The organism is Lelliottia sp. F153 (assembly GCF_002870005.1).
Lineage (GTDB): Bacteria > Pseudomonadota > Gammaproteobacteria > Enterobacterales > Enterobacteriaceae > Enterobacter > Enterobacter nimipressuralis.
Genome location: NZ_PKFT01000009.1, coordinates 1 through 179,368 on the forward strand (window position 1 = coordinate 1; position 179,368 = coordinate 179,368).

General features: G+C 55.6%; 168 protein-coding genes, 4 tRNA genes, 1 other RNA gene, 2 pseudogenes and 1 other annotated feature. Of the genes and pseudogenes, 82 read left to right on the forward strand and 93 right to left on the reverse strand.

The genetic code is table 11. The annotated features are described in order from the left end of the window. Positions 1 to 257: 257 nt before the first annotated feature. The 3 genes from clpB to rluD form a co-directional block, all read right to left on the reverse strand. Positions 258 to 2,831: an ATP-dependent chaperone ClpB gene (gene clpB / locus F153LOC_RS17480; protein ID WP_102105359.1), complete on the reverse strand. Its 2,574-nt coding sequence runs from the start codon at positions 2,829 to 2,831 to the stop codon at positions 258 to 260. Between the two features lie 129 nt (positions 2,832 to 2,960). Further along, positions 2,961 to 3,692 (reverse strand): purine nucleoside phosphorylase YfiH, encoded by a 732-nt coding sequence (yfiH, locus tag F153LOC_RS17485; protein WP_102105360.1) that lies wholly within the window; start codon positions 3,690 to 3,692, stop codon positions 2,961 to 2,963. Beyond that, on the reverse strand, positions 3,689 to 4,669 hold the full coding sequence (gene rluD, locus F153LOC_RS17490) for a 23S rRNA pseudouridine(1911/1915/1917) synthase RluD (protein WP_102105361.1): 981 nt from the start codon (positions 4,667 to 4,669) through the stop codon (positions 3,689 to 3,691). Before rluD ends, yfiH begins: the two co-directional genes overlap by 4 nt. A 130-nt stretch (positions 4,670 to 4,799) precedes the next feature. On the opposite strand from rluD, the gene bamD reads away from it, so the two are divergent. From bamD to pheA, 4 genes are all read left to right on the forward strand, one after another. Further along, a complete protein-coding gene (bamD, locus tag F153LOC_RS17500) occupies positions 4,800 to 5,537 on the forward strand; it encodes an outer membrane protein assembly factor BamD (RefSeq protein WP_100779259.1) in 738 nt (245 codons plus the stop codon). 267 nt (positions 5,538 to 5,804) lie between these two features. After that, positions 5,805 to 6,146 (forward strand): ribosome-associated translation inhibitor RaiA, encoded by a 342-nt coding sequence (gene raiA, locus F153LOC_RS17505; RefSeq protein ID WP_095282963.1) that lies wholly within the window; start codon positions 5,805 to 5,807, stop codon positions 6,144 to 6,146. 103 nt (positions 6,147 to 6,249) lie between these two features. Then, positions 6,250 to 6,375, forward strand: a sequence feature (Phe leader region). Further along, on the forward strand, positions 6,251 to 6,298 hold the full coding sequence (pheL, locus tag F153LOC_RS17510) for a pheA operon leader peptide PheL (protein WP_102105455.1): 48 nt from the start codon (positions 6,251 to 6,253) through the stop codon (positions 6,296 to 6,298). Its footprint overlaps the feature before it by 48 nt. A gap of 29 nt (positions 6,376 to 6,404) precedes the next feature. After that, complete coding sequence (gene pheA / locus F153LOC_RS17515) at positions 6,405 to 7,565, forward strand: bifunctional chorismate mutase/prephenate dehydratase (RefSeq protein ID WP_102105362.1); 1,161 nt, start codon at positions 6,405 to 6,407, stop codon at positions 7,563 to 7,565. Here the strand turns inward: pheA and F153LOC_RS17520 are convergent. Genes F153LOC_RS17520 through aroF form a run of 3 tightly spaced genes read right to left on the reverse strand, consistent with a single transcriptional unit; the run spans position 7,562 to position 10,697 of the window. Beyond that, a complete protein-coding gene (locus F153LOC_RS17520) occupies positions 7,562 to 8,434 on the reverse strand; it encodes an SMP-30/gluconolactonase/LRE family protein (RefSeq protein ID WP_102105363.1) in 873 nt (290 codons plus the stop codon). The two genes, pheA and F153LOC_RS17520, sit on opposite strands and share 4 nt — an antisense overlap. Before the next feature lie 60 nt (positions 8,435 to 8,494). Beyond that, positions 8,495 to 9,616 carry a bifunctional chorismate mutase/prephenate dehydrogenase gene (gene tyrA, locus F153LOC_RS17525; protein ID WP_102105364.1) on the reverse strand — a complete coding sequence of 374 codons (1,122 nt, stop codon included), beginning with the start codon at positions 9,614 to 9,616 and terminating at the stop codon, positions 8,495 to 8,497. A 10-nt stretch (positions 9,617 to 9,626) separates the two neighbouring features. Then, positions 9,627 to 10,697, reverse strand: a complete 1,071-nt coding sequence (aroF, locus tag F153LOC_RS17530) for a 3-deoxy-7-phosphoheptulonate synthase AroF (protein WP_102105365.1) — start codon at positions 10,695 to 10,697, stop codon at positions 9,627 to 9,629. Between the two features lie 220 nt (positions 10,698 to 10,917). On the opposite strand from aroF, the gene F153LOC_RS17535 reads away from it, so the two are divergent. The 4 genes from F153LOC_RS17535 to F153LOC_RS17550 all read left to right on the forward strand — a co-directional run bounded on the left by F153LOC_RS17535 (position 10,918) and on the right by F153LOC_RS17550 (position 13,687). Next, the gene (locus F153LOC_RS17535) at positions 10,918 to 11,292 is read left to right on the forward strand and encodes a DUF2799 domain-containing protein (protein ID WP_100779254.1); all 375 of its coding nucleotides are present in this window, start codon (positions 10,918 to 10,920) and stop codon (positions 11,290 to 11,292) included. 195 nt (positions 11,293 to 11,487) lie between these two features. Beyond that, positions 11,488 to 11,973, forward strand: coding sequence for a YfiR family protein (locus tag F153LOC_RS17540; RefSeq protein ID WP_199174679.1), 486 nt, complete (start codon positions 11,488 to 11,490; stop codon positions 11,971 to 11,973). Further along, complete coding sequence (dgcN, locus tag F153LOC_RS17545) at positions 11,966 to 13,186, forward strand: diguanylate cyclase DgcN (RefSeq protein ID WP_102105367.1); 1,221 nt, start codon at positions 11,966 to 11,968, stop codon at positions 13,184 to 13,186. Before F153LOC_RS17540 ends, dgcN begins: the two co-directional genes overlap by 8 nt. A gap of 15 nt (positions 13,187 to 13,201) precedes the next feature. Beyond that, positions 13,202 to 13,687, forward strand: coding sequence for an OmpA family protein (locus tag F153LOC_RS17550; protein ID WP_102105368.1), 486 nt, complete (start codon positions 13,202 to 13,204; stop codon positions 13,685 to 13,687). Positions 13,688 to 13,690: 3 nt separating this feature from the next. Here the strand turns inward: F153LOC_RS17550 and F153LOC_RS17555 are convergent, their stop codons facing one another. From F153LOC_RS17555 to ffh, 7 genes are all read right to left on the reverse strand, one after another. Further along, positions 13,691 to 15,055 (reverse strand): PepSY domain-containing protein, encoded by a 1,365-nt coding sequence (locus tag F153LOC_RS17555; RefSeq protein ID WP_102105369.1) that lies wholly within the window; start codon positions 15,053 to 15,055, stop codon positions 13,691 to 13,693. Between the two features lie 57 nt (positions 15,056 to 15,112). Beyond that, a complete protein-coding gene (locus tag F153LOC_RS17560; protein ID WP_102105370.1) occupies positions 15,113 to 15,517 on the reverse strand; it encodes a DUF2946 domain-containing protein in 405 nt (134 codons plus the stop codon). A 129-nt stretch (positions 15,518 to 15,646) separates the two neighbouring features. Beyond that, positions 15,647 to 15,994 (reverse strand): 50S ribosomal protein L19, encoded by a 348-nt coding sequence (gene rplS / locus F153LOC_RS17565; RefSeq protein ID WP_095282974.1) that lies wholly within the window; start codon positions 15,992 to 15,994, stop codon positions 15,647 to 15,649. Between the two features lie 44 nt (positions 15,995 to 16,038). Continuing rightward, positions 16,039 to 16,806 (reverse strand): tRNA (guanosine(37)-N1)-methyltransferase TrmD, encoded by a 768-nt coding sequence (gene trmD / locus F153LOC_RS17570; RefSeq protein ID WP_100779248.1) that lies wholly within the window; start codon positions 16,804 to 16,806, stop codon positions 16,039 to 16,041. Between the two features lie 31 nt (positions 16,807 to 16,837). Then, positions 16,838 to 17,377, reverse strand: a complete 540-nt coding sequence (gene rimM, locus F153LOC_RS17575; RefSeq protein WP_100779247.1) for a ribosome maturation factor RimM — start codon at positions 17,375 to 17,377, stop codon at positions 16,838 to 16,840. Positions 17,378 to 17,392: 15 nt separating this feature from the next. Beyond that, positions 17,393 to 17,641, reverse strand: coding sequence for a 30S ribosomal protein S16 (rpsP, locus tag F153LOC_RS17580; RefSeq protein ID WP_014171249.1), 249 nt, complete (start codon positions 17,639 to 17,641; stop codon positions 17,393 to 17,395). A gap of 269 nt (positions 17,642 to 17,910) precedes the next feature. Beyond that, entirely contained in the window at positions 17,911 to 19,272 is a 1,362-nt protein-coding gene (gene ffh, locus F153LOC_RS17585) for a signal recognition particle protein (RefSeq protein WP_100779246.1), read from the reverse strand. A 166-nt stretch (positions 19,273 to 19,438) separates the two neighbouring features. On the opposite strand from ffh, the gene F153LOC_RS17590 reads away from it, so the two are divergent. Next, positions 19,439 to 20,230: an inner membrane protein YpjD gene (locus tag F153LOC_RS17590; RefSeq protein WP_100780834.1), complete on the forward strand. Its 792-nt coding sequence runs from the start codon at positions 19,439 to 19,441 to the stop codon at positions 20,228 to 20,230. Positions 20,231 to 20,248: 18 nt separating this feature from the next. After that, positions 20,249 to 21,538, forward strand: coding sequence for an HlyC/CorC family transporter (locus F153LOC_RS17595; RefSeq protein ID WP_102105371.1), 1,290 nt, complete (start codon positions 20,249 to 20,251; stop codon positions 21,536 to 21,538). A 49-nt stretch (positions 21,539 to 21,587) separates the two neighbouring features. Here F153LOC_RS17595 and grpE read toward each other — a convergent pair whose 3' ends face one another. Further along, a complete protein-coding gene (gene grpE, locus F153LOC_RS17600; RefSeq protein WP_142503618.1) occupies positions 21,588 to 22,181 on the reverse strand; it encodes a nucleotide exchange factor GrpE in 594 nt (197 codons plus the stop codon). A 121-nt stretch (positions 22,182 to 22,302) separates the two neighbouring features. Between grpE and nadK the strand changes: the two genes are divergently transcribed. The 3 genes from nadK (at position 22,303) to bamE (ending at position 25,408) form a co-directional block, all read left to right on the forward strand. Further along, entirely contained in the window at positions 22,303 to 23,181 is an 879-nt protein-coding gene (gene nadK, locus F153LOC_RS17605; RefSeq protein ID WP_015960089.1) for an NAD(+) kinase, read from the forward strand. Positions 23,182 to 23,266: 85 nt separating this feature from the next. Further along, the gene (gene recN, locus F153LOC_RS17610) at positions 23,267 to 24,928 is read left to right on the forward strand and encodes a DNA repair protein RecN (RefSeq protein ID WP_102105372.1); all 1,662 of its coding nucleotides are present in this window, start codon (positions 23,267 to 23,269) and stop codon (positions 24,926 to 24,928) included. A 138-nt stretch (positions 24,929 to 25,066) separates the two neighbouring features. Continuing rightward, positions 25,067 to 25,408: an outer membrane protein assembly factor BamE gene (gene bamE, locus F153LOC_RS17620; protein ID WP_100779241.1), complete on the forward strand. Its 342-nt coding sequence runs from the start codon at positions 25,067 to 25,069 to the stop codon at positions 25,406 to 25,408. 63 nt (positions 25,409 to 25,471) lie between these two features. Here bamE and F153LOC_RS17625 read toward each other — a convergent pair whose 3' ends face one another. Both F153LOC_RS17625 and F153LOC_RS17630 read right to left on the reverse strand, forming a co-directional pair. Continuing rightward, a complete protein-coding gene (locus tag F153LOC_RS17625) occupies positions 25,472 to 25,759 on the reverse strand; it encodes an RnfH family protein (protein WP_100779240.1) in 288 nt (95 codons plus the stop codon). Beyond that, positions 25,749 to 26,186: a type II toxin-antitoxin system RatA family toxin gene (locus F153LOC_RS17630; RefSeq protein ID WP_198520732.1), complete on the reverse strand. Its 438-nt coding sequence runs from the start codon at positions 26,184 to 26,186 to the stop codon at positions 25,749 to 25,751. Before F153LOC_RS17630 ends, F153LOC_RS17625 begins: the two co-directional genes overlap by 11 nt. 162 nt (positions 26,187 to 26,348) lie before the next feature. Here F153LOC_RS17630 and smpB point away from each other — a divergent pair, with 162 nt between their 5' ends. The 8 genes and pseudogenes from smpB to F153LOC_RS17660 all read left to right on the forward strand — a co-directional run bounded on the left by smpB (position 26,349) and on the right by F153LOC_RS17660 (position 31,460). Next, on the forward strand, positions 26,349 to 26,831 hold the full coding sequence (smpB, locus tag F153LOC_RS17635; RefSeq protein ID WP_095282985.1) for an SsrA-binding protein SmpB: 483 nt from the start codon (positions 26,349 to 26,351) through the stop codon (positions 26,829 to 26,831). A gap of 99 nt (positions 26,832 to 26,930) precedes the next feature. Further along, positions 26,931 to 27,293, forward strand: a transfer-messenger RNA (tmRNA) gene (ssrA, locus tag F153LOC_RS17640). A gap of 165 nt (positions 27,294 to 27,458) precedes the next feature. After that, positions 27,459 to 28,045 (forward strand): annotated as a pseudogene (locus F153LOC_RS21795) (integrase arm-type DNA-binding domain-containing protein); the annotation flags it as partial. Positions 28,046 to 28,105: 60 nt separating this feature from the next. Continuing rightward, positions 28,106 to 28,417 carry a tyrosine-type recombinase/integrase gene (locus tag F153LOC_RS21800; RefSeq protein WP_233210374.1) on the forward strand — a complete coding sequence of 104 codons (312 nt, stop codon included), beginning with the start codon at positions 28,106 to 28,108 and terminating at the stop codon, positions 28,415 to 28,417. Positions 28,418 to 28,421: 4 nt separating this feature from the next. Further along, positions 28,422 to 28,691, forward strand: coding sequence for a hypothetical protein (locus F153LOC_RS21805; protein ID WP_233210368.1), 270 nt, complete (start codon positions 28,422 to 28,424; stop codon positions 28,689 to 28,691). A gap of 262 nt (positions 28,692 to 28,953) precedes the next feature. After that, the gene (locus F153LOC_RS17650; RefSeq protein WP_233210369.1) at positions 28,954 to 30,030 is read left to right on the forward strand and encodes a nucleoid-associated protein; all 1,077 of its coding nucleotides are present in this window, start codon (positions 28,954 to 28,956) and stop codon (positions 30,028 to 30,030) included. 3 nt (positions 30,031 to 30,033) lie between these two features. Continuing rightward, positions 30,034 to 31,020: a GTP pyrophosphokinase family protein gene (locus tag F153LOC_RS17655; protein WP_102105375.1), complete on the forward strand. Its 987-nt coding sequence runs from the start codon at positions 30,034 to 30,036 to the stop codon at positions 31,018 to 31,020. Then, the gene (locus tag F153LOC_RS17660; protein ID WP_102105376.1) at positions 31,020 to 31,460 is read left to right on the forward strand and encodes a DUF4231 domain-containing protein; all 441 of its coding nucleotides are present in this window, start codon (positions 31,020 to 31,022) and stop codon (positions 31,458 to 31,460) included. Before F153LOC_RS17655 ends, F153LOC_RS17660 begins: the two co-directional genes overlap by 1 nt. A gap of 238 nt (positions 31,461 to 31,698) precedes the next feature. Here F153LOC_RS17660 and F153LOC_RS17665 read toward each other — a convergent pair whose 3' ends face one another. Further along, entirely contained in the window at positions 31,699 to 32,247 is a 549-nt protein-coding gene (locus F153LOC_RS17665; protein WP_199174680.1) for a hypothetical protein, read from the reverse strand. Here F153LOC_RS17665 and F153LOC_RS17670 point away from each other — a divergent pair. Both F153LOC_RS17670 and F153LOC_RS17680 read left to right on the forward strand, forming a co-directional pair. After that, positions 32,234 to 32,992 carry a ParA family protein gene (locus tag F153LOC_RS17670; protein ID WP_233210370.1) on the forward strand — a complete coding sequence of 253 codons (759 nt, stop codon included), beginning with the start codon at positions 32,234 to 32,236 and terminating at the stop codon, positions 32,990 to 32,992. The genes F153LOC_RS17665 and F153LOC_RS17670 overlap by 14 nt on opposite strands. Before the next feature lie 504 nt (positions 32,993 to 33,496). After that, complete coding sequence (locus F153LOC_RS17680; RefSeq protein WP_102105379.1) at positions 33,497 to 34,069, forward strand: hypothetical protein; 573 nt, start codon at positions 33,497 to 33,499, stop codon at positions 34,067 to 34,069. A 368-nt stretch (positions 34,070 to 34,437) separates the two neighbouring features. Here F153LOC_RS17680 and F153LOC_RS17685 read toward each other — a convergent pair whose 3' ends face one another. Genes F153LOC_RS17685 through F153LOC_RS17695 form a run of 3 tightly spaced genes read right to left on the reverse strand, consistent with a single transcriptional unit; the run spans position 34,438 to position 35,865 of the window. Continuing rightward, entirely contained in the window at positions 34,438 to 35,148 is a 711-nt protein-coding gene (locus tag F153LOC_RS17685) for a helix-turn-helix transcriptional regulator (RefSeq protein ID WP_102105380.1), read from the reverse strand. Next, on the reverse strand, positions 35,145 to 35,537 hold the full coding sequence (locus tag F153LOC_RS17690; protein ID WP_102105381.1) for an amino acid-binding protein: 393 nt from the start codon (positions 35,535 to 35,537) through the stop codon (positions 35,145 to 35,147). The genes F153LOC_RS17685 and F153LOC_RS17690 overlap by 4 nt, the downstream gene beginning before the upstream one ends. Continuing rightward, positions 35,530 to 35,865, reverse strand: a complete 336-nt coding sequence (locus tag F153LOC_RS17695) for an antibiotic biosynthesis monooxygenase (protein WP_102105382.1) — start codon at positions 35,863 to 35,865, stop codon at positions 35,530 to 35,532. Before F153LOC_RS17695 ends, F153LOC_RS17690 begins: the two co-directional genes overlap by 8 nt. A 242-nt stretch (positions 35,866 to 36,107) precedes the next feature. On the opposite strand from F153LOC_RS17695, the gene F153LOC_RS17700 reads away from it, so the two are divergent. From F153LOC_RS17700 to F153LOC_RS17715, 4 genes are all read left to right on the forward strand, one after another. Continuing rightward, the gene (locus F153LOC_RS17700) at positions 36,108 to 37,091 is read left to right on the forward strand and encodes a DUF1852 domain-containing protein (protein WP_102105383.1); all 984 of its coding nucleotides are present in this window, start codon (positions 36,108 to 36,110) and stop codon (positions 37,089 to 37,091) included. Positions 37,092 to 37,121: 30 nt separating this feature from the next. Further along, on the forward strand, positions 37,122 to 38,153 hold the full coding sequence (locus tag F153LOC_RS17705) for a methionine synthase (RefSeq protein ID WP_100779234.1): 1,032 nt from the start codon (positions 37,122 to 37,124) through the stop codon (positions 38,151 to 38,153). 397 nt (positions 38,154 to 38,550) lie between these two features. Beyond that, positions 38,551 to 38,907, forward strand: a complete 357-nt coding sequence (locus F153LOC_RS17710; RefSeq protein WP_102105384.1) for a hypothetical protein — start codon at positions 38,551 to 38,553, stop codon at positions 38,905 to 38,907. A gap of 112 nt (positions 38,908 to 39,019) precedes the next feature. Further along, positions 39,020 to 39,574 (forward strand): YceI family protein, encoded by a 555-nt coding sequence (locus tag F153LOC_RS17715; protein WP_102105385.1) that lies wholly within the window; start codon positions 39,020 to 39,022, stop codon positions 39,572 to 39,574. Here F153LOC_RS17715 and F153LOC_RS17720 read toward each other — a convergent pair. The 4 genes from F153LOC_RS17720 to F153LOC_RS17735 form a co-directional block, all read right to left on the reverse strand. Further along, on the reverse strand, positions 39,569 to 40,348 hold the full coding sequence (locus F153LOC_RS17720) for an anti-sigma factor (protein ID WP_102105386.1): 780 nt from the start codon (positions 40,346 to 40,348) through the stop codon (positions 39,569 to 39,571). The genes F153LOC_RS17715 and F153LOC_RS17720 overlap by 6 nt on opposite strands. After that, on the reverse strand, positions 40,345 to 40,821 hold the full coding sequence (locus tag F153LOC_RS17725) for a sigma-70 family RNA polymerase sigma factor (RefSeq protein WP_231276845.1): 477 nt from the start codon (positions 40,819 to 40,821) through the stop codon (positions 40,345 to 40,347). Before F153LOC_RS17725 ends, F153LOC_RS17720 begins: the two co-directional genes overlap by 4 nt. A 60-nt stretch (positions 40,822 to 40,881) precedes the next feature. Next, entirely contained in the window at positions 40,882 to 41,427 is a 546-nt protein-coding gene (locus F153LOC_RS17730) for a tetratricopeptide repeat protein (protein WP_102105388.1), read from the reverse strand. A 544-nt stretch (positions 41,428 to 41,971) separates the two neighbouring features. After that, complete coding sequence (locus tag F153LOC_RS17735; RefSeq protein WP_100779228.1) at positions 41,972 to 42,169, reverse strand: hypothetical protein; 198 nt, start codon at positions 42,167 to 42,169, stop codon at positions 41,972 to 41,974. A 35-nt stretch (positions 42,170 to 42,204) separates the two neighbouring features. Between F153LOC_RS17735 and F153LOC_RS17740 the strand changes: the two genes are divergently transcribed. The 6 genes from F153LOC_RS17740 to nudI all read left to right on the forward strand — a co-directional run bounded on the left by F153LOC_RS17740 (position 42,205) and on the right by nudI (position 59,505). Beyond that, the gene (locus F153LOC_RS17740; RefSeq protein ID WP_102105389.1) at positions 42,205 to 53,388 is read left to right on the forward strand and encodes a BapA/Bap/LapF family large adhesin; all 11,184 of its coding nucleotides are present in this window, start codon (positions 42,205 to 42,207) and stop codon (positions 53,386 to 53,388) included. 77 nt (positions 53,389 to 53,465) lie between these two features. Next, entirely contained in the window at positions 53,466 to 54,869 is a 1,404-nt protein-coding gene (locus tag F153LOC_RS17745; RefSeq protein ID WP_100779226.1) for a TolC family outer membrane protein, read from the forward strand. Next, the gene (locus F153LOC_RS17750; protein ID WP_102105390.1) at positions 54,866 to 57,052 is read left to right on the forward strand and encodes a type I secretion system permease/ATPase; all 2,187 of its coding nucleotides are present in this window, start codon (positions 54,866 to 54,868) and stop codon (positions 57,050 to 57,052) included. The genes F153LOC_RS17745 and F153LOC_RS17750 overlap by 4 nt, the downstream gene beginning before the upstream one ends. A 10-nt stretch (positions 57,053 to 57,062) precedes the next feature. After that, entirely contained in the window at positions 57,063 to 58,232 is a 1,170-nt protein-coding gene (locus F153LOC_RS17755; RefSeq protein WP_100780833.1) for an HlyD family efflux transporter periplasmic adaptor subunit, read from the forward strand. 456 nt (positions 58,233 to 58,688) lie between these two features. Next, positions 58,689 to 59,036 (forward strand): HigA family addiction module antitoxin, encoded by a 348-nt coding sequence (locus tag F153LOC_RS17760; RefSeq protein ID WP_100779223.1) that lies wholly within the window; start codon positions 58,689 to 58,691, stop codon positions 59,034 to 59,036. Between the two features lie 43 nt (positions 59,037 to 59,079). After that, complete coding sequence (gene nudI, locus F153LOC_RS17765; RefSeq protein WP_100779222.1) at positions 59,080 to 59,505, forward strand: nucleoside triphosphatase NudI; 426 nt, start codon at positions 59,080 to 59,082, stop codon at positions 59,503 to 59,505. On the opposite strand, the gene F153LOC_RS17770 is transcribed toward nudI, so the two are convergent. Beyond that, positions 59,477 to 60,211 (reverse strand): helix-turn-helix domain-containing protein, encoded by a 735-nt coding sequence (locus F153LOC_RS17770; RefSeq protein ID WP_233210371.1) that lies wholly within the window; start codon positions 60,209 to 60,211, stop codon positions 59,477 to 59,479. The two genes, nudI and F153LOC_RS17770, sit on opposite strands and share 29 nt — an antisense overlap. Before the next feature lie 97 nt (positions 60,212 to 60,308). Between F153LOC_RS17770 and F153LOC_RS17775 the strand changes: the two genes are divergently transcribed. Beyond that, positions 60,309 to 60,728, forward strand: a complete 420-nt coding sequence (locus tag F153LOC_RS17775; protein WP_102105391.1) for a nuclear transport factor 2 family protein — start codon at positions 60,309 to 60,311, stop codon at positions 60,726 to 60,728. On the opposite strand, the gene F153LOC_RS17780 is transcribed toward F153LOC_RS17775, so the two are convergent. The 4 genes from F153LOC_RS17780 to F153LOC_RS17795 form a co-directional block, all read right to left on the reverse strand. Beyond that, positions 60,729 to 61,247 carry a DUF6622 family protein gene (locus F153LOC_RS17780; RefSeq protein ID WP_102105392.1) on the reverse strand — a complete coding sequence of 173 codons (519 nt, stop codon included), beginning with the start codon at positions 61,245 to 61,247 and terminating at the stop codon, positions 60,729 to 60,731. A gap of 78 nt (positions 61,248 to 61,325) precedes the next feature. Then, entirely contained in the window at positions 61,326 to 62,507 is a 1,182-nt protein-coding gene (locus F153LOC_RS17785; protein WP_102105393.1) for a PLP-dependent aminotransferase family protein, read from the reverse strand. A gap of 100 nt (positions 62,508 to 62,607) precedes the next feature. Beyond that, on the reverse strand, positions 62,608 to 63,057 hold the full coding sequence (locus F153LOC_RS17790; RefSeq protein WP_102105394.1) for a DUF421 domain-containing protein: 450 nt from the start codon (positions 63,055 to 63,057) through the stop codon (positions 62,608 to 62,610). A 9-nt stretch (positions 63,058 to 63,066) separates the two neighbouring features. Continuing rightward, positions 63,067 to 63,579, reverse strand: a complete 513-nt coding sequence (locus F153LOC_RS17795; protein ID WP_233210372.1) for a hypothetical protein — start codon at positions 63,577 to 63,579, stop codon at positions 63,067 to 63,069. Positions 63,580 to 63,998: 419 nt separating this feature from the next. On the opposite strand from F153LOC_RS17795, the gene F153LOC_RS17800 reads away from it, so the two are divergent. The 5 genes from F153LOC_RS17800 (at position 63,999) to F153LOC_RS17820 (ending at position 75,410) form a co-directional block, all read left to right on the forward strand. Then, a complete protein-coding gene (locus F153LOC_RS17800) occupies positions 63,999 to 65,678 on the forward strand; it encodes a ShlB/FhaC/HecB family hemolysin secretion/activation protein (protein WP_102105395.1) in 1,680 nt (559 codons plus the stop codon). After that, positions 65,678 to 66,226: a toxin-activating lysine-acyltransferase gene (locus tag F153LOC_RS17805; RefSeq protein WP_100779216.1), complete on the forward strand. Its 549-nt coding sequence runs from the start codon at positions 65,678 to 65,680 to the stop codon at positions 66,224 to 66,226. The genes F153LOC_RS17800 and F153LOC_RS17805 overlap by 1 nt, the downstream gene beginning before the upstream one ends. Further along, positions 66,219 to 74,243, forward strand: coding sequence for a hemagglutinin repeat-containing protein (locus F153LOC_RS17810; RefSeq protein ID WP_102105396.1), 8,025 nt, complete (start codon positions 66,219 to 66,221; stop codon positions 74,241 to 74,243). Before F153LOC_RS17805 ends, F153LOC_RS17810 begins: the two co-directional genes overlap by 8 nt. Positions 74,244 to 74,253: 10 nt before the next feature. Continuing rightward, positions 74,254 to 74,616 (forward strand): hypothetical protein, encoded by a 363-nt coding sequence (locus F153LOC_RS17815; RefSeq protein ID WP_102105397.1) that lies wholly within the window; start codon positions 74,254 to 74,256, stop codon positions 74,614 to 74,616. Between the two features lie 233 nt (positions 74,617 to 74,849). Continuing rightward, the gene (locus tag F153LOC_RS17820; RefSeq protein ID WP_102105398.1) at positions 74,850 to 75,410 is read left to right on the forward strand and encodes an Ail/Lom family outer membrane beta-barrel protein; all 561 of its coding nucleotides are present in this window, start codon (positions 74,850 to 74,852) and stop codon (positions 75,408 to 75,410) included. A gap of 17 nt (positions 75,411 to 75,427) precedes the next feature. Here F153LOC_RS17820 and F153LOC_RS17825 read toward each other — a convergent pair whose 3' ends face one another. Next, complete coding sequence (locus F153LOC_RS17825) at positions 75,428 to 76,327, reverse strand: LysR family transcriptional regulator (RefSeq protein WP_102105399.1); 900 nt, start codon at positions 76,325 to 76,327, stop codon at positions 75,428 to 75,430. 83 nt (positions 76,328 to 76,410) lie between these two features. Here F153LOC_RS17825 and F153LOC_RS17830 point away from each other — a divergent pair, with 83 nt between their 5' ends. Then, positions 76,411 to 77,028 (forward strand): short chain dehydrogenase, encoded by a 618-nt coding sequence (locus F153LOC_RS17830; RefSeq protein ID WP_102105400.1) that lies wholly within the window; start codon positions 76,411 to 76,413, stop codon positions 77,026 to 77,028. Here F153LOC_RS17830 and F153LOC_RS17835 read toward each other — a convergent pair. From F153LOC_RS17835 to F153LOC_RS17865, 7 genes are all read right to left on the reverse strand, one after another. Further along, complete coding sequence (locus F153LOC_RS17835) at positions 77,022 to 77,756, reverse strand: bifunctional 2-polyprenyl-6-hydroxyphenol methylase/3-demethylubiquinol 3-O-methyltransferase UbiG (protein WP_102105401.1); 735 nt, start codon at positions 77,754 to 77,756, stop codon at positions 77,022 to 77,024. The two genes, F153LOC_RS17830 and F153LOC_RS17835, sit on opposite strands and share 7 nt — an antisense overlap. Before the next feature lie 92 nt (positions 77,757 to 77,848). Further along, on the reverse strand, positions 77,849 to 79,228 hold the full coding sequence (locus F153LOC_RS17840) for an amidohydrolase family protein (RefSeq protein WP_102105402.1): 1,380 nt from the start codon (positions 79,226 to 79,228) through the stop codon (positions 77,849 to 77,851). 23 nt (positions 79,229 to 79,251) lie between these two features. Next, a complete protein-coding gene (locus F153LOC_RS17845; RefSeq protein ID WP_102105403.1) occupies positions 79,252 to 80,202 on the reverse strand; it encodes a carbamate kinase family protein in 951 nt (316 codons plus the stop codon). Between the two features lie 85 nt (positions 80,203 to 80,287). Further along, complete coding sequence (locus tag F153LOC_RS17850; RefSeq protein WP_102105404.1) at positions 80,288 to 81,832, reverse strand: xanthine permease; 1,545 nt, start codon at positions 81,830 to 81,832, stop codon at positions 80,288 to 80,290. Positions 81,833 to 81,843: 11 nt separating this feature from the next. Further along, positions 81,844 to 83,259 carry a DUF1116 domain-containing protein gene (locus F153LOC_RS17855; RefSeq protein ID WP_369804808.1) on the reverse strand — a complete coding sequence of 472 codons (1,416 nt, stop codon included), beginning with the start codon at positions 83,257 to 83,259 and terminating at the stop codon, positions 81,844 to 81,846. Next, positions 83,259 to 84,800, reverse strand: coding sequence for an acyl-CoA synthetase FdrA (gene fdrA / locus F153LOC_RS17860; RefSeq protein WP_102105406.1), 1,542 nt, complete (start codon positions 84,798 to 84,800; stop codon positions 83,259 to 83,261). Before fdrA ends, F153LOC_RS17855 begins: the two co-directional genes overlap by 1 nt. 108 nt (positions 84,801 to 84,908) lie before the next feature. Next, positions 84,909 to 85,514, reverse strand: coding sequence for an ankyrin repeat domain-containing protein (locus tag F153LOC_RS17865; protein WP_102105407.1), 606 nt, complete (start codon positions 85,512 to 85,514; stop codon positions 84,909 to 84,911). A gap of 366 nt (positions 85,515 to 85,880) precedes the next feature. Here F153LOC_RS17865 and F153LOC_RS17870 point away from each other — a divergent pair, with 366 nt between their 5' ends. Next, positions 85,881 to 86,810, forward strand: a complete 930-nt coding sequence (locus F153LOC_RS17870; RefSeq protein ID WP_100779203.1) for a LysR substrate-binding domain-containing protein — start codon at positions 85,881 to 85,883, stop codon at positions 86,808 to 86,810. A gap of 9 nt (positions 86,811 to 86,819) precedes the next feature. On the opposite strand, the gene F153LOC_RS17875 is transcribed toward F153LOC_RS17870, so the two are convergent. Continuing rightward, positions 86,820 to 86,978 (reverse strand): YqaE/Pmp3 family membrane protein, encoded by a 159-nt coding sequence (locus tag F153LOC_RS17875; RefSeq protein ID WP_100779202.1) that lies wholly within the window; start codon positions 86,976 to 86,978, stop codon positions 86,820 to 86,822. A gap of 220 nt (positions 86,979 to 87,198) precedes the next feature. Between F153LOC_RS17875 and F153LOC_RS17880 the strand changes: the two genes are divergently transcribed. Further along, positions 87,199 to 87,378 carry a hypothetical protein gene (locus F153LOC_RS17880; protein WP_100779201.1) on the forward strand — a complete coding sequence of 60 codons (180 nt, stop codon included), beginning with the start codon at positions 87,199 to 87,201 and terminating at the stop codon, positions 87,376 to 87,378. A 40-nt stretch (positions 87,379 to 87,418) separates the two neighbouring features. Here the strand turns inward: F153LOC_RS17880 and stpA are convergent, their stop codons facing one another. Next, a complete protein-coding gene (gene stpA / locus F153LOC_RS17885; RefSeq protein ID WP_100779200.1) occupies positions 87,419 to 87,823 on the reverse strand; it encodes a DNA-binding protein StpA in 405 nt (134 codons plus the stop codon). Between the two features lie 645 nt (positions 87,824 to 88,468). Here stpA and alaE point away from each other — a divergent pair. Further along, positions 88,469 to 88,918: an L-alanine exporter AlaE gene (gene alaE, locus F153LOC_RS17890; protein ID WP_102105408.1), complete on the forward strand. Its 450-nt coding sequence runs from the start codon at positions 88,469 to 88,471 to the stop codon at positions 88,916 to 88,918. Positions 88,919 to 88,950: 32 nt separating this feature from the next. Here alaE and F153LOC_RS17895 read toward each other — a convergent pair whose 3' ends face one another. Further along, entirely contained in the window at positions 88,951 to 89,295 is a 345-nt protein-coding gene (locus F153LOC_RS17895; protein WP_100779198.1) for a DUF2002 family protein, read from the reverse strand. A 160-nt stretch (positions 89,296 to 89,455) separates the two neighbouring features. Here F153LOC_RS17895 and F153LOC_RS17900 point away from each other — a divergent pair, with 160 nt between their 5' ends. The 13 genes from F153LOC_RS17900 (at position 89,456) to leuA (ending at position 104,325) form a co-directional block, all read left to right on the forward strand. Continuing rightward, positions 89,456 to 89,782: a DUF883 domain-containing protein gene (locus F153LOC_RS17900; RefSeq protein ID WP_102105409.1), complete on the forward strand. Its 327-nt coding sequence runs from the start codon at positions 89,456 to 89,458 to the stop codon at positions 89,780 to 89,782. Between the two features lie 261 nt (positions 89,783 to 90,043). Continuing rightward, positions 90,044 to 90,283 (forward strand): glutaredoxin-like protein NrdH, encoded by a 240-nt coding sequence (gene nrdH, locus F153LOC_RS17905; RefSeq protein WP_100779196.1) that lies wholly within the window; start codon positions 90,044 to 90,046, stop codon positions 90,281 to 90,283. After that, a complete protein-coding gene (gene nrdI / locus F153LOC_RS17910) occupies positions 90,280 to 90,690 on the forward strand; it encodes a class Ib ribonucleoside-diphosphate reductase assembly flavoprotein NrdI (protein WP_100779195.1) in 411 nt (136 codons plus the stop codon). The genes nrdH and nrdI overlap by 4 nt, the downstream gene beginning before the upstream one ends. Then, entirely contained in the window at positions 90,663 to 92,807 is a 2,145-nt protein-coding gene (gene nrdE / locus F153LOC_RS17915) for a class 1b ribonucleoside-diphosphate reductase subunit alpha (protein ID WP_100779194.1), read from the forward strand. The genes nrdI and nrdE overlap by 28 nt, the downstream gene beginning before the upstream one ends. Positions 92,808 to 92,816: 9 nt before the next feature. Continuing rightward, entirely contained in the window at positions 92,817 to 93,776 is a 960-nt protein-coding gene (gene nrdF, locus F153LOC_RS17920) for a class 1b ribonucleoside-diphosphate reductase subunit beta (RefSeq protein WP_102105410.1), read from the forward strand. A 390-nt stretch (positions 93,777 to 94,166) separates the two neighbouring features. After that, positions 94,167 to 95,369 (forward strand): glycine betaine/L-proline ABC transporter ATP-binding protein ProV, encoded by a 1,203-nt coding sequence (gene proV, locus F153LOC_RS17925; RefSeq protein ID WP_102105411.1) that lies wholly within the window; start codon positions 94,167 to 94,169, stop codon positions 95,367 to 95,369. After that, complete coding sequence (proW, locus tag F153LOC_RS17930; RefSeq protein ID WP_100779191.1) at positions 95,362 to 96,429, forward strand: glycine betaine/L-proline ABC transporter permease ProW; 1,068 nt, start codon at positions 95,362 to 95,364, stop codon at positions 96,427 to 96,429. Before proV ends, proW begins: the two co-directional genes overlap by 8 nt. A gap of 9 nt (positions 96,430 to 96,438) precedes the next feature. After that, the gene (proX, locus tag F153LOC_RS17935) at positions 96,439 to 97,434 is read left to right on the forward strand and encodes a glycine betaine/L-proline ABC transporter substrate-binding protein ProX (protein ID WP_100779190.1); all 996 of its coding nucleotides are present in this window, start codon (positions 96,439 to 96,441) and stop codon (positions 97,432 to 97,434) included. Positions 97,435 to 97,608: 174 nt separating this feature from the next. Beyond that, positions 97,609 to 98,793 (forward strand): MFS transporter, encoded by a 1,185-nt coding sequence (locus F153LOC_RS17940; protein WP_100779189.1) that lies wholly within the window; start codon positions 97,609 to 97,611, stop codon positions 98,791 to 98,793. 381 nt (positions 98,794 to 99,174) lie between these two features. Beyond that, positions 99,175 to 99,705 carry a transcriptional repressor MprA gene (mprA, locus tag F153LOC_RS17945; protein WP_100779188.1) on the forward strand — a complete coding sequence of 177 codons (531 nt, stop codon included), beginning with the start codon at positions 99,175 to 99,177 and terminating at the stop codon, positions 99,703 to 99,705. Between the two features lie 128 nt (positions 99,706 to 99,833). Further along, complete coding sequence (emrA, locus tag F153LOC_RS17950) at positions 99,834 to 101,009, forward strand: multidrug efflux MFS transporter periplasmic adaptor subunit EmrA (RefSeq protein ID WP_100779187.1); 1,176 nt, start codon at positions 99,834 to 99,836, stop codon at positions 101,007 to 101,009. Between the two features lie 16 nt (positions 101,010 to 101,025). Then, positions 101,026 to 102,564 carry a multidrug efflux MFS transporter permease subunit EmrB gene (gene emrB, locus F153LOC_RS17955; RefSeq protein WP_100779186.1) on the forward strand — a complete coding sequence of 513 codons (1,539 nt, stop codon included), beginning with the start codon at positions 101,026 to 101,028 and terminating at the stop codon, positions 102,562 to 102,564. Positions 102,565 to 102,675: 111 nt separating this feature from the next. Beyond that, on the forward strand, positions 102,676 to 104,325 hold the full coding sequence (gene leuA / locus F153LOC_RS17960) for a 2-isopropylmalate synthase (RefSeq protein ID WP_102105412.1): 1,650 nt from the start codon (positions 102,676 to 102,678) through the stop codon (positions 104,323 to 104,325). Here leuA and F153LOC_RS17965 read toward each other — a convergent pair. The 18 genes from F153LOC_RS17965 to mltB form a co-directional block, all read right to left on the reverse strand. Further along, positions 104,322 to 105,086, reverse strand: a complete 765-nt coding sequence (locus F153LOC_RS17965; RefSeq protein ID WP_102105413.1) for a helix-turn-helix domain-containing protein — start codon at positions 105,084 to 105,086, stop codon at positions 104,322 to 104,324. The two genes, leuA and F153LOC_RS17965, sit on opposite strands and share 4 nt — an antisense overlap. Positions 105,087 to 105,186: 100 nt before the next feature. Further along, positions 105,187 to 105,702, reverse strand: a complete 516-nt coding sequence (luxS, locus tag F153LOC_RS17970; protein ID WP_102105414.1) for an S-ribosylhomocysteine lyase — start codon at positions 105,700 to 105,702, stop codon at positions 105,187 to 105,189. Between the two features lie 152 nt (positions 105,703 to 105,854). Then, positions 105,855 to 107,399, reverse strand: coding sequence for a glutamate--cysteine ligase (gene gshA / locus F153LOC_RS17975; RefSeq protein WP_100780830.1), 1,545 nt, complete (start codon positions 107,397 to 107,399; stop codon positions 105,855 to 105,857). An 85-nt stretch (positions 107,400 to 107,484) separates the two neighbouring features. Then, on the reverse strand, positions 107,485 to 107,913 hold the full coding sequence (locus F153LOC_RS17980; protein WP_095283032.1) for a YqaA family protein: 429 nt from the start codon (positions 107,911 to 107,913) through the stop codon (positions 107,485 to 107,487). Next, a complete protein-coding gene (yqaB, locus tag F153LOC_RS17985) occupies positions 107,910 to 108,476 on the reverse strand; it encodes a fructose-1-phosphate/6-phosphogluconate phosphatase (RefSeq protein WP_100779182.1) in 567 nt (188 codons plus the stop codon). Before yqaB ends, F153LOC_RS17980 begins: the two co-directional genes overlap by 4 nt. Before the next feature lie 258 nt (positions 108,477 to 108,734). Next, positions 108,735 to 108,811: transfer RNA gene (locus F153LOC_RS17990), tRNA-Arg, on the reverse strand. A gap of 65 nt (positions 108,812 to 108,876) precedes the next feature. Next, positions 108,877 to 108,953 (reverse strand) — tRNA-Arg (locus F153LOC_RS17995). A gap of 64 nt (positions 108,954 to 109,017) precedes the next feature. Further along, positions 109,018 to 109,094: transfer RNA gene (locus tag F153LOC_RS18000), tRNA-Arg, on the reverse strand. A 4-nt stretch (positions 109,095 to 109,098) separates the two neighbouring features. Beyond that, positions 109,099 to 109,191: transfer RNA gene (locus tag F153LOC_RS18005), tRNA-Ser, on the reverse strand. 342 nt (positions 109,192 to 109,533) lie between these two features. After that, positions 109,534 to 109,719: a carbon storage regulator CsrA gene (csrA, locus tag F153LOC_RS18010; RefSeq protein ID WP_000906486.1), complete on the reverse strand. Its 186-nt coding sequence runs from the start codon at positions 109,717 to 109,719 to the stop codon at positions 109,534 to 109,536. A 241-nt stretch (positions 109,720 to 109,960) separates the two neighbouring features. Continuing rightward, positions 109,961 to 112,588, reverse strand: coding sequence for an alanine--tRNA ligase (alaS, locus tag F153LOC_RS18015; RefSeq protein ID WP_102105415.1), 2,628 nt, complete (start codon positions 112,586 to 112,588; stop codon positions 109,961 to 109,963). 131 nt (positions 112,589 to 112,719) lie between these two features. Beyond that, positions 112,720 to 113,220 carry a recombination regulator RecX gene (recX, locus tag F153LOC_RS18020; protein WP_102105416.1) on the reverse strand — a complete coding sequence of 167 codons (501 nt, stop codon included), beginning with the start codon at positions 113,218 to 113,220 and terminating at the stop codon, positions 112,720 to 112,722. 67 nt (positions 113,221 to 113,287) lie between these two features. Further along, positions 113,288 to 114,346 carry a recombinase RecA gene (gene recA / locus F153LOC_RS18025; protein ID WP_100779179.1) on the reverse strand — a complete coding sequence of 353 codons (1,059 nt, stop codon included), beginning with the start codon at positions 114,344 to 114,346 and terminating at the stop codon, positions 113,288 to 113,290. A gap of 83 nt (positions 114,347 to 114,429) precedes the next feature. Beyond that, complete coding sequence (gene pncC, locus F153LOC_RS18030; protein ID WP_100780829.1) at positions 114,430 to 114,927, reverse strand: nicotinamide-nucleotide amidase; 498 nt, start codon at positions 114,925 to 114,927, stop codon at positions 114,430 to 114,432. A 132-nt stretch (positions 114,928 to 115,059) separates the two neighbouring features. Beyond that, positions 115,060 to 115,938: a metal ABC transporter substrate-binding protein gene (locus F153LOC_RS18035; RefSeq protein WP_102105417.1), complete on the reverse strand. Its 879-nt coding sequence runs from the start codon at positions 115,936 to 115,938 to the stop codon at positions 115,060 to 115,062. 14 nt (positions 115,939 to 115,952) lie between these two features. Beyond that, positions 115,953 to 116,801 carry a metal ABC transporter permease gene (locus F153LOC_RS18040; protein ID WP_102105418.1) on the reverse strand — a complete coding sequence of 283 codons (849 nt, stop codon included), beginning with the start codon at positions 116,799 to 116,801 and terminating at the stop codon, positions 115,953 to 115,955. Beyond that, positions 116,798 to 117,451: a metal ABC transporter ATP-binding protein gene (locus tag F153LOC_RS18045; protein ID WP_102105419.1), complete on the reverse strand. Its 654-nt coding sequence runs from the start codon at positions 117,449 to 117,451 to the stop codon at positions 116,798 to 116,800. The genes F153LOC_RS18040 and F153LOC_RS18045 overlap by 4 nt, the downstream gene beginning before the upstream one ends. A gap of 295 nt (positions 117,452 to 117,746) precedes the next feature. Next, on the reverse strand, positions 117,747 to 118,847 hold the full coding sequence (gene mltB / locus F153LOC_RS18050) for a lytic murein transglycosylase B (protein ID WP_187469886.1): 1,101 nt from the start codon (positions 118,845 to 118,847) through the stop codon (positions 117,747 to 117,749). Positions 118,848 to 119,121: 274 nt separating this feature from the next. On the opposite strand from mltB, the gene srlA reads away from it, so the two are divergent. The 7 genes from srlA to gutQ all read left to right on the forward strand — a co-directional run bounded on the left by srlA (position 119,122) and on the right by gutQ (position 124,026). Further along, complete coding sequence (gene srlA, locus F153LOC_RS18055) at positions 119,122 to 119,685, forward strand: PTS glucitol/sorbitol transporter subunit IIC (protein WP_023333189.1); 564 nt, start codon at positions 119,122 to 119,124, stop codon at positions 119,683 to 119,685. Beyond that, on the forward strand, positions 119,682 to 120,641 hold the full coding sequence (locus F153LOC_RS18060; RefSeq protein WP_100779174.1) for a PTS glucitol/sorbitol transporter subunit IIB: 960 nt from the start codon (positions 119,682 to 119,684) through the stop codon (positions 120,639 to 120,641). Before srlA ends, F153LOC_RS18060 begins: the two co-directional genes overlap by 4 nt. Before the next feature lie 12 nt (positions 120,642 to 120,653). Continuing rightward, positions 120,654 to 121,016 (forward strand): PTS glucitol/sorbitol transporter subunit IIA, encoded by a 363-nt coding sequence (gene srlB / locus F153LOC_RS18065; RefSeq protein ID WP_102105420.1) that lies wholly within the window; start codon positions 120,654 to 120,656, stop codon positions 121,014 to 121,016. Positions 121,017 to 121,031: 15 nt separating this feature from the next. Further along, positions 121,032 to 121,811, forward strand: a complete 780-nt coding sequence (gene srlD, locus F153LOC_RS18070) for a sorbitol-6-phosphate dehydrogenase (RefSeq protein ID WP_100779172.1) — start codon at positions 121,032 to 121,034, stop codon at positions 121,809 to 121,811. A 60-nt stretch (positions 121,812 to 121,871) separates the two neighbouring features. After that, a complete protein-coding gene (gutM, locus tag F153LOC_RS18075; RefSeq protein WP_102105421.1) occupies positions 121,872 to 122,231 on the forward strand; it encodes a transcriptional regulator GutM in 360 nt (119 codons plus the stop codon). Between the two features lie 63 nt (positions 122,232 to 122,294). Further along, complete coding sequence (locus F153LOC_RS18080) at positions 122,295 to 123,068, forward strand: DNA-binding transcriptional repressor (protein WP_100779170.1); 774 nt, start codon at positions 122,295 to 122,297, stop codon at positions 123,066 to 123,068. Further along, positions 123,061 to 124,026 (forward strand): arabinose-5-phosphate isomerase GutQ, encoded by a 966-nt coding sequence (gutQ, locus tag F153LOC_RS18085; protein WP_102105422.1) that lies wholly within the window; start codon positions 123,061 to 123,063, stop codon positions 124,024 to 124,026. The genes F153LOC_RS18080 and gutQ overlap by 8 nt, the downstream gene beginning before the upstream one ends. Here the strand turns inward: gutQ and norR are convergent. Beyond that, the gene (norR, locus tag F153LOC_RS18090; protein ID WP_100779168.1) at positions 124,023 to 125,537 is read right to left on the reverse strand and encodes a nitric oxide reductase transcriptional regulator NorR; all 1,515 of its coding nucleotides are present in this window, start codon (positions 125,535 to 125,537) and stop codon (positions 124,023 to 124,025) included. The two genes, gutQ and norR, sit on opposite strands and share 4 nt — an antisense overlap. A 186-nt stretch (positions 125,538 to 125,723) precedes the next feature. Here norR and norV point away from each other — a divergent pair, with 186 nt between their 5' ends. After that, positions 125,724 to 127,172: an anaerobic nitric oxide reductase flavorubredoxin gene (norV, locus tag F153LOC_RS18095; protein ID WP_102105423.1), complete on the forward strand. Its 1,449-nt coding sequence runs from the start codon at positions 125,724 to 125,726 to the stop codon at positions 127,170 to 127,172. After that, positions 127,169 to 128,302, forward strand: a complete 1,134-nt coding sequence (gene norW, locus F153LOC_RS18100; protein ID WP_102105424.1) for an NADH:flavorubredoxin reductase NorW — start codon at positions 127,169 to 127,171, stop codon at positions 128,300 to 128,302. Before norV ends, norW begins: the two co-directional genes overlap by 4 nt. Positions 128,303 to 128,591: 289 nt before the next feature. On the opposite strand, the gene F153LOC_RS18105 is transcribed toward norW, so the two are convergent. The 4 genes from F153LOC_RS18105 to F153LOC_RS18120 all read right to left on the reverse strand — a co-directional run bounded on the left by F153LOC_RS18105 (position 128,592) and on the right by F153LOC_RS18120 (position 133,547). Then, positions 128,592 to 129,626, reverse strand: coding sequence for a HoxN/HupN/NixA family nickel/cobalt transporter (locus F153LOC_RS18105; RefSeq protein WP_102105425.1), 1,035 nt, complete (start codon positions 129,624 to 129,626; stop codon positions 128,592 to 128,594). Between the two features lies 1 nt (position 129,627). After that, complete coding sequence (gene hypF / locus F153LOC_RS18110) at positions 129,628 to 131,850, reverse strand: carbamoyltransferase HypF (protein ID WP_102105426.1); 2,223 nt, start codon at positions 131,848 to 131,850, stop codon at positions 129,628 to 129,630. Between the two features lie 6 nt (positions 131,851 to 131,856). Beyond that, positions 131,857 to 132,402 carry an electron transport protein HydN gene (gene hydN / locus F153LOC_RS18115; protein WP_100780828.1) on the reverse strand — a complete coding sequence of 182 codons (546 nt, stop codon included), beginning with the start codon at positions 132,400 to 132,402 and terminating at the stop codon, positions 131,857 to 131,859. Between the two features lie 131 nt (positions 132,403 to 132,533). Further along, positions 132,534 to 133,547 (reverse strand): LacI family DNA-binding transcriptional regulator, encoded by a 1,014-nt coding sequence (locus F153LOC_RS18120; protein WP_102105427.1) that lies wholly within the window; start codon positions 133,545 to 133,547, stop codon positions 132,534 to 132,536. A 215-nt stretch (positions 133,548 to 133,762) separates the two neighbouring features. Here F153LOC_RS18120 and ascF point away from each other — a divergent pair, with 215 nt between their 5' ends. Both ascF and F153LOC_RS18130 read left to right on the forward strand, forming a co-directional pair. Beyond that, positions 133,763 to 135,214, forward strand: coding sequence for a PTS cellobiose/arbutin/salicin transporter subunit IIBC (gene ascF / locus F153LOC_RS18125; protein WP_102105428.1), 1,452 nt, complete (start codon positions 133,763 to 133,765; stop codon positions 135,212 to 135,214). 18 nt (positions 135,215 to 135,232) lie between these two features. Beyond that, positions 135,233 to 136,657, forward strand: coding sequence for a 6-phospho-beta-glucosidase (locus F153LOC_RS18130; RefSeq protein WP_102105458.1), 1,425 nt, complete (start codon positions 135,233 to 135,235; stop codon positions 136,655 to 136,657). Between the two features lie 44 nt (positions 136,658 to 136,701). Here the strand turns inward: F153LOC_RS18130 and hycI are convergent, their stop codons facing one another. The 9 genes from hycI to hycA form a co-directional block, all read right to left on the reverse strand. Next, positions 136,702 to 137,157, reverse strand: a complete 456-nt coding sequence (gene hycI, locus F153LOC_RS18135) for a hydrogenase maturation peptidase HycI (protein ID WP_102105429.1) — start codon at positions 137,155 to 137,157, stop codon at positions 136,702 to 136,704. Continuing rightward, positions 137,150 to 137,560 carry a formate hydrogenlyase maturation HycH family protein gene (locus F153LOC_RS18140; RefSeq protein WP_100779160.1) on the reverse strand — a complete coding sequence of 137 codons (411 nt, stop codon included), beginning with the start codon at positions 137,558 to 137,560 and terminating at the stop codon, positions 137,150 to 137,152. Before F153LOC_RS18140 ends, hycI begins: the two co-directional genes overlap by 8 nt. Next, positions 137,557 to 138,324 carry an NADH-quinone oxidoreductase subunit B family protein gene (locus F153LOC_RS18145; protein WP_100779159.1) on the reverse strand — a complete coding sequence of 256 codons (768 nt, stop codon included), beginning with the start codon at positions 138,322 to 138,324 and terminating at the stop codon, positions 137,557 to 137,559. Before F153LOC_RS18145 ends, F153LOC_RS18140 begins: the two co-directional genes overlap by 4 nt. Further along, positions 138,324 to 138,866 (reverse strand): formate hydrogenlyase complex iron-sulfur subunit, encoded by a 543-nt coding sequence (locus F153LOC_RS18150; protein ID WP_102105430.1) that lies wholly within the window; start codon positions 138,864 to 138,866, stop codon positions 138,324 to 138,326. Before F153LOC_RS18150 ends, F153LOC_RS18145 begins: the two co-directional genes overlap by 1 nt. Positions 138,867 to 138,875: 9 nt before the next feature. Further along, positions 138,876 to 140,585, reverse strand: a complete 1,710-nt coding sequence (locus F153LOC_RS18155; RefSeq protein ID WP_102105431.1) for an NADH-quinone oxidoreductase subunit C — start codon at positions 140,583 to 140,585, stop codon at positions 138,876 to 138,878. A gap of 17 nt (positions 140,586 to 140,602) precedes the next feature. Then, a complete protein-coding gene (locus F153LOC_RS18160) occupies positions 140,603 to 141,526 on the reverse strand; it encodes a respiratory chain complex I subunit 1 family protein (RefSeq protein WP_100779156.1) in 924 nt (307 codons plus the stop codon). Between the two features lies 1 nt (position 141,527). Beyond that, entirely contained in the window at positions 141,528 to 143,354 is a 1,827-nt protein-coding gene (gene hycC, locus F153LOC_RS18165) for a formate hydrogenlyase subunit 3 (protein WP_102105432.1), read from the reverse strand. Next, positions 143,351 to 143,959, reverse strand: coding sequence for a 4Fe-4S dicluster domain-containing protein (locus F153LOC_RS18170; protein ID WP_100779154.1), 609 nt, complete (start codon positions 143,957 to 143,959; stop codon positions 143,351 to 143,353). The genes hycC and F153LOC_RS18170 overlap by 4 nt, the downstream gene beginning before the upstream one ends. A 71-nt stretch (positions 143,960 to 144,030) precedes the next feature. Beyond that, positions 144,031 to 144,486, reverse strand: a complete 456-nt coding sequence (gene hycA, locus F153LOC_RS18175) for a formate hydrogenlyase regulator HycA (RefSeq protein ID WP_102105433.1) — start codon at positions 144,484 to 144,486, stop codon at positions 144,031 to 144,033. A 210-nt stretch (positions 144,487 to 144,696) separates the two neighbouring features. Between hycA and hypA the strand changes: the two genes are divergently transcribed. The 6 genes from hypA to flhA are packed head-to-tail and all read left to right on the forward strand — an operon-like array spanning position 144,697 to position 150,442. Next, entirely contained in the window at positions 144,697 to 145,047 is a 351-nt protein-coding gene (gene hypA, locus F153LOC_RS18180) for a hydrogenase maturation nickel metallochaperone HypA (RefSeq protein ID WP_102105434.1), read from the forward strand. 3 nt (positions 145,048 to 145,050) lie between these two features. Then, the gene (hypB, locus tag F153LOC_RS18185; protein ID WP_100779151.1) at positions 145,051 to 145,914 is read left to right on the forward strand and encodes a hydrogenase nickel incorporation protein HypB; all 864 of its coding nucleotides are present in this window, start codon (positions 145,051 to 145,053) and stop codon (positions 145,912 to 145,914) included. Continuing rightward, the gene (locus F153LOC_RS18190; protein WP_102105435.1) at positions 145,905 to 146,177 is read left to right on the forward strand and encodes a HypC/HybG/HupF family hydrogenase formation chaperone; all 273 of its coding nucleotides are present in this window, start codon (positions 145,905 to 145,907) and stop codon (positions 146,175 to 146,177) included. The genes hypB and F153LOC_RS18190 overlap by 10 nt, the downstream gene beginning before the upstream one ends. Before the next feature lie 3 nt (positions 146,178 to 146,180). Next, positions 146,181 to 147,302, forward strand: coding sequence for a hydrogenase formation protein HypD (gene hypD, locus F153LOC_RS18195; protein WP_102105436.1), 1,122 nt, complete (start codon positions 146,181 to 146,183; stop codon positions 147,300 to 147,302). Next, positions 147,299 to 148,309 carry a hydrogenase expression/formation protein HypE gene (hypE, locus tag F153LOC_RS18200; RefSeq protein ID WP_102105437.1) on the forward strand — a complete coding sequence of 337 codons (1,011 nt, stop codon included), beginning with the start codon at positions 147,299 to 147,301 and terminating at the stop codon, positions 148,307 to 148,309. Before hypD ends, hypE begins: the two co-directional genes overlap by 4 nt. 60 nt (positions 148,310 to 148,369) lie before the next feature. Then, positions 148,370 to 150,442 (forward strand): formate hydrogenlyase transcriptional activator FlhA, encoded by a 2,073-nt coding sequence (flhA, locus tag F153LOC_RS18205; protein ID WP_102105438.1) that lies wholly within the window; start codon positions 148,370 to 148,372, stop codon positions 150,440 to 150,442. Positions 150,443 to 150,469: 27 nt separating this feature from the next. Here flhA and F153LOC_RS18210 read toward each other — a convergent pair whose 3' ends face one another. After that, positions 150,470 to 150,814, reverse strand: coding sequence for a nitrous oxide-stimulated promoter family protein (locus tag F153LOC_RS18210; RefSeq protein WP_102105439.1), 345 nt, complete (start codon positions 150,812 to 150,814; stop codon positions 150,470 to 150,472). A 187-nt stretch (positions 150,815 to 151,001) separates the two neighbouring features. Between F153LOC_RS18210 and F153LOC_RS18215 the strand changes: the two genes are divergently transcribed. Both F153LOC_RS18215 and mutS read left to right on the forward strand, forming a co-directional pair. Further along, positions 151,002 to 151,232, forward strand: coding sequence for a SymE family type I addiction module toxin (locus tag F153LOC_RS18215; protein WP_102105440.1), 231 nt, complete (start codon positions 151,002 to 151,004; stop codon positions 151,230 to 151,232). A gap of 113 nt (positions 151,233 to 151,345) precedes the next feature. Further along, positions 151,346 to 153,907, forward strand: a complete 2,562-nt coding sequence (mutS, locus tag F153LOC_RS18220) for a DNA mismatch repair protein MutS (protein WP_102105441.1) — start codon at positions 151,346 to 151,348, stop codon at positions 153,905 to 153,907. Positions 153,908 to 153,923: 16 nt separating this feature from the next. Here the strand turns inward: mutS and F153LOC_RS18225 are convergent, their stop codons facing one another. Then, complete coding sequence (locus tag F153LOC_RS18225; RefSeq protein WP_102105442.1) at positions 153,924 to 154,811, reverse strand: LysR family transcriptional regulator; 888 nt, start codon at positions 154,809 to 154,811, stop codon at positions 153,924 to 153,926. 109 nt (positions 154,812 to 154,920) lie between these two features. Between F153LOC_RS18225 and F153LOC_RS18230 the strand changes: the two genes are divergently transcribed. Together F153LOC_RS18230 and F153LOC_RS18235 are read left to right on the forward strand one after the other, a co-directional pair. Further along, a complete protein-coding gene (locus tag F153LOC_RS18230) occupies positions 154,921 to 156,129 on the forward strand; it encodes an MFS transporter (protein WP_102105443.1) in 1,209 nt (402 codons plus the stop codon). After that, a complete protein-coding gene (locus tag F153LOC_RS18235; RefSeq protein WP_102105444.1) occupies positions 156,126 to 156,503 on the forward strand; it encodes a DUF4440 domain-containing protein in 378 nt (125 codons plus the stop codon). Before F153LOC_RS18230 ends, F153LOC_RS18235 begins: the two co-directional genes overlap by 4 nt. A gap of 49 nt (positions 156,504 to 156,552) precedes the next feature. On the opposite strand, the gene rpoS is transcribed toward F153LOC_RS18235, so the two are convergent. The 13 genes from rpoS to cysG all read right to left on the reverse strand — a co-directional run bounded on the left by rpoS (position 156,553) and on the right by cysG (position 167,555). After that, positions 156,553 to 157,545 carry an RNA polymerase sigma factor RpoS gene (gene rpoS / locus F153LOC_RS18240; RefSeq protein WP_095283101.1) on the reverse strand — a complete coding sequence of 331 codons (993 nt, stop codon included), beginning with the start codon at positions 157,543 to 157,545 and terminating at the stop codon, positions 156,553 to 156,555. 60 nt (positions 157,546 to 157,605) lie between these two features. Beyond that, on the reverse strand, positions 157,606 to 158,730 hold the full coding sequence (nlpD, locus tag F153LOC_RS18245) for a murein hydrolase activator NlpD (RefSeq protein ID WP_100779140.1): 1,125 nt from the start codon (positions 158,728 to 158,730) through the stop codon (positions 157,606 to 157,608). A 116-nt stretch (positions 158,731 to 158,846) separates the two neighbouring features. Then, the gene (locus F153LOC_RS18250) at positions 158,847 to 159,473 is read right to left on the reverse strand and encodes a protein-L-isoaspartate(D-aspartate) O-methyltransferase (RefSeq protein WP_102105445.1); all 627 of its coding nucleotides are present in this window, start codon (positions 159,471 to 159,473) and stop codon (positions 158,847 to 158,849) included. Beyond that, positions 159,467 to 160,228, reverse strand: a complete 762-nt coding sequence (gene surE, locus F153LOC_RS18255; protein WP_102105446.1) for a 5'/3'-nucleotidase SurE — start codon at positions 160,226 to 160,228, stop codon at positions 159,467 to 159,469. The genes F153LOC_RS18250 and surE overlap by 7 nt, the downstream gene beginning before the upstream one ends. Then, entirely contained in the window at positions 160,209 to 161,258 is a 1,050-nt protein-coding gene (gene truD / locus F153LOC_RS18260; protein WP_102105447.1) for a tRNA pseudouridine(13) synthase TruD, read from the reverse strand. The genes surE and truD overlap by 20 nt, the downstream gene beginning before the upstream one ends. After that, positions 161,255 to 161,734 (reverse strand): 2-C-methyl-D-erythritol 2,4-cyclodiphosphate synthase, encoded by a 480-nt coding sequence (gene ispF, locus F153LOC_RS18265; protein WP_017457714.1) that lies wholly within the window; start codon positions 161,732 to 161,734, stop codon positions 161,255 to 161,257. Before ispF ends, truD begins: the two co-directional genes overlap by 4 nt. Next, positions 161,734 to 162,444 carry a 2-C-methyl-D-erythritol 4-phosphate cytidylyltransferase gene (gene ispD, locus F153LOC_RS18270; RefSeq protein WP_102105448.1) on the reverse strand — a complete coding sequence of 237 codons (711 nt, stop codon included), beginning with the start codon at positions 162,442 to 162,444 and terminating at the stop codon, positions 161,734 to 161,736. Before ispD ends, ispF begins: the two co-directional genes overlap by 1 nt. A gap of 19 nt (positions 162,445 to 162,463) precedes the next feature. Further along, positions 162,464 to 162,775: a cell division protein FtsB gene (ftsB, locus tag F153LOC_RS18275; protein ID WP_100779135.1), complete on the reverse strand. Its 312-nt coding sequence runs from the start codon at positions 162,773 to 162,775 to the stop codon at positions 162,464 to 162,466. Positions 162,776 to 162,853: 78 nt separating this feature from the next. Continuing rightward, positions 162,854 to 163,177: a DUF3561 family protein gene (locus F153LOC_RS18280; protein WP_100779134.1), complete on the reverse strand. Its 324-nt coding sequence runs from the start codon at positions 163,175 to 163,177 to the stop codon at positions 162,854 to 162,856. Positions 163,178 to 163,236: 59 nt separating this feature from the next. Then, positions 163,237 to 163,842 (reverse strand): adenylyl-sulfate kinase, encoded by a 606-nt coding sequence (cysC, locus tag F153LOC_RS18285; RefSeq protein ID WP_100779133.1) that lies wholly within the window; start codon positions 163,840 to 163,842, stop codon positions 163,237 to 163,239. Continuing rightward, a complete protein-coding gene (cysN, locus tag F153LOC_RS18290; RefSeq protein ID WP_100779132.1) occupies positions 163,842 to 165,269 on the reverse strand; it encodes a sulfate adenylyltransferase subunit CysN in 1,428 nt (475 codons plus the stop codon). Before cysN ends, cysC begins: the two co-directional genes overlap by 1 nt. A gap of 9 nt (positions 165,270 to 165,278) precedes the next feature. Then, positions 165,279 to 166,187, reverse strand: coding sequence for a sulfate adenylyltransferase subunit CysD (gene cysD / locus F153LOC_RS18295; RefSeq protein ID WP_095283121.1), 909 nt, complete (start codon positions 166,185 to 166,187; stop codon positions 165,279 to 165,281). Positions 166,188 to 166,196: 9 nt separating this feature from the next. Beyond that, a complete protein-coding gene (gene cysG, locus F153LOC_RS18300) occupies positions 166,197 to 167,555 on the reverse strand; it encodes a siroheme synthase CysG (RefSeq protein WP_102105449.1) in 1,359 nt (452 codons plus the stop codon). 240 nt (positions 167,556 to 167,795) lie between these two features. Between cysG and F153LOC_RS18305 the strand changes: the two genes are divergently transcribed. From F153LOC_RS18305 to F153LOC_RS18315, 3 genes and pseudogenes are all read left to right on the forward strand, one after another. After that, positions 167,796 to 168,839 (forward strand): aminopeptidase, encoded by a 1,044-nt coding sequence (locus F153LOC_RS18305; protein ID WP_100779130.1) that lies wholly within the window; start codon positions 167,796 to 167,798, stop codon positions 168,837 to 168,839. 822 nt (positions 168,840 to 169,661) lie between these two features. Beyond that, the gene (gene cspG / locus F153LOC_RS18310; RefSeq protein ID WP_100779129.1) at positions 169,662 to 169,874 is read left to right on the forward strand and encodes a cold shock protein CspG; all 213 of its coding nucleotides are present in this window, start codon (positions 169,662 to 169,664) and stop codon (positions 169,872 to 169,874) included. A 117-nt stretch (positions 169,875 to 169,991) separates the two neighbouring features. Beyond that, positions 169,992 to 170,108, forward strand: a pseudogene (locus F153LOC_RS18315) (AraC family transcriptional regulator); the annotation flags it as partial. Between the two features lie 134 nt (positions 170,109 to 170,242). Here the strand turns inward: F153LOC_RS18315 and cysH are convergent. The 3 genes from cysH to cysJ all read right to left on the reverse strand — a co-directional run bounded on the left by cysH (position 170,243) and on the right by cysJ (position 174,564). Beyond that, on the reverse strand, positions 170,243 to 170,977 hold the full coding sequence (gene cysH, locus F153LOC_RS18320) for a phosphoadenosine phosphosulfate reductase (protein ID WP_100779128.1): 735 nt from the start codon (positions 170,975 to 170,977) through the stop codon (positions 170,243 to 170,245). 69 nt (positions 170,978 to 171,046) lie between these two features. Further along, a complete protein-coding gene (gene cysI, locus F153LOC_RS18330) occupies positions 171,047 to 172,759 on the reverse strand; it encodes an assimilatory sulfite reductase (NADPH) hemoprotein subunit (protein ID WP_100779127.1) in 1,713 nt (570 codons plus the stop codon). Beyond that, entirely contained in the window at positions 172,759 to 174,564 is a 1,806-nt protein-coding gene (gene cysJ / locus F153LOC_RS18335; RefSeq protein WP_102105450.1) for an NADPH-dependent assimilatory sulfite reductase flavoprotein subunit, read from the reverse strand. Before cysJ ends, cysI begins: the two co-directional genes overlap by 1 nt. A 309-nt stretch (positions 174,565 to 174,873) precedes the next feature. Between cysJ and queD the strand changes: the two genes are divergently transcribed. Further along, positions 174,874 to 175,239 carry a 6-carboxytetrahydropterin synthase QueD gene (gene queD, locus F153LOC_RS18340; protein WP_199174677.1) on the forward strand — a complete coding sequence of 122 codons (366 nt, stop codon included), beginning with the start codon at positions 174,874 to 174,876 and terminating at the stop codon, positions 175,237 to 175,239. A 34-nt stretch (positions 175,240 to 175,273) separates the two neighbouring features. On the opposite strand, the gene queE is transcribed toward queD, so the two are convergent. From queE to F153LOC_RS18355, 3 genes are all read right to left on the reverse strand, one after another. Then, positions 175,274 to 175,945: a 7-carboxy-7-deazaguanine synthase QueE gene (gene queE, locus F153LOC_RS18345; RefSeq protein WP_102105451.1), complete on the reverse strand. Its 672-nt coding sequence runs from the start codon at positions 175,943 to 175,945 to the stop codon at positions 175,274 to 175,276. Positions 175,946 to 176,017: 72 nt separating this feature from the next. Then, positions 176,018 to 176,707 (reverse strand): N-acetylmannosamine-6-phosphate 2-epimerase, encoded by a 690-nt coding sequence (locus tag F153LOC_RS18350; RefSeq protein ID WP_102105452.1) that lies wholly within the window; start codon positions 176,705 to 176,707, stop codon positions 176,018 to 176,020. After that, positions 176,707 to 178,263 (reverse strand): PTS transporter subunit EIIC, encoded by a 1,557-nt coding sequence (locus F153LOC_RS18355; protein ID WP_102105453.1) that lies wholly within the window; start codon positions 178,261 to 178,263, stop codon positions 176,707 to 176,709. The genes F153LOC_RS18350 and F153LOC_RS18355 overlap by 1 nt, the downstream gene beginning before the upstream one ends. A 166-nt stretch (positions 178,264 to 178,429) precedes the next feature. Here F153LOC_RS18355 and F153LOC_RS18360 point away from each other — a divergent pair, with 166 nt between their 5' ends. Beyond that, positions 178,430 to 179,254 carry a MurR/RpiR family transcriptional regulator gene (locus tag F153LOC_RS18360; protein WP_102105454.1) on the forward strand — a complete coding sequence of 275 codons (825 nt, stop codon included), beginning with the start codon at positions 178,430 to 178,432 and terminating at the stop codon, positions 179,252 to 179,254. Positions 179,255 to 179,368: the final 114 nt, after the last annotated feature.

Genomic DNA, 179,368 nt, shown 5'->3' on the forward strand with positions numbered 1-179,368 from the left:
ATTCAGAGTCAAGCGTTTAATTTCGCTTTTCGCTGTCGGCGTTCATCGCTGAACCCCTGCTGTCCCGGCGGCTTGCGTGCCGTTGTTCCGTGTCAGTGGAGGCGCATTATAGGGAGTTATTCTGAGGCTGCAAGTCTAAATCAGAAAATAATGACTGACTGCTCATTTTCCAGGCAAATTGGACCTCGAACGCTAAGTCTCGCCTGGTTTTTAAACAAAAACGAGCCCCGAAAGGCTCGTTTTTGATGTTTTGTGACTTACTGCACTGCCACAATTTTGTCTTCGTTGACTTCCAGACGAATCACTTTCCCTGGGACAAGCCCCCCGGAAAGGATTTGCTGCGCCAGCGGGTTTTCGATCTGCTGCTGGATAGCACGTTTCAGAGGACGCGCCCCGTAAACCGGATCGTAACCATTTGCACTCAGCAGCTTCAGCGCGTCGTCAGAGATGTGGATTTCATAGCCACGATCCTCAAGACGTTTATACAAACGCTGCAACTGAATCTGGGCAATAGACGCAATGTGTTTTTCCCCCAGAGGGTGGAACACAACAACTTCATCTATACGGTTAATGAATTCCGGACGGAAGCTCTGGCTAACCACGCCCAATACCAGATCCTTCATGTGACCGTAATCCAGTTCGCCGAAACGTTCCTGAATCAAATCGGAACCCAGGTTCGAGGTCATGATCACCACAGTGTTGCGGAAATCGACCGTTCTCCCCTGCCCGTCAGTCAGACGTCCATCATCCAGGACCTGCAACAAGATGTTGAAGACATCCGGATGCGCTTTTTCCACTTCATCTAATAAGATGACGGAATAGGGGCGACGACGCACTGCTTCAGTTAAGTAACCGCCCTCTTCATAGCCGACATATCCTGGAGGCGCACCGACCAGACGCGAGACGGAGTGTTTCTCCATAAACTCGGACATATCAATACGCACCATCGCGTCGTCGCTATCGAACATAAAGTTCGCCAGTGTCTTACACAGCTCGGTTTTACCAACACCGGTCGGCCCCAGGAACAGGAAGGAACCGATCGGGCGATTAGGATCCGATAAGCCCGCACGGCTACGACGAATCGCATTGGATACGGCTTCGACGGCTTCATCCTGACCGATCACACGATGGTGCAGGTCATGCTCCATACGCAGCAGTTTTTCGCGCTCCCCTTCCAGCATGCGAGCAACCGGAATACCCGTCCAGCGCGCCAGCACATCGGCAATTTCCACGTCCGTTACTTTATTACGCAGCAGACGCATGGTTTTGCCTTCTGACTGAGTTGCCATCTCCAGCTGTTTTTCCAGTTCCGGAATTTTGCCGTACTGCAACTCAGACATACGTGCCAGATCGCCCACGCGACGCGCCTGCTCAATGGCGATTTTCGCCTGCTCAAGCTCAGCCTTGATCGTCTGCGTGCCAGAAAGCGACGCCTTCTCAGCTTTCCACTCTTCTTCTAATTCAGAATACTGACGCTCTTTGTCGTCCAGTTCCTCATTAAGCATATCCAGGCGCTTTTTACTCGCTTCATCAGACTCTTTCTTCAGCGCCTGCTGTTCAAGCTTGAGCTGAATGATTCTGCGGTCGAGTCTGTCTAACTCTTCCGGCTTGGAGTCAATCTGCATACGAATGCTGGACGCCGCCTCATCGATCAGGTCGATGGCCTTATCCGGCAGCTGTCGGTCGGCAATATAACGGTGAGACAGTGTCGCCGCCGCCACGATAGCCGGGTCAGTAATCTGCACATGGTGATGCAGTTCATAGCGTTCTTTCAGACCACGTAAGATAGCAATGGTGTCTTCCACCGTCGGTTCCGCTACGAACACTTTCTGGAATCGACGTTCCAGCGCAGCATCTTTCTCGATGTACTGTCGATACTCATCGAGCGTTGTCGCACCGACGCAGTGCAGTTCACCACGCGCCAGAGCTGGTTTAAGCATGTTCCCGGCATCCATGGCCCCGTCGGCCTTACCGGCACCGACCATGGTGTGCAGTTCGTCGATGAACAGGATGACATTACCTTCCTGTTTCGCCAGATCGTTAAGCACGCCTTTTAAACGCTCTTCGAATTCACCGCGGTATTTCGCCCCCGCCACCAGCGACCCCATATCCAGAGCCAGCACGCGACGGCCTTTCAGCCCTTCCGGCACTTCGCCGTTAACAATTCGCTGCGCCAGACCTTCGACGATGGCAGTTTTACCGACACCGGGTTCACCGATCAGTACCGGGTTGTTTTTGGTACGACGTTGCAATACCTGAATAGTGCGGCGAATTTCTTCGTCGCGGCCAATCACTGGATCAAGCTTGCCTTGTTCCGCACGCTCAGTCAGATCGACCGTATATTTTTTCAAAGCCTGACGTTGGTCTTCGGCTCCCTGATCGTTCACGCTTTCACCTCCACGCATTTTTTCAATCGCCTGAGTCACATTGGCGGTTGTCGCACCGGATGATTTCAGCAGATCGGTCAGCGTACCGCGTGATTCAAGCGCCGCCAGAACAAACAGTTCTGACGAGATAAAGTTGTCCCCACGTTTTTGCGCCAGCTTGTCGCAAAGATTCAGCACGCGCACCAGATCCTGAGACGGCTGAACATCCCCACCGGTGCCTTCCACCTGTGGCAGACGACTCAGCGCCTGATCGACGGCTGTGCGCAGCTCGCCAGCATTAATGCCAGCAGACGTGAGTAAAGGACGTACCGATCCCCCTTCCTGATTCAGCAAGGCGCTCATTAAATGAAGAGGTTCGATAAATTGGTTGTCGTGCCCCAGTGCGAGAGACTGGGCATCGGCGAGAGCAAGCTGGAATTTATTAGTAAGACGATCCAGACGCATAACTCCTCCCATAACAGGTCAAATTTGCTACTGGAGATTAAATGAGGTCATCCCTCAATTATTCAAGGTTAATGACCTGAATTATACGAAAAGAAAACAGCGCGTTCCGGATCGTCTTGATTCGTTAGGTTATATCAGCCAAATGAAACTTGCCATACGACCTGTCGTGTTGTCGCGACGATAGGAGAAAAAATCACCCTTTTCGGTGAAGGTACAGCGATCGCCACCGAAGATCTGCGTCACACCGACATTGCCAAGCCGCTGGCGGGCAAGCTGATAGATATCGGCCAGGTATTTATCCCCTTTCGATTGAAACGCACTGACGGCCTGCGAGTCTTTGTCGATAAAGGCGTCACGCACTTCTGGCCCGACTTCAAAGGCCTGTGGCCCAATCGCCGGACCGAGCCAGGCAATAATATTGCCTGGACGATCGTCAAAACACGCAACCGTCTCTTCGAGTACGCCCGCACACAGCCCGCGCCAGCCAGCATGGGCTGCTGCCACTTCAGTACCCGCGCGGTTACAAAACAGAACAGGCAAACAATCGGCGGTCATTACGGCACAGACTGTCCCGGGAGTCCTACTGTAAGAGGCGTCGGCACGTTTTGAAGAATAGGGTTCGCCCGTCAGCCTCAACACATCTTTGCCGTGCACCTGCTCAAGCCAGACCGGTTTTGATGGCAGATTTCCTGCCGCAAACATACGCTTGCGGTTCTCTTCGACATGTTCCAGGTTATCGCCACAGTGGGCGCCAAGATTTAATGACGCCCACGCGTCGTGACTGACGCCACCAACGCGGGTAGAGCTGCAGGCTGCCACGCCTTCAGGAATTGGCCACTCCGGGACAATCAGTTTGGTCATAACCAGTCCACTTTATCCTTATGTTCTTCAAAGTCCGCACGCATCGCGTCAATCAGCTCGACCATATCCTGAGGAATTGGCGCATGCCATTCCATCTCGATACCGGTGATCGGGTGATAGAGACGCAGCATGGTCGCGTGTAAGGCCTGGCGATCGAATTTACGCAGAGTGCTGATAAATTCTTCCGACGCGCCTTTCGGCGGACGCGGACGACCACCGTAAACCTGATCGCCCACCAGCGGATGGGTAATGTGCGACATATGCACACGGATCTGGTGAGTACGGCCGGTTTCCAGACGCAGACGCAGACGCGTATGAATGCGGAAATGTTCCATAATGCGGTAGTGCGTTACCGCAGGTTTCCCCATCGGATGCACTGACATATGGGTACGCTTGGTCGGGTGACGGCTGATCGGCTCTTCGACCGTGCCGCCAGATGTCATATGACCAATCGCGACGGCTTCATATTCGCGGGTGATTTCACGCAGCTGCAGCGATTCCACCAGACGCGTCTGGGCAGGAACCGTTTTCGCGACTACCATCAGGCCGGTAGTGTCTTTATCCAGACGATGAACGATGCCCGCACGCGGAACGTCAACAATCGGCGGATAATAATGAAGCAGCGCATTCAGTACGGTACCGTCAGGATTACCGGCGCCAGGATGCACGACCAGGCCGCGCGGCTTGTTGATCACCAGAATGTCATCATCTTCATAGACGATTTCTAACGGGATCTCTTGTGCCTCAAAGCGGACTTCTTCTTCTATTTCAGCATTGATGGCGACGGCTTCCCCACCTAACACTTTCTCTTTTGGCTTGTCCCATACTTTGCCGTTAACCAGCACGCGCTGGTCAAGAATCCATTCTTTTATGCGTGAACGCGAATAATCAGGGAACATTTCGGCCAAAGCTTGATCTAAGCGTTGACCGAGCTGATTTTCGGAGACTGTTGCGGTGAGTTCTACTCGTTGTGCCATAGACTGCTTCTTCGTTTAACGTTGGGTTTTACGGCTTTGCCGTATAATATAGTGTGCTATTGTAGCTGGTCTTAATCGGGAGCAGGAAAGAGATTCTCCCGGACAAACATTTGAGGAAAGTCAAAACGTCATGACGCGCATGAAATATCTGGTGGCAGCGGCCACGTTGAGCCTGGCTTTGGTGGGCTGCTCCGGTTCAAATGAACAGGTCCCTGACAATCCGCCGAATGAAATCTATGCGACTGCACAACAAAAACTGCAGGACGGTAACTGGAAACAGGCGATAACGCAACTGGAAGCGCTGGATAATCGTTATCCATTTGGTCCGTATTCCCAACAGGTACAATTAGATCTCATCTACGCCTACTACAAAAATGCCGATCTGCCGCTGGCTCAGGCTACCATCGATCGCTTCATCCGTCTGAACCCGACTCATCCGAACATTGATTATGTCATGTACATGCGCGGCCTGACCAACATGGCTCTGGATGACAGTGCTCTGCAAGGTTTCTTCGGTGTTGATCGTTCTGACCGCGACCCGCAGCACGCGCGTGACGCATTCAATGACTTCTCCAAGCTGGTGCGCGGCTACCCGAACAGTCAGTACATCACCGATGCCACCAAGCGTCTGGTGTTCCTGAAAGATCGTCTGTCCAAGTATGAGTACTCCGTTGCCGAGTACTATACGCGCCGTGGCGCATGGGTGGCAGTGGTTAACCGCGTCGAAGGCATGCTGCGTGATTACCCGGACACACAAGCCACTCGCGATGGTTTGAAGCTGATGGAAAACGCGTACCGCCAGATGCAGATGAACGCACAGGCTGAGAAAGTGGCGAAGATTATCGCCGCGAACAGCAGCAATACCTGATCGTTCCCAAACGTAAAACGGCAGCCCAAGGGCTGCCGTTTTTTTATCCATTTCGCCATCCGCTGAAGCGGTTTGGTGCCGACGAATCCTATCAACTATGGCTGCAATTCCTGAGTTCGACAAGGTAAAAATCGCCTGTTCCTGTCTTTCCTCACAAAAAAGCTTCCTTGACAAAAAGTGACAAAATAACGTGATTTAGATCACACATTTTGACATTAGGACAGGTATGCTGGAATCACCAAGACGGAAAGACAAGAGGTAAAATTTATGACAATGAACATTACCAGTAAACAAATGGAAATTACTCCGGCAATTCGCCAGCACGTCGCAGACCGTCTCGCCAAACTGGATAAATGGCAAACTCATTTGATTAACCCGCATATCATTCTGTCTAAGGAACCACAGGGTTTTACCGCTGACGCAACTATCAATACTCCTAACGGCCATCTGGTCGCCAGCGCTAAACACGAAGATATGTACACCGCTATCAACGATTTGATCAACAAGCTGGAACGGCAGCTCAATAAAGTGCAACACAAAGGCGAAGCCCGTCGCGCCACCACCTCGGTGAAAGACGCAAGCTATGCCGAAGAAGTTGAAGAAGAGTAATCCTTTAAATTGAGTGTACCGCCAACGCGCCTCCGGGCGCGTTTTTTATTGACAGCATCAAAACAGTACGGGTACTTTAACGGTATCAACAACAGGATGAACTCATGAACCACACCCCGTTTTTCTTCGCATTCTTTTTTACCTTCCCCTGAATGGGAGGCGTTTCGTCGTGTGATAAAGAATGCGAAGACGAACAACAAGGCCTCCCACACCGGGGGGCCTTTTTTATTGATAACAATAAACGAAATAGGCAACGCTATGACATCGGAAAACCCGTTACTGGATCTGCGAGTAAAAATCAGCGCGCTAGATGAGAAATTACTGGCGCTGCTGGCTGAACGCCGCACGCTCGCCGTTGAAGTGGGTAAAGCCAAGCTGGACTCCCACCGCCCGGTACGTGATATTGACCGTGAGCGCGATCTGCTGGAGCGCCTGATCCAGCTGGGTAAAGCCCATCACCTCGATGCACACTACATCACTCGCCTGTTCCAATTGATCATTGAAGATTCCGTTCTAACCCAGCAAGCGCTGCTGCAACAACATCTGAATAAAACCAATCCGCACTCAGCGCGCGTCGCGTTTTTGGGACCTAAAGGCTCTTACTCGCATCTGGCTGCACGCCAGTATGCCGCCCGCCATTTCGAGGAGTTTATCGAGAGTGGCTGCGCCAAATTTGCCGATATCTTTAACCAGGTTGAAACCGGTCAGGCAGACTACGCCGTGGTGCCGATTGAGAACACCAGTTCCGGGGCGATTAATGACGTCTACGATCTGCTTCAGCACACCAGCCTGTCGCTGGTTGGCGAAATGACCATTCCAATTGATCACTGCGTGCTGGTCTCAGGCTCAACCGACCTGAATCAAATTGATACCGTATACAGCCACCCGCAGCCATTCCAGCAGTGCAGCCAGTTCCTGAACCGCTATCCGAACTGGAAAATTGAGTACACCGAAAGCACCTCAGCGGCGATGGAGAAAGTGGCGCAGGCCAACTCTCCGCGCGTGGCGGCTCTCGGTAGCGAAGCCGGTGGCGCGCTGTATGGCCTGCAGGTACTGGAGCGCAACCTGGCTAACCAGACGCAGAACATCACCCGCTTCGTGGTGCTGGCACGTAAAGCGATTGATGTGTCCGAGCAGGTCCCGGCTAAAACCACTCTGCTGATGGCGACCGGCCAGCAGGCGGGTGCACTGGTTGAAGCCCTGCTGGTGTTACGTAATCACAACCTGATCATGACCAAACTGGAATCACGCCCGATCAACGGCAATCCGTGGGAAGAGATGTTCTATCTCGATATCCAGGCCAACCTCAAATCTGCGTCCATGCAGAAAGCCCTGCGCGAACTGGGCGAAATCACCCGTTCGATGAAAGTGCTGGGCTGTTATCCGGGCGAGAACGTGGTCCCGGTCGATCCGGTTTAACGCTCAATAAACGGGCCTTTCTTCATTCCTGCCACACTGACGGGCAGGGTGAAGATGGCGCCCGATAGCGGATATTTCGTCACTTCGTCACGATCCATATTTTCACGCGTGGTGGTGATAAACAGGGTTTTCATATCATCCCCGCCGAAACAGACCATCGTCGGACAGCGCACTGGCAAGCGATACTCTTCCAGCTGTTCCCCCTGCGGAGTAAACCGCGCAATACGCCAGCCATCAAACAATGCGCTCCAGTAGCAGCCTTCAGTATCCATCGCGGCGCCATCCGGTATTCCCTCGCCCTGTTCGAAGCGGCGGAACACTTCGCGGGCACCCGGCTCGCCCTTTTCGTCCAGCGGTGTACGGTAAATCACGCGGTTCGGCGTATCTGAAGTCATCATCCACTGCCTGTCCGGACTAAAGGCCAGGCCGTTGTGCCCGTGGATATCACACTGAATGACTTTCGGCGTCAGATCGTTATCAATGCGCATCAGCATCGCGCCATTGTAATCCCCCGGTCCCCAGAATGTTCCCGCGTAAAAACGCCCGATATGATCGGTGCCGCCGTCGTTAAAACGCGCCAGTTGAGGATTAGACGGGTTATCGCAGACTTTTCGCTGGAGCAGGCCGTGCTTATCCGTTAGCCAGATCGCGTTACGCATCGCGACGATAAAACCGCCCTTCTCGCGTAAGGCAAAACACCCGACCTCCTCATGAAATGAGAGAACAGAGTGTTGACCCGAAGAGAGATGATAACGATGAATTTCACCTTCCAGAATATCGGCCCAATAGAGCGCGTTTTCGCTTTCGCTCCAGGTCGGGCATTCCGGTAAGTGCCCGGTGTAGTCAAATAAAACCTGCGGTTCAGCCATGACAAATCCCCAAAATGAAAAAAGCCAGCAGTGCTGGCTTTTAGTATATACATCATCAGATTACTGGCGACTATCGTTCGCCTGACGCAATAAGGTGCGGCTCTCACTCTGGAAACGCTTCGCGTAATCCCCAAACCAGTGCTCAACCTTACGGAAACTGTCGATAAAGGCCTGCTTATCGCCCTGCTCCAGAAGCGCTATCGCTTCACCAAACCGCTGGTAGTAGCGCTTGATCAGCGCCAGATTATTTTCTGACGACATAATGATATCAGCATACAGCTGCGGATCCTGCGCAAACAGACGCCCGACCATCGCCAGCTCCAGGCGGTAAATTGGCGAGGAGAGTGCCAGCAATTGCTCCAGCTGGACGTTCTCTTCCGCCAGATGAAGTCCGTAGGCGAAGGTCGCAAAGTGGCGCAGCGCCTGAATGAACGCCATATTCTGATCGTGCTCCACCGCGCTAATACGATGCAGACGTGCCCCCCAGACCTGAATCTGTTCAAGGAACCACTGGTACGCTTCCGGCTGACGACCATCGCAGTAGACCACGACCTGTTTCGCCAGGCTGCCGCTATCCGGGCCGAACATCGGGTGTAAACCCAGTACCGGTCCGTTATGGGCCGCCAGCATCGCCTGCAGCGGACCATTCTTCACGGACGCCAGATCCACCAGAATACAATCTTCCGGCAGAGACGGCAGTTTGCCGATAATCTCTTCGGTTACATGAATCGGCACGCTGACGATAACCATGCCTGCGTCGGCCATCAGCTCTGGCGCACGTGCCCAGTCCTCTTTTTCAAGAATGCGCACCTGATAACCAGAAAGCGTCAGCATCTTCTCAAACAGACGCCCCATCTGGCCGCCGCCGCCAACGATCACCACTGGTCGCAGCGACGGACAGAGGGTTTTAAAGCCCTTATCGTTTTCGCTGGAGTAGGATTCACGCATCACGCGGCGCAGCACATCTTCAATCAGATCGGGAGAGACGCCCATCAGCTGCGCCTCTTCACGCCGGGAGGCGAGCATCGACGCTTCACGCTCTGGCACGTAAATCGGCAGGCCGTATTTACTTTTCACTTCCCCGACTTCGGCAACCAGTGACATCCGGCGCGCCAGCAAATCCAGCAGCGCCTTATCCACCTCATCAATTTGATCGCGTAGTGCGGTCAATTCTGCAACCATAACTAACCTCTTAAGCCAGACGCGTCGCCAGCTGGCCGTTCAAATCTTTGTGGATCTCACGCAGCAGCGCATCCGTCGCTTCCCAGCTGATGCAGGCGTCGGTCACTGAGACACCGTGTTTCATTGCGCTACGCGGCTGTTCAGATGACTGATTACCCTCGTGGATATTACTCTCAATCATCAGGCCGATAATCGAACGGTTACCGTCTTTGATTTGTGCGACAACGGATTCCGCTACCGCAGGCTGGCGACGGTAATCTTTGTTGGAATTACCATGGCTGCAATCTACCATCAGAGCCGGGCGCAGTCCCGCCTGTTCCATCTCTTTTTCACACTGGGCGACATCCGCCGGGCTGTAGTTAGGTGCTTTACCGCCGCGCAGGATAACGTGACCATCCGGGTTGCCCTGGGTCTGGAGCAGACAAACCTGGCCGGCCTGGTTGATGCCGACAAAACGGTGCGGCATTGCCGCAGCGCGCATGGCGTTAATCGCGGTCGCAAGGCTTCCGTCGGTCCCATTTTTAAAACCAACCGGCATCGACAGGCCAGACGCCATCTCGCGGTGAGTCTGTGATTCTGTGGTGCGAGCACCAATCGCGGACCAGCTAAACAGATCGCCCAGGTATTGCGGGCTGTTCGGATCGAGTGCCTCTGTCGCCAGCGGTAGCCCCATGCTCACCAGTTCAACCAGCAGACGACGCGCAATCTTCAGACCGGCTTCCACATCAAACGAGCCATCCATGTGTGGATCGTTAATCAACCCCTTCCAGCCAACGGTGGTACGAGGTTTTTCAAAATAGACGCGCATGACCAGGTAGAGGCTATCGCTGACCTCCTCTGCTAATGCTTTAAATCGACGAGCATATTCAATCGCAGTTTCAGGATCGTGAATGGAGCATGGCCCGCACACCACCAGCAGACGCGGATCGCGACCGGCAATGATGTCAGAGATAGTCTGGCGGGAGTGCTCAATCTGCGCCTCCTGTTCAGAACTCAGCGGGAATTCCAGCTTCAACTGATCTGGCGTGATCAAAACCTGCTCGTCGGTAATATGTACGTTATTCAGCGCGTCTTTTTGCATGATGGCGATCCTGTAATGCTCGTTTGCGATAGTGGTTTCCTCGATGAGGTGAACACACAATATCACATCAAGTAAAGATTTCAATCCAAAATACGTAAACATTAATTTACAAGCGGCATTTTCAGGCAAAAAATGTCCGCTTATTTCGTAAAGATAAAATTACACTCTGATTGTTCATTGCCAGGCTATGCTGAAGAAAAAGAAGAAAAGGCGAATCACTATGCGTTCTATTGCTCTCGCGTTGCTGGCGATATTATTGACAGGCTGTCAAATCAACCCTTATACCTTCCAGCCCACCTGGACCGGCACCAGCTGGTTTACCGCCGGCAAAGAAGATGCCATGAATGGCGTATCAATAAAAAGTAACGAAACTCTCGCGGATAATTTTAACGATCCTGACGTCGATCGCAGTGAATACCTGCGCGGTTATGCTGATGGTCAGAAAAAAGTCTGTACCGAAGATTTTGTCTATGCGTGGGGTCTGTCCGGTAAAATATTCCCAGCCAGTTGTGATACGGCAGAAAATGCCGACCTGCTGCGTAAATCCTGGCAAAAAGGTATGGATGAAGGTATGCGCGGCTCGAGACTTAATTAATTTAATAACTTAATAATTTCATTCAATTACAACTCAGATTTAGCTTAAGTCACAACAAATTCCACATAATGACTACTCAGGTAAACAATGGTATTCTTCCTGCAATATTTAAGGATATATATTTCCAGAGTGGTGTGGCGGATTCTGGTGAGACATTTTTTTACGTTCCCTTTGTGCCATCTGATTCTGGCACTCATGCTGTGCATTATCAGCGGGCAAAGTTTCGCGACAACATTGACAGAAAAAGAGAAGTCAGTACGTTCGATCGTCTCTGGCATCGTCAGCTATTCCCGTTGGCCTGCGCTTTCTGGCCAGCCTAAACTCTGTATTTTTTCGTCTTCTCGTTTCGCCCAGGTACTGAGTGACAGCGGCTCTGCTGCTTTACCCTACACACCTTTGATTGTGCAAAATGAGTCTGAAGCATTACATGCCACCTGCGATGCCATTTATTTTGGAAACGAGTCACCTGCTGCTCAGCTTGAATTATTCAGGAATTATCAGGGCCGCGCGTTACTATTAATCGCCGAGCAAAACCTGGAATGTGTTATTGGCAGTGCTTTTTGTCTGATAATTAATGAAGAAACAGTGAGATTTTCTGTCAATCTGGATGCCCTGTCTCGCAGTGGCGTAAGAGTGAATCCGGATGTGTTAATGCTTGCCCGGAATAAGAAGCATGAATAAGGAACTTTCTTCAACGCCACGGCCGACGTTTAAAAGAACGTTGCGGCGCATCAGTATGATTAGCGTGGTAATTACCATGACGCTAATATGGTTATTATTGTGTATTGCGTCAGTGGTTACATTAAAACAATACGCACAAAAAAACCTCGAATTAACCAGCGCGACCATGAGCCGAAGCCTGGAAGCCTCATTAGTATTTAATGATGCCACCGCCGCTAATGAAACGCTTGCCACACTGGGTAGACAGGGCCAGTTTTCCGTTGCCGAGGTGCTCGACATCCATCAGAAGCGTTTTGCCTACTGGTCGTGGACCCCTGATGATGATACCGACACCCTGAGCACGCTGGTCAGTCGCATGTTGTTCCCCGTCCCTGCCGCACAGCCCGTGGTGCATAACGGCAAGGTGATTGGTGAGGTGCGCATCACCGCGCGCGACAGCCTGATTAGCCATTTCCTCTGGACGTCTTTTGCCGTGCTGACCGGCTGTATTCTTTTCGCCGCTTTTGTGGCGCTGACCATTACCCGTTCTTTGCACAACGGAGTCGTCACCGCCCTGCAAAATATCACCGACGTGGTGCATGACGTTAAAACGAACCGTAATTTCTCGCGCCGCGTCGAAGAGGAGCGTATCGAAGAGTTCCATCGTTTTGGGCAGGATTTCAACAGTCTGCTCGACGAAATGGAGGAGTGGCAGCTCAAGCTGCAGGCCCGGAACGCACAGCTGATGCGCACCGCGATGCACGATCCGCTCACCGGGCTGGCGAACCGCGCTGCATTCCGCAGCAGCATCGCGGCGCTGATGAATGACGCTTCTGCACAGATGAATTCCGCCCTGCTGTTCCTGGATGGCGATAACTTCAAGCAGATCAACGACACCTGGGGCCACGCGGCAGGTGACTGCGTGCTGATAGAAGTCGCCAGCAGAATGGTGGAATTTGGCGGGAAACGTTATCAGTCATACCGTTTGGGCGGCGATGAATTTGCCATGATCCTGTATGGCATTCACTCGGCGGCAGACGTTCAACAGATTTGCACTGCGCTTTCGCAGCAGTTTCTCCTGCCGTACGACCTGCACAACGGACATACGGCACACATGTCACTCAGCATTGGCTTCGCTCTGGCGTGGGAAAATACCTCGGTAGAGGCATTACTGGAGCAAGCCGACCGCAATATGTATCAAGTGAAAAACCAGCGTCCGACAATAATTTTGTAATAAAAGGAACACGTTATGTTAAGGCGATATCTCGCTCCAGTTTTACTGGCTACAACGATTCTGGCAGGCTGCCAGGCACCACCTCAGGGTAAATTCACCCCGGAACAGATTGCGGCAATGAAATCCTACGGTTTTAACGAAACGAACGGCGACTGGTCCCTCGGCCTGTCGGCGAAGATTTTATTCGGCAAGAATGAATATCAGCTGCGTCCGGAAAGCGAGCAGCAGATCCAGACCATGGCGACACGTCTGGCCACCACCGGGCTGGTTCATGCGCGTATGGACGGGCACACGGACAACTACGGGGAAGAAAGTTACAATCAATCCCTCTCGCTTAAACGTGCGAACGTCGTGGCTGATACCTGGGCAAAAGGGGCGAATATCCCGCGCAGCAACCTCACTACTCAGGGCTTAGGTAAAAAATATCCGGTCGCCAGCAATGCTACAGCTCAGGGGCGCGCTGAAAACCGCCGCGTTGCAGTGGTCATCAGCACGCCTTAATCACTATTTGCTGGATTCTGACAGCGTCAACAGGCACTGCGCGCGCCAGCGCAGCCAGTCAATCAGCACGAAAAATGCCAGACTGACGCCCATCACCGGCATCATGATCCCCAGCATCACGCCGATAAAGAGCGTGGCTCCTCGCCCACTGGCGGGGAGAGCAAGCCAGCACTGACAAAGCGTGAGTACCGGGTTGCCGGTGGCCTGAACCGGACGACGCATCCACCACATCCGATACCCCCACGCGATCAATACGCACAGCGCTACGCCGAAAACGATCAGGATCAGCTGATTCACCAGACCAAACAAAATCCCCATATGGAAATCCACGCCCCAGCGGGTCAGCTTCGCCATCAGCGGGAAGTCAGCGAAACGCGTCCGATCGAGGATCTGCATTGAGTGCGGATCAACGGCAACCGCATCCACCTGCGTGGGCCAGCCACGATCGATTTCTGTGACCGTCCAGGCCTGTTCAGCCATTTTAGCGGGGCGAATTTCCAGCTTGTTCGCATCAATCTCCGCGTTCCTGGCCGCATGCAGGACGCTGTCAAAGAGCGTCAGATCCATGGCCATATCCGGCATCATCGCATCGTGATGGCCGCGATGTTCAGCATGAGGATCGACTTCTGTCGCGGGACCGTGCAACTGAGTATTGACCTGCGGCGTCAGCCAGTTCATCTCTTTACGTAGCTTATCGACATTACCGCCCGCCCATTGTGACCAGGTTAGCCCGGTCGCAGAAAACAGTAACATTCCCCCCAGCAGACCCCAGCCGAGCGCGACATGCACGCGACGGCGGTTCTGGAAACGGTTATTGATACGTCGCTTCGGGCGGGTATAACACCACAGTGCTATTCCGCCCAGGGCGGCGATCCACATCCAGGACGCGGCCAGCTCACTGTACAAACGCCCGATATCCCCCAGCATCAGCGAGCTGTGCAGATAGTCAATGGTCTGGCGCAGCGGCAAAATTCCGCTGGTGCCGTAGACCGTCATATCGCCGCGTACTTCCAGGCTCACGGGATCGATAAAAATCGCCCGATTCTCCGACGGCCCGAGCATCGGGTCGGCAAACATCACGCGCGTGGTTTCACCCGGGATCAGCCCTGGTCGTACAGCCTGCAGACGAAGTTGGTCCCCAATGGCTTTCTCCGCGACTGCAATTTGCTCGGCCAGAGGTTGAGCTTCACCGGCGGTATCGCTAAACAGCGCATGTTTGTACAACATGTTTTCGAACTGCGGTGTCGCCACGTAGAGCGTCCCCGTTAGCGCAGCGAAAAAAATGAACGGGCCGACGAACAACCCGATATAGAAATGAAGGCGTCGCAGCAGGTTTCCCCATGCTGCGCGTGGCGTGCTGACAGTCATACTTTTCCTTTTTGCAGGCAAAACGTTATCGATGCGCAAAAGCGCATTCTTTATGGTTTAAAGGGAAAAAGCTGACCGCTGCGGTGGCGCGCGGGTATCAGGATACAACCAGGGGAAAAAGTGCCAGTGACTCACCGCCTGTCGCGGCGGTTTAACGCGATGTCGCAATAGCACAGCACACAACAGCACGATCAGCGCCAGCATCAGGCCCGGCACATGGGCCATTAGCACACAATAGCCACAGGCTTCGGCGTGATCGACAGGCATTGAGTGCGGCGTCTCACCATGATGTTCAGCCATCGACATCTGGCTCATATCATGATGCATCCCCGGCATTGCGCTCATGGGATCTTTTTGTAGCGAAATGGAGATCAGCGGCGCAACCACGATCAGCAGGATCGCAAACAGCGCGGTCCAGGCCGCTGCGCGTTTCAAGGCTGACTGATGCAGTGCGTTATTCACTTACCCTCCGCTAGAGAGCGGCTATTGTAAATGATTTATGAAACGAAGGTTAACAAGCGGCGCGGATTTACATAAAAAAGGGCCGGCCTTGCGGCCAGCCCTTTTAACAGGATGTTGCTTAAGCGAGTCTTAGTTCAGACGCTCTTTGATACGAGCAGACTTACCAGTACGCTCACGCAGGTAGTACAGTTTAGCTTTACGTACAGCACCACGACGTTTGACAGTAATGCTGTCAACTACTGGAGAGTGAGTCTGGAAGACACGCTCAACACCTTCGCCGTTGGAAATTTTACGAACAGTGAATGCAGAGTGCAGACCGCGGTTACGAATAGCGATAACCACGCCCTCGAATGCCTGCAGACGTTTTTTGGAACCTTCAACAACCCATACTTTCACTTCCACGGAATCACCCGGACGGAATGAAGGTACGTCCTGCTTCATCTGCTCTTGTTCAATTTGCTTAATAATGTTGCTCATAATTTAATCTCTTATCCTGGGTAAACTGATATATCGGGAGCGTTTTACGCTTGCCCATCATGTTTATGTTGCTGTTGTGCGTGCTCTTTTTGGAACTCCGCCAGCAACCTTACTTGCTCTTCAGTCAGAGCCAGGTTTTCCAGAAGTTCAGGTCTTCTAAGCCAGGTTCGGCCCAGCGACTGCTTCAAACGCCAGCGACGTATCTCGGCATGGTTCCCCGACAGCAATACCGCCGGTACTTCCATCCCTTCTAACACTTCAGGGCGGGTATAGTGTGGACAGTCCAGCAATCCATCAGCAAAAGAGTCTTCTGTTGCTGAAGCTTCATGGCCCAGTACACCCGGAATAAACCGGGCAACGGAGTCAATCAGCGTCATTGCCGGTAACTCACCACCGCTGAGAACGTAATCGCCGATTGACCATTCTTCATCAATTTCGGTCTGAATTACGCGCTCATCTATCCCTTCATAGCGACCACATACCAGAATCAGCTTTTGATTCGTGGCCAGTTCGCTTACGCCTGCTTGATCAAGCTTGCGTCCCTGAGGTGACAGATAAATCACCTTTGCGCCTTCACCTGCCGCGGCTTTTGCTGTATGGATGGCGTCCCGTAAGGGTTGCACCATCATTAACATCCCCGGTCCGCCGCCGTAAGGACGTTCGTCCACGGTACGGTGCCGGTCATGCGTGAAGTCACGAGGACTCCAGCTTTCGATGTTCAGCAGGCCTTTTTTTACTGCCCGGCCAGTTACCCCGTAATCAGTAATCGCGCGGAACATTTCAGGAAACAGGCTAATTATGCCAATCCACATAGCGCCGTCTTTTACCGTTTATCCGGAGAATTTAAAAACCAGGATCCCAATCTACTTCGATAGTTCGCGTAGTGAGATCGACTTTCTTGATAACCTGCCCATCGAGGAACGGAACCAGCCGCTCCTTGATGCCAAATGCATCTTTCAGGTTTGCCTTAATGACGAGAACGTCATTTGACCCGGTTTCCATCATATCGATGACTTTACCCAGGCCATAGCCTTCAGTGGTGACAACCTGGCAACCCATAAGGTCTTTCCAGTAATAATCACCCTCTTCCAGCGAAGGCAGCTGCGATGAATCGACGACAATTTCGCAATTAGTCAGCAGATTCGCCGCATCGCGATCGTCAACGCCTTTCAGCTTGATCACGATATCCTGATTGTGGTGGCGCCAGCTTTCCAGCTCGACCGCTTCCCACTTACCACCTTTCTGGATAAACCAGGGCTGGTAGTTAAAAATGCTTTCAGCGTCTTCAGTGGAGGAAAACACTCTGAGCCAACCACGGATACCGTAGCAAGAACCCATTTTTCCCAATACGATCGGTTCAACAGGTGCTTTATTGCTCATCATGACCACCGTGACAGATTAAGCTGCTTTGTTTGCTGCTTTGATAAGCGTAGCAACGCGATCGGAAACAGTAGCGCCCTGGCCAACCCAGTGAGCGATACGATCCAGATCCAGACGGGTTTCTTCTTCAGAACCGCTAGCGATCGGGTTGAAGAAACCAACGCGCTCGATGAAGCGACCGTTGCGTGCATTACGGCTGTCAGTCACAACAACCTGGTAGAACGGACGCTTTTTTGCGCCGTGACGTGCTAAACGAATAGTTACCATAACATCCTCTTGTGTGAATAAAACACAGGGCCCCATCGAGGAACGGAGCCCAGTGTCATATTAAAAGCCCGAAAATTTTACTGATTTCTGGGGAAAATGCAATCAGCATATGCTTCACATATGCCAAACAACGGTTATAAGGCGTATATCGGTGCAGCCAGTTTAGTTCCGGCGTGCGCGCAGAAAGCGGAGCGTACACGTAGTACGTGAGCATTTCGAGCACACCCCGGAGCTAAAATGGCAAACAAGATAGCCTTATATCCCTTGTTTCAGCGGCCAGGGAATCCCGGCGGCATCATGCCCTTCATCCCACGCATCATTTTCGCCATACCGCCCTTCTTCATTTTCTTCATCATGCGCTGCATGTCGTCGAACTGCTTCAGAAGGCGGTTTACATCCTGCACCTGCATCCCGCAACCAGCGGCGATGCGGCGTTTGCGCGACCCTTTGATGATTTCAGGCTTCGCACGCTCTTTCAGCGTCATCGAGTTGATGATCGCCTCCATGCGTACCAGCACTTTGTCATCCATCTGCGCTTTCACGTTATCAGGGATCTGGCCCATGCCCGGCAGTTTGCCCATCAGGCTGGCCATGCCGCCCATGTTTTTCATCTGACGAAGCTGTTCCAGGAAGTCGGTCAGATCGAAACCGTCGCCTTTTTTCAGCTTGCTCGCCAGCTTCTCAGCCTGCGCGCGGTCAACTTTGCTCTCGATATCTTCGATCAGCGACAGCACGTCGCCCATGCCAAGAATACGGGAAGCAATACGATCCGGATGGAACGGCTCCAGCGCTTCGGTCTTCTCGCCGACGCCGAGGAATTTAATCGGTTTACCAGTGATATGACGAATCGAGAGCGCCGCACCACCGCGGGCATCACCGTCGACTTTGGTCAGCACGACACCGGTTAATGGCAGCGCTTCGTTAAACGCTTTTGCGGTATTCGCCGCATCCTGACCGGTCATTGCATCAACAACAAACAGGGTCTCTACCGGATTAATCGCGGCGTGAACCTGTTTGATTTCGTCCATCATCGCTTCGTCGACGTGCAGACGACCGGCGGTATCCACCAGCAGCACGTCGTAGAATTTCAGCTTCGCTTCTTTCAGCGCCGCATTAACGATATCAACGGGCTTCTGCGCGACGTCGGACGGGAAGAAATCCACACCAACCTGCTGAGCCAGTGTTTCAAGCTGTTTGATCGCCGCCGGGCGATAAACGTCGGCAGAGACGACAAGCACTTTTTTCTTGTGCTTTTCGCGCAGGAATTTACCCAGCTTACCTACGCTTGTGGTTTTACCCGCACCCTGCAGACCGGCCATCAACACCACCGCTGGCGGCTGTGCGGCCAGGTTCAGCACCTGGTTCTCTTCGCCCATTGCCGCAACCAGTTCGTTGCGCACAATTTTGACGAACTCCTGACCCGGGGTCAGGCTCTTGTTCACTTCATGACCAACCGCTTTCTCTTTTACGCGGCTGATGAACTCGCGCACAACGGGCAACGCCACGTCGGCTTCGAGCAACGCCATGCGCACTTCGCGCAGCGTTTCTTTCACATTGTCTTCGGTAAGGCGCCCACGGCCGCTGATGTTGCGCAGCGAGCGCGACAAACGATCGGTTAAATTATCAAACATTGTCTCTCGCCTGAGGTAGAAACGTTAGGTCGCTAGCGCGACACGTACACAGAATTTTGCCGCAGTATAACATGAAGGCGCCTTTGTTGTTATGCAACGGTTGGAGCGCGCGTCACGTAACGCTATACTGCTTATCTTTCTTATTAAGACAACTGTCGACGCCTATATGCCTGTTTTCGCACTGATCGCCCTTGTTGCCTACTCTTTCAGCCTTGCGCTGATCATTCCCGGCCTGTTGCAAAAAAACAGCGCCTGGCGACGGATGGCTATTTTGTCGGCAGTTATCGCACTGGTAAGCCATGCGTTCGCACTGGAATCACGTATTATTCCGGGCGACGGCAGCGTACAAAATCTGAGCGTACTGAACGTCGGCTCGCTGGTCAGCCTGATGATTTGTACGGTGATGACGATTGTCGCGTCGAAGAATCGCGGCTGGCTGCTGCTCCCCATTGTCTACGCCTTCGCGCTGATCAATCTGGCGTTCGCGACCTTCGTACCAAACGAGTTCATTACGCATCTGGAAACCACGCCGGGCATGATGGTCCACATCGGCCTGTCGCTGTTCTCCTACGCCACGCTGATCATTGCGGCGCTGTACGCCATGCAGCTGGCGTGGATCGACTACCAGTTGAAAAACAAAAAACTTGTTTTCAACCAGGAAATGCCACCGCTGATGGTCATTGAGCGTAAGATGTTCCACATCACTCAGATTGGTGTGGTGCTGCTGACGCTGACGCTTTGCACGGGTCTGTTTTATATGCAGAACCTGTTCAGCATTGAGAATATTGATAAAGCCGTTCTCTCTATCATCGCGTGGTTTGTCTATATTGTCCTGTTATGGGGCCACTATCACCAGGGCTGGCGCGGTCGTCGCGTCGTCTGGTTCAACGTAGCAGGCGCTGGCATCCTGACACTGGCCTACTTTGGTAGCCGCGTCATACAGCAGTTCGTCGGCTAAGCAACAAAGGAGTTCCCCCTGGAACACATCTCCACCACCACGCTGATCGTCACCCTGATCGTCATGGTGGTCATCTCCGCCTACTTCTCCGGCTCAGAAACCGGCATGATGACACTGAACCGCTACCGGTTACGACATCGCGCCAAACAAGGCAACCGTGCCGCCCGACGCGTTGAAAAGCTGCTGCACAAGCCCGATCGTCTGATTAGCCTGGTGCTGATCGGCAACAACCTGGTCAATATTCTCGCCTCCGCGCTGGGCACTATTGTTGGGATGCGCCTCTACGGCAACGCCGGTGTCGCCATCGCGACCGGTGTACTGACGTTTGTCGTCCTGGTATTTGCTGAAGTCCTGCCGAAAACCATCGCCGCCCTCTACCCGGAGAAAGTCGCCTATCCGAGCAGCTTCCTGCTCGGCCCGCTGCTGATCCTGATGATGCCTCTGGTCTGGCTGCTCAATATGGTTACCCGCCTGCTGATGCGCATGGTCGGTATAAAAGCCGACGTGGTGATCAGCAGCGCACTGAGCAAAGACGAGCTGCGCACCATCGTGCATGAATCCCGCTCGCAGATTTCGCGCCGGAATCAGGACATGCTGCTGTCGGTGCTGGATCTGGAAAAAGTGAGCGTTGACGACATCATGGTGCCGCGTAATGAAATCGTGGGTATCGACATCAACGACGACTGGAAAGCCATCGTCCGCCAGCTGACCCACTCTCCCCATGGCCGCATCGTGCTGTACCGTGATTCACTGGATGACGCCATCAGCATGCTGCGCGTGCGCGAAGCCTATCGCCTGATGACCGAGAAAAAAGAGTTCACTAAAGAGGTGATGCTCCGCGCCGCCGATGAACTCTATATTATTCCAGAAGGCACGCCGCTAAGTACGCAGCTGGTGAAATTCCAGCGTAATAAAAAGAAAGTGGGCCTGGTGGTCAACGAGTATGGCGATATCCAGGGGCTGGTGACGGTTGAAGATATTCTGGAAGAGATCGTCGGCGATTTTACGACGTCAATGTCGCCATCGCTCGCCGAAGAGGTCACGCCGCAAAACGACGGTTCGGTGCTGATCGACGGCAGCGCCAACGTGCGTGAACTCAACAAAGCCTTTAACTGGCATCTGCCGGAAGACGACGCTCGCACCATTAACGGTATGATTCTGGAAGCACTGGAAGAGATCCCGGCATCCGGCACCCGTGTGCGCATCAGCCAGTACGATATTGATATCCTGGACGTGCAGGACAATATGATCAAACAGGTGAAAGTTATCCCGGTCAAACCACTGCGGGATAGCGTAGCCGAACGCTAGTGTGTAGGCCGGGTGAGGCAATGCCGCCACCCGGCACTACAGAGGCAAATTATGCCTTCGCTTTCGCGACAGTGACCATCGCAGCACGAATAGTACGACCGTTCAGCGTATAGCCTTTCTGCATCACAGCCAGCACGTTGCCAGCAGTTACATCTTCAGATTCAACCATCGCAATCGCCTGGTGGACGTTAGGGTCCAGCGCTACGTTGGTATCCGCAACCACTTCAACACCGAACTTACGCACCACGTCGAGCATGGATTTCAGCGTCAGCTCAAGGCCTTCGACCATCGCCGCCATGTCCGGGTTAGCTTTATCAGCCACTTCCAGCGCACGATCCAGGCTATCAATCACCGGCAGCAGCTCGTTGACGAATTTCTCCAGCGCGAACTTATGCGCCTTTTCCACGTCCAGCTCGGTACGGCGACGCAGGTTTTCCATTTCCGCTTTGATACGCAGCACGCTTTCGCGCTCGCGATTCTGGGCTTCAGTTAACTGAGCTTCCAGATTCGCAATTTTTTCATCGCGCGGATCCACCTGCTCAGCAGAAGCATCCGGCTCTACAGCCTCAACTTCTTCGTGCTGTTCCATGATAATTTCTTCCGGGGCTTGCCCCTCAGGCGTTTTCTGTTCTTTACTACTCATGAATTTCTCCGCGTTTTTCTGCATTCATCTCGCTAACTTCGCTTATTATGGGGATCAGTTTCCGGGATTCAAGGGAACAAAGCATATTGTCACCATCAATCGGCACAAGGACCTCCAGAAAATGAATAATCATTTCAAGTGTATTGGGATTGTCGGACATCCACGTCACCCTACGGCGCTGACGACACATGAAATGTTGTATCGCTGGCTGTGCGCAAAAGGCTACGAAGTGATGGTGGAGCAGCAAATTGCGCAGGAATTGCAGCTCAAAAATGTGAAGACCGGCACGCTGGCGGAGATTGGCCAGCAGGCGGATCTCGCTGTAGTCGTCGGCGGTGACGGCAATATGCTCGGCGCGGCTCGCACTCTGGCACGCTACGATATCAAAGTTATAGGTATCAACCGCGGTAACCTGGGCTTCCTGACCGACCTCGATCCCGACAACGCCCATCAGCAGTTAGCCGACGTTCTGGACGGCCATTACATCAGCGAAAAACGCTTTTTGCTCGAAGCGCAGGTATGCCAGCAGGACTGCCAGAAACGGATCAGTACGGCCATTAATGAAGTGGTCCTGCATCCGGGAAAAGTCGCCCATATGATTGAATTCGAAGTCTATATCGATGAAGTCTTCGCCTTCTCCCAGCGCTCTGACGGGCTAATCATCTCGACTCCAACCGGCTCAACTGCCTATTCCCTCTCCGCTGGCGGGCCTATTCTGACCCCCTCGCTGGATGCCATTACTCTGGTGCCGATGTTCCCGCATACCCTTTCGGCCCGCCCACTGGTTATCAACAGCAGCAGCACCATCCGCCTGCGCTTCTCGCACCGCCGCAATGATCTCGAAATCAGCTGCGACAGCCAGATCGCGTTGCCGATACAGGAAGGCGAAGACGTGTTAATTCGCCGCTGTGACTACCACCTGAATCTGATACATCCGAAAGACTACAGCTATTTCAACACATTAAGTTCTAAGCTTGGCTGGTCAAAAAAATTGTTCTAAATTTGCATCCAGCACTTTACTGGATAAAAAACCAGTTTATACTGTATGAAAAAACAGTTATGGTTTTTCATACAGGAAAACAATTATGCTGGCACAACTGACCATCAGCAACTTTGCCATTGTTCGTGAGCTTGAGATCGACTTCCAGAGCGGAATGACGGCCATTACCGGTGAAACCGGTGCAGGTAAATCTATTGCCATTGATGCGCTCGGCTTGTGTCTCGGCGGTCGCGCAGAAGGCGACATCGTGCGCACCGGCGCTAGCCGCGCCGATCTCTGCGCGCGCTTTTCCTTAAAAGATACCCCTGCCGCGCTGCGCTGGCTTGAAGTCAATCAACTCGAAGATGGACGTGAGTGTTTACTTCGCCGCGTCATCAGCAGCGATGGCCGCTCTCGCGGCTTTATCAACGGGACTGCGGTTCCCCTTTCTCAGCTGCGTGAGCTGGGCCAGCTATTGATTCAAATTCATGGCCAGCACGCGCATCAGCAGCTCATTAAACCTGAACAGCAAAAAGCCCTGCTTGATGGCTATGCCGGTGAGTACGCGCTCACTCAGTTGATGGCTGAACACTATCGTCAGTGGCATCAAAGCTGCCGCGAACTGGCACAGCATCAGCAGCAAAGTCAGGAGCGCGCGGCGCGCGCCGAACTGCTGAACTATCAGTTGAAGGAACTCAATGAATTCAATCCGCAGCCGGGTGAGTTTGAGCAGATCGACGAAGAGTACAAACGGCTCGCCAACAGCGGGCATTTAATCTCGACCAGCCAGCAAGCGCTGAATCTGCTGGCTGATGGCGAAGATACCAACCTGCAGAGCCAGCTCTACACCGTGCGCCAACAGGTTACCGAACTGGTCGGTCTCGACAGCAAGTTGTCTGGCGTGCTGGATATGCTGGAAGAGGCGGCGATTCAAATTTCAGAAGCCGGTGAAGAGCTGCGTCACTATTGTGAGCGTCTGGATCTCGACCCTAACCGTTTATTCGAGCTGGAGCAGCGCATCTCCCGGCAGATCTCCCTGGCACGTAAACACTACGTCACACCGGAAGAGCTGCCGAACTATCACCAGTCGTTGCTGGATGAACAGCAGCAGCTCGACGATCAGGCCGACTCGCTCGAAACACTGTCCCTGGCGGTGAATGTTCATCATCAACAGGCGCTGGCCACGGCAAAGCAGCTTCACGATGTTCGCCAGCATTATGCTCAGGAGTTGGGTCAGCACATCACGGACAGCATGCATGCGCTGTCTATGCCACACGGTGTCTTCACCATCGACGTGAAATTTGAAGTCAATCATCTCACCGCCGAAGGGGCAGACCGCATTGAGTTCCGCGTGACCACCAACCCAGGCCAGCCTTTACAGGCCATTTCCAAGGTCGCCTCTGGTGGGGAACTCTCGCGCATCGCTCTGGCAATTCAGGTGATCACGGCCCGTAAAATGGAAACCCCGGCGCTGATCTTCGATGAAGTGGACGTGGGGATCAGCGGCCCGACCGCCGCCGTCGTTGGCAAATTGTTACGTCAGTTAGGTGAATCCACTCAGGTCATGTGTGTCACCCACCTGCCGCAGGTAGCCGGTTGTGGGCATCACCATTTCTATGTCTGCAAAGAAACCGACGGTGAAATGACGGAAACGCATATGCACCCGCTGGATAAAAAGGCGCGCCTGCAGGAGCTGGCACGTCTGCTTGGCGGGAGTGAAGTGACGCGCAATACGCTGGCGAATGCGAAAGAACTGCTGGCTGCATAAACTTTTTCGGGATCTCAGGGTCATACAGAACAACAAAAACGCCGTCAGACCGGTTTCAAAGTGGGGCAAGGTCTATTATCATCGGCATATAACATATGAGCCGCGTATTGCTCGGGCCCGAAAAGGAATCAAATCACTATGCGCTGTAAAACGCTGACCGCTGTCGCAGCGGTTCTTCTGATGTTGACCGCAGGTTGTTCCACTCTGGAGCGAGTGGTTTACCGTCCTGACATCAACCAAGGGAACTACCTCACACCTAACGATGTGTCTAAAGTTCGTGTCGGTATGACACAACAGCAGGTCGCTTATGCACTGGGAACCCCGATGATGTCCGATCCGTTCGGCACTAACACCTGGTTCTATGTCTTCCGCCAGCAGCCTGGCCATGAAGGTGTTACACAGCAGACGCTGACCCTGACCTTCAACAGCAGCGGTGTGTTAACCAACATTGATAACAAACCGGCGCTTACCAAACAGTAAGGTTTCAGAAATGCAAAAAGGTGCTCACAAAGCACCTTTTTTGTATCTTAACGTCGCTTCGCCCTACTTCCCGGCCTTCTCCGCACGCTGACGGCGCAGCTCTTTCGGATCGGCAATCAGCGGTCGATAAATCTCAACGCGATCGCCATCACTCACAACATCCGCAAGTTTAACCGGACGACTGTAAATACCGACTTTATTCTTCGACAGATCGATATCGCTGCGCAATTCCAGCAGACCAGAGGCGCGAATCGCTTCTTCAACGGTTGCCCCCTCGTCCAGCTTCACCCGCTGCAGGTATTGTTTTTCCGGCAGTGCGTAAGCCACTTCCACCGTGATTTTAGGCGACACTGTAAACCTCTTTGGCGCGCACGGTGAATGCCTGAACCATATTGGAGGCCAGCTCTTTGAAGATGCGGCCAAACGCCAGTTCAATCAGCTTATTGGTGAACTCGAAATCCAGATGAAACTCGATGCGGCAAGCATCAGCACTCAGTGGCGTAAACTTCCAGCCACCCATCAGGGTTTTGAACGGCCCATCCACCAGTTGCATCAAAATACTTTGATTGTTGGTCAGCGTATTACGGGTCGTGAACGTTTTGCTGATCCCCGCTTTCGACACATCCACGGCGGCAGTCATCTGCGTCGGGCCAGCATCCAGCACCCGGCTACCGGTACATCCCGGAATAAACTGCGGATAAGACTGGACGTCATTCACTAACTGGTACATTTGTTCCACGCTGTAAGGCACAAGCGCAGTACGGCTAATCTGAGGCATAGCATTTTCCATGGTCACACAACGGACAAATAATAACATTTATCCCCTGTTAAAAAAACGCTAAGCCTTATCTCGTGCTAAGATAGCGCGTTGGACCTCACAGGATGCAATCGCAATGAGGTTACTTTTTGAACTCAGATTACCTATGGCTTCACGACACTTATGACGAAGAAAAAAGCACACAAACCTGGCTCGGCAACCATTGCGCTGAACAAGCGTGCCCGCCATGAGTACTTCATTGAAGAAGAATTCGAAGCTGGCCTTGCGTTGCAGGGCTGGGAAGTCAAATCCCTGCGCGCAGGTAAAGCCAACATCAGCGACAGCTATGTGATTCTGATTGATGGCGAAGCCTTCCTGTTTGGCGCAAACTTTACGCCGCTGGCCGTCGCCTCTTCACACTACGTTTGCGACCCGACGCGCACGCGTAAACTACTGCTCAATCAGCGCGAACTGGCTTCACTTTTTGGCCGCATTAACCGCGAAGGTTACACCGTCGTCGCCCTGTCTCTGTACTGGAAAAATGCCTGGTGCAAAGTGAAAATCGGCGTGGCGAAGGGTAAAAAACAGCATGACAAACGTGATGACGTGAAAGACCGTGAATGGCAGGTCGACAAAGCGCGTATCATGAAGCACGCAGGCCGTTAATTTCTGCCTGAATTTTGTACTTTTCACACTGATTTAAGAACTTATCATTCCACGCTGGCATCACCGATGCCAGTTCTGGTATACTGAGTTCAACACATTGGGGCTGATTCTGGATTCGACGGGATTTGCGAAACCCAAGGTGCATGCCGAGGGGCGGTTTGCCTCGTAAAAAGCCGCAAAAAAATAGTCGCAAACGACGAAAACTACGCTTTAGCAGCTTAATAACCTGCTAAGAGCCCTCTCTCCCTAGCCTCCGCTCTTAGGACGGGGATCAAGAGAGGTCAAACCCAAAAGAGATCGCATGGATGTCCTGCCTGGGGCTGAAGTGTTAAAACTAATCAGGCTAGTCTGGTAGTGGCGTGTCTGTCCGCAGGTGCCAGGCGAATGTAAAGACTGACTAAGCATGTAGTACCGAGGATGTAGGAATTTCGGACGGGGGTTCAAATCCCCCCAGCTCCACCACTTTTTAGTTGTTTGAAGTATACTGAAGTCTACTAAGCCCGCATGGAACCAGCCTTGCGGGCTTTTTTACGTCTAAAGAAGTCTACTGAGATTTGCTAGAAGCTACTCGTTATGGCACCCTTTTGGGACCCAACGCAAAGGGTCCCAAAATCGAGGGTCCTAAAAATGGCAAAGATCGCTAAGAAACTCACTGACACTGAAATCAAAAATACCAAGCCAGCAGAAAAGGAGATCAGCCTTTTTGACGGTGACGGCCTGATGCTACGAATCGCCCCCCCTATCTAAAGGGTGGAAAGAAAAATTGGTATTTCAGATATGCAGTGCCAGTAACTAAAAAGCGAACGAAGATGAGCTTAGGAACCTACCCTCTTCTCACACTTGCCAAGGCTCGGGCTTTACGTGATGAATACTTGTCGTTGCTTTCAAATGGCATCGATCCGCAGATTCACAACAACGATAAAGCCAATGCCCTTAAAGATGCCACTGAGCACACGCTACAAGCGGTTGCTAGGAAATGATTAGATGAAAAGGTTAAGACCTCAGGCATCTCTCCAGACCACGCAGAAGACATCTGGCGGAGCCTTGAGCGAAATATTTTCCTCGGTTTAGGCAACATTCCTATCAAAGAGCTCCGTCCCAAGCTCTTAAAACAACACCTTGACCCCATAGAACAACGAGGCGTATTGGAAACCCTACGTCGTATCATTTCACGTCTAAATGAAATTTTCCGTTGGGCTGCGACAGAAGAACTTTTTGAGTTTAATCCTGCTGACAATCTCGGCCAGAGATTCAGCAAACCCAAGAAGCAAAATATGCCAGCTTTACCACCAGATGATTTACCCCGATTCTTAATTGCTCTATCTAACGCTTCTATACGGCTCGAAACACGTCTTCTAATTGAGTGGCAACTCCTTACGTGGGTTCGTCCGGGAGAAGCTGTCCGTGCTCGGAGGAGTGATATAGACGAAGATAATCGATTCTGGAACATCCCCGGTGAGTTTATGAAGATGAAGCGCCCTCACAAGATTCCGCTGAGCAAAGAGGCTATGCGCATCCTTGAGTTAATCAGGCCAATCAGTGGTCATAGAGAGTGGGTTTTCCCAAGTATCAAAGCCCCCACTTAATCACATGCATGAGCAAACAGCTAATGCTGCAATCATCCGAATGGGATTCGGTGGTGAACTGGTAGCCCACGGAATGCGTTCTATAGCAAGAACGGCTGCTGAAGAAAGTGGTAAATTCAGAACCGAGGTGCTTGAATCAGCTTTAGCTCATACTAAGAACAATGAAATCATAGCCGCTTACAATCGTGCTGAGTATCTTGCTGAAAGAACAGAGCTGATGCAGTGGTGGGGAGATTACGTTCAGGCGCAGAAATATAAGGCAATTGCTGCGTGAAAGAGGGACATCTTCTAGCAGTTCAAAACAGACCTGTCGCACTTAGCATAACATCCGAAAAAAGCTAAGAAGCTTGGTTGTTATTGCCTCCGCGCCCACAATGCTGTATAAATAAACAGTTACTTTTGTATACTGTATCACAATGATTTGTTCTATGGGCCAGCACCTTTCGAAAAACGGTTATGATTTCGGGAGCATTCCTATGTTATTGATTGAATATGGTATTATGTAAGCGCGAGTGTTTCTCCCAACAGCTAACCATGTGATTGATAAGGATAAAACAGTGATAAAAAGCCCACTGAATTTAATAAACCTAAACATAACCGATTTGATCATCCATAGGATCTATCTACCCGGTCAGCAGTCCCATTTTACTGTTGAACATTCAAATAACATTATCCCCTTATCAGGGAAGGCAAAACTGACACTTGAGCAAAGACTGACCAAAGTATTGTCTAGGGGTTCAAAATGTATTGAGATGGACATAGTTGAAGATGATCCTCTTGATAAGATTCATGCCTTGCACAATGCTGGCGAGGAAGTTTTTGTATCGAAAAGCAAAGATATAGCCGACAAGTTAGGTGAGGCACAAACCAGCAAAAAGCATCCTGAAGGTGTTCTCGTCGTAGTTAGGTGCTCATATGGGATTACAAAAAAAACAAGGGCTGTCGCAATAATCAAAGCTGAACTGCATGAAGGGTTCACTTCCACGTTAAAAGATAATGTTGCCACAATCGACTATTTAAATAACTTAATCCTAACACCAGAACAAAAACTTTATAAAGTTGCTTTCTTTTCCGAAATAACTAGATTACCGACTATAAATAAAAATTCGTATGAAGTTTATTTATTCGATAATAATCTGACATCAAAAGATGATTCAGGTGCTGCGGCTTATTTTTATAAAGGATTTTTAGGCCTTTCTATTTCAGCAGATTCTAGCCGATTAACAAGAAGTTTTTATGAGATTACAGAAAATTATATCAATGAAAATAGCGAATCAGTTGAAGAAAGGATCGATCTTTCAAGCGCACTAAGGATATACCTTAAAACAGAACAATCAGAAATTATTGGAACAAATGATTTTTCAGAAAAATACATGGCGGTTGATAAACGCGATGATTATATTTCTTATTGTGAAGAAAAAGATCCAGTATTATCATCATTCAAAAAAGATGATTCTTTGATTAAAAATAAAATTAAAAATTCAACATTCAAATTTAGCAATGAAGTCAAAATAATCTATCCGTCAATTAATGGTGATAGTCCTTGTAAAATAATTGAGCGTAATGATGAATTCACCATAGTGAAAATCAATGGTTATTTAATAGGAAACTAAGGTATGAATGAAGTAGACGAGTTTATCGAAATCTTTGACCGAGAGAGGATCATTTATTCCTCTTGGGGTGAACTCGTCCTTCAGCGCATCTGCGATTCTTTAGCAGAAAAAGATATGGAGTCTATTTTAAAAATTACTCCATCATATAGATTAAAAGATATATCATCACTTATAGAGAAAGCGTTTTACAGATCGAAAAATTATGTTAACCCTTACAAAGATATTACAGATAAAGTTGGTGTAAGATTTGTTGTTCTTCTGACAGATGATATCCCAATAATAAAATATATAATTGAAAACTGCCCAATATGGGAATACTCTGATGACCGAGATTTTATAAAGGAAAAAGAAGAAAAACCGTATTTATTCGATTATCAATCTGTTCATTATGTGGTTAAAAATTTAGAGCCAATATCAATAAATGAAAACACCTTAATACCAGTCGGCACTCCATGCGAGATCCAAGTGAGAACGCTTCTTCAACATGCATATGCTGAAGTATCACATGATTCAGTATATAAATGTAAAGCTAAGCCATCCTCTGATATTAAACGGAGAATGGCAAGAACTATAGCGCTAATGGAGTCTACTGATGAGTTATTTCTCTTAGCAAAAAATGAACTCAATAAAAGCAATGCTAAAATAGAAAAATGGGCCAACCTTTCTATCTCCATGAATTGCCAGATCAATGAAAACTACAATAAAAAAGCAAAAGATAAAATTCTATATCATATTTTAAATGTTTATTTCGACACTTTAACTGACCCACTATTCAAAACATATCAAGCATATTTTGATGTCAACCAAGATTATAAAGAATATTTTTCTGAAAAAATAAATTCTGACTGTATATCAGGAAGCTATATAAAACAAAGTGCTGCCATTATTTTTTGCTTGTTTATGGTTGATAAAAAGCCACAGATATTTAGAAATAAATGGCCATTTTCAGAAAACGATTTGAATGAAATCATGTTAATTATGGGGAAATGATGAATAAAAATTTAACTGCTTTATTGAATGAAGTTGATGAAAAAATATTAAAAATGAAAGAAAAAGTTAAAGCTACCAAAAGGAAAGCTAATGCTCTTAAACTACTGAGCTTGTCTTTCGCAGCTCTTACAACTGTATTGGTAGGTATAAGCAACGGTCATATAAATCTTTCTACACTCTCACTAATAACAAGCGCACTTTTGACTTTAACCGTTGGCCTTGAATCACATTTTTCCTATCAAGAACAATGGGCACGACAAAAATGGACTTTGCTAAAACTATATCAAATACAAAATAAATTACGCCTAATGGGAAAGGATGATAATCTAACCCAAAACACTATTGATCTTTACATTGATGAATACTTGTCTATTTGGGATATGGATTTAGCTCGTTGGGAAAAGATTAAAAGCCAAGAAAAAAGTAGCTTATCTTCCTAGAAGATATACGCATATTAAAATAAATTGCGACACTGTATTGGTATATAAAATAACTTGGCTGTAGAAGGAGGCCCCCTCCTCTATTACAGCTTGAAACGTATTTTTGGTGGAAGGTTTTCTTCTATTTTTTCTAGCGGAGCTTGCTTTTCAGCAAGATCATTTTAATCTTTTTGTTTAATTTAGATTTAAATCTATTCTCATAGCCAACTATGTATGCTGGATTTTTCTTAATTTCTTCTTAAAGAACTTTTTCATTATTCTTTGGCTGAACAATAGCTTTTTTTATACCTACCATTTCTCTTATCTCTTCGATCCTAGTTGCTCTACTATTGAAACGGCTACCGCTCTTGAGTCTAAATTTATTTGTGGCTGCGTTGGCTGTTTCTGCATGATCAAGTATCCTACCAATAGAACCGCTATCAGATTTACCACGCCAAATATTGAAGCCATTTTGTTTATAAGTTTTGATTGGTTCTTTATTGTATTGTTTTTTAACTCTGTTGAGTATTTGTGCAGCTTTATATGTTGCTCTTCCAATCTTTTTGTTTGTTGGTCTATTATATTTTTGGCTGAGTTTAGAGCTGTTGTTGTTGCTTCTAATGAGTTGTTCACTCTGATAAGTGTCTGTTGTGTCTGATTTAATGCTGTGCTGACAGACTCCGATAGTATCATCATCGATTCTGATAATGGTTCTATCGTCATTGATATTTGGTTCAATAGGTAATCGTCCAATACTATTTTCGTCATCTGTTTTTCTTGCTGCGAATCTTCTAATGGACACACTCAACGTTGGTACCTATCTTATTGCTGGTACAAGTACTTATCGCTTCCTGATGCCTCATTTAATCTCGAAAGCTGCTGAGGAAACAACGGGCATTAGCTACGATTATGTTCTCATCGACTTGCCGCCATCATTCAACACATTAGTTCGTTCTGCTCTTTACTGCTCTGATTACTTTATTGTTCCATGTACAGCAGATATGTTTTCGGCCTATTGCATCGGTTTAATTGGTGAAATGCTTCCTAAGTTTGCCACTGACTGGCAACAAGGCGTCTCTAGATATCTTGCTGGGAATGCTCACGATCCCATTTTGCCCACAAAAGGACAGCCTAAATTTGCAGGTTGGGTATTCAATGGATTCGATATGATAAAGAAACAAGGGGCAACAGTAGCAACTGAAGTAGGTGCTGACCTAGCACATAGAAATGTTATTAGCAGCGCAATACAAAACGCATTAATCCCTAGCCTACAAACCATCACCTCATACAATGCAGTGCCTAGTTTTGTTACTAGGGAACCAGTAGCGAAAGTGGAAGATTTAAACATTATGGCCCCTAACAGCATTATTCAAAGCGTCCCGCTTAAATACCTCAAGACTGTTCGCCCAACTTCACACGTTTTAGTTCGTGGACAATGGGCTAAAAACCAAACTGACTTGATGGATAAAATGGACGCAGAGCACGACAAACTTGCTGATCACGTGATCGCTAACTGTGTAATGCTTCTATTGATTAGTGGTACTAGCCAATAACGATCTGCACCAATTCAACTTCCTGTTAGGGAGTTGAATTCGCATTCGCCGATGCTGTATCTCAAAAAGTGGGGGCAGGTCACATTCCGTAAGAAAAGAGAAGAAAGTAGGCTCAACCCTCCTTGAATGAACAAAAACCATACTCATATAAAGAGTACTTTCATAACATTCCAGAGGTACTCATGACAACCTGCCAAGCACCGCACCGCTACGACACCATGTTTGCAGCCCTTCCAGAGGATCAAAGCTATCCATTCCGTCATAAATGCGCCGGATGTGCATACGAATTGGGTTATCAAGCGGGGGTAACCAACCAAGAGCCAAGCGCTGCTGCGGCTATTGACTCCATATTGAAAAGCCAAGCGGCTGAAGTTCGCCATAGAAGCCCTCGTGTAGCCTACTACCAAGGATACACTGATGGTCTGAACGAGTATTATCGACAGAATCCTCGTGGATAAGGTTAGCTACCAAGATTAATCATCTGATTTTAAAGGACTAGTACAAATGGATAGTGTCATGTATGAGGAGCGTTTTGAACGCTGGCTGAAAGTTTCCATTGGATTGGCACGATTTGATCCTTTTGTAACTAGCCTTGTGCAAAGTTTGGGGCAAATGGATGCCAATCTTTGTGAGACGGATGTTTCTTTAGTAGAAAAGTATAAGCAGGGAGGAAATGCAAACGAGGACTACGAGCTGATACAAGGGCATCTTACTCATTCATATTTATGGATTTTGGGCTCTTATGAAGTAATTCGCACTCTTACGCAGAGCATTAAGGAAAATAAAAGTGATGACCCTGCGGAAGTATTAGAGCGTTTTCAGAATGCAAAGAAACGTTTTGCACGCTTAAGGATACCCTTAGCTAAATTTGAAGCCGCTAAAGCACACAATAAGACTGACTTTAAGATTGCATATCCAGGATTTGACTATCAGATTGGGATAGCATGGCAAGTTAGTGATGACGTCGTGATTTCCCGACAAGAACTTTCAGATTTGTTTTTAGAAACGCTAGAGTTTACTCGTGTCCAAAAGCTTCGAAGGTCTCTTGCCAATCATGATCCCCTCTCTTCATCTTGATTGATACAAATGACTTGTGCCATACTGCTGTGACATTGATTCCCGCTACATTGCTCAAAGAATCAGACAGTTAGTATTTGGTGTCGCTTCAACCCAGCTCCACCAAAATTCTCCATCGATGATTACCAGAGTCATCCGATGAAGTCCTGAAAGCCCGCACGGCGCAAGCCCTGCGGGCTTTTTTGTGCCTGCAATTTGTCCCGCTGAGTCTGAAGCAGACTAATTAAATCCGAACCTTTTAGGCCCAATCAGCCTTGCCGTAAAATCCCTATCTCCAATTCTGTCTTCTCCCCCCTCGCGCAAAAAGACAAATCCTGCGATACCCATAAACGCCCCCGCGTCACTCCATCCTTTTATCCAGAATGGTGCTAATCCAGATCCAAACTAAACAGTCGACTCAGCGCTGTCTTGCCGCTGCGGGTTACGGTCACTTCGCGATAGCCCTGGGTGTGGGTGATCCACTTTTTCTGCAGTAACAGCGTCATGAGTGCCTGCCCTGCATCCCCGCCCAGATGAAAACGTCTTTCGCTCCAGTCGAGACACGGGCAGCAAGGCTTGCGGCGCGGACGCGGATCAAGCACTGCGCCAATACGTTGAAAATGCGCTTTCCCGGCGGGCGTCAGCGCATTGCCGTCAGCCTCAATCCAGTGGTCATGAAGCATGAAATCATAGATGTTTACCGCCAGTTCGCCGGCCAAATGGTCATAACAGGTTCGGGCGTAACGTAAAACGACCGGCGTAGTCGGGGTAAAAGCAGTCTGGCTGCGCATGGAAACGCTCATGAGGTTTTCCAGCAGCCCGGCGATGTGATGACCCGCCAGACTGTAATAGCGGTGGCGTCCCTGCGTCAGGCAAATCACCAGCCCGTTGCTGAGAAGCCGGGCAAGATGTCCGCTGGTGGTGGAGGCAGCGATGCCCGCCACCGCACTGAGTTCCGTGGCTGTCCACGCGCGCCCGTCCATCAGGGCGCACAAAATAGTGACCCGTGACGGGTCAGAGATAGCGGAAGCGACCAGTGACATGGATTGTTCAAGAGACGCATCCGGCCCACTGTCGTGTTCGTTGTGAAGAACTTTCATGCAGCGTGTATTGCCCATTTTTGGGTGACTTCAGCCGCCCGGATATCGTCATCCGTGAGCAGAATAAGCCGGTTATCGTGATCGCTATACTGTACCAGAATGCGAATGCCATTCTGTGCCAAAGTATCCGCGATTTCTCCCAGCTCGCCCGGCTGCTTCTGGGGTAATTTCCTTATCAGCGGACGCGACAACTTTCTCACGTCAAAGCCTGCGTCAGTCAGAACCTTGCGGGCTTTCTCGCCGTCTTCTATCAGAAAATGCGCGTGCCCGCCGTCCGGAGTGGTAAATACCCCACCACCTTCCAGCCCGACACCGTTAAGACCGAGCACGCGTCCGAAGGAAGCCAGCGAATATGAAGTATTATCGAGCACAACGTGAATGTCATACATGTTGTTGCGCTCCTTTGCTCGAAGATGTCTCAGACGAGTAATCACGAAATATCCGGGCAACGCGTATTCTGTAGTATGAAAAAATCGACTGTTTGCCCTCTTTCTGGGCTGCCAGATGCATCATATTCTGCTTCCATCCGGCGACCGCCTCCTCATCTTCCCACCATGATAACGAAAGAATTTTTCCGGGCGTGCTCAGGCTCTGGAACCGTTCAATGGAGATGAATCCCGGTGTGTCCGACAACAACGGCTTCAGTTCTGCTGCCAGTTCAAGATAGCGCTCACGCGCTTCGGGTAGTGCGTCTGCCTCAAAAAGTACTGCGATCATCTTGCTGCCCTCTCATGAATTTCACTCAGCGTATTGCCGGTAAAAAGGGGATGCTTCGGCCAGCGCCGAAGTATCCCGGTGATGCGCAGGCAGGATCATGAATTTGTCTCATGTTTGGTGAATTTAAATCACTGTTTTTCACTCAATGACTCAGGCATAAAAGATACATCGCAATGTATCCATAAAAATTCAAAGACTACTGAAATATCATTAATTTTCAGCAGCCAGGACACCTGATAAAAATGAAAAAAGACATTACATTCACGCTTAAGACAATTCGTTTTGACGAAGATTATAACCCTTCGGAAAATACGCGTATTACCACTAACTTTGCCAATCTGGCCAGAGGTGAAAAACGTCAGGAAAACCTGTGCAATACCCTGGCGATGATCGATAACCGCTTTAATTCTCTGGCACAATGGGACAACCCCACAAGTGACCGCTATACCGTTGAGCTGGACATCATTACGGCTCAGCTGAATATCAAGGGCGAGGGAGTGTCCGACGCCTTCCCGGTGATTGAAATTTTAAAAACCAGTATTCTTGATAAAAAAACCAATCAGCGCTTTGAAGGCATTTTGGGGAATAACTTTTCCTCGTATGTGCGCGATTATGATTTCAGCGTGGTGTTGCCAGAACATAATAAAGACAAAGCAGGATTTAGCCTGCCGGATAACTTTGGCGTATTACACGGTGATATATTTAAACGTTTTATTAGTTCAGATACTTACAAAGCGCACTTCAGTAAAACACCGGTTATTTGCCTGAGTGTGTCGAGCAAAAACACCTATTATCGCACCGGTACTCAGCACCCGGTTTTGGGCATCGAATATCAGCAGGATGCCCCTTCCCTGACGGATGACTACTTCGCCAAAATGGGCTTGCGCGCCCGCTACTTCATGCCTGAAAACAGCGTTGCGCCATTGGCATTTTACTTCAGTGGCGATTTACTCAACGATTACACCGATCTTGAGCTGATCAGCACCATCAGTACGATGGAGACTTTCCAGAAGATTTATCGCCCTGAAATTTACAATGCTAATTCCCGCGCGGGAAAACAGTATCAGCCAAGTTTGAATTTCCAGGATTATTCATTAACTAGCATTGTTTATGACCGGGAAGAACGTAGCCAGCTGGCTATTGAGCAAGGGAAATTTACCGAAGAACAATTTATAAAACCTTATCAGTCTGTTCTTAAACAATGGTCTGCTGAACCCGTTATCTGATTTATCCATAAAAATATAAGGTCACCTGTGATGAAAAAATTATTACCTACATCGACTGCGGGCAGTTTGCCTAAGCCCTCCTGGATTGCGCAGCCAGAGACACTCTGGTCGCCGTGGAAACTGGAAGGTCAGGAATTGGTTGACGGTAAACTCGATGCCCTGCGTTTATGTCTGGAAGATCAGCAGCAGGCAGGCATTGATATCGTCAGTGACGGCGAGCAAACGCGCCAGCACTTCGTCACAACATTTATCGAGCATCTCGAGGGCGTGGATTTCGAGAAGCGTGAGATCGTGAAGATTCGCAACCGCTATGATGCGAGTGTGCCGACCGTCGTGGGCCCGGTGAGCCGCAAGAAATCCGTTTTCGTTGAAGATGCGAAGTTCCTGCGCAAGCAAACCACCCAACCGATTAAATGGGCCCTGCCAGGGCCGATGACCATGATCGACACGCTGTATGACAATCACTATAAAAGCCGCGAAAAGCTCGCCTGGGAATTCGCTAAAATTCTCAATGAAGAAGCGAAAGAATTAGAAGCGGTGGGCATCGATATTATCCAGTTTGATGAGCCAGCCTTTAACGTATTTTTCGATGAAGTGAACGACTGGGGTATCGCCACATTAGAAAGAGCCATTGAAGGGCTGAAGTGTGAAACGGCTGTCCACATCTGCTACGGCTACGGCATTAAAGCCAACACAGACTGGAAAAAAACGCTAGGCACTGAGTGGAGACAGTACGAAGAGATTTTCCCGAAACTGCAAAAATCGAATATCGATATTATTTCTCTGGAGTGCCATCACTCGCATGTTCCGATGGAGCTGATGGAGCTTATTCGCGGCAAAAAGGTGATGGTTGGTGCCATCGACGTCGCTACTAATACAATTGAGACACCGGAAGAAGTCGCTGCTACGCTTCGAAAAGCGCTGCAGTATGTCGATGCCGACAAACTTTATCCGTGCACCAACTGCGGCATGATCCCGTTGCCGCGTGGCGTCGCACGAGGCAAGCTGGATGCATTAAGCGCCGGTGCAGAAATCGTGCGCAGAGAATTGCAGGCGAAATAACGTCGCCGGAGAGCACAAAGCTTAAGAAAGACCTCTCTCTATTCTCTGATTCTCTCGGCGTCAGCCTTCCGTAGTAATGGTGAGGCCTGACGCTCTGATCTGAGAAGACGTAAACAGGTCTCAAGGGCAGTTGAACCGATATTCATCACTTCACTGCCTTATCGATTTGAGCAGCCCTGATCAATCCTTCGCAATGTACATTCCAGCCTGATCGCAGGAGCGAGCGTAAGCCTTTATAGCGCGACGCCCCTGATGATGAAGGCATGAAATTGTGAGCAACGAAAACTGTATTTCCAACACCCTTGATCCACTTACAGTTTTTTCCTAGAGCCATGCCGCTTCGCTCGTGCCATTCTTAATCACGCTCATAACATGAATAACGTGAATTGAGGATATTATGAAAAAGACAATTATTGCATTATCTGCACTTCTGCTGGCTTCACCTGTTTTTGCCGCAACCACACACGCAACCGACGACACCGTTGCCGCCGCGAAAGCGAACGCCAATGACGCGAAACAAAAACTGCATGAAGAGCAGAACAAAGGTGAAGAGCTGAAGCTCAAATCCAAACACGCCGCTGAAGGTAAAAGCGAAAGCTTCGGCAGCAAAGTGAGTGAAGACTCCCAGAAAGCCTGGCATAAAACCAAAGAAGGCACCGAGAAGGGCTGGGATGCCACTAAAGAAGGGACGGAGAAAGGCTGGAACAAAACCAAAGAAGGCGCTTCGTCGCTGGAAAAGAAAGTCACTGAATAAGTTTTCTCCCTCCTATAAAGGCCGCCGTCGCGGCCTTTTTTATTTCTGATCCCTACGAATAAATCTCCCTGACTGCGCGTTTACACCTTGCCCGCCTACTGGAGATCGCCTCATGATTCGCTCTGTCACCCTGCTCATGGTAATGCTGCTGTGCCCTGCCCTCTACGCAATGCCGGTTACCTATGCCATTAATAGCGAAAAAACGCCCATCACCCTGTCGTGGCATGCCTTTGGCGGCATCCTTTCCTGGGCGAATCTCAATGGCGTGACGGGAAACGTCACTCTGGACCCGACCAATGAATTTGCCGATCGCATTGATGTGACCATTCCCGTCGCCACGCTGGTGGCCTCTAACCGTCTGCTCACCTGGCAGCTCAAGAGCGATATGTTTTTCGATGCAGCGCGCTACCCTACGATCAGGTTCAGCAGTACCCGGGTGGTGGCGCTGGGCGATGGCCATTACAGAGTGTTTGGCTCGCTAAAGGTCAAAGATATTCAACGCCCGGTGATCCTGGAAGCGACTCTGGACGAGGACAAAGCGGCGGAGGCAATCTCCCTTAATGCCACCACCGCCATCTCACGCTCCGCCTATCACATGGATAAATTCGCGATGGTGGTGGATGACCGCATCGCGATAAAAATTGCGATCGACGCCCACGCGTCATAAGAGCCTTAACTGCAGCTGGCGTGCGCTGGCGGTGAGCGCCTTCGACGGGGTGCGGCCAATCAAAACATACTGATAGTCACTGTCGTTCCACCAGGCAATATTCATGCTGTGCCGCTGCTCGTTTTTGATATCCGTGACAACGGCCTTCTCAAGGGGCGAAATGCACAGCGCCACCGGGCCAAAATCCGCGTGCAGCCAGACGATCTGCGCGATAGCGGTGCTGTCGTAGCGCAGCATCCGCACCATCTTCAGCTCGGCGCCCGCAAGTGCCAACTGCTGCTCATTCACTTTCAGGCCGATATCCTGGGCAGTTCGCTGGATCCCCTGGGCAATCACCGACGGCGAGCTGTCCACATCCAGCAGGGTTTCAGCGCTGTAAAGCGACATATACTGAGCCTCAAGATCGCGAATCTGCTCGTTCTCACTCATTATCACCGCCATAGGGCGCGCCAGATACCCCAGCCCGGAACCGATCGCCAGGAAACTCAGTGATGCGGCAATCAGCGCACGTCGGCTGACGCCTGCGCGCGCGCCTGCAAGATAGTTATCCAGCCGCTGCTGCATCTGCGCTTCAGGTGCCTCTTTCAGCAACGGGGCAAACGCATGCTGATAGTCCTGATGGCTGTTTTTCAGCGTCTCCATGCGCTGGGCCAGGGAGGTATCCACACACAGTTGTGCTTCAAAAACACGGGCGTCGGCGCTCTCCATCTCACCATCCAGCCAGGCGATAATCGCATCGTCGTGATAAGGGGGCGTAAAACGTAACGAGTTCATGAGCGTTTCTCCTTCGCCACCGGACGGACATCCACCGTTTTGGCGAGCCGCGCCCGCGCCGTTGCCAGTCGGCTCATGATGGTGCCGATGGGAACCGACAGCGTATCCGCCGCCTCCTGGTAGGTAAATCCTTCGACATAGACTAAAAACAGCGTGTTGCGCTGGGCTTCCGGGAGGTCATTCACCCGCTGCATGATTTGCTGATAATGCAGACGATCGTCATCCTGCCCGTGGGTATCCGGGGCGATCAGATCTTCGCCAGGAACAAATCCCTGCCCCTGGCGGACGTGGCGCGCGCGCAGTTCGGAGATCCAGATCGAGTGCAAAATCGAGAACAGCCAACGGTCGATCCGCGTGCCCGGCGTATATTGCGCGCTCCTTTCGAGCGCGCGGACGCAGGTGGACTGAACCAGCTCTTCAGCCAGATCCCGGTTGCGCGACAGCACCAGTCCGTAGCGCCAGAGACGCGTCAGATGTGCCGCCAGCTGTTGGCGAACGTCACTGGTTGTGATTTTCTACCCCTCCCGCAGAGATCAGGACTCCGGATGCCCGTCGATTGCCGCCTGCAGATCGCGGTACTCTTCGCAATCCTGGCCGCAGATCCCGGCAATGACTTTAAGCTGCTCTTTCGCCAGATCCGGGCGACCTTTTACCATCCATGCTTCCCCCAGATACTCCCGCGCTTTGGCATAGTTGGGCTGCAGGGCGAGCGACCGCTGGTAATAGCCAATGCCTTCATCCGTGCGCCCCAGTTTGCGGGTCGCATAGCCACGGTAGTTCCACGCCTCGGCCGTGTTAGCGTTTTTTAACGTATCCAGCAGGTTCAATGCCGCCTGATACTCGCCTTTTTTCGCGAGGTGGTACGCATAATTGGTTTTGTCCTCATCGCTGAGGCTGCTGGTTTTCTCCGGGACACACTTCTTACTCACACTGTCGTAGACCTGCCCTGAGGGGCAGTCCGGCGTTTTGCTTTCAGTATCAGTATTGCCCATGGCAAAGCCCTGCGGGGTCTGTAACAAAAATAACAGCACCGGGATAGCCAGAGGACGGGTAAAGGTACGGACTGAGGATGCGTTCATTTTCTACTCCTGGTGAAGGTGGGCAGGTCAACAAGGAGTAAACGCCCGAGCGTCCGATTCTATTCGCAGAAAACGCAGTTGAAATGACAGCCGAAATCATACTTATGGCCTATGCCATCCGTCATCAGTGAACGGTAGATTCAGATAATAATTAACGCAGGCTTAATTCCTGTCTCTAATAGCACACTCTTCACCGCCCGCCATTTTTATTTTTAATTCGGTCGCAAACATAATATATCGTATAAATAATTTCTTAACCCCACCTGAATTAACAATTAAGCCCGCCTTAATTAAATATCTATTTACATTCAAAAATATCAAATATATTCAAATAAATGCTTTGATATTATATTTAACAAATGACAGGCGAAAAATGGCAAAGCCTTATGCCACAAGGCTCTACACCCTCGCATTAGCTGTACAATTCGGCAGAAAACTATTCAATTCAGAAGGGGTTAACTTGTCCATAATTGGCGCTTCATTTGCATATTCCGTTATTTATAGCTATATCATTTTCAGACCATTCAAATAATATCTTTATAAATCACAGGGCTTTATATAACACAAAAAACGCCGAATACAAGTTAACCCAAAGCAAATAAATCGATTCATCTGATGTTGCCACTAATTGCTGGCGGGCATCGGCCGCTCTGAAGATAACAACGGTGAGCACTATTTTAAAAATAGCGACTCCGCCGGGGGCGCTCTGTACCCGCAGAAAGATGATGGCTTCGTCTTGCACGCCATATCAATAAAAATCTGTTGGGAGTCATCAATATGAGCCAAATCTCTGTCATTTCGAAACTTACTGGCGTGGAAACCACCACCGAAGGCACTCAGGTTACTCTGGATCACTCCTCTATTGTGAAGCTCCACGTTGGGCGAGGCGACATTTCACACTACACGCGCAGCGGCGAAGACCTGATCGTGACCCTGAATTCGGGCGAAACCATCACCCTCAAAAACTTCTACGTCGGAGACGCTCAGGGCGCCAGCCAGCTGGTGCTGGAAGAGGGCAACGGCGCGCTGTGGTGGATTGAAGATCCCACCGCCGCCACAGAACACTATGAAGCGATATCTTCGATTGATGCGCTGATGGCCTCCTCCGGTGATACGGGCGGCGCGGCGATCTGGCCATGGGTGCTCGGTGGCGTCGCTGTCGCGGGTGGGATCGCGCTTGCCGCTGGCGGCGGCGGTGGCGGAGGGGGTGGCGGAGACGATGATAACGGCAACGGCAACCCAGGCAATCCGGGGAACCCGTCTGACCCGGATACCACGCCGCCTGACGCGCCGACCAATCTGCAGTTCTCGGCAGACGGCAATATCGTTACCGGGACGGCAGAACCGAACAGCACCATCACCCTGAAAGATGCGAACGGAAATCTGGTCGGCACCGGCAAAACCGGCAGCGACGGTAAATTCACCATCGAACTGGGCACCTCACTCAACAACGGTGAGCAGATTACTGCCACCGCGACCGACTCCTCCGGCAACGTCAGTAAAGAGGCCCATGCCACCGCCCCGGACCTGGTCACGCCCGACGCACCGGACATTTTAATCGTTAACGACGATGTCGGCAGCGAAACCGGCCCGCTGGATAACGGGCAGCGAACCGATGATGCGCGCCCTACCCTGAGCGGTATCGGCGAAGCAGGAACCACCATCACCGTTTTCGATAACGGCACTAATATCGGCACCACCAAAGTGGATGCCAACGGCAACTGGAGTTTCACGCCGCCTAACGCGCTGGCTAACGGCAGCCACACCCTGACCACCACCGCGACCGATGCGGCAGGCCACACCAGTCCGCCTTCTGCGGGGATCACCATTGTGGTGGATACGGTCGCGCCAACGGCACCTGTGATCTCAAGCGTCACGGATGACGTCAATCCTGTCACCGGGCCGGTGAACAATGGCGGCAGCACCAACGATCAGCGCCCGCAGCTCACGGGTACCGCCGAAGCGAATTCAACGGTCACGATCTACGATAACGGCATTGCGATTGGCACCGTCACCGCTGCCGCAAATGGCAGCTGGAGCTTTACCCCGTCGGTCAATCTGAGTGAAGGCAGCCATGTGCTGACGGTGCGCGCCACGGATGTGGCAGGCAATACCGGTCCCGCCTCACCGGGCTTTACGATTAATGTCGATGTGACTGCGCCTGCCGCGCCATCGGCCTTTGTGGTGAACGATGAAGTCGGCTCCATACGCGGCGCGGTTACAGCAGGCCAGACAACCGACGCCAGCCAGCCGAGGCTCACGGGCCGTGGCGATCCGGGCAGCACGATTATTATTTACGATAACGGCGTGGAAGTGGGCAGAGTCACCGTCGGCCCTAACGGGCTGTGGAGCGTAGCGCCTGACGGCCCGCTGGCGGAAGGCCCCCACTCGGTCACCGTGCGTGAAATTGACGCCGCCGGTAACCAGAGCGGGTTGTCCCAGCAGATTAACTTTATCGTCGACACGATCGCGCCAGGCCAGCCGACCGTCACCCTCAATCCTGCCGGGAACCAGGTCACCGGCACGGCTGAACCGAACAGCACGATCACCATCAGCAACGGCACCGGCGTGATCGGCACCGGCGTTGCGGATGGCAACGGCAACTACACCATCACCCTGAATACCGTACAAAATAACGGGCAAACCCTCTCGGTCGTCGCTTCCGACGCTGCCGGGAATGCCAGTATCCCGGGCACGGTCACCGCCAGTGACAGCATTGCGCCTAACCCGCCAACAGGGCTGACGGTCTCAGGTGACGGGACCAGCGTTAGCGGAAACGCCGAGCCAAACAGCACCGTCACCATCAAAGACACCGGCGGCGGCGTAATTGGCACCGGCACCACCGATGCTAACGGCCATTTCACCGTGCCGGTCTCCCCGCCGCAAACCAATGGCGAAGTGCTGGATGTGATCGCAAGCGATGCCGCGGGTAACGACAGTCAGCCAGGGCACGCCGACGCGCCGGATACAACCGATCCGCTGGCGCCAACGAATCTGGTGGTTTCTGACGATGGCACGACCGTCACCGGTCAGGCCGAACCGGGCAGCACGGTGAGCATTAAAGGGCCGGATGGCGTGGAAATCGGCAGCGGCAAAACGGGCGACAACGGCGATTTTTCCGTTACCCTTTCGCCGCCGCAAGTTAACGGCGAAAAGCTGACGGCTGACGCCACGGACCTTGCAAACAATACCGGCCCCACGGCTCCGGTAACGGCACCGGATACCACCCCGGCGCAAACGCCGGAGATCACCTCGGTCTACGATGACGCCGTTAATGTGGTGGGTGATGTCGCCAACGGCGGCCTGACTAACGACCCGACGCCGACCATTCGCGGCACCGGAGAGCCGGGCACCACGCTCTATCTGTTCAGCGGTTCCGATCAAATCGGCACCCTCGTCATTCCCCAAAGCGGTAACTGGGAATTTACGCCATCGGTGCACCTGCGCGAGGGCGGTCACGTCCTGACGGCCACCGCGATCGACGACGCCGGAAATGCCAGCGGCACGTCGAACAGCTGGAGCATCACGGTTGATAGCGTGCTCCCTTCCGCACCGGTGATCACCTCCGTCGTTGACGATGTCCCGGGCAGAACCGGCCCGCTGGATACGGGTGAAATCACCAACGACTCCCGTCCGACACTCAACGGTACGGGCGAACCGGGCGCCACCATCAGCATTCGTCTGGACGGCGTGCAGATTGGCACCGCGCTGGTCAGCAGCGGCGGGGCATGGACCTTTACCCCGACGCTGGCGCTCCCACAGGGCGGGCCGCATACGCTGACCGCCGTCGCTATCGATCAGGCCGGGAACGTCGGCACGGTTTCAAACGGTTTCCAGATCATCGTAGACACCACGCCACCACCGGCGCCGTCGATCGGTACGGTCACGGATAATTCCGGCGCTGTCACCGGCCCGGTCACCAGCGGAACACCGACGGACGAAACCCTTCCTGCAATGACGGGGACCGCCCCGCCGGATACGATTATTACCGTTTACGACGGCACGACCCTGCTCGGCACTGCCACGCTTGACGGTAACGGTGGCTGGAGCTTTACCCCCACCACTCCGCTCACCAACGGCACTCACTCCCTGACGGTGGTCGCAACCGACTCCGCAGGCAACGCCACCGCCTCACCGCCGTTTAGTCTGGTGGTGGATACCGTGGCCCCTGCGACGCCAGATTCTCCGGACGTCACCGTGAACCCGGACGGCCTGCCGACCGGCACACCGCTTAATCCGGGCGAAGCCACCCGCGACACCACGCCGACCTTAAGCGGCACCGGTACACCGGGCGATACGGTCACGATCTACATTGATGGCGTCAAACAGCCCGATGTGGTCACCGTTCAGCAGGACGGAACATGGAGCTGGACGCCGACTCAGGCGCTGCCAAACGGCTCTTACGATGTCGCCCTGACGGTCACCAATCAAGACGGCGCGGGCAACGAAAGCGCGCCATCCCAGCCGGTCACCATCGTGATTGATACAGACCCGCCTGCCACGCCAACCGCACCGGTCGTCACCGATAACGTCAGCCAAATCACCGGGCCGGTCGATAATGGCGACAGCACCAACGATTCGCGTCCGGTGCTGAGCGGCACCGGTGTGGCGAACGATGTGATTATTATTTACGACAGCGTCGGCGGTGCGCCGAAGCAGGAGGTCGGGCGCGTCACCGTTGGCGCGGACGGCAGCTGGAGCTGGCGGCCAGACACCCCGCTGACACAAACCACCCATGCCTTCACCACCACCGCCACGGACGAAGCGGGGAATATCTCGGGCGTCTCCCCGGTGGTGACCATTACCGTGGATACCACGCCTCCGTTGACGCCGGCGATCACCGCTGGCACCGTCGCGAGCGGCGGTTCGACGTCAGACACCACGCCGACCATCAGCGGAACGGGCACCAGCGGCGACACGGTGATTATCTATAACAACGGGGTCGAAGTTGACCGCGTCAATGTCACCAATGGCACCTGGACCTGGACCAGCCCAACTGTCGCTGACGGCGCGCTGAACCTGACCGTCTCCTCCGTCGATGCGGCGGGTAACGTCAGCGGCACCAGCCCGGTGTACACCATCACGGTGGATACGGTCGCCCCGACGACGCCGCAGATTGATACGATCTCCAGCAGCACGCTGGCGAACGGTGTGCTGTACACCAATGACAACACGCCAACCATCAGCGGGAAAACCGAGGTTGGGAGCACCATTACCGTCTCTGTTGATGGGGGTGCGCCGCTACAGGCCACCGTGGACGCTAACGGCAACTGGACGCTGACGCTGCCAGACGGCTCGGCGCTGAGCGATGCGCCTCATACCATTATCGTCACGGCCACTGACGCCGCCGGGAACGCCACCCCGAGCGCGCCGGTTACCGTGACCGTTGATACGGATGCGCCAGATGCGCCGGTCGTCAGCAGTCTCGCAATCGAAGGGACACCGTTGACCGGGACCGCAGAAGCCGGTTCCACGGTGATCGTGAAAGGGGAAAATGGCGTTGAACTGGGCCGTGGTGTGGCCGATGCGGGCGGCAATTACTCCATCGCCCTGTCTCCGGCGCAGACCAACGAAACCACGCTCACCGTCACGGCCAGCGATGCGGCAGGCAACGTCAGCGGCCCTACGGATTATCAAGTTACAGACACGCCGGATCTGCCACCCGTCCCGACCATCACGTCGATCATTGATGACAACGGCACGAATGGTTCCGTCGAAGTGAAAGGCGCAAGTTCCAACGACACCACGCCAGTCCTGAGCGGGACCGCACCGCCGAACAGCATTGTGACCATCTACCTTGACGGGGGGCTGGTGCCGTACGCCGTCGTCACCGCCAGCCCAACCGGCGAGTGGACGGCCAGCTCGCTGATCCCGCTCGGCGAGGGGCCACACAGCTTTACCGCCACCACCACCGAGGGCGGTTTGACGAGCGGTCTCTCCCCGGCGGCTACCGTCACCATCGATCTCACCGCGCCTGGTACACCGGTGCTCGGCGCAGTCACCGATGATGTCGGTCCTGGTACCGGGCCTCTCACCAGCGGTCAAACCACCAACGACAGTCGCCCAACCCTGAGCGGCACCGCAACGGCGGGCGACACCATTACCATCTACAACAACGGTACCGCCATTGGCACCGTGGTTGTCGGCTCGACGGGCACCTGGAGCTTTACGCCAGGCGCTGCGCTGGGAGAAGGCAACCACGCCCTGACCATTTCCGCCACCGATCCGGCGGGGAATGAAAGCGCACAATCACCGGCATTCAACATTGTGGTCGATACGGTCTCCACCACGCCGGTCATCGTCGGGGCGGACGATAACGTCGGCACCGTGACCGGGAATGTCCCAACCGGTGGCACCACCAACGACACCACGCCGACCCTTTCGGGCACGGCAGAAGCCAACAGCAGCGTGGCGATTTTCGAAGGCAGCACCCAGATTGGCACCGCCACCGCTAACAATCTGGGGAACTGGACCTTCACCCCCACCACGCCGCTCACCGAAGGTTCACATACCTTTACGGTGGTCGCGACCGATCCACAAGGCAACGTCAGCACCAGCTCCAACAGCTATAACGTGATTGTCGATCTGACCCCACCTGCGGTGCCGGTACTCAGCGCCGTCGCCGATGATATTCAGGGCGGCGTGGTCGGGAACCTGACCGCAGGACAGGTCACTAACGACGCCACGCCAACCTTCACCGGGACGGGCGTCACGGGCAGCACCGTTCATATTCTGAATAACGGCGTAGAAATTGGCACCGCGGAGGTCATTAACGGTTCGTGGACCTTTATGCCGCCAAACGGGCTGACGGATGGCCTGTACAACATCAGGGTCAATGCCACCGATGCAGCGGGTAACGTCTCCGCTAACTCGCCGGTCTTCTCCTTCACCGTCGACACCACGCCGCCAGATGCGCCAGTGCTCACCACGGTGCAGGATGACGTCGGCCCGGTCACCGGCACGATTCCTGAAAACGGCACCACCAATGACAACCGTCCAACCTTCAACGGTACCGGCGAAGTCGGGGCGACCGTCACCCTGCTCAACGATGGGCAACCCTTCGGCACCGCAGTGGTGAACGCCCAGGGGAACTGGACCTTCACGCCAACCGCACCGATGGCTGACGGGCCACACACCATCACCCTCAGCACCACCGACGCGGCGGGTAATACCAGCACCACCTCCACCACCTTCGATCTGACGGTGGATACCCAGCCGCCAGCGGCACCGACCATTATTAACGCCACCGATGACGTCGGCAGCGTGCTGAACCCGCTTCTGTCCGGACAGACCACCGACGACACCCGGCCTCAGCTGAACGGCTCGGCGGCGAACAACGCCACGATCATCATCTATGAAAACGGCGTACAGGTCGGCACTGTGCAGGCTAACGGCTCGGGCGAATGGAGCTTCACCCCGCCGAACCCGCTGAGCAATGGCAGCCATACTTGGACTGCCACCGCGACCGACGCGGCGGGCAACGTCAGCGTGGCCTCGCCGGGCTTCACGGTGATCGTCGATACGGTTGCACCGCTGGCACCGGTTATCACTCAGGCGCTTGACGATGCAGGAACCGTCACTGGCCCGCTCGGTAGCGGCCAGACCACCGACGACACGCTCCCGCGCCTGATCGGGACCAGCGAGCCGAACGCCAGCATCAATATCCTCGAAAATGGCCTGGTGATCGCCACCACCACGGCGGACGCCAGCGGGAACTGGGCGGTGACGCTCACCACCGCACTTGGCGCGGGACCGCATGCCTTTATTGCCCAGGCGACCGACGCGGCGGGCAACAACAGCGATCCGTCGGCAACCTTTACCCTGAATGTCGACCTCACGCCGCCGGCCGTTCCGGTACTGGTTTCCGTGGTGGATGACGTCGGAACCGTCACCAACCTGACCAGCGGCCAGCTCACCAACGATGCACAGCCGACGCTCACCGGGACAGCCGAAGCGGGATCGACGGTGAAAATCTTTGATAACGGCGTGCTGATTGGCACCGTCACAGCCACCGGAGGTGCGTGGTCCTTTACGCCGTCACCGGCGCTGGGCGACGGGCTGCATCCGCTGACCATCACCGCCACCGACGCCGCGGGTAACGCCAGTGGCCCGACAACGGCCTTTGTGGTTAACGTCGATGCCACTGCACCAACCGCGCCGGTGATCGCCTCGGTCGTGGATGATGTCGGTACTGTCACCGGACCGGTGATTAACGGTAACCCGACCAATGACACCCAGCCGACGCTGAGCGGGACCAGTGAGCCTAACGCGGTGGTGCGGATTTATGACGGCACGACGCTGGTCGGCACCGTCACCGCTGACACCAACGGAAACTGGACTCTGCCACAGACCACCACCACGCTGACCAACGGGCAGCACAACTTTACCGCGACCGCCACCGACGCGGCGGGCAATACCAGCGCACCATCATCCATCACCTCGATTGTGGTGGATACGGTTGCTCCGGGGCTGCCGGGCACGCTGGCCGTAATCGGTAACGGCACCCACGTCACCGGTCTGGCGGAAGCGGGCAGCACTGTCACCATTACCAGCAGCACAGGAACAGTGCTCGGCACGGCGACGGCGGACGGCAGCGGGGCCTTCAACGTCACCATTTCACCGGCGCAGACCAACGGCGAAACGCTGCTGGCCTTTGCCACGGATAAAGCCGGGAACGCAGGCAATACTCAGAGCGTCACCGCGCCATTCACCAACCTGCCGAATGCGCCGCTGATCACCACCGTCAACGACAACGTGGGGACCATTACCGGCAATCTGACCAACGGCAAAGCCACGGATGACACGACGCCAACCCTGAGCGGGACGGCGCAGCCGAACTCCACCATCACGCTGTATAACAACGGCGTGGCGATGGGCACCACGACCACGGATATCAACGGTAACTGGACCTTCACTACGCCTGCACTGAGCGAAGGTTCTCACGCGTTTACCGCCACGGCGACCAACGTCATCGGCGGCACCGGGCCGGTCTCGATTCCGACCACCGTTATCGTTGATACCGTCGCACCGAATGCGCCGAACGGAACCTTTAACGCTGACGGCAGCGTGCTGACGGGCAGCGCAGAAGCGGGCAGCACCGTGACGATTCGCCTGGCGGATGGCACCCTGGTGACCACCACGGCGAACGCCGGAGGTACCTATAGCTACACCTTCCTCAATAAACAGACGGAAGGCCAGACCCTGCAAATCACCGCCACCGACGCGGCAGGCAACACCTCGACGCCAGGCTCTGCGCTGGCCCCGGTTGTGCCGCTGTCGGCAAGTTCCAACGTCGAGGAACTGGCGCTCACCTCCGACGCCACGGTGACCAACGCCCAGTACAGCGATTACGGATTCCTGCTGGTGGGGGCGCTCGGTAACGTGCTCACCCTGCTCGGCAATGATACGGCGCAGGTCGGCTTTACCGTGGGTGCGGGCGGGAATGCGGATATTTCGATTAACGCCGATGCCACAGGCGTGGTGCTGTCGCTGCTCAACACCCTGGAAGTGGTGGTGCAGCGCTGGGATGCGGTCAACGGCACCTGGACTACGGTGGTGGATACCGGTCTGCCGCAGTTCGCCAACCTGCTGACGCTGGGAGCCAACGGCGTCACCCTTAACATGACCGGGCTGACCGAGGGCCAGTACCGCGTACTCAGCTACAACACCAACCTGCTGGCGACCGGGTCTTACACCAGTCTTGACGTGGACGTCACCGAAACCAGCGCCGGGACGGTAACGGGTGTGACCACCCAGTCCGGTAACGTCATTCTGGACAATGACCCAACCACCGGCAGCGACAACGCCCCGGCAGGCACTCGCATCACCGCCGTCACCGATTCCCAGGGCCACACGGTGAACGTGACGGCGGATGGCACGGTGATCCAGGGCCAGTACGGTACGCTGACGATTAACCTCAACGGGAGCTACACCTACACCCTGACCAACACCAGCGCCGCGATTCTGGGCCGGACCGAGAGCTTCACCTACACCATCGGGCATAACGGTTCCACCGCCTCGGCGCAGCTGGTGATCTCCCTCGGGGCGAACACCGTCACTAACAGCGTCACGGCGGTCGATGATTCCGCGAGTTTCACCTTCGACACCAGCGTTCACGCCATCAACAACGGCACGTCGTCCCAGGGCGGCTTCACCGTGGTGGGCGTCAATCTGGGCAACACGCTAAGCCTCAATCTGCTCGATGATTTGAGCAATCCGATCATCTATAACGTGGCGGAAGGCACCACCCGAACCATGACCATCCAGGCCTCCGTCGGCGGCGTAGCGCTGGCTTCGGTGTTCGATCTTTACGTCTATAAATTCAACGACGCGACGCAAACCTTCGAGCAGATGCGCGTTCAGCCAGGCTGGCTGCGTGCGCCGCTGCTGGGCGGTACGTCGGGCACCCTGACGCTCAACCTGCCGGCCGGGGAGTACCTGTTCCTGCTGAACACCGCAGCCGGGATCACGGCGCTGACGGCCTACACCCTTAACGTACTGGAAGACCATGTCTACACCGTCTCGAGCGTCGGCGGCAGCACCACCGGCGACGTGCTGGCGGATGATATTATTCCGGCGGGTACCCACGTCACGGCGGTGAACGGCGTGGCAGTCAACGGTACGGGCGTCACCACCATTCAGGGGGAATATGGCACCCTGACCATCAATGCGGACGGTAAATACACCTATACCCTGAACAGCGGCGTCGGAGCCGACCACATTAAGACACCGGACACCTTCGTCTACACGGTGACCGCGCCAAACGGCGACAAAGACACGGCGTCCCTCAACATCACCCCAACTCCACGGGCGATGGATGCGGTCAACGACGTGAGTGCGGTGATGGATGTGACGTCGGTGCACCATACGGCGGCCTACTCGGACACCACCGTCGGCAACGCCACCTGGACGGCGGCTCTGCTGGCGGCAACCCAGGGCAGCGGCAGCGGTACCTTCGTGGTCGACGCCAACACCGCCCTGCATAACGTGGTGCTGCACTTTAACGTCGCCTCGCTGCTCTCGCTCGGCGGCCTGACGGTGGACTGGGTGCTGTCGAACGGTGCCACCACCGTGCGCAGCGGTTCGTTCAACGGCGGATTACTGTTGGGCGGCACGGCAACTATCAACCTGAACGGGCTGGATCTGGAGGCGGGCACTTACACCCTCTCCTACACCGGGAAGATGGGCGCGCTGGCGGTGGGGCAAATCACCATCACCCCGGACGTGGTGGGGACCACCTACTCGCTCAATCAGTTCGATTCCACTAGCGGACACACCGTTAACGGCAACATCTTTGACGGCACCGATTCGCAGGGGGCAATGGATCAGCTGCACTCGGTGGATACCCGTCTGAGCATCACCGGTTACAACGGCGTGACCACCACCCTCGACCCGTACACCACCAGCGCCGCGAATGTGACCATTCAGGGACACTACGGCACGCTCTCCATCGGCGCTGACGGTCATTACACCTACACGCTTAATACCGGCGTGTCGCTCTCCAGCATCACCTCGAAGGAGGTCTTCAACTACACCCTGACGGACACGGCAGGGAAAACGGACAGCGCGTCGCTGACCATCAACATGGCGCCGCAGTTCATCAGCTCTGAGCATAACGACGTGATCAATGGGACGGCTTACGGCGATACCCTGATTTATCAGGTGCTGAACAACACCGTGGGTAACGCCACGGCGGGCAACAGCACCGGGGATCACTGGACCAACTTCTCCATCAGCCAGGGGGACAAAATTGATATCGGCGATCTGCTGGTGGGCTGGAACGGACAGGCATCCACGCTTGGGAACTACGTGCATGTCACCACCAGCGGTAACAACACTGTGATCTCCATCGATCGTGACGGTACGGGGAGCACCTACACTAATACGACGCTGGTCACTCTGGACAACGTACAGAGTAGCTACGACGAACTGGTTAATCAGCACCACAACATCATTACCTGATAGCACAACACAACTGACCCGGGCGTTCAGCGCCCGGGCATCAAGAATAAAAAGTACAAATTTATTAGGGACATGACATGGGAAAGAAGATGCCTTACTGGTGGCTCTCGTGCTGCCTGATATCTGTGCCCGTTCTCGCGGCTAACCCTGCGGGCGTAATCAACACCGGCCTGCTGAGTGAAGAACAGGAGCTGCCGTCCCTGAATGGCCGCGTTGCGCCCGTCGCCAACAAAGCCGCTCCGGGTACGCTGCTGCTGGGCGATGCCGTAAACCGCGCCGTCAGCTGGCATCCGACCATCAGCGAAGCGGTCGGTAAACTCTACGAACAATCAGAACAGGTCGACGTCGCCAAATCGAAATACTATCCGCAGGTCAACGCGGGAATGGACGGCGGCTATACCCACGACGGCAGCGACAACGGCTTTACCCCGTCGCTGGTGCTCTCTGTTTCACAAATGCTTTACGACTTTGGCAAAGTGGCAAGCCAGGTGCGAGCCGAAAGCGCGGGCGTGGCGCAGCAGCAGGCCAACGTGCTGGTGAGCATTGATACCATCGCCCACGACACCGCCCTGGCAATGGTGCAGGTGCAGACCTGGCAGCAAATGGTGGAGACCGCCAAAGAGCAGCTGGATGCGCTGTCGTCCATCGGCTCGCTTGCGCGTCAGCGCAATGACGAAGGGGCAAGCTCCCTTTCGGACGTGGTGCAGACCGATGCCCGTATCGAAGGCGCGCGGGCGCAGCTCATGCAGTATCAGGCCAGCCTCGACAGCTCCCGCGCCACGCTGATGAGCTTTCTCGGCTGGAACAGCCTGAACACCATCAGCAACGATTTCCCGGCAAAACTGGCCCGCAGCTGCGACGTCGCCGAGCCGGACGACCGTCTGGTGCCCGCCGTGCTCTCCGCGTGGGCGCAGGCCAACGTCGCGCAGGCCAATCTCGACTATGCTAACGCGCAAATGACGCCGACCGTCTCGCTGGAGCCGGAAGTGCGCCACTACCTCAACGACCGCTATGCGGGCAACGATTCGCTGGATCGCACCCAGTATTCCGCGTGGGTCAAAGTGCAGATGCCGCTCTATCAGGGCGGTGGTCTTACCGCCCGGCGTAACGCCGCCGGACATGCCGTCGAAGCCGCGCAGTCGACCATTCAACGCACCCGCCTCGACGTGCGCCAGAAGCTGCTTGAATCGCGCAGCCAGGTGATGAGCCTGCTGAGCACCCTGCAAATCCAGGCCCGGCAGGAGGCGCTCAGCGTCCGCACCCGCGAACTCTATCAACAGCAATATCTCGATCTCGGCTCACGGCCGCTGCTCGACGTGCTCAACGCCGAGCAGGAGGTGTATCAGGCACGTTTTACCCAGCAGCAAACCGCCGGACAGCTGCACCAGCTGGAGCTGAGCTGCCTGTACAACACGGGCCTTTTGCGTCATTCGTTCGATCTTGAGAACCGCACCATTCAGACTGTGGAGATCCAGCCATGAAGCAAACCGATAATCCGCAGGACGAAAGTATTCCCGAAGAGACGCTGGAGCACTGGGCGCAGGCGTTTGGCTACGTCGCCAGCCGCTATCGCGTGGCCTGCTCCCCAGGCGCACTGGTCGCCGGGGCGCCATGGCTGAAGGGCAAACCCATGGTACCGGCGCTGACTCAACTGGCGCGCGAGGCAGGACTTTCCTTTCAGCTGCTGACCGCCACGGAGCAGTCCATCAACAGCTGGAAACTGCCGGTGGTGGTGGAGCTTAACGAGGGCAAAATCGGCGTCATTGAACATTTCGACGGCGACGACACCCTTGATATCAACTTTATCGACACCACGCCGCACAACAACCGCGTGTCGATGACCGCTCTGCTGCCCGCCATTCGTCACGTGGTCGCCCTGCGCCCGCTGGCGGCGCTAAAAGACAGCCGCGTGGACGCCTATATTTCCAAATACCGCCCCGACTGGCTCTACCGGCTGGTGATGCGCGACATACGTCCCTATACCTGGGTGATGCTGGCGGCGCTGTTCATCAACGTGCTCTCCCTCTCCGGGATCGTGTTTTCAATGCAGGTTTACGACCGGGTGATCCCCGCCCAGTCCTATCCGACGCTTTACGTGCTGACCATCGGCGTGCTGATCGCCACGCTGTTTGGCTTTGTGCTACGTGTCGCGCGCGGTCATATCATGGATCTGCTGGGAAAACGCGCCGATCTGCGGGTGTCGGATCGGGTGTTTGGCCACGCCCTGCGCCTGCGTAACAGCGCGATCCCGCGCTCAACCGGGAGCTTTATTTCGCAGCTGCGCGAGCTGGAGCAGATCCGCGAGATGGTCACCTCCTCTACCATCTCCACCATCGTCGATCTGCCGTTCTTCTTCCTGTTCGTGGTGGTGCTGGCGATCATCGCGCCGCAATTAGCCTGGATCGCCCCCGTCGCTGCCGTGCTGATGGTGCTGCCCGGCCTGCTGCTGCAGAAAAAACTCGCGGCGCTGGCGAAGCAGTCAGCCCATGAATCGACCCTGCGCAACGCGGTGCTGGTCGAGAGCGTACAGGGGCTGGAGGACATCAAGCTGATGCAGGCGGAAAACCGCTTTTTACAGCAGTGGAACAGCTATATCCAGATCACCGCCGAGTCCGGCCTGCGCACCCGCGAGCTGACGCAAAACCTGATCAGCTGGGGGATGACCATTCAAAGCCTGGTGTACGCCGGGGTGATCGTGGTCGGCGCGCCGATGGTGATCGACGGCACCTTAACCACCGGTTCGGTGGTGGCGGCCTCAATGCTGGCGTCGCGGATGATCGCCCCGATGGCGACCCTGTGCGGCGTGCTGGCGCGCTGGCAGCAGGTGAAAGCTGCCAAAGAGGGGCTGGACAGCATCATGCAGTTGCCGACGGAAAACCAGCGCGAAGAGACGCCGATCCGCCAGGACGTGCTCCGCGGGCACTACCTGTTCGATCAGGCGCAGTTTCGCTATCACCCGGAAGATCCGCGTATGGCCCTGCGCATTAACCGCCTAGAGATCAAACCCGGCGAGAAAGTGGCGATCCTTGGGCGTAACGGCGCAGGGAAATCCACCCTGTTACAGGCGCTGTCGGGCGGAATGGATCTGGCAGGCGGCGAGCTGCGGCTCGACAACCTCAGCCTGCCGCATCTGGACGTCGCGGATCTGCGGCGCAACGTCGGCTTTATGACCCAGAACGCACGGCTGTTCTACGGCACTCTGCGAGAGAACATCACGCTTGGGATGCCGCGCGCCACGGATGAAGAGATCTTCGCCGTGCTGGAGATGTGCGGCGCGGCGAGCTTTGTGCAAAAGCTGCCGAAAGGACTCGACTATCCGATCATGGAGAACGGCGTGGGGCTGTCCGGCGGGCAGCGTCAGTCGATTTTGCTGGCGCGCATGTTCCTGCGCGATCCCAATATCGTATTGCTTGATGAGCCGACCGCCTCGCTGGATGAGCACACGGAGCGCGAGTTTCTTCAGCATCTCGGCGCGTGGCTCGGCAACCGGACGCTGATCGTCGCCACCCACCGCGTGCCGGTGCTGGAGCTGGTGGAGCGCGTGGTGGTGTTGAAAGAGGGCATGCTGGTGATGGACGCGCCAAAAGCGCAGGCCCTGAGCAACAGCCGCATGCAGCAACAGGCAAACGGACGGGAGTGGAAAAATGAAAATCAGTCAGCGTGATGTCGCGGCGATGGACGATCTCGATAACGCTCTCGACTCCGAAAGCGGTTACTCCGGCGCGCGGCGCATCGTGATCCTCTCCCTGCTGTTGTTTATTATCGTCGGCGTGTGGGCGTGGTTTGGCATTCTCGACGAGGTTTCAACCGGGACGGGGAAAGTGATCCCCAGCTCGCGCGAGCAGGTGTTGCAGTCCCTCGACGGCGGGATCCTGACCGAACTGAACGTGCGCGAAGGCAACGTGGTGCAGGCGGGCCAGGTGCTGGCGCGACTCGATCCCACGCGTTCAGAATCTAACGTCGGTGAAAGCGCGGCGCGCTATCGTGCATCTCTGGCCTCCAGCGTGCGCCTCACCGCCGAAGTGAACGATCTGCCGCTGGTCTTTCCCCCCTCCCTGAAACAGTGGCCGGAGCTGATCGCCGCCGAAACCCGGCTCTACACCTCGCGCCGCGCACAGCTTGAGGACACTCAGCGCGAGCTGAAAGCCGCGCTGAGCCTCGCGAACAAAGAGCTGGCTATCACCCAGCGGCTGATCAAAACCGGAGCGGCCAGCCACGTGGAGGAGTTACGCCTGCAGCGGCAAAAAAGCGATCTGGAACTGAAGCTGACGGACGTGCGTTCGCAATACTACGTGCAGGCCCGCGAGGCGCTGTCGAAAGCCAACGCGGAAGTCGATATGGTCTCGGCGGTGCTGAAAGGCCGCGAGGATTCCGTGACGCGCCTGACCGTGCGATCTCCGGTGCGTGGGATCGTGAAAAATATCAAGGTGACGACCATCGGCGGGGTTATCCCCCCGAACGGCGAGCTGATGGAGATTGTGCCGGTCGACGATCACCTGCTGATCGAAACCCGCCTGTCACCGCGCGATATCGCCTTTATCCACCCGGAGCAAAAAGCGCTGGTTAAAATCACCGCCTACGATTACGCCATCTACGGCGGGCTGCACGGCGTGGTCGAAACCATTTCGCCGGACACCATTCAGGACGAAGCCAAACCCGAAGTGTTCTATTACCGCGTGTTTATCCGCACCAGCCAGGATTATCTGGTCAATAAAGCGGGGCGCAAATTCTCGATTGTGCCTGGGATGATTGCCACGGTGGATATCAAAACCGGAGAGAAATCGGTGATGGATTATATGATTAAGCCGTTTAACCGGGCGAAAGAGGCGCTGCGGGAGCGGTAATGGGGATGCGTCGCCAGTAAAAAAGCCCGGTAGTGCTGATGCTTACCGGGCCAACAAGCTGTCAGGTCGGGTAAGTACCGCACCACCCGATCTTTTTTTTCGACTTTTGCACCGGTGCAGCCTGCCATCCCGTATTTTCTGAATCCGCTTCGCAGTATGACATTTCTCCCTCTGTCTCCCCTTTCCAGCGCCTCTCTACCAGGCGTATGTTTCTCTGGCCTCGCAGGCATAAGGCAACACGGGTCTAATTCCGATAAATTAGAAAACAGCAGGATCGCACTTGTGCACAGTGCGGCTGTGCAATAATATCACCACAGCTTCACAGGGATCGGAGCTAACATGCATTATGTTGAAGAACATTAAAAACTTTCGCGATCAGCAGTTGGCGGGGAAAGCCGAAGATATCTACCTCGCCCCGCATAAATATAAGCCTTATAATTAGTGAGGTAACACCCCATGACTCTCCCGCAGGCAACCCGCAAACCCACCACGCCGGGCGATGTGTTGCAGTACGAATACCTTGAACCGCTAGATCTTAAAATCGCAGATTTAGCCGACATGCTTAACGTGCACCGTAATACCATCAGTGCGCTGGTCAATAACAACCGCAAGCTGACCGCCGACATGGCGCTACGCCTTGCCAGAGTGTTTGATACCTCCATCGAGTTCTGGCTCAACTTGCAGCAAAATGTGGATATCTGGGAGGTGCAGAACAATACGCGCACTCAGGAAGAGCTGAGCCGAATCAAAACAGTTGCGGAGGTTCTGGCAAAACGAAAATCTCACCAGCAGGACATCGCCTGAACTCTGCTACAGTAGCGCCAACATAAAAATTCAGGGAGTGAACATGCGCCAGAGAACGATTGTTTGTCCGATTATCCAGAATGACGGGGCTTATCTGCTGTGCAAAATGGCGGCGGATCGCGGTGTGTTTCCCGGCCAGTGGGCGCTGTCGGGCGGCGGTATGGAACCGGGTGAAACCATGGAGCAGGCGCTGCGGCGCGAAATTCGCGAAGAGCTGGGCGATGCGCTTGAGATCACCGCCGTCAAACCCTGGGCGTTTCGCGATGATATCCGGGTGAAAACCTATGCCGACGGCAGCACCGAAGAGATCTATATGATTTACCTTATCTTCGACTGCGTCAGCGCCAACCGCGATGTGACCTTTAACGAAGAGTTTCAGGAGATCGCGTGGGTGCAGCCGGAGGCCTTAAAAACGCTGGATCTCAACGAAGCTACCCGTTTTACGTTTGCGCAGAAGGGGTTGTTGTAACCCCCCACTGTCCCGGCGTTTTGCCGGTGTAGGTGCGAAAGACCTCAATGAATGCGCTGACGCTGTTGTAGCCGCACGACAGCGCAATCCATCCCACGGGTTTTCCCTCCTCCAGCCACTCCATCGCCCTGATCACGCGGGCCAGCTGCCGCCAGTTCACAAAATTCATGCCCGTTGCGGCGCTGAACTGCCGGTGAAATGTGCGCACGCTCATCCCGGACTGACGTGCATACTCTTCCACCGGGAGTACATCGTCCACGGCGTTTAGCAGCGTACGCGCGATTTTCAGTAAACGCGGGTGAGCGGGCATCGGCAGCCAAAAGCGATCCTGCCGGGATTGAGCCAGCTCGCGGGTGAGCATGGAGATCATCTGCGGATCTGCCCCCTCGCCCGCCTGACACAGCCGCAGGAACAGCGCCTCGCACAGCTTTTCCGGTTCAAAGACTGCCGGTTGCTCGGGCAGGGCTGAACAACCGGCTGAATCCAGATACAGAGACTGGCCCTCGATGGCGCTTTCCGACAGCGCGGCATGACGCAACCCCGGCGGGATCCAGCCGATATGCTCTCGCGGCACCACCCAGCGCCCTTTTTCGGTGTCGATAATCAGCAGGCCCGACGTCATACGGCAGAGCTGGCCGGTGGCATGAGCATGCCAGTCGGTTCGATAGCCCGATGGATGGCGAAGAGGTTCAGCGGTTATCAACATAGTTTGGCCGAAAATCGTTATTGATTGCCTGATTACAGAAACTACGCCAGATTCTGTCAAGGATAATGTGCTCTCAACCCTTCAAAGGAGCATAACAATGTCCCTTATTACTGACCTGCAGGCTGCCTCTGACGAACCGTCCTGCCGCGCCCTCACCCAACGACTGTTAACCGATCTTTTTTCAGGAACGCTGGCTCCGGCAGCGATTTTCTCAAATGACTACCAGCAGCATACGGACGGTAACGCACTCAATTTCGCTGAATTTGTACGGCACTTAGATCACGTCCGCACGCAAACTAACGGGATCACCTTCAGGGTCGAGCAGGCATGCTGCACGCCGCATCTGCTGGCAGACCGCCATATCGTCACCGTAAGCAAAACGGACGGACAAACGTCAGAAATTGAGGTGTACCTGTTTGCCCGCCTGCGCGAGGGGAAAATCTGGCGGATAGATGAAGTGACCCGAGTGATAAAGGGCGACCACGCCGACAAATCCCTTGCCAGCGCGACGTCGTAGTTAACTCACTTGCTGCTGTGAAGTGAAGAGATACACGCGCACATAGCGGGTAAATTTTCCGACAAACACGCCCGCAAAAACGCCGCCGGAGATAATCGCAAATGCGCTCATTCCGGGCTGCTGCAGCGTGGCGGGGGAGACGGCAGTCATCACCCCCAGCACATATTTCACGCCAAACGCCAGCATCATCAGCGGCAGCGCCGAGTAGTCGGCCTGCCGGTACAGACTGCGCGGAGGTTCCGCGCGCGTTACCGCCGTCTGTTTGATGAGCAAATAGCCCAGCGCGGCGCCTGCCAGCAATCCGGCGATCCACAGGGCGCTGCTGGCGACGGTGAGTTTGCGGAACACCACCAGATCGTAGATATCCCAGAAAAGAAAAATGGCGGGGATAATCGCGAGCTTTTCCAGCGTCACGATGGCGGGTTTGCGTGCTTTGATGCCGCGAGTGATGAGAAAGACAAACAGCACCCACACCCAGACGGGCGTATGGGTAACCACACCGGTGAGGAATTCAGTCATGGGTTTTACCGTCAGTGATATTTCGCACCGGGTAATTATTACGCATGACAGCGGCTACGCCATCATGCGTAAGGCTGTTCAGAGCGAAATTTTCAGGCGGCGAACCGCCTCTTTCAGCTGCTCATCCGTGGCCGTGACAAACGACATGCGCAGCGTCGCGCGGTCGGGTTCGCTGCAATAGAAGAACTCACCGGGCACGAACACCACGCCGTTCGCCAGCGTCTTCGCCAGCCATTCGGTGGTATTGAGACCGTTGCTGAATTTCGCCCACAGGAACATCCCGCCCTTCGGTTTATGGAAGGTCAGCACATCACCCAGCTCTTTTTCCAGCTCATTCGCAAAGGTCTGATATTTCTGGCGATAGGCATCGCGAATCAGCGCAATCTGCCCGGCCAGACGCCCGGTTTGCAGATACTCGTAAGTCATCAGCTGCGACAAAGTGCTGGTATGCAAATCAGTGGTTTGCTTGAGATTCACCACCGCCCGTTTCAGCCACTCAGGCACCACCAGCCAGCCGACGCGCGTGCCGGGTGCGAGGATTTTGGAGAACGTCGAGGTATAGACGACGTTATCTTCGTTGCCTATCGCTTTGGCATGAGCCATCAGCGGGCGGAACACGTCTGAGGTGTAGTTAATTTCGCTGTAGGGGTCGTCTTCGATAATCACGAAATCATAGCGTTTTGATAGCTCGACCAGCTGTTTGCGGCGGTTTTCGGAGAGCGTCACGCCGCCTGGGTTGCCAAACGTCGGCACGATGTAGACGGCTTTGATGGTTTTGCGGCTGACCAGGGCTTCCAGTTCATCAACTTTCATCCCTTCCCCATCGGTGCCGACAGATTCAAGTTGAGCCTGCGCCAGACTAAAGACCTGCAGCGCGGCGAGATAGGTCGGACGCTCCACGACCACGGTATCGCCGGGATTGATCAGCGCGCGGGCCAGAATATCCAGCGACTGCTGGGAGCCGGAGGTGACCACCACGTCATCGGCCTGACAGGCGATTCCACGGTCGGCGCAGATCTGCCCGATCGCGTCGCGCAGTCCCGGATAGCCTTCACTCAGACCGTACTGGAATGCTTCACCAAAATGGCGGGATAACACGGCATCTGCCGCAATCTGTAACCCTTCGTGATCGAAAAGATCGGGATTGGGAATGCCGCCGCCGAGGGAGATCACACCCGGCATTTTGCTGTGTTTTAATAATTCACGGATGGCGGAGGATTGCAGGCTCTGCACGCTGCTGGCGAGTTTGTTTTTAGACATACTGTCGATACCCTGTTTTTCTGTTTTTTTAGTGACTACATGGTGTTAGTAACACATCTGCGGGGCAGTGATCATCACATTTACTGCTTTTTTGCCCGGATTAATCACGCTCTTGCGGAATGATTGAAATGTGACCGTTGCGCTCCAGAATAGCGTATTTGATTTTGCTGAACTCAGTGATGCCCTGGTTCTGCCGCGCTGCAACCAGAATATCATCGCAGGAGACATCCACTTTCCGCAGCTTATCCGTCAGGGGCATCCCATTTTCCACCAGGATCACCGGGGAGCCATCGAGCACGTCCTCCGCCCCGGCAAAGGTTTTCTTCATCAGGCCAAAGAGAATATCCACCACCACCAGCGTCACGATGGTGATCATCGCGCCGGTCACCGAAAAATCATTCCCCAACAGCGCCTGCTGTGTGGCTTCGCTGATAATCAGCAATAAGATCAGATCAAAGCTGGTCATCTGCAATAACGCCCGACGCCCCGCCACTTTAAACACCACCAGCAAAATCAGGTAGATCGCCAGTGCCCGAAAGACCATCTCCATATTGCGCTCCTAGGGATAAATAAACTGCCAGAAAGCGATTTCCGGCTCATCGTTAACGGTGATCCGGTTCACCGCTTTTCCGGGCGTCGTGGGCGTGAGGTACAGGGTCACAGAGAAATCACGCTGACTTTTGATTGTGTTGTAAACCAGGACGAGGGCTTTTCCCTGGCTGTACATCCGATCGGGCTGGGGCGAGAGGGTGCCGGGCTGGAAATTATCCCTGACATCGCCGTCGAAACGAAAAATATAGTGTCCGGTATTTGATGGGGGGACTGTTGCCCTGAGTTTAAATTCTGTTTGCAGACGCCCAAAACGCTCGTAATAAAGGTGTAATGTCTGGTTATTATTTGTTTTTTCTGCCGAACTGAAATATCCCGTAGAAAAGAAACCGCCCAGCGCCAGCAGTAAAATAAGTAATAAAACCGCAAATCCCACCTGGCGAAATCGCGCCTCCAGGGTGAGGGCAAAACGATTTTCCTTCACGCCAGGCAATGCCTCTTGTTCGTCTTTCAGACTCGACATTTATCACCTCAACCGTTTCACCTCTCTTTTATAGGCCATTGAGTATTAAGCCTAATACTCGGCACCCTCGTCTTCTATGCCGGAAGAACGCACGGAAATCTGCCTTAATAGTAAGTCAGATCCGCCGTTTCGGGAGGTCAGCCTGCATTTATCTCTTTTGCCTGCCCGCTATGTGTGTCGCAGGCATTCAGAATAAAGGGATTTATTTCACTTAACGTGACCAGGGGTATATAGCGATATCGTTCTTCTCAATCCTTTTTATTCCTGCGCGCAGACTCACCTACCAGAATTAGGGATAACGCACACCGGTATATCCCGTCCTTTAGGATTAATCCCCCTTTTATTCACTCTTCAATATTTAAACAATCTTACACAAATTCACATTGCATCCATTTTGCTTACACAGCACGGAATGTCCGATGATAGCCCGATCCCAATTCGCCATAATAATATCAACCGCCGCAGGGTTGTCTTTCCTGCTTCCTGCTCAGGCCGCCGAGCCGGATAATCAATTTATTATTCAGCAGCAACGTCAGAAAGCGCTGGAACAGCAACTCACTCCGCCCGTGCCCGATGTGCGTCTCTCCGAGCCGTCATCCAGCTTTGGCAAAATCGCCTTTCCTGTCGAAACGCCCTGCTTTCCCATTCGCAATGTGAGCCTCACCGGGCAGGACGCGCTTCCCCGCTGGCTACCGCTGCAGCGAATTGCCGACCAGGCGCAGGGCCGTTGTCTGGGCGGAAAAGGTATCAACCTGCTCATGAGCACGATGCAAAACCGCCTCGTCGACCACGGCTGGATCACTACCCGCGTGCTGGCGCCCACGCAGGATCTTAAGAGCGGCACGCTGAAGCTGGCAATTGTACCGGGCTATATCCGCCACGTCCGGCTCACGGAGGACAGCGACGATTATATTCAGCTCTACACCAGCTTCCCGGCGCACGAGGGCAACCTGCTGGATCTGCGCGATATCGAACAGGGGCTGGAGAACCTTCAGCGCTTGCCGACCGTAGAAGCCAGCATGGAAATTGTTCCCGGCGAACAGCCCGGCGAAAGCGACGTGGTGATCACCCGCAAGCAGTCAAAAATGTGGCGGCTGGGCTTGTCATTGGATGACGCGGGCACCGAGACCACCGGGCGCTATCAGGGCGGCGTGACGCTGTCGCTGGATAATCCTTTCTCACTCAGCGATCTGCTGTACGTCTCCGCCAGCCACGACCTCAACGATCACGGCGGCAAAGGCAGTAAGAACTACACCGGCCACTATTCTGTGCCGTTTGGCTACTGGACGCTAGGCGTGACCGGCAGTGATTACGATTATCACCAGACCGTTGCAGGCCAGAATCAGGATTACCGCTACAGCGGTAAAAGCAAAAACCTGGACGTACAGCTCAGCCGCGTGCTGCACCGCAGCGGTTCGCAGAAAACGACCCTGACGGCAGATGTGCTGGCGCGAGAAACGCGTAACTATGTGGATGACACGGAAGTGGGCGTCCAGCGCAGGCAGACGGCGGGCTGGCGTCTGGGGTTACAGCACCGCCACTATATCGGCCAGGCCAGCGTGGATGCGGGGGTGAGCTATCAGCGCGGCACCCGCTGGTTCGGCGCTCAGCCGGCACCCGAGGAGGCGTTTGGCGAGGCCACGGCACTCAGCAAAATCCTCCAGCTCAACGCTCAGCTCGATTTACCGTTTGAAATTGGCTCGCAGCACTTCCGTTACAACGTTCAGTACCTGCGCCAGATAAGCAACACACCGCTGACACCGCAGGATCAATTTGCCATCGGCAACCGCTGGACGGTGCGAGGCTTTGACGGTGAGCGCACCCTGAACGCCAGCCACGGTTGGTATGTGCGTAACGATCTGGGCTGGAGCACGCCGCTGCCCAATCAGGAGCTTTACCTGGGTGCCGACTACGGTGAAGTCGGCGGCTACAGCTCAGACCCGTTGATCGGCAAACATCTGGCCGGGGGCGTTGTGGGCCTGCGCGGAAGTGCCTTCAACACCGGTTATGACCTGTTTGCAGGCACGCCATTCTCAAAACCTGACGGGTTCCACACCAGTTCCCTCACCCTGGGGTTCAACCTCAACTGGAGCTGGTAATGCGCATAGGCAATCTGGATATCAAAGCCCCGCTGCTCCTCGGGGGTGAACAAAACGAAGCCGAAGTGTTGGGGGCCACCGTCTGGCTGTGGATGCACTCGCCCATGCATCGGGATGCGCCGCTGCATGCCCTGCCGACGCTCCTGCTGCCCATCATCAAACGCCAGCAGTACGTGCTGGTGGTGGAGAACGAACGCCCGGTGTTCTTTCTTAGCTGGGCGTGGCTGAACGAAGAGGCAGAAGCCCGCTTCCTCACGCGTCCGTCCATTGAGATGAAAGAAGAGGACTGGGATAGCGGCGACCGCATCTGGTTTTGCGACTGGATTGCCCCCTTCGGCCATACCCGTGCCATGCAAACCTTGATTCGCCACGACCTCTTTGCCGAACACTGCTGGCGGGCGCTGTATCACCGTGGTGCCGAGCGCGGTAAGCGCGTCGTGATGTTCCACGGCAAACACGTCACCCGAGAAGCCGCACAACGCTGGCAACTGAACCACCCGCTCGCCGCCCCGCTGCCGCAAGCGTTTAAAGGAACGACCCATGAATAAGAATCTGTATCGTATCGTCTTCAACAAAGCGCGTGGCATGCTGATGGTGGTGGCGGATATTGCCCGTTCGGGTCGCGCCGGGACCACGCGTGCCGCCGGGATCGGCCATACCCACAGCCAGCTTATCGGTAAAATCAGTGCCATGAGTCTGAGTCTCTGGCTGGCAATGGGTGCGATACAGACGGCGCAGGCCAACATTGTGGCCAACGCGGGGGCGCCAAAAAACCAGCAGCCGACGGTGATCAGCAGCGCCAACGGCACGCCGCAGGTGAATATCCAGACCCCTTCCAAAGCCGGGGTGTCGCGCAATAACTACACCCAGTTTGACGTCAGCCAGAAAGGCGCAATCCTCAATAACTCGCATAAAAATACCCAGACGCAGCTGGGCGGCATGGTGTCGGGCAACCCGTGGCTCGCCAAGGGCGAAGCGAAAGTGATTCTGAACGAAGTCAGCTCCCGCGACCCGAGCAAACTGAACGGCATGATTGAAGTCGCAGGGAAAAAAGCGCAGGTGGTGATCGCCAACCCGTCGGGTATTACCTGTAGCGGATGCGGTTTTATCAACGCCAACCGCGCGACACTCACCACCGGCCAGGCGCAGATGACCAACGGCAATCTCACCGGGTATAACGTGGAACGCGGTGAAGTGGTGGTGGACGGTGCCGGGATGGACACCTCCGGCGCGGATTACACCGATATCATCGCCCGCTCGGTCAAAGTGAATGCCGGGCTGTGGGCCAAGGATCTGAAAGTCACCACCGGGCGCAACAACGTCGATGCCGCGCATGAACGCATTGAAAAAGGCGCCGATGACATCGCCACGCGACCGCAGCTGGCGGTGGATGTCGCCAGTCTCGGCGGGATGTATGCCGGTAAAATCCGCATGGTCGGGACGGAAAAAGGGGTCGGCGTGCGTAACGCCGGGGCGATGGGTGCCCAGGCCGGTAGCGTGACCCTCACCGCCGACGGGCGCATCGAAAACAGCGGCGTCATTCGGGGCAGTGAAAACGTAACGGTGCAGACCGCTAGCGAATTCGCTAACCGAGGCGCGCTCACGGCGGGAAATAACGCTCAGGTGAAAGCCGCCACGCTCACCAGTGAGAAAAACAGCGTGCTGGCCTCCGGGGTGAAAAACGACGGCAAACTGGCGAGCGCAGGGAATTTAACCCTGAGCAGCAACGGTCAACTGAACGCCCACGGCCAGACGCTGGCAGGCGGCGATATCAGCGTCTCTGGTCAGGGGGTAGATATCAGCAGCAGCCAGACCCAGGGCAAACGCGTGTTGCTCGACGGCGGCGCAGGCGATCTCACCACCGCCAGCGCGCAGGTCAGTGCCAATGAACTCACGGCCCGGGCCGGAAAACGCCTTAACAACAGCGGCGGTTCCCTCAGCGCCGAGACGGTTAATCTCAGTGCGCATGACCTCTCCAACCAACAGGGAAAAGTGATTCAGAGCGGGAAAAACGCGCTGGCGATGGATCTCAAGGGCGAGATCGATAACCAGCAGGGGCAGATCGCCGCAACGCAGGGTGTGTCGCTAAACGCGCAATCGCTGAACAACACGGGCGGCCAGGTGATTGCTGTGGCGGGGAAAACCCGCATCGATACCGGCTCCCTGAATAACGAGCGGGGGCTTATCTCCGCCGCCGCTGGCGACGGTGAGATCCACAGCGCGCAGACGCTTCGCAACGCCGGAGGGCGCATTGAAGCGGCGAAAAGCCAGCACATCGACGCCGCCGGTGTCGATAACCAGCAGGGGGTGATTGTGGCCGATGGCGCGACAATCGCGCTGAACGACGGCAGCCTGAACAACCAGTCCGGCGCTCTGCTCTCCCACGGCGCGCTCAGCGTCACCAGCGGCGCGCTGGATAATCAGAACGGTTTTCTCGCCAGTCAGGGCGCCTTAACGCTGGACGGCAGTGACATGGATAACCGCAGCGGTCAGATCGGTTCTAACCAGAGTGTCACCGCCCGCTTTAACACGCTGGTGAATCAGGGCGGAGCGATAAAAGCCGTCGATGCGATGACGCTCACCGGCGGAGTGCTGGATAACAGCCACGGCGAGACTTTCGCCGGGAAAAGCCTCGCCTTCAGCGGCGAAACGCTCAACAACGCTGGCGGGCAGCTGGCGGCAGGTGAAAGCCTGACGCTCGCCCCTGCCAGCCAGTTACTCAATCAGGCCGGACTGTTGCAGGGAGAGGGCGTTCAGATCACCACGGCCAGCCTGAGTAATAACAGCGGGACGCTCAACAGCCTGGGATCGCTGGATCTCTCCGCCGGTACGCTCGATAACCAGGCGGGCACGCTGGCGGCGAAAGGTGCGGCAGACATCGCCACCCTCCAGATGGACAACCGCAGCGGCGGGCGCGTGATTGGCGAATCCACCACTGCGCTGCACTCGGATAACCTGCAAAATAGCGGCGGGCAGATCCAGTCGGTGGGCGATCTGCTGATCGACAGCGCGCGCGGCGTGGTGGATAACGTCTCCGGTTTGATTCGCGGCGGGCAGAGCGTGACGCTAAATGCGATCACCTTCGTCAATCAGAACACGCTGGCTGAAAACCAGGGCCTTGAAGGCCAACAGGTGACGCTGAACACCGACGCGATCGCCAACCAGAACGGCAGCCTGCTGGCCGACACGACCCTGACCATTCGTAATACCGGTACGCTGGACAACAGTTCCGGCGCGCTGGCGTCATCCGGCTTGCTGGATATTGCCGGTAGCGGGCTGAACCTCATCAACCAGGGGGGAACGGCGAAAGCGGGTCAGACGCTGAATCTGCATGCGCAAACTATCGACGGCAGCGGCCAGTTGCTCTCGCTCGGGAATATGGATCTGAGCAGCGAAAACGGCCTGAACAACAGCGGCGCGGTCATCGCTAACGGCAATCTCACCTTCACAACTCCGGGCGCTCTGAGCAACAGCGGGAAACTGCTGGCGGGCAGCGCGCTCAACGTGCAGAGCGCCAGTCTCACCAATAGCGCCAGCGGTGAAATCAACGCCGGCACCAATACCCTGACCACCACCGGCATGCTGGTGAACTACGGCCTGATCGATGGCATCCACACCCGCATTAATGCCGAAACGCTGAATAATATCGGCACCGGGCGTCTCTATGGCGACGCGGTGGGCGTTAACGCTATCACCTTTAACAATCTGGCGGAAAACGGTACGGCGGCAACGCTTGCCGGACGCGAGCGCGTGGACCTCGGCGTGCAGACCCTCAACAACCAGGCGCACGCCCTGATCTACAGCGCCGGCACCCTGTGGGTCGGCGGCGCGCTGAACGAGAGCGGCGCCGCGATCGGACGCGCGGCAGCGATCAATAACCACAGCGCCACCATTGAGTCCGCCGGGGATATGTCGCTCGCCGCCGGGCAGATCAACAACATCAATGACGATTTCGCGACCGAGATCGTGCTGGTTTCTCAGGAGCCGTTAACCGAGTACCAGCACTCAGGCTCCGCCAACCGCTGGAAAGCCGGCGATGAGGGTGTCTGGATAGATGGCAACTCCTCAGACGGCCTGCGCAACCTCAATACGCCGGAGCTGAGCGGCCACGGGCACGACGATTTCAACGAGTATAACTACACCCGCACTATCGAAGAGACCCGCATCAAACAGAGCGATCCGGCGAAAATTCTCTCGGGGGGCAACATGACGCTGACGGGCGATCGGCTGTTTAACGATAAGAGCCAGGTCGTTGCAGGCGGAACACTCTCGACCGACGCCATGGGCACGGTGCTCAACGACGATGTCGCGGGCGAACGGCACACCACCGACGCGGGTTACGTGACGCATTACTACCGCATCCGCCACAAAGGTGACGATGAACAGGGGCGTCGCAGCACTCTCTACACCCCGCCGACCGCGATCCAGAGCATTGCCTTAAAGCCAGGCCAACTGGTGAGTAACGGCAGCGTCGAGGGCAGTAACCTGAGCATCACGCCGCTGGTATTGCAGGGCACGGATACGGCGATCGGCCAGGCGGGAGGCGTCAGCGCGTCGCCGCAGCAGACCGTATCCCCCGGCGAGCCGGTCACGCCACCGGCGGGTCAGCAGTTTGAAGTGACGCCTGCCGACGGTGCCATTCGCATTATCGGTCCAAACACTACCCTGCCGGATAACAGCCTGTTTAAGGTCAATCCGTCATCGGACGTGCCTTATCTGGTGGAAACAGATCCGCGCTTCACTAACGAAAAGCAGTGGCTCGGCAGCGACTATATGCAAAACGCCTTAACCGGCGACAGCGATAACACCCTGAAGCGCCTGGGCGATGGGTATTACGAGCAGCGTCTGGTGCGCGAACAGGTGATTGGCATCACCGGCCAGCGCTATCTGGACGGGTTTAGCAACGACGAAGAGCAGTTTAAATCCCTGATGGATAAAGGGATCACCTTCGGGAAACAGTACTCGCTGAAGCTCGGCGTGGCGCTGACGCCAGAACAGATGGCGCTCCTCACGGGCGATATCGTCTGGCTGGTGAATACCCGGGTGAAAATGCCGGACGGCTCAATGCAAAACGTGCTGGTGCCGCAGGTCTACGCCAAAGTGAAACAGGGCGATATTGACGGCTCTGGCGCGCTGATTGCCGGTAACAACGTATCGATGAAGCTCAATGGCGATCTGTTTAACAGCGGTACCATTGCCGGACGCAAAGTGCTTCAGCTAGATGCGAATAACATCACCAACCAGACCGGCACCCTGCAGGCGGCAGACGTTAACCTCAACGCCCGTACGGATATCAACAACATTGGCGGGGCCATCGTGGGCGGCAGCAGCCTGCAGGCCACGGCGGGCCGGGATATCAACGTCACCAGTACCGTGAACAGCGCAGAGAGTGTTAACGGTGAAAACCGCTTTACGCGCACCACCATCGACAGCGTATCCGGTATCTACGTTCAGGACGATGACGGCAAACTGGCGCTGCAGTCCGGGCGCGATATTACCCTGACAGGCGCGCAGGTGATCGCCAGCGGCGAGAACGGCAAAGCGCAGCTGGTGGCCGGGCGGGATCTGAATCTCAACACGGTCACCACCGCCCGCAGCGATAGCCTGATCTGGGATGCAGACAACACCCTCAACCAGCGCAGCGTCGATCAGACCGGTAGCAGCATCAGCGGTACCGGCGGCGTGACGCTGGCGGCGGGAAATGACATCAACGCGCGCGGAGCCTCGGTTAAATCCGACGGGGCGCTGGCGCTCGGTGCAGCACGCGATATCAACATCGAAGGCGTGCTCAACGAAAGCCAGCTCGACGAGCGGCATAAAGTGGTGGGCGGCAACGGCTGGATGTCGAAAACCACCACCACGACCCGCGACACGGTGGACAAACAGACCGTTCAGGGCAGTGAACTGAGCGCCAATACCGTGCAAGTCATCGCCGGAAATGATCTGACGGTCGCGGGAAGTAGCGTCGTCGGCAGCGGAAACGTTGCGCTTAAAGCCGGTAACGATCTGACCCTCACCAGCATGGGCGGACGCAATGACCAGACGCATCTCAGGCAGGAGAAAAAATCGGGGCTGTTAAGCTCCGGTGGGATTGGCTTTACCGTCGGCTCCCATAAAGAGACCACCGATCAGGCAAGCCAGGCGCTGGCGGGCCAGGGGGCGATGGTGGGCAGTCTGCAGGGCGATACGGTGATGCTGGCAGGCAACGACTACCGTCAGACCGGCAGCTCGGTCTCCTCCCCTAACGGCAACGTCGCCATTCAGGGGAAAAACGTCACCATCGAGGCGGCGCAGGACACCTATGCGTCACAGTACAAACGGACCGTCGAGCAAAAAGGCTTTACCCTGGCCGTTAACGTGCCGGTGGTGATGGCGGCTCGCGGCGCGCTGGAAACCGCGCAGGACGTGGGCAAAAGCAATGATGACCGCATCAACATGCTGGCTGCCGCCAACGCAGCATGGGACAGCGCCCGTGCTGCCAGCGCGATGATGAACACCGCGCAGGGGCTGATGGCGAACGGCGCGCAGGCCGTGGCGCAGAACGTGAGCGTGTCGCTCACCTATGGCCAAAGCAAGCAGACCAATACGGAAGAGGTCAACAGCACCAGCGCGCTGGCAAGCACCGTTAACGCCGGTAAACAGGCGGTGGTGGTGGCAACCGGCGGCGAACAGTCGAATATCAATATCGTTGGCTCCGATGTCAGCGGCAAACAAGGCACCACCCTCTTTGCCGACAACGACGTTAATATTGTGGCGGCAAAACAGGAGCGTCACGAGCGGGACGATAACCAGTCCACCGGCTGGAATGCGGGTGTGGCAGTGAGCTACGGCCAGGGCGGAGCCTCGTTTGGCGTCACCGCTGGCGCGAACGTCGGCAAAGGCCACGGCAACGGCGATGAGGTCTCCTGGCGCAACAGCCATGTCGGTGATATGGACGGTCAGACCCAGATTATCAGCGGCGGCACCACCACCCTGCGTGGCGGCCAGCTGCTGGGCAAAGGGGTGGATATCACCGCCGACAACCTGAATATCGAAAGCCTGCAGGACACCATGAAATACGACGGTAAGCAGATGAATGCCGGGGGACAGGTCACGGTGGGCTTCGGCTTTGCGGCATCAGGCAATTACGGGCAGTCGAAGGTCAATGCCGACTACGCCTCGGTGCAGGAGCAGTCCGGCGTGTTCGCGGGGGCCGATGGCTATCAGATCAACGTGAAGGATCACACGGACCTTAAGGGTGGCCTGATCACCTCCAGCGAGAGCGCGGAGCTGGCGGGAAATAACCAGTTCAGCACCGGCACGCTAAGCTGGAGCGATATTCATAACAGCTCGGAGTACGAAGGCAACGGGTTTGCCGTCGGGGGAGCCACCAGCATGAATACCGATTTTGGGCTGGGCGATAACGCCACACCGCAAAGCAGCAAAACCGTGCGCACCGACGATGGTTCTTATGTCCCGGCGCAGGGCTATGCCTCCCTCAACAAGAGCACGAGCTTTGGGATTGGGCATGACAGCGGCAGCGACAGCTCCGTCACCCGTAGCGGGATCAACACCGAGAATGTCACAATTACCCGCCCTGACGGGCAAACACAGCCGATCGACGGCATTAAAACGGACATCACCACCGAAACGGCGGCGGCGAACTCCGGTCGCCTTGAGAATAACTTCGATAAAGACGACGTGTTTAAAGAGCTGAATTTGCAGGTGCGCGTGACGCGTGATTTCAAAGAAAATGCGAATAATCAGATTGGGCAACTGCTCGACGCGCAGCAGGCAACGGCACAAGCTGCGTTGAAACAGGCTATAGATTCGGGCGATAAAGCGAAGCAACAAGAGGCGCTGACCGCAGTCTATAAACTGCAATATCAGCGACGCTTCCTGCAAACCCTGGTGGGGATCGTCGCCGGATCGCCGGATACCGCCATCACTCAGGGCACGCTGGCACTGGCCGCCACAAAAATGCGTGAAGAGACCATCAAAAACTCCCTGATCTTCGAGGGTATAGCAGACACTGAAAAGTCCTACAGCAACGTTTCAGGCGAGAGCAATGGTCTCTATGATGGCATTAAAGCTGGCGGTGTCAGGGTTGGTCTGGACGTGATCTGTGGTACAGCCAATGAACGCTGCTCGACGGCTGATGACGCGGGAAAAGTGCTTCTGCGTGATGAAAATGGCAGGGTCATTTATAAAGGCAATGCCGAATATCCGACCATCGATGCTTTCCTGAAAAAAAGCCCTGAAGCGGCAAGCCTCTTTGGGCCTACGGGTGGATTCCAGGGAACCGGAGGATTATTGGTTCCCTTCGGCGAATACAAGCCGGGCACATTCTGGGGGGATATTGGTGACACCATCGTCGAGTCTTATGCCGGTACGCATGATTATATCGGCGGTCAAGTGCCTGGTTTTTATGACAGCGAAGGGAATACTTCCCGCGGGCGTAGCCCGTTAACGGAAACCGCGGCAAATACCTGGACCGTTGTCGCGATTCCTCTGGCCACGCCTTTCGCCATGTCCGAAATGGTTTCACCTGAGTTGCTGGACTTTATCTTTAATGCATCCAAATGAGGTTAAAACAATGACATTACGTCGCGGATTACTTTTACTTTGTCCTCTTTACTTAACCGGATGCGTTGTTGCCGATCTGGATTCGACCAATTATCAGTACGTCCCCTATGTCCAGACCATCCAGAAAAAAGGCACGCTCGGACATACCAATACGGCGCAGCGCAAACAGGATCTTTACGCCTGTGGTTTAGACAAAAAAATTGATCCTGACACGCAGCCATTTAACCGTAATCAGCTTGTCGGAGGCGAAACGATGGCACAGCACGACAAGCGAATCGCCCATCTTGAGAATTGCATGATGGAAAAAGGCTATGTGTTACTCGATTTTGGTCAATGTGGCCCCTTAAAAGCCCCGACCGGAAAATGTAATTAACGAAATAAAAGCCCCAGCGGTTTGTGCCCTAATTAAAATAATGCCCTCCCCTACCAATATAGGGGAGGGATACACCAGGAATATTCCGGGCTTTAGGATTAATCCCCATTTCATCGCCTGCCAAAAAAACCAACAATTTTAACCGTTTCATTTGCCATGGAATGTCCATGACATATTTGCCGGATTACACCGGCGTGACCCACAATAAAATAACGGCACAAGGATTACGGAAAATGAAAAAAATATCTCTGGCGGTATTCGTGGCGGCAAGCCTTGCCAGCGGCGCAGCTCTGGCGGATAACCACACGGTTTCTCTTGGCTATGCGCAGAGCAAAGTTGAGAACTTTAAAAATATTCGCGGTGTTAACGCACAATATCGCTACGAATGGAACTCCCCGCTCAGCGTCATCGGTTCTTTCACCTATATGAGCGGCGATGATGACCAGAAATATTATGTCGATTCTGATTCCGTCAAAAATCATATCGACGTGAAATATTATTCCCTGATGGTCGGTCCGGCTTATCGCATTAATGAATATGTTTCGTTATATGCGCTGGGCGGTGTGGCACATACCAAAGCCGATGTGGATACCAAATGGGTGAACGCGGGCGACGGCTATACGCAAAAAGACAGCCTCTCTGAAAAATCGACCTCTTTTGCTTACGGCGCGGGAGTGCAATTTAACCCAACCGAGGAACTGGCCGTTAACGTCGGTTACGAAGGGACGAATGCCGATATCGACGGCAGCCACTCAATTAATGGCTGGAACGTCGGCGTCGGGTATCGTTTCTAATTCTGCCCTGCCCCTCTCTACGGAAGAGGGGCTATTGTCGACACATGCTGAACAAGGTGTGCAATAAACTGCGTCAATTTCGGCAACGGGCGTAAATCCTGGCGCCAGAGAAGGTGCACCGGTCTCGGCTGCGGAGTGAAAGGCGCCAGCACGCGGATCAACCGCCCACTCGCCAGCTCGTCGGCCACCAGCACTTCCGGTTGTAATAATAAACCCGCCCCGGCCACCGCCGCCGTGCGTAACCCATATCCGTCGTTACAGCGCAGGATCGCATCGCGCTTCCAGCGCACCTCCCCTTCCACGCCCGGCAGCCGCCACTCGTTGCGCGCGGTCCAGACCGTATGCGACAGGCACAGATGATCGATCAGATCGGCAGGCGTTTGCGGCGTGCCGTGGCGCGCCAGATAGTCCGGTGCCGCGCAGATCACCATCCGGTACGGACAGAGATATTTCGCGACCAGATCGTCGTTACGAATATCACCGATACGGATCGCCAGATCGAAACCCTCGTTGACCATATCCACCATCCGGTTAGTCAGATCCAGCTCGACGCGCACCTCCGGCCACGCCTGAAGAAAGGTCGCCGTGAGCGGCGCGATGACACACCCGCCAAAGGAGGTCGGCGCGCTGATGCGCAGCGTGCCAGCCGGGGCTGCACGCAGACGCTCCACGGCGCTTTCGGCAATCGACACCTGCTCCAGCACCCGTTTCGCCTCGTCGTAAAACACCCGCCCGGCGTCTGTCAGGCTCTGACGGCGCGTGTTGCGCTCCAGCAGACGCGTGCCAAGCTGCGTCTCCAGCAGGGCGATGTACTTTCCAACCATCACCGCCGACATCTCCAGCCGACTCGCCGCCAGCGTAAAGCTGCCGCTTTCGACCACGGCGATAAAAGTCTCCATGCCGCGAAGCTTATCCATATTGCAAACCCTTGGTTAGTAATGCTCTAACTTTAGCCCAGTTTATCCGAATTCTGTTTTATTAAAGAATGGAGGCTCACAACATGAAGGAGTCTGCTATGAAAATCGTCATTATTGGTGCCAGCGGTACGGTTGGCCGCGCCGTGACAGAAGAGCTCAGCCGTAAACACGAGGTTATTCGCGTTGGCCGCACGCAGGGTGATGAGCAGGTGGATATTACCTCGCAGGAGAGCGTGCAGGCCCTGTTCGAAAAAATCGGCCCGGTGGATGCGATTGTCTCGGCCAGCGGCGGGCTGCACTTTGGCCCTCTGGCGACCATGAAAGACAGCGATTTCAACCAGGGTTTGCAGGACAAGCTGCTGGGGCAAGTGCGCCTGGCGCTTACCGGACAGCACTACCTGAACGAAGGCGGATCCATTACCCTGATCAGCGGAATTGTCGCCCACGAGCCGATTGCCCAAGGGGTGAACGCCACCACCGTGAATGTGGCGCTCGAAGGGTTTGTGCGCGCTGCTGCCTGCGAAATGCCGCGCGGCATTCGTATCAACCTGATTAGCCCGACGGTGCTGACCGAATCCGCCGAAGCCTACGACGGATTCTTCCCCGGCTTTGAAAGCGTGCCTGCCGCCACCGTCGCGCTGGCCTATCGCCGCAGCGTGGAAGGCGTGCAGAGTGGCCGGGTCTATAAAGTCGGTTACTGAGGCTTAACGGCAGCGATCAACACCAGCATCGGTCGCTCCGCTTCTTCGGCCAGCGCGGGCCAGGCGTCAATCTGCGCCTGCGTTGGACCCCACTCGTTGACTTCGCGAAGGCTTAAACCTGCGTGAATCAGCGCATTCAGCGTCGTGCCAAGCGTGCGGTGATATTTGATCACGCCGTCCGCCAGCCAGTTGCTGACGCGCTGTCCCTCCTGCTGATACTGATTCACTCCCCAGAACCGCTGGCCGTTGTCATCCGTCAGCCAGCCCTGGCGCGAAGCGCAGGTGTAGATCGGATGCTCCATCGAAAAGACCAGGCTGCCGCCGGGTTTGAGCGCACGCTGAACGTGGCGAAAAAGTGTATCGAGTTCCGGCAGATAGTGCAGCGCAAGCGAGCTGTAAACCAGATCGAGACTGTTGTCTTCCAGTTTCACATCCTCGAGATCGAGGCGTTGATACGTGATGGCGGGATCGGCGGTAAGCTCGGCGGCACGGGCGAGCATTTTCTCGGAGATATCGACGCCCGTCACCTGCGCCGCGCCGAGTTCACGCGCGCTGCGGCAGAACCAGCCGTAACCGCAGCCCAGATCGATGACCGTTTTACCGGCCAGATCGGGCAGCATGGATTTGAGCGTCGGCCATTCCGGTGCGCCGTCCAGCCCCTGCACCGAGCGCGGAAGCTGGGCGTAGCCCTCGAAAAACGCCGGATTGTCGTAAATATTTTGTGCCATCGCAGATCCCTCTTGGTGAATATGCGTAGCAGTATATCGCAGGGTTTAGGTTTTGTTGGCCGGGCAAGGCGTAACCGTCACCCGGCGCACTGTTAGCTCACGGTGCCCCACACCAGGTTCCCGTTATGGAACGTCGCGGTTCGTGGGGAAATACGCGCAACGGCTTCTGCCGAGCAGGAGGCGTCCACCAGCACAAAACTCGCGGCATCCTGCGCTTTCGGCCACACGCGTTCGCCTTTGTCGTTCAGTGGCAGTACGTTGCCAGTCGCAATGCCCAGCGCGCGGGACAGCGTTTGCTCGTTCGGACGGATGTAGAGCTGCGCATACAGGTTCGCTTTTTCCAGCATGTCTCCCAGACCGTACGGCGACCAGTGGTCGATCACGCTGTCGGTGCCCGTCATCACAAATACGCCTTTGTCGCGCAGCTGTTTGAGCGGCATGTGTAAGGTGCCAATCGGCACGGTCGAGGCGACGGTGATTTGCTGCGCCGCCATGCGCGTGGCGAGGGCATCCACTTGCTGTTCGTTAAGCGTCGCCAGCGCAAAGCCGTGGCTGATGGTCAGCTTTCCTTTTAACGCTGGGGTTTTCTCGACCGTCTCCACCATATAATTCACCGCCGCTACGCCTGCGGGGCTGGTCTCGTGCAGGTGGATATCCACCCCTTTGTCATAATCCAGCGCGATCTGGAACATGGTATCGAGAGATTTTTCCATCGCGCCGTCGACGTTAGTCGGGTCCAGCCCGCCGACGTAGTGCGCCCCGGCCTGCATCGCTTCACGCATCAGCGGTTCGCATTTTGACAGCAGCAGCCCATGCTGCGGGAACGCAACAATTTCGCAATCAAAACCGGGCTTATGCCGCGCCAGCACCGCCTGCAGATTTTCCAGATTCTTCAGGCCGGAGGTGGGTTCGATATTGCAGTGGCTGCGGGCGATGGTCGAGCCTTTGGACTGAATCAGGTCGATCAGCTTTTCCGCACGTTCCTGCGTATAAGGTTGTAGCTCGGGCAGCAGTTTTTGTTCGAGGCGGATCATGTCCTGAATAGTGGTGCCCGCCGGGCGATTCAGCGAGCGCCACGGGCCGCCGTAGAAGGTCTTGTCCAGATGGATGTGCATGTCGCGCATCGCCGGGAGCATCAGCTTGCCTCCCGCATCGTAATGGGGCAGCGCGCTGTCGGCATGGCTTTTGTTGTCACGCAGGGCGACGATTTTGCCGTCCTGGATCTCCAGGGTTTTAAGTTCGGTGCGAGTGCTGGTTGCCACATCGCCGTCGACGTTAAATCCGGCCTCCAGCAGCACGTTGTCGAGGTAGTAATGTTTCGCGGTGATGTTCATCGTTTTGCCCGTCTCGCAGGTGTTCTTCGCTGTCTCAGCAGCATACGCGACGGAGCCGGTCGCGCCAAACAGCGCGCAGGCAGTGACCATTTTGCCGCTCTGGCTGATAAACTCACGGCGGCTTTTATTCTCTTTCATCGTATCTTCCTTTTCGTGCTCTTTTACGCATTCACAATGTGAGTGCCGGTCTCACCGCGCAGCGCCGCAGGCAGGCAGTCTGGCGAGGTAATGATGACCCGTTTGCCGCCCTGTTTCAGGAACGCCAGACTGGCGACTATTTTCGGCAACATACTGCCCGCCGGGAAATGGCCCTCTTCCATGTAGCACGTCATCTGCGCCACGCTCACGGTATCCAGCGCCTGCTGGTTCGGCTTGCCAAAGTTGATGCACACCTTCTCAACGCCGGTGGTGATCACCAGTACATCGGCGGCGATTTCGCGCGCCAGCAGCGCGGTGGAGAGATCTTTATCAATCACCGCGTCGACGCTCTGATAATCCCCCTCTTGAGTGCGGATCACCGGAATCCCGCCGCCTCCGGCGCCGATCACCACAAAGCCTTTTTGCGTCAGCGCTTTGATGGCGTCGGCTTCAACAATGCGCACCGGCTGCGGCGAGGCGACCACGCGACGATAGCCGCGCCCGGAATCCTCCACAAAGTGCCAGTCCGGATGGGCGAGCTGCAGCTCATCGCGCTGGGCTTCGCTGAAGAAGGCACCGATAGGTTTAGTCGGATGAGTAAAGCCGGGATCGTGTTGATCCACTTCCACCTGGGTGACCACCGTCACCGCCTTTTGCTCCCCGCGCGCCGCGAGACGGTTGTTCAGCGCCTGCTGGATCAGATAGCCGATCCCGCCCTGCGTGTCGGCCACGCAGTTGGCGAGCGGCGTCAGGGGCAGCCCTTCGCGCTCGTGGGCAATCTCTGCACGCCTGAGATCAAGCCCCACCTGCGGGCCGTTGCCGTGGGTGAGGACGATGTCGTAGTCGGAGGCGAGCATCTCTAATACCGATTCCGCCACCGCTTTGACCGCCTGCGCCTGATGTTCAATCGACTGACTGGCGTTATCTTTGATAATGCTGTTACCACCGATGGCGACGACCATGAGTTCTTTCATTGTGTTTCCTTTATGGGTGCGGTCTGGCCCCCTCACCCGGCCCTTCTCCCCTGTAAGAGGATGAGGGTGAGGGGATCAGGCATTATCAGGACTCAGAAACTGGCGCGACCGACCGCGCGACTTCGCGGCTGTCCAGCACATGTTTCACCACGAACATCCCGCTCATCATCAGGTACGCCGTCACAAACATCAGCGAGCTGCCTTCGGCAAATCCCACCACCGGCGCGTGAATCACGCCGAACAGAGCCAGCAGCGCCCCCACCGCCGCGGCAATCGCTCCGCGCAGGGGTTTATTGATGATGGCGAAGATCGCGATACAACCCCAGAGCATGCTGGCGAGCGGTGCGCCGTTGCCCAGATGCACCAGCCCTTCGTAGTAGATGCCTTTGCTGTGCAGCACGTCGGTGCCGATTTTTGCCGCATTGGTTCCCGCCGCCCCCATCACGCTGTTCATCATGGTCAGCGCCCAGTTGGCGATCCACGGGAATAGACAGATAAAGATGACGGGCACCTCCACTTTGGGCGTTTCCCTCACCACCTGGTTGGCGGTGACGACGCCGATAAACACCAGAATCGGCACGATGGCGGTCATCGGAATGATGGCGAGCATAAACGCCCCCAGCCCGAACAGCGGCACGATGAACATGGTGACGCCCGACGCCAGGGTGTAGCCAATGCTTGCGCCCATTGCTTTCCAGCCCGCGTGACCGACGTAGACCGTCACCGGGAATGGGTTGCCCATGAGACAGCCGAGCATGGAGGCCAGACCGTTCGCCAGCATCACCTTGCGCGTCGGGTATTCGTCCCCCGCCGCGTGGGCGCTTTCGATGTTTTCGAGGTCAAAGATATAGTTCGCCAGCCCCAGTGGAACCGCCGAGGCCAGATACGGCAGGGCGTGCGGCAGACCTTGCATGAAACTGTCAACGTGGATTTCCGGCGGGTTAAAGCCGAACGATGACATGGACGCTTTGATCGCTTCCGGGCTTTGCAGACCGGAGATCCACGCCAGCGCCGTCCCGGCGATCAACAGCAACAGACCGGTCGGGATGCGGGCGAAGATCGGTTTTTTGCCGAACCAGTTGATGAAGATCAGCAGCAGCACGATGAAGGAGACCGTCGGCGCTTCGAACGCCTGCAGCATTGGGTTCATCGCCAACAGCAGCAGACCTAAACCGGACAGGCACGACAGCAGCACGGTGCGCGGGATCATCTTGCGGATGGTTTCGCCTAAAAATGAGCCGCCCGCCAGAATCATCGCTTCAACAAAGCACCACACCAGACCAATCTGGATGGCGAAATCCGCGTCGCCGGTCTGCTGGTAAACCGGCATCAGCACCAGGAACGTCACCGTGAAAATGGACGGCGCGCTTGGGCCAGAGGGCAGAGCCGTCACATCCGTGCGCCCGGTCTGGCGCTGCATCTGCAGGCCAAACCACGCGTAGCAAATGCTGGCGACCAGCACCGCCAGCCCGAAGGCTGGCGCGATACGTCCATAAACAATCTCTTTCGGGATGCCAACGACAAAAATGAGCAGCCCCATCATGGTCAGCAAATTGGTCAGGTTGTTGGTCATCAGGCCGAAATAGGCCGCCCAGTCACCTCTTTTCCACTCCAGTTTCATGCTTTTCATGGATGCTTGCCTTATAAAAAGTAGCGATCGCGGAAGGTCAACAGCGCCTTTTCAAAACAGCTAAATGGCGGGTGAACGATGCCCGCCCCAATCATGCCGATCCCGGCGTCTTTGTGGGCAATGGCGGTGTTGATCACCGGCAGGATGCCGCTGGCGGCAACTTTAGTGATATCAATCGCCGTCGGAATGCCCATAAACGAGAGCAGCGGAATGGTGACGTTCGGGTTTTCGCCGAGGGTGATTTCGCGCATCTGACGCGAGAAGTCGATGGCTTCATCCACCGTACCGCCCACCAGCGCGACAATCGCCGGAGCCGTCGCCATCGCGAACCCGCCGATGCCGTAGGTTTCAGTGATGGCGCTGTCGCCGATATCCAGACCGGAGTCCTCCGGCTTGTAACCGGCAAACATTGGGCCGATCACCTGCTGCGCCGGACCGGTAAACCATTGCCCCGGCAGGCCGGAAATGCGCAGGCCGAATTCATAGCCGTTGCGCGCCATGGTGGTGACGACGGTGCTGAATTCGATGCCGTGCGCGGCATCCAGCGCGGCTTTGCACATTGCCATCCACGTCGGGCCAGAGAAGTAGTCGCTGCTCGCCACAAACTCGAACACCTGACGCTGCTGCTCCACCGGATAACCGGCCTGAATCAGCCCCGGCGTCAGGGCCTGGATCAGCAGCGTGGTGCCCGCGTTATTGCGGTTGTGGCACTCGTCACCCATGTGCAGCGCCTGGGCCAGCATTAAGCGCAGATCGATTTCGCCGATGATTTTCATCGCATCGCGCAGCATCGGGCCGAGCACGTCGCGCATCCAGTTCAGACGGTCGATCACGCTCTGATCGTTGGCCCCCATGCGCAGGATTTTTGCCATCTGCTCACTGAGGTTGGTGAACGCGCGGTTACCGTAGGTTTTGTTCTCAACGATGTGCATAAACATCGACGCCGACGTGACGCCCGCCATTGAGCCGACGCAGTCGTGTTCGTGGCACGGCGAGAACGTAATTTTCCCGGAAGCCGCCAGGCGTTCGGCGTCGCTCAGAGAATCAGCCAGCCCTTCAAACACCAGCGCCCCCGTCACCGCACCGCGCATCGCGCCGCACATGTTTTCCCACGCCACCGGTGGCCCGGCGTGCAGGATGGTCGTAGGGGTCATGCCAGGCACCACGTTGATGGCCTGGTCGAAGCCCACCAGCACCGGATGGGACTGGATAATCCGCTCCAATGCCACTTTGTTGGCGGCGGCAATTTTCCCGGCAAGGGTCGGCTGCGCCAGTTGATCCAGCGCCTCGACCACCTGCAGATTGCCCTGCCCCGGCGGCGTCCAGTCGAGCTGCGTGACCGGGACGTGCTGTTTTTTCAGATCGTCGCTGAACAGGGCGATGCCTACGTTAATGACGTTCAACGGCTGGTTAAATAAGGTTTTCATCAGGCTTTCTCTCCTTTGCAGACAAATTCACGCGCCAGTAATCCGGTGTTAGTGCTGCTGCTCGCCCAGATCACACCTGCGTCTGTCAGTAGCTGGCACTGCTGCGACAGGGACGGAGTATCCAGATCGGTGCCCAGCACGTAGCCGAGGATCTCGAGCGGGCGGTTGTCCACTTTGGCAATGGCCTGCGCCTCTTTGATGGCGTCGATCATCACCCCGACCGGATCCTCGTGAGAGCCGAAACCGAGCACGAAATCCATCACGATGACGCCCACTTCCGGGTCGCGCGCCTCCTGCAACAGGCGGCTGATGCGGTTGGTCGGATCGATCATCGGGTGCGGTTTGCCGTTGGTGAAATCATCGTCGCCAAAATCGAGGAAGGTGTGGGCCTGGCTGACGTTGAGATCCGCCAGACGTTTGGTCGGGTCCGGCTGGATGTTGCTGTAGACGTCGTCAAATTTTTCCAGCGCCGCGAACATCGCTTCGTCACACAGGGTGCCGCCGCAGAACAGACCGCGAATGTATTTTTGCTGTGGCGTGAGGCGAGCGCGCACCTCTTCAATTAATGGCCAGTTGAGCGGGTGGAGATCGAGAGACTCTTCTTTGATGCCCGTGAGCAGAACCGCTTTCAGGGCCGCCTCTTTGGTGCCGCGCGCGAACTGCAAACCCGCTTCATCGGCTGGCGGTTCGTTGCGACCGAGGAAACAAACAACGACTGGTTTGCGGCAGGCGCGGGCGCGGGCCAGCACGTTTTCGGCCACCTTCGGCGCAGGCGGTTTGGAGATGAGCGCGATCACTTCAGTGGCTTCGTCGGCTTCCAGCATGTCGATGGCGTCGAGCATCATCAGGCCGCCGATCTTTTCGCTCAAATCGCGCCCGCCGGTGCCGATGAGCTGTGAAATTCCGCCGCCAAACTCATGAATACGCGCGCTCAGCTCCTGGCTGCCAGTCCCCGACGCGCCGACGATGCCAATCGGCCCGCGACGTACCGCGTTGCCAAAGCACAGTGCTGCGCCGTTGATAATGGCGGTTCCGCAGTCGGGTCCCATCATCAGCAGACCTTTCTGGTGCGCCAGCTGCTTGAGAGCCAGCTCGTCGTCGAGGCTGACGTTGTCGGAGAAGAGCATCACGTTGAGATCGTTTTCCAGCGCCTGGCGTGCTTCGCGGGCGGCGAACAGGCCGTTGACGGAGATCACTGCCAGGTTGCTGTCGGGGCGATGCGTTTTGGCGCTGGCGAGGGTAGCGAAACGGGCTTCGTGCGCGCCGCCGCTCTCTTTACGGGTAAATAAGGCTTCGATGGCAGCCAGCGTTTCGTCACTGGCGGCCTCGCCTTTAATCACAATCATCAGGTCGCCGTTTTTAGCGTCCTGCAATTCTGGCGTTAATAATCCCAGGTTTTTTAATACGCCTTTATTCATTTCAGTCGCCATCGCCACAAACGCCTGTTCCACACCGGGCAATTTATTGGCTTTGGTCGAGACCGACATCAGTGAGACAGAATCAAAATAGGTATTCTTTTTAATAACGATTTTGGTGGGCATGTTTTCCTCCCGAATGCGGGCAAAAGGGGGCCGCCATCATGATTAAGGCATGATGGTAAACGTGAAAAAATTCAGGTCAGGCAAGCCCAAAACGGCTTGCCGAATACATTACGCGCCGGCGGCTAACAGCAGTTCAGCAATCGCGTGATAGCCTTTTTCGCGCGCCAGTTCGAGCGGGGTTTTCCCGTATTTGTCGGTCATGTGTGGATTGGCGCCGTGGTCGAGGAGTAATTTGACGATCTCCTGCTGTTTCGCCCCGCCGTCGTTGAGGACGATGGCTTCCAGTAAGGGCGTCCAGCCGACAAAGTTGGTGTGGTTAACGTTGATATCCGTATGCGCCAGCAGCTCGCGGACAATCTCCACGTGGCCTTTTTCGCTCGCAGGGGTAATCCCCACGCCGCCAAAGCGTGACAGGCGATCGAGATCCGGATTAGCCGGCAGGAAGATGCGCAGCAAGGTAAGGTCATTCGTCAGGCAGCTAATTAAGAACGGGTTAAAACAGGTCTGGTCCTGTTTATCGATATCCGCACCGGCGGAAATAAGGAATTCAACGCAAGGATAATGCTTTTTCAGGCTGGCAATAATAATGGCGGTTCTTTTCTGGCGATTGGTGGCATTGATGTCCACCCCTTTTTCCAGACAGGCTTTGAGTGCATCCAGATTGCCCTGCTCTGCCGCAAGCAGAAATTCAGTAACGAGTTCATTTGCAGACATATTCAGACTCCGATGTTTTCATTTCTGATGACCTGAGAATAGCAACAGCCCCGTGATAAAAGAATCCGCTTAAATTTCATTCATCGTAAGGACAGGGATTATTGAATGGAAATCAACAGTCGGGCCAAAACGTGCGTCGGTGCAATGTTTTTCTTATCGTTGACGTCCTTTTCCGCCGTAAAAGCGCATTCTGCTTATATCTCGACACGCCTTGCCTGGCGCGGCCTGAAACAAAATAGCAGAAGTGTGATAGTGCTCAAATGAGATGTAACTGCAGTGTTAAATATTGTTCAAAACTGATTGCCGTTGCGGGCGATTACAAATAGATTCAACAATACCGCCGGGGCTTATGTGAGGGGCTGCGCCATGAATTCGATATTTACGGAAGAGAACCTGCTGGCCTTTACCGCCGCCGCACGCTTCGGCAGTTTTAGCAAAGCGGCCGAAGAGCTGGGCGTGACCACTTCCGCCATTAGCTACACCATCAAACGGATGGAGACGGGGCTGGACGTGGTGCTGTTTGTGCGCAATACGCGCAGCATCGAGCTGACGGAGTCCGGGTTTTACTTTTACCGTAAAGCGACGGATTTGCTCAATGACTTCCACGCCATCAAACGCGGGATTGATACCATTTCACAGGGTATCGAAGCGCGGGTGCGGATCTGTATCAACCAGCTGTTATACACACCGCGTCATACCGCCCGGCTGTTACAGGTCTTAAAAAAACAGTTCCCCACCTGCCAGATCACCGTCACCACCGAGGTGTATAACGGCGTGTGGGATTCGATCATTAATAATCAGGCCAATATTGCGATTGGCGCGCCGGATACGCTGCTTGACGGCGGCGGGATTGATTACACGGAAATCGGCGCGATTCGCTGGGTTTTTGCTATCTCTCCCCAGCACCCGCTGGCGTTTTCCCCGGAGCCGATTGCCGAGAGCCAGCTGCGACTCTATCCCAACATCATGGTCGAAGACACGGCGCATACGATCAATAAAAAAGTGGGCTGGTTGCTGCACGGACAGGAGGCGATTCTGGTGCCAGACTTTAACACCAAATGTCAGTGTCAGATTTTGGGCGAGGGAATTGGATTTTTACCGGAACATATGGCGCGCGAAGCGGTAGAAGATGGATTACTGGTGACGCGACGCATTAACAATCCGCGCCAGGACTCGCGCATGCTGCTGGCCACGCAGCATGCCGCGACCGGCCAGGTAACCCGCTGGATCAAACAGCAGTTTGGGCCTCAGGGGGTACTGACCGGGATATATAGCGATTTACTGTGGCGTGATTAACGCGCGTTTTTAATCGCGGCTCTGCACCCAGAAGGCGTGAATAAGCCCCGGGATGTAACCCAGCAGCGTCAGAATGATATTCAAAATAAACGCCCAGCCGAAACCTTTACCGAGCAGAACACCCAGTGGCGGGATCAGAATAGTAATAACGATACGCCAGAAACCCATACTTTCTCCATTCAAGCTAAAAAAAGAACATTGTTAAAAAAAGTTTTAACGTTAAGCGTAGCGAGTTTACCGTGTCGCGCCATTCCTTAAGCCTGCTTTTACGCTCCTTTACCCTTTTTACAATCACTTAGACTAACGATTAAGGAGTATTCACGCGTTACACCTGTACCCGGCTGATGACGTGGGCTAAGGTAAGAAATACCAAAACGAGGAGGACATTATGTTTACTGTTGGAGATGTTGTGCAGCCACGTATGGGCGGGCCAAAGCTGAAAGTCGTTGAAGTGCATGACGATCAAATTGTTGCCGTGCAGGCGAGCAATGAGCAGGGAGAGAAGTTTACGCTGAAGGCGGCGGATGTGGCGTTGTATAAAGAAGACGGCGATTTCGGCGTCTGCTGAAAGCTCAGGGCGGTGAGATACCGCCCTGATGTGAAATCACTTAGATTAAGAAATCATCCAGTGACTGGCCATTTGCCAGCGCAGTGGCGATTGGCTTAGGCGTACGGCCCTGGCCGGTCCAGGTTTTCACTTCGCCGTTTGCGTCAGTGAAACGGTACTTCGCTTCACGCGCCTGACGTTTTTGCGGCTGGCTGGCACCTTTCAGAACGTCTTTACCCAGCAGATCTTCTGGAGAAATACCGTCAGCTTTCATCAGCTCTAACAGAGCATTAATTTTCTGCTGCTGTTCAGCCTGCTGACTCTGCATTTCATCTTGCTCATTACGTTTTTCTTCCGTAACAATGCGGAATTTTTCCAGCATTTCTTCAAGCACATCAACAGAAAACTCGCGCGCCATTGCGCGAAGGGTACGGATATTATTAAGATTTTGTAACATTGAAGACATATTACTGAAGACCTTTTATGAGTTGATTCAATGAGCAATAGTTCAATATGGTAATCCACTTTACTTTGAATATCCAGCGAGATTCCTCCCAGACTTTTATTAAGGATATTCAACAATATTTAATTAATTATCCTTACCTTTATTTGCATTCCATTCAATATTGCTTTTGTTTAGCTCACACTTTCTATTTCTTATGAGCACGTTTTTGAGCAAACGCCGCCCCTCTCTCGCATAATGCTGAATAATCACTCAACTGTTAAGCATAACTAAACAAGAAACCGATCAGAACAATTCACCACAAAACAGGCGAAAATAGAACATTAATAATACGTCGCCACGTTTTTACCCGTTCGGAAGTTGAGTCTGCTGAGACGATAATTTTCGCGAATACATCTCATTGCTCGCACTCACTCATTTAATTGATTTACAAGCATATTTACAAGATAAAAACAGAAAGCACCGCCGCAGTGAAAAAGCGGGATGTTTTAGAGCATTTCATGGACAAAAGGCCATTAAATAAATATTTTTCACTCATTGTGACTTTCAAAGCAGAGAGATACTCTATACACGTTCAACAAACCAACCTAAAGCACCATGCGCTGCAGGTAAAATCTCTGTTTTGTGTTCTTCTCAAGGAGTTCGGACATGTTCTCACCGCAGTCTCGCCTGCGCCATGCAGTTGCAGACACTTTCGCGATGGTCGTCTACTGTTCCGTAGTGAACATGCTGATCGAGATATTCCTCTCCGGAATGTCTTTTGAGCAGTCCCTTTCTTCCAGACTGGTGGCCATTCCGGTCAACATTCTTATTGCATGGCCGTATGGTTTTTACCGTGACGCCGTCATGCGCCTGGCGCGCCGTGTTAGCCCGTCGGGCTGGCTCAAAAACCTGGCAGACGTGCTGGCTTACGTCACCTTCCAGTCACCGGTGTATGTGGCGATTTTGCTGACCGTCGGCGCAGACTGGCATCAGATTGCGGCTGCCGTCAGCTCGAATATTGTGGTGTCGATGTTGATGGGTGCGGCCTATGGCTACTTCCTGGACTACTGTCGCCGCCTGTTTAAAGTCAGCCAGTATCATCAGTCCCAGGCGTAAAGTGCTGCGACTGGCCGCTGCCAGTCGCACGTTTATTGCGGTTCGCCAAACAGACCTGTCAGAAATCGCTCCAGCGCCATGCGGGAGCTAAAACCATGCGGAATACCGTAATGCTGGTGCCGTTCTCCGGCTAAATACAGCGGAAATTCCTGATAATGATCGCAGGTTTTGATATCCGTGGCAGGTTCAGCAAACGACAAACTACGGTCTTTTAGGGTGGGGTGAATAATCAGCGCAGTGCGTCCCATTCGGGCTTCGCGGTTAACATAGACATAATTATCGCCACGGCGATATCCGTATGTTTTTTGAGTCACTGCATCCATGATGAAACCCGCTTTTTCAAGAACGCGCGCCACCTCATCGGGTCGTAAATACATATTTTATCCTCGTTATCTTTTCCTGCGGGCCAACCTTACAATAATCATCGTTAGCAACGCTTTCAGATAAATCCATAAAGGCCACGATAAGTCGTGACTCGCTTCAGATATTAAAAACCTGGACTAAACTGTGTGTGAACGCAAAATTATGGAGGATCGTATGTTTAACAGACCGAACCGAAACGATATTAATGACGACGCTCAGGATATTCGTAACGATGTCAGCCAATTAGCCGACACACTGGAGGATGTATTGAAATCCTGGGGCTCTGATGCAAAGGATGAGGCGGATGTCGCCAGACGTAAGGCTCAGTCTCTGCTGCGTGAAACCCGCGCCCGGATGCATGGCCACTCACGCACCACGCAGGCCGCCTGCGATGCGATTGGCTGTGCCAATACCTTTATCCGTGAAAAACCGTTGTACGCTGTGGGGACCGTTGCCGCAGTAGGGATTTTTATCGGTGCCTTACTGACGCTGCGTAAATAACCTTAAAACGCGTCATTTGCTGACCCTCGTTCGCCTCTGCGATCGGGGGTTTTTATTTTTACGGTCAAAAAAACGCCAGAAGCCGCGTGCAGCCTGCCCCTCCTCGCATCGCTCATCATCAAGGCAAAATCAATTGATAAATCCCATATCTTGTATGGTTGAAACTTACACCAACTACATCTAGTATTCCCTCTAACAAGACACACACAACCCGACGCACTCATACGCGCCGCTCCCTCATTCTAAATGGAAATACGAATCATGAGCATTACTATTTACACTCGTAACGACTGTGTTCAGTGCCACGCCACGAAACGTGCAATGGAAAACCGTGGCGTCGCGTTTGAGATGGTGAATGTGGACTTGCAGCCCGATGCGGCAGACGCCCTGCGCGCGCAAGGATTTCGTCAGCTTCCGGTGGTGATCGCCGGGGAAACCAGCTGGTCAGGCTTTCGCCCGGACATGATTAATCGCCTGCAAACGCAGGCCGTCAGCGCATGAGTCTGCTCGTCTACTTCTCCAGCAGCTCGGAAAATACGCTGCGCTTTATCGAGCGTCTCGGGCTGCCCGCCGTGCGTATTCCGCTCAACGAGCGCGAGCGCATTCAGGTAGACGAACCTTATATTCTGGTGGTCCCCAGCTATGGCGGCGGTGGAACGGCGGGCGCGGTGCCCCGTCAGGCAATCCGCTTTCTTAATGATCCCCACAACCGGGCGCTGATTCGCGGTGTGATCGCCGCAGGCAATCGCAATTTTGGCGACGCGTTCTGCCGTGCCGGGGATGTTATCTCTCAAAAGTGCGGCGTGCCGTATCTCTATCGTTTTGAACTGATGGGGACACAGCAGGACGTAGAGAACGTGCGTAAAGGAGTGAACGAATTTTGGCAACGACAACCGCAGAACGCGTAGTGCAAGGCTCAACGGATTACCATGCCCTGAACGCTATGCTGAACCTCTACGATCGCGAGGGGAATATTCAGTTTGGCAAAGACCACGAGGCGGTGGAGGCCTTTTTTGCCGCCCACGTCCGCCCGAACACGCTCTCTTTTGCCAGCCAGCAGGCGCGCCTCGACTATCTGGTCAACGAAGGTTATTACGAAGCGCGGGTGCTGACGCGCTACGATCGCGACTTTGTGGTGAAACTGTTTGAACGCGCCCACGCCAGCGGTTTCCGTTTCCAGACGTTCCTCGGCGCCTGGAAGTATTACACCAGCTACACGCTCAAAACCTTCGACGGCAAACGCTATCTGGAAAGTTTTGAAGATCGCGTCTGTATGGTGGCCCTGACGCTCGCGCAGGGTGATGAAGCGCTGGCGCAACAGCTGACGGACGAGATCCTCTCGGGCCGCTTCCAGCCCGCCACGCCGACATTCCTCAACTGCGGGAAAGCCCAGCGCGGTGAGCTGGTCTCCTGCTTCCTGCTGCGCATCGAAGACAATATGGAGTCGATTGGCCGGGCGGTGAACTCGGCCCTGCAGCTTTCCAAACGCGGGGGCGGCGTCGCGTTTCTGCTGTCGAATCTGCGGGAGTCCGGCGCGCCGATTAAGCGCATCGAAAACCAGTCTTCTGGCGTGATCCCGGTGATGAAAATGCTGGAAGATGCGTTTTCCTACGCTAACCAGCTGGGTGCGCGCCAGGGCGCGGGCGCGGTGTATCTTCACGCCCATCACCCGGACATCCTGCGGTTTCTCGATACCAAACGCGAAAACGCCGACGAAAAAATCCGCATCAAAACGCTGTCCCTTGGGGTGGTGATCCCGGATATCACCTTCCAGCTGGCGAAAGAGAATGCCGAGATGGCCCTCTTCTCGCCTTATGACATTGAGCGCATCTACGGCAAGCCATTTGGCGATGTGGCCATTAGCGAGCTGTACGACGAGCTGGTCGCTGACGATCGCATTCGCAAAAAAACCATTAATGCCCGCGACTTCTTCCAGACGCTGGCCGAGATCCAGTTCGAGTCCGGCTATCCGTACATCATGTATGAAGACACGGTGAACCGCGCTAACCCGATTGCCGGGCGTATCAACATGAGTAATCTGTGCTCGGAGATTTTGCAGGTCAACAGCGCGTCGACTTACGACGAGAATCTGGATTACGCCGAAACAGGCAAAGATATCTCCTGCAATCTTGGCTCACTGAATATTGCCCACACCATGGATTCCCCGAATTTTGGCCGCACTGTGGAAACCGCGATTCGTGGCCTGACGGCGGTGTCGGACATGAGCCACATCCGCAGCGTGCCGTCGATCGAAGCCGGGAATGCCGCGTCTCACGCCATCGGGCTGGGTCAGATGAATTTGCACGGCTATCTGGCGCGCGAAGGCATTCCTTACGGCAGTGCCGAAGGGCTGGATTTCACGAATTTCTATTTCTACACCATCACCTGGCATGCCTTGCATACTTCAATGATGCTGGCCCGCGAGCGTAACCAGCGCTTCGCCGGGTTTGAGCAGTCGCGCTACGCCAGCGGAGAGTATTTTAATCAGTATCTGGAAAGTGACTGGCAGCCGAAAACCGAGAAAGTGCGGGCGTTGTTCGCCCGTGCCGGGGTCCCGATTCCGACGCGCGAGATGTGGCAGCAGCTGCGTGCCGACGTCATGCAGTACGGCATCTACAACCAGAACCTGCAGGCCGTGCCGCCTACCGGATCTATTTCCTATATCAACCACGCGACGTCGAGCATTCACCCTATCGTCTCAAAGATTGAGATCCGCAAGGAAGGCAAAACCGGACGCGTCTACTATCCCGCGCCGTTTATGACCAACGAGAACCTGGCGCTCTATCAGGATGCCTATGAAATCGGCCCGGAGAAGATTATTGATACTTACGCCGAGGCGACCCGCCATGTGGATCAGGGGCTGTCGCTGACGTTGTTCTTCCCCGATACCGCCACCACGCGCGATATCAACAAGGCGCAGATTTACGCCTGGAAGAAAGGCATCAAAACCCTGTACTACATTCGCCTGCGTCAGCTTGCGCTGGAAGGCACCGAAATTGAAGGCTGCGTGTCCTGCGCGCTGTAAGGAGAAAGGATGAAACTGTCACGCGTAAGCGCCGTTAACTGGAACAAAATTCAGGACGATAAAGATCTGGAGGTGTGGAACCGCCTGACCAGCAACTTCTGGCTGCCGGAAAAAGTGCCGCTCTCCAACGATATTCCAGCGTGGGCCACCCTCAGCCACGCCGAACAGCAGCTGACCATCCGCGTGTTTACCGGGCTGACGCTGCTGGACACTATTCAGAACACCGTCGGCGCCCCGGCGCTGATGGCGGATTCACTGACGCCTCACGAAGAGGCGGTGATGTCGAATATCAGCTTTATGGAGGCGGTCCACGCCCGTTCCTACAGCTCGATTTTCTCAACACTTTGCCAGACCAAAGATGTGGATGCGGCCTATACCTGGAGCGAAGAGAGTGCCCCGCTCCAGCGCAAAGCCCAGCTGGTGCTGGAGTATTACCAGGCCGATGAGCCGCTGAAGAAGAAAATCGCCAGCGTGTTCCTGGAATCTTTCCTCTTCTATTCCGGCTTCTGGCTGCCGATGTACTGGTCGAGTCGCGGCAAGCTGACCAACACCGCCGATTTGATTCGCCTGATCATCCGCGACGAAGCGGTTCACGGGTATTACATCGGCTATAAATATCAGAAAGGGCTGGAGAAGATTAGCGACGCAAAACGCGAGGAGCTGAAAGATTTTGCGCTGGATTTGCTGATGGATCTTTATGACAACGAGCTGAGCTACACGGAAGAGCTGTATGCGGGAACCGGCTGGGAGGAGGATGTCAAAGCGTTCCTCTGCTACAACGCCAACAAAGCGCTGATGAATCTCGGCTACGAGGCGCTGTTCCCGCCGGAGATGGCGGAGGTGAATCCGGCGATTCTGGCGGCGCTCTCGCCGAATGCCGACGAAAACCACGACTTCTTCTCCGGGTCCGGCTCATCCTACGTGATGGGTAAAGCGGTGGAAACGGAGGATGAGGACTGGGATTTTTAACGCGGTATTTTCCCCTTCATTTTAACCCTCTCCCTTTCGGGAGAGGGGATCGTCAAATCGCCAGACCTAACGCTCGTTAATTTAATATAAATCCCATTTTCTCCCCACAAATATTCCCTGTAATCTATACTGTAATTCCAGCGTCATATTCTCCTGAATCATTCCGATCCAGAAGAAATTCCCCGACCGCGCGGCAAAAATCTCAGAAAAATTCGACACCCGCTCAGCCCTTACCTCATGGGAAATTCAGCCATTTCACCACCGGCAAAATTCGTGCCACACGCGGCACAAGGGTTGTCTCAGATTCTCAGTATGTTAGGGTATGGCCAGTTCATTATTTTTAATGGTATTGATATCGACGCTAATAAATAACGGGAATTACTCTATTGCATGGCAATTAAATTAGAAGTTAAAAATCTCTATAAAGTATTTGGCGAGCATCCACAGCGCGCGTTCAAATATATTGAAAAAGGACTTTCAAAAGAACAAATCCTGGAGAAGACAGGATTATCCCTTGGCGTTAAAGACGCCAGTCTGGCAATTGAAGAAGGCGAGATTTTCGTCATCATGGGGTTATCCGGTTCGGGTAAATCCACTATGGTTCGCCTTCTCAATCGCCTGATTGAACCCACCCGCGGACAGGTGCTGATTGATGGCGTTGATATCGCCAGAATATCTGACGCCGAGCTTCGTGAGGTGCGCAGGAAAAAGATTGCGATGGTCTTCCAGTCATTCGCGCTAATGCCACATATGACGGTACTGGATAATACCGCTTTCGGTATGGAATTAGCGGGAATCCCTGCGGCGATTCGCCAGGAAAAAGCGCTGGATGCATTACGCCAGGTGGGACTGGAAAATTATGCCCACGGCTATCCGGATGAACTTTCTGGCGGTATGCGTCAGCGCGTCGGTTTAGCCCGCGCATTAGCCATCAATCCCGATATTTTATTAATGGATGAAGCCTTCTCAGCGCTCGACCCATTAATTCGTACCGAGATGCAGGATGAGCTGGTAAAACTGCAGGCAAAACATCAGCGAACCGTGGTCTTTATTTCCCACGATCTCGATGAAGCGATGCGTATTGGCGATCGCATTGCCATTATGCAAAATGGCGAAGTGGTGCAGGTCGGCACGCCGGACGAAATTCTGAATAATCCGGCCAATGATTATGTGCGCACCTTCTTCCGGGGCGTGGATATTAGCCAGGTGTTTAGCGCGAAAGATATTTCCCGCCGTGCGCTGGATGGCATTATTCGCCGCACGCCAGGGTTTGGCCCGCGCTCGGCGCTGAAACTGCTGCAGGACGAAGACCGCGAATATGGCTATGTCATTGAGCGCGGTAATAAATTTGTAGGCATTGTCTCCATCGACTCTCTGAAAAAAGCGCTTAGCGAAAACCAGGGAATCGATGCGGCGTTACTCGACGCTCCGCTTGCCGTGGACGCCGAAACGCCGCTCAGCGAGTTGCTCTCTCACGTCGGCCAGGCACCCTGCGCGGTTCCGGTCATTGGAGAAGAACAACAGTACGTCGGCATCATCTCAAAACGCATGTTGCTGCAGGCTTTAGATCGCGAGGGGGCAAACAATGGCTGATCAATCTAATCCGTGGGGAACCACAGAAGCGGCAGATAGCGCCGCACAATCGGCAGACGCATGGGGAACTTCTGCGCCTGCGCCCGCTGACGGCGGTAGCACCGCCGACTGGCTCAACAGCGCTCCGGCGCCCGCACCAGAACATTTCAATATTATGGACCCGTTCCATAAAACCCTGATCCCGCTGGACAGCTGGGTGACCGAAGGCATCGACTGGGTGGTGACCCACTTCCGTCCGGTGTTCCAGGGCATTCGCGTCCCGGTGGATTACATTCTCAACGGCTTCCAGCAGATGATGCTCGGAATGCCCGCGCCTGTTGCCATTGCGCTGTTCGCGCTCATTGCGTGGCAGTTCGGCAGTGCAGGTATGGGGATCGCCACACTTATTTCACTGATTTTAATTGGTGCTATCGGAGCCTGGTCTCAGGCGATGATTACTCTGGCGCTGGTGCTCACCGCCCTGCTGTTCTGCGTGGTGATCGGTTTGCCGATGGGCATATGGCTGGCGCGCAGCCCGAGGGCGGCGAAAATTATTCGTCCGCTGCTGGATGCGATGCAGACCACGCCGGCGTTTGTCTATCTGGTGCCTATCGTAATGCTGTTCGGGATCGGTAACGTACCGGGCGTGGTCGTGACCATTATCTTCGCCTTGCCGCCGATTATCCGTCTGACCATTCTGGGGATTAACCAGGTGCCAGCCGATCTGATCGAAGCGTCACGCTCGTTCGGTGCCAGCCCGCGTCAGATGCTGTTTAAAGTGCAGCTCCCGCTGGCGATGCCCACCATTATGGCAGGCGTGAACCAGACGCTGATGCTCGCCCTCTCGATGGTGGTGATCGCCTCAATGATTGCTGTGGGTGGCCTCGGCCAGATGGTACTGCGCGGTATCGGTCGTCTCGATATGGGACTGGCCACCGTGGGCGGCGTCGGGATCGTGATCCTCGCCATTATTCTTGACCGCCTGACTCAGGCAGTCGGTCGCGATTCACGCAGTCGCGGCAACCGTCGCTGGTACAGCACCGGCCCGGTCGGGTTGATTACCCGTCCATTCATTAAATAAGGAACAACGATGCGACATAACATCCTTTTTGCCACAGCGTTTGCCACCCTTGTCTCTACCAGCGCATTCGCCGCTGACCTGCCGGGTAAAGGCATTACCGTTCAACCGGTACAGAGCACAATTTCGGAAGAGTCCTTCCAGACCATGATCGTCAGCCGCGCCCTTGAAAAACTGGGTTATACGGTCAATAAGCCGAGCGAAGTGGATTACAACGTCGGCTACACCTCGATTGCCTCTGGCGATGCGACCTTTACCGCCGTGAACTGGCAGCCGCTGCATGATGACATGTATGCCGCCGCCGGCGGGAGTAAGAAGTTTTACCGCGAAGGCACCTTCGTGACCGGCGCTGCGCAGGGCTATTTGGTCGACAAGAAAACCGCCGACAAATACCACATCACCAATGTTGAGCAGCTTAAAGATCCGAAGATCGCCAAACTGTTCGACACCAACGGTGACGGCAAAGCCGACATGATGGGCTGTTCGCCGGGCTGGGGCTGTGAGGCGGTGATTAACCACCAGAACAAAGCCTTCGATCTGGAAAAGACCGTCGACGTGAGCCACGGTAACTACTCCGCGATGATGGCAGATACCATCGCCCGCTTTAAAGAGGGTAAACCAGTGATCTACTACACCTGGACGCCGTACTGGGTGAGCGACGTGCTGAAGCCAGGCAAAGACGTAGTGTGGCTGCAGGTGCCGTTCTCTTCTCTGCCAGGTGAGCAGAAAGATATCGACACCAAGTTGCCAAACGGCATGAACTACGGTTTCCCGGTGAACACCATGCATATCGTCGCGAACAAAGCCTGGGCTGAGAAAAATCCGGCGGCGGCGAAGCTGTTCTCGGTGATGAAACTGCCGCTGGCTGATATCAACGCGCAGAATGCGATGATGCATGAAGGCAAATCGTCTGAAGCCGATGTCCAGGGTCACGTTGACGGCTGGATCAAAGCCCACCAGCAGCAGTTTGATGGCTGGGTGAACGAGGCGCTGGCAGCGCAGAAGTAACGCTTTTTCCTTACCTCGCCCTCTCCCGTTTGGGAGGGGGTTAGGGTAAGGGCATCAAACTCCCCCCAGGCCTAAACCGCACAAACCACCACGCAACAAATCCCCAACATTCACATTCATCCGTTATGATGGTTTCTGAAAAAATAATCACTTAACTCACGATTCCTGACTCTCATGACGAAAACTTCTCAAGGGCTTAGCCCGGCACTTATTCTGCTCATGTCTGTGGCAACTGGCCTCGCGGTGGCCAGTAACTACTATGCGCAACCTTTACTCGACACCATCGCCCGCGCCTTTTCGCTCTCCGCCAGTTCCGCCGGTTTTATTGTGACAGCCGCCCAGCTCGGCTACGCCGCGGGCCTGCTGTTCCTCGTGCCGCTCGGCGATATGTTTGAACGCCGCAGACTGATCGTCTCCATGACGCTGCTGGCAGCGGGCGGGATGTTAATTACCGCCTCCAGCCAGTCGCTGGGGATGATGATCCTCGGTACGGCGCTGACCGGATTGTTCTCGGTCGTGGCCCAGATCCTCGTGCCGCTAGCCGCCACGCTCGCGGCACCAGAAAAGCGCGGCAAAGTGGTAGGAACGATCATGAGCGGCCTGCTGCTGGGGATTTTGCTGGCGCGAACCGTTGCCGGGCTGCTGGCAAGTCTTGGCGGCTGGCGCACGGTCTACTGGGTCGCCAGCGTGCTGATGGTCGTGATGGCCTTTGCCCTGTGGCGCGGCCTGCCAAAAGTGAAGCAGGAAAATCATCTTAACTACCCTCAGCTTCTCGGCTCGGTGTTCAGCCTGTTCACCCAGGATAAACTTCTGAGAACGCGCGCGCTGTTGGGCTGTTTCACCTTTGCCAACTTCAGCATTCTGTGGACCTCAATGGCCTTCCTGCTGGCCTCGCCGCCGTTCAACTATTCCGAAGGGGTGATTGGCCTGTTTGGTCTGGCGGGTGCGGCCGGTGCGCTGGGCGCTCGCCCTGCCGGTGGTCTGGCGGATAAAGGCAAATCCCATCTCACAACCTCCGCCGGGCTGGTCATGCTGCTCCTCTCCTGGGCGGCGATCTGGTACGGGCATATCTCGGTGCTGTCGCTGATTGTCGGGATTCTGGTCCTCGACCTGACCGTACAGGGCGTGCATATCACTAACCAGACGGTGATCTATCGCGTGAAGCCCGAGGCTCGTAACCGCCTGACTGCCGGTTACATGACCAGCTACTTTATCGGCGGTGCGGCAGGCTCCCTGATCTCGGCGTCCGCGTGGCAGCATTACGGCTGGACCGGCGTGTGCGTGGTCGGTACCCTTGTTGCAGCCGTTAACCTGCTCATCTGGTGGCGCGGCTATCACCTTCAGGAAGCCATTATCTAAGCTTTACATCGGTTTGGGGCTTCTTAGGGTGTTAAGCAGCCCCGCACTCTGTTAAGGTGAGCGTAATTATTTATCCCAGAAATTTTACTGTGGGTGACATATTAGAATACCGCATGAATAGTTCAGACCTACTGGCTGCTCCCGGCCCCATCAGATTGCCGACATTTCCGTTCTGTTTGAAACCTCATGCTGTTTCTCATCACCCGACCCCGTCTTTCGTGGGCGTTAGCCCTTTCATTTCTGTGCTTACCGGGTCACGGATTCGCCCGGCACTTTCTGACAGTGATATCAGTTTGGCGGATATAACCGCACAAATAATTCATTTACATTATTTGTCACTGTCGTTACTATATCGACTGTAATTAATGAGGTCATGCCCAAATGGATAGTTCGTTTACCCCAATTGAACAAATGCTTAAATTTCGCGCCAGTCGCTACGAGGACTTCCCGTACCAGGAGATCCTGTTAACCCGTCTTTGCATGCACATGCAGGGTAAGCTGCTGGATAACCGCAATAAAATGCTGAAAGCTCAAGGGATTAACGAGACGTTGTTTATGGCGTTAATTACCCTGGAATCTCAGGAAGATCACAGCATTCAGCCCTCTGAATTGAGCTGCGCCCTGGGTTCTTCTCGCACTAACGCGACCCGCATCGCGGATGAGCTGGAAAAACGCGGCTGGATTGAACGCCGTGAAAGTGACAACGATCGCCGTTGCCTGCATCTGCAACTGACCGATAAAGGTCATGAATTCCTGCGTGGGGTGCTTCCACCTCAGCACAACTGTCTGCATCAGCTCTGGTCTGCCCTGAGCACGACCGAGCGCGACCAGCTAGAGCACATCACTCGCAAGCTCCTCACCCGTCTGGATCAGATGGACGAAGAGGGCGCCATTCTCGAGGCGCTAAGCTAACGCGACGACACGCTCAACCATCCAGATTACATAAGAAATACTGATAGGCCAGCACGTTACACTGCTGGCCTTTCTGACAACAGGTCGGCCCAGCCGATGTGAAAATAAGAAGATCGTGGAGAACTACAATGAGCGCAAATGCGGAGAACACTCCCCCGCAGCAACCGGTCAACACTAAGAAAGGCAAACGCAAAAGCGCCCTTCTGCTGCTGACTTTGCTCTTTATTATTATTGCCGTGGCATATGGGATCTATTGGTTTTTAGTACTGCGTCATATTGAAGAGACCGATGACGCATACGTGGCAGGGAACCAGGTTCAGATTATGGCGCAGGTGTCGGGCAGCGTGACGAAAGTCTGGGCTGACAATACCGACTTTGTGCAAAAAGGAGATGTGCTGGTCACGCTCGACCCGACCGATGCGCAGCAGGCGTTTGAAAAAGCGCAGACGCAGCTGGCCTCAAGCGTGCGTCAAACCCGTCAGTCGATGATTAACAGCAAGCAGTTGCAGGCGAGCATCGACGTGCAGAAAACCGCCCTCGCGCAGGCGCAGAGCGACCTGAATCGTCGTGTACCGCTCGGCACCGCCAACCTGATTGGCCGTGAAGAGCTGCAACACGCGCGTGACGCTGTGGCCAGCGCGCAGGCTCAGCTTGACGTGGCAATCCAGCAGTACAACGCCAACCAGGCGATGATTCTGGGTACCCATCTTGAAGAGCAGCCTGCCGTTAAACAGGCGGCAACCGAAGTGCGTAACGCCTGGCTTGCCCTGCAACGTACTAAAATTGTCAGCCCGATGACCGGTTACGTCTCCCGTCGTTCCGTTCAGCCTGGCGCACAGATTAGCACCACGACGCCGCTGATGGCGGTGGTGCCGGCGAACAATCTGTGGGTAGATGCCAACTTCAAAGAGACGCAGCTGGCCCACATGCGTATCGGCCAGACCGCGACTATCGTCAGTGATATTTACGGCGACGACGTGAAGTACACCGGTAAAGTGGTCGGTCTGGATATGGGCACCGGCAGCGCGTTCTCACTGCTGCCTGCGCAGAACGCCACCGGTAACTGGATCAAAGTGGTTCAGCGTCTGCCGGTTCGTATTGAACTGGACGCGAAACAGCTGACGGATCACCCGCTGCGTATCGGTCTGTCGACCCTGGTAACGGTAGATACCGCTGACCGCGAAGGTCAGATGCTGGCGAATCAGGTCCGAAACCATCCGGCCTATGAAAGCAACGCCCGTGAAATCAGCCTTGATCCGGTCAACAAGCTGATTGACGACATCGTGAAAGCGAACGCCGGTTAATCCGAAGGTGAGCGGTATGCAACAGCAAAAACCGCTGGAGGGGGCGCAGCTGGTCATTATGACCATTGCGCTGTCGCTGGCGACATTCATGCAGGTGCTGGACTCCACCATCGCAAACGTGGCGATCCCGACCATCGCCGGTAACCTTGGCTCGTCCCTGAGCCAGGGGACCTGGGTGATCACCTCGTTTGGGGTCGCGAATGCGATCTCCATTCCGATTACCGGGTGGCTTGCGAAACGCGTCGGGGAAGTTCGACTGTTCCTGTGGTCAACGGTGTTGTTCGTCATCGCCTCCTGGGCGTGCGGCATGTCCAACAGCCTGACCATGCTGATCTTCTTCCGTGTGATTCAGGGGATTGTCGCCGGGCCGTTAATCCCGCTCTCCCAAAGCTTGCTGCTGAATAACTACCCGCCCGCCAAGCGCTCAATCGCTCTGGCGCTGTGGTCGATGACCGTGATCGTCGCGCCGATCTGTGGCCCGATCCTCGGTGGGTATATCAGTGACAACTACCACTGGGGCTGGATCTTCTTCATCAACGTGCCAATCGGTGCGTTAGTGGTGCTGATGACGCTGCAATCCCTGCGCGGTCGGGAAACCAAAACCGAGCAGCGGCGAATCGACGGCGTGGGCCTGGCACTGCTGGTGTTAGGGATCGGCAGCCTGCAGATCATGCTGGACCGGGGTAAAGAGCTGGACTGGTTTGCGTCGCAAGAGATCATCGTCCTTACCGTGGTCGCCGTGGTGGCAATCAGCTTCCTGATTGTCTGGGAGCTGACGGACGATAACCCGATAGTCGATCTGTCGCTCTTTAAGTCGCGAAACTTCACCATCGGCTGCCTGTGTATCAGTCTCGCCTATATGCTCTATTTCGGCGCGATTGTTCTGCTGCCGCAGCTGTTGCAGGAGGTATACGGCTACACGGCAACCTGGGCGGGTCTGGCTTCGGCACCGGTCGGTTTGATTCCGGTCCTGCTGTCGCCGATTATTGGCCGCTTTGCCCATAAGCTCGACATGCGTCGACTGGTGACCTTCAGCTTTATTATGTATGCGGTGTGTTTCTACTGGCGTGCGTACACCTTCGAACCGGGAATGGACTTTGGCGCGTCCGCGTGGCCGCAGTTTATTCAGGGCTTCGCCGTGGCGTGCTTCTTTATGCCACTTACCACCATCACGCTCTCTGGCTTACCGCCGGAACGGATGGCGGCGGCATCGAGCCTGTCGAACTTCACCCGTACGCTGGCAGGCTCCATCGGGACGTCTATCACCACGACCCTGTGGACTAACCGCGAGTCGCTGCATCATGCGCAGCTGACGGAATCGGTGAATCCGTTTAACCCGAACGCCCAGCAGATGTACTCCGAGCTTCAAAGTATGGGGATGACGGAGCAGCAGGCGTCTGGCTGGATTGCCCAGCAGATCACCAACCAGGGATTGATTATCTCCGCCAACGAAATCTTCTGGATTTCTGCGGGTATTTTCATTCTGTTGCTGGGGTTAATCTGGTTTGCCAAACCGCCGTTCGGCGCGGGCGGTGGCGGCGGTGGCGCGCACTAACGCGCCGCTTCGCCGGGAAAGTTGTCCATTTCTCTACAGCTTCTGTCAGTCCTGATAAAGCAGCGCTCCTGAAATCGCTTCACGATAGTGAAAAGACAACAGGAGCGCATCATGCTGAAAAACCCCGCACAAAAATACCAACCCTATACGCCTGTCTCCCTGCCCGACCGTCGCTGGCCGGAGCAACGCATCACCCAGGCACCGCGCTGGCTCTCCACCGATTTACGCGATGGCAATCAGGCGCTGGCTGAACCGATGGACAGCGCGCGTAAACTCCAGTTCTGGGATTTGCTCCTCGGCTGTGGTTTTAAAGAGATTGAAGTCGCCTTCCCCTCCGCCTCGCAGACCGATTTCAATTTTGTCCGCCAGCTGATTGAAGAGAACCGCATTCCCGATGATGTCACTATTCAGGTGCTCACCCAGGCGCGGGAAGATTTGATTACGCGCACTTTCGAATCCTTACGCGGGGCAAAACAGGCAACGATTCATCTGTATAACGCCACCGCGCCCCTGTTCCGCCGCCTGGTATTTGGCATGGATAAAGCTCAGATTATTGCGCTGGCCGTGCGCTCAACGCGCCAGATCCGCACCTTGTGCGAGGAAAATCCGCAGACACACTGGCAATACGAATACTCCCCGGAGACCTTCTGCTTTACCGAGCCGGAATTTGCGCTGGAGATTTGTGAAGCCGTTGCGGAGATTTGGCAGCCGTGCGCGCAAAGGCCGATGATCATCAACCTGCCAGCAACCGTGGAAGTCAGCACGCCGAACGTCTATGCCGATCAGATTGAGTATTTTTGCCGCCACTTTAGCCGCCGCCGCGATGTGTGCATTAGCGTTCACCCGCATAACGATCGCGGCACGGGCGTGGCAAGCGCAGAACTGGCGGTGATGGCAGGGGCCGATCGCGTGGAGGGCTGTCTTTTTGGCAACGGCGAACGCACGGGGAATGTCTGTCTGGTCACGCTGGCGATGAATTTATACAGCCAGGGTATCAGCCCTCACCTCGATTTCAGCAACATGACTCAGGTCGTCGAGGTGGTGGAGAGCTGCAATCAGCTGCCCGTTCATCCGCGCCATCCGTGGGCCGGGCGTCTGGCGTATACCGCCTTTTCCGGCTCCCATCAGGATGCGATCAAAAAAGGCTTCGATGCCCGTAAACCGGATGAACGCTGGGAGATGCCCTATCTGCCGGTCGATCCGCAGGATATCGGCTGTTCCTATGAGGCGGTTATTCGCGTCAACAGCCAGTCGGGGAAAAGCGGCAGCGCATGGCTGATTGAGCAAAATCACGGACTCAAACTGCCCCGCGCCCTGCAGCAAGATTTCAGCCAGCACGTACAGCAGGAAACAGACAGCCACGGCAAAGAGATGACGCAAAACGCGCTGTGGCAGCTTTTTCGGGCGCGTTACGGCCTGGTGGCAACGCCGCATTTTACCCTGCAAAGCTACCGCAGTGAGAGTCAGCAGGACGGGCAGCTGCGCTTAACCGCCACTGTCGCCGTCGATGGCGGTACGCGCCAGCTTGAGGGCCAGGGCAACGGTCTGTTATCGGCGGCGGCCAGCGGGATGCGTCTCTGGCTGAGTACGCCGTTTGTGATTAAGGATTATCACGAACACTCGCTGGGCGAGCGCAGCGACAGTCGTTCGGTGGCCTATATTCGCTGTCTGTTTCAGGATGGCAGTAGCCGCTGGGGTGTGGGCATCGATAACGACGTGGCGCGCGCCTCGCTTCAGGCGCTGTTAAACGCGGTCGGTTAAGCGTCTTTGAAATAGTCGCTGGGTGAGATCCCCATCACCCGGCGGAACATCGCCGTGAACGCGCTGTGGCTGCCGTAGCCCAGATCGAGCGCCACGCGCAGCACCGGCTGACCCTGCGCCAGACGCACCAGCGCTTCCAACAGGCGCGCCCGCCGCGTCCATTCGCCGTAGCTCAACCCGGTCTGCTGCTGAAAATGGCGGTTCAGGGTACGTTCACTCATGCTGGTGAGGCTGGCGGCCTGCGCGCTGCTCCAGTTATTCTCTGGCGCGCGGCGGATTTGCTGACAGAGCTGGCGCAGCGTGTCCGTCTCCGGTTCAGGCAAACAGAATGGCAGCACTGGCATCAGGCGGATTTCATCGAGGATCAGCTCATAAACGCGCTCGTCGCGGCTGCCGGGAGAATACGATTCAGGCAGATCGAATGCGCTGACGATCAGTTCACGCAGCAACGGGGAGATCTGTACGATCTGGCACGAGGCGGGGAGATCGGCGCGGGCCAGGGGATCGATAAACAGCGTGCGTGCCGCCACCTTACCGGTGATACGGATGGCGTGCTGTGTTCCGGCGGGCAGCCAGACGCCACGCCCCGGCGGGACCACCCAGCAGCCTGCCTTGGTATCGACCCGCACTACCCCACTCAGGCTGTGCAACAGCTGGGCACAATCGTGCTGATGCCACGGCTCGCTGTCGCCATGCTGATAATCATGGGCGAAGGGAACCAACGGGCGATGGGTAAAGGAGAAGGTTGAGGTTGTCGTCATAGGGTTTTGCCGGATGGCGGCTGCGCCGTATCCGGCCTACCTGTCGATATTTCGGTAGGCCCGGTAGACGCAGCGCCACCGGGCATCTGCGGGCATCATGCTAGATGTGCAGTTCCTGCAGGGTTTCTTTCGGCAGCGCCAGCTCTTCATTGCTGTTCACGCGAACGTCGCGATCGATGATGTGACGCGCGATTTCCTGCGCTTCTTCCAGAGAGTGCATCTGATAAGTGCCGCACTGGTAGATGTTCAGCTCAGGGATCTGGTTCTGCTCTTTCACTTTCAGCACGTCGGCCATTGCCGCTTTCCAGGCTTCCGCCACGCGCGTTTCATCTGGCTGGCCAATCAGGCTCATGTAGAAACCGGTACGACAGCCCATTGGGGAGATGTCGATGATTTCCACGCCGTTGCCGTTCAGATGATCGCGCATGAAACCGGCGAACAGGTGCTCCAGAGTATGAATGCCTTTTTCTGGCATCACTTCTTTGTTCGGCACACAGAAACGCAGGTCGAATACGGTGATTGTGTCGCCGTGCGGGGTATGCATGGTTTTCGCAACACGTACTGCAGGTGCTTCCATACGGGTATGGTCGACAGTGAAGCTATCTAATAACGGCATACGTCACCTCCGATAGTGATTATTTTTAAAATAAAATGAACTCTTTCTTCCACTGCGCGTCTGAGTATATGAAAGACGCGCATTTGTTATCATCATCCCTGATTTCAGAGATGTATATTTTGGCCACAGCGATGTGGCCTTTTTCTTTTCTGTCAGGCGTTCTTCGCCAGAAACTCTTCAAACGACTCGGTATCCGCAGCTTCGATTTCACGTTGACGCACCACCGATGCCTCACGCTCTGCCACGAAATCCTCTTCGCTTAAAACTTCCAGCGGCTCCTGCTGCAGCATGTCGCGATACTGTGCGGCAAGCGAACGGCCGGTTCCACCGATACCTTGATCAATCATAGAACGCAGAATGCGCGCTGAGAACGTCAGTTCCGGGTTATCAAACGATTCGACCAGCTGATCGCACACCTTTTGATACTCCTCGCCGCCGTAAACGCTGTCCATCGTCTGCGCCACACGTTTGAGATCGCGGAACAGATCTTTGCCGACTTTCGCCAGCGGGAACTGCGCCGTTTCACAGCCGATACCCAGCGTCAGGCCAGGCTTGCGCCCTTCCAGAATCACACGATTCCAGTTGGTGCGCGTACAGAGCAGTTCGTCAGAACTCATCTCTGGTGCATCCGCCAGTACGCACCAGACCATAAACAGATCCAGGAAACGCACCTGCTGCTCGTCGACGCCAATTGGCGAGAACGGGTTGATGTCCAGCGAGCGCACTTCAATGTACTCAATGCCGCCGCGCTCCAGCGCATCTGACGGCGCTTCGCCGCTACGCGTAACGCGTTTCGGGCGGATCGGTGCATACAGCTCGTTTTCAATCTGCAGCACATTGCTGTTGATCTGCAGGCGCTTACCGTCTTTCTCAAGGCCGATTTTCTCGTACTCTTCCGACGGTGTTTTGATCGCTCGCTTCAAGCCTGCCACATATTCGTGCAATTCGTTAAACGTAATTCCGAGATTGCTTTGCGACTTATTGGTATAACCAAGGTCACTCAGGCGCAGAGAGGTGGCGTACGGCAGGTAATACATGCCGCAATCAGTCTTCTCAAACGGCAGTGTGGTCGGTTTGCCCTGCAGGAACGAGGAGCAAATCGCCGGTGAGGCACCGAACAGGTACGGAATCACCCAGCCAAAGCGGTAGTAGTTGCGGATCAGACGGAAATACCCCGCCGAGATCGCCTCTTTATCCGTTTCGCCGCACTTCGCCTGCCAGAATGCCATCGGCAGTGAGAAGTTGTAATGCACGCCGGAGATGGTCTGCATTAACGCGCCGTAGCGGTTTTTCAGACCTTCGCGATAGAGCGTTTTCAGGCGGCCAATGTTCGAGGTGCCGTATTGCGCCAGCTCAATATCCTGCCCCTGCTCGATATAACACGGCATGCTCAGCGGCCACATGCGCTCATCGCCCAATTGACGGGCGGTAAAGCGGTGAACGTCACGCATCAGAGTCAGCATGTGGTCAATGTCGCCATCGACGGGCGTAATGAACTCAAGCAGCGCTTCGGCGAAGTCGGTGGTGATCCATTTATGTGTCAGCGCAGAGCCTAGCTCTTTCGGATGGCCGGTTGTTGCCAGACTGCCATCTTCATTCACGCGCAGTGTTTCGCGCTCAAGCCCACGCTGAATCCCCTTCAGGGCCTGAGGGTGTTTTTCCAGCCAGGCCAGCGCCTGTGATACGTCCGGGATCAAATTGACCTCCCGCCTGTCAAAATAAGAGTTATCCAGCATAAATTGTAATGGTTGACGATTGAAGGTCGCTTTTTCATTCCACCAATTAGTGCCACCACGTCATGCCCTGCAGGGTTGCCAGTGCCACGAGGACATAGCGCAACGCCTTGCCAAGGCATAAAAAAAAGAGCACTGGTCCCCAGGAGATGCGCATCCATCCCGCCAGCAGACACAGTAAATCGCCTATAACAGGCATCCAGCTTAGTAAAAGCGTGGCAGCACCATAGCGTTTAAGCCAGCCTGCTGCCTTTTCCTGCCAGCGTGATGTTTTACGCAGCGGAAAGAAACGCCCAAGAATAACGTTAGTCAGCCCTCCAAGGCTATTACCCATTGTTGCTATTACTACCAACAGCCAGGGCTGACTCACACCAGATAACAGCATCGCGACCAGCACAACTTCCGAATTACCCGGTAAGAGTGTGGCACTTAAAAAACTGCTGGCAAATAAAGAGGCGAGTGACAGCAGGTCACTCACAGCAGGCGAACATCCACAGCGTCCATTCCGGCGTCACGCGCGGCCTGAATGCCAAAGTCTGCATCCTCAAACACCACGCACTTATGCGCCGGAACGCCCATCAGTTCCGCGCAAAGCAGAAAGGTGTCCGGAGCGGGTTTGTGGTTTTGAACATGATCGGCGGCGACAACCGCAGAGAAATAGTGACGCAAGCCCAGATGATTGAGTAGCGCTTCCGCAACAGCACTTTCACTTCCCGTGCCGACGGACATCGGACGACGACCGTGCCACTCTTTGACAACGTCAATCAGCGGAAGCGGACGAACGGTGTCTAAAAGCATGGCTTTGACGGCATCGGTTTTTTCACGGGCCAGCAGATGGGGGTCGAGATCGGCGTGGTTTAGCTCAATCACGGCCTGAGCGATCCGCCAGGTGGGTGAGCCATTCAGCGCAACCATCGCCTGTAAGTCGAACGTCATGCCATAACGACCCAGAACGTCATTCCAGGCTTTACGGTGTGTGGGTTCGGTATCCAGGATGGTGCCATCCATGTCGAAGATCAGACCGTCATACTGTGCGTACATCGTGCTCTCGCCTAACGATTAACAAGACATTACTTTATCGTAAACGAGGATTTTTGTCGCTGATTCTGGTTGTAATACAAAGGGGATGGTGAGTAATTGAACTGTGGGGGAGATACTGAAGAGAAATGGTGCATCCGGGAGGATTACTCGGCTGCGCCTCACCCGATGGGCCGTTGCTAAAGCAACGTTATCCTCCCTGGTACTCGCGAGCATCTCGCAGACCTTGAAACAGCAGCGTGGCTGCTATCTTGGAGAATATGGTGCATCCGGGAGGATTCGAACCTCCGACCGCTCGGTTCGTAGCCGAGTACTCTATCCAGCTGAGCTACGGATGCATCGGGATTTACTATTTTACTGCTTGATACGTCATATCACTTCTAAAGCAATATGAAGTAATAGATGGTGCATCCGGGAGGATTCGAACCTCCGACCGCTCGGTTCGTAGCCGAGTACTCTATCCAGCTGAGCTACGGATGCATCAGGGGGTACTGCTTTTACTGCTGATTCAATGTCACTCAACAAGCCGCAACACTGAGAATGATGGTGCATCCGGGAGGATTCGAACCTCCGACCGCTCGGTTCGTAGCCGAGTACTCTATCCAGCTGAGCTACGGATGCAAAATGGCGGTGAGGCGGGGATTCGAACCCCGGATGCAGCTTTTGACCGCATACTCCCTTAGCAGGGGAGCGCCTTCAGCCTCTCGGCCACCTCACCACACAACGCCTCTTTCGAGTGCTTCGAGTAACTCGTTAAGAGCTTCTCGTCGCTGCGTGGCGCATATATTACTTTCTGGGACTTATAAGTCAAACAATTTTCCACAAGCTTTTATCGTTTGCACAAATCACACTCAATTCGCATGTAAAAGCCGCAAAGAGGGTGTTTTATAAACGGATTTTGCGGGCATCAGCACAGAAATCCTCGGGCAAAATTGCGGTCTTTGAGCGAGATAAGGGTTTGAGAGAGACAAAAAACGGAAGGAATGAAATCGAACGGTAACTTTATGCAGGAAGAATATCGAGAGCGTTGCGTCTCGCCGGGCGGCGAGACGCGATAATATCAGTAACTGGACTGCTGGGATTTTTCAGCCTGGATACGCTGGTAGATCTCTTCACGATGGACAGAGACTTCTTTAGGGGCGTTCACACCAATACGTACCTGGTTACCCTTCACCCCTAAAACTGTCACGGTGACCTCATCCCCAATCATGAGGGTCTCACCAACTCGACGAGTCAGAATCAGCATTCTTTGCTCCTTGAAAGATTAAAAGAGTCGGGTCTCTTGTATCCCGGCATTATCCATCATATAACGCCAAAAAGTAAGCGATGACAAACACGTAATGTGTAAGCAGTCACGGCATCACATTCTGTTAAACGTAAGTTTAGCCGATATACACAAACTCAACCTGACTTTATCGTTAGCGATAGCGTAGTGATAAAAACGCCATAACGGTGAGGTTATGGCGTTTTTTTACGCTTTGTAATTATTACAGTTTAGCGCTTACCCAGCTTTCAACGCTGGCCAATGCTGCTGGAAGTGCTGACACATCCGTACCACCGGCTTGTGCCATGTCGGGACGACCACCACCTTTGCCACCCACTTGCTGAGCGACCATACCAATCAGTTCCCCTGCTTTCACGCGGTCAGTCACATCCTTAGAGACGCCCGCAATCAGAGAAACCTTACCTTCAGCCGCTGTCGCCAGAACGATAACCGTTGAACCGAGCTGGTTCTTGAGATCATCAACCATGGTACGAAGCATCTTAGGTTCAACGCCTGCCAGTTCGCTGACTAGCAGTTTAACACCTTTAATTTCAACCGCTTTGCTGGAGAGATTTGCGCTCTCCTGCACAGCTGCCTGCTCTTTCAGCTGCTGCAGCTCTTTTTCCAGCTGACGAGTACGTTCCAGCGCGCTACGTACTTTCTCACCCAGATTGTGGCTGTCGCCTTTAAGCAACTGGGCAATGTCGTGCAGTTGGTCGCTTTCAGCATGCAGGCTGGCGATCGCACCTTCACCGGTCACAGCTTCGATACGACGTACGCCAGCGGCAGTGCCTGATTCAGACAGGATACGGAACAGGCCGATATCACCCGTACGTGAGGCGTGAGTACCGCCGCACAGTTCGGTGGAGAAATCCCCCATGCTCAGGACGCGAACGCGCTCGTCGTATTTCTCGCCGAACAGCGCCATCGCCCCTTTCGCTTTCGCTGCTTCGAGATCCATGATGTGGGTCTCGATTGGCAGGTTACGACGAATCTGGGCGTTGACCATATCTTCCACCGCGCGGATTTCAGACGGTTTCATCGCTTCGAAATGCGAGAAGTCAAAGCGCAGTACTTTGTCATTCACCAGAGAACCTTTCTGAGCAACGTGCGTACCCAGCACATCGCGCAAAGCGGCATGCATCAGGTGCGTTGCAGAGTGGTTCAGACGAATGCGCGCGCGGCGAGCTTCATCCACTTCGGCTTTCACGCCTGCGCCGACTTTCAGGGAACCTGAAGCCAGTTTGCCGACGTGACCAATTGCCTGGCCGTATTTCTGGGTGTCAGTGACGGTGAAGGCAAAATCGCTACCTTTTAGCTCGCCTTTATCGCCCACCTGGCCGCCAGACTCCGCGTAGAACGGCGTTTTATCCAGAACGACAACCGCATCCTGGCCTGCGCTGATGCTGTCCACGGCTTTGCCGTCAACAAACAGTGCGGTCACTTTACCGGTCAGTTCCAGATGGTCGTAGCCCTGGAATTCAGAAGCGCTATCGACGCGAATCATCGCGTTGTAGTCTGCGCCGAAACCGCTGGATTCACGCGCACGGCGTCGCTGCTCTTCCATTGCGGCCTCAAAGCCCGCTTCGTCGACTTTAATATTGCGCTCACGGCAGACGTCAGCAGTCAAATCGACCGGGAAGCCGTAGGTGTCGTACAGACGGAATGCAGTGTCGCCATCCAGCGTATCGCCGGACAGTTTTGAGAGTTCTTCGTCCAGCAACGCCAGGCCGCGTTCAAGGGTACGCGCAAACTGCTCTTCTTCGGTTTTCAGCACCTGCTCAACCTGCGCCTGCTGGCGTTTCAGTTCGTCGCCCGCCGCACCCATGACGCCAATCAGTGGCCCCACCAGTTTATAGAAGAAGGTGTCCTTCGCGCCCAGCATGTTGCCGTGACGGATCGCACGACGAATGATACGACGCAGCACGTAGCCACGGTTTTCATTCGACGGGATAACTCCGTCAGCAATCAGGAAGGCACAGGAACGAATGTGGTCTGCAATGACGCGCAGAGATTTGTTGCTCAGATCGGTCGCACCGGTCACTTCAGCCACGGATTTAATCAGGGTGCTGAACAGATCGATGTCGTAGTTGGAGTTCACGTGCTGCAGAACCGCGGCGATACGCTCCAGACCCATACCGGTATCTACGGATGGCTTCGGCAGCGGCTCCATGGTGCCGTCAACCTGACGGTTGAACTGCATGAAGACGATGTTCCAGATCTCAATGTAGCGATCGCCGTCTTCTTCTGCGGTGCCCGGAGGTCCGCCCCAGATGTGGTCGCCGTGATCGTAGAAGATCTCGGTGCAAGGGCCGCATGGACCGGTGTCACCCATCTGCCAGAAGTTGTCAGACGCGTATGGCGCGCCCTTGTTATCGCCGATGCGAATAATGCGCTCACGCGGGATACCGACTTCTTTTTCCCAGATTTCGTAAGCTTCATCATCGGTTTCGTAGACGGTCACCCACAGACGTTCTTTCGGCAGGTTGAACCAGTTTTCACCGGTCAGCAGTTCCCACGCGTATTGAATGGCATCGTGTTTAAAGTAGTCGCCGAAGCTGAAGTTACCCAGCATCTCGAAGAAAGTATGGTGACGTGCGGTGTAACCGACGTTTTCCAGATCGTTGTGTTTACCGCCCGCACGCACACAACGCTGTGACGTTGTGGCACGGGAATAATTACGCTTGTCGAGACCAAGGAAAACATCCTTGAACTGGTTCATCCCGGCGTTGGTAAACAGAAGAGTCGGGTCATTGTTCGGTACCAGGGAGCTGCTGGCAACAACCTGGTGTCCCTTACTATGGAAAAAGTCGAGAAACGCCTGACGGATCTCAGCGGTGCTCTTGCTCATAATTATCCTGAAATCAAGCTAACGAAATGTCGCAGCCAGCCTGTCTCTGTTGATGCCTGGACGGACTGACTACTGGAAAAAGTGGGAATAAGATAAGTTTTCTTGCAAGGGAAGTAAAATCCCGCATGCGCTCAATCGGCAAAATTACGCCATATATCCTGAATATCTTCCATCAGGAAGCCGCGGTACAACAAAAATCGCTGGATTTTAACTTTTTCTGAAAATTCACGCGGCAGGGGTTCACCGTATTTACGAATCGCCTGAGCGTGGGCCAGCTCACACCAGTCAATGTCGCACTCACGCATGGCCTCATCGATGGCCGCACGCGCGATGCCTTTTTGGTTTAGCTCCTGACGGATCCTTGCCGGGCCATAACCCTTGCGGCTCCGGCTGGCGATAAAGCGCGTGACAAAACGACTGTCATCGAGGTAACGGTACTCGTAGCACCAGGCAATGACGCGATCATAATCTTCTGCCGTAGCGTCGATTGCTTCCGGGCCGTTTTTTCCCATCACGGGCGCGGAGAGTTTACGGCGCAGCTCTTGCTCGCTGTGATCGCGTACTGCAAGAATGCGTACAGCTCTATCCAGTAAACGGGCGTAGGCAGGGCGGCGCGAGGTGTTTTCACTCATAACAAACCAGCTGTTTTATAAATGCAAAAAGGGCCGCAATCGCAGCCCTTGTTTTTAGACGAAGAGATTAGAAATCTTCTTTGGTTTCTTCAGCATCAGCGCTATCGACAACGAAGTCAGGCTTAGAGTCCTGGTTGTTGAGAAGCAGTTCGCGCACTTTCTTCTCAATTTCTTTCGCTGCGGCCGGGTTTTCTTTCAGCCAGGAGATTGCGTTTGCTTTGCCCTGACCAATTTTGTCGCCGTTGTAGCTGTACCAGGCGCCCGCTTTTTCAATCAGCTTCTCTTTCACGCCCAGATCCACCAGCTCGCCGAAGAAGTTGATGCCTTCGCCGTAGAGGATCTGGAACTCAGCCTGCTTGAACGGCGCAGCAATTTTGTTCTTCACGACCTTCACGCGGGTTTCGCTACCAACGACGTTATCGCCCTCTTTCACCGCACCGATACGGCGGATATCCAGACGGACAGAGGCGTAGAACTTCAGCGCGTTACCACCGGTAGTGGTTTCCGGGTTACCGAACATGACGCCAATCTTCATACGGATCTGGTTGATGAAAATCAGAAGCGTATTGGATTGCTTCAGGTTACCAGCCAGTTTACGCATCGCCTGGCTCATCATACGTGCCGCGAGGCCCATGTGAGAGTCACCGATTTCGCCTTCGATTTCCGCTTTTGGCGTCAGCGCGGCAACGGAGTCGACAACCAGTACATCTACAGCACCTGAACGCGCCAGGGCGTCACAGATTTCCAGTGCCTGCTCACCCGTATCTGGCTGAGAGCAGAGCAGGTTGTCGATATCAACGCCCAGTTTACGTGCATAGACTGGGTCCAGCGCGTGTTCGGCGTCGATGAACGCACAGGTTTTACCTTCGCGCTGTGCGGCTGCAATGACCTGCAGCGTCAGGGTCGTTTTACCTGAAGATTCCGGGCCGTAGATTTCTACGATACGGCCCATTGGCAGGCCGCCCGCACCCAGTGCGATATCCAGAGAAAGCGAACCGGTGGAGATGGTTTCCACGTCCATGGAACGGTCTTCACCCAGGCGCATGATGGAGCCTTTACCAAATTGTTTTTCAATCTGGCCGAGTGCTGCCGCCAACGCTTTCTGTTTGTTTTCGTCGATAGCCATTATTACTCCTGTCATGCCGGGGATGTGCGCCGGATAGTGAATTCTGTTCTGTTGGTGCAATTATACTGTATGGTCATACAGTATCAAGTGTTTTGTAGAAATTGTTGCCAGAGCATTTTTAACGCATATTCCGTCGCCTGTCGGCGCACGCTTTCACGGTCACCGCTGAAGCATTCGCGGAAGGTAAGGCCCTGCCCCTGGGAAGTGGCAAAACCAAACCAGACGGTGCCCACAGGTTTGACATCACTGCCACCGTCCGGCCCGGCAATGCCGCTGATGGCGATCGCGTAGTCCGCACGCGCCGCTTTGAGCGCGCCAATCGCCATTTCCACCACCACCGGTTCGCTGACAGCGCCATGCTGTTCCAGCGTCGATTCGCGCACGCCAATCATCTGCGCTTTGGCTTCGTTACTGTAGGTCACAAAACTGCGTTCGAACCAGGCGGAGCTTCCCGCGATATCCGTAATCACTTTTGCCACCCAGCCGCCGGTGCAGGATTCAGCCGTCGTCAGCGTCGCGCCGCGCTGCTTCAACGCCAGGCCCACAACTTCGCTCAGCTGCATCAATTCATGGTCAGTCATCATCGCTTTAGGCTCCTGAAAAACATGCAGCACAAGATAGCACTTTCTCATGGGATATGGGGATGAGGTTCCGGTTTTACGAGGAGGCTTCAGAAAAAAGCCGATGCGGCCGCATCGGCGTGGAAAGGCTGATTATTTCATGCTGTCGGCGAGGGTATTGACGTTGTGGCGAAACGCATTCACGTATGTATCCGCCACGCCACCTTTGGCGGAAAGCGCTTCGGGATAAAGCTCTCCACCCGGCTGGGCGCCCGTCGCGCTGGCAATCTGCTTCACCAGACGCGGATCGAGCTGGTTCTCCATAAACCAGGTTTTGACGCCATCGGCTTTAATCTGTTTGATGAGCTCCGCCACCTGCGCGGCGCTGGCCTCGCTCTCAGATGAAAGACCTTGCGGGGCCATAAATGTCACGCCGTAGGCGCGGCTGAAATAGCCGAAGGCGTCATGGCTGGTGAGGACTTTGCGCTTCTCCTGCGGGATCTGGCTGAAGCGCGATTTCGCCCATCCGTCGAGCTGTGTCAGCTGCGTAATATAGGGTTTGCCCGTGGCCTCCAGCGCCGCTTTCTCATCCGGATCGGCACTGACCAGCCCTGCCAGAATATTGTGTGCATACAGAGCGCCATTCGCAGCGCTATTCCAGGCATGCGGATCGGTCACGGTTTTGCCGTCCTCCTCCAACGTATGGGTCTTCACCCCTTTTGATGCCACGACCAGCGTGCCTTTAAAACCTGACGCTTTAACCAGGCGATCCAGCCACCCTTCCAGCCCAAGGCCATTCACAACCACCACGTCCGCTTTGCTGAGCGCCGCGCTGTCTTTTGGCGACGGCTCGAAGGTGTGCGGATCGCCGTCCGGCCCCACCAGCGTCGTCACTTTTACATGGTCGCCGCCCACTTCTTGCGTGATGTCACCCAAAATAGAAAAACTGGTTACCACGTTCAGCGTTTTTGCCAGCGCGCCTTGCGACAACAGCCCCAGCGCAAGCGCCATCATTACCCCTGTCTTCTTCATCATTTCCCCTTGCGTTAAAAATGCGCACGCAGCCTGCTGCGCGAGCCACATAAAACCGAAATAAAGAACCAGCCGCTGGCCGTCAGCACAATGGAAGGCCCGGCGGGCAGACTCACCGCCCACGACAGGCACAATCCGAGCCAGGCGCAGAACACGCCGCTGACGCCTGCCATCAGCAGAAGCCCCGGTAACGTGCGCATCCAGCAGCGAGCGGCAACAGCAGGTAGCATCATCAGCCCTACCGCCATCAGCGTGCCGAGGACCTGGAATCCGGCGACCAGATTCAGCACCAGCAGCGCCAGGAATAAACCGTGCAGTAGCGCGGGCAGCCAGCGTTTGTTGGCCTGCAGCCACGCGGTGTCAAACGCCTCGGTCACCAGCCCGCGGTAAAACAGGGCCAGTAGCATTAAAGTCAGGGCGCAGACACCGGCGACAAACAGGGCCGCGCTGTTATCCACCGCCAGAATCGAGCCAAAAAGCAGATGCAACAGATCGACATTCGAACCGCGCAGCGAAACCAGGGTCACACCCAGCGCCAGTGAGCCCAGGTACAGCCCGGCGAAACTGGCATCCTCTTTCAGGGGCGTGCGTCGGCTGACTAAACCTGCCACCAGCGCTACGACGATCCCGGCGATAAACCCGCCGATACTCATCGCCAGCAGAGACATTCCGCTGACCAGATACCCCACCGCCACGCCCGGTAAAATGGCGTGCGACAGCGCATCGCCCATCAGACTCATACGCCGCAGCAACAGAAAAACACCGAGCATTGTGGTGCTGACGGACAACGCCAGGCACACCACCAATGCGCGGCGCATAAAGCCGTATTCGATAAACGGCTGGAAGAAAATATGCCAGATCATGCGACTCTCACCCGCTCCGCGCCCCAGTGGGGTATCGCCGTATCCAGCCGCAATGTCTGCGGGAAATGGCGCGATACACGCTCGCTGTCATGCAGCACCGCCAGCACCGTTTGCCCGCTCAGATACATCTCCAGCATCAATTCCATCAGCACATTACAGGTGGCTTCATCGACCCCCGTGAACGGCTCATCCAGCATCACCAGCGGTGCCTGCTGCACCAGCACTCTGGCGAACAACATGCGCTGAAACTGGCCTCCCGATAGCTCGTCGATGGTAGCGGCTGCAAGATCCTGCAGGCCGACGCGCTCCAGGGCATGGGCGATTTTCAGACGGGTTTCGCGTCGAAAAGCCGCCAGCAGCGAAATCTGCGGCCAGCAGCCCATACTCACTACGTCCTGAACCGTCAGGGGGAACTGCGCCTCCAGCATATGACGCTGCGCCAGCCAGCCGATCGTCGGGCGTTTCTCGCGCCAGCGAAATCCCCCGCTAACCGGCGGAATAAATCCCGCCAGGGTTTTGAGGAGTGTCGATTTGCCGCAGCCGTTCGCGCCGACAATCGCCGTCATACTGCCGCGTTCAATCACGCCATTCAGCGTCTGCGTGACGGGCTGGCGGTCATACCCTGCCACCAGATTTTGCAGTTCAATCATGGGAGAACCACCGCCCAGCGCACCGCCAGGCCAATCAGCGCAATCAAAATTGCCGCGAGTAACAGGCGATTGAGCGCGGAAAGAGAGAAGAGAGACATCGTTGCACCACCGTTAAATGTTATAACATAACAATAATAAAATGCGATGCAGATGTAAACGCGAATAAAAGAGTGGGAGTGTGGCGAAATGTTTCTGTCGAAGGCGAGTGTTGCCCGGTGACGATTCGCTTACCGGGCAATACTCGTGGAGGGTGCGGGCCGGGTAAGACGAAATTGTCCCCCGGCAAAACGCAAGATTACTGACTAAACGGTGAAGCCGCCGGTACGCGCGCCAGGGAAACCGCCTGGCCCAGCTGCCACACCGCCATCGCGTAGTGCGTGCTGTGGTTGTAACGGGTGATGGTGTAGAAGTTCGGCAAACCGTACCAGTACTGGTAGCCAGTGCCGATATCCAGGCGCAGCAGGCTGGCCGTCTGATGATCACCCAACGACTGCATTGGCGTTAAACCCGCCGCTGCCAGTTGCGACACGCTGTATTTCGTTTTGAAACCATTCTCAAGCCCAGGCGCCTGGCCGTTCGCCTGCACCGCCACCGGATCGCCCTTCACCCAGCCGTGCGCTTTGAAGTAGTTCGCCACGCTGCCAATGGCATCCACCGGATCCCACAGGTTGATATGCCCGTCGCCGTTAAAGTCGACGGCATACTCTTTATAGGAGGACGGCATAAACTGGCCGTAGCCCATCGCCCCCGCAAAGGAACCTTTCAGATCGAGCGGATCGTCCTGCTCGTCACGCGCCATCAGCAGGAAGGTTTCCAGTTCAGACTGGAAGTATTCCGCGCGACGTGGATAGTTGAAGGAGAGCGTCGCCAGCGCATCGAGAATACGGGTTTTGCCCATCACGCGGCCCCAGCGGGTTTCCACGCCGATAATCCCGACGATAATTTCCGGCGGCACGCCGTACACCTGCCACGCGCGCGTCAGCGCATCTTCGTATTGATTCCAGAACGCCACGCCATTTTGCACGTTATCCGGGGTAATAAACTGTTTGCGATAGCGCAGCCACGCGCCGTTTGGCCCGGTCGGCACTTGCGCAGTCGGTGCCTGGCGGTCCATCAGACGCAGCACATAGTCCAGACGCTTCGCCTGAGACAGGATCTCGTGGAGTTGCTGTTTATTGAAACCATGTTTGTTCACCATTTTATCGATGAACTGCTCGGCGGCCGCGTTGTTGGCGAAATCCCCGCCCATCTGCATCATGTTGTGCTGCGGCTCAAGGAGAAAACCACCCGATGGGGCGCCCGCCGTCTGTTGAACTTCCTCTGTTTTCGGCTTACTGCTACAGGCAGCAAGCATAATCAGCGCGGGTAAGAGCGCTGCGTAACGACGCTTGACCATGAGACATCCATTTAACGAATTCGATAAGTGGCAAGTATGGTAAAGCATCCGCAATGCCTCAAGGAAGCGGTACTCACCTCCCCCGCAAAATCTTTACGCTCCCCCACGCAAATCGGTGCTTTTTTCATCCAAAAAGTCGTCACCCCATCAATTAACTTTCAAAATAATCCATTTTTCTTTCATTGTGAGATCCAATTAACACTTTAAAACCTTTCAAAGTGATTATTATTAGCCGCAGTCAGACAAAAACAAAAAAGCCCCACAGGAGAGAAGAATGATAGAAACCATCACCCACGGCGCCGAGTGGTTCATCGGGCTGTTTCAGAAAGGCGGAGAGGTGTTCACCGGTATGGTGACCGGCATCCTGCCCCTGCTGATAAGCCTCTTAGTGATCATGAATGCGTTGATTAACTTTATCGGCCAGCAGCGTATCGAACGCTTCGCTCAGCGCTGCGCCGGCAACCCGCTGTCCCGCTATCTTGTTCTGCCCTTCATCGGAACCTTTGTTTTCTGCAACCCGATGACCTTAAGCCTCGGCCGCTTTATGCCAGAAAAGTACAAGCCGAGTTATTACGCCGCCGCATCCTATAGCTGCCACTCCATGAACGGCCTGTTCCCACACATCAACCCCGGCGAACTGTTTGTTTACCTCGGCATTGCCAGCGGCCTGACCACACTTGGCCTGCCGCTCGGCCCGCTGGCGGTGAGCTATCTGCTGGTTGGCCTGGTCACCAACTTCTTCCGCGGCTGGGTGACGGATCTCACCACCGCCATTTTTGAGAAAAAAATGGGCATCCAGCTTGAACAGAAAGTCCATCTTTCAGGAGCCACAGCATGAGCCGTATTCGTATTGAAAAAGGTGAAGGCGGCTGGGGCGGCCCGCTGGAGTTCGATGCCGTTGCAGGCAAGAAAATCGTCTACATCACCGCAGGCACGCGTCCGGCAATTGTCGACAAGCTGCGCGATCTGACCGGCTGGGAAGCGGTCGATGGCTTCAAAGAGGGCGAGCCGCCTGAAGCGGAAATTGGGGTAGCGGTGATCGACTGCGGCGGCACGTTGCGCTGCGGCATCTATCCGAAGCGCCGTATTCCGACAGTGAATATTCACGCAACCGGTAAGTCAGGCCCGCTGGCGCAGTACATCCTCGAAGACATTTACGTGTCCGGCGTCAGAGAAGAAAACATTCGCTTGGTTGATGGCTCCCCTGCTCAGCCAAAAGCCGCGCCGCGGGATTACGACACCAGTAAAAAAATCACCGAGCAGAGCGACGGCCTGCTGGCGAAAGTGGGTATGGGAATGGGGTCAGCCGTCGCGGTGCTGTTCCAGTCAGGGCGCGACACCATCGACACCGTTCTGAAAACCATTCTGCCGTTTATGGCGTTCGTTTCGGCGCTTATTGGCATCATCATGGCGTCCGGTCTGGGCGACTGGATTGCCCATGGCCTCGCCCCGCTCGCCAGTCATCCGCTTGGGCTGGTGACGCTGGCGTTGATCTGCTCCTTCCCGCTCCTGTCGCCGTTCCTCGGGCCGGGAGCGGTGATTGCACAGGTTATCGGCGTGCTGATCGGCGTGCAAATTGGGTTGGGCAATATCCCTCCACACCTTGCCCTTCCGGCTCTGTTTGCGATTAACGCCCAGGCGGCGTGCGACTTCATTCCCGTTGGGCTGTCCCTTGCGGAAGCGCGTCAGGACACCGTGCGCGTGGGCGTGCCGTCCGTGCTGGTCAGCCGTTTCCTGACGGGCGCCCCGACGGTGCTGATTGCCTGGTTTGTCTCCGGCTTTATTTATCAATAAGAGGTTCCTGCGATGACCGTGATTTACCAAACCACCATTACCCGCATCGGCCAGAGCGCAGCCGATGCGTTGAGCGACCAGATGCTGATTACCTTCCGCGAAGGGGCGCCTGCGGATATCGAGGAGTTTTGCTTTATCCACTGCCACGGCGAGCTACACGGCGAGCTGAAGGTCGGCAGCCAGCTGGAGCTGGGTGACGCGCGCTATGCCGTCACCGCCGTCGGCGACGTAGCCGAACAAAACCTACGCGAGCTGGGGCACATCACGTTGCGTTTCGACGGCCAGCCGCAGGCGGAATACCCCGGCACGGTTCACGTGGATGGCCCGGTGCCGCAGGCTGTTACCACCGGCTGCACATTAAAATTTGTTGCGTAATTTAAGGAGAATCACATGAGTCAGGTTGCCGTTGTCATTGGTGGGGGCCAAACCTTAGGCGAGTTCCTCTGCCGTGGGCTTGCTGCAGAAGGGTACCGCGTGGCGGTTGTGGATATTCAGAGTGAAAAAGCCGCCCGCGTGGCGGACACCATTAACACTGAGTTTGGTGAAGGGATGGCATATGGTTTTGGTGCCGATGCCACCAGCGAGCAGAGCGTGATGGCGCTCGCCCAGGGCGTGGACGAGATTTTTGGCCGCGCCGACCTGCTGGTTTACAGCGCGGGAATAGCGAAAGCGGCCTTCATCAGCGACTTCGCGCTGGGGGATTTCGACCGCTCCCTGCAGGTAAACCTGGTGGGCTATTTTCTCTGCGCACGCGAGTTTTCCCGCCTGATGATCCGCGACGGCATTCAGGGGCGCATCATTCAGATCAACTCAAAATCCGGCAAAGTGGGCAGCAAGCATAACTCCGGCTACAGCGCGGCGAAATTTGGCGGCGTCGGGCTGACCCAGTCTCTGGCGCTGGATCTGGCTGAATACGGGATTACCGTGCATTCACTGATGCTTGGCAACCTGCTGAAATCGCCAATGTTCCAGTCTCTGCTGCCGCAATACGCTACCAAGCTTGGCATTAACGCTGATGAGGTGGAACAGTATTACATCGATAAAGTGCCTTTGAAGCGCGGCTGCGACTATCAGGACGTATTAAATATGCTGCTGTTTTATGCCAGCCCGAAAGCCTCTTATTGCACCGGGCAGTCAATTAACGTCACCGGCGGGCAGGTGATGTTCTGATTAAACAGGCTAACGTCCCCCTCCCCCTCGTGAGGGGGAGTGAATACCAAAGGAGCTAAAATGGTTACCGCACTCATCAACGTCGCCGCCATCGCCTGGATCTGCCAGATGGCGTTTGGCGGCTGGCAAATTCACCAGTTTAACCGGGCGTTCGATGCCCTGTGTCAGAAAGGCCGCGTGGGCGTTGGGCGCTCAGGCGGACGCTTCAAACCCCGTGTGGTGGTGGCGATTGCGCTGGACGAAGACAACAACGTCTGCGATTCACTGATCATGCGCGGGATGACCGTATTTGCCCGACCGGCGAAAATCCAGGCAATCAACGGCATTTCATTGCAGGAATTACAGCCTGATGTGATCTTTCCCCATGATTCACTCTGTCAGAATGCACTATCATTAGCGCTTAATCTGAAACATGGATAATTTCGTTTTGAAAGCTATAGGCTTGCGAAATTATCATTTCGCAACGTAAGGAACGAAGCGCCTATGAAACCACGTCAGCGGCAGGCGGCCATTCTGGAGCATCTGCAAAAGCAGGGAAAATGCTCGGTAGAGGATTTGGCCCACTACTTTGACACCACCGGCACGACAATACGCAAGGACCTGGTATTGCTCGAAAACTCTGGCGCAGTCATTCGAACCTATGGCGGAGTGGTACTCAACAAAGACGAAGCCGATCCGCCGATTGACCATAAAACTCTGATCAATACCCACCAGAAAGCGCTGATTGCCGAAGCCGCCGTCCAGTTTATTCACGATGGCGACTCTATCATTCTCGATGCGGGCAGCACTGTCCTGCAGATGATCCCGATGCTCAGCCGCTTTAATAACATCACGGTGATGACCAACAGCCTGCACATCGTCAATGCCCTGTCCGAGTTTGACAGCGAGCAGACCATCCTGATGCCCGGCGGCACCTTCCGTAAAAAATCGGCGTCTTTTCACGGCCAACTGGCGGAGAACGCCTTCGACCATTTCAGCTTTGATAAACTCTTTATGGGCACCGACGGGATTGATCTGAACGCGGGTGTGACCACCTTCAACGAGGTGTTCAGCGTCAGCAAGGCCATGTGCAACGCCGCACGGGAAGTGATCCTGATGGCGGACTCGTCCAAGTTTGGCCGCAAAAGTCCCAATATTGTCTGTAGCCTTGAAAGCGTCGATACACTGATTACCGACGCAGGCATCGACCCGGTGTTCAAAAAAGCGCTGGAAGAGAAAGGAATCGACGTGATCGTAACCGGAGAGAGAAATGAGTGATTTTCTGCTAAACACAGGCCGTCAGACGTTAATGCTGGAGCTTCAGGAAGCCAGCCGCCTGCCGGAAAGGCTGGGCGACGATTTTGCGCGCGCGGCCAATACCATCATCCACTGCGAAGGCAAAGTGATTGTCGCGGGCATCGGGAAATCCGGTCATATCGGGAAGAAAATAGCCGCCACCCTCGCCAGCACCGGCACGCCCGCGTTTTTTGTTCATCCCGCCGAAGCGCTGCATGGCGATCTGGGGATGATTGAAAGCCGTGACGTCATGCTGTTTATCTCCTACTCTGGCTCAGCAAAAGAGCTGGATCTGATCATTCCGCGTCTACAGGAAAAATCGGTCGCCCTGCTGGCAATGACCGGAAAATCGCGCTCGCCGCTGGCGCTGGCCGCCAAAGCCACGCTGGATATCTCCGTGGAGCGCGAAGCCTGCCCGATGCACCTCGCGCCAACGTCCAGCACCGTCAACACCCTGATGATGGGCGATGCGCTGGCGATGGCAGTCATGCAGGCGCGCGGTTTTAACGAAGAAGATTTTGCCCGCTCACACCCGGCCGGCGCGCTGGGCGCACGTTTGCTGAATAAAGTGCATCATCTGATGCGTACGGACGACGCCATCCCGCAGGTTAAACTCACCACCAGCGTGATGGACGCAATGCTCGAACTGAGCCGCACCGGGCTGGGGCTGGTTGCCGTGTGTGATGACAACGGGCTGGTCAAAGGGGTCTTTACCGACGGCGACCTGCGTCGCTGGCTGGTGGGCGGCGGCAAGCTTGAAGCGGTCGTCAGCGATGCCATGACCACCGGCGGCCTGACGCTCAACGCCGAGAGCCGCGCTATCGAAGCCAAAGAAGTGCTGATGAAGCGCAAAATCACCGCCGCCCCGGTGGTCGATGACAGCGGCAAACTGTGCGGCGCCATCAACCTGCAGGACTTCTATCAGGCCGGGATTATCTAACCCTTCAGCCCAAGACGTTTCGCCAGCCGATGCAGGTTGGCGACGTCCGTCTCTAACGCCCGCGCGCAGGCCGCCCAGCTACGGTTATTCTGCTCCAGCGCGCGGGTAATCATCTGACGTTGAAACGCTTCCGTGGCCTCACGCAGGTTGGCATTGCTCATCGCTGGCACGTCCGGCTGCGAGACAGGCACCGCTTCGTCGTGCAACGCAAAATGCGCCGCGTGGATTACCACCTCATCGCCGATGCGCGTCGCGCGCGCCAGCACCACCGCACGATGGATCGCATGCTCCAGCTCGCGCACATTGCCCGGCCAGCCATAATTCAGCAGATGCCTGCGCGCACCGGGGCTTAACACCACGCGCGACAGCCCCATTTTCAACCGGCACTGCTCGCAGAAATAGCCCGCCAGCAGAACCACATCCTCGCCACGCTCGCGCAGCGGCGGCACGAAGAGCGGGAACACGCTTAAGCGATGGAACAGATCGGCGCGGAAATTGCCCGCCAGCACCTCTTCGCGCAGATCGCGGTTGGTCGCCGCCAGCACGCGCACATCCACCCGCAGGCTGCGGTCGTCACCCACGCGCTGAATATCGCCGTACTGCAACACGCGCAGCAGTTTGGCCTGCAACGCCAGCGACAGCTCACCAATTTCATCGAGGAACAGCGTGCCGTTGTCGGCCATTTCAAACTTACCGCTGCGGTTGCTGATGGCCCCGGTAAACGCCCCTTTCACGTGGCCGAACAGCTCGCTCTCCGCCACGCTTTCCGGCAGCGCGGCGCAGTTCAGATACACCAGCGGATTGACCGCGCGCGGCGAGCCTTCGTGGATCGCCTTCGCCACCAGCTCTTTCCCGGTGCCGGTCTCCCCGCTGATTAAGACGTTCAGATCCGACGCCGCGACAATCTCGATCTCTTTTTTCAGCTGCGCCATACCCGGCGACAGGCCAATCATTTCCGTGTGCGCGACCTGCTCAAACACCGCCGGACTGCCCGGCAATATGTTCTGGCTCTCCAACTGCTCAATCAGCAGCGCGTTATTAAGCGCCCCGGCGGCCAGCGCGGCAATCAGCCGCAGCTCTTCGTCGCTGAACGTATCGAACTGATCCGGCTGCAGGCCGTCGAGGGTCAGCGCACCAATCAGATTTTGTCCGGCAAACAGCGGCAAACCGATACAGGCGTGGACCTTCAGGCTCTCCTGGCCGGGAATCAGGCCGTCGTAGGGATCCGGCAGATCGCTGTCCGCCGGGAAACGCACCACGTCACCCGCGCGGGCGATGGTCTCCAGACGCGGATGGCCCTCCAGGGTGAAGCGCCGCCCCAGCACGTCCTGCGCCAGCCCGTCGATCGCCAGCGGAATAAACTGCCGCCCTTCGTAGCGCAGCAGCGCCGAGGCATCGCACTCCAGCACATGACGCAGGGTTGAAATTAACCGCTGGAAACGATCCTGATGGCCGATACCGGTCTGTAATTCAATGGCGATCTTCGCCAGCACATCTACGGAAAAGCTCATTTGCGCCTCGCTGTCATTTTGACAATGCATACTGTCATATTGACCATAAAACAGATAGTCATTCTGACTACCCCTTGCGAGTAATATTTTTAAAAACCATTAAATATCAATAACTTTAAAAACTGGCACGCAACTTGATATATGCACATCAACTTATCTAAACATACTGTATTTATTGAGGTAGCTATGTCTATTCTGGTTAAAAATAATATTCATTGGGTTGGTCAACGTGACTGGGAAGTGCGCGATTTTCACGGCACCGAATACAAAACCCTGCGCGGCAGCAGCTACAACAGCTATCTCATTCGCGAAGGCAAAAACGTCCTGATCGATACTGTTGATCATAAATTCAGTCGCGAGTTCGTGCAGAACCTGCGTAGCGAAATCGATCTGGCTGACATCGATTACATTATTATTAACCATGCGGAAGAAGACCACGCGGGCGCCCTGACCGAGCTGATGTCTTATATTCCCAACACGCCAATCTACTGCACCACCAACGCCATCGACTCTATTAACGGCCACCATCACCACCCTGAATGGAATTTTCATACGGTGAAAACCGGTGACTCGCTGGATATCGGCAACGGCAAACAGCTGATTTTCGTCGAAACCCCGATGCTGCACTGGCCCGACAGCATGATGACGTACATGACCGGCGATGCGGTGCTGTTCAGTAATGACGCCTTTGGTCAGCACTACTGTGATGAACGTCTGTTTAACGACGAAGTGGATCAGACTGAACTGTTCGAACAGTGCCAGCGCTACTACGCCAACATCCTGACGCCGTTCAGCCGTCTGGTAACGCCAAAAATCACCGAAATCCTCGGTTTCAATCTGCCGGTCGAAATGATTGCCACCTCGCACGGCGTGGTCTGGCGCGAAAATCCAACCCAAATCGTGGAGCTGTATCTGAAATGGGCAGCGGATTATCAGGAAGATCGCATCACGCTGTTCTACGACACCATGTCCAACAACACCCGTATGATGGCGGACGCCATTGCCCAGGGCATTAACGAAGTCGACCCGAACGTGGCGGTGAAAATCTTCAACGTGGCGCGCAGCGATAAAAACGAAATCCTGACCAACGTCTTCCGCTCCAAAGGCGTGCTGGTCGGCACCTCCACCATGAATAACGTGATGATGCCGAAAATCGCCGGTCTGGTTGAAGAAATGACCGGTCTGCGTTTTCGTAACAAACGCGCCAGCGCGTTCGGCTCCCACGGCTGGAGCGGCGGTGCGGTAGATCGTCTCTCCACGCGTCTGCAGGATGCCGGCTTCGAAATGTCGATGAGCCTGAAAGCCAAATGGCGCCCGGATATCGACGCACTTGAAATCTGCCGCCAGCATGGCCGCGATATCGCACGTCAGTGGGCGCTCGCTCCACTGCCGGAAGCAACAACGAAAACCCCAGAGCAACAAGAAGCCTGCGCCTGTGCCGCCGCACAAGCCGCCGATCTTGGCCCGAGCATGCAGTGCAGCGTCTGCCAGTGGATTTACGATCCTGCCCTCGGCGAACCTTTGCAGGATGTCGCCCCAGGCACCCCGTGGCGCGACGTGCCGGATAATTTCCTGTGCCCGGAATGTTCCCTCGGGAAAGACGTATTCGACGAACTGGCGACGGAGGCAAAATGAATCACGGCATTGTCATCATTGGCTCGGGCTTTGCCGCCCGGCAGCTGGTGAAAAATATCCGCAAACAGGATACGAACGTGCCGCTGACGCTTATCGCCGCCGACAGCATGGACGAGTACAACAAACCCGATTTGAGCCATGTTATCAGCCAGCATCAGCATGCCGACGACCTCACCCGCCAGACGGCGGGGGAGTTCGCCGAACAGTTTAATTTGCGACTGTTTCCGCATACCTGGGTCACGGAGATCGACGCCAGCGCCCATGTGGTGAAGGGCAAAGATTATCAGTGGCACTACGACAAACTGGTTCTGGCGACGGGGGCATCCGCCTTTGTACCGCCCGTTGAGGGACGCGAGCTGATGCTGACCCTTAACAGTCAGCAGGAGTACCGCGCCTGTGAAACCCGGCTTCGTGACGCAAAGCGGGTGATGATTGTCGGTGGCGGTCTGATTGGCACCGAACTGGCGATGGATTTTTGCCGCGCCGGGAAAGCCGTCACTCTGGTCGATCACGCAGCCAGCATTCTGTCTGCGCTGATGCCAGCGGAAGTGAGCAGTCGCTTACAGCATCGTCTGACGAAGATGGGCGTCCATCTGCTGCTGAAATCTCAGCTCCAGAGCCTGACGACAACCGACAGCGGCATTCGCGCGACTCTCGATCGTAAGCGCAGCGTTGAGGTCGATGCCGTGATCGCCGCGACGGGCCTGCGTCCGGAAACGGCACTGGCCCAGCACGCCGGGGCAGAAACGGGGCGCGGAGTGAAGGTGGATAGCTATTTGCAAACCAGCCAGCCCGATATTTTCGCCGTGGGTGACTGTGCGGAAATCAACGGCCAGGTCCTGCCGTTCCTGCAGCCGATTCAGATCAGCGCAATGTATCTGGCAAAAAACCTGCTGGGGAATAACACGCCACTCAAACTGCCGGCGATGCTGGTGAAGGTCAAAACGCCTGAACTGCCGCTGCACCTCGCGGGCGAAACGCAGCGACAGGATTTACACTGGCACATGGCCATTGAGCCACAGGGAATGGTCGCAAAAGGCGTTGATGGCGACGGTGAGTTGCGCGCCTTTGTGGTCAGCGAAGATCGGATGAAGGAGGCTTTCTCCCTGCTGAAGTCGTTACCCGTTTAACCCGCAAACCTCTGCCACGCTGACTTAACCTTAGGATTTTATTATCCGCAGCCCCGATGTCCCGGGGCTTTTTTTTGCGCATTCTATTCACGAGGTAAATACATAATAGATAAATCATCGCCACCAATCCCTATTTCATTATTTATATGAATATATAAAACCGAGCGAATGAATATATCTATGATAGATATTCATTCGACTTGGAATATATAATTATTTTATAATTGATAAATAAATCATCAGGGATAATTTAATTTAAACAGCGATAAAAAAGCAATTTTTGCTTAGATTATTTTTTTAAATAATGCTCGGAGCCGTCAGAGACCCCCAGCGCGTCATAGCCGCGCCAGCGGTAGTTCAGCATTGACAGACACCAGCAGACAATAAACAAACCAATAACAATAAAACCGGCGTTACCGAGATTATTATTAACACTACCCACCAGGCTCCAGACGCCCCCACTTAATTCAAATTTATCCTTTATTAGCCCGAGGGCTTCCAGCCCGCCAATAAAGAGCGCGACGACAACCGACGTGCCGGTAATGGTCATATTGTAATAAAGTTTGCGCTGCGGTTTATTGAATGCCCAGCCGTACGCGCCGATCATCAATAAATTATCCAGCGTATCCACTAACGCCATACCGCTGGCAAACAGCGCCGGGAAAATCATGATCGACCACACCGACATTCCGTTCGAGGCGCTGGCGGCAGAAATGCCCAGCACGCCAATTTCAGTGGCGGTATCAAATCCCAGGCCAAACAGAAAACCGACCAGGTACATCTGCCAGCTTTTGCTCACCAGACGGAACGTGGCGCCAAACAGCCAGCTCATGATCCCGCCCGACAGCGGCGCGTCCCCCTCGCCGCCCGCCGTATGACCTTTCTTCAGCGCCTGAAAGCTGCGCCAGACGCCGAGCAAAATCACCGTGTTGATCAACGCCATCGCCAGTAAAAAGGTCGCGGAAACGGCGGTGCCAATGAGACTACCGGTATCATGAAACCACGCCATATTCTTTTGAAACGCTGTCGCCGTGGCGGCAATGGCGACGGAGGCCAGCACCACAATGGTTGAATGGCCCAGCGAAAACCACGCCCCCACGCCAGACGGGCGTTTGCCCTGCTGCATCAGCTTGCGGGTGACCGTATCGATCGCGGCGATATGATCCGCATCGACCGCATGCCGCAGACCGTAGCACCACGCCAGCAGGCTGGCCGCCATCAGCGTGGTACTGCCGCTAAACGTGTGCCAGGCCCAGCCCCAGGCCAGACCATTCGCGGCCAGCAGGATCATCAGAAGCGGTTCGTTGCGAATCCGTCGTTGCATGTCAGTTCCTGTGTGAAAGGGTGCGTGCGGCAGCGACGACCGCCTGTCCGAATGAAATCGCCCCGTCGCCTGCAGGCAATTTTTCAGGGAACAGAAGCGTAAATTCAGAAAGATAAAACTGCAGACGCGCCCGCAGCAGCCGATTGTGCAGCACGCCGCCGCTGAAGCAGAGCGTCGATATCGCCAGACGTCGGGCGTGATGAGCCATCAGTGCCGCCAGCCCTTTCGCCAGCGCATCATGGAATGCCCATGCCCGTTCGGCGGGCGTCGCCTGCCAGGCGAGCCACTGCTGCCAGAAGGTCGACAGATCTCCCACATCCAGCGTGACCGGATGCTGCACACCTGAACAGGTCGCGGCCAGTGCTTCAAGCTGACAGGCCGCTTCGCCTTCGTGATGCTGCCTGTCGGGCACGATATCGAGCGCACAGGCCACGGCGTCAAACAGCCGCCCACAGGATGAGGCCAGCGGCGCGTTGATTCCCCGCGCCACCGCCGTCGCCAGCAGTGTCCAGTTGTGCGCCAGAACGGCGCGCATTTCCGCCCGCTTTTGCCAGTCAGGAATAAACGCCAGCCCCTGTGCCAGCAAGTTCCGCCACGGTTCGACCGCGGCCAGATCGCCGCCGGGCAGCGCCACGGCGGGCAACCCACCGAGGTGCTCGCACGCCAGATAATTCACCCGCAGGCACTCGCCGCCCCACAGCGCGCCATTTTCGCCCATCCCGATGCCATCAAGCGTCAGCGCAATCACATCGCCTGCGTTCAGCGGCCAGCCATTTTCCGCCAGACACGCCGCCGCGTGGGCGTGGTGGTGGAGCACCGTCTGTTTCGGCAGCGCCAGCGCTTCGGCCCACCGGGCAGAGCGGTAGCCCGGATGGGCATCGTACACTACAAGTTCCGGACGGAAATCATACATTTGTTGAATAACCGCCAGCGCGCCACGCCACTGATGCTCCACGCCGTCGTCACTCAGATCGCCAAAATGCTGGCTGATAACCGCCTGCCCGCCACGCACCAGACAGAAGGTATTTTTCATCTCCGCGCCGAGGCACAGCATCGGCGGGATATCCTTAAATCCTTCAGGCAGCGGAATGGCGTCAGGCACGTAACCCCGCGCGCGGCGAAGCATTGCGCCCTGCTCGTCCAGAACAGAATCATCCATGCGTTGCAGAATATCGCGGTTATGCAGCAGAAAACCGTCGGCGATATCGCGCAGGTCATCCAGCGCCTGTTCATTGCTCAGCACGGGGGGTTTACCGCTGAGATTCCCGGAAGTCATCACCAGCGGGTGCGCGCAGTCGTCCATCAGCAGATGTTGCAGCGGGCTGGAGGCCAGCATCACGCCGATGCAATCCAGGCCCGGCGCAATGTTATGCGGCAGTTCCGGTAGCAGGCGCTTTGCGGTCAACACGATGGGGGCGGCGGGCGATTGCAGACGCTCCCGAAGGGGCGCAGGCAACTCGTCAATACAGGGCAGCATCACCGCTAATGGTTTGGTCGGACGACGTTTTCGCTCGCGCAGCCGCGCCACCGCCTGCGCGTTTTGCGCGTCGCAGGCCAGATGAAAACCGCCCAGCCCTTTGATTGCCACGATCCCACCGTTTTTCAGCATCTCAACGGCTGCGGATAACGCGGCATCTCGTGTCAGATGGACGCCCGCTGCACGCCATTCCAGCTGCGGCCCACAGTCCGGGCAGGCCACCGGCTGGGCGTGAAAACGCCGATCCGCCGGATTGCGGTATTCGCTCTCACACGGAGCGCAGAGCCGGAAAGCGGCCATCGCCGTATCTGGCCGGTCATAGGGCATGGCGCGAATAATGGTGAAACGCGGGCCGCAGTGGGTGCAGTTGATAAACGGATAGCGGTAGCGGCGATCGCGCGGATCGCGCATCTCGGCCAGACAGGCCGGACAGGTCGCCGCATCCGGCACGATTTGCGTCGCCATCGCCCCGCCCGCGCTGTGGCGGATGGTGAATTCTGTCGGCATTTCGGGCCAGGTCAACGGCCGAGTTTCAATGCTATCAATGCGCGCCAGCGGCGGGTACTGCGCTAACAAACGTGTCTGAAACGCCGTCGGATCACCAGCCAGACGCACCAACACGCCTTCGCCGTCATTACAAACGTCACCGCGAAGGCCAAGCTGAGTCGCCAGCTGCCAGACGAAGGGGCGGAAACCCACCCCCTGCACTTTTCCGCGCACCCGCAGCTGCGCGCCGTTACAGCTCATCGCGGCTTAAAACAGCATTGATGACGATGTATCAAACGCCGCGCGACGGCGCTTCTCGGCGCTCATCTGTTCAAGCTTGTTACGATCGACGCAGACCAGAGCGTGGGTCGGACAGGCTTCAATGCACGCCGGGCCGCTTTCGCGATGGTTGCACAGGTCGCATTTGTTCGCTTCGGCTTTGTCGGCACGCACACTCAGGCCCGCACCGCTGTTGCGTACCACCGGGCGCACAACCACTTCCATCGCACCATACGGACAGGCCACCACGCAGGTTTTACAGCCGATGCAACGCTGCTGCATCACCTGCACAAAGCCGTTTTCGCGATTGATGGCACCGTTAGGGCAGACATTGGCGCAAGGCGCGTCTTCACACTGGCGGCAGATGGCCGCCGTTGAGATATTCACGCCCTTAATGACATGAATACGTGGCAGGAAAGATTCTGGGGTCAGGGAGGCGCAATCCTGCTCCGCCTGATGGGACACAACACACGCCACCTCACAGGTGCGACAGCCAATACATTTACTGGCATCGGCCATAATAAAACGGTTCATCTGCTTCTCCAGCATTAAGTTATGCGGCGAAACATACATAAAACGTGCCACATTTTAATTAACTGATTTCACTGAATTTAATCAGTGCCCCTCGGTGTCATCGACACGAATGACGATGACACCTGTCGACGTCAGACGCGAACGTTGGCGATGACGGAGTCGCGCAGGATCAGCTCACCGGGGAAGGCTTGCTGATAGCTGAACTCGCCGCCATCGAGCATAAATATCAGGCGGCTGATGGTCTCTTTGATCATCTCCGTCACCGGAATGCGCACGCTGGAGAGCGACGGCACGATGTAGGGCGCGATCGCGACATCATCAAATCCCACCACCGACACTTCGCCCGGCGTGGCGATCCCGCTGTCGTGAAGCTGCTTCAGCGCACCAATGGCCATATCGTCATTGCTGGCGACCAGCGCGGTGAATTGCGCTTTGCGCGCCAGCAGCGTGGTGACTCCCGCCGCCCCGCTTTCCGGAGTCCATTTCCCCTCCACCAGCAATTCGTCGCGCAGCGGGATCTGATGCTGCGCCAGCGCCGCTCTGTACCCAGAAAGACGTTCGATACCGGTGGGAGAGTCGAGCGAACCGGTGATAAACGCGATATCACGATGGCCCATTTCAATCAGCTGTGAGACCGCATCCTGGCAGGAGGCTTTATGATCCGACCAGACGCACTGGCTGCTGTTTTTACGCAGACGACGGTTAAGCACCATGATCGGCTGCTCCTGTTTTTCGATGATCTCATCCATCTCATCGACGCTTAAAAAGCGCGGATAGATGATGATCGCATCGCAGCGCATATCGAGCAGATACTGGATCGCCTCGCGCTCTTCATCGGCGCTGTGCTTGCCGTCTGCGAGGATCAGCTGACGGCCTTTTTCTTCCGTCATGCGTGCCGCGTGGAACAGCAGCTCGCTGAAATACACGCCGTGGTAAAGGGTGTTCGTCACTACCAGCCCCAGGGTTTGGGTGCGTTTGGTCGCCAGGTTTCGCGCCAGCAGATTGGGGCGGTAACCGCTCTCTTCAATCGCCTGAAAAACCCGGTCTTTTGTCTCCTGGCTCACGTAGCCATTGCCCGAAAGCACCCGAGAAACCGTTGCCTTCGACACCCCTGCCCGCTTCGCCACTTCAAGCATCGTGGTCATCTGATTATTCCCTTTAAACCTGATGCGCCGAAGTGTACTGCACTGCACGAAAATTGTCGCAGCGCGAATCTCACGCTTTTAAACACTCAAAGTGATCGCTATCACGAATGTAAAAAATGCATAGATCACCATCTTGTTTCATGCGAAGAAACTCATCATGATTTTGTGGAACCGGTTTCCTACATGTTCTCACAACTACAACAGGATCACTTCCGATGGCCAAAAATTATGCCGCGCTGGCGAAAGACATTGTCAGCGCGCTCGGCGGGAAAGATAACATCGTCGCCGTCACCCACTGTATGACGCGCCTGCGCTTTGTGTTGCAGGACGAAAGCGCCATCGACAGCGCCACGCTCAAAAGCCTCTCCGGCGTGCTCGGCGTGGTGCGTAACGATAACCAGTGTCAGGTGATCATCGGCAACACCGTTTCTCAGGCCTATCGCGAGGTGGTGAACCTGCTGCCTGCCGGGATGCGCCCTGCCGAGCCGCAAGGCCCGCAAAAACTGACGCTTCGCCGCATCGGCGCTGGCGTGCTCGACGCGCTGATCGGCACCATGTCCCCGCTGATCCCGGCGATCATCGGCGGCTCGATGGTGAAACTGCTGGCAATGATCCTGGAGATGACCGGCGCGCTGCCGAAAGGTGCCCCGACGCTCACGATTCTGACGGTGATCGGTGACGGAGCCTTCTTCTTCCTGCCGCTGATGGTGGCCGCGTCTGCCGCCGTGAAATTCAAAACCAACATGTCGCTGGCGATTGCCATCGCTGGCGTGCTGGTGCATCCGAGCTTTATTGAGCTGATGGCGAAAGCCGCCCAGGGCGAGCACGTCGAGTTTGCGTTTATCCCGGTGACGGCGGTGAAATACACCTACACGGTAATCCCGGCGCTGGTAATGACCTGGTGCCTGTCGTACATCGAACGCTGGGTGGACAAGATCACGCCAGCGGTCACTAAAAACTTCCTGAAACCGATGCTGATCGTGCTGATTGCCGCCCCGCTGGCGATTGTGCTGATTGGGCCGCTGGGTATCTGGATTGGTAGCGCGATTTCGTCGCTGGTCTACACCATTCACGGCTATCTGGGCTGGCTGTCCGTGGCCATTATGGGCGCACTCTGGCCGCTGCTGGTAATGACCGGTATGCACCGCGTCTTTACGCCAACGATTATTCAGACCATCGCCGAAACCGGCAAAGAAGGGATGGTGATGCCGTCGGAAATCGGCGCGAACCTCTCTCTTGGTGGTTCTTCCCTGGCGGTAGCCTGGAAAACCAAAAACCCGGAACTGCGCCAGACGGCGCTCGCCGCCGCAGCGTCCGCCATCATGGCGGGGATTTCTGAACCGGCGCTCTACGGCGTGGCGATTCGCCTGAAACGCCCGTTAATTGCAAGCCTGATCAGCGGCTTTATCTGCGGCGCGATCGCCGGTATGGCGGGGCTTGCCAGCCACTCAATGGCGGCACCGGGCCTGTTCACCAGCGTACAGTTCTTCGATCCGGCCAATCCAATGACCATCGTCTGGGTGTTTGGCGTGATGGCCCTGGCCGTGGTGCTTTCGTTTGTTCTGACGCTGATCCTCGGCTTTGAGGATATCCCGGTGGAAGACGAGGCCGAGAAAGCACGCGCCCTGCAAACCGCACCGGTTCCGGCACAAGAAGCACGAGCATAAATGAATAACGAGGTAAAAATGTCTGTTTTTCCAGAAGGATTTTTATGGGGCGGCGCACTGGCCGCCAACCAGAGTGAAGGCGCTTACCGTGAAGGCGGTAAAGGGCTGACCACCGTCGATATGATCCCCCACGGCGCAAACCGCATGGCGGTAAAAGTCGGTAAGGAAAAACGTTTCTCGCTGCGCGACGACGAGTTTTACCCGAGCCACGAGGCGATAGATTTTTACCATCGCTACAAAGAAGACATCGCACTGATGGCGGAGATGGGCTTTACGGTGTTCCGCACCTCGATTGCCTGGAGCCGCCTCTACCCGAACGGTGACGAACCGCTGCCGAATCAGGCCGGTATCGCCTTTTACCGCGCGGTGTTTGAAGAGTGCAAAAAGTACAATATCGAGCCGCTGGTGACCCTGTGCCACTTCGATGTGCCGATGCATCTGGTCACCGAATACGGCTCCTGGCGCAACCGCAAAATGGTCGATTTCTTCGCCCGCTACGCGCGCACCTGCTTTGAAGAGTTCAATGGTCTGGTGAAATACTGGCTGACCTTCAACGAGATCAACATCATGCTGCACAGCCCGTTCTCAGGCGCGGGGCTGGTCTTTGAAGAGGGTGAAAACGAAGATCAGGTGAAATACCAGGCCGCACACCACGAGCTGGTGGCAAGCGCACTGGCGACCAAAATCGCCCATGAGGTGAACCCGGAAAACCAGGTCGGCTGTATGCTGGCAGGCGGCAGTTTCTACCCGTATTCCTGCAAGCCAGAAGACGTGTGGACGGCGCTGGAAAAGGATCGCGAAAACCTGTTCTTTATTGACGTTCAGGCACGCGGCACCTATCCGGCTTACTCGGCGCGCGTGTTCCGCGATAAAGGGGTGACGATTGTTAAAGACCCGGCCGACGACCAGATCCTGAAACATACCGTCGATTTTGTGTCGTTCAGTTATTACGCGTCACGCTGCGCCTCTGCGGAGATGAACGCCAATAACACCAGCGCGGCAAACATCGTCAAATCCCTGCGCAACCCGCACATTGAAGTGAGCGAATGGGGCTGGGGCATTGACCCGCTGGGCCTGCGCATCACCATGAACATGATGTATGACCGCTACCAGAAACCTCTTTTCCTGGTGGAAAACGGCCTCGGGGCGAAAGACGAGATCGACGCCAGCGGCGAGATCAACGACGACTACCGCATCAGCTATCTGCGTGAGCATATCCGCGCAATGGGCGATGCGATTGAAGACGGCGTGCCGCTAATGGGCTACACCACCTGGGGCTGTATCGATCTGGTGGCAGCCTCCACGGGCGAGATGAGCAAGCGCTACGGGTTTGTGTATGTCGATCGTGACGACGCAGGCAACGGCACGCTGGATCGTAAACGCAAGAAATCGTTCTGGTGGTATAAGAAAGTGATTGCGAGCAACGGGGCGGATTTAGCGTAACGGGGTTCTGCCCGGTGGCACGTCGCGCACCGGGCATTCACTTCTCAGAGCTGTGCAAAACCCCCGTCCCCTGCCCATCCTGCAAGCCGGGAATAGACCGTTTCTACCGCCGCTTTTATCGCGGAAGTCATCGGATAATAAAAGCCGACAATATCCGGCTGAATGCCCAAAAACAGCACCTCGCCCACGTCGTCTTTAATCTGATCGACCAGATAGTTGAGCGGCATATTGTGAGTGGTCATCATGAACATCTCAGCAATATCGTCCGGGTCGATGAGACGGATTTCGCCGGGGTTTAGCCCCATGTCGGTTGCATCGACAATCAGCAGCCGGTCCGGGTGCAGCTCGCGAAGGGCAACCACGTCATTTTCCGGCGCGCTGCCGCCGTCGATCACCTGCCAGTTACCCTGCGGATTTGCAAAGCACATTTCCGCCAGCAAAGGGCCTGCGCCGTCGTCGCCCATCATGCTGTTACCCACACACAGTAAAACGTCAGTCACGTAATCTCCTCACCATCAGGTAGATGGCACTCTCCTGATGAATATCGTGCAGCATACTGAGCACCGTTTTGCTCCACGCCTGCTGCTCAGGGGTTTGCACTGCGAGCGCCGCATCGAAGGCGTTCGCCAGCATGGCGATGTGATTGCTATCGATGACTATCTCGCCATACTTCGGCACACCTTCCATTTTGCGTCGCGCCGTGCTACCCGCCTCCAGCGTGCCGATCCACGCCAGATAGTCCTGCCACGGACAGCTCAGCGCCGCCTCTAAACAGTCGATCACCCCGAGATGGTGGCCAATCGCCAGGCTGTAATAGACCACCTGCTGGGCCGCATCCGGCGTCGCGTCGTTCTCATCGATAAATTTACGGCTCAGCTGACTGAACACCACCTTTTCACTCATCGGATACGCGCCTCGTCCACCACCTGATCCAGGTTTGCCACGATCTCGTTCAGACGCGGATCTTTCTCCGCCTCCAGCCAGCGTGCCACCTGATGCTCGCCCTGGCTCAACAGACGCAGATAGTCATCGGCAATCTGGCGGCCATAGCGATACCCGGCGAGGCGTCGCGCCGTGCGATCGACCTTCACGCGCAGAGGCTGCACCATATCCGGATGCAAAATCTGCGCGGGCTGATTGTCCAGCTCACCCGGGGCGCGAGCGTGAATTTTCTGCTCCAGCAGACCCAGCGCCATAGCAAAACCGTACAGCGTCGCCGCGGGCGTCGGTGGGCAGCCAGGGATATACACATCCACCGGCACGATTTTGTCGGTGCCGCCCCACACGCAGTAGAGATCGTGGAAGATCCCGCCGCTGTTGCCGCAGGCGCCGTAGGAGATACAAATTTTTGGATCCGGCGCCGATTGCCAGGCGCGCAGCGCCGGAGATCGCATCGCGCGCGTCACCGCGCCGGTAAACAGCAGAATGTCCGCGTGGCGCGGGGATGGCACCACTTTGATACCAAAACGTTCGGCATCAAACAGCGGCGACAGGGTGGCGAAGATTTCGATTTCGCAGCCGTTGCAGCCGCCGCAGTCCACGCGGTAGACGTAGGCGGAACGTTTGATGTTTTTCAGCAGGGAGGCTTTCATGCTCGCGATGGATTCGTCCACCGTCATCGGCACCGGAATGCCGTTATCGTCGCGCGGGCCGAGTAAATTATTCATCAGCTGGCTTCTCTCATATGGCGGGTGATATCAATGCGGTCGGACGGCAGCAGGCATTTCTGACGCTTGCATTCCGGGCAGGTTTCAAACCCTTCCCGGTGCATTTCGGCGCGCGCATCACCGTTGTGTTTCAGCAACGCAATGGCGTAGTCGATCTCTTTTTGCACGGCGAACGGATGGTGGCAAACGCGGCAGTGGCACAGGTCAAAACGCGACTGCTGGAGGAAATCCTCTTTTTTCCACACCGCCAGCTCGTACTCCTGCGACAGCTTAATCGCCGCCGTCGGGCAGACCTCTTCACAGCGGCCACAAAAAATGCAGCGTCCGAGGTTGAACTGCCAGGCCAGCTGATTCGTCGCCAGATCCGTCTCCACCGTCAGGGCATTCGACGGGCAGGCGTTAACGCACGCCGCGCAGCCGATGCACTGCTGCGGGTTCTGCTCTGGTTTGCCGCGAAAGTTTTTATCGACCGGCATCGGCTCAAGCGGATAACGGCTGGTGACCGTACCGGTTTTGATCACTTTTTTGATAAAGGTAAACATGACGGTTCCTTATTTCAGCGGCGAGTTCTTGCGCTCGATGCTGTAGCGTTCAAGCTCTTTGTACGGCACCACCTGGCTTTTCTTCTTGCGCACATCCACCACCGTCATGCGGTCGGTACAGGAGTAGCAAGGATCGAGGCTGCCGATGATCAGCGGCGCATCAGAGACCGTATTGCCGCGCAGCATGTAGCGCAGGGTCGGCCAGTTGGCGTAGGTCGCCGCACGGCAGCGCCAGCGGTAGAGCTTCTGGTTGTCGCCGGTCATGCTCCAGTGGATATCATCTCCGCGTGGCGCCTCGGCGAACCCGAGCGCAAAACGGTTCGGGATATAGGTAAAGCCTTCCACCGCCAGCGGACCGCCGGGCAGATTATCCAGACCAAAGTCGATCATATTCAGGGCAGTAAAGACTTCGTTGATACGCACTTTCAGACGCGAGATAACGTCGCAGCCCTGCTCGCTGTGTACGGTCATCGGCAACAGACCGTAACCGACAAACGGGTGATCGGCGCGGGTATCACGCGCGTGACCGCTGGCGCGCACCATTGGGCCAACGTTGCTGAAATCGCGGGCGATCTGCGGATCGAGACGGCCCACACCGACGGTACGCTGCTCGATATTTGGCGTGCTCAGAAGCATATCCACCAGATCCTGCACATCGCGGCGCATCTGCTGTGCCAGCAGGCGGGTCTGGATCATGTCGTCTTTCAGCAGATCGCGGCGAATCCCGCCGATCAGGTTCAGGCCGTAGGTTTTACGCGCCCCGGTGAGGATTTCCGCCATCTTCATCGACGCTTCACGCACGCGGAAGAACTGCATAAACCCGGAATCAAAACCGACGAAGTGACAGGCGAGGCCGAGGTTCAGCAGGTGCGAGTGCAAGCGCTCGACCTCCAGCAGAATGGCGCGGATCATCTGCGCCCGCTCAGGCACCACAATGCCCATGCCGTTTTCCACCGAGGTGGTGTAGGCGGTGCTGTGGGCAAAGCCGCAGATCCCGCAAACACGATCCGACAGGAAGGTGACTTCGTTGTAACCCATACGGGTTTCCGCCAGTTTTTCCATGCCACGATGGACGTAGAACAGGCGGTAATCGGCGTCGATAATATTTTCGCCATCGACAAACAGGCGAAAGTGGCCCGGTTCATCGGAGGTGACGTGCAGCGGGCCAATCGGCACCACGTTGTTCTTTTTGCTGCCGAGTTCGTTGATGAACTCGTAAGTTTCGCTGTCGGTCGTCGGCGCCGGACGCTGGCGATAATCCATACTGTCTTTGCGCAGCGGATAGAGTTCATCCGGCCAGTCGTCGGGCAGCACCAGACGGCGCTCATCCGGCAGGCCAACCGCCACCAGGCCGTACATGTCGCGCACTTCGCGCTCGCCCCAGACGGCGGCAGGCACGCGCGGCGTGACGGACGGGTATTCCGGTTTATTCGGATCGACTTCGACGCGCACCGTGAGCCAGCACTTCACGCCCTGCTCCATCGACAGCACGTAGTAAACCGCGTAGTTGCCGCACAGCTGGCGCTCATCGTTGCCGAACAGTACCGACAGCCAGCCGCCCTGCTGGTAATAGAGAAACTCCACCACTTCCGGCAGGTAGTTCACCTTGATGGTGACGGTGATCTGGTCTTTGGTCTGCCAGCTCTCCTCCAGCACCACGCCGGGAAACGCCTGATGCAGTGCGGCAAGATACTGTTGACCTACTTTTTCTTCAGACATGCTAAGACTCTCTGTAATCACGCCACCAGCAAGGAGACGAAGGCTAAAAATGCGAACCCAAAACCGGCCCAGGTGACGCGCGACGTGGCGTTGAAACGCAGTCGCGCCATGCTGTTTTCAAACAGCGCGATAATCAGCACCCCCGCCACCAGCTTGAGCACGGCGATAACCACTGCCAGCAGCAAACCCGCCGCCGAGAAGTGTGTCATCTGCCCCCACGGGAAGAAGACGCCGACAAACATTTGCAGGACCACCAGCTGTTTGAGGCTGATGCCCCACTTCAGCACCGCAAAGCCGTAGCCGCTGTACTCCGTGAGCGGCCCTTCCTGCAGCTCCTGCTCCGCTTCCGCGAGGTCAAAGGGCAGTTTTCCCATCTCAATAAAGGTGGCGAAAGCACAGGCGCAGAGCGCCAACAGCAGCGGAACGGTGCGCGTAACCGGCCAGTGATAAACCGTGTCAGTGATAAAGCTGATATGGGTGGAACCCGCGACCTGCGCGGCCACCCACAGGCCCAGCAGCAGGATCGGTTCCACCAGCACGCCGAGCATCGCTTCGCGGCTGGCGCCGATACCGGTAAACGGACTGCCCGTATCCAGCCCTGCAATCGCAAAGAAAAAGCGCGCGATAGCGAAGAGGTAGATCAGGGTGATCAGATCGCCGAGCACAGGCAGCGGCGACGCGACGGTCACCACCGGCAGCGCGGTGGCGATGGTCAGCATCACGCCGACCATCACGAACGGCGTCAGGCGGAACACCCAGCCGGACGCATCCGGGGCAATGCTCTGACGACCCATCAGTTTGATGAGGTCACGGTACTCCTGAAGCACGCCTGGACCGCGACGATTGTGCATCCGGGCGCGGGCCACGCGGGTAATGCCTGAAAGCAGTGGCGCAACGGCGAATAACACCAGCGCCTGAAGTAATGCCAGTAACAGACTCATGTCAGGCTCCTCGTGAAATCACAATCACCACCAGCACCGCCAGCTCGATCACGGCGAGACGACGGAACAGCGTCGGTGCAGCCGCGCTTTGCCAGCCGGGAATCACCTTCACCGGGTTCAACGCGTGGCGCAGTTTCAGGACAAAGGCGAAGTTCTCTTTCACAGGCATCGCAAAACCGTGGGCGGTGATGACCATCGATTGTTCATGCTCGTACCCGCACGCCCATGCCGTTCCGCGTGAGCGCGCAGGCAGACGGTCGCGTTTGAAGAACATCATCAGCACCAGCGGCAACAGCGGCGCGGCGATCAGCAGCAGGGCAATCATCGGCTGGGAAACGGCGGTGTGCGCGGTCGTGAGCGGTAGCGGAACTGCACTCCCCAGCAGCGGCAGCAGCCACGGCGCGGCAATCCCACCCGCGATGCAGCACAGGGCCAGCAGAACCACGCTTGCGGTCATCAGCGCCGGTGCACTGTGAGCATTTTCTGCCTCCGGAGTACGCGGTGCGCCTAGGAAGGTGACGCCGTAAACTTTCGCCATACACATCACCGCCAGCGCGCCGGTGATCGCGAGGCCGACCGCCAGCATTGGCCCGAGCAGACGGGCAATAAAGAGGTCGCTCTGACCCAGCGCAAAGAAGGACTGATAGATCACCCACTCACCGGCAAAACCGTTGAGCGGCGGAAGTGCGGCCATCGCCATCAACCCCACCAGCATCGCGAGCGAAATCAGCGGCATTTTTTTGCCGATACCGCCCAGCTTTTCGATATCGCGATGCCCGGTGCGGAACCAGACGCTGCCCGCCCCCAGGAACAGGGTGCTTTTAAACAGGCTATGGTTAACCAGATGGTACAGCCCGCCGATAAACCCAGCGGCGACCAGCGCCGGATGGTTCAGTGCCAGCCCTGTAATACCCGCGCCTAAGCCAAGCAGGATGATGCCGATGTTTTCCAGGGTGTGATACGCCAGCAGGCGCTGGATGTTGTGCTCCATCAGGGCGTACAGCCCGCCGACAAAGGCGGTGATCATCCCGGCAATCAACAGCACCACGCCCCACCACAGCGGCGGTTGGCCACCGATAAGCGAAAGCGTGAGGATGCCAAACAGACCGACTTTCATCACCACCGTCGAGAACAGCGTCGCGGCAGGCGCTGAAGCAGTGGCATGCGCCTGCGGCACCCAGCCGTGCAGCGGAATAATTCCTGCCAGCAGACCAAAGCCGACCACGCCAGAAAGCCAGATATCGGCCCCAAACGGCAGCAACTGCGCGCGGGCGCTCAGCAGGTCCAGGTCAAGCGTGCCGTAGCGCTGCCACACCAGCCAGCAGGTGAGCGCCAGCAAAAGGGTGCCGAGACGCCCCAGGAAAAACCACAGTTTCCCGGACGGGCTGCATCCCGTGAGGAACACCCCGCACAGCGCCATGATCTCCGCCATTACAACCAGCGCGGCCAGGTTGCTGGCCACCACGGTACAGACGGCGGCGGCGAGCAGCAGATTGACCAGCAGACCGTTCGGTTTGGTCTGCGGGTGACGGTGCCAGTCAATATTAAACAGACTGACAAACAGCCCGCATAGGCCAAAGGTCACCAGCCAGATCGCATTCAGCGGCGTGAGCTGAAGAGTGTGGCGAATCAGCGGCATGACGCCTTCTGCATGGACACCCTGCGTCAACACCATGAATCCGGCTATCGCCGTGATGACACTCCCCGCCGCGCCGCCGATTCCGGCAATCCATCCGCTGAGGGGTTTGTGAAAAGAGAAGACCAGCGCCAGCACCGCCGTCGCAGCAAAGCAGGCTACGGCGCTGTTAATCAGATAGACAGCGTTCATTTCGCCCCCTCGTTTTGCGCCTGAAACAGCGACAGATCGCCAAAGTCGGTATTAATGGTCAGTTCGCGTTTGCGCTTACTGGTGCGAGCGATATCGTGGATATTGACCAGAATCAGCGCTTTAGTTGGGCAGGTGCGTACGCAGGCGGGGCCTTGTTCGTCAAAGCTGCACAGATCGCACTTCACCGCCACGGCGCGCACGCCCGGCACCCAGTCCAGCAGGGTACTGACGCGAGCCGGTGCGGGAGGCGCAGGTGGCGCTTTTGGCGAATTGGCATTGGCCGGAATATGCAGCGGGCGGCTGCCAGAAAATTCAATCGCGCCAAACGGACAGGCGATGCCGCACAGTTTGCAGCTTACGCACAGGCTTTCGTTCAGCTGAACAGCACCATCGATACGGTTGATGGCATTCACAGGACAGACGCCCGCACAGGGGGCATCCTCACATTGATGGCAGAGCTGCGGGGCAGACTCTTTTTCATTACGCATAACGCGCAGGCGCGGCATGGACTGCAGCCCGTGCAGGCGGTGTGTTTCGGAACACGCCGCTTCACAGGTGTGGCAGCCAATACAGACCGTCGAGTCAGCAATTACAAAACGGTTCACCGGGTAGTCCTCAGGACAGTGTCATTTTTGACGACGGACGTGCCATATCGACACATCTCGACACGCAAGCATCAGGCCGTGTGCGGTTCGCTGGTAAGCGACTGCAGATTCACCGGCAAATTGTGCTCGACCGCGGAATAGAGGCCGTTGTAAACCGGCGCGATTTTTTCCAGATAGTGTTCAAGCACCTGGTGGCGATCGCGGGTGCTGACGTGGCCGTCAACCATGCCGTCGATCATCAGCTGCGCCTGTGCAATCCGCTGCCTGTCGCCGTCTTTGGTCTCGACGTGATACTCAATGATGTGGCTGTTAAAGGCATCGGCCAGGGTGACGTAAATCGTAAAGTGGCCAAACAGGATGAAGCACAAATCCTCTTGCGCCGCACAGCTCATCGCGTGGTGCAGATGGGCTTTTGACAGGGTGATGCCCTGAACCAGTGAGTTGCAGTAGAGGTGCCACTGCTCCTGTAATTGTTGATGGCGTTGCGCGATGTAATCCGCTTTTTCACTAAGTTCCCAAATAGTCATCTCAGGTATCCGGTTATTGGAGATAGCGGCTGTTAAGCAGATTTTGTGCCAGTTTTTATCCAATTGATAATTAACGATTTAAAAATAAAACAGACTGTCATAACGCGTGTGTCGACGTGTCATTTCGTCAGCGCCGTCATCGACACTCCCTTTCCTAAATCAGGCTGGCATCGTTATTGCATCACCGCCCCAAATCACCGAGGAGGCGTCATGCACGAAATCACCCTCTGCCAGCGAGCGCTGGAACTTATCGAACAGCAGGCAAAGCAGCACCACGCAAAACGCGTCACCGGCGTATGGCTCAAAGTCGGGGCGTTTTCCTGCGTCGAGCCAGGTGCCCTCACCTTTTGCTTTGAGCTGGTATGTCGCGACACGCTGGCAGAAGGCTGCAAGCTGCATCTCGAAGAGCAGCAGGCCGAATGCTGGTGCGAGACCTGCCAGCAGTACGTCACGTTGCTGTCATCGAAAGTGCGAAGCTGCCCGCAGTGTCAGAACACCGGGCTTCGCATCGTCGCGGACGACGGTTTGCAGATCCAGCGCCTCGAAATAGACCAGGAGTAAATCATGTGTAGTACCTGCGGTTGCGCCGAAGGCAACCTGTATATCGAAGGGGACGAGCATCGCCCCCACTCCGCGTTTCGCTCCGCACCCTTCTCTCCCGCCCCGCGCAAAGTGGCGGCACTGACCGGCATCACTTTTGCCCCGAAGCAGTCTGACGCGGGCGATCTGCACTACGGCCACGGCGAAGCGGGCACGCATGCGCCGGGCATGAGCCAGCGCAAAATGCTGGAGGTCGAAATCAACGTGCTGGATAAGAACAACCAGCTCGCCGCCCGCAACCGTGCGCGTTTCGCCGCTCGCCAGCAATTAGTGCTGAACCTGGTGTCCAGCCCCGGTTCCGGTAAAACCACGCTGCTGACGGAAACCCTTAAACGTCTGAATCACCGCGTCTCCTGCGCGGTAATCGAAGGCGATCAACAGACCGTTAATGACGCGGCGCGCATTCGTGAAACCGGCACCCCGGCCATTCAAGTGAATACCGGCAAAGGCTGTCACCTGGATGCGCAGATGATTGCCGACGCCGCGCCGCGTCTGCCTCTTGCCGATAACGGCATTCTGTTTATCGAAAACGTCGGCAACCTCGTCTGCCCGGCCAGTTTTGATCTCGGCGAACGGCATAAAGTGGCGGTGCTGTCGGTGACGGAGGGCGAGGACAAGCCGCTGAAATATCCGCATATGTTTGCCGCCGCCTCGCTGATGTTGCTTAACAAAGTCGACCTGCTGCCGTATCTCAATTTTGACGTTGAGAAGTGCCTGGCCTTTGCCCGGGAAGTGAACCCGGAGATTGAAATTTTGCTGGTTTCCGCCACCAAGGGCGACGGCATGGAGAGCTGGCTGGCCTGGCTGGAGAACGAACGATGTGCATAGGCGTTCCGGGACACATCCGCGATATCGACGGTAATCAGGCCAAAGTGGACGTCTGCGGCATACTGCGCGATGTCGATTTAACGCTGGTGGGCACTGTAGACGAAAACGGTGCCTCGCGCCTCGGCCAGTGGGTTCTGGTGCACGTCGGTTTTGCCATGAGCGTGATTAACGAAGCCGAGGCCCGTGACACCCTGGCGGCGCTGCAAAATATGTTTGAAGTGGAGCCAGACGTCAGCGCCCTGCTGTTTGGCGAGGAGCGATAAATCATGCGCTACGTTGATGAATATCGCGCGCCGGAACAGGTGATGCAGCTTATCGCGCACCTTAAAACGCGCGCTGCCCGGCTGGATTACACCGCAGAGCGACCGCTGCGCATCATGGAAGTGTGCGGCGGCCACACCCATGCGATCTTTAAATTCGGTCTCGATCAGCTCCTGCCCGATAACATTGAATTTATCCACGGCCCTGGCTGTCCGGTGTGCGTGCTGCCGATGGGCCGCATCGACAGCTGCATTGAGATTGCCCGCCAGCCGGACGTCATTTTTTGCACCTTTGGCGACGCGATGCGCGTGCCGGGGAAAAACGGTTCGCTGATGCAGGCCCGCGCACACGGCGCGGATGTGCGTATCGTCTACTCGCCGATGGATGCCCTGAAGCTGGCGGCAGAGAATCCGGCACGCAAAGTGGTCTTTTTCGGCCTGGGGTTTGAAACCACCATGCCCGCCACGGCCATCACCCTACAGCAGGCAAAAAAGCAGAATCTGACCAATTTTTTCTTTTTCTGTCAGCACATTACGCTTATCCCGACCCTGCGCAGCCTGCTGGACGAACCTGACAACGGGATCGATGCGTTTCTGGCACCGGGCCACGTCAGCATGGTGATAGGCACCGAGGCCTATGGGTTTATCGCCGCAGAGTATCATCGCCCATTAGTGGTGGCTGGATTCGAACCACTTGATCTACTACAAGGCGTGAACATGCTGGTTGAGCAGAAAATAGCAGCCCTGAGTTCGGTAGAAAATCAGTACCGCCGCGTGGTCCCCGATGCGGGCAACCGGCTGGCGCAGCAGGCCATCGCCGAAGTGTTTAGCGTCGAAGGCGACAGCGAATGGCGCGGACTGGGTTTAATCGCGCAGTCCGGCGTGCATCTGACCGCCGCGTATCAGGCATTCGACGCCGAAGCGCATTTCCGCCCGCAGCCGCAGCAGGTGTGCGACGATCCCCGTGCCCGCTGTGGGGCGGTGTTAACCGGCAAATGCAAACCGCATCAATGCCCGTTATTTGGCAACACCTGTAATCCGCAAACGGCATTTGGCGCGCTTATGGTCTCGTCCGAAGGGGCCTGCGCCGCGTGGTATCAGTACCGCAATCAGGAGTGTGAAGCATGAAGACGGTGGAAATGGCCCACGGCAGCGGCGGCCAGGCGATGCAGCAGCTGATTGGGCGGCTGTTTATGGCGGCCTTCGATAACCCCTGGCTGGCTGAGCAGGAAGATCAGGCGCGTATTGCGCTCTCCTCCCTCACCGCGCAGGGCGATCGGCTGGCGTTTTCCACCGACAGCTACGTCATCGACCCGCTGTTTTTCCCCGGCGGTGATATCGGCAAGCTGGCGGTGTGCGGCACGGCGAATGATGTGGCGGTAAGCGGGGCGATCCCACGCTATCTCTCCTGCGGCTTTATCCTCGAAGAGGGTCTGCCGATGGAAACGTTAACCACCGTCGTCAACAGCATGGCGCAGACCGCGCGCGACGCAGGCATCGCCATTGTCACTGGCGATACCAAAGTGGTGCAGCGCGGTGCGGCAGACAAACTGTTTATCAATACCGCAGGCATGGGCGCGATCCCGGCGGAGATCCACTGGGGGGCGCAGCAGCTTACCGTCGGTGATGTGCTGCTGGTGAGCGGAACGCTGGGCTGTCACGGCGCGACGATCCTGAATCTGCGCGAAGGGCTGGGGCTGGACGGCGAACTGCGCAGCGACTGCGCGGTGCTGACACCGCTTATCCAGACCTTGCGCAACTGCGCAGGCGTAAAAGCCCTGCGCGATGCCACGCGCGGCGGCGTAAATGCGGTAGCCCACGAGTTCGCCGCCGCCAGCGGCTGCGGCATTGAGCTGGTAGAAAGCCAACTGCCCGTCAAACCGGCGGTGCGCGGGCTGTGCGAACTGCTTGGCCTGGATCCGCTAAACTTTGCCAACGAAGGCAAACTGCTGATTGGCGTTGAACGCAGCGCAGCCGAAAACATACTGGCACAGCTGCGCAGCCATCCGCTGGGGCAGAACGCCGCGATCATTGGGGAGGTGGTGGAGCGCAAAGGGGTGCGACTGACCGGCCTGTATGGCATCAAGCGCACACTGGATTTACCACACTCAGAACCGTTACCCCGAATTTGCTAGAACCGCGCGAACAGCGGTCAGCACTGTTTCTTTTTTTTTGCCAGTTTCTTTGGAAGCGATATGTCGTATACACCGATGAGCGATCTTGGACAGCAAGGGCTGTTTGATATTACGCGTACACTTTTACAGCAGCCCGACCTGGGTTCACTGAGCGATGCCCTCACACGGCTGGTCAGGCAGTCTGCCCTCGCAGACAGCGCCGCGATTGTGCTCTGGAACAGCACCAGTCATCGCGCAAGCTACTATGCTACGCGCGATAACGGCAAGCCTGTCGAATATGAAGATGAAACGGTGCTGGCGCACGGCCCTGTGCGTCGTATTCTGTCGCGCCCGGACGCCCTGCACTGCAATTTCGACGAGTTTCGCCAAGCCTGGCCACGGCTTGCCGAAAGCCCGCTGTATGCGCCCTTCGGTCATTACTGTCTGCTGCCACTGGCGGTGGATGGGCGTATCTTTGGCGGCTGTGAGTTTATCCGTAACGCCGATCAGCCCTGGAGCGAGGCGGAGTACGAGCGCCTGCATACCTTTACGCAAATTGTCAGCGTGGTGGCGGAGCAGATCCACAGCCGGGTCACGGATAATGTCGACTACGATCTGCTGAGCCGCGAGCGTGATAATTTCCGCATTCTGGTCGCCATTACCAACGCGGTGCTCTCCCGGCTGGACATGGACGAGCTGGTGAGCGAAGTCGCTAAAGAGATCCATCACTACTTCAAAATAGACGCCATCAGCATCGTGCTGCGGGGTCATCGCAAGGGCAAACTGACGATTCATTCCACCCACTATCTGGATGAAACTAATCCGGCCCATGAGCAGAGCGAAGTTGACGAAGCCGGAACCTTGTCGGAACAGGTGTTTAAAAACAAAGAGATGCTGCTGCTCAATCTGAGCGAGCGCGACGAACTGGCCCCCTACGAGCGAATGCTGTTTAACTCCTGGGGCAACCAGATCCAGACCCTGTGCCTGCTGCCGCTGATGTCCGGCAACACCATGCTCGGCGTACTGAAACTGGCCCAGTGTGAAGAGCACATCTTTACCACCACCAACTTAAAGCTGCTGCGCCAGATTGCCGAGCGCATCGCCATCGCCCTCGATAATGCGCTGGCGTATCAGGAGATTCACCGCCTGAAAGAGCGGCTGGTGGATGAGAACCTGGCCCTGACGGAACAGCTGAACAATGTCGACAGCGAATTCGGCGAGATCATTGGCCGCAGCGACGCGATGTTCAGCGTGCTCAAGCAGGTGGAGATGGTGGCCCAGAGCGACAGCACGGTGCTGATCCTCGGCGAAACCGGCACCGGTAAAGAGCTGATCGCCCGCGCGATCCACAATCTGAGCAACCGCAACAGCCGCCGAATGGTGAAAATGAACTGCGCGGCGATGCCGGCAGGACTGCTCGAGAGCGATCTGTTTGGTCACGAACGCGGGGCGTTTACGGGCGCAAGTACCCAGCGCATCGGTCGTTTTGAACTGGCCGATAAAAGCTCGCTGTTCCTCGATGAAGTGGGCGATATGCCGCTGGAGTTGCAGCCAAAACTGCTGCGCGTGCTGCAGGAACAGGAGTTCGAACGCCTCGGCAGTAACAAACTGATCCAGACCGACGTGCGCCTGATCGCCGCCACTAACCGCGATCTGAAAAAGATGGTTGCCGATCGCGAGTTCCGTAACGATCTCTACTATCGTCTGAACGTGTTCCCGATTTGCCTGCCTCCCCTGCGCGAACGCCCGGACGACATTCCGCTGCTGGTCAAAGCCTTTACCGCCAAAATCGCCCGCCGGATGGGGCGCAATATCGACAGTATTCCGGCGGAAACCCTGCGCACGCTCTCCGCGATGGAGTGGCCGGGCAACGTCCGTGAGCTGGAAAACGTTATTGAGCGTGCGGTGCTGTTAACGCGCGGTAACGTGTTACAGCTCTCTCTGCCGGAGCTGATGGTTGCAGAAAATCCGCTGCCTGCGGCAGAACTTCCGCAGGAGGGTGAGGACGAATACCAGCTGATAGTCCGCATTCTTAAAGAGACCAACGGCGTGGTCGCCGGGCCGAAAGGTGCCGCGCAGCGCCTGGGGCTGAAGCGCACCACGCTGCTTTCACGCATGAAACGGCTGGGTATTGAAAAGGATATGCTGGTCTAGACGCAATATGCCGTGCCCGGCACGGCATCACTTCTTCGGACGATATTTTTCCGGCAGCTCTGGCACCGGGCGGCGATCGTCAATCAGATGACGAATCGTCAAAATCGGGTGACGCCACAGCATTCGCGGCCCTGCCCAGCGCATAATCTGCTTCATCTCTTCGCGTTTTGCGGGCTGGTAACAGTGCACCGGACACTGCTTGCAGGCGGGCTTCTCTTCACCAAACACGCATTTATCCAGACGTTTTTCCGCATAGGCTTTCAGCGCCTGATAATGCCCTGCCTCATGTGTGGCCGCCGGGCATTGCTGTTCATACAGCGCAATCATTTTCCCGATAGTCTCTTTTTCGCGGAAGAGGCGTTTTCCTGACATATCACGTTACCGGTTAATAAAGTGCATTTATAATACATTTTTATATCCCCTGTTTCAGCCCGATTTCATCATTTGCATTTCATTTTCTGAAGGCCGCTTCCAGTTTTAAACCGACTCCCGGCGCATTTTACTGGTATTTTATACAGGTAAATCTAAAGCCATCCTGGCCGCTGTTAAGGGAGTTTTTATGTCTGACATGATCATTGCTCAACCCCATCGCCATCTTAAAGTGGGCTACTTCAGAAAGCGTCACGAAGATCGGAAGACCAAAATTCCGAAGCGCTACAGCGTACACCCCGCCCTCAGTCTGAAAGGCGACTGGCTGGAACAGGCAGGATTTAAAACAAATTCGCAGGTGCGGGTGAGGGTCGAACACGGGAAATTGCTCATTGAGCTGATGGATGAAGCGGCGGCGTAAACTCGCGACTTTTTACTGCGCCACGCCATTTTTTCATGCGACAATAGAGGGAATTAACGAGCTGTGGGTCGCTCAAAACGCAACAATTTCAAAGAAATGGATATCATAACTCCATGAGCACAATCGACAATTTAACCGCGCATACCCCGATGATGCAGCAGTACCTGAAACTGAAAGCTCAGCATCCGGAAATTCTGCTGTTTTATCGTATGGGCGACTTTTACGAGCTTTTCTATGACGATGCCAAACGGGCGTCGCAGCTTCTCGACATCTCTCTGACCAAACGTGGCGCGTCAGCAGGTGAACCGATCCCGATGGCCGGGATCCCGCATCATGCAGTGGAAAACTATCTGGCGAAGCTGGTGAATCAGGGTGAATCCGTTGCCATCTGTGAACAGATAGGCGATCCGGCGACCTCCAAAGGCCCCGTTGAGCGCAAGGTTGTGCGCATCGTTACGCCGGGTACCATCAGCGACGAAGCGCTGTTGCAGGAGCGTCAGGATAACCTGCTCGCCGCCATCTGGCAGGACAGCAAAGGCTACGGCTATGCCACGCTGGATATTAGCTCCGGGCGTTTTCGCCTGAGCGAACCCGCCGACCGTGAAACCATGGCGGCAGAGCTGCAGCGCACCAATCCGGCGGAACTGCTTTACGCCGAAGATTTCGCCGAGATGGCCCTGATTGAAGGGCGTCGTGGTCTGCGCCGTCGCCCACTGTGGGAGTTCGAAATTGACACGGCTCGCCAGCAGTTAAATCTACAGTTTGGCACCCGCGACCTGATTGGCTTTGGTGTAGAGAACGCCCCGCGCGGTCTCTGCGCTGCAGGCTGCCTGCTGCAGTATGTGAAAGACACGCAGCGCACCACCCTGCCGCACATTCGCTCAATTACCATGGAGCGTCAGCAGGACAGCATCATCATGGATGCCGCTACGCGCCGTAATCTGGAGATCACTCAGAATCTGGCCGGTGGGGTTGAAAACACGCTCGCGGCGGTGCTCGACAGTACCGTCACGCCGATGGGCAGCCGTATGCTTAAACGCTGGCTGCATATGCCGGTGCGCGATACGGCCGTGCTGAAAAGCCGCCAGCAGACCATAGGCGCGCTGCAGGATCGCTTTACAGAATTACAGCCCGTGCTGCGCCAGGTGGGTGATCTGGAACGTATTCTGGCCCGTCTCGCGCTGCGCACTGCGCGTCCGCGCGATCTGGCCCGTATGCGCCACGCCTTCCAGCAGTTACCTGAACTGCGCGCGCAGCTGGCGGAAGTCGACAGCGTGCCGGTGCAAAAGCTGCGCGAAAGCATGGGTGAATTTACCGAGCTGCGCGAACTGCTGGAGCGCGCGGTTGTGGAAGCGCCGCCGGTGCTGGTTCGCGACGGCGGTGTGATTGCCCCGGGTTACAACGAAGAGCTGGACGAATGGCGCGCCCTGGCAGACGGGGCCACTGATTATCTGGATAAGCTTGAAATCCGCGAGCGCGAGCGTCTGGGCCTGGATACCCTGAAAGTCGGCTACAACGCGATTCACGGTTATTACATTCAAATCAGCCGTGGACAGAGTCACATGGCGCCGATTCACTACGTTCGTCGCCAGACGCTAAAGAATGCCGAACGCTACATCATTCCAGAGCTGAAAGAGTACGAAGACAAAGTTCTCACCTCCAAAGGCAAAGCCCTGGCATTGGAAAAGCAGCTTTATGAAGAGCTGTTCGACACGCTCCTGCCGCACCTGGCTGATATGCAGTTGAGCGCAAGCGCGCTTGCCGAGCTGGATGTGCTGGTGAACCTGGCGGAACGCGCTGATACGCTCAATTACACTTGTCCGACGTTCAGCGACAAACCGGGTATACGCATTGCCGAAGGGCGTCATCCGGTGGTTGAGCAGGTGCTCAACGAGCCGTTTATCGCCAACCCGCTGAACCTCTCTGCCCAGCGTCGCATGCTGATCATCACCGGCCCGAACATGGGCGGTAAAAGTACCTATATGCGTCAGACTGCGCTGATCGCCCTGCTGGCTTATATCGGCAGCTATGTTCCGGCGCAGAGCGTGGAGATCGGTCCTATCGATCGCATCTTCACCCGCGTGGGCGCGGCGGACGATCTGGCCAGTGGCCGCTCGACCTTCATGGTCGAGATGACCGAAACCGCCAACATTCTGCACAATGCGACGGAAAACAGCCTGGTGCTGATGGATGAGATCGGTCGCGGTACCTCTACCTACGATGGCCTTTCCCTTGCATGGGCGTGCGCTGAAAGTCTGGCGAATAAGATCAAAGCGCTGACCCTGTTTGCGACGCACTACTTTGAACTGACGCAACTGCCAGAGAAAATGGAGGGTGTCGCCAACGTTCATCTGGATGCGCTTGAGCACGGCGATACCATCGCTTTCATGCATACGGTGCAGGACGGAGCGGCCAGCAAGAGCTACGGCCTGGCCGTTGCCGCGCTGGCGGGCGTGCCAAAAGAGGTGATTAAACGCGCGCGCCAGAAACTCCGCGAGCTGGAAAGCCTGTCGCCGAACGCTGCTGCAACGCAGATTGACGGCTCACAGATGTCTTTGCTGACGCTGGCGGAAGAGACCTCACCGGCGCTCGAAGCGCTGGAGAATCTCGATCCAGACTCTCTGACGCCGCGTCAGGCGTTGGAGTGGATCTATCGCCTGAAGAATCTGGCGTAAATTATCTCAGGCAGCATTAACCGGCTCGGGTGCGCAGATAGTCGATAAACACGCGCACCTTAGCCGAGACATGCTGCGCATCGGGATAGACCGCATAAATGCCCTGCTGCGCAAAGGTGTAGTCGGGTAAGACGTGTATCAGACGCCCCTTTTCCAGTGCATTTTTTACCAGCCATTCTGGCAGCAATGCCACGCCCGCTCCCGCGAGCGCAAAGGCCATCAGCGCCTGAGCGCTGTCGGCAAACAGCCGCGCAGGGCGCGTGATCTCTAACAGCGCATTTTTTCCACAGGCATCCGTCACCTGCCAGCGTAATGGCGCAGTAAGGCGGTCATGAATCAGCCACTCGGCCCGCGCCAGTACGTCCAGCGAATCAACCGGGTGTTTAGCGAGCCATTCAGGGGCGGCTACGGGCATAATCGCGAAACGCGAAATCTGCGCGGCGTGATAGCGAGAGTCGGCCAGCGTCCCCAATCGAATGGCGACGTCAAAACGCTCTGCAATCAAATCGGCATGATGCGACGACGCAACGTGGCGTATCCGTAAATCCGGATGAAGCCGACTGAACTCCGCCAGAATCGGGATAATCACCTGCGCACCGTACTCCGGCGTGGAGGTGATTCGTAGCTCACCGCTCAGCCCAACGTGGCTGGCCCTGACTTCATCCTGCAAATTCTCCGCCGCTTTTAACAGCTCGACGCCACGCTGATAAAAGAGCGCGCCCGCTTCCGTGAGGGTGATTCTACGCGTAGAGCGCAGAAGTAACGTTACGCCCAGCTCATTCTCCAGCTGGCGAATATTAAAACTGACAACGGCTTTGGTTTGCCCAAGCGTAGTGGCCGCCGCGGTAAAACTGCCGGTATCCACCACCGCCACGAAAATCGTCATTCGTTGTAGATTGAGCATTGCTTAAAGCCATTACTGTCAAAATTATTTTGACAGTATATCGCCAGCGATGCCGTTTATCCCACGCTTTCTGGGAGATACATTACCGCTCCTTAACAGAGGGTAAATCATGACGTATCGCCATAAAGTCGCCATCGTGTTTCTGCTGGGCTTTTTTCTCGACCTCATCAATATGTTTATCGCCAGCGTCGCCTTCCCGGCGATGGCGGTGGAGCTAAACTCATCCGCCCCTGCGCTGGCATGGGTCAGTAATGGCTACATTGCAGGCATGACGCTGGTCATCCCTTTTAGCGCCCTTATCACCCGCAGGATTGGCGCAAAGCGCCTTTTTATTCTCTCTCTGACCCTGTTCTTTGCTGCGGCGTCCGCCGCCGGGCTGGCGGAGTCACTGAGCCATCTGATCTTCTGGCGGGTGCTTCAGGGAGCGGGTGGTGGTCTGTTGATCCCGGTTGGGCAGGCCCTGGCGTGGCAACAGTTTAAACCCCATGAGCGGGCCGGATTATCGACAGCGGTAATGCTGGTCGCCCTGCTCGCTCCCGCGAGTGCGCCGGCGCTGGGGGGAGTGCTTATTCAGTTCTTTAGCTGGCGATGGATCTTTTTTGCACCGCTGCCGCTTGCGGTCGTCACGCTGCTGCTGGCCTGCCTGTGGCTCAAAAACGACACCACGCCATCAGGGCCTGCTCGTTTACTGCATTTGCCGCTGCTGTCCGACCCGCTGCTGCGCTTCGCGATGCTGATCTATTTATGCGTACCGGGGATTTTCATTGGCGTGAACCTGGTCGGCCTGTTTTATCTGCAGAGTGTTGTGAAGATGACCCCGGCGGCAACGGGTGCGCTGATGCTCCCCTGGTCGCTCGCCTCGTTTATCGCCATTTCCACCACCGGCAAATATTTCAACCGTCTTGGCCCACGCCCTCTGATAATGACCGGCTGTCTGCTGCAGGCGGCGGGAATCGCGGGTTTATCAGTGGTATCAGCGACAACCCCTGAATACATCATCATCGCCCTCTTCGTACTGATGGGAGCTGGTGGCAGTCTGTGCAGCAGCACCGCTCAAAGCACCGCTTTTCTTAACGTAGCCTTTGACGAGATGCCGGACGCCAGCGCCCTGTGGAATATCAATCGCCAGCTGAGTTTCCTTCTGGGGGCTACGCTGCTGGCCGTGATGTTGAGCACTCTGCAACAGATTTTCACCCCCCTTCAGGCATGGCACGGGACATTCATTCTTGCAGGCCTCATCACGCTTGTACCGCTGTTTAGCGCGATCCGACTGAACAACCAGCAGGTACTTATCCACCTTCATAAGGAACCATCATGAATCTGTTTAAAGATGAAATCATCGACGCGCACATTGCCATTGAAAACTGGCTCGGCAAAAGCGAAGGCGATCACGACGCGCTAATGGCGCATTTCTGCGAGGGATTTACCATGGTGACACCGACCGGGGCATGCCTGGATTATCCTGCCCTGAGCGCGTTCTTTCTGGCACAGCGCGGCAGCCGTCCGGGGCTTTCCATTTTAGTCGACAATGTGGACGTGCTGGAGGCGTGGCCGCATGGCGCAGTGTTACGTTATCGCGAAGTACAACGTCAGCCTTCAGCGCCAACGACCCTGCGATGGTCAACCGTGGTATTACGTCAACAAGGGGATAGCGTGCTCTGGCGCCATCTTCACGAAACAGTCGAACGTTAGAAAAGAAAAAGGCCCGTCTCTCGACGGGCCTTTTTTGATGAAAAGGTGCTTATTCGCGGAACAGCGCTTCGATATTCAGCCCTTGTCCCTGCAGGATTTCACGCAGGCGACGCAAACCTTCTACCTGAATCTGACGAACACGTTCACGAGTCAGGCCAATCTCACGGCCAACATCTTCCAGTGTCGCAGCTTCATACCCCAGCAGACCGAAACGACGTGCCAGCACTTCACGCTGTTTGGCGTTCAGTTCGAACAGCCATTTGACGATGCTCTGTTTCATATCATCGTCTTGCGTGGTGTCTTCCGGGCCGTTGTCTTTTTCATCGGCCAGGATGTCCAGCAGCGCTTTTTCGGAATCGCCACCCAGCGGGGTGTCGACGGAGGTAATGCGCTCGTTAAGACGCAGCATACGGCTTACGTCATCAACCGGTTTATCGAGCTGCTCGGCAATCTCTTCCGCACTTGGCTCGTGATCCAGTTTATGGGACAACTCACGTGCAGTACGCAGATAGACGTTCAACTCTTTGACGATGTGAATCGGCAGGCGGATCGTACGGGTTTGGTTCATAATCGCCCGTTCGATAGTCTGACGAATCCACCAGGTCGCGTACGTAGAGAAACGGAACCCACGTTCTGGGTCAAACTTCTCAACGGCGCGGATCAGGCCCAGGTTGCCCTCTTCAATCAGATCCAGCAGTGCCAGACCACGATTGCTGTAACGACGAGCAATTTTCACCACCAGACGCAGGTTACTTTCGATCATGCGGCGGCGTGAGGCTACATCTCCACGCAATGCGCGACGCGCGAAATAGACTTCTTCTTCGGCCGTTAACAGTGGGGAATAACCAATCTCCCCAAGGTAAAGCTGAGTCGCGTCAAGCACACGCTGTGTGGCGCCCTGCGATAACAGCTCTTCTTCAGCTAAATCGTTATCACTGGGTTCCTCTTCAACCAAGGCTTTCTCATCAAAAGACTCGGCTCCGTTCTCATCAAATTCCGCATCTTCATTTAAATCATGAACTTTCAGCGTATTCTGACTCATAAGGTGGCTCCTACCCGTGATCCCTGAACGAGACACCCTGAAGTGGTATGTCCCGTCAAATTATCGCTGCGGTAAATATTGCAGCGGGTTTACGGATTTCCCCTTGTAACGAATTTCAAAATGCAAGCGTGTAGAACTGGTGCCGGTGCTACCCATGGTAGCGATTTTTTGCCCCGCCTTGATTTCTTGTTGTTCCCGGACCAGCATTGTATCGTTATGGGCGTAGGCACTCAGGTAATCATCGTTATGTTTGATGATAATAAGATTACCGTAACCGCGCAGAGCGTTACCGGCATATACAACGCGTCCATCTGCGGTCGCGATGATTGCCTGTCCCTTACTTCCTGCGATATCGATCCCTTTGTTTCCCCCCTCGGAGGAAGAGAAGTTCTCGATAACCTTGCCATCAGTCGGCCAGCGCCAGGTTGAAATTGGCGCACTGGCGGTTTGACTGCTGGCAGTCGGTACGGAAGAGCTAACCACAGGTGCCGTAACCGGTGCTGTGACGACAGTCGCAGACGGCTTATTATTCGGCAACATTTTGTTAGCACTCTGTTCACCTGAGTCTTCAGAATACGTAATTGTTGGTTGTGAAGCAACCACCGCGCTGGTATTTTGCGCAGGTTTCACACTATTGTTTTGCGCGGTGACATCCGCGGCTGAAACAGAGTTGCCTGGGGTCAGCGGCGTACCGGTCGCATTACCGACCTGCAGCGTCTGGCCGACTTCCAGGCCATACGGGGCTTGTACGTTGTTTCGCTGGGCGAGGTCACGGAAATCGTTCCCGGTGATCCACGCAATATAGAACAGCGTGTCGCCACGTTTTACGGTGTAGGTGCTGCCGCCCGTATAACTTCCTTTCGGAATGTTCCCATACTTGCGGTTATAGACTATGCGGCCATTCTCGGTCTGCACAGGTTGTTGCACTGGCTGAATCTGAGTTGGCTGCGTGATCGGCGTTTGAACAGGCTGGATCTGCGGAGTTTGCTGCGGTGCCGCAGTGCCCATTTTAGGCGGAGGCGTAATCAGCATTCCACCGGAAGTATTCCCCGAATTGCTGCTCCCGCCAACTGAGCTCACTGGCGCAGGGGGGTTATTAGAACTCGTGCAACCTGCCAGCCAAAGCGAAACCAATGACAATGCCGCGACACGGCTGATGGTGAATTTCGGGCTTCCCGCGCTCATTTATCCCCCAGGAATGTGTTAACTACCAGTGACTTAAAATTAACCGTGATGGCTCGAACCTTTTGCGCCACACCATACGCTGAATTTTTCCGAATAACCCTGGAAAATTCCGAGTATCAGGCAAGCTCTCCCTTAACAAGAGGCACAAAACGCACGGCTTCAACGGTATCGATAATGAACTCGCCGCCCCGTCGACAAACACGCTTCAGAAGCTGTTGTTCATCGCCCACCGGCAAAACGAGAATACCGCCATCATCCAGCTGCCCCAGAAGCGCGGCCGGGATCTCAAGCGGTGCTGCCGTCACGATAATGGCATCAAATGGCGCACGGGCCTGCCAGCCCTGCCAGCCATCGCCGTGACGAGTGGAAACGTTATGTAAATCGAGCTGTTTAAGGCGACGACGGGCGTGCCACTGCAAGCCTTTGATCCGCTCGACGGAGCAGACATGATGGACGAGATGGGCCAGAATCGCCGTCTGATACCCTGAACCGGTGCCGATTTCCAGCACCCGGGATTCCGGCGTCAGCTCCAGCAGCTCCGTCATACGCGCAACCATATACGGCTGTGAAATCGTCTGCCCTTGCCCAATCGGCAAAGCGACGTTTTCCCACGCTTTGTGTTCAAACGCCTCATCCACAAATTTCTCACGCGGAACCTGTGAGATTGCCTCAAGCACACGCTCGTCGGTGATGCCCTGAGTGCGTAATTGAGTCAGAAGAGCTTGTACACGTTTACTTACCATTGTGTGTTCACCCCGGCACGTTCCAGCCAGCCTGAGACCACATCTTGCGCGTTATAGGCGGTTAAATCTACGTGCAGCGGCGTAACGGACACATAGCCTGCATCCACCGCCGCAAAGTCCGTATCTGGCCCGGCGTCGCACTGCTCGCCAGGAGGACCAATCCAGTAAAGCGTATTTCCGCGCGGATCTTGCTGAGGGATCACCTGATCGGCTGGATGGCGACTGCCACAGCGCGTCACGCGAATACCTTTGATCTCGGCAAGGGGCAGATCCGGCACGTTGATATTCAGAATGCGACCGGTGCGCAGCGGCTCACGGCTGAGGGCGCGCAGGATCGAACAGGTGACGGCAGCGGCCGTCTCGTAATGGGTATAACCATTGAGCGAGACCGCCAGCGCAGGGAACCCGAGATGACGCCCCTCCATCGCTGCCGCAACCGTTCCGGAGTAGATCACGTCATCGCCCAAGTTTGGGCCAGCGTTGATGCCTGAGACCACCACGTCCGGGCGCGGGCGCATCAGGGCGTTAACGCCGAGGAAAACGCAGTCCGTTGGCGTCCCCATCTGCACCGCGATATCGCCGTTTTCATAAGTAAAAGTGCGAAGGGACGACTCCAGCGTTAATGAGTTGGAGGCACCGCTGCGGTTACGATCGGGAGCAACAACCTGCACCTCGGCAAACTCGCGAAGGTGTTTAGCCAGCGTCTGAATTCCAGGCGCATGGATCCCATCATCGTTACTCAGCAATATTCGCATAGTCACCCGACGTATTGATTAGTTCCCTGACAACACTGGTGGCAAAGCTCCCTGCCGGCAGCCAGAAACGTAACTCTACGGTTACGTCATCCCACCAGTTCCAGCTTAGCTGCTGCGGATAGAGCAGCATCGCGCGGCGTGCCGCTTCAACTTTCTCCCGCACCAGCAATGATTGTAATTCTGCCGCCTCTGCAACCGCCGCCTGCTCCGCGACCAGCGCGTCGCCCTGCGTTCCCCACTCTCCCGAGCCGGGCAGCGCGGCGGTAATCAGCAGCGTTTTATTCTCGACGCGTGCCTGCAGATCGGCCATCTCATCGCTTGTGGCGACGAACCAACTGCCGCGTCCCGCTAATTGTAGCGCATCGCCGACAACAACTTGATTCGCGTCCGTTTTTTTCAGTCGTTCGCTCACAATCTGATTAAACAACGCACTGCGGGCTGCCGACAACCAAAAACTGCGTTTATTCCTGTCGCGAACCGGGGCATTGCTCTGCGCCCAGCGCAGCGCGCCCTGCAAATTGCTGCCGCCAATCCCGAAACGCTGGGTACCGAAATAGTTCGGCACACCCTGCTCGTTGATGGCCGTCAGACGTTTTTCGACGTCATCACGGTCTGTGACTTCACGCAGCACCAGGGTAAACGTATTGCCCTGAAGCGCCCCCAGGCGCAGTTTGCGCTTGTGGCGGGCGTACTCCAGCACTTTACAGCCTTCAAGCTCAAATTTGCTTAAATCAGGCATCGCATTGCCCGGCACGCGCGCGCACAGCCACTGTTCCGTGACCGCGTGTTTGTCTTTTTGCCCCGCAAAGCTCACTTCGCGAGCATGAATCTTGAGGAATTTTGCCAGCGCATCGGCCACAAAACGGGTGTTGCAGCCGTTTTTCAGAATACGCACCAGAATATGCTCGCCTTCGCCGTCCGGCTCAAAGCCGAGATCTTCCACGACCACGAAATCTTCTGGGCTGGCTTTCAGCAGGCCATTTCCCTGTGGTTTGCCGTGCAGATACGTCAGGTTAGCAAAGTCGATCATTTGGCCGCCTTCACCAGCAGCGCCACAGCCTCACAGGCGATACCTTCGCCGCGACCGGTAAAGCCGAGCTTCTCGGTGGTGGTCGCTTTGACGTTAACGTCATCCATATGGCAGCCGAGATCTTCAGCGATAAAAACGCGCATCTGCGGAATGTGCGGCAGCATTTTTGGCGCCTGAGCGATGATCGTCACATCGACATTACCGAGGGTATAGCCCTTCGCCTGAATCCGGCGCCAGGCTTCACGCAGCAGCTCGCGGCTGTCCGCGCCTTTAAACGCCGGATCGGTGTCCGGGAACAGTTTACCGATATCGCCCAGCGCCGCCGCGCCGAGCAGAGCATCGGTTAAGGCATGCAGCGCAACATCGCCATCAGAGTGTGCGAGTAAGCCCTTCTCGAAGGGTATGCGTACGCCGCCAATGATAATCGGGCCAACGCCGCCAAAGGCGTGTACGTCAAAACCGTGTCCAATTCGCATTATGCCTTCTCCTGAGGGATCGTACGGGTAAGATAAAATTCCGCGAGCTGTAAGTCTTCCGGGCGCGTCACTTTTATATTATCAGCGCGCCCCTCAATCAGCTCAGGGTGAAAACCGCAATACTCCAGCGCCGAGGCTTCGTCGGTGATGGTGGCGCCTTCATCAAGGGCGCGGGTTAAACAGCTTTTGAGCAGTTCGCGGGGGAAAAACTGGGGGGTCAGCGCGTGCCATAAATCGACGCGCTCAACGGTATGAGCGATAGCTTGAACGCCCGGCTCTGCGCGCTTCATGGTGTCGCGCACGGGCGAGGCCAGAATGCCACCCGTGGCGCTGGTTTCGCTGAGCTTAAGCAGACGGGCCAGATCGTCCTGATGCAGGCAGGGGCGTGCAGCGTCGTGCACCAGCACCCACTCGGCATCACCCGCCGCGCGAAGGCCTGCAAGAACGGAGTCGGCGCGCTCTGTGCCACCATCAACGACGGTAATCTGTGGGTGATTTGCCAGCGGTAGATCGGCAAAACGGGCATCGCCCGGACTGATGGCGATCACGACGCGCGTCACCCGTGGGTGCGCCAGCAGCGCCGCGACGGAGTGTTCAAGGATCGTTTTATCGCCAATGGAAAGGTACTGCTTAGGACACTCTGTTTGCATGCGCCGACCGAAACCTGCTGCCGGTACCACAGCGCATACATCCGAAAAAGTCACTGCCATGTCGTAATCCTGGGCCTGATTATCGATTGTTTTGTGCTGAGCCCTGACTGCGTTTAGACGCATCCGGCACCAGACGATAAAAAGTTTCGCCCGGCTTAGTCATACTGAGTTCGTTGCGTGCGCGTTCCTCAATCGCTTCTTGCCCGCCATTGAGGTCGTCAATTTCGGCAAAGAGTTGATCGTTTCGCGCTTTGAGTTTTGCGTTTGTTGCCTGCTGTGCCGTGACGTCATCATTGACGCGGCTGTAGTCGTGAAGACCGTTCTTACCAAACCACAGCGAATACTGTAGCCAGACCAGCAAAGCCAGCAACAGCAGTGTTAATTTACCCATCCAGCCCCCTGAAAAACGGCATCATCATCCCATAACTTTCCGTTCGACTCTACTCTGGGGTTTTAATTATGTCGCAAGTTAGCCCATCAGCCATAAAAACAGCAGGCCGAAAATGATGACCACGGTGGCAATGGTGATAATGGTGCTGTAGAACAGGCGGCCATTCAGCAGCGAGTGCAGCGCAATGCCAACCACAACCGCGACGGGCATCAGCGCGAGAAAAAAAGGCCAGGTGTAGAGGAAGAAAAACAGCGTATTGCGGCCATAGATCAGAAACGGGATGCCGAGCGCCAGCAACCACGAGACGAAGCCGACCACGGCCCCAGGAAGTGACCAGGTCGTGTCGTCATCAGTCGATACGGTGTCCGACGTGGTGATAATGTAATTCTCACTGTTACGCATAGCAGATCCTGTGACCATGACACATCTTACGGGCAGCGAGCTATCCGTTCGATACCGTCTCAGGATCTGATAATATCGCCCTGTCTGAGCAGGTCTAATAATTGGCCTACTAAATTTGTTACCAATTGTTGACCTTCCAGGTGAATCTCTGGTGATTCAGGGGCTTCGTAAACCGAGTCAATGCCGGTGAAATTACGCAGCTCGCCCGCACGGGCCTTTTTATAAAGCCCTTTCGGATCGCGCGCTTCGCACACCGCAAGCGGCGTATCGACAAACACTTCGATAAACCGCTCGTGACCCACGCGCTCGCGCACCATCTGTCGCTCGGCGCGATGTGGCGAGATAAAGGCGGTTAATACCACCAGCCCTGCATCAGCCATCAGGCTCGCCACTTCCCCTACGCGGCGAATGTTCTCTTTACGATCGTCATCGCTAAATCCCAAATCGCTGCACAGGCCGTGGCGCACGTTGTCGCCATCGAGCAGATAGGTACTGACCCCCTGCTGATGCAGCGCCTCTTCCAGCGCTCCGGCCACGGTGGATTTACCGGAGCCAGACAGCCCGGTAAACCACAGCACAACCCCACGATGACCGTGGAGTTGTTCGCGCGCGGCAACGGTTACCGGATGAGGATGCCAGACGACGTTCTCATCGTGCTGCGCCATTATTTTCCTCCCAGCAAATCGCGTGCGCCCCAGTGCGGGAAGTGTTTGCGGACCAGCGCGTTCAGCTCCAGCTCAAAGGCGCTGAATTCAGAAGGCGCTGCGGTTGCCTGCTCGTGCGGCTCGCGCACCATCCCGGCACCCACGGTGACGTTAGTCAGTCTGTCGATAAAGATCAGGCCGCCCGTTACCGGGTTTTGCTGATATTTGTCGAGCACCAGCGGCTCATCAAATGTGAGATCCACCAGCCCAATGCCGTTCAGCGGCAATTCTGAAACCTGATGCTGCGCCAGATTGTTGATATCCACCTGATAGTGAATGCTATCGACGCGCGCACGGGTTTTCTTGCCCGCGATTTTGATGTCATAGCTTTGGCCCGCTGTCAGCGGTTGCTCCGCCATCCACACCACGTCCAGGGAGGCGCTTTGCACGGCCGGCACGCTCTCCTGCGCATCCAGCAGCAAATCACCGCGGCTAATATCAATCTCGTCCTTCAGTACCAGAGTCACCGCTTCGCCCGCGCCCGCTTCCGGCAAATCGCCGTCGAAGGTGACAATACGGGCAATGGTCGATTCCACACCGGAGGGCAGCGCTTTCACGCGCTGACCAACCTTCACTACGCCGGAGGCAATCGTCCCGGAGAAGCCACGGAAATCGAGGTTTGGACGGTTGACATATTGCACCGGGAAGCGCATCGGCTGGCTTTCCACGGGGCGTTGAATTTCGACGGTTTCCAGCACTTCCAGCAGCGTCGGGCCGCTGTACCACGGCATGTTCACGCTCTGGGAGGCCACGTTATCGCCCTCCAGCGCGGAGAGCGGCACAAAGCGAATATCCAGATTACCCGGCAGCTGCGCGGCGAAAGTCAGATAGCTCTGGCGGATCTCCTCGAATTTTTCTTCGCTGAAATTCACCAGATCCATTTTGTTGACTGCCACCACCAGGTGTTTGATGCCGAGCAGCGTGGAGATAAAGCTGTGGCGACGTGTCTGATCGAGCACGCCTTTGCGCGCGTCCATTAGCAGGATCGCCAGCTCACAGGTCGATGCGCCCGTGGCCATGTTACGGGTGTACTGCTCATGCCCTGGGGTATCGGCGATGATGAATTTGCGCTTCTCGGTAGAGAAATAGCGATACGCCACGTCGATGGTAATCCCCTGCTCGCGTTCAGCCTGCAGGCCATCCACCAGCAGCGCCAGATCGAGTTTTTCGCCCTGGGTGCCGTGACGTTTGCTGTCATTGTGCAGGGAGGAGAGCTGGTCTTCGTAAATCTGACGCGTGTCATGCAGCAGTCGGCCAATCAGGGTGCTTTTCCCGTCATCGACGCTGCCGCAGGTCAGAAAGCGCAGCAGGCTTTTGTGCTGCTGGGCGTGCAGGTAAGCTTCCACGCCGCCTTCATCAGCAATTTGTTGTGCAATAGTGGTGTTCATGGCGGCTCCTTAGAAATAACCCTGACGTTTCTTCAGCTCCATTGAGCCTGCCTGGTCGCGGTCAATCATGCGCCCCTGTCGCTCACTGGTGGTGGAGACCAGCATCTCTTCGATGATCTCCGGCAGCGTCTGCGCGTTTGATTCCACAGCGCCCGTCAACGGCCAGCAGCCCAGCGTACGGAAGCGGACCATCTGTTTTTTGATCACTTCGCCCGGCTGCAAATCGATACGATCGTCGTCGATCATCATCAGCATTCCGTCGCGTTCCAGCACCGGACGCTCTGCCGCCAGATACAGCGGAACGATTTCGATATTTTCCAGATAGATATACTGCCAGATATCCAGCTCGGTCCAGTTGGAGAGCGGGAAGACGCGGATGCTTTCGCCTTTATTAATCTGGCCGTTGTAGTTGTGCCACAGCTCCGGGCGCTGGTTTTTCGGGTCCCAGCGGTGGAAGCGGTCGCGGAAAGAATAGATACGCTCTTTGGCGCGGGATTTCTCTTCGTCACGGCGCGCGCCGCCGAAGGCCGCATCAAAACCGTATTTGTTCAGAGCCTGCTTCAGCCCTTCGGTTTTCATGATATCCGTGTGTTTCGCGCTGCCGTGCACGAACGGGTTGATGCCCATCGCCACCCCTTCCGGGTTTTTGTGCACCAGCAGTTCGCAGCCGTAGGCTTTGGCGGTGCGGTCGCGGAACTCGTACATTTCGCGGAATTTCCAGCCGGTATCCACGTGCAGCAGCGGGAACGGCAAAGTGCCCGGATAAAACGCTTTACGCGCCAGATGCAGCATGACGCTGGAATCTTTCCCGATCGAGTACATCATCACCGGGTTCGAAAATTCGGCAGCCACCTCGCGGATAATATGGATGCTTTCCGCTTCAAGTTGCCGCAGGTGGGTAAGTCGTTTTTGGTCCATAACCATTCCTTAAGCCAGATTCACCACAGAAGAGTTGAATCCCTCCTGCTGTTGGTTGTGTTGAAACCAGGCGAGCGTCTGATGCAGCTCCACCACCTCTCCCACCACAATCAGGGCGGGCATGGGGGCATTTTTCGCCAGGTTTGCAAGTTGTTGTAAGGTTCCGGTCGCGACGTGCTGGTCGGCGCGTGTCCCGCGTGAAATCACCGCCACCGGCGTCGCTTTATCGCGCCCATGACGAATCAACTGTTCGCTGATGTCAGCGGCTTTCAGGGTGCCCATGTAGATCGCCAGCGTCTGACGGCTTTGCGCCAGCTGGACCCAGTCAAACGGCACGCTGTCTGCTTTGTAGTGTCCGGTAACGAAGGTGACGCTCTGGGCATAGTCGCGGTGAGTGAGCGGGATACCGGCGTAGGCGGTGACCGCCGATGCCGCCGTGATACCCGGGACCACCTGAAACGGCACGCCCGCCTGCGCGGCTGCCTGCAACTCTTCGCCGCCGCGCCCGAAAATAAACGGGTCGCCGCCTTTGAGGCGTACCACGGATTTCCCGGCTTTCGCGGCATCAATCAGCATCTGATTGGTCTCATGCTGCGGCACTGAGTGTTCGCCCGCGCGTTTGCCGACGCAGATCTGCTCGGCATCGCGACGGATAAGCTCACGCACCTCGTCGCTTACCAGATGATCGTAAAAGACCACGTCGGCCTGCTGAATAACCTGCAGACCGCGCAGCGTCAGCAGCCCGGCGTCACCCGGCCCGGCACCGACTAAAATAATTTCGCCCTGCTGCTGATGTGAAGCGTGAAGGGAGTCCTCCAGCTCGCGTTTGGCAGCCTGTTCGTTTCCCGCTGCCATCAGGCTGGCAAAACGCCCGCGAAAGGCTTTCTCCCAAAAACGACGGCGATCGGCGGTAGTGGTACGGTACGCTTTCAGTCGTTCACGAAAGCCCCCCGCCACTTCAGCCATACGCCCGAGGCTTACAGGTAATAATGCTTCCAGCTTTTCTCGCAGCATGCGCGCCAGCACGGGCGCGTTGCCGCCGGATGAGATTGCAATCAGCAGCGGCGAACGGTCGACAATCGACGGGAAGATAAACGAGCACAAGGGCTGATCGTCCACCACGTTCACCAGCCGATGACGGGCATTGGCCGCCTCAAACACCCGACGGTTCAGCGTCGGATCATCCGTCGCCGCGATGGCCAGTACCACCTGATCAAGCAGTGACTCATCGAATTCTGACGCCGTAACACTCTGCACCTGCGCGCCGGCCCGCTGTAAAAAAGCGATTTTGCGATCGGCGATTTCGCCCGTCCCGACAACCAGCACCGGACGGTCTTTCAATAAAGCAAACAGCGGCAGATAGTCCACGATGCGGTAACTCGTCTCAACAACAGGAATAGTGGGACTATAGGGGGCGGCTTAGAGTGAATGAAATTACGAATTGGAATGAGTAGTTACTCAATGGAATAACGAGTTGAGAAAGCTAATATCAAAAAGTGCTTAACCTGCGAAATAACGGGCATTTAAGAGCAAATGAAATTGTGTAAGCGCCGTCACAGTTTCATACTAGGCAGGTTAAAATTTTGTTCGATTTTTTAAGGACTCACTATGTTTTGCGCAATGCGCCACCGTATCGCTGCCCTGGCGATCGGCGTTTGCTGTATCCTCCCGGCTCAGGCAACCACTCAACCTTTGGGTGAAATCGCATCCACTCAGGCGCGCCATATTGCCACGGTATTTCCAGGACGAATGACAGGCACGCCTGCAGAGATGCTGTCGGCAGACTATCTGCGCCAGCAGTTTGCACAGATGGGCTACCAGAACGACATTCGGGCCTTCCACAGCCGCTACATTTTTACGTCGCGCAATAACAGCAAAAACTGGCACAACGTGACCGGCAGTACGGTTATCGCGGCCCACGAAGGCAAATCGGCGCAGCAAATTATTATTATGGCGCATCTCGATACCTTCGCCCCCCAGAGCGATGCGGACATTGATAATAATCTCGGCGGCCTGACCCTTCAGGGTATCGACGATAATGCGGCAGGCCTTGGCGTGATGCTGGAGCTGGCCGAACGGATGAAAGATGTTCCGACCCAGTACGGGATTCGCTTTGTCGCCACCAGCGGCGAAGAGGAAGGCAAACTCGGGGCGGAGAACCTGCTCAACCGCATGAGCGCGGCGGAAAAGAAAAATACCCTGCTGGTGATCAATCTCGATAACCTGATCGTCGGCGATAAGCTCTATTTCAACAGCGGCAAAAGCACCCCCAACTCTGTACGCAAACTGACGCGCGACCGCGCGCTGGCCATTGCCCGCAGCCACGGTATTCTGGCGGCAGTCAATCCTGGGCGTAATCCGGCTTACCCCAAAGGCACCGGCTGCTGTAGCGACGGCGAAGTGTTTGATAAAGCGGGCATTCCCGTGCTGTACGTCGAGGCGACGAACTGGAACTTAGGGGACAAAAACGGATATCAGCAGCGCGCTAAATCGAAAGCCTTCCCGGATGGCACCAGCTGGCACGATGTGAGACTGGATAACCAGCAGCACATTGATAAAGTGCTGCCTCAACGCATTGAGCACCGCAGCCGTGACGTGGTGAAAGTGATGCTGCCGCTGGTGAAAGAGTTGACGAAAGCGGGTAAAGCGTAAACGGAAAGGTGAGAATGGGGGAAGAGGTCATGTACTGCCCCCTAATCTGGACAGAATAGCCGAGGCACTAAAGAAAGAGTCCATGTGGTGTACGGGCTCTTTTCGTTTCATGCCTGTCTAAAAAATCAATTCTGCAACCGTATCCTCCATTCCGCTGGTTGCTGACTTTTCTGCCTCAGCAATAACTTTGTTGGATTAACACCCTTCATACACTCTCCCGAGGATGTTATGTCTGAAAAGATTCATTTACCGCTGCTGGACGATCACAAGCCGTTACGATGAGGAGAAATAGTTGCAGGCGCTCGAAGCACGAAAACCGCCCCTATTTAAGCCATAAAACGTGTCGAATGTTTCAGGGCGTGCAGCGGACGTTGTCGGTAGATTGGTACAATAAATAGTGGGAGGCTTTTTAGTAATAATGCCAAATATTATCTGAAGTGAACGGGTACATTTAAAAGCAGTATAAATAGCAGTATCACTTTATTAAGCCCATTAATGTTAAATCAGAAGTCTGTAGTATCTTAAAAGCCCTGTCTGTAATGGTCAGGGCTTTTAAGATGACTGCCCTTTTGAATTGTAAATTTCCCCAACAGATTACTGACAAAAATAATCTTGCTTATCAAGTCATATGAGCCCACTATGCGTCATCGGTTTGGCATACAGACCTTATGAAAGCAGTTTTAGTAAAGCAGTCCTCATTTCAAGCGTGTTCCTTAGATACTCTTCTGCATGAGCCTTCTCCTAAGTGCCCAATAAGTCCTCATCTGCAAGCAGGCCATGTTTGCCACCACGTGTGGCTCAAGAAAATTTAAGGAAGTAAATATGTCTAATAAAATGACTGGTTTAGTAAAATGGTTTAACTCTGAAAAAGGCTTCGGCTTCATTTCGCCAGAAGACGGTAGCAAAGATGTATTCGTACATTTTTCTGCTATCCAGAGCAACGATTACAAAACACTAGATGAAGGGCAGAAGGTTGAGTTCTCAATTGAGAATGGTGCCAAAGGCCCTGCAGCTGCCAACGTTATCACGCTGTAATAGCTGATAATGACACGAATACTTACGACAGCGATGATGGCATCAGCCTGAGCAGATAAGTGAACGTGATAAAAAACCCGCCTTGAGCGGGTTTTTTTATGTTTCAGGCATAAGGGGGCGGCGGTAAAAGTGGGCTATGAGAGTGCGTCCCAGTTTAGCCGCGAGTACAGCAGGGAGTTTGGTGAGTCGCCGCAACGTGATATCAGACGCCTGCGGGGAGAAATAAGTCAGTAACAATCCCCCTCAGCAGCTATTTATAAGGATTCTGACGTCTCCTCTGCACGCAGTCATCCTTTACGGAATGCGTCTCGCAATAAAAAAAGCCCCTGCTCGTGACAAGCAGAGGCATATGACAGCGGACCGGTGAATCAGCCTTCGTGCAACCCGCACTCACGCTTAAGCCCAAAGAATCGTGTCTCTTCTTCCGCCATTCCAGGTTCCCATTTGCGGGTGGTGTGGGTGTCGCCCACCGACAGGTAGCCCTGATCCCACAAGGGATGGTATTTCAGCCCGTGCTGCTGCAGATACTGATAAACGGTGCGGTTATCCCAGTCGATAATCGGCAGGACTTTAAATACGCCACGCTGGATCCCAAGTACCGGCAGACTGGCCCGGCTGCCGGACTGTTCGCGGCGCAGGCCGGCAAACCAGGTTTTCGCATTCAGCTCGCTGAGCGCCCGATTCATCGGCTCGACTTTGTTGATCTCATTGTATTTCTCAATGCCCTCAACACCCTGCTCCCACAGTTTGCCGTAGCGCGCTTCCTGCCACGCTGCGCTCTGCTCCGCGCGATAGACCTTAAGATTCAGCTGGAGCTTATCCGTCAGCTCATCAATAAACTGATAGGTTTCCGGAAACAGATAGCCGGTATCGGTGAGGATCACCGGAATGTCCGGGCGGATCTGATTCACAAGATGCAAACTCACCGCCGCCTGAATGCCAAAGCTCGACGAGAGCACATAGTCGCCCGGCAAATTTTCCAGCGCCCACGCGACGCGGCCCTGCGCATCGCGTTTTTCAAGCATGGCGTTCGTTTCCGCCAGCGCCAGGATACGTTCCACTTTGGGCAGATCGTTTAGGGCGTTTAGATCGAGTCTGGACATAAGTTCCTCACTGTTTGCCTTGCCTCATGGCGCTTCGCTTATCAGGCGCGCGCCACCGGGCGATCAGGATTACTCCCAGAAATCTCGCGCTGGATCGAGCACCGGGCGAATAATGCCCGCGCGTACGGTAAAGTCGCCGAAGCCTTCACCCGCTTCGCGCTCTTTCGCCCAGCGTCCGACCAGTTCATCGATGGAATCGAGAATTTCCGGCTCGGTAATGTTTTCGCGATACATACGCGGAATGCGCGTCCCGCTGCGGTTCCCGCCAAGATGGACGTTGTAGCGGCCCGGCGCTTTACCTACCAGCCCCAGCTCTGCCAGCATCGCGCGGCCACAGCCGTTCGGGCAGCCCGTCACTCGCATCACAATGTGTTCGTCGCCGATGCCGTGTTTCTCCAGCACCGCTTCCACTTTGTCGGTGAAAGAGGGCAGGAAGCGTTCGGCCTCAGCCATCGCCAGCGGACAGGTCGGGAAGGAGACGCAGGCCATTGAGTTTTCACGCTGCGGTTTAACCGCATCCATCAACGTATGCTCGCGCGCCAGCTTCTCTATCTTCGCTTTCTGACTTTCCGGCACGCCGGCAATGATCAGGTTCTGGTTCGCGGTGATGCGGAACTCGCCTTTATGGATCTTAGCAATTTCCAGCAAACCGGTTTTCAGCGGACGGCCTGGATAATCCAGAATACGGCCATTCTCGATAAACAGCGTCAGGTGCCATTTATTGTCGATGCCTTTTACCCAGCCGATGCGATCGCCGCGACCGGTGAACTCATACGGGCGGATTGGCTCAAATTTGATCCCTGCGCGACGCTCCACTTCCGCTTTAAACGTCTCAACGCCGACGCGCTCAAGGGTGTATTTGGTCTTCGCGTTTTTACGATCCGTACGGTTACCCCAGTCGCGCTGGGTCGTGACTACCGCTTCCGCCACCGCCAGGGTGTGCTCCAGCGGCAGATAACCAAACTCGCTCGCCGTGCGGGCGTAGGTTTTCTTGTTGCCGTGCTCAATCGACAGACCACCGCCCACCAGCAGGTTAAAGCCCACCAGTTTTCCGTTCTCGGCAATCGCCACGAAGTTCATGTCGTTGGCGTGAAGATCGATATCGTTCTGCGGCGGGATCACCACGGTCGTTTTGAATTTACGTGGCAGATAGGTCTGGCCAAGGATCGGCTCCTCGTCGGTGGTCGCGACCTTTTCCTGATCGAGCCAGATCTCCGCATAGGCACGGGTGCGCGGCAGCAGATGCTCTGAGATCTTTTTCGCCCATTCGTAAGCTTCCGCATGCAGCTCAGACTCGAACGGGTTCGAGGTGCAAAGCACGTTACGGTTCATGTCGTTGGCGGTCGCCAGCGCATCCAGGCCCACGGAGTGCAGCATCTGGTGAACCGGCTTCACGTTCTTCTTCAGAATGCCGTGAAACTGGAAGGTCTGACGGTTGGTCAGACGAATGCTGCCGTAAATCGTGTTGTCATGGGCGAACTTATCAATGGCCTGCCACTGCCTGGTGGTGATGACCCCCCCCGGCAGGCGACAGCGCAGAAGCATCGCATGACGCGGCTCCAGCTTTTGCTCAGCACGTTCGGCGCGGATATCGCGGTCGTCCTGCTGGTACATGCCGTGGAAGCGGATCAGCAGGAAGTTGTCGCCGTTGAAACCGCCGGTCAGACCGTCATTTAAATCTTCGGCAATGGTGCCGCGCAGGTAGTTGCTCTCTACCTTCATGCGCTCGGCGTCCGTCAGTTTGCCTTCGACCACCAGTGGGCCAGGGTGTTTTTCGCTCATTAGTAGACATCTCGCTGATAACGGCGCTCTACGCGCAGCTCACTTAAAAATTCGTCCGCCGTTTCGGCATCCATACCACCGAATTCGGCAATCACTTCCAGCAAAGCCTGCTCGACGTCTTTCGCCATGCGATTTGCGTCGCCACAGACATAAAGATGGGCACCGTCATTGATCCAGCGCCACAGCTCTGCGCCCTGTTCGCGCAGTTTGTCTTGTACGTATATTTTTTGTTGCTGGTCACGGGACCAGGCCAGATCGATGCGGTTCAGCACGCCCTCTTTGACGTAACGTTGCCACTCAACCTGGTAAAGGAAATCTTCGGTAAAGTGCGGGTTGCCGAAGAACAGCCAGTTTTTGCCCGGCGCTTCATCTGCCGCGCGCTGCTGAAGGAAGGCGCGGAACGGGGCGATGCCGGTGCCAGGACCAATCATGATCACCGGCGTTTCCGGGTTGGCCGGGAGGCGGAAGTTGTCGTTGTGCTCGATGAACACCCGCACTTCGCCCTCTTCTTCCACACGATCGGCGAGGAAACTGGATGCCCCACCCGCACGGGCGCGGCCTTCGATTTCATAACGTACCGCGCCGACGGTGATGTGCACTTCGCTTTCCACTTCGGCCTGTGACGAGGCGATCGAGTAGAGGCGCGGCGTCAGCGGACGCAGCAGGCCGATGAGCGCCTCTGCATCCAGCTGCGCGGGCGCGAAACGCACCATATCCACAATCGGCGTGGTCGCGGCGTACTGCTGCAGTTTGGCTTTATCGCCCACTAATGGCAGCAGGGTTTCGCTGCGCGTCAGCGTGGCGTAGTTCTCAACGATATTGGCGGTATTGACCGTAAGTTCAAAGTGCCACTGCAGCGCCTCGGAGAGCGGCAGGGATTTGCCGTCCACGGTGACAGTTTCAGTGCCTTTCAGCCACAGCAGCTCCACCAGCTCTTTGACCAGCTGCGGATCGTTCTGATACCAGACGCCGAGCGCATCGCCGGGCTGGTAGCGTAAACCGGAATCACCCAGATCGATTTCGATGTGGCGCACGTCTTTTTCGGAGTCGCGGCCGGTGATTTTCTGGTTAACAGACAGGCTCGCCGTCAGCGGTTCTTCTTTGGTGTAAGGGCTGGTCAGTACCTGGTTCACCGCACCCGATGCCGTTGCAACGGCCTGCGCTGGGGAGTCTTTCGGCACGCGAGCTTTCAGCACTTCCACAATGCGTGCGCGCCATTCAGCGGCGGCAGGCTGGTATTCAACGTCAGCGTCGACGCGATCCAGCAGGCGCTCAGCGCCCAGTTCCGCGAGCTTATTGTCAAAATCTTTGCCGGACTGGCAGAAGAATTCGTACGAGGTATCGCCAAGGCCAAAGACGGCAAACGCGGTGCCATCGAGTTTTGGCGCTTTTTTCGAGAACAGGAATTTATGCAGCGCGACCGCTTCTTCGGCCGGTTCGCCTTCGCCCTGCGTGGAGGCAACCACAACCAACAGTTTTTCTGACGCGATTTGTTTGAATTTATAATCCCCGGCGTTGACCAGGTTCACGTTCAGTTGGGCGGCCAGCAGATCGTCGCGCAGTGCTTCCGCCACGCGCCGGGCGTTGCCGGTCTGCGAGGCAGAGATAAGTGTTATCGCCGGGATTTCAACGGCGGCAGGCGCTGCGGTGACAACAGCCCCAGGTTGTTGATTGAGCATCCCCCAGAAATAGCCGGAGACCCAGGCAAGCTGAACAGGTGAAAAATCGGTGGTGGCCGCCTGGAGGCGCGCCAGTTGCTCCTGGTTCAGGGGAAGCAAATTCGAAGGTGGGGCCTGTGTTGTCATGCGTTGTTATGTTCCAGTAGCAAAGCGGAATTTATGCAAAAAGACCAAACTAGAGATAAGGTTAACGGCGGGGATAATAACAATTAAAGAAGGGATGGAAATAATAAATAACCAAAAGAACTAACCGCTTTTAGTCATGGTTCTTAACATTAAAACCGATAAAGCAAGCCACTGAATTTCTTAAATTTAATGAGTATAAGCGATGAGAAAATCTCTCATCCGGGACAAGGGCCGTTTTAGTTAATGCTAAAAAAGGGTCTTTCCGGTACTATGCGGCGGTTTTTTCCGCATTCGTATTACTGAGAGCACATGATGTCCACCACACTGTTTAAAGATTTCATCTTCGAAGCCGCCCATCGCCTGCCGCACGTTCCTGAGGGACATAAATGCGGTCGTCTGCACGGACACTCGTTCATGGTGCGTCTTGAAATTACCGGTGAAGTCGATCCGCATACTGGCTGGATCATGGACTTTTCCGAGCTGAAAGCCGCCTTCAAGCCGACCTACGATCGTCTGGATCACTACTACCTGAACGAAATTCCGGGGCTTGAAAATCCAACCAGCGAAGTGCTGGCGAAATGGATCTGGGATCAGATGAAGCCGCTTGTCCCCCTGCTAAGCTCGGTGATGATCAAAGAGACCTGTACAGCGGGCTGCGTTTATCGCGGCGAATAAGACAAAAAAGCCCGGATATCCGGGCTTTTTTATATCAGGCAATATTCAGATACTTATGCGTTTGCATCGACAAACGCCAGTTACGCGCGATACAGGTTTCGATGCATAGCCGGGTGGCGTCCTCTTTCTGACTGATTGGCTGCAGGGCGATAATGCGCTGTTTTTCATCCGTCAGCGTCGCCAGCAGTTCATCCAGCGCTTCAATGTCACGCACGCGCCCTACCGGGTGTTTAATCTCATCCGCGCGCTCCAGCGCCTGAGAGAGCACGTCATATCCGCCACGCATATTCACTTTTGGCGATACGGTCACCCAGGTCGAGTGCGAGCATCTGACTTCATGGGTACCGCTGGTTTCGATCTGGCAGCTGTAGCCGTTCTTCTCCAGCAGCTCCGTGAGCGGCATTAAATCGTGGATGCAGGGTTCACCACCGGTAATCACGATGTGGCGCGCAGTCCAGCCCTGACGGCCAATGATCGCCAGCAGATCTTCGGCACTCCCGGCACCCCATTTATCGCTCTCTTTGGTTTTTGCCAGAATACTAAACAGCGACACTTCCCGATCTGCGAGTTTATCCCACGTATGTTTGGTATCACACCAGGCACAGCCGACCGGGCATCCCTGTAAACGAATAAAAATAGCAGGAACGCCGGTGAAGTAACCCTCGCCTTGCAGGGTCTGGAACATCTCGTTAATCGGGTACTGCATAGTCATCTCAGTTAAGGGGATAAACGTTAAGTATCGCAGATCCCCGCCTAAGTATCATGCCCGATCGGTGCTTTACGCCTCAATCGCCGCCACAAAGCGCGCCGTAATCTGCTGAGGACGGGTGATTGCACCACCTACCACCACGGTATGCGCGCCCAGGGCCAGGCATCGTGCGGCCCGTTCTGGCGTGTCGACATTCCCTTCGGCCACCACCGGCACCGTCACTGCCGCAAGGACGTCGCGTAAAAAGGCGCAGTCATTATCCGGCAGAGACTGACCTGCCGTCTGCGCCGTGTAGCCGTGAAGGGTGGTGCCCACGCAGTCGAAGCCCAAATCCTGCGCCGTTTTGGCCTCGGCAACGGTGGCGATATCCGCCATCAGCAGCAGAGAGGGATAACGCGCACGAATCTGTGCGACGAGATCGGCCAGCGTCTCTCCGTTCGGACGCGGGCGCGCGGTGGCGTCGAGGGCGATAATTTCCGGTGTCACCGTCATCAGTTCGTCGATCTCTTTCATGGTGGCGGTGATAAATACTTCGCTGTCCGGATAATCACGCTTAATGATGCCTATCACCGGTAAAGAGACGCTCGCCTGGATAGCCGCGATATCCACCACGCTGTTGGCGCGAATAGCGACTGCCCCTCCCTGCGCCGCCGCCAGCGCCATGCGAGACATGATAAACGGGCTGTGCAGCGGTTCATTTTCCAGTGCCTGACAGGAGACGATCAATTTGCCTTTCAATACATCCAGTATCGTTTTCATTACGCTAAACTCTCTTCGACTTCGTTTTTAATGATGGTAACGTGCGGACCGTAAATCACCTGAACGCCGTTCCCGCGCACAATCACCCCGCGCGCGCCGGTCGCTTTTAGCGCCGCTTCGTTGACCTTGCCGCCGTCCTTCACGGTGACGCGCAGACGCGTGGCGCAGCAATCCACCTCTTCCAGATTTTCCCGACCGCCTAATCCTGCAATCACCGCCGCTGCGCGTTCGCTTTGTGGAAGCGCACTCTCAACCACGGCCTCTTTCTCACGGCCCGGCGTGGCGAACCGGAAACGGTTAATCAGATACCGGAAGGTGAAGTAGTAGAGGAAGAACCACGGAACGCCGACCAGCGGGACGTACATCCAGTGGGTTTTGGCTTCGCCCTGCAGAACGCCAAACAGGATGAAATCGATAAAACCGCCCGAGAAGGTCTGCCCGATGGTGATGTGCAGAATATGGGCGATCATGAACGCCAGCCCATCAAAGAACGCATGGATGACGTATAACACCGGCGCGACAAACAGGAATGAGAACTCAATCGGCTCGGTGATCCCGGTCAGGAAGGAGGTCAACGCCGCCGAGAGCAGCAGCCCGGCCACGCGCTTTTTGTTCTCCGGTTTAGCCGTGTGGTACATCGCCAGACAGGCGCCCAGCAGGCCGAACATCATGGTGATAAAGCGCCCGGACATGAAGCGCGAGGTGCCGATATAAAACTGCTGGGTATTCGGATCGGCGAGCTGCGCAAAGAAGATGCGCTGCGTGCCTTCCACCAGCTGGCCATTGACGATTTCGCTCCCGCCCAGTGCGGTTGTCCAGAACGGCAGATAGAAGATATGGTGCAGACCAAAAGGGCCGAGCATGCGCAGGATAAAACCGTACAAAAACGTGCCGAGATAACCCGTCGCGTCCACCAGCCCGCCCAGTCCAAATATCATTTTCTGGAAATGAGGCCACACAACCGTCATCAGCGCGCCAACCACAATCGCCGCCAGCGAACTAATAATCGGCACAAAGCGGGAGCCGCCGAAGAAGCCGAGGAACTGCGGCAGAGCGATTTTATTAAAGCGATGGTGTAGCGTGCAGGTCACCAGGCCAATCACCACGCCGCCAAAGACGCCGGTTTCCAGCGTCTGGATCCCGAGCGTCATTCCCTGCCCCACCGCGCCGGGATTTTCATGGGCCAGTGTGCCGGTGAGGATCAGCAGCGCATTGATGGTGGCATTCATCACCAGGAATGCGAGGAGCGCCGCAAGCCCGGCGGTGCCTTTATCCGTTTTCGCCAGCCCGACCGCAACACCCACCGCAAACAGCACCGAGAGGTTGGCAAAGACAATCGATCCGGCGCTACTCATGATGGTAAAGATGGCCTGAAGCCAGCCGACATCCAGGAACGGATATGCCGTCAGCGTATTGGGGTTGGACAACGCCCCGCCAATTCCCAGCAGCAAGCCCGCCGCGGGCAATACCGCTATCGGCAGCATGAACGATTTACCGAACCGCTGCGCCTTTTCAAACCACGCCCCTGAAGAGGCACCACTAAACATCTGCATCATATTTTCACTTCCCCCGAGTAATGATGAAAATTTTTACCACATAAATTATATAAACCGAAAATTATCACCAAAGATCGGGAAGCGGATCATACTTTTTTAAAATGACTGGCATCTCTCCCCCGCTTTCCGCCACACTAGCCGCAGAGAAACGCATTAAGGATCTTGCATGTCAGAAAATGAAAATCTGCTGCTGAGGCTGCGCCAGAGCGTCTCGGGATACAGCCCCACTCAGCAAAAACTGGGAGAGTTCGTCTTAAACGATCCCGCGAAAGTGCTTTATCTGACGATCACCGAACTGGCGCGCGAAAGTGAAACCAGTGAGGCGAGCGTGACGCGCTTATGCCGCGCGCTGGGCTGTAAGGGATATACGGAATTCAAAATGGCGCTGGCGCTGGATGTACAGCGGATCCAGGCACCTGCCAGAAAAGGCGATGAGATCGACGAGGTGGTGGAAGAGTCGGTGCAGGCGCTGCGCGATACCGCCCAGTTGCTCGACAGAGAGGTGCTACTGAAGGCGGCGCAGGCGCTGCATCAGTCGCGGTCAGTCTACATTTATGGCGTCGCGGCCAGCGCCATCATCGGAGATTATCTGCACTACAAATTATTGCGGCTGGGGAAATCGGCGCAACTGTTCAGCGATATGCATCGGGCATCAATGAACGCGACGACGCTCACTCAGGACGATCTGGTGGTGGCGATTTCAAGTTCTGGTTCGACGCGTGACTTACTGCATGTGGTGAAGCTGGCGCGTAAGCGTGGAGCTAAAGTGCTGGCGCTGAGCAACACGCCGCGCAGCCCGCTGGCATCGATAAGCGAAATGCTGCTGGTGGCAGCGAAACCGGAAGGGCCGCTGAGTGCCGGGGCGTTAAATGCCAAAGTGGGTGTGATGCTGCTGGTGGAACTGCTGGCAACCAGTCTGATTACCCTCGACGATCACTATGGCGATGTCAGTCAGCAGACGGCCAGTGCCACCCTCCCCTTACTGCTGTAAATCAGACGTAAAAAACCACCTGCATAGCAGGTGGCATTGATAACGCCCCATAGGGGCGTACTAAGTCCAGACTCTGAGAGCCTTCCCTTCACACCTCTTTTAGTGGAAGCTGGC

Excerpts from the sequence above, each read along its gene's own strand:
- F153LOC_RS18045 (WP_102105419.1), bottom strand. The coding sequence starts at position 117,451 with ATGATTGAACTGCAAAATCTGGTGGCAGGGTATGACCGCCAGCCCGTC.
- F153LOC_RS18230 (WP_102105443.1), top strand. The coding sequence starts at position 154,921 with ATGACGTATCGCCATAAAGTCGCCATCGTGTTTCTGCTGGGCTTTTTT.
- F153LOC_RS18155 (WP_102105431.1), bottom strand. The coding sequence starts at position 140,585 with ATGTCTGAAGAAAAAGTAGGTCAACAGTATCTTGCCGCACTGCATCAG.
- F153LOC_RS17835 (WP_102105401.1), bottom strand. The coding sequence starts at position 77,756 with ATGGCACAAAATATTTACGACAATCCGGCGTTTTTCGAGGGCTACGCC.
- F153LOC_RS18235 (WP_102105444.1), top strand. The coding sequence starts at position 156,126 with ATGAATCTGTTTAAAGATGAAATCATCGACGCGCACATTGCCATTGAA.
- F153LOC_RS17520 (WP_102105363.1), bottom strand. The coding sequence starts at position 8,434 with ATGGCTGAACCGCAGGTTTTATTTGACTACACCGGGCACTTACCGGAA.
- F153LOC_RS17720 (WP_102105386.1), bottom strand. The coding sequence starts at position 40,348 with ATGAACTCGTTACGTTTTACGCCCCCTTATCACGACGATGCGATTATC.
- F153LOC_RS17785 (WP_102105393.1), bottom strand. The coding sequence starts at position 62,507 with ATGTCTAAAAACAAACTCGCCAGCAGCGTGCAGAGCCTGCAATCCTCC.
- F153LOC_RS18120 (WP_102105427.1), bottom strand. The coding sequence starts at position 133,547 with ATGACCACGATGCTTGAAGTGGCGAAGCGGGCAGGGGTGTCGAAGGCA.
- F153LOC_RS18035 (WP_102105417.1), bottom strand. The coding sequence starts at position 115,938 with ATGAAGAAGACAGGGGTAATGATGGCGCTTGCGCTGGGGCTGTTGTCG.
- nrdF (WP_102105410.1), top strand. The coding sequence starts at position 92,817 with ATGAAACTGTCACGCGTAAGCGCCGTTAACTGGAACAAAATTCAGGAC.
- hypA (WP_102105434.1), top strand. The coding sequence starts at position 144,697 with ATGCACGAAATCACCCTCTGCCAGCGAGCGCTGGAACTTATCGAACAG.
- grpE (WP_142503618.1), bottom strand. The coding sequence starts at position 22,181 with ATGAGTAGTAAAGAACAGAAAACGCCTGAGGGGCAAGCCCCGGAAGAA.
- pncC (WP_100780829.1), bottom strand. The coding sequence starts at position 114,927 with ATGACTGACCATGAATTGATGCAGCTGAGCGAAGTTGTGGGCCTGGCG.
- F153LOC_RS17800 (WP_102105395.1), top strand. The coding sequence starts at position 63,999 with ATGATAGCCCGATCCCAATTCGCCATAATAATATCAACCGCCGCAGGG.
- hycA (WP_102105433.1), bottom strand. The coding sequence starts at position 144,486 with ATGACTATTTGGGAACTTAGTGAAAAAGCGGATTACATCGCGCAACGC.
- proW (WP_100779191.1), top strand. The coding sequence starts at position 95,362 with ATGGCTGATCAATCTAATCCGTGGGGAACCACAGAAGCGGCAGATAGC.
- F153LOC_RS18350 (WP_102105452.1), bottom strand. The coding sequence starts at position 176,707 with ATGAAAACGATACTGGATGTATTGAAAGGCAAATTGATCGTCTCCTGT.
- nudI (WP_100779222.1), top strand. The coding sequence starts at position 59,080 with ATGCGCCAGAGAACGATTGTTTGTCCGATTATCCAGAATGACGGGGCT.
- cysJ (WP_102105450.1), bottom strand. The coding sequence starts at position 174,564 with ATGACAACACAGGCCCCACCTTCGAATTTGCTTCCCCTGAACCAGGAG.
- recN (WP_102105372.1), top strand. The coding sequence starts at position 23,267 with ATGCTGGCACAACTGACCATCAGCAACTTTGCCATTGTTCGTGAGCTT.
- F153LOC_RS18280 (WP_100779134.1), bottom strand. The coding sequence starts at position 163,177 with ATGCGTAACAGTGAGAATTACATTATCACCACGTCGGACACCGTATCG.
- hydN (WP_100780828.1), bottom strand. The coding sequence starts at position 132,402 with ATGAACCGTTTTATTATGGCCGATGCCAGTAAATGTATTGGCTGTCGC.
- F153LOC_RS17790 (WP_102105394.1), bottom strand. The coding sequence starts at position 63,057 with ATGGAGATGGTCTTTCGGGCACTGGCGATCTACCTGATTTTGCTGGTG.
- nlpD (WP_100779140.1), bottom strand. The coding sequence starts at position 158,730 with ATGAGCGCGGGAAGCCCGAAATTCACCATCAGCCGTGTCGCGGCATTG.
- F153LOC_RS18190 (WP_102105435.1), top strand. The coding sequence starts at position 145,905 with ATGTGCATAGGCGTTCCGGGACACATCCGCGATATCGACGGTAATCAG.
- F153LOC_RS17760 (WP_100779223.1), top strand. The coding sequence starts at position 58,689 with ATGACTCTCCCGCAGGCAACCCGCAAACCCACCACGCCGGGCGATGTG.
- queD (WP_199174677.1), top strand. The coding sequence starts at position 174,874 with ATGATGTCCACCACACTGTTTAAAGATTTCATCTTCGAAGCCGCCCAT.
- cysN (WP_100779132.1), bottom strand. The coding sequence starts at position 165,269 with ATGAACACCACTATTGCACAACAAATTGCTGATGAAGGCGGCGTGGAA.
- luxS (WP_102105414.1), bottom strand. The coding sequence starts at position 105,702 with ATGCCGTTATTAGATAGCTTCACTGTCGACCATACCCGTATGGAAGCA.
- hypD (WP_102105436.1), top strand. The coding sequence starts at position 146,181 with ATGCGCTACGTTGATGAATATCGCGCGCCGGAACAGGTGATGCAGCTT.
- F153LOC_RS17630 (WP_198520732.1), bottom strand. The coding sequence starts at position 26,186 with ATGCCTCAGATTAGCCGTACTGCGCTTGTGCCTTACAGCGTGGAACAA.
- F153LOC_RS17810 (WP_102105396.1), top strand. The coding sequence starts at position 66,219 with ATGAATAAGAATCTGTATCGTATCGTCTTCAACAAAGCGCGTGGCATG.
- F153LOC_RS17715 (WP_102105385.1), top strand. The coding sequence starts at position 39,020 with ATGATTCGCTCTGTCACCCTGCTCATGGTAATGCTGCTGTGCCCTGCC.
- ffh (WP_100779246.1), bottom strand. The coding sequence starts at position 19,272 with ATGTTTGATAATTTAACCGATCGTTTGTCGCGCTCGCTGCGCAACATC.
- norV (WP_102105423.1), top strand. The coding sequence starts at position 125,724 with ATGTCTATTCTGGTTAAAAATAATATTCATTGGGTTGGTCAACGTGAC.
- surE (WP_102105446.1), bottom strand. The coding sequence starts at position 160,228 with ATGCGAATATTGCTGAGTAACGATGATGGGATCCATGCGCCTGGAATT.
- nrdH (WP_100779196.1), top strand. The coding sequence starts at position 90,044 with ATGAGCATTACTATTTACACTCGTAACGACTGTGTTCAGTGCCACGCC.
- F153LOC_RS18225 (WP_102105442.1), bottom strand. The coding sequence starts at position 154,811 with ATGCTCAATCTACAACGAATGACGATTTTCGTGGCGGTGGTGGATACC.
- cspG (WP_100779129.1), top strand. The coding sequence starts at position 169,662 with ATGTCTAATAAAATGACTGGTTTAGTAAAATGGTTTAACTCTGAAAAA.
- mutS (WP_102105441.1), top strand. The coding sequence starts at position 151,346 with ATGAGCACAATCGACAATTTAACCGCGCATACCCCGATGATGCAGCAG.
- proV (WP_102105411.1), top strand. The coding sequence starts at position 94,167 with ATGGCAATTAAATTAGAAGTTAAAAATCTCTATAAAGTATTTGGCGAG.
- dgcN (WP_102105367.1), top strand. The coding sequence starts at position 11,966 with ATGAATAAGGAACTTTCTTCAACGCCACGGCCGACGTTTAAAAGAACG.
- F153LOC_RS18250 (WP_102105445.1), bottom strand. The coding sequence starts at position 159,473 with ATGGTAAGTAAACGTGTACAAGCTCTTCTGACTCAATTACGCACTCAG.
- rpoS (WP_095283101.1), bottom strand. The coding sequence starts at position 157,545 with ATGAGTCAGAATACGCTGAAAGTTCATGATTTAAATGAAGATGCGGAA.
- F153LOC_RS18080 (WP_100779170.1), top strand. The coding sequence starts at position 122,295 with ATGAAACCACGTCAGCGGCAGGCGGCCATTCTGGAGCATCTGCAAAAG.
- ispD (WP_102105448.1), bottom strand. The coding sequence starts at position 162,444 with ATGGCAGTGACTTTTTCGGATGTATGCGCTGTGGTACCGGCAGCAGGT.
- F153LOC_RS17540 (WP_199174679.1), top strand. The coding sequence starts at position 11,488 with ATGCTGTGCATTATCAGCGGGCAAAGTTTCGCGACAACATTGACAGAA.
- bamD (WP_100779259.1), top strand. The coding sequence starts at position 4,800 with ATGACGCGCATGAAATATCTGGTGGCAGCGGCCACGTTGAGCCTGGCT.
- F153LOC_RS17875 (WP_100779202.1), bottom strand. The coding sequence starts at position 86,978 with ATGGGTTTCTGGCGTATCGTTATTACTATTCTGATCCCGCCACTGGGT.
- fdrA (WP_102105406.1), bottom strand. The coding sequence starts at position 84,800 with ATGCCCACCAAAATCGTTATTAAAAAGAATACCTATTTTGATTCTGTC.
- leuA (WP_102105412.1), top strand. The coding sequence starts at position 102,676 with ATGCTGAAAAACCCCGCACAAAAATACCAACCCTATACGCCTGTCTCC.
- F153LOC_RS18130 (WP_102105458.1), top strand. The coding sequence starts at position 135,233 with ATGTCTGTTTTTCCAGAAGGATTTTTATGGGGCGGCGCACTGGCCGCC.
- F153LOC_RS17700 (WP_102105383.1), top strand. The coding sequence starts at position 36,108 with ATGAAAAAAGACATTACATTCACGCTTAAGACAATTCGTTTTGACGAA.
- tyrA (WP_102105364.1), bottom strand. The coding sequence starts at position 9,616 with ATGGTTGCAGAATTGACCGCACTACGCGATCAAATTGATGAGGTGGAT.
- norW (WP_102105424.1), top strand. The coding sequence starts at position 127,169 with ATGAATCACGGCATTGTCATCATTGGCTCGGGCTTTGCCGCCCGGCAG.
- F153LOC_RS17535 (WP_100779254.1), top strand. The coding sequence starts at position 10,918 with ATGCGTTCTATTGCTCTCGCGTTGCTGGCGATATTATTGACAGGCTGT.
- hypE (WP_102105437.1), top strand. The coding sequence starts at position 147,299 with ATGAAGACGGTGGAAATGGCCCACGGCAGCGGCGGCCAGGCGATGCAG.
- F153LOC_RS18150 (WP_102105430.1), bottom strand. The coding sequence starts at position 138,866 with ATGTTTACCTTTATCAAAAAAGTGATCAAAACCGGTACGGTCACCAGC.
- F153LOC_RS17740 (WP_102105389.1), top strand. The coding sequence starts at position 42,205 with ATGAGCCAAATCTCTGTCATTTCGAAACTTACTGGCGTGGAAACCACC.
- F153LOC_RS17685 (WP_102105380.1), bottom strand. The coding sequence starts at position 35,148 with ATGAAAGTTCTTCACAACGAACACGACAGTGGGCCGGATGCGTCTCTT.
- F153LOC_RS17775 (WP_102105391.1), top strand. The coding sequence starts at position 60,309 with ATGTCCCTTATTACTGACCTGCAGGCTGCCTCTGACGAACCGTCCTGC.
- F153LOC_RS17820 (WP_102105398.1), top strand. The coding sequence starts at position 74,850 with ATGAAAAAAATATCTCTGGCGGTATTCGTGGCGGCAAGCCTTGCCAGC.
- F153LOC_RS18305 (WP_100779130.1), top strand. The coding sequence starts at position 167,796 with ATGTTTTGCGCAATGCGCCACCGTATCGCTGCCCTGGCGATCGGCGTT.
- F153LOC_RS17690 (WP_102105381.1), bottom strand. The coding sequence starts at position 35,537 with ATGTATGACATTCACGTTGTGCTCGATAATACTTCATATTCGCTGGCT.
- yqaB (WP_100779182.1), bottom strand. The coding sequence starts at position 108,476 with ATGTACGCACAGTATGACGGTCTGATCTTCGACATGGATGGCACCATC.
- F153LOC_RS17705 (WP_100779234.1), top strand. The coding sequence starts at position 37,122 with ATGAAAAAATTATTACCTACATCGACTGCGGGCAGTTTGCCTAAGCCC.
- F153LOC_RS18105 (WP_102105425.1), bottom strand. The coding sequence starts at position 129,626 with ATGCAACGACGGATTCGCAACGAACCGCTTCTGATGATCCTGCTGGCC.
- F153LOC_RS17965 (WP_102105413.1), bottom strand. The coding sequence starts at position 105,086 with ATGACGACAACCTCAACCTTCTCCTTTACCCATCGCCCGTTGGTTCCC.
- F153LOC_RS21800 (WP_233210374.1), top strand. The coding sequence starts at position 28,106 with ATGCCAGCTTTACCACCAGATGATTTACCCCGATTCTTAATTGCTCTA.
- F153LOC_RS18145 (WP_100779159.1), bottom strand. The coding sequence starts at position 138,324 with ATGAATAATTTACTCGGCCCGCGCGACGATAACGGCATTCCGGTGCCG.
- gutM (WP_102105421.1), top strand. The coding sequence starts at position 121,872 with ATGGTTACCGCACTCATCAACGTCGCCGCCATCGCCTGGATCTGCCAG.
- F153LOC_RS18140 (WP_100779160.1), bottom strand. The coding sequence starts at position 137,560 with ATGAGTGAAAAGGTGGTGTTCAGTCAGCTGAGCCGTAAATTTATCGAT.
- bamE (WP_100779241.1), top strand. The coding sequence starts at position 25,067 with ATGCGCTGTAAAACGCTGACCGCTGTCGCAGCGGTTCTTCTGATGTTG.
- stpA (WP_100779200.1), bottom strand. The coding sequence starts at position 87,823 with ATGTCTTCAATGTTACAAAATCTTAATAATATCCGTACCCTTCGCGCA.
- F153LOC_RS17900 (WP_102105409.1), top strand. The coding sequence starts at position 89,456 with ATGTTTAACAGACCGAACCGAAACGATATTAATGACGACGCTCAGGAT.
- F153LOC_RS17845 (WP_102105403.1), bottom strand. The coding sequence starts at position 80,202 with ATGAAAGAACTCATGGTCGTCGCCATCGGTGGTAACAGCATTATCAAA.
- F153LOC_RS18215 (WP_102105440.1), top strand. The coding sequence starts at position 151,002 with ATGTCTGACATGATCATTGCTCAACCCCATCGCCATCTTAAAGTGGGC.
- F153LOC_RS17555 (WP_102105369.1), bottom strand. The coding sequence starts at position 15,055 with ATGACTGTCAGCACGCCACGCGCAGCATGGGGAAACCTGCTGCGACGC.
- F153LOC_RS17825 (WP_102105399.1), bottom strand. The coding sequence starts at position 76,327 with ATGGATAAGCTTCGCGGCATGGAGACTTTTATCGCCGTGGTCGAAAGC.
- raiA (WP_095282963.1), top strand. The coding sequence starts at position 5,805 with ATGACAATGAACATTACCAGTAAACAAATGGAAATTACTCCGGCAATT.
- F153LOC_RS17850 (WP_102105404.1), bottom strand. The coding sequence starts at position 81,832 with ATGAAAAGCATGAAACTGGAGTGGAAAAGAGGTGACTGGGCGGCCTAT.
- cysC (WP_100779133.1), bottom strand. The coding sequence starts at position 163,842 with ATGGCGCAGCACGATGAGAACGTCGTCTGGCATCCTCATCCGGTAACC.
- rimM (WP_100779247.1), bottom strand. The coding sequence starts at position 17,377 with ATGATGAGCAATAAAGCACCTGTTGAACCGATCGTATTGGGAAAAATG.
- F153LOC_RS17895 (WP_100779198.1), bottom strand. The coding sequence starts at position 89,295 with ATGTATTTACGACCCGATGAGGTGGCGCGCGTTCTTGAAAAAGCGGGT.
- F153LOC_RS17940 (WP_100779189.1), top strand. The coding sequence starts at position 97,609 with ATGACGAAAACTTCTCAAGGGCTTAGCCCGGCACTTATTCTGCTCATG.
- F153LOC_RS17815 (WP_102105397.1), top strand. The coding sequence starts at position 74,254 with ATGACATTACGTCGCGGATTACTTTTACTTTGTCCTCTTTACTTAACC.
- norR (WP_100779168.1), bottom strand. The coding sequence starts at position 125,537 with ATGAGCTTTTCCGTAGATGTGCTGGCGAAGATCGCCATTGAATTACAG.
- srlA (WP_023333189.1), top strand. The coding sequence starts at position 119,122 with ATGATAGAAACCATCACCCACGGCGCCGAGTGGTTCATCGGGCTGTTT.
- F153LOC_RS17780 (WP_102105392.1), bottom strand. The coding sequence starts at position 61,247 with ATGACTGAATTCCTCACCGGTGTGGTTACCCATACGCCCGTCTGGGTG.
- rpsP (WP_014171249.1), bottom strand. The coding sequence starts at position 17,641 with ATGGTAACTATTCGTTTAGCACGTCACGGCGCAAAAAAGCGTCCGTTC.
- F153LOC_RS17680 (WP_102105379.1), top strand. The coding sequence starts at position 33,497 with ATGGATAGTGTCATGTATGAGGAGCGTTTTGAACGCTGGCTGAAAGTT.
- aroF (WP_102105365.1), bottom strand. The coding sequence starts at position 10,697 with ATGCAAAAAGACGCGCTGAATAACGTACATATTACCGACGAGCAGGTT.
- flhA (WP_102105438.1), top strand. The coding sequence starts at position 148,370 with ATGTCGTATACACCGATGAGCGATCTTGGACAGCAAGGGCTGTTTGAT.
- F153LOC_RS17590 (WP_100780834.1), top strand. The coding sequence starts at position 19,439 with ATGCCTGTTTTCGCACTGATCGCCCTTGTTGCCTACTCTTTCAGCCTT.
- emrA (WP_100779187.1), top strand. The coding sequence starts at position 99,834 with ATGAGCGCAAATGCGGAGAACACTCCCCCGCAGCAACCGGTCAACACT.
- hypF (WP_102105426.1), bottom strand. The coding sequence starts at position 131,850 with ATGAGCTGTAACGGCGCGCAGCTGCGGGTGCGCGGAAAAGTGCAGGGG.
- queE (WP_102105451.1), bottom strand. The coding sequence starts at position 175,945 with ATGCAGTACCCGATTAACGAGATGTTCCAGACCCTGCAAGGCGAGGGT.
- pheA (WP_102105362.1), top strand. The coding sequence starts at position 6,405 with ATGACATCGGAAAACCCGTTACTGGATCTGCGAGTAAAAATCAGCGCG.
- F153LOC_RS21805 (WP_233210368.1), top strand. The coding sequence starts at position 28,422 with ATGCATGAGCAAACAGCTAATGCTGCAATCATCCGAATGGGATTCGGT.
- hycC (WP_102105432.1), bottom strand. The coding sequence starts at position 143,354 with ATGAACGCTGTCTATCTGATTAACAGCGCCGTAGCCTGCTTTGCTGCG.
- recA (WP_100779179.1), bottom strand. The coding sequence starts at position 114,346 with ATGGCTATCGACGAAAACAAACAGAAAGCGTTGGCGGCAGCACTCGGC.
- F153LOC_RS18060 (WP_100779174.1), top strand. The coding sequence starts at position 119,682 with ATGAGCCGTATTCGTATTGAAAAAGGTGAAGGCGGCTGGGGCGGCCCG.
- F153LOC_RS18360 (WP_102105454.1), top strand. The coding sequence starts at position 178,430 with ATGTCAGAAAATGAAAATCTGCTGCTGAGGCTGCGCCAGAGCGTCTCG.
- ftsB (WP_100779135.1), bottom strand. The coding sequence starts at position 162,775 with ATGGGTAAATTAACACTGCTGTTGCTGGCTTTGCTGGTCTGGCTACAG.
- srlB (WP_102105420.1), top strand. The coding sequence starts at position 120,654 with ATGACCGTGATTTACCAAACCACCATTACCCGCATCGGCCAGAGCGCA.
- nrdI (WP_100779195.1), top strand. The coding sequence starts at position 90,280 with ATGAGTCTGCTCGTCTACTTCTCCAGCAGCTCGGAAAATACGCTGCGC.
- F153LOC_RS17880 (WP_100779201.1), top strand. The coding sequence starts at position 87,199 with ATGTTTACTGTTGGAGATGTTGTGCAGCCACGTATGGGCGGGCCAAAG.
- mltB (WP_187469886.1), bottom strand. The coding sequence starts at position 118,847 with ATGGTCAAGCGTCGTTACGCAGCGCTCTTACCCGCGCTGATTATGCTT.
- F153LOC_RS17695 (WP_102105382.1), bottom strand. The coding sequence starts at position 35,865 with ATGATCGCAGTACTTTTTGAGGCAGACGCACTACCCGAAGCGCGTGAG.
- trmD (WP_100779248.1), bottom strand. The coding sequence starts at position 16,806 with ATGTGGATTGGCATAATTAGCCTGTTTCCTGAAATGTTCCGCGCGATT.
- ascF (WP_102105428.1), top strand. The coding sequence starts at position 133,763 with ATGGCCAAAAATTATGCCGCGCTGGCGAAAGACATTGTCAGCGCGCTC.
- gutQ (WP_102105422.1), top strand. The coding sequence starts at position 123,061 with ATGAGTGATTTTCTGCTAAACACAGGCCGTCAGACGTTAATGCTGGAG.
- alaS (WP_102105415.1), bottom strand. The coding sequence starts at position 112,588 with ATGAGCAAGAGCACCGCTGAGATCCGTCAGGCGTTTCTCGACTTTTTC.
- mprA (WP_100779188.1), top strand. The coding sequence starts at position 99,175 with ATGGATAGTTCGTTTACCCCAATTGAACAAATGCTTAAATTTCGCGCC.
- cysD (WP_095283121.1), bottom strand. The coding sequence starts at position 166,187 with ATGGACCAAAAACGACTTACCCACCTGCGGCAACTTGAAGCGGAAAGC.
- F153LOC_RS17855 (WP_369804808.1), bottom strand. The coding sequence starts at position 83,259 with ATGAAAACCTTATTTAACCAGCCGTTGAACGTCATTAACGTAGGCATC.
- rplS (WP_095282974.1), bottom strand. The coding sequence starts at position 15,994 with ATGAGCAACATTATTAAGCAAATTGAACAAGAGCAGATGAAGCAGGAC.
- yfiH (WP_102105360.1), bottom strand. The coding sequence starts at position 3,692 with ATGACCAAACTGATTGTCCCGGAGTGGCCAATTCCTGAAGGCGTGGCA.
- F153LOC_RS18355 (WP_102105453.1), bottom strand. The coding sequence starts at position 178,263 with ATGATGCAGATGTTTAGTGGTGCCTCTTCAGGGGCGTGGTTTGAAAAG.
- F153LOC_RS17865 (WP_102105407.1), bottom strand. The coding sequence starts at position 85,514 with ATGTCTGCAAATGAACTCGTTACTGAATTTCTGCTTGCGGCAGAGCAG.
- F153LOC_RS17660 (WP_102105376.1), top strand. The coding sequence starts at position 31,020 with ATGAATAAAAATTTAACTGCTTTATTGAATGAAGTTGATGAAAAAATA.
- F153LOC_RS17755 (WP_100780833.1), top strand. The coding sequence starts at position 57,063 with ATGGACGATCTCGATAACGCTCTCGACTCCGAAAGCGGTTACTCCGGC.
- F153LOC_RS17655 (WP_102105375.1), top strand. The coding sequence starts at position 30,034 with ATGAATGAAGTAGACGAGTTTATCGAAATCTTTGACCGAGAGAGGATC.
- cysI (WP_100779127.1), bottom strand. The coding sequence starts at position 172,759 with ATGAGCGAAAAACACCCTGGCCCACTGGTGGTCGAAGGCAAACTGACG.
- clpB (WP_102105359.1), bottom strand. The coding sequence starts at position 2,831 with ATGCGTCTGGATCGTCTTACTAATAAATTCCAGCTTGCTCTCGCCGAT.
- F153LOC_RS17830 (WP_102105400.1), top strand. The coding sequence starts at position 76,411 with ATGAAGGAGTCTGCTATGAAAATCGTCATTATTGGTGCCAGCGGTACG.
- F153LOC_RS17710 (WP_102105384.1), top strand. The coding sequence starts at position 38,551 with ATGAAAAAGACAATTATTGCATTATCTGCACTTCTGCTGGCTTCACCT.
- emrB (WP_100779186.1), top strand. The coding sequence starts at position 101,026 with ATGCAACAGCAAAAACCGCTGGAGGGGGCGCAGCTGGTCATTATGACC.
- ispF (WP_017457714.1), bottom strand. The coding sequence starts at position 161,734 with ATGCGAATTGGACACGGTTTTGACGTACACGCCTTTGGCGGCGTTGGC.
- srlD (WP_100779172.1), top strand. The coding sequence starts at position 121,032 with ATGAGTCAGGTTGCCGTTGTCATTGGTGGGGGCCAAACCTTAGGCGAG.
- recX (WP_102105416.1), bottom strand. The coding sequence starts at position 113,220 with ATGAGTGAAAACACCTCGCGCCGCCCTGCCTACGCCCGTTTACTGGAT.
- rluD (WP_102105361.1), bottom strand. The coding sequence starts at position 4,669 with ATGGCACAACGAGTAGAACTCACCGCAACAGTCTCCGAAAATCAGCTC.
- csrA (WP_000906486.1), bottom strand. The coding sequence starts at position 109,719 with ATGCTGATTCTGACTCGTCGAGTTGGTGAGACCCTCATGATTGGGGAT.
- F153LOC_RS18160 (WP_100779156.1), bottom strand. The coding sequence starts at position 141,526 with ATGAGTCTGTTACTGGCATTACTTCAGGCGCTGGTGTTATTCGCCGTT.
- truD (WP_102105447.1), bottom strand. The coding sequence starts at position 161,258 with ATGATCGACTTTGCTAACCTGACGTATCTGCACGGCAAACCACAGGGA.
- cysH (WP_100779128.1), bottom strand. The coding sequence starts at position 170,977 with ATGTCCAGACTCGATCTAAACGCCCTAAACGATCTGCCCAAAGTGGAA.
- F153LOC_RS18210 (WP_102105439.1), bottom strand. The coding sequence starts at position 150,814 with ATGTCAGGAAAACGCCTCTTCCGCGAAAAAGAGACTATCGGGAAAATG.
- F153LOC_RS17870 (WP_100779203.1), top strand. The coding sequence starts at position 85,881 with ATGAATTCGATATTTACGGAAGAGAACCTGCTGGCCTTTACCGCCGCC.
- nadK (WP_015960089.1), top strand. The coding sequence starts at position 22,303 with ATGAATAATCATTTCAAGTGTATTGGGATTGTCGGACATCCACGTCAC.
- F153LOC_RS17670 (WP_233210370.1), top strand. The coding sequence starts at position 32,234 with ATGGACACACTCAACGTTGGTACCTATCTTATTGCTGGTACAAGTACT.
- F153LOC_RS17770 (WP_233210371.1), bottom strand. The coding sequence starts at position 60,211 with ATGTTGATAACCGCTGAACCTCTTCGCCATCCATCGGGCTATCGAACC.
- F153LOC_RS17795 (WP_233210372.1), bottom strand. The coding sequence starts at position 63,579 with ATGTCGAGTCTGAAAGACGAACAAGAGGCATTGCCTGGCGTGAAGGAA.
- F153LOC_RS18040 (WP_102105418.1), bottom strand. The coding sequence starts at position 116,801 with ATGATCTGGCATATTTTCTTCCAGCCGTTTATCGAATACGGCTTTATG.
- alaE (WP_102105408.1), top strand. The coding sequence starts at position 88,469 with ATGTTCTCACCGCAGTCTCGCCTGCGCCATGCAGTTGCAGACACTTTC.
- smpB (WP_095282985.1), top strand. The coding sequence starts at position 26,349 with ATGACGAAGAAAAAAGCACACAAACCTGGCTCGGCAACCATTGCGCTG.
- F153LOC_RS17745 (WP_100779226.1), top strand. The coding sequence starts at position 53,466 with ATGGGAAAGAAGATGCCTTACTGGTGGCTCTCGTGCTGCCTGATATCT.
- F153LOC_RS17805 (WP_100779216.1), top strand. The coding sequence starts at position 65,678 with ATGCGCATAGGCAATCTGGATATCAAAGCCCCGCTGCTCCTCGGGGGT.
- F153LOC_RS17550 (WP_102105368.1), top strand. The coding sequence starts at position 13,202 with ATGTTAAGGCGATATCTCGCTCCAGTTTTACTGGCTACAACGATTCTG.
- hypB (WP_100779151.1), top strand. The coding sequence starts at position 145,051 with ATGTGTAGTACCTGCGGTTGCGCCGAAGGCAACCTGTATATCGAAGGG.
- F153LOC_RS17840 (WP_102105402.1), bottom strand. The coding sequence starts at position 79,228 with ATGAAAGAGAATAAAAGCCGCCGTGAGTTTATCAGCCAGAGCGGCAAA.
- proX (WP_100779190.1), top strand. The coding sequence starts at position 96,439 with ATGCGACATAACATCCTTTTTGCCACAGCGTTTGCCACCCTTGTCTCT.
- F153LOC_RS17730 (WP_102105388.1), bottom strand. The coding sequence starts at position 41,427 with ATGAACGCATCCTCAGTCCGTACCTTTACCCGTCCTCTGGCTATCCCG.
- F153LOC_RS17750 (WP_102105390.1), top strand. The coding sequence starts at position 54,866 with ATGAAGCAAACCGATAATCCGCAGGACGAAAGTATTCCCGAAGAGACG.